The sequence below is a fragment of the Leifsonia sp. Root1293 genome, from assembly GCF_001425325.1.
Lineage (GTDB): Bacteria > Actinomycetota > Actinomycetes > Actinomycetales > Microbacteriaceae > Orlajensenia.
On record NZ_LMEH01000001.1, the window covers coordinates 979,087 to 1,206,175 of the forward strand.

Genomic DNA, 227,089 nt, shown 5'->3' on the forward strand with positions numbered 1-227,089 from the left:
GGGGATGGGGGCGACCGCGAGCTGCTGCACGAAGTCGCGCAGCGGCTCCGGCACCTCGGTCACCACGCGTCCCAGCCAGTCGGGCTGCTCGATCGTGTCGACGGTGGAGGCGATGCCGTCGCGCACCACGCCGAGGGACGCATTGGAGAATCCGCTCTGCGTCGCCCGACGGATGAGGTCGACTCCGACGAGGGACGGATGCTGCAGCATCGCCATGACGGCGTCGCGCTCGAGCCGTGTGGCCGGGTCGCCGGGCAGCTCGGTGATGGAGTATGGACGCTGCTCGACGATCGGTGCGGTCTCGCCCTCGCGCAGCGGAGCGGCGGCGGGTTCGCGAATCTCCCGACGACCGCGCGCGGCGGGCCCCGACGACGCGCTGGAGACGGCCCGCTGCACATCGGCGAGTTCCGCTCCGAGCATGCGGGCGAGCTCGCGCGTGTAGCCGGGGCGGAGGGCGGCATCGCGGATGTCGGCGACGACGGGAGCCGCCGCCTTCAGGCCGGCCGCACGGCCCTCGACCGTCTCGAGGTCGTACTGCGCGAGCTGGTTCTTGATGACGAACTCGAACATCGGACGCTTCTCGTCGACGAGCCTGCGCACGGCGTCGTCGCCGCGATGGATGCGCAGGTCGCACGGGTCGAGGCCGTCGGGTGCGACGGCGACATAGGTCTGGGCTGCGAAGCGCTGCTCCTCGGAGAAGGCGCGCATGGCCGCCTTCTGGCCGGCGGCATCGGGATCGAAGGTGAAGATGACCTCTCCCCCGACCGAGTCGTCGCCGAGTACTCTGCGCACGACCTTGATGTGGTCGACGCCGAAGGCCGTGCCACAGGTGGCGACGGCGGTCGTGACCCCGGCGAGGTGGCAGGCCATGACGTCTGTGTAGCCCTCGACGACGACGATCTGGCGGGCACGGGAGATGTCGCGCTTGGCGAGGTCGAGCCCGTAGAGCACCTGGGCCTTGTGATAGACCGGCGTCTCGGGCGTGTTGAGGTACTTGGGGCCTGGGTCGTCCTCGAGCAGCTTGCGGGCGCCGAAGCCGACGGTCTGGCCGGTGATGTCTCGGATGGGCCAGACCAGACGCCCGCGGAAGCGGTCGTAGATGCCCCGGTCGCCGCTGGAGACGAGCCCGGCTGCGGCGAGCTCATCGTCCTTGAAGCCGCGGCCTCGCAGGTGCTTGGTCAGCTCGTCCCAGCTCTTCGGAGCGAATCCGACGCCGAAGTGCGCTGCAGCGTTGGCATCGAAGCCGCGCTCGCCGAGGAAGCGTCGTCCGGGTTCTGCGCCGCCCGTGCGCAACTGGTCGACGAAGAACTCGGCCGCCGCCGAGTTCGCGGCGAGCAGGCGGGCGCGGTTGCCCTGATCGGGCGTTGCGCCGCCGTCCTCGTAGTGCAGTTCGAATCCGATGCGGGCCGCCAGGCGCTCGATGGCGTCGGCGAACGTGACGTGGTCCATGCGCTGCAGGAACGAGATGACGTCACCGGACTCGCCGCATCCGAAGCAGTGGTAGAAGCCGACCTGCGGGCGCACGTGGAAGCTGGGGCTGCGCTCGTCGTGGAAGGGGCAGAGTCCCTTCATCGAGCCGACACCGGCTGACTTCAGTGAGACGTAGTCCCCGACGATGTCGGCGATGTTGGTACGGGACTTGACCTCATCGATGTCTCCTTGACGGATGCGGCCGGCCATCCATCAATCCTACGGGCGGGCGGAGCGGCATCCGTCCCCCAGCTCGGGGATGGGGATGCGCGGAAGCGGCGTGGAACGAACCGACGCGATCGCCTCGAGAGTCAGTTCTGGACGAGCCGCTCGTACCAGGCGAGGGCCGACTGGTCGGTCAGGCTGGCCACTTGGTCGACGATCACGCGCTTGCGTGCTGCGTCGTCGGATGCCACCTGCCAATCACCGGCGAAGCCGACGTCGAGATGCTCGTCGCCGCCCTGCCACAGCACGTCGGCGAGGGACCTCAACACCTGGCGCTGCTGCTTGTAGATGGGCTGCCGGGTGTTCTTCGACATCACGAAGGCCGCGACTATGCCCTTGAGCACGGCGATCTCCGTCTTCACCGATCGCGGCACGACGACATCGGCACCGAAGCGCGCCAGAGCGGTCTGCGGCGCGGCCTGGCGAGTCGCCTCGGTCGCGGCATGGGCGAAGCGGCCGATGAGTTCACTGGTGAGGTTCTTGAGGCGGGCCTGGTCACGGCGCGTGCCGTCCCAGGTGTCGATCCACAGCGGGAGTTCCTCGAGACGATCGAAGGCGCCCATGAGTTCGTCGTGGCTGTACTCGCCGCCGATCCACTCGTACATCGAGTCGACGAGGGCGTCGTGCTCGGATCGGCTGGCGAGGGCGGGAATGTCGATGAAGCCGTTGACGACGGCGTCTTCGAAGTCGTGCACCGAATAGGCGATGTCGTCGGAGAGGTCCATGACCTGCGCCTCGATGCAGAGACGGCGATCGGGGGCGTCGGCCCGCAACCAGGTGAAGACGTCGATGTCGTCGCTGTAGAAGCCGAACTTGTGGCGACCGCTCGGGTCGGTGACGCTGGTCTCCTCCGGCCACGGGTACTTGCAGCTCGCGTCGAGACTGGCGCGGGTGAGGTTCAGGCCGTAGCTGCGGCCGTCGGCGCCGAAGACCTTGGGCTCGAGACGGCTGAGCAGGCGCAGGGTCTGCGCGTTGCCCTCGAACCCGCCGATGTCCCTGGCCCAGGAGTTGAGCGCACGCTCGCCGTTGTGGCCGAAGGGCGGGTGCCCGAGGTCGTGTGCCAGGCAGGCGGTGTCGACAACGTCGGGGTCGAGGGACAGGCTGGTGGCGAGCTCGCGACCGACCTGGGCGACCTCGAGCGAGTGGGTGAGCCTGTTGCGGGCGAAGTCGAGACCGGCGGTCGGGCTCAGCACCTGGGTCTTGGCTGCGAGGCGGCGCAAGGCGGAGGAGTGCAGCAGGCGACCACGATCGCGGGCGAAGTCGCTGCGACGCGTCGAGTGCTCCTCGGGCAGCCAGCGCTCGGCGTCTCTCACGCCGTAGTCGCCGGTGCCCGGCTCAGCCTCCACTCGTGTCCAGTTCGGCGTCGTTCAGCGTGGTGCGCTCGGCTCCCGCGAGCTCCTGCGAGTCGAGCCAGCCCTGCGGCAGCGACGGGCTCTTCGGGGTTCCCGCTCGGCCGCGTGGTCCTTCCGCGCCCTCGCCCGGGTACGGCTGATCCCAGTCCAAGGTCGCCAGGAGGTCGTCGAGCATGGCCAGTGACTCCACGGTGGCGAGACGCGCACGCAGGTCGCCGCCGACCGGGTAGCCCTTGAAGTACCAGGCGACGTGCTTGCGGATGTCGCGGCATCCGCGGTCCTCGTCGTCGAAGAAGTCGACGAGCAGCTCGGCGTGGCGGCGGAAGGTCTCGGCGACCTGGCCGAGGTTCGGCTGGAAGGACACCGACTCGCCTCGGAAGGCGGCGGCGAGGTCGCCGAACAGCCACGGCCGCCCGAGGCATCCGCGTCCGACGACGACGCCGTCGCAGCCGGTCTCACGCACCATGCGGAGCGCATCCTCGGCCGACCAGATGTCGCCGTTGCCGAGCACCGGGGTGCCGGTGATGGTGTTCTTCAGCTTCTCGATCGCCGACCAGTCGGCGTGACCGGAGTAGAACTCGGCTGCGGTGCGAGCGTGCAGGGCGATGGAGGCGACACCGGCACCCTCGGCAGCACGGGCGGCCTCGAGGTAGGTGAGGTGGTCGGAGTCGATGCCCTTGCGCATCTTGATCGTGAGCGGGATGTCACCGGCGGCCTTCACCGCGCCCTCGACGATCTGGCGGAACAGACCGAGCTTCCACGGCAGCGCCGCTCCCCCGCCCTTGCGGGTGACCTTGGGCACCGGGCATCCAAAGTTCAGGTCGATGTGGTCGGCGCGATCCTCGGCCACCAGCATCGTGACCGCCTCGGCCACGGTCTTCGGGTCGACCCCGTAGAGCTGGATAGAGCGGGTCGTCTCGCTCTCATGGTGCGTGATCAGGCGCATCGATTCCGGCGTGCGCTCGACGAGGGCACGGCTCGTGATCATCTCGCTGACGTAGAGGCCGGCGCCGAACTCCCGGCAGAGGCGGCGGAATGCGGTGTTGGTGATGCCCGCCATGGGCGCGAGCACGACGGGGACGTCGAGTTCGAGCGGCCCGATGTTCAGGGGCGCCTGCGTGAGAGTGGTTGCGGAAGACATGTGCCTCTATTCTCCCAGATGACGACTGCTTCCAGAACTAGCGGGGTACTGATGAGTGAAGACATCCGATTCGACGGCCTCGAGGGAACCGCGCGGGTGACGGCGGATGCCGCCGAACGAGGCCTCGCCGTGGAGATCATCGAGCGCCCGGCTGCCTCCAGCCTGGCGGAGGCCGCGTCGTTGATGGGCATCCGTCCGCTCGACATAGTGAAGACGCTCGTGGTCAAGCGGAGCGACGACACGTATCTGTTCGCACTCGTCCCCGGCGGGCGAAAGATCTCCTGGCCGAAGCTGCGTGCACTGCTCGGCGTGAACAAGCTGCAGATGCCGGATGCCGACCGCGCGCTTGCAGCAACGGGCTACGAGCGCGGAACGATCACCCCGCTCGGATCCCGCCACGAGTGGCCCGTCGTCGCCGACGAGTCGATCGTGGGCGCGCGCGTCGCGATGGGGGCCGGCGCGCACGGGCACAGCGCCTTCGTCGACGCCGATGCGCTCATCGCGGCGTACGGCGCGTCGGTCGCCGATATCACCGACCCCGAGTAGCCGTCATTCCGCTCGGGCCGGTGGAGCGCTCAGAACGAGCAGCTGTCGCCGTCGCAGACGGGGGCAGCGGCATCCGTCGCCAGAGTCAGCAGCAGCGGCTTCACCGGCGGTGTCGAGACCGACAGCCCGGACGTCGCCGGCGCGGTGGTCGTGTCGTCGCTCATGCGCCGACCTGCTCCCGCTCACCGGCGACCTGGGTGATGGCCTGGGTGAAGACCTCGGACGGCTGGGCTCCCGACACCCCGTACTTGCCGTCGATGACGAAGAACGGGACACCGTTGATGCCGTAGGCCCTGGCCTGGTCGATGTCGGCCTGCACGTCGGACGCGAAGGTGCCGTTCTCGAGGGCGGCGCGGGCACCGTCGGCGTCGAGGCCGACCTCGACGGCGTACGACACGAGGTCGTCGACGCGGTTCACGTAACCGCCCTCCTCGAAGTAGGCCTTGAGCAGCCGCTCCGTCAGCTCGAGCTGCTTGCCGTGCGCCTTGGCGAAGTGCAGCAGTTCGTGCGCCTTGAGGGTCTTGGTGTGCTTGACCTCGTCGAAGTGGTAGTCGAGCCCGGCCTTGGCTGCGATGCCGGTCACGTGCTCGAGCATGGCCTCGACCTGCGGTACCGGCATGCCCTTGGCCTTGGCGAGGTACTCCGTCGTCGAACCCACGAAGTCCGCGGGGGTGTCCGGCGAGAGCTCGAACGAGTGGTACTCCACCTCGACCGCCGGGCCGTCGGCTCCGAGAGCGGCGATTCCGCCTTCGAGGTTGCGCTTGCCGATGTAGCACCACGGGCAGGCGATGTCGGACCAGATGTCGATCTTGATGGGTTCACTCACCCTGACGGCAACGGCGACGCTGCAGTGCGTATTCCCGTGGGAATCGGGGCTCGCCACGATGCGCTCCCGGCAGAGCGGCGTAGCCTCGATGACGAGGCTGCCCGCAGCGACGCGGGCGACGGTCACCCGAACCGGATCGCGAGGCGATGATCATGAGCTGGCAGGACTTCTACCGCGTGGGCGGCGGGAACTTCGGAATCCTCCCGAACTCGGCGTTCTACGGTCCGCAGGGGCATCGGGGCAAGGACTACATCCACACGGCCGGGACGCCGATCCCCGCCTACGAGCACGGCGTCATCGTCGACATCCCGCAGTCGCAGTTCCTCGGATTCTGCGTCGTCATCAGGCTCGACGATGGCAACTTCGCCGGCTGGGCGCACGTGGTGGACGCCCCGCACGGCATCAACGCGGAGGTGATGCCGGGCGACACCATCGCGCACGTGGCCGGCGACAACGACATCCACGGCTCATCGTGGGACGGCGCCCACTCGCACACCACACTCGGCCCGTCGGCCGAATCCATCTTCCAGGGCACGGTCCTCGACCCCGTGCCACGCATCCAAGCCGCACTCGACGCCGCGAGCGTCGCCCAGATAGTCACCATGGAGGACGACATGTACACGCAAGAGGACCGCAACCGGGACGACAACATCCACGCCGGCTTGTACCGGAAGTCGTCGGTGCTCATCGACGGCGTCGTGAAGAAGTTCAACTACGGCGTGCTTCCGATCGTCGCCCACAACCAGGAGCTCATCGCCCAGCAGTCCGCGAGGATCGCCGCGCTCGAGTCGCTGGTCGAGCAACTCATCGTGGGCACTGCGATCCAGGTCGACAGGGACGCGGCGGAGGGCGCTGCATTCAACAGCCGCCTCGAGACGGCGAACGAACTCCCGATCAGCGAGGACGTGGACATCATCGACGGACTCGACGTGCAGAATCTGCCCGGCTAGCACCTCGGCGCTACGCGTTCACAGGATGACGACGCCTATGACGGCCGTGAGAGCCTCATCGGCGTCGTCATCCTGTGATCGGTTGTCGTGAGTGCCTCAGGATGCCGGCGTGGTGACCGTCGGCGTGTCGACGGCTCCGCCGAAGCGGCGGTTGCGGGAGGCGTAGAGCTCGATGGCCTGCCACAGCTCCGTGCGGCCGAAGTCCGGCCAGAGCGTGTCGAGGAAGACCATCTCGGCGTAGGCGGACTGCCAGAGCAGGAAGTTGGAGGTGCGCTGTTCCCCCGAGCTGCGCACGAACAGGTCGACGTCGGGCATCTCGGGCGTGTACAGGCGCTTCGCGATCAACTTCTCCGACACCGCGGACGGGCGGATGCGACCGGCGGCCACATCGTCGGCGATCGAGCGCACGGCATCCGTGATCTCGTTGCGTCCGCCGTAGTTGACGCACATGGTCAGCGTGAGCGCGCTGTTGCCGGCCGTCATCTGCTCGGCGAACTGCAGTTCCTCGATGACGCTCTTCCAGAGTCGCGGCTTGCGACCGGCCCACCGGATGCGCACGCCCCACTCGTTGAGCTGGTCGCGCCGCCGATGCAGCACGTCGCGGTTGTAGCCCATGAGGAAGCGCACCTCGTCGGGCGATCGCTTCCAGTTCTCGGTGGAGAAGGCGTAGACGCTGAGGTGCTTGACCCCGATCTGCAGGGCGCCGGCGACGACGTCGAGCAGGGCCACCTCGCCGGCCTTGTGGCCCTCGATGCGGGTGAGCCCGCGCTGGTTGGCCCAGCGCCCGTTGCCGTCCATGACGATGGCGACGTGCTCTGGCACGGCCTTCCTCGGCAGTTCGGGCGGATACAGCCCGGTCCAGTCGACGGGCACGTAGGGAACGGCATCCTTGTGCGTGTAGGGCTTGGGGCTCACGAGCTCTCCCGGGAGACGTGCGGCAGCGAGCGCAGACCGCGCTCGAGGTGCCACTGGGCGTAGGCGGCCACGATGCCGCTGGTCTTGGACCTGGTCGACTCGGATGCCGCTTCCGCGGTCGGCCAGTCACCCTCGACGAGGGCGCCGAGCAGGCTGATCGTGACGGCGTCCACCTTGGGGGCGCCGGGAGGAGCGCAGGTGTCGCAGACCACTCCGCCCAGCTGAACCACGATGGAGTGATGGGGACCCACCCTCGCGCAGCGCGCGCAGTCGGTGAAGGTGGGAGCCCAGCCGGCGACCGAGAGGGCTCGGAGCAGGTAGGAGTCCAGAGTGAGGGTCGGAGCGTGCTCGCGGCGCGACAGCGACCGCAACGCTCCCACCAGCAGCAGGTACTGCTGCAGAGAGCCCTCGGACTCGGTGACCCGATCGGCGGTCTCCACCATGACCGACGCAGCCGTGTAGCTGCCGTAGTCGTCGGTGATCAGGGTGCCGTAGGACCCGAGCGACTCGGCCTGGGTGATCACATCGAGGGTGCGACCCTCCCAGAGCTGCACGTCGGCGACCATGAACGGCTCGAGCCTCGCTCCGAACTTCGAGGCCGTGCGTCGCACGCCCTTGGCGACGGCGCGCACCTTGCCGTGCTGCCTGGTGAGCATGGTGACGATCCGGTCGGCTTCACCCAGCTTGTGGGTGCGCAGCACGACGGCTTCATCACGGTAGACAGGCACCCTTCGATCATCCCACTGCCGCGACACGACATCGCGCGGGGCGGGCCGACTCAGTTGATATACATGACGGGTGCACACGGCCCTCTTCACCATCCCCCTCTGGCTCGACCTGACTGCCGTCGCCATCGGTGCCATCCAGGGCGCGATGTTCTCCGGCCGCCTGAAGGAGCACCGCATCGACCTGCTCGGGGTCACCATCATCGGCGTCGTCGTCGGCCTCGGGGGTGGTCTGCTGCGCGACCTGCTGCTGAACGTTCCCCTCGCCCTCATCCAGAACAACTGGTACCTCATCGTGGCCACCGTCGCCGCGATCATCGGCATGCTGCTGCAGCGCGCGTTCGCCCGCCTCAATCCGCTGATCATCGCGCTCGACGCTGTCACGATCGGCCTGTTCGGCGCGATCGGCACGACCAAGGCGCTCTCGTTCGGCGTGCCCGTCGTGCCCGCTGTCTTCGTCGGCGTCGTCGCGGCCGTCGGCGGCTCGATCCTGCGCGACATGATGCTGAACCTGCCGATCGCGCTCATGCACGTCGGGTCGCTCTATGCGGTGGCGGCCGCGGCGGGCACGATCCTGTTGGTCGCGCTCGCCGCAGCCGGGGTCGAGATCACCGTCGCGGGGATCGCCTGCGTGGCGGTGACGACTCTCATCCGACTGTTGGCGGTGAGATTCGGTTGGAGCCTGCCCGAGCAGCGCGCCATCGGCAGCTGGATGCGGTGGCGGCGAGCCTAGACAGCCGCCCGCCGGGCGCTACTCGATCAGCGGAGCCGAGTGCGGGCGGTCGTCAGCGAGCAATGAGCTCAGACGGAGGCCGACCCGACGAGATCGGCCTGACGCACCCGGATGGCTCGGTTCACGGCCGAGATGACGGCCTTGAGGCTCGCGGTCGAGATGTCGCCGTCGATGCCGACGCCCCAGAGCGTGACACCCTCGACGACGCACTCCACGTACGCCGCCGCGTGCGCGTTGCCGCCCGAGCTGAGTGCGTGCTCCGAGTAGTCGAGAACGCGCACGTCGGCGCCGTTGCGGCGCAGCACGTCGAGGAACGCGTCGACGGGTCCGTTGCCGTTCCCCTCGATGGTGACGCGTTCCTCGCCGTCACGCAGACCGACGGTCAGTGCCACGGAGCCGTCCAGCTCGCTCGCCGAGCGCACCGACAGCAACTCGAACCGGCCCCACTTCTCCTCGGGGTGATCGGCCGGTGCCGGCAGGTACTCGTCGCGGAAGGCGCGCCAGATGTCGTCGCTCGACACCTCGCCGCCCTCGGTGTCGGTCTTCGTCTGGACGACACCGGAGAACTCGATCTGCAGGCGACGCGGCAGGTCGAGCGCGTGGTCGGTCTTCAGCAGGTAGGCGACCCCGCCCTTGCCGGACTGCGAGTTCACCCGGATGACGGCCTCGTAGGTGCGCCCCAGGTCCTTCGGGTCGACGGGCAGGTACGGAACGGCCCACTTCAGTTGATCGACGGTGACGCCGCGCTCGGCGGCATCCTTCTCCATCGCCTCGAAGCCCTTCTTGATGGCATCCTGGTGCGAACCGCTGAACGCCGTGTAGACGAGGTCACCGGCCCACGGGCTACGCTCGTGGACGGGCAACTGGTTGCAGTACTCCGCCGTACGCTTCACCTCGTCCAGGTCGGAGAAATCGATCTGCGGATCGATGCCCTGCGTGAACAGATTGATGCCCAGTGCGACCAGGTCGACGTTGCCGGTGCGCTCTCCGTTGCCGAAGAGGCAGCCCTCGATGCGGTCGGCGCCGGCCAGGTAGCCGAGCTCTGCAGCGGCGATGGCCGTTCCGCGGTCGTTGTGGGGGTGCAGCGAGAGCAGCACGTTCTCGCGGTGGTTGAGCCGACGGCTCATCCACTCGATGGAGTCGGCGTAGATGTTGGGGCTGGCCATCTCGACGGTCGACGGCAGGTTGATGATGACCTTGCGCTCCGGCGTCGGCTCGAAGACGTCGAGCACCTGGTTGCAGATGTCGAGGGCGAACTCCAGCTCGGTGCCCGTGTAGCTCTCGGGCGAGTACTCGTAGTAGACGGTCGTGCCCGGAACCATCGACTCCATCTGCTTGCAGAGCCGCGCCCCGTTCAGCGCGATGTCGATGATGCCCTGCTTGTCGGTGCGGAACACGACATCCCGCTGCAGGATGCTCGTCGAGTTGTAGAGGTGCACGATGGCTTGCTTGGCACCGGCGATGGACTCGTAGGTACGACGGATGAGGTGCTCGCGCGCCTGCGTCAGCACCTGGATGGTGACGTCGTCCGGGATCGCGTTCTCCTCGATGAGGCTGCGCACGAAGTCGAAGTCGGTCTGGCTCGCGCTCGGGAACCCGACCTCGATCTCCTTGTAGCCCATGCCGACCAGCAGGTCGAACATGACGCGCTTGCGCTCGGGGCTCATCGGATCGATGAGGGCCTGGTTGCCGTCGCGGAGATCGACGGCGCACCAGCGGGGTGCCTTCTCGACGCGTTTGCTCGGCCAGGTGCGATCGGGCAGTTCCACCCGGAACTGCTCGTGATAGGCGGTGTAGCGGTGGACCGGCATGCTCGACGCGGTCTGGGTGTTCTTCATGGTCTTCTCGATCTCTTCGCGATGGGTGTCAGCCGACGACGAACTCCGCGACGAGGGAGGCCTGAGTTAGGACTCGTCGCGGCAGCTAAGAAGAAGGAAGCCGTGGAACACACCCTCAGGTTAGCATCGCGTCCGCCGGGTCGTCACGCGGGATCGCTTTCGTTACAGCCATGCAATGCGTGCGCGGAGACGACGCCCTCCGCCATACTGAGCCCAGGAGGCCCCGATGACGAACCCTCATGCCCGACGTCTCGCACTGATCGCGATCGTGGCGACGGTGCTGGCTGGAACGTCCGCATGTACGGATGCCGGCTCATCCCCGGCTCCCGCTGCGTCGGTCGAAGACGAGTTCACCGTCACGACCTTGGTCATCGACCGAGTGGACACCGGCCCCGTTCTCTGCCTCGGTGCTGTATTCCAATCGAACCCTCCGGGCTGCAGCGGTGTGCCGATCGCCGGATGGGACTGGGACGCTGTCGGCATCGAAGAAAGCCGCCGTGGGACCACGTGGGGAGGCGACTATGCAGTTCAGGGAACGTGGGATGGATCGACGTTCACTCTGACCCGGCCGGCTGAGCCAGCCGAAGACGGTTCACGTCCACCCGGCGCCACGAGCACGACGCGTCCCCTGCAGACTCCGGTCCCGCGCACCGCTGAGGAACTCGACGCGATCCGCATCGCCGTGTCGGCGCATCCGGGTGTCGTGATGACCGGAATCGAGACGACTCCCGACCGCGTGCTGCTCACAGTGGCCTACGACGATGGTGATCTTCAAGCCTCTCTCGACGAGGAGTACGGGAGCGGCACTGTTCTGGTCTCGTCTGCGCTCTCCCCGGTGTCGTGACCTCGACGCTCGTGCCCGCATGAGCCTGAGCGGGCGCATCGACGATGCGATGCGCCCGCTCCCCCTTACTCGATCGCTGGCCCCCCAGACGACCGAGATTCTCATGTACGGCTCAGTCGACGGCGAGGGCGACGACGGGTGAGACCGTCGTGGCGCGCCGCGCTGGAGCCACGGATGCCGCCAGCGTGAGCACGACCCCGGCCAGCACGGTGATTCCGATGATCGCCCAGGGCAGCGACGGCGCGGCGATGCCGTGCACGATCGACCCGAGCATGGATTGCGCAGCCGCCCAGCCGTAGAAGACGCCGAGGACCAGGCCGAGCCCGATGGCGGCCACGGTCATCTGAGCGCTCTCGGCGACGATCATCGAGCGCACCTGCCGGCCGGTGAAGCCCAGCGCCCGCAGCAGGCCGAGTTCACGGGTGCGCTGCAGCACGCTCAACGACAGGTTGTTGATCATGCCGATGGCCGCGATGACGGCCGAGAACCCGACGAGGCCGGTGAAGATGGCCGTGGTCACCGTGAGCGTCTGGTCGATGGCGGCCAGGGCCATCGGTTCGTCGGCGAACTCGGTGACGATCATGTCGCGATAGCTCTGCATGGCCACGGCGAACATCGTGACGAGTGTCACACCGATCACGAGCCCGATGGTGGCGCGCGATGATCGATCGGGGAAGCGCACGGCGTTCTCGGCCGCGAGCCTGGCCGGAGGCCGGGTGCCCAGCATCCGCCCCACCAGGGTCAGGACGGGCGGCATGATGATGTGCGCGCCGACGATGATGCCAGTGAAGGAGAACACTCCCCCGAAGAACGCGATGAACAGGCCGAAGACCGAGACGAGGCCGACGACGACGCCGAGTGCCACCAGACCGAGGCCGATGACGAACAGGACGATCGCAGCCACGTTGCGGCCGGTGCGGCGCACCGCCTCTTCCCGCGTGGCCTCCACGGACGCGCCGGTGGCTGCGAGAGGGGTGACCGCGGTCACCTTGCGTGAGCCGACCCAGGCGGCCGCCCAGGTCGTGATGGCCACGACTCCGACGGGCAACAGGATCACCGGGTCGAGGAAGGAGTACTCCAACTCCGGCAGCCAGCCCTGTGCCATGCCGATCACGACGGTGGTGACGGCGATGAGGATGCCGAGGGCCAGTCCGAGCGCCGAGCCGAGCAGACCCACGATGAGGCCCTCGGTCGCGCCGCTGCGCCGCACGGTCTTCGCCTGGGCGCCGATCAGACGCAGCAGTGCGATCTCCCGAACGCGACCAGCGATGATCGTCGAGAAGGTGTTGGCTGTGACGATGGCGCCGACGTAGACGGCGATGAGGGTGAAGACCGAGGTGACGACGGTGAGGATGGCGCGCACCGTCGCCGAGCCCTCCGTCATGCCCGAGGAGTCGACGACGGTGCTGATGAGGCCTGTCGCCTCGAGGAGCACCACGCCGAAGGTCGCACTCAGCGATGCGACGACGATGCTGGAGACGTGATCGCGTGGGCGACCGGTCAGACGGGCGGCGTTCGCACTCATGCCGCAGCCTCCATTCCGAGCATGATGCCCGAGATCTCCTCGGCGGACGCGCCGGGTCGGTCATCGACGACGCGGCCGTCGGCGAGGAACAGGATCCGATCGGCGTGGCTCGCCGCGATGGGGTCGTGAGTGACCATGGCGATGCTCTGGCCGTACTCGCGGGCGGCCGTGGCCAGCAGGGCGAGCACCTCGCGTCCTGTGCGCGAGTCGAGGCTGCCCGTCGGCTCGTCGGCGAAGACCAGGTCGGGTCTCGTGGCGAGGGCTCGGGCGATCGCGACGCGCTGCTGCTGGCCGCCCGAGAGTTCATGCGGCCTGTGGGTCAGACGCGACTGCAGTCCGAGCGACTCGTAGAGACGCTCGATCCACGCCTTCTCCTCGGCCGTGGGGCGGCGTCCATCGAGTTCGAACGGCAGCATGACGTTGGCGCGCACGTCGAGGGTCGGCACGAGGTTGAACGACTGGAAGACGAAGCCGACCCGACGGCGGCGCAGCAGCGTGAGCTGGCTGTCGCCGAGCTGCGAGATCTCGGTGTCGCCGAGCCACACCTCGCCGGAGGTCGGTGAGTCCAGGCCGGCCATGAGGTGCATGAGCGTCGACTTGCCCGAACCGCTCGGCCCCATGATCGCAGTGAATTCGCCCCGACGGATGCCGATGGACACGTCGTCGAGAGCGGTGACGGTACCGGCTCCCGTGCCGAAGGACTTGCTGAGGCGGGCGACGCGGGCGACGAGCCCGAGGTCTGAGGTCTGAATCTGCATGTCTTCGACGCTACGGAACCTGCGAGAGCAGGAGATCGGGCTGAGGGAGCATCCGGTGTACATCGGAAGGATGATGTTGGTGGTCTCGATACGCGAGCTCCTGCGTCGCTCGCTGCTCGACCAGCGGGCGAGGGCGGGGCGGGGCTAGTCGACGAGGGCGTTCTCGTAGGCGTAGACGACGAGCTGCACCCTGTCGCGGAGCGCGAGCTTGGTCAGGATGCGCGACACGTGGGTCTTCACCGTGGCCTCACTGAGGAACTCGGCCGCGGCGATCTCCGCGTTGCTCAGCCCCTTGGCCGCCAGCACGAAGATCTCGCGCTCGCGAGGAGTCAGCCCGGCGAAGGCCGCGGGCTGCGCCACCGCATCCGGAGCCGCCTGGAACTCCTCGAACAGGCGTCTGGTGGCTGATGCGGCGATCACGGCGTTGCCAGCGTGCACCGTGCGGATGGAGGCGAGCAGGAACTCGGGGTCCGCGTCTTTCAGGACGAATCCGCTCGCACCGGCACGGATCGCCCGCGCGGCGCTCTCGTCGAGGTCGAAGGTCGTGAGCACGATGATGCGCGGTCCCGGGCCTGCGGCATCCGCGGCGCTCCGGATGATCTCCGCCGTCGCTTGAATGCCGTCGAGTTCGGGCATGCGGATGTCCATGAGCATGACGTCGGGCTGCACGGACGCGGCGAGCTGCACGGCCTCACGCCCGTTCGCCGCCTCGCCGACGAACTCGAGGTCGGGCTGAGACGAGATCAGCATGCGGATGCCGGCGCGGAAGAGTGCCTGATCGTCGACGAGTGCCACCCGGATGCGAGCCGTCATGACGACGTCTCCCGCTGGATCGCCGGAATGCTGGCCTCGACCACGAACCGGTCGGGCTCCGATGCACTGCGACCGGCTTCGAGCGTGCCACCGGCCAGGGCGGCGCGCTCCTGCATGCCGGGCAGCCCATGGCCGAACGAGCCGCCGGACTGCGCGGCTTCATCCGCTCGCACAGTGTTCTGCACTGCGATGCGCAGGGCATCATCGGTCCAGGCGAGGGCGAGACGCACCGGCGCGTCTGGCTCGCCGTGCCGCAGGGCGTTCGTGAGGGCCTCCTGCACGATGCGGTAAGCCGCGATCTCGTGCCCGGCGCCCAGTGAGCGCGGCTCCCCCGATCGCGTCAGCTCCACGACCATGCCCGTTGCACGCAACTGCTCGACGAGGCCGTCGATGTCGTCGAGGCGGGGCTGCGGCGAGTCCGACCCGTCATGGCGCAGTTCGGCCAGCAGCAGACGGACGTCGCCCAGGGCGGTGCGCGCCGTGCCGGCGATGGTCGCGAGGGCCGTGGACTGCACAGCGGCCGGATCCGGACCGACGGATGCCGCGTAGCGCGCACCGTCGGCTTGGGCGATGACGACGGCGAGCGAGTGCGCCACCACGTCGTGCATGTCACGGGCGATGCGGGTGCGCTCCTGTTCGACGGCGACCTCGTATCGGGAACGTTCGTCGGCGATGCGCGCCTCGACCCTGGCGGCCCGGGAGGCCCGGGTCGTGCGGACGAGGGTGCCCAGAGTCCACGAGAGACCGAGAAGCGCCAGCTGGGAGATGCCGAGGAACAGCACGAGGATCATCGCGCGCGAACCGTCGGTCGTCGGCTCCACGATCGTGGGATCCTCGGCGGCCCGCCACGCCGGTTGGAAGAAGACGAGATAGGCCGTCGCCACGGCGGAGCCGAGTACTGCGGAGGCCAGGCCGAGCCAGCGCACCAGCCTGCTGCCGTAGGCGGCCGTCGCGTAGAGCACCCCGAGGATGGCGATGTCGCCGGCGCCGGGGTCGCCGAGCGTCGCGAGTTGGACGATGGCACCGATCCAGGCGACTCCGAGGGCCAGACCCGGCGAGATCCGGCGGATCGCCAGTGCGACGCAGAGCACCGCCAGTGCCACGACCGAGGCGACGCCCTGACCGACGCTCACCGTGAGAGCCAGCAGGAAGAGCAGCGCCGCGGCGCTCAGGTCGAAGGCGAGGCTGCGACCGGGCAACCGCCGCACCAGTCCGGCGTCCGGCGCGACGCCCGCAAGCGCCGGCGCGGGGTCCGACTGGGACATCAGAAGCCGAGCTTGCCGAGCTGCTTCGGGTCGCGCTGCCACTCCTTGGCCACCTTCACCCGCAGGGAGAGGAACACCTTCGAGCCGACGAGGGGCTCGATCTGAGCGCGCGCCCGGGTGCCGACGTCGGCGAGACGAGACCCGCCCTTGCCGATGATGATGCCCTTCTGGCTGTCCCGCTCGACGAAGAGGTTCGCGTAGATCTCGACCAGGTCCTTGTCCTCGCGCTGCACGATGTCATCGATGGTGACGGCGATCGAGTGCGGCAGCTCGTCGCTGACTCCCTCGAGTGCCGCCTCGCGGATGTACTCCGCGACCCGGTCCTCGAGGCCTTCGTCGGTGACGGCCTCCTCGGGGTAGAGCGGCTGCTCCGACAGCGGCAGGAGCTTCAGGAGTTCCGCAGTGAGGATGTCGAGCTGTTCTCCGCTCACGGCCGAGAGCGGGATCACGGAGTCCCACTCGCGCAGTTCGCTCACCTTGAGCAGCTGCGCGGCCACCTTCTGCTTCGAGGCGACGTCGACCTTGGTGACGATCGCGACCTTCCTGGCGCGAGGAAAGGCGTCGAGCTGCTCGTTGATGAACTTGTCGCCGGGGCCGATGGGCTCGTCGGCCGGGAAGCACATGCCGATGACGTCGACGTCACCGAGGGTCGAGGTGACCAAGCTGTTCAGGCGCTCACCGAGGAGGGTACGCGGGCGGTGGATGCCCGGAGTATCCACGAGGATCAGCTGCCCGTTCGGACGGTGCACGATGCCCCGGATGGCGCGGCGCGTCGTCTGCGGCTTGGAACTGGTGATGGCGACCTTCTGGCCCACCAGCGCGTTCGTCAGTGTCGATTTGCCCACATTGGGGCGTCCGACGAACGAGACGAATCCCGCGCGGTAGTCATTCTCGGTCATGGCGTACTCCTTGCTCTGCGGCATCCGGAGCGAACGACGCCTGGACATCTATGAGCGCCTGATCGCGCTCAACGATCACTGTACTGATGCGCTTGCGTCGGCCCTCACTGCGGTCGGCCGTGAGGACGAGCCCGCTGACGGATGCGACCGACCCAGGAACGGGCAGACGCCCCAATGCCTTGGCCAGAAGGCCGCCGACGGAGTCGACGTCGTCGTCGTCCAGTTCGAGGCCGAAGATGTCGCCGAGCTCGTCGACGGGCAGGCGCGCCGCGACGCGGAAGCGTCCGTCGCCCAGGTCCTCGATCTCGACGACCTCGCGGTCGTACTCGTCCGAGATGTCTCCCACGAGTTCTTCGATGAGGTCCTCGAGGGTCACGAGACCGGCGATGCCGCCGTACTCGTCGACCACCATGGCGAGGTGGTTCGACTCGGTCTGCATCTGGCGGAGGGTGTCGTCGGCCTTCTTCGACTCCGGCACGAAGAGGGCGGGCCGTGCGAGCTCGCCCACGCTGATGCCCTCGGCGTCGATGGGGCGTTCGTGGCTCAGCTTCGCGACGTCGCGCAGGTACAGGATGCCCACGATGTCGTCGACGTCATCGTCGATGACCGGGATGCGTGATACGCCGGTGCTGAGGAAGAGGCCCATGGCGGTACTCAGGTCGGCGGTGCCGTCGATGGTCACCATGTCGGTTCGCGGAATCATCACCTCACGGATCACGGTGTCGCCGAACGCGAAGATCGAATGGATGAGTTCGCGGTCGTCCTCCTCGAGCACGTCGAGCTCCGTGGCCTCGTCGACCAGGCTCAGCAGTTGCTCCTCCGATGAGAAGGTCACGAGCCGCGCCCGTCCCGGGGTGACGCGGTTGCCGAGGGCGACAAGAGCGCTGGCGACGGGACCGAGCACCACGCGCACGAGGTGCACGACGGGTGCCGACAACCGGATGACCGTCTTGGCGTTGGCCCGACCGACGCTGCGCGGGCTCGAGCCGACGAGCACGAAGGAGATCGCCGTCATGATGAGGGCGGAGAGCAGCAGGGCGAGCCAGACGTTCTCGATGGTGAAGGCGAACACCAGCGTCACGAGCACTGCGGCCGTCGTCTCCGAGACGATCCGCACGAAGTTGACGGCGTTGACGTGGGCACCCGTGTCATCGGCGATGGCGCGCAGCGACCTCTCGGCCCGCGATCCGTCGGCGAGGTCCGCCACATCGGCGCGCGACAGCGACGAGAGGGCCGCGTCGACAGCGGCCATGAGTCCGCCGAACGCCACGAGGGCGAACGCGGCGATGATGAAGAACCAGATCATGCGATCAGCCGCGGCGCTCCTGCAGGTGGAAGCCGACCAGGATGTCCCGCTGCACGCCGAACATCTCCTTCTCCTCGTCCGGCTCCGCGTGATCGAAGCCGAGGAGGTGCAGGATGCCGTGGGTCGTGAGCAGCTGCAGTTCGTCGGTGAGCCCGTGGCCGGCCGTCTCGGCCTGCGACTGGGCGACCTGCGGGCAGAGCACGATGTCGCCGAGCAGGCCGGCTGGAGCCGGGTTCTCCTCGGTTCCCGGCCGCAGCTCGTCCATCGGGAAGCTGAGCACGTCGGTGGGGCCCGGCTCGTCCATCCACTGAACGTGGAGCTGCTCCATGGCACCCTCGTCGACGAGGACGATGGCGAGATCAGCGTCGGCGTGCACGTGCAGCGCGTCGAGCGCATAGACGGCGAGCCGCTGGAGTGCGACCTCGTCGACCTCGATGGCCGACTCGTTGTTGATCTCGATGCTCACGGTGTTCTACTCGTCTCTAGCGGCTCGCGCGCGGCGGCTTGTGGTCTCTGGGGGCCGATCCGCGACGCTCGGCGCGGTTGGCGAACTCGGCAGCCTGCTCGCGTTCGAATCGCTGCGCCTGCTTCTTCTCGTCGAACTCGCTGTAGGCGTCGACGATGCGGCCGACGAGCGTGTGACGCACGACGTCGTCACTCGTGAGGCGGGCGAAGTGGATCTCGTCGATGCCGTCCAGGATGCGCGTGACGATGCGCAGGCCGGACGACCCTGCAGGCAGGTCGACCTGGGTGATGTCGCCGGTGACGACCATCTTCGAGCCGAAGCCCAGACGCGTAAGGAACATCTTCATCTGCTCGGGCGTGGTGTTCTGGGCCTCGTCGAGGATGACGAAGGAGTCGTTGAGCGTTCGTCCGCGCATGTAGGCGAGTGGAGCCACCTCGACGGTTCCGGCCGCGAGCAGCTTGGGAACGAGCTCGGGGTCCATCATCTCGTTCAACGCGTCGTAGAGCGGCCGCAGGTAGGGATCGATCTTGTCGGTCAGGCTGCCGGGCAGGAACCCCAGGCGCTCGCCGGCCTCGACGGCGGGACGGGTCAGGATGATGCGATTGACCTCCTTGCGCTGCAGGGCCTGCACGGCCTTGGCCATCGCGAGGTAGGTCTTCCCGGTTCCCGCCGGGCCGATCCCGAACACGATCGTGTTCTGGTCGATCGCGTCGACGTACTGCTTCTGGCCGAGGGTCTTGGGCCGGATGCTTCTTCCGCGGGTCTGCAGGATCGCCTGGCCGAGCAGGTCGGACGGGCTCGACGACGCGTCGGCGTCGAGGATGCGAGCCGACGTGGTGACCTCGACGGGGCTCAGATTCTGACCGTTCTGCACCATCTGCTGCAGCTCCTCGATGAGTCGGCGGACAGCCTCGACGTCAGTCGCCGGTCCGCTCAGTGAGATCTCATTGCCTCGTACGTGAACGTTCACGACGGGATACTGCCGTTCGATGGTGGTCAGCAGGCGGTCCTGCGGGCCGAGGAGACGCACCATGGCGATGCCGTCCACGTGCAGATGAGCCTCGCCGAACTGCGTTCCGGCGTCGCCGGTGTCACTCGGAGCCAAGCGTGTCCTCCTCGAGGCCATCGGCCGAGCCGAGGCCGGCCAGAACGTGAGCGTGAACGTGGAACACCGACTGTCCGGCGTCGGCTCCCGTGTTGAAGACGAGCCGGAACTGCCCGTTGCCGTGCTCGTCGGCGAGCTGGTGTGCCGTCGACACCAGCTCGGCGAGGAGTTCGGGGTCGGCCGCGGCGAGCTCGACGACATCGCGGTACTGCTCGGTCTTCGGCGTGACGACGATGTGCACGGGTGCCTGCGGGGCGATGTCGTTGAAGGCGATCACCCTGTCGGTCTCGAACACGATGGTCGCCGGGATCTCGCGCGCGATGATGCGGGAGAAGATGCTCGGTTCAGCCATGGCTCCATCTTAAGGTCTGCCGCTGCAGAACCATGGGGGCTGGAAAGCGAGGAGATTCGTCCAACGAACCCGGGAAGGCGATCTCGAAGAGCCACGGGAGGGAGGATCTCCTCGCTTTCCAGCCCTCCGGACGCCGGCAGATCGTCTACCAGCGGCCCAGCCGGGCGTTCAGCACCGCGAGGGCCGCCGGACCGGCCGTCGAGGTGCGCAGCACGGATGCCCCGAGCCGCACGGCCTGCGCGCCGGCGGCGCTCAGCACGTCCAGCTCGCTCGGGGCGATGCCGCCCTCCGGGCCGACGACGATCACGATGTCGGCGTCTGCGGGGTGCCGGCCGCCGGAGTCCTGCGCCAGCACCAGCTCGGTGAGGGCGAGTTCAGCCGTCGGCTCGAGAAGCAGCATCCGCACGGATGGAGCGAGGGCGGCCAGCTGTTTCGTCGTCGCGAGCTCCCGCACCTCGGTCGCCCACGGGCGGATCGACTGCTTGGTGGCCTCTCGGGCGATCGTGGCCCACCTCTCGCGGCCCTTCGCCGCCTTCGCGGCGTCCCAGCGGGAGATCGAGCGGCTGGCGGCCCAGGGGATGACGGCGTCGACGCCGAGTTCGGTCGCCGCCTGCACGGCGAGTTCGTCGCGGTCGCCCTTCGCGAGGGCCTGTACGAGCACGAGGCGGGGCGAGGCCGCGTCCACGAGCTGCACCCGGTCGGCCGAGATCGAGAGTTCGCTCGGGGCCGCAGCGACGACTTCGCCGGTGACGATGAGCCCCCTCCCGTTGCCGATCGAGAGAGTCTCGCCCACCCGGGTGCGCCCGACTGTGACGGCGTGGCGTGCTTCGGCTCCCGTGATGCTCACGGAGTCGCCGACCGCATCCGGCTCGAGGTCGTCGCGCAGGTAGAGCGAGCTCACGATGATCCGATCAGCCGAGGAAGCGGTCGCGCAGCTTCGCGAACAGTCCCTGCTGGAAGTGGGTCAGTGCCGGCTTCGGAGCTTTGTGCGATCGCGCGAACTGCGTGATCAACTCACGTTCCTTGCCGCTGAGCTTCATCGGCGTCACGACCTGCACGCCGATCTTGAGGTCGCCTCGTCCGTTGCCCCGAAGCTTCGTGACGCCCCTGTCGCGCACAGTGATGATCTCGGCGCTCTGCACGCCGGGCTTCAGCTCCACCTCGACGTCGCCGTCGAGGGCGTGCACCGTTGCCGTCGTACCGAGGATCGCATCCGTCATCGGAACCTCGAGCGTGCAGAGGAGGTCGTCGCCGTCACGGCTGAAGACGTCGTGGTGGCGCACCTTCATCTCGAGGTAGAGGTCGCCGTTGGGTCCGCCGGCAGGGCCGGCCTCTCCGCTGCCCGGCATCTGGAGACGCACACCCGTGTCGACGCCGGCCGGGATGTCGACGGGAACGGTGCGGCGCGCGCGCACGCGACCCTGGCCCTGGCAGGTGACGCACGGCGACGCGATGACGGTGCCGTATCCGCGGCAGGTGCCGCAGGGGCTCGAGGTCATTACATTGCCGAGCAGCGAACGGACGGCTCGCTGGATGCTGCCGGTTCCGTGGCAGATGTCGCAGGTGACGGGGTGGGTTCCGGGCTGGCAGCAGGACCCCTGGCAGGTCTCGCACAGGATCGCCGTGTCGACCTCGATCTCGCGGTGGGTGCCGAAGATGATCTCGTCGAGGTCCACCTCGACGCGCAGCAGCGCGTCCTGGCCGCGCTCGCGACGCGATCGTGGTCCACGGCGACCTCCGTTGCCGCCCCCACCGAAGAAGGTCTCGAAGATGTCGCCGAAGCCACCGAAGTCGCCTCCGCCGGCTCCTCCGAAGCCGCCCTGGCCGCCGAGGTCGTACTGCTGGCGCTGCTTGGGATCGCTCAACACGTCGTAGGCGTGGGTGACGAGCTTGAACCGCTCCGAGGCGTCCGCTCCGGGGTTCACATCGGGGTGCAGTTCACGGGCGAGTCGGCGGTAGGCCTTCTTGATCTCGTCGTTGGTCGCCTCTCGCGAGACGCCGAGTACTTCGTAGTGGTCAGCCACAGGCAGCCGATTCCTTTCCGCTCACGAACGCCGGTCATCGGCCTCGTGAGATGTTCCTGGGATGCCCCTCAACCCTCGGCGAGGAGCTTCGAGAGGTAGCGGGCGACGGCACGGACCGCCGCCATGTTGTTGGAGTAGTCCATGCGCGTCGGGCCGAGCAGGCCGACGCTCGCGACATCGCCCTGCGACGCCGAGTATCCGCTCAGCATGATCGAGGTCTCACCGAGGCCGAACGACTCGTTCTCCCGGCCGATGCTCACCGAGACCGCATTCTGGTCCGCGGCCATCTCGCCGAACAGGCGCAGCAGAACCACCTGCTCCTCGATGGCCTCCATGACGGGGAAGATGCTGCCGGAGAAGTCGCTCTCGGTGCGCACCAGGTTGGCGGCTCCGGCCATCACGAGGCGATCCTGGCGGTGTGCGAGCACCTGCTCGCCCAGTGCCTGCACGATCGCTGCCGCCAGCTCCCGGGCATCGGGGGCGACATCGTCGACCAGGCCGCTCAGACGTTCGGCCGCATCCGTCATGGCGAGGCCGCCCAGGACACCGTTCAGGCGGGTGCGCAGCTCGGCCAGCTGCTGCTCGTCGATGGGGGCCGCGAATTCGATGACCCGCTGCTCGACGCGACCGTTGTCGGTGATGAGCACCGAGAGCAGCCTGGTGTCGCTGAGCCCGACGAGCTCGATGTGGCGCACCCGAGCGCGACTGAGCGAGGGGTACTGCACCAGGGCGACCTGGTGGGTGAGCTGCGAGAGCAGGCGCACCGTCCGGCCGAGCACGTCGTCGAAGTCGGCGGATGCGCCCAGGAAAGTCTCGATGGCGTGACGCTGCGCGGCCGAGAGCGGCTTCACGTCGGTGAGCCTGTCGACGAAGAGGCGGTAGCCCTTGTCGGTCGGGATGCGGCCAGACGAGGTGTGCGGAGCCGCGATCAGCTCCTCCTCCTCGAGCAACGCCATGTCGTTGCGGATCGTGGCGGCCGAGACGCCGAACGAATGCCGTTCGACGATGGCCTTGGAGCCGACCGGCTCACGAGAGGCCACGTAGTCGTGCACGATGGCCCTCAGCACGGCGAGGGAACGTTCCGACACCATCTGCTCACCACTCCCTGCCGCTGCTTCTTAGCACTCGTAAACTATGAGTGCCAATTCTACCCGACCGTCGGGCAAGAGTCGTTTGCCGGGCCGAGTTTCGAACAGTAGCGTGAAGCCGCAACCCGCACGGCCCGCGCCGTCAGGCTCGAACGGCGACAGCCATGCGCATCAGTACCAGAAGGAGTCCCCCGCAATGAGCGACAGCAATCGAACGCCCGACGAGCCGTTCTCGGCCACCGAGGACCGCCAGTGGGCGTCGTTCGCGCACTTCGGAGGAGCCATCGCCATTCTCGGGTTCTTCAGCAGCTGGGCGGCGGTGCTGGCGATCCTTCCCGCACTCATCATCTACCTCGTCCTCGGCAAGCGCGGCCACCTCACCCGCGACGAGGCACGGGAGGCCCTGAACTTCCAGATCACGATGGTCGGCGCGATCATCGTCTGGGGAATCGTGGCGACCATCCTCGGAACGCTGTTCTGGTGGCTGGGCCCGGTCTGGATCGTGCTGGGGCCGCTGTTCCAGATCATCGGCTGGTCACTCGTGATCATCGACGTGATCTTCTCGATCATCGGCGGCGTGCGCGTCAACAACGGCGGCAGCTACAGGTATCCCTTCGCGCTGCGACTGGTGCGCTGACTCCCGCACCCGGTTCGTTCCTGCCCGGGTCCCGACCGACTCGCACCGACACTTCGCGGAAGATCGTGTGACCGCAGCATCGGTGGCGCTATCGTTTCAGTGCACCCACCGGGCCTTCGACCGTCCGCGCGGGAGAATCAGCCTCATCGATGACTGACCACAAGGAGTCACCATGTCCGACGCAACACCTCCTCCTCCCCCGCCGCAGAACCCGTACCAGGCACCCGGAGGCAACCTCAGCCCCGCCGACGAGAAGCTGTGGGCGACGCTGATCCACATCGGTGGAATCCTGTTCGGCTTCCTGCCGGCGCTGATCGGCTACCTGGTCCTGAAGGACAAGGGGCCCTTCATCCGCGAGCACACCGCGACGGCCCTCAACTTCCAGATCACGCTGCTCATCGTCTACGTCGTCGGCAGCATCCTGACGCTGATCCTGATCGGGTTCCTCATCCTGGCTGCGGCCTGGGTGCTGGCGATCGTCTTCGGCATCATCGCCGCCGTGAAGGCCAACGCGGGCCAGCTGTACACCTACCCGCTGACCATCAAGTTCGTCAGCTAGGTCGACCGACTCTGATCAGTCGTCGGCGAGGAGTCGCCGCACGACACCGTCAGCCAGAAGCCGCCCTGTCAGGGTCAGTTCCACTGATCCGGACAGGGCGGCTTTCGCGTTGATCAGGCCGTCGGCGATGAGACCGGCGACGGCATGGCGTCCGGGGGCGTGGAGTGAGGACACGGGGATGCCCTCGCGGATGCGGGCCAGCAGCAGCACCCGCTCCACCTCGCGCGTCTCTGCATCCAGGGTCTCGCGCCCGGCACCGGGTGAGACGCCGGCGAGAACGCGATCCGCATAGGCGGCCGGATGCTTCACATTCCACCACCGCACTCCGCCCACGTGACTGTGGGCACCCGGCCCGACCCCCCACCAGTCGCCGCCCTGCCAGTACGCCAGGTTGTGGCGCGACCGGTGCTCCTCGCCGCGCGACCAGTTGGAGACCTCGTACCACTCGTACCCGGCCTCGGACAGCATCCGGTCGGCCATCTCGTACATGTCGGCCTGCAGGTCCTCGTCTGGCTGGGTGACCTCGCCACGCTTGATCTGCCTGGCGAGCTTCGTGCCGTCCTCGACGATGAGCGAGTAGGCGCTCAGGTGGTCCGGGCTCTGAGCGATGGCGTGCTCCAGACTGGACCGCCAGTCGGCGAGCGACTCCCCAGGTGTGCCGTAGATGAGGTCGAGGCTGACGTCGAGGCCGGCGTCCCTCGCCCAGGCGACGACGAGAGGGATGCGCGCCGGGTCGTGCGTGCGCTCGAGGGTGGCCAGCACGTGGGGCACGGCCGACTGCATGCCGAAGGAGACGCGCGTGAAGCCCGCCGCAGCCAGCGTCGAGAGGTACTCGGCGTCGACGGAATCGGGATTGGCCTCCGTCGTGATCTCGGCGTCGGGCGCGATGCCGAATGACGACCGCACGGCATCGAGCATCCGCACGAGGTCGCCAGCCGGAAGCAGAGTCGGAGTGCCGCCGCCGAAGAAGACAGTGCTCGCGGAGCGCCTCGGCAGGCCGGATTCCGAGAGGATTCCGGCTCCGGCAGCGACCTCGAGGGAGGCCTGGCTCGCGTAGTCGGACTGCTTCACCCCGCGAATCTCGTCGGAGGTGTACGTGTTGAAGTCGCAGTAGCCGCAGCGCACCCGGCAGAACGGCACGTGGAGGTAGACGCCGAAGGTGCGCGCCTCGGCTCCGGCGATGGCTGACGGCGGCAGCAAACCGTCGGCGGGCGCCGGATCGGCGAGGGGAAGTGCGCTGGGCATGGCTCGGGCCTAGGCGGCCGCGGCGACCGGATGCAGCGCCCGCAGGTAGCGCTTGGTGTAGCGCTTCTGCACCGACCGCAGCACGGGAGCCGCGAGCTTGTAGAACGCCGTGCTCGGCCGCGAGAAAGAGCGGATCGTGAGCCAGACCGAGTCGTCGTCGCGGTGCTCGACCACCCAGGCCTCCTCGCCGCTCTCGGGGTGCCCCGGCATGGTGCCGTACGCGAAGCCGACCCGGCCGGGTTCGTCGATGACGTAGATGACGCGCACCGGAGCCGTGAAGGTGAGCCGCCACATGTGCAGCTTGAGTTTCGCGGTCATCCCGGCCGTGATGAACGGCGAGCCGTCGGGACCGTAGCGCTCCTCGGCCTGGAGGGCGGGCTGCTCGGCCGCGGGCGTCCCGTCGTCGTTGAAGACCAGGCCGGTGTACTGCGTGCCTGTGCCGGAACGCACCTCGGTGACCTCGATGCCGCTGCCGCGCTGCACGCCCCACGTCATGAGGGACGACGAGGCGATCGAGAAGCGCTCGGAACCGCTGCCGAGGCGGACGGTGTGCTCTTCGGCACGGTAACCGGCGGGCGGGTACGCGAGGAGGTCGGGGGCGAGGGTGCCACCGATCGCCCCGTAGGTGACCGGCTCTCCGACGAAGGTGGAACGGCGCATCCCTCCAGCTTACGCCGACAGCGCCGATCGGCTCGTTCACGGGCAGCTGTCGCGCCGCGTCATGCCCCTGCGGGCGGGTTCACCAGCAGATCCACCCTGTCGGACAGGTAGCGCTCCAGCGGCACGGCCGCGGCATCGCCGGCGCCGGCACTCCAGCGCACGAGTGGCTGGTCGTCGCGCACGAACAGAGCCCCCGTCGACGCACGGAGCTCGGCGGCCTCCAGAACGATGGGTGCGGCGTTGAAGTTGACGGTCTCGCCTTCGGCGAACTTCCCGCGGAAGGCCGCGTCGCGATACCCGCGCCGCACCTCGGCGGACTCCGACTGGTACTGGGTGCGCCCCGGTGGGACGGCACGCGTGGTGAGGCCCTCCTCGTAGAGGGCGCCGTCGGCGTCGATCAGAAGAACACCGAGTCGCCACACTCGACCCCGCGGCACCATCACGGCACGCCGGGTGACGAGCAGCTTGCGGTGGGCGGGCACGTACTCGCCGAGCGCCTCGTCGCGGGCTCCGGCTGCGGCCAGTCGACTCACGGCATCCGTCAGCAGGGTCCGGATGCCCGCGATGACGGCGGCGTCGCTCTCCTCGGTCACAGCATCGAGCGTAGGCGTCGGAACGCTACTTCTTGTCCTTGGTCTCCACGTCGCCGGAGAGCGCTGCGATGAACGCCTCCTGCGGCACCTCGACCCGGCCCACCATCTTCATGCGCTTCTTGCCCTCCTTCTGCTTCTCGAGGAGCTTGCGCTTGCGGGTGATGTCACCGCCGTAGCACTTGGCCAGCACGTCCTTGCGCATGGCGCTGATGGACTCGCGGGCGATGATGCGGGCGCCGATGGCGGCCTGGATGGGCACCTCGAACTGCTGGCGCGGGATGAGCTTGCGGAGGCGCCCGGTCATCAGCACGCCGTAGGCGTAGGCCTTCTCCCTGTGCACGATGGCGCTGAACGCGTCGACCTGTTCACCCTGCAGCAGGATGTCGACCTTCACGAGGTCGGCCTCCTGGTCGCCGGCCGGCTCGTAGTCGAGGGAGGCGTAACCGGCGGTCTTCGACTTGAGGTGGTCGAAGAAGTCGAACACGATCTCGCCGAGGGGCATCGTGTAGCGGATCTCGACGCGGTCCTCGCCGAGGTACTCCATGCCAAGAAGGGTTCCCCGTCGGGCCTGGCAGATCTCCATGATCACGCCGACGTAGTCCTTGGGTGCCAGAACGGCGGCCTTCACGACGGGCTCGCGAACGCTCACGATCTTGCCGCCGGGGAACTCGCTCGGGTTGGTGACCGTGACGGTCTTCTTGTCCTCGGTCGTGACCTCGTAGATCACCGACGGAGCGGTCGTGATGAGGTCGAGCCCGAATTCGCGCTCGAGCCGCTCGGTGACGATCTCGAGGTGCAGCAGGCCGAGGAAGCCGCAGCGGAAGCCGAAGCCGAGCGCCACGGAGGTCTCCGGCTCGTAGACGAGGGCGGCATCCGAGAGCTTCAGCTTGTCGAGGGCCTCGCGCAGGTCGGGGTAGTCGCTGCCGTCGATCGGGTACAGGCCAGAGAACACCATGGGCAGCGGCTCGGTGTAGCCCGGCAGAGCCTGGCTCGCGGGCTTGGCGGCCGTCGTGACGGTGTCGCCGACCTTGGACTGGCGCACGTCCTTCACGCCGGTGATCAGGTAGCCGACCTCGCCGACGCCGAGGCCCTTGCTGGGGGTCGGCTCCGGCGAGCTCACGCCGATCTCGAGGATCTCGTGGGTGGCGCGGGTCGACATCATCTGGATGCGCTCGCGAGGGTTCAGGTGTCCGTCGATCATGCGCACGTAGGTGATGACGCCGCGGTAGCTGTCGTAGACGGAGTCGAAGATCATGGCGCGCGCCGGGGCGTCCTTGTCGCCCTTCGGGGCGGGGATGAGCTCGGTCACCCGATCGAGGAGATCCTCGACGCCGGCACCGGTCTTCCCCGAGACGCGCAGCACGTCGGAGGGCGAGCCGCCGATGAGGCTGGCGAGCTCGCCGGCGTACTTGTCGGGGTCGGCGGCTGGGAGGTCGATCTTGTTGAGCACCGGGATGATCGTGAGGTCGTTCTCGAGCGCCAGGTAGAGGTTCGCCAGCGTCTGGGCCTCGATGCCCTGAGCGGCGTCGACCAGCAGGATGGCACCTTCGCAGGCGGCGAGCGAACGCGACACCTCGTAGGTGAAGTCGACGTGCCCGGGGGTGTCGATCATGTTGAGGGCGTAGGTGTCGCCGTTGAGCGACCACGGCATGCGCACGGCCTGGCTCTTGATCGTGATGCCGCGCTCGCGCTCGATGTCCATGCGGTCGAGGTACTGCGCCCGCATGTCGCGGTCGCTCACCACGCCGGTCATCTGCAGCATCCTGTCGGCCAGCGTCGACTTGCCGTGGTCGATGTGGGCGATGATGCAGAAGTTGCGAAGGAGTGCCGGGTCGGTCGCGGCGGGTTGCAGAGGCGTGAGGGCACGTGGAGACATCGTGACTCGATTCTCCCATGACTAGCATGGCTGGATGCACAGCGGCCCTCCGGTGCTCTTCCTGCACGGCATTCGCACCTCGTCGAGCATGTGGCGCGCGCAGATCGACGCGCTCGCGCATCGCGGCATCCGCTCGCTCGCGATCGACCTGCCCGGCCACGGCGCTCGGATGGGCGAGGACTTCACCCTCGAGGCGGCGACGACCGCCATCGACGACGGCATCTCGACCCTCGGCGCCCCGCCGCTCATCGTGGGGCTCTCGATGGGCGGCTACGTCGGCATGCACTACGCCGCACGCCACCCCGATCAGCTGCGCGGGCTGGTGGCCGCCTCGTGCGGCGCCATCCCGAGGCCGGTCTTCATCGGCGGCTACAGGGCCGCCGCCGCGGCCATCCATCTGCTGCCCGACCGGGGCTCAGCCCTGAACGACGGCCTGGCGAGGCTGCTGGTGCGCGAACGAGGTCTCTCGGACCTCCTCGCAGGAGGCATCGCGCTCGAGGTGATGCAGTCCGGCCTGCGCGCCATCGGCACGCTCAGGCCCCTCGACGACCTCGCGGCCTACGACGGGAGGGTCTGGTTGGTGAACGGACGCTACGACCACATCCGTTTCGATGAGCGACGGATGCTCCGAGCCAGTCGGCACGGAACGCTGACGGTCATTCCCGGCGCGACCCACCTGGCGAGCCTCGTGCAGCCCGAGGCGTTCACGGAGGCCGTTCTCGAAGCCTGGCGGGAGCTCGCGGAGGTCGAGGCCTCACAGCAGGGCTGACGATGCTGGGGGCGGCGATCCCGTCGCCCTCGCACCCCGTGCAGCTTCACCGTGACGGGAGATGTCGGCGCATCGGGAAGGATCTGAGGCCGGAGCGGTTGGATCTCGGCATGAGCATTCTTCTCACCGGCGGTGCCGGCTACATCGGATCAGCAGTTCTCGAGCGGCTCCTCGCCGCCGGCCACGAGGTGTCGGCGCTGGTGCGCTCGCCCGAGAAGGCCGCCGTCGTCCAGGCGGCCGGGGCGACCGCCGTCATCGGGTCGGCCGACGATGCCGAGATCGTCCGCGCTGCGGCAGGGGCAGCCGACGGCGTCATCCACCTGGCCTCCTCCCCCGAGGTCGACTCCGTGCTCGTGCCCGCCGTGCTGGCGGCGATCGAGGGCCGGGACGCCCGGTTCGTGCACACTGGCGGCATCTGGATCTACGGATCCGGCACCGACCTGACCGAGCAGTCTCCGTTCCAGCCGCTTCCGATCAGCGGATGGCGCGCCGAGGGCCAGGCCCTCGTGAACGCCGCCCCCAACACCGCCGTCGTGGCGCCCGCCGTCGTCTACGGCGACGGAGCCGGGATCGTGCGCGGCCTCATCACCGCGCCCCGCGGAACCGGCGTCGCCCCGACGGTGCCGCTCGTGGGCGACGGATCGCAGCACTGGACCACCGTTCACGTCGACGACATCGCCGCGCTCTACGTGCTGGCCTACGAGAACCGCAGCGCTCGGGGTGTCTACATCGGGGCCAGCGGCGTGAACCCCACGGTGCGGGAACTGGGCGAGGCCATCGCTGCTGCCGAGCACGTAGCGGGCGGAGTCGCACCCGAGACCGTCGAGGCGAGCCGCGAACGGCTCGGTGCCGATTTCGCCGATGCCCTGCTGCTCGACCAGCAGGCGTCGGGAGCGCGGGCACGCACCGAACTCGGCTGGGCGCCGACCGGAGCCTCGGTTCTCGACGAGATCGGCTCGGGTTCCTACGCACCGTCGCCCGCGGCCGACCGGTCGGAGGAGCCCGCGGCCTGAGAGTCCGCCGTGCCGAGACTCGGCGGGATTATCGGCGGAAGCGCTTCATAGGGTAAAGTTGCCTGTTGGCTTGCGTGTGGGTCCCACCTCACACGATTTCGCCGCAGGCGCCCCTCTACCGTCATGCGGCAACATCCGATCCACACACAAACGAAAGAACGTACTCAACGTGGCAAACATCAAGTCGCAGATCAAGCGCATCGGCACGAACAAGAAGGCTCAGGAGCGCAACAAGGCCGTCAAGAGCGAGCTCAAGACCGCCATCCGCGCCACCCGCACCGCCATCGCCTCCGGCGACAAGGCCGTTGCGTCCAGCGCCCTGAAGACCGCTTCGAAGAAGCTCGACAAGGCCGTCAGCAAGGGTGTCATCCACCAGAACCAGGCTGCGAACCGCAAGTCGGCGATCGCCAAGCAGGTCGACGCGCTGTAAGCGTTTCTCATCGAGATGGCCCCGGATGCTTCGGCATCCGGGGCCATCTTCGTTTCCGGGAGCGAAGCGCTAGGCGCGCCCGCGGGCGGCGATGACGCCGACCATGCGCTCGAGGGCGAAGACGGGATCGCGCTCGGCGCCCTTCACTGCGGCATCGGTCTCGGCGAGCATGGTGATGCACCGGGCGAGACCCTCTTCACTCCAGCCCTGCAGGTCACGCTGTGCGCGCTCGACCTGCCACGGCGCCATGCCGAGCTTGGAGGCGAGCTGACCCGAGCCGCCCCGCGTGCCGAACACCTTGGCCATCGTGCGGATCTTCATGGCGAAAGCCGCGACGATCGGCACGGGATCCTCTCCGGAGGAGATGGCCTGGCGCAGGTTGGTGAGGGCCTCGCCGTGCCGACCGGCGATGGCCGCATCGGCCACCTTGAAGGCGTTCACCTCCATGCGCCCGCCGTAGTAACGATCGACGGTGGCCTCGGTGATCTCGGCGCTGGCGTCGCTCATCAGCTGCTGGCACGCGGCCGACAGCTCCGCGAGGTCGTCGGAGAACGCCGACACGAGTGACCTCAGGGCCGAGGGCGCGACCCGGCGTCCCTTCGCGGCGAACTCGCCGGCCGCGAACTCGTACTTCTCGGCGTCCTTCTTGAGCTCGGCGCAGACGATCTCGATGCCGCCGCCCACTCCTCCCCTGATGGCGTCGAGCAGCTTCTTGCCGCGCATGCCGCCGTTGTGCCGGAGCACCAGGAAGGTACTGTCGGCAGGCTCCTGAAGGTAGGCGAGAGTCTCGGTGATGAAGTCGTCGGTGCACTTCTCGACGTTGCTGACGCGCAGCAGTCGCGGTTCGGCGAACAGCGACGGGCTGGCCATCGTCAACAGCTCCCCTGGTGCGTACGAGTCGGCGGCGATGTCGACGATCTCGAGGCTCGGGTCCTCGGTCTTGAGGAAGTCGCGGAGGTCCCGGATGCTGCGCTCGGCGAGGAAGGTCTCGGTACCCGAGACGAGCACCACCGGCGCCGGTCGCACCTGATTCCAGCCGAGTTGCGGGATGGAGACCGTTGACCGCGCTTTGGCCGGAGCGGAAGTACGAGCAGCCACGCGGGTCCTCTCAGGATGGGATCTCCACTTTATCCCGCGCCACCGACAGCCCTGCGCCGCTCCGACCACACCCGCACGGTTCCGTCGTCGCCTGGAGCGAGCAGCACCAGACCCTGCTCGTCCGTGCGCTCGGCGACGGTGCCTGCGCTCCTCAGTATCGCCAGCAGTCTGGCCGTCGGATGCCCGTAGCTGTTCTCCGCGCCCACGGAGATGAGGCCCACCGTGGCGTGCATCCGCTCGTACAGCTCGGCGCTCTGGTCCGAAGATCCGTGATGCGCCACCTTCACGACGTCGACTGGTGTGATCGGGGTCGCCCTGGCCAGCGCCCGTTGCGGCTCCTCTCCGAGGTCGCCCAGGAACGCCGAGCTGAGCCCTGACCCCGTGAAGCGCATCGTGACGCTCCCGGCGTTGCCCATTGCCATGGTGGCGGCATCCGGCAGGGGCCAGAGCACCTCCCAGTCGAGATCGCCGAGGGAGCCCGTCAGCCCGGCGGTCCCACGTTCGACACTGGTCCCTCCCGCCTGGAGGCGAGCGAGGATCTCCCGGTCGGCCTCCGTCTCCGGCAGGCCGACGACGGCATGGTCGACCCGTCCGACCACCGCGTCGACGCCGCCGACATGGTCGATGTCGTAGTGGGTGAGAACGAGGAGGTCGAGCCGCTGGATGCCGAGGGAGTCGAGGCAACCGGCCAGGAGAGCAGGGTCCGGACCGGTGTCGACCAGCGCGTGACTGGAGCCATCGCGCACCACGACCGCGTCGCCCTGACCGATGTCGCACGCCGCGTACTGCCAGTCGGCCGGCATCGAGAGCGAGCGGAGCACGGACGAGCCGAGCAGGGCGCCGCCGTAGGCACCGGCAGTGACGAGCAGCCCGGTGACGAGCACGCCGACCACCCGGGGCGACGCTCTGTCGCGACGGCGGAGCGCCAGAGCGATCGCAGCAGCCGACACGGCTGCGAGCAGCAACGCTCCCGCCGCTCCGCCGAGCCACGGCAATCGGGTCCAGGCGAGACCGTCGACGGTACGGGCGATCTGGGCGATCCAGGCCGACGGCACCCACGCCACCTGCAGGCAAGCCGTGGCGAGGCCGGGAAGGACGGGAAGCAGCAGACAGCCGATCAGGCCGAGCACCGTCGCGATCGGTGCGGCGGGTTCGGCCAGGAGATTGGCGAGAACGCCCGCCACGGGAACGGTCGGGTCGAGCAGGATGAGGATGGGCTGGCAGGCGAGCTGGGCTGCGAGGGGAACCGCGATGGCGATCGCGATCGGCGCCGGCATCCAGCGGGCCAGTGTCGTCGCGAGAGGGCGGGCGAGCAGCAGCAGCCCTGCCGTCGCAGAGACCGACAGTGCGAAGCCGTAGCTGCGTGCCAACCAGGGATCCACCGCGAGCAGGACCACGACGGCGACGGACAGAGCCGCGAGGCCGCGCCCGGGCCGGCCGATGCCGAGCGCGAGGAGCACCACTGTGGCCATGACCGCCGCACGCAGCACACTGGGTTGGGGCGTGACGAGAACGACGAACCCGGCGAGGGCCACGAGGGCGAGCAGATAGCGCGCCCGCCGCGGAAGCCCGCAGAGCGCCCCGAGCAGCACGATCACGGCGACGACGATGGCGCAGTTCGCGCCGGACACTGCAGTGAGGTGGCTGAGCGAGGAACTCTTCATGGCCGCATCGAGCTCCGCCGTGACAGCACCCGTGTCGCCGATGGCCAGTCCGGGCAGCAGATCGCCACCATCGCCGGGGAGAACCGTCGCCGCCGCCGTCAGTCCGGAGCGCAGCGGGTCGGCCCAGCCGAGGGACCACGGCGCCGGCGAGAGCGTGGTGATCGGCGCCGAGGCGAAGAGCAAGAAGGCGACGTCGTCTCCGGCCTCCGTCGACTTCACCGTGCCGCGCGCCCTGACCGTCGCTCCGATGGGCGGATGCTCGCCGTCCACCTCGCCGAAGACCAGCACGGGTGCCGACGCGCTCACGGGTCGACTCACGCCTTCCGGTCCTCGGCTCGACACCGACAGGACCCGCGCCTCGAACCTGACCTGCTCGCTCCCGGAGAATGCGCCGACGCCGACGGCAGGCGCAGACGACACCACGGCCTGCACCGTGACAGTGCGGTGCTCATCGGCCGCCTGCACGAGCACGGGTGGGGTGCGCGACGGCGCGGCGGCCGCCACCGCGCTGCACACCACGGCTGTCGCAGCAGCGCCGAGTGCGACGAGGGCGAGGATGCGACGAGTGGACAGCGAGTGCGAGCCGCCCAGCAGCACGGCGACCGTTCCGATCGCCAGCAGGGCCGCGGATGCCGCCACCCAACCGGCTGCATCCGGAAACCCGACAGCGAGGAACCCAGCCGCCCAGGCGATGGCGGCCGGCCAGCCGAGTCGCAGTTCGGCACGCATCGGAGAGCTCACACCGTCACGAGGTCCTGCAACGACTCGAAGGTCTTCTCGCCGATGCCGCTGACCTCCCTCAGTTCGTCGATGCTCGAGAAGCCGCCGTTGGCGTCGCGCCAGTCGATGATGCGCTGCGCGAGAGCGGGGCCGATGCGGGGAAGGGTGTCGAGATCTGCCACCGTCGCGCTGTTGAGATCGATCGGTCCGGCGGATGCCGCGCCGCCCGTGCTGCCGCCGGCTCCCGGTGCCACGACGGATGGAGGCGGCACGTCGCCGACCGCCGGCACGACGAGCTGCTCGCCATCCGACAGTTCGCGCGCGAGGTTCACGCCCCCGGGGTCGGCCGTCGCGGAGAAGCCGCCGGCCGCGGCGACGGCATCCATGACCCTGGAGCCGGAGGCGACCTCGTAGAGTCCCGGACGAGCCACGGCGCCGAGGACGTGCACGAAGAGCACCGGAGCCGACGACGACACCCCTCCACCACCGCGGCTCGCTCCGTCGGACCTCGCATCCGAGCCAGCGGTGGCTGCCGAGCCGGCCGACGACCGCAGCCCTTCGGGGAGGTTGCCGGGAGCGATGGAATCTCCGCTGCCACCGGCGCCGAGCATCGCGACGACGACGGTGGCGACGAGGGCGGTGATGACGAGCACGATGACTCCGCCGACGGCGATGCGCACGCGAGGAGCCGCCCGCGCGGCCGGATCGAGCCGACCGATCGCCTCGTCGTCTGCGGTGCCCACCGGGTCAGGCTAGGTGGCGTCGGACCCGCTCACCCTGGACGCCGGCAGCTCGACGCGACTGCCGAACGCGGAACGGGCTGGGGAGGATCCCCAGCCCGTTCCGAAGAAGCGCGATCAGCTCCTGGTGGCGATGCTCACGACCTTGGGTGCACGCACGATGACGTTCACGATCTCGCGATCGCCGATGGAGCGCACGACGCCTGCCGAGGCCCGAGCGAGGGTCTCGAGTTCGTCGGCCGAGATGTTCGGCGAGACGGTGAGCTTGTCGCGCACCTTGCCGTCGACCTGCACGACAGCGACGACGGACTCTGCGATCAGGAGGTTGGGATCGGCCTTGCGCCACTGCACGAGGGCGACACCGGGCTGGTAGCCGAGCTTCTCCCACATATCCTCTGCGGTGTACGGCGCGAACAGGTTGAGGGCCATCGCCGTCACCTCTGCCGCCTCGCGCACGGCCGCATCCGCCGGACCGGCGCCCGAGTCGATCACCTTGCGGGTGGCGTTGACCAGCTCCATGAGGCGCGCGACGACCACGTTGAACTTGAACGACTCGACGAGTCCGGGAGCATCGGCGAGGAAGCGGTGGGTGACCCTCCGCAGCCCGGGGTCGCCGGTCTTCCAGAGCACATCCGGCGACGAGGAGACGTCCTTCGCGACGCGCCAGGCGCGGGCGAGGAACTTGGACGATCCGACAGGCGACACGTCGTTCCAGTCGATGTCGTCCTCGGGGGGACCGGCGAAGGCCATCGTCAGGCGTACGGCGTCGACGCCGTGCTTCTCCACCTCCTCGGTGAAGTAGACGATGTTGCCCTTGCTCTTGCTCATCTTGGAGCCGTCGAGGATGACCATGCCCTGGTTCAGCAGGGCCGAGAACGGCTCGGTGAAGCTGAGGTAGCCGAGGTCGAAGAGCACCTTCGTGATGAACCGCGCGTAGAGCAGGTGCAGGATGGCGTGCTCGACTCCGCCGACGTACTGGTCGACCGGAGCCCAGCGCTCGGCCTCCTTCGGGTCGAACGCCTTGCCGTCGTCGTTCGGGTTGAGGAAGCGCAGGAAGTACCACGAGCTGTCCACGAAGGTGTCCATCGTGTCGGCGTCGCGGCGCGCCGGAGTGCCGTCGATCGGGTTGGGCACGTTCATCCAGTCCTCGGCCGCACCGAGCGGCGACGTGCCCTTGGGCTTCAGGTCGAGGCCCTCGGCGTCGGGGAGCAGCACCGGCAGCTGGTCTTCCGGCACGGGGATCTCCGTGCCGTCTGCACCGTGGATGATCGGGATGGGGGTACCCCAGTAGCGCTGGCGCGAGATCAGCCAGTCGCGCAGTCGGTAGTTCTTGGCGGCCCGACCGCGGCCCTCAGCCGCCAGGATCTCGATGACCTTCTTGATCGCGTTCGACTTCGACAGCCCGGTGAGGGGGCCCGAGTTCATCAGTCGGCCCTCCCCTGCCAGGGCGATCCCGGTGTCTGCCGGGTCGGTGCTCTCGACGTCGGGCAGCACGGGGTCGCCGTGCTCGTCGAGGTCGATGACGGGGATGACTCCGGTCACCGGCGCGTTCACGTCGACGACGACGCGCACGGGCAGGTCGAAGGCGCGGGCGAAGTCGAGGTCGCGCTGATCGTGCGCCGGAACGGCCATGACGGCGCCGTGGCCGTAATCGGCGAGAACGTAGTCGGCAGCCCAGATCGGCAGCCTCTCCCCGTTCACCGGATTGACGGCATAACGGCCGAGGAAGACACCGGTCTTCTCGCGGTCGGTGGCCTGACGCTCCATCTCCGTCGACTTCTGCACAGCCGTGAGGTAGGTGCCGAATCGTTCCTGGATGTCTGGTGTCGATCCCTCGACCAGCTCTGCGGCCAGGTCGGAGTCGGGAGCGACGACCATGAAGGTCGCTCCCCAGAGAGTGTCAGGACGCGTCGTGAAGACGGTGACACGCTCATCACGACCCTCGATCTCGAATTCGACGTCGGCTCCGATGGAGCGGCCGATCCAGTTGCGCTGCATGTTCAGCACCTTCGAGGGCCAGGAGCCCTCGAGCTGGTTCAGGTCGTCGAGCAGTCGATCCGCGTAGTCGGTGATGCGGAAATACCACTGGGTCAGCTTCTTCTTGACCACCACTGCGCCGCTGCGCTCGGAGGTGCCGTCGGGCAGGACCTGCTCGTTGGCCAGCACGGTGAGGTCTACGGGGTCCCAGTTGACCCAGCTGTCCTTGCGGTAGGCGAGGCCCTTCTTGTAGAGCTGCAGGAACAGCCACTGGTTCCACTTGTAGTACTCGGGGTCGCTCGTGTGCAGTTCGCGCTCCCAGTCGAAGGAGGTCGCGTAGAGGCGCATGCTCGCCTTCTGCTGCGCGATGTTGTCGTAGGTCCAGCCGCGCGGGTCGATACCGCGCTTGATGGCGGCATTCTCGGCGGGAAGGCCGAAGGAGTCCCATCCGATCGGATGCATCACGTTGAAGCCCTGCTGGCGCCAGTAGCGCGCCACGACATCGCCCAGCGCGTAGACCTCGGCGTGACCCATGTGCAGGTCGCCGGACGGGTACGGGAACATGTCGAGAACGTACTTGCGGGGCCGCTTGTCGTCGGGGTCACCCGAGCGGAAGGGCTTCATCTCGTCCCAGACGGGCAGCCACTTCTTCTGGATGGAGGCGAAGTCGTAGACCTCGTCCTCTCCGGGTGCGCTGCTCGCGGACTCGTGCTCGTGTGCCACGTGACTCTCAATCGATACGGAAGTGATGATGGGAGCGCCATTGCTCGAGGGCGGGCCGTGTGCGAAACATGGCTGTAACCAAGATTCCACTTTACTGAACAGCGCCGCGGATGCCGCATTCCCGGCGTCTCGGTCGCTGAGGGCCCGACGGAGTCGGCGCCCGAGGCGCACACCGAAGGCGCTTCGACCGACTACTGCGTCCGGGCCTCACCGAACGGAATCGACGCCGAGTACCGCGAGGAGGGCTCGAGCCTTGACCCGCGTCTCCTCCACCTCCTCGGACGGCACGGAGAGTGCAGTGATCCCCCCGCCGGAACCGACGGTGGCGGCATCCGGCGTCAGCACGATCGACCGGATGACCATGGCGAGGTCGATGGACCCGTCGACTCCGACGTAGCCGAAGGCACCGGAGTAGATGCCGCGGGGGCCGCCCTCGAGCCCGGCGAGGATGCGCATGGCGCTGATCTTGGGCGCCCCGGTCATCGAGCCCGCCGGGAAGCACGCCTCGACGGCGTCGATGCCGGTGAGTCCGGCCTCGAGTTCGGCCTCGACGGTGGACACCAGCTGATGCACCTGGGCGTAGCTCTCGACGGCGAGCAGGCTGGTGACCCGCACACTGCCGAGGGCCGCGATGCGCCCCAGGTCGTTGCGCATCAGGTCGACGATCATCAGGTTCTCGGCCTGCTCCTTGTCACTGGCCTCGAGTTCGGCCCGCAGGTCGATGTCCTCCACCAGGGAATGCCCGCGCGGCCGGGTGCCCTTGATCGGCTTCGTGACGATGCCACCGCTCCCGGAGACCTGGAGGAACTGCTCGGGCGACGAGCTCAGCAGCGCGAGATCGCCGAAGCGCAGGAGCCCGCCGTGGTGCGTCGGGCTCGCGGCGCGCAGTCGGCTGTAGGTCTCGAGCGGATCGAAACGTCCCTCGACGGTGATCGTGTTCGTGAGGCACAGCTGGTAGGCGTCGCCGCGGCGGATCGCCTGCTGGCAGTGCTCGATGAGTCGCTCGTAGGCAGCGGGGCCATGGCGCCAGCTGGCGGTGCTGCGACCACCGGCGGAGTGCTGCACAGGCCGCGACCCATCGGCAGTGGTGCCCGCGACGATCCTCCGCACGTGTTCGACCCATGCGGCGAAATCGGGACGGTCGGCCGCCGACTCCAGTGCGATGACCCTCACGACCCGCGCGCCGTGATCGAACTCGATGGCCCGATCGATGAACTGGAATGCTGCGTCAGGATGCGCAGACTCCGGCAACTCCACTCCCGTCGTCTGCACACCGACTTCGTAACCGATCCAGCCGACCCAGCCGAGAGGGCGCCCATCGAGGGCTGACGGATGCGGGACCGCCGCCCGGACCTCGGAACGGACCTCGCCGGAGAGCGATGCGGCGGCGCGAAGGCCGGACCGCAGGAAGGCGAAGACGTCGTCCCCGGGAGCGAAGATGCTCACCCCGTCGGGTGTCGACGGCGCTCCCATCCAACTCCGGCCGGACTCGGCGTCCCTGCCACCGTCGAGCCAGAACGAGTGACTCTCGGAGCCGAACACCTCGGTGAACACCCGTTCCGGATCGCACCAGGCGTCGAACGCGATGATCCGGGGCATCCGCCCAGCCTAGAGCCCGGTGGCACACGAGAGGCGGACCCCCGGGGGGGAGGGATCCGCCTCTCGGCTCTCTCGGACGTCACTCAGCGCATCGAGTGGCTTCCGCGCTTCTGCATGTGCTCCGTCACCTTGTCGAGGCCGTTGGCGCCCCAGCCATGGCCGTGCTTCCAGGTCTTGACCTTCGCGAAGGCCAGCGTCGCGTGGGCAGCGGCATCCGCCATCTGCTCGAAGACCACGGGGTCGACATTGTCGGTCGTGTCGCAGGCCTGGTGGTAGCAGGGGTCGTACGGCGCGCCGGCCGTTCCGCCGAACGTCGCGGCCTCTGCATCGGTCTTGATGCCCTCGGCACCGGTGAACAGTCCGCCAGCGGGGATGCCGTTCTCGATGAACGCGAAGTAGTCGCTGCGACCGTCGAACTCGGTGGGCGCCGTGGCCAGCTTCTTCATGCCGAAGTAGTCGGTGAAGACCTTCTCGATCTCTGCCGAACCCTCCGGACCGGCAGTGCCGAAGGCGTCGCCGTCGCCGTCGTAGACGAAGCGGACGGCGTTCGGGGAGCCGACCATGTCGAAGTTCAGGTTCACCGCCGTGGCCGCGAGCTGCTTCTCGGACAACTGCGACACGTAGTAGTTCGACCCCTGCAGGCCGTCTTCCTCGCCGCTCCAGAACGCGAAGCGCACTCGGTTCTGCGGCTGGATGTGCAGGCGCTTCAGCTGGATCGCCGTCTCGAGGAGGGTCGCCGACCCGGTGCCGTTGTCATTGATGCCGGGGCCCTCGGCGACCGAATCGAGGTGGGCACCGACGACGACGGTCTCGGACGCGCGACCCGACGTGTCCGCGAGCACGTTGAACGTCTTCGTCTGCTTCAGCGTCCCGTCGACGAATACCCGGGCAGCGGCTCCGGTGGTCGCCGCGATGGACTCGCCGATGGCGAAGCTCGTTCCCACTGCGGGGATCGCTGCTGCCGTGCCGAGAGTTCCGGACAGGACGCCGGTGCGATCGTCGCCGGGAACATCGTTCCCCTGGTTGAAGATGATCGCCGCCGTCGCTCCAGCGGTCGCCGCGTTCGCGACCTTGTCGGCGAACGGGCAGGTCCCGCGCTGGAGCAGGGCGATCGCTCCCACGACGAAGCCCTCGAAGTCGGAGGCCTCGCATCCGCTCGTCGATGCACGGGCCCCGGTGAGGTTGAGGTCGACGGCGACCACGGGACCGGAGACGTCTCCCGACGCCGAGTAGCTCATCGCCGAGAACTCGTCGGCGGAGTATTCCGTGGGCGTCGGAGCCGTCAGCTCGAACGCGGATCCGTTCAGCACGAACTGCTCATAGCTGAAGTACTGTCTGCTCGTCTTGTAGCCGGCCTTTTCGAGCTGCTTCTCGACGTACGCGCCGGACGCCTTGTGACCCGCGGTACCCGCTGCCCGATTCCCGCCGTTCCTCGCGGCGATCGACTCCAGCGCGTCAAGGTGACGGGTCAGGCCGTCGACGGTGATCGCCTTGCGCAGCGCGAGCGAGTTGAGCCTCTGCCAGCCGTCACCGCCCTGCGTGCCGGCCAGCGCCGGCGAGACTCCCGTCACGGCCAATGCGCCGCCGAGAATCATGCTCACGGCGATGGCGAGTCCGCGCTTCGTGTGCGTTCTGTTCACTGGTGCTCCTTCTGGGGAGTTCGAGTGGAATCCGTTCCGCCGACACTGGTGGCGCCGACGTCTCCATCGAACTTAGCCCCGATCGGGGGACATGAGGGTGTGAATCTTCTCATCCGAGCGCTCGCCCTCAGGCCGGAATGCGTCCGTCCACGAGCGTCACCGTGCGATCGACGAGGTCGGCCGGCACAGCGCCGTGCGAGATGAGAATGACGGTACGCCCGTCGCTCGACGCCGCGGCCAGCAGGTCGCGCAGCACCTCATCGGCGCGGTCGGCGTCGACGTTGGCCGTCGGCTCGTCGAGCACGAGAACCGGGAAGTCGGCCAGCAGGGCGCGTGCGAGGGCGATGCGCTGCGCCTGTCCACCGGATACGCGCGACCCGTGCTCGCCGAGGGCCGTGGCCAGCCCGCTGCGGGAGGCCGCCCAGTCGGCGAGACCGACGCGAGAGAGCACGGCCGTGAGCTCGGCGTCTGTCGCCGTCTCCCGCGCGAAGACGAGATTGTCGCGAAGCGTCGCGTCGAAGATCCACGGCTGCTGCTCGCACAATCCGATCACGGTACGGATGCCGTCCTGCTGCAGCCGGTTCGCCTCGACCCCGCCCAGCGTGTACGAGCCCTCGTAGTCGAGCAGCCGCACGAGGGCATGCGCGAGCGTCGTCTTTCCGGCGCCACTGCCGCCGCGCACAAGCAACCGTTCGCCCGGACGCACCACGAGGTCGAGCGGCCCCACGGAACCGCCGCCGTCCGGCCAGTGCGCGGCGAGCCCGCGCAGGCTGATGGTGACGTCGGTTCCGGGGACCACCGCGCGAGCACCGGTGTCGTCGACCGGCAGCTCACGGGGCGCGATCTCCGGCACGGCCGACGCCACCCTCTCGGCACTGGAACGGACCGACCGCCACGCCCCGACGGCGGCGGGGAGCATCGAGCAGACCTCGAAGACGGCGAGGGGCACCAGCACGATGACCGCCAGCTCCGGACCCTCGAGGCTTCCGGTGCGCAGGGCGGGAACGGCGATGAGCACACCGGCCAGGGTCGCAGCCCCGGCGGCGAGCGACACCACCGCTGAGGAGAGTCCGGCCCCGACCGCCGCCCGGGTCTCCGCCCGACGGAGGGCAACATCCGCTGCCGACACCCTCTGGAGGCTCGCATCGACAGCGCCATAGGCGATGAGGGTGTCGAGTGCAGACAACAGGTCGACGAGCGCCGCGTTCACAGCTCCTCGACGGGGAGCTATGGCCGCATCGGCGCGGGACGAGACCGCGGAGTGCAGCACGGTGCCCGCGATGAAGGCCACAGCGAGGCAGCAGGCGAGAGCCACGGCGGCTGCAGAGCTGATGGTCCACAGGAATGCCACGCTGCCGAGCGCCGTCACCGCGGCCACGAGGGCCGGCTGCAGCACCCGCAGCGGCAGGTTCTGCAGCTCGTCGACATCGCGGGAGAACCTCGTGAGCAGGTCGCCGCGCCCGATCGCCTTCATGCCGTCCGGCGCGAGCGGAACCAGACGCTCCAGCAGCTCCACCCGCAATCGGGTGAGTTGCCGGAGTGCGGCATCGTGGGTGACGAGCCGCTCGAGATAGCGGAACGCTCCTCGCGCGATGGCGAAGGCTCGCACGCCGACGACGGCGAGCGAGATGTAGACGATCGACGGCTGCTCGGCAGCACGCGCGATGAGCCAGGCGGAGCACGCGAGGAGGGCGACGGCCGACCCGGCGCTCAGAGCTCCCACGAGAACGCCGGGGACGAATCGTCGCGCCGGCGGCTGCGCCGACTGCAGCACGGCGCGAGTGCGCTCAGACACGCACGACCTCCTCGAGCCTGATGACATCGTCGGCGGCCGCGATGACGGCTGGCCGGTGGGTCACGACGATGACGATGGCACCGGATGCCGCAGCAGAGCGCAGCTGCTCGATGACGCTCTGCTCGCTGGCCGCATCGAGCGCCGACGACGGCTCGTCGAGCAGCAGGATGGGGCATCCGCGACCCTCGGCACGATAGAGCGCCCGCGCGATGGCGACCCGTTGCGCCTGCCCGCCAGACAGGCCGGCTCCCCCGACGCCCAATCCTGTGGATGGATCGACGTCGTGCAGGCCGACACGAACCAGGGTCGACGCGACACGGTCGTGGTCTGGAGCGGAGTCGCCCAATGCGACGTTGGCCGCGACGGTGCCGGACACCAGACCCGGCTGCTGGCCGGACCACGCGACATCGGCGCGTTCGATCGGGCGACCGTCGAGAAGAATGCCGCCATTCCGACTGCCGGCGCGGATCGGCCCGTCGAGTCCGGCGATGGCGGTGAGCAGAGTCGACTTGCCGGCACCGCTCGGGCCGGTGACCGCGGTGACCGTGCCTCCGGCGAACTCGGCGGTGAAGCCGTCGAGAACTCTCACTCCGTCATGCTCGACGCTCAGTCCGACGATCTCGAGAGTCGGGCGTGCATCGAGGCCTGCAGGAGATGCCGCGTTGACGGCCGCTTCCGCACGCGAGGACCGGCTCGATGCCACTGGCCCGGACGAGGCCGGAACAGCGGACGCCTCGTCGGCGTCATCGAGGATGCCCAGCACGTCGTCCGCCGCCGCCAGCCCGTCTGCTGCGGCATGGAACTGCACGCCGACTCCGCGGACGGGCAGGAATGCTTCCGGAGCGAGCAGGAGGACGAAGAGCCCGACGGAGAGCGGCATGGCGCCGTCCAGCAGACGCAGCCCGATCTGCACGGCCACGATGGCGACGGAGAGGCTCGCCGCGAGCTCGAGCACGAAGCCACTGAGGAAGGAGATGCGGAGCACCGACATGGTGTCGCGTCTGTACTCGTCGGTCACTGCGGCGATGCGGGCCGCCTGCCGGTGCTGCCGACCGAAGATCTTGAGCGTGCCGAGACCACCGACCACATCGAGGAAAGCGGCCGAGAGCAGCTGCAGCCGCGACCAGGAGCGCTTCTGCGCGGCTTGCGTCGCCCAACCGATGAGGATCATGAAGACGGGGATGAGCGGGAGCGTGATGATCACGATGATCCCGCTCAGCGGGTCCTGCACGAGCATCACCAGAACAAGGACGGGCGTGGCGATCACCGTGAGGATGAGCTGCGGCACGTACTTGCCGAAGTAGGCGTCGAGGGCGTCGAGCCCCATACCGAGCACCGTCGCCAGTGCTGCCGTGCCGCGTGCGGCGGCCCAACCCGGCCCGAGGCGGACCGCGGCGTCGACGGCCTGCGCGCGCAACTCGCCCTTCACTCGCGACGAGGCCGCAGCCGCAGCGGCATCCGTCGCCCAGATGCAGGTTCCGCGGACGACGACCGCCACGGCCAGGGCGGCGAGAAGCGGCGCGAGCTCGTCGAGCGCCGCTCCGTCGATGGCCCTGGAGACGGCCTGGGCCGTGCTCCAGGCGAACACGATCACCGCGAGGGTCTGCACGAACCCGATCGCGCCCCCACCCAGAAGGAAGAGGCGGGCGCCCGCGGCTCGGCGGAGCAGTCGTGGATCGAGCGGTTTCACGCGAGCGTGCGTGTTGGTTCGGTCACGGTTATCAACGGTAGCGGGTGGCGCACCGCCGCCGGCGCGTCGGCACCGGGCATCAGTGCTGCGCCGCCTCGACGTGCGCTCTCGTCACGCGCTTGCGGAAGATCCAGTAGGTCCAGCCCTGGTAGGCCAGGATCAGCGGCAGGAACACCAGCGCCGTCCAGCTCATCACCGTGAGCGTGTAGCTCGAGCTCGACGCGTTCGCGATCGTGAGGCTGTTGGCCGGGTCGTTCGATGCCGGCATCACTTCGGGGAACAGCGCCGTGAAGAGGGCGAGTACGGCGAAGGCGATGGTGGCCGCGCCGAGGGCGAACGACCAGCCTTCCGATCCGGCGCGGTTGAGGTACCACGAGCCGATCAGCGACACGGCGGCGAGGGCTGCGAGCACCAGGTACATGAAGGCGAACTCCGCGATGAACGCCGTCCAGACCAGGAACAGCGCGGCGACGACGATCGTGACGAGCCCCGAGCGCACTGCGAGGTTCCGGGCCCGCATCCGCATCTCGTCCGTCGTCTTCAGCGAGACGAAGACGACGCCGTGGGTGAAGAACAGCAGCAGCGTCGTGAGGCCGCCGAGGAGGGCGTACGGGTTCAGCAGGTCGATCAGGGTGCCGGTGTAGTTGTGGCCAGCGTCGAGCGGAACGCCCTGGACGATGTTGGCGAACGCGACACCCCAGAGCAGGGCCGGAACCGCGGAGCCGACGATGATCATGCCGTCGAACCACGCCTTCCACTGCGACTCGGGGCGCTGGTGCCGATACTCGAAGGACACCCCGCGCACGATCAGGGCCAGCAGGATGAGGAGCAGGGCGAGGTAGAACCCGCTGAAGAGTGTCGCGTACCACTCGGGGAAGGCTGCGAACAGGCAGGCGCCGGCCACGATGAGCCAGGTCTCGTTGAGATCCCAGACCGGGCCGATCGTGTTGATGAGCACTCGGCGGTCGGCCTCGTCCCTGCCGAGGAACGGCAGCGACATGCCGACGCCGAAGTCGAAGCCGTCGAGTACGAAGTAGCCGATGAACAGACCGGCGATGATCCAGAACCAGAGGGTGGGCAGATCCATCGGAGTCTCCTAGTAGACCGTCGTGAGCGGTCTGATCTCGCCGCTCTCGGCATCGGGTTCCGGCGCGGGAGCCGGACCCTTCTGGGCGGCGCGCTTGATGAGCTTGAACTCGACCACCGCGAGGATGCCGTAGATCAGCGTGAAGGCGATGAGGGAGATGAGCACCTCGACTCCGGTGACGTTGGGCGAGACGGCGTCCTGGGTCTTCAGCAGGCTGAAGACGATCCAGGGCTGCCTGCCCATCTCGGTGAAGATCCAGCCCATGATCATCGCTGCGAGTGACAGCGGGAACGACCAGATGGCCGCGCGCCATACCCACGTGTTCTTCGGCATCCGTCCCCTGCGGGTGAGCCAGAGGCCGACGACCGCGACGAGGATGTGCAGCATGCCGAGGCCGATCATCCAGCGGAACGCCCAGTAGGTGATCCAGATGACGGGGGTGTAGTCGCCGGGACCGTAGAGCTGCGTGTACTGGGCCTGCAGGTCGTTGATGCCCTCCACGGTGCCGGTGAGGGTGTGCGTCGACAGGAACGACAGCAGGTACGGAATGCGTATCGAGAACAGCTCGCTGCTGCCGTCCGGCGTCCCCCACGTGAAGACTGAGAAGGAGGCATCGGCCCCCGTCGCCGTGTCGTAGAGAGCCTCGGCCGCTGCCATCTTCATGGGCTGCGTCTCCACCATGGCGAGGCCCAGCTGATCGCCCGACAGCGTCGTGAGGATGCCGGAGGCCACCATCATCCAGAGCCCGAACTTGAGAGCCGGACGCATGGTGACGAGGTGCTGATTGCGGGCCAGATGCCAGGCCGCCACGGTGATGATGAGGCCGGCAGCCACCATGAAGGACGCGAAGATCGTGTGCGGGAAGGCGGCCAGGGCGACCTTGTTCGTGAGCAGTGCCCAGATGTCGGTGAGCTCCGCACGGCCACGCGCCTCGTTGAGCTGGTATCCGACGGGATTCTGCATGAAGGCGTTCGCGGCGATGATGAAGTACGCCGACAGGATGCTGCCGATGCTGGTCGCCCAGATGGTGGCCAGGTGAGCACGCCGCGGCAGCTTGTCCCAGCCGAAGATCCAGAGTCCGATGAACGTCGCCTCGAGGAAGAAGGCGAGCAGCCCCTCGAGGGCGAGCGGGGCGCCGAAGACGTCGCCGACGAAGCGCGAGTAGGTCGACCAGTTCATGCCGAACTGGAACTCCTGCACGATGCCCGTCACCACGCCCATGGCGAAGTTGATGAGGAAGAGACTGCCGAAGAACCTGGTGAGCTGCAGGTAGTGCACCTTGCCCGTGCGATACCACGCGGTCTGGTAGACCGCCGCTGTCAGGCTCATTCCGATCGTGATGGGCACGAACAGGAAGTGGTAGATCGTCGTCAGACCGAACTGCCAGCGCGACAGCAGCAGCGGATCCAGCCAGTCGTTCACGGGTGCTCCCCTCGATGATTTCTACACGGCGTAGAAACCAACTTCTACAGAGCGTAGAACACTTTGCCGCGAAACGGTATCCTGAACGTATGGCAACACTGGGTGACCTCGAAAGAGCTGTGATGGATCTGCTCTGGGATGCCGCGACCCCGCTGAGCGCCAATGAGCTGCGCGACGCCCTTCAGGCTGGCGGATCGACCAGTGGCGGGCGTGACGTCGCGGCGACCACGGTGCTCACGGTGCTCTCGCGACTGGAGACCAAGGGGTTCGTCGACAGGACCCGCGCGAGCCGGCCGCACCTCTACAGCGCAGTGAGCGGTCGAGCGGAGCACACCGCCGAGCTCATGCACGAGGTGCTCGGGACTGCATCCGATCGTGATGCGGCCCTCGCCCGGTTCGTCGGACAGGTCAGTCCTCAGGAGGCCGAGATGCTGCGCACCCTGCTCGCATCACGCGAGCGGGCCTGACCGTGTATGCGGCATCCGCGGTTCTCGCCGTCATCGCCATCGCGCTCGCCTGGCCGGTGCCGATAGCCCTGGCCCGCGCCAGCTGGCCGTCGCGCACTCCGGGGCGCGCCCTTGCGCTCTGGCAGCTCATCGCCCTCGCCGGCGGAACGAGCATGATCGGCGCACTCCTGCTGTTCGGCTTCGCTCCCTTCGTCGGAGCAGGGGCTGCGGATGCCGGACTGCTGGTGTCCGGCCTGTTCAGCGGCCCGCTGCCGACCGATGTGGGCGTTGTGCACATCGTCGCGCTCGGCGCGGCCGTGCTGCTCGGCGCGCACCTGCTGCTGAACCTCGCCACGACCGCCGTTCGTGCGGAGCGCAGCCGTCGACGCCACCACACCTTGGTCGAGCTGCTCAGCTCGCCCGTTCCCGGACGCCCGGGTACTCGCATGCTCGACCACGCAGCTCCCGTCGCCTACTGCCTGCCCGGCATGCACACCGTCACGGTGCTGTCCGAGGGGCTCGTGGACCTGCTCGACCGCGAGCAGCTCGATGCGGTCCTCGCTCACGAGCGCACCCACCTGCGTCAGCACCACCACCTCGTGCTGCTCGCCTTCACGGCCTGGAACAGTGCACTCCCCTGGTTCCCGATCGCCAATCGTGCCGAGCGGGCCGTCGCCCTGCTGGTCGAGATGCTGGCCGACGACACGGCCCGCCGCGAGGTCGACGCGGCGACACTCGCCACCGCGATCGCCCTCGTCGGTTCAGCATGGGGTGACGTGGGGCACGCCGATGTGCTCGGCACGGCGCCCCACCGCCTTGCGGCACCCGGCCCGACGCCTGCGGCCCCTCACGAGGGCCCGGCCGTCGCCGGTGCACTTGGTGCGCGGATCTCCCGTCTTCTCGCAGCCTGATCCCGGGCCTCGTCGCCTAGGCTCGGGTCGATGAACGACGTGCTGCTGTGGATCCTCGAGACTGTGCAGTCCGTGGATCCCGTGCTGCGCACCCTCATCGCCGGAGTCGGCATCCTGCTGGAGACGTCGTTGCTCATCGGGCTCGTCGTCCCCGGCGATTCGATCGTGCTCGTGGCGAGCACAGCCGTCGACGGCACCGTCGAGTACTTCGCCCTCATCGCCACCGTCGTCGTCGGTGCCCTGGCCGGGGAGAGCATCGGCTTCTATCTCGGGCGCTGGTTCGGGCCCCGCATCCGTCGCAGCAGGCTCGGTGCCAGGATCGGCGAGAAGAACTGGGTGCGGGCCGAGCGCTACATCGAGAGGCGAGGCGGCATCGCCGTCTTCATCTCGCGATTCCTTCCCGTGCTGCACTCGCTGGTTCCGGTGACGGTGGGCATGAGCACGATGCGGTACCGGCGCTTCCTGGCGTGGACGGCTCCCGCCAGCATCATCTGGGCGTTCGCCTACGTCTCTGTCGGGTCGGCTGCGGCCGGCAGCTTCCGCGAGACCAGTGAGAAGCTGCACTACGCCGGCTACATCTTCGTCGGCATCATCGTGGTGTTCCTCGTTCTCGTGCTCGTGACCAAGAAGGTCCTGACGCGCCTCGAAAGGCGCCATCTGTCGGTGGACGATGCCGACACGGACTCGGGCTCCGGCACCGGAACCGGCACCAGTTCGTCCTCCAGGCCGGAGTCGATGGACGCGCCGGGCACCTCAGGGGAATGACGAACGGGCCGGATGCCGTGAGGCATCCGACCCGTCGTGAGCACCGGAGTGCTGGGGGCTAGAGCAGACCGGCCTGGTCGAGCCAGTCCTTGGCGGCGGTGCTGGCCGAGGCCTTCTCCTCGCCCTCGACCCGATCGCGCAGGTCGATGAGGTCGTCGGTCGTCAGCTTCGCCGAGACGGCGTCGAGCGCCTTCTCCAGCTTGTCGGAAGCGATCTTCGAGCTCAGCAGCGGAATGACGTTCTGCGCCGAGATCAGGTTCTCGGGGTCGTCGAGAACGACGAGGTCCTTCGACTTGATGTCGGGTGACGTCGTGTAGATGTCTGCCACTTGCACCGTGTTGTCCGTGAGGGCCTTGACGGTGTCGGGTCCGCCGAAGTCCTCGATCGGCACGAAGGTCACGTCGTTCACGCCGTAGACCGACTTGAGGCCCGGGATGCCGTAGCCGAGCTCGCCGAACTGCGGGTTGGCTCCGAGGCTGAACGGCTGCACCTTGGAGAGATCGCCGATGGCCTTCAGTCCGTTCTTGTCGGCGAAGTCCTTCGTGACGACGTAGGCGTCCTTGTCCTCGGCAGCGGCCGACTTGTAGACGACGAGGTCATCCTTCGCCACCGCGTCACCGAGAGCGCCGTCGACGTCTTCGGTCGTGCGCTCGGTGTACTCGGTGTCGTAGTACGCCAGCAGGTTGCCGTTGTACTCGGGGATGAGGTTGATCGAGCCGTCCTGCAGAGCCGGAATGGTCTGCTGGCGCGGGCCGATGTTGAACTTGGTGCTCACGTCGAAGCCCTGGGCCTCGAGCGCCTGGGCGTAGATCTCGCCGAGGATCTCGCTCTCGGGGAACGCGAAGGAGCCGACGACGATGGCGTCGCCGCTGTCTCCTCCCGAACCGGTCTCTGGAGCGGTGGGATCTCCTGATGCGCACCCTGCCAGAGCCACGACAGCTCCGACCGCGACAACGCCGATGGCGATCCGGCCTTTCGTGAAAATACTCATGATTCCCTTTCCTGGAGTGGTGTTCCCACCGTCGCGGACGGGCCTGGTGCCCGCCGACGAAGACTCTGTCGTTCAGTCTGGCGCGTGCTTCCGACACCCGGCGTGGCCGTGAGTCGTTGGATGACGGCGAAGACGCCGTCGATCATCAGGGCCAGCGCCGTGATGAGGATGGCACCGCCGAGGATGCGGTCGTAGTCATTGAGTCCGATGCCGCTGGCGATGATGCGACCGAGGCCCCCGAGGCCCGCGTAGGAGGCGATGACCACGGTCGCGATGACTTGCAGGACGCCCGCGCGCAGGCCACCGATGATGAGCGGCAGCGAAAGCGGGATCTCCACCTTGGTGAGGATCTGCATCTCGGTCATCCCACTCGCCCTCGCGGAATCGATGGTCTGACGGTCGACCGACTCGAGCCCGGAATAGGCGCCGGCGAGGATCGACGGGATGGCCAGCAGCACGAGCGCGATCATTGTGCCGACGAAGTTGGCGGTCGTGCTCACCAGGGAGTACCCGAGCACCATCGTGAGGAAGAACAGCACACCCAGCGTGGGGAGGGCGCGCATCGCGCCGGTGAAGGAGATGACGAACTGCCGACCCTTGCCCGTGTGGCCGATATAGAAGCCGAGCGGGAGCGCTATCGCCGCGGCGATGAGCACCGAGACGAAGGTGTAGAGCAGGTGCTCCGCGAGACGGTCCTGGATGGGCAGCGGCGATTGCGCGCCCGCCACCCAGTGGGTCGGGTCGAAGATCCAGAGGATGGCGCCGAAGATGAGGTTCATCAGAGCCCCTGTCCCGTGTTGCCGGACGGCACCGGCGCCATCGACACGAGGATCGCCTCGGAAGCTCGCTGCTTGCCCGACTTCTTCTCGACACGGCTCCACGGCAGCAGGATGCGCCCGAGGAGCACGAGGATCACGTCGAACACCAGCGCGATGAGGAGGCTGGCGATGATGCCGGTTCCGACCTCCTCGAGGATGCCGCGCTGCTTCCCGTTCGTGAACAGGTAGCCGAGGTTCTCACTGCCGATCAGCACGCCGACCGACACGAGGGCGATGGTGCTCACCGAGACCACTCGCATGCCGGCGAGGAGGACAGGTCCGGCGAGCGGGAACTCGACCCTCCAGAACTGCTGCCACCGCGAATATCCCATCGCGAGGGAGGCCTGCTTGACGTCGGGCGACACCGAGGCGAAGGAGTCGGACGCCGCGCGCACCATGATCGCGACTGCGTAGATGCTCAGGGCGACGATCAGGTTGATGTCGCTCAGCACCCGAGTGCCGAGGATGGCGGGAAGGATGACGAAGAGCGGCAGCGACGGGATCGTGTACAGCAGGCTCGTCGAGGTGATGATGACGCCGCGCGCCGCGCGCCCGGTGATCGCCAGGCGCCCGAGCGGCACCGCGATGACGAACCCGACGATGATCGGGATGATGCTCAGCCGGATGTGGTTGAGCGTCAACTCGAGGACAAGTTCCCAGTTCGAGAGGAACCAGTTCACGACACTCTCACGTCCACGGATGCGTCGTCGGCCGATGGGGTGTCTCCGGCGATCAGACCGGCCGGGCGACCTGTGTCGTCGACCACGAGGATCTGCCCGCTCGACGGATCGCGGGGCTCCAGGTGCAGTCGGCGCTGCCCGCGGTCGGCTCCGATGAAGGATGCGACGAAGTCGTCGGCCGGATGCGCGAGGATCTCGGCGGGCGTCCCGACCTGGGCGACGATGCCGCCGGTCTTGAACACGACCACCTGGTCGCCGAGGGTGAATGCCTCGTCGATGTCGTGGGTGACGAAGACCACGGTCTTGTCGAGGTCGCGTTGGAGGCGCTTGAGCTCGTTCTGCAGCTCGACGCGCACGATGGGGTCCACCGCGCCGAACGGCTCGTCCATGAGCAGGATGTTGGGTTGGGCGGCGAGGGCCCGGGCGACGCCCACACGCTGCTGCTGACCGCCGGACAGCTGACGCGGATACTTGTCGGCCAGCGAGCGGTCGAGTCCGACGGTGTCGAGGAGTTCCAGCGCACGCTTCCGCGCCTCGGGCTTCGACGTTCCGCGCAGGAGCGGCACGGTGGCCACGTTGTCGACGATGCGGCGGTGCGGCAGCAGCCCGCCGTTCTGCATGACGTAGCCGATGCTGCGCCGGAGTTGGACCGGGTCGCTGCCGGAGACATCCGTGTCGTCGATGAGGACCTGACCGGCCGTGGGATCGACCATGCGGTTGATCATGCGGAGCAGCGTGGTCTTGCCCGAGCCGGACGAGCCGACGAACACCGTGATGCGGCGGGACGGGATCAGCAGCGAGAAGTCATCGACTGCCAGAGTGCCGTCGGGAAACCGCTTCGACACCGAGCGGAACTCGATCATGGGACGAACTCATTTCCTCGATGCAGCCGAATGGAGCAGTGTCAGTGATCTACACAAACACCATTCGACGCGCGAGGCAAAAGGGATTGCCGATTGAGGCGAATCTGTGACTAGCCCCTTGACAAATCAGTTCTCGACTGGTCCGAACAGTCCGGTCAGGTAGCCATGGAGCACACGGCGGGCCTCGGCGATGTACCGCTCGTCGCCTGACGGGTCGAACGCGAAGGCGCGGGAGAGGATGGCGTCCATCATCTCGATGGCCACCTCGAGGTGGAAGGGGAGGTCGTCTCCCCCATCGAGACCGAAGACCTCGGTCAGCACGTCGGAGTACAGCTTCGAGAACGGCATCTCGATGTCGTCGGGGCCGGCTGCTGCCGGGATCCGCTCGCGATCGACGAAGTGGATGATGCGGAAGCCGGGCTCCGCGCGGTACAGATCGACGAACGAGGTGATGCCCAGGTCGACGGCGTCCCACCAGGTCGAGGGGGCCTCTGTCTCCATGAGGGAGACGATCCGGCTGCGGAAACGGGCGATGGCCCGCTCACGGAGAGCCTGGAGAACGGCGATCCGGTCGGGGAAATACCTGTAGACCGTTCCGATCGATGCGCCGGACCGCTCGGCGATCATGGCGGTCGTGAGGCGGTCGAAGCCGATCTCGTCGACGATGGTCGCTGCCGCGTCGAGAAGCGCGTTCAGGCGGTCGGCTCCGCGCTGCTGGATGGGTTCGGTGCGCACGAGTGCGACTGGGAACTCAGCCCCGATGATGCTGCCTACCGGCACTGGTCCTCCTAGGAAATTGCAGCCTTTATTCTAAGCATCCGGATCCGCGCTTCCTGAACGCGCTCTCAGGCGCCCGGCGCGTGAGAAACTGAACCATATGGTCACTACAGCGGATGCCGAGCCCGAGCGCTCCGTCGATCACCCGACCACCCATCTCTTCGCCCGTTTCGAGGACATGGTGCACACCCGGCGCGAGGCCTGGGCCCGCCGCCACGGCAGAATTCCCCTGGTCATCCCCTTCTCCGGATACGGCTCGACGGAGTGGACGCGCGTGCTGTGCAGGGTCATGCTGCAGAAGCCCGAGCCGGTCCCATCGGATCCGCCGACCCGCTCGGACCGGAAGCGCGCCAAGCGTCGGGAACGCCTGCGCGGCTGGCGCAGCTTCGTCAGTGTCCCCCTGAATGGGGCCATGGTCTCGATCACGATCGACGGAACGACGACCGAGGTGCGCGCCGACCGCGGCGGAGTCGTCGATGCCGTCATCCCGATCTCGCTCGAGGCCGGGTGGCATGTCGCAACACTCGAGACCCCCGGCGGCGTCGCCGTCGAGGCGCCGACGCAGATCATCGACCCATCGGTGGAGTTCGGAATCGTCTCCGACGTCGACGACACCGTGATGGTCACAGCGCTGCCGCGTCCCTTCGTCGCGGCATGGAACACCTTCGTGCTCGACGAGCACGCCCGCATCCCGACTCCGGGAATGGCCGTCCTGATGGAGCGACTGGTGTCAGCGAATCCCGGCTGTCCCGTCATCTACCTCTCGACCGGCGCCTGGAACGTCGCGCCGACGCTGACGCGCTTCCTCTCGCGCAACATCTATCCGGCCGGCGCCCTGCTGCTGACCGACTGGGGTCCGACGCACGACCGCTGGTTCCGCAGCGGCCAGGAGCACAAGCGCGACAACCTGCGGCGCCTCGCCGAGGAGTTCCCGAACATCAAGTGGCTGCTGATCGGCGACGACGGACAGCACGACGAGGACATCTATCGCCGGTTCGCAGCCGAACGACCCGGGCACGTCTCCGCCGTCGCCATCAGGCAGCTCTCGACGGGTGAGGCCGTCCTGGCCGGCGGCCGGTCGAAGCCCGAGAAGGACATCGCCCCCGACGTGCCCTGGGTGTACGCCCCGGACGGTTCGGGCATCGTCGACCAGCTCGACGAGCTCGGGATCGTCTAGCCCCTCCCGTCAGCGCTGCAGGTAGGCCAGTACCGCGAGCACCCGCCGGTGGTCGGACCCCGAGCCCTCGAGCCCGAGCTTCTGGAAGATGGCCGTGACGTTCTTCTCGACCGCGCCGGTTCCGATGAACAGGCGCTCGGCGATGCCCTGATTCGTGCGTCCCTCGGCCATCAACTCGAGCACCTCGCGTTCGCGAGGGGTGAGCGAACCGAGCGGATCGACGCGTCGACCGATGAGCTCCCGCACCACCTGGGGATCGAGCACGGTGCCGCCGACGCTGACTCTGGAGACCGCATCCTTCAGTTCCTCGAGAGACGCGACCCTGTCCTTCAGCAGGTAGCCGACTCCGCCTTCACCCGACGCCAGCAGCTCCTGCGCGTATGCGCCCTCGACGTACTGGCTGAGCAGCAGGATGCCGATGCCGGGCAGAGTGCGCCTGATCTGGACAGCCGCTCTCACCCCTTCGTCGCGGAAGGTGGGCGGCATACGCACGTCGAGCACGACGAGGTCCGGCCGCACCTCTGCGACCTCTGAGAGCAGCGATTCGGCGTTACCGAAGGCGCCGACGGTGTCGAACCCGGCTTCATCGAAGAGCCGCACCAGCCCCTCGCGCAACAGCACCGAGTCTTCGGCGAGCATGATGCGGAGGGGACCGGATGCGGCAGGAGGCTGAGGCGTCGTCACCGTCTCAGGATAGGGCGGCGCCCTCGACCGGGAGCGGAATGTGTGCGCCCACTGTGGTCGGGCCACCCTCCGGGCTGTCGATGACGAGCAGTCCGCGGAGTCCCGTCAGGCGCTCCTCGAGCCCGCTCAGACCGTGACCTGCAACGGGCGCCGCTCCCCCGACGCCGTCATCCATGACCCAGATGTCGAGCCAGCCTGCGGCCGCAGGGGCCGCGGCGACTCCGGCGCCCACCGCCGCAGCGGCATCCGTCTGCGCAGCGTTCCTGGTGGAGATCACGAGACGGATGCTCGTCGCCCCGGCGTGCTTCACGGCGTTGGTGACGAGTTCAGCGGCCACGAAGTAGGCGCTCCGCTCGATCTCACCGGGTAGGCGCAACTCGGCGTCGAGCGAGGATTCGAGCGTGACCGGAATCGGGCTCCGGGTCGCGAGCGAGTCGAGCGCGCTGACGAGGCCGCGGTCCTGCAGGATCGGGGGCGCGAAGCCCCTCGACAGCGCGCGGAGTTCCTCGAGGGTGTCGTGAGCCTGCAGGCGGGCCTCGGCGAGGAGAGCCTTCGCGGCTTCGGGGTCGGTGTCGAGGCGTCGCTCGGCCGCGGCCAGGTCCATCTGCAGTCTGACCAGCCTCTGCTGCGGACCGTCGTGGATGTCTCGTTCCAGTCGACGCAGCGACCTGTCCTCCGCGGCGACGGCGGCGCCCCGGGAAGCGCTCAGATCCGCGACCTCGCGGCGCAGTTCTTCGGAGCGCCAGCCGCCGAGGAGACCTCGGGCGACGCCTTGGTGCATGAGCGTCAGCGAGCGGGTGACGAAGGGCAGGGTGATCAGGAAGAGGACCCCGACGATGAACTCGAACACCATCTCACCGGTCATGCTGTCGAACTGCCAGGTGTTGCCGGGGAACATCCAGTCGAGCACGACGTCGTGAACCCAGAACTCGCGATCACCCATCGGGATGTACCGTGCCCAGATCCAGAACGATATCCCGCCCAGGCCGATCGAGACCCAGACGACGGTGACGGTCCAGCTGACCACGCTGATGATGGGCGAGATGATCATGGTGTGCAGGAGGTAGAGCCAGTAGTGGCCGTCGGCGACGGGGCCGAAGACGAAGCTTCCCCAGAACCCGGCGCCATCGGTGCGCGGCCGCCAGAGCGGCTGTCTGATGGCCGGGCGGCCAGACCATCGCAGACGCACGAGCTCGAGAACCCCGAAGCCGCGGCTGACGTAGAGGCTCGCGATCACGATGAAGATGCCGAAGACCAGCACGAGGGAGCCGATGCCGGTCCAGAACAGCGACGCGACGATCGAGAGGCCGATGATGGCGATCGGCATGGTGAGGAGCAGGAACCCGAGCTCCTGGGGTACACGGCGCCAGAGAGACCCGTAGGCCGACCAGCGCGATGGGCTCGTCGAGCGCGCGGACGGCGTTGTGGTGGCGACTGCTGTCGCTGCGGTGTCAGTGCTCATGGTGTGCGTTCTCTCCTGGTGTCATTGTGACGTGCTGGCCGGGCTTCACGACCACGAACTGGCCCATCATCCCGAGGTCTTCGTGCCACAGCAGATGGCAGTGGTACATGTACGGATGCTCAGCCGACGCGTAGTCCTCGAATGCCATGACGAGCTGGAACGGTTGGTGAGGGGGGAGGTAGATGGTGTCCTTCCAGCCACCGAGCTCGGGTGGCGGCGGCGATCCGTCGATGGCGGCGATCTGGAACTGCACGTCGTGGATGTGGAAGTTGTGCGGCCGGTCCATGTCGTTCACGACGTTCCAGACCTCGGTGTCACCGAGGGTGACGACCTGGTCGATGCGGTCCATGGCCATCGACTCGCCGTTGATGGCGAAGCCGTCGAGCTCGAGCTCTCGGGTCGTTGCGGCATCCGCCGGGTCGAGTCTGTCGATGCTCGTGAGTTCAGGCGGAACGGATGCCACGGAGTCCAGGGCCGCCGCGGCGCGCAGTTCGAGCACGTCGAAGCTGTCCGCACCGCCGTTCTGCGCTCCGCCGTCGCCGTCGATGCCGAGGTCGGGTGTCACCGACCGCAGCACCGTCGTCTCGCCGGGGGCCACGCGCACCACGATCTCGGCGCGCTCCCCCGGTGACAGACGCAGGTGGTCCAACGGAGCCGGCCGTTCGAGCAGCCCGCCATCGGTCGCCACGAGATCGAATCGTCGGTCGTCGCTGAAGCCGAAGGAGTAGGTGCGGGCGGTGGATGCATTGAGCACCCGCAGGCGCACGAGATCCGTCGAAACATCGAGGTACGGTCCCGCGGTCCCGTTCACCAGGAGCTCGTTCCCGAGGGCCCCGACGAAGCCCTTGGTGGTGCCCTTGAGTTCTCCCGTGCTGTTGAACTGGGCGTCCTGGACGATGAGCGGCACGTCATCCACCCCGTACTCACTCGGCAGGGGCAGCGCTTCCTCCACCGCATCCTCGACGTAGAACAGCCCTGCGAGCCCGTGCCGAACGTGCTCCTCGGTCTCGCCGTGCGGATGCGGGTGATACCAGAGAGTCGCCGCCGGCTGATCGATCGTCCAGTTCGGCGCCCAGTCACCACCCGGCTCGATGACCTGGTGGGGGCCGCCGTCCATCGCCGCCGGCAGGTGCATGCCGTGCCAGTGCACGCTCGTGGGTTCGCTCAACCCGTTCTCGATGTCGACCCGCACCTTCTCGCCGCGCTCGGCGACGAGGGTCGGCCCGAGGTACGAGCCCGAGAAGCCCCAGGTCGGTGTCGTGACCCCGGGGTGGAACTCGGTGCTGCCTGTCTGGGCGGTGAGCTCGAACACGCGCGTGCCGTCGGGATCGACGGTCGACGGTGCGAGCGGCGGGATGGCGAGACGATTCGTGAAGTCGACGGTGCCGACGGTGTCGACCCGGCCGCCGTCGAGCATGCCGGGGATCAACGAGCAGCCGGCGAGCACGCCGACGGTGGCGAGGAGCACCGCTGCGGACGCGGCGATCACCGCGCGCGGCCGTCGGAGGCCGGAGCGGGATCGACCTCGCGATCGCGGCTGGGGTTGCAGGTTCGGAGTGGAGCTCTCTGACATGCCTCCAGCCTCGCGAGCGTGGCGACCCGAGCCCATCCGGCCGGCATCCGGAGTCGAGGTGGGGTTATCCCCCTCCTGCGTTCACAGGATGACGCCGTCGATGACCTCTCCCAGCGGCACATCCTCGCTCTGGTCCTGCAAACGTCGGGCACGTTCGGTCGGCGACCGGATGCCGCCGGCAGTAGAGCTCAGAGGGCGCGGTGGGTGAAGCGACCGGCGAGGATGGTGGCTGCCACCGGGAAGGCACGGAGGGCTTCGACGGATGCTGTCGTCGGATCGGCGTCGACGATCACGAGGTCTGCGGGCTGTCCGACTTCGACCCTGTTGCGGGTGGACGCTGCGACAGCCTCCTCCACGGTGATCGACTGCTCGGGGTGCCACGGCTCCCGTCCGTCGCGGGTGCGGCCCACGGCGGCGGCGATGGTCACCCAAGGGTCGAGCGGCGCGACCGGAGCGTCGGAGCCGAGCGCGAGGGTGGCACCCGAGTCGAGCAGGCTGCGGAGCATGAAGGCGCGCTCGGTGCGACCGGCCCAGTACCGCTCGGCCACGTCGCGATCGTCCATGGCGTGCTCGGGCTGCACGCTGGCCGTCACCCCGAGGGGTGCGAAGCGTGCGACATCCGATTCCGTCAGCAACTGGGCGTGCTCGATCGATCCGTGGACGCCGACGGCCTCCATGGCGTCGAGCGCGAGGGCGTTGGCGTGGTCTCCGATGGCGTGGACGGCCGGGCGCAGTCCGGCATCGCGAGCCGTCGCGAGCAGGGGAACGAGCTCGTCGGGTGACACCGTGAGCAGACCGAGGGCCTCGGCGCCGTGGAGACCCGGGTACGGATCGAAGCAGAACGCGGTACGGGTGTTGAGGGAGCCGTCGGTGATGATCTTGAACGGACCGACCTCGAGCAGGCCATCGCCACCGGGCACGAGGTCGCCCGTGCGCAGCCCTGCCGCCACGGCATCGTCGAGGTGCTGGCGGTAGACACCGAACTCCACGCGCAGGTCGGTGAGGCCGCCGGCGATGCGCCGGAGCCAGACGTCGCGGTTCCACGTCATCTCGAGGTCGACGATGCCCACGACTCCGCGCGTTGCGGCAGCGGACGCGGCTTCGCGCGCCCACGCGTCGAGGACCTCCTCCGGCACGTCGTCGAGGGCACGCACGACGGCGAAGGCGTCGTCCTCGCGGAGAAGCCCTGTCGGGTGGCCGCCGAATCCGTGCAGCGCAAGGGCGGAGGAATCGAGCCAGGCACTGTGCAGGTCACCGCTGACCAGCACCACGGGCACGGATGCCGCCACGGCATCGAGCAGCGCGGCAGTCGGCGCTTCCGGCCACAGGCCGTCGCGGAAGCCGAACCCGATGACCTCGCTCGCCCCCTCGGCGATGCGCTCCCCGACGAGCGCCACCACCTCGGCGGCAGAGGTCGCGGCCGACAGGTCGAGTCTTCGGGAGGTCAGGGCCCACTGCGTGAAGTGCACGTGGTTGTCCCACAGGCCGGGCAGGACGACGCGGCCGTCGAGGTCGACGTGCTCGACGTGCTCGACGTGCTCGACCTGCCCGACGGCATCCGGCGACCCAGCAGCATGTGCGCGTGCCGAGCCTCCGGCCACGATCGCCGCGATCGCGCCGTGGTCGATCACGATGTCGACAGCGGCGTCGGATCCCAGGATGCGGCCCCCGGCGAGCACGAGCGTCATACGGTCTCTCCACGGGCACGGCGCATCTCGCGTGCCAGCTCTCGGTTCGTGTACACCGACCCGTTCTCGAGCTCGTCGATGATGCGGTCGACCGTGGCCGGCGGGCGGTTCTGGCTCATCTTGTCCTTCGCGACGAAACTGTCGACCTTCATGCGGAATCCGACGGTGCCGACCACGATGCGCTCAGCGTAGGCGGCGTTCTCGAGCGTCCGGTTCATCCGGAACGGTTCCGGCATCCGATCCTCGAAGTGATCGACGAGCCGTTCGAGCACCTGGAGGTTCTCGGCGTCGGACAGGATCTCGGGAGTTCCGTGGAGGTGGGCCACGACGAAGTTCCAGGTCGGAACGGCCGGTCCCCCGTCGTACCAGCCCGGCGAGATGTAGCCGTGGGGGCCCTGCACGACGATGAGAACCTCGTGGCGGCCGAGTTCGTGCAGCTGTTCGTCCGGCCGCCCGACGTGGCTCTCGACGACGATACCGTCGAGGTCCTCGCGGAGAACGATCGGGTAGTGCGACGCGACCAGCTCGCCCGCATCCGTTCGAGAGACGATGGTTGCCCAGGGATTCTCGCGGATGAGGCGCTTCACGACCTCGTCGCTCGCGAGCAGGAAGCTCGGGTTCGCTCTCATGCTGTTCTTCTTCCATCGACGGTCGGGTTCGCCCGGGTGAGGGCGTGGCCGACGCTCACGACCGGCCGCCGCTCACGCCTGGCACCGCGGGCACCAGTAGAGCTTGCGGGCGCCCATCTCCTCGAGCACGATGTTCGTTCCGCAGACCCTGCACGGCAGGCCTTCGCGCTTGTAGACCCAGTGCCTGTCGGCGCGGTTGGCCATGGCGTTGCGGTACGAGACCCCGTCGAGCCCGTCCATGGTCATCATCTGACCGGTCTCGACGCCGATGCGGAGCAGGTGAACCCAGTCACGCCAGAGCCCCCGCACGGTCTCCTCCGGCACGAGCCTGCCCGGTGTGTGGGGGTTCAGCCTCGCGCGGAAGAGCATCTCAGCCCGGTAGACGTTGCCGATTCCACTCACCACGGACTGGTCCATGAGGAGGAGACCGATGGGCGTCGGCTTCTTCAGCACCGTCGTCGTGAACCGCTCCTCGGACTCGACCTCGTCGTCGTTGAGCGGATCCGGCCCGAGCCTGCCGATGACCTCGGCCACCCGGGCTGAGTCGATCACCTCGCATGCCGTCGGTCCCCGCAGGTCGGCGCAGACGCTGTCCGTCAGCAGGCGTGCCCGCACCTGGCCCACGGGCTCCGGCGGGAAGGTGCCGGTGAGTTCGCCCGGCTTCTCCGACTCCGACATGCGCACCCGGCTTCGTCGCGGGGCGCCGATCGAATGCAGCGAGTTCTCGCCGGCGGAGTCGAGGATCGTGCCGCGCTGGTTCGTCTGTCCCATGCGGCCGTTGGCGGATGCGATGGTGGCGTCGAGCTGGATCTCCCCCGAGAAGTCCCAGGCGCCGTACATTCCGAGGTGCACGCGCAGCCAGAGACCGTTGTCGAACTCGAGGAACATCTGCTTGCCCACAGCACGTGCGTCGACCAGAGTGCGACCGCTGATGAGGGCGGCATCAGCCGCGAACCGGCCCTGCGGGCTCGAGACCGTGACCGGCCTGCCGAGGTAGTTGCGGGCGAACTGCCGGGTGATGCGATGGACGGAGTGGCCCTCGGGCATTGGCGCTACGCCAGGTCGGCGGTGTCGACGTCGGCGTGGGCATCGGCCAGGGCGTCGTTCTGAGCGGCAACGTACTTGCCGGCGATCACGCCGGTCGCCTCGAACTCGGCCAACTGCGCGATGCGACGCGCGTGGCGTTCCTCGCCCGAGAACGGCTCGGCGATGAAGGCGTCGATGAAGCTCGTCGCCTCCTCGACGGTGTGCTGACGAGCACCGATCGAGATGACATTGGCGTCGTTGTGCTGACGTGCGAGCTGAGCGGTGCTGAGGTTCCAGACGAGGGCGGCACGGATGCCGGCGACCTTGTTCGCGGCGATCTGCTCGCCGTTCCCCGATCCGCCGAACACGACGCCGAGGGTCTGGACGCCGGCGCGCTGGTCACGCGCGACGGCGATGGCGGCGTTGATGCAGAACGAGGGGTAGTCGTCGAGCGCGTCGTAGCTGGTCGGTCCGTGGTCGACGACCTCGTGCCCGGCGGCGGAGAGGTGGTCGGCGAGGTGCTTGCTGAAGTCCAGACCGGCGTGATCGGTGGCGATGTGGATGCGCATGGGATCCAGTGTATTGACGACGGAAGCGCATGACGCCGCACTCCGCTCGCCGGAGGCGTCGACGCTGTCGCCGTCGATGCACTCCCCCACCTTCGACGAGCAGGGGGCGCGCGCAGCATTCTCTCGGACGCCCCGCGATAGAATCCACGGATGCCCTCCGCCCCCTCGTTCCCTGATTCCGCGCCGAAGATCGACCCGGCCGAACTCGAGACGACCCTCCGCGTGCTCGCCGCGCTGAGCGACCTCGATGAGAACGATCCCGACTTCGACACGGTGCGCCGAGCGACAGCCAAGATGTTCAAATCGGTGAAGGTGACCCGCCGGGCGGAGAAGCGCCGGGTCATCGCCGACGCCGACAGGCAGGTCATCGCGGCCACGGCGACAGGCGCCCCCACCCGCATCGATGACGAGACCCGCGGAGCCGACCTCGTGAGCGGAACCGATGCCCGCTCCGCAGGCGAGCTGCAGGTGGCGCGTCCCTGCTACATCTGCAAGGAGCGCTACACCCTGGTCGACTCGTTCTACCACCAGCTCTGCCCGAGCTGTGCTGCCATGAGCCACGCCAAGCGCGACGCCCGCACCGACCTCACCGGAAAGCGTGCGCTGCTCACCGGTGGTCGGGCGAAGATCGGCATGTACATCGCGCTGCGCCTTCTGCGTGACGGGGCGCACACCACGATCACCACCCGCTTCCCCCGAGACGCCGCACGCCGCTTCGCCGCCATGCCGGATTCAGCCGAATGGTTGCACCGCGTGCGCATCGTGGGCATCGACCTCCGTGACCCGGCGCAGGTCATCGCGCTCGCGGACGACGTGGCAGCTCAGGGCCCGCTCGACATCCTGATCAACAATGCCGCCCAGACCGTGCGTCGCTCCCCCGGGGCGTACTCCCCGCTGGTCGACGCCGAGGCATCGCCGCTTCCCGACGGACCGCTGCCCGAGATCGTGAGCTTCGGCCACACGAACGACGCGCATCCGCTCGCCCTCGCCGACTCGGTCGCGAGCCACCCGATCCTCTCCTCCGGCATCTTCTCGGGAACCATGACGGCCGACGATCTCACGGCTCTCGCCCTCGCTCCGGGCTCCAGCTCGCTGGCGAAGCTCGCCGATCGCACGGCCATCGATGCCGGCGGCCTGGTTCCCGACCTGCACCACACCAACAGCTGGGTGGCGAACGTCGAAGACGTCGACCCGCTCGAGATGCTCGAGGTGCAGCTGTGCAACACCACGGCCCCGTTCATCCTGGTGAGCCGCCTGCGGCCATCGCTGGCGGCCAGCGATGCCAGGCGCACCTACATCGTCAATGTCTCGGCGATGGAGGGCGTGTTCGGTCGCGGCTACAAGGGGCCGGGGCATCCGCACACCAACATGGCCAAGGCCGCCCTCAACATGCTCACCCGCACCAGCGCCAAGGAGATGCTCTCAGACGGCATCCTCATGACCAGCGTCGACACCGGGTGGATCACCGATGAGCGTCCGCACCCCACCAAGGTCCGGCTCGCCGAGGAGGGCTTCCACGCTCCCCTCGACCTGGTCGACGGCGCTGCCCGCGTCTACGACCCCATCGTGCGCGGCGAGGCCGGCGAGGACATCACCGGCGTCTTCCTCAAGGACTACAAGCGCTCCGACTGGTGAACCGGCGGCGGAGAGGCTGAGCGGTCACGGTATCCACTGCTGCCGGTGACCGCATCGGCGGTGCTGGTGATTAGGCTGGATACTCGGACACGATCCGATTCCCCACTCCCTTCACACGCCGCAGGAGGCACCGTTGCCCGGAGAGAACCTCACCCGTATCGAAGCCGAGGAGCGCGCCGGCATCGTCGCCGTCGAGAGCTACGACGTCACCCTCGACCTGACCACGGGCGATGAGACGTTCCGCAGCGAGACCACGGTGCGCTTCAGCGCGACGGAGGGCGCCTCGACCTTCATCGACGCCATCACCCGCACCGTGCACTCCGTCACCCTCAACGGAACCGCCCTGGACCCCGCGGTCGTCAGCGACGGTGTGCGCATCCAGCTCGACGGCCTCGCAGCCGAGAACGAGCTCACCGTCGTCGCCGACGCCGTCTACACGAACACCGGCGAGGGCCTGCACCGCTTCGTCGACCCCGTCGACGGGGAGGTGTACCTCTACAGCCAGTTCGAGGTTCCGGACTCGCGTCGCATGTTCGCAGTGTTCGAGCAGCCCGACCTCAAGGCGACCTTCCGTTTCACCGTGACCGCGCCGGCGCACTGGGAGGTCGTGTCGAACTCTCCGACGCCTGAGCCCACGGATGCCTCCGGCGACGCCTCGGTCGACGCCAGGACGTGGGCGTTCGAGCCGACTCACCGCATCTCGAGCTACATCACCGCACTCATCGCCGGCCCGTACTCCGTCGTCCGCAGCGAACTCACGAGCCGCGACGGCCGCACCATTCCGCTCGGCATCTTCAGCCGCAAGAGCCTGGCCGAGTTCCTCGACGCCGACTACATCTTCGAGAAGACCCGCCAGGGATTCGCGTACTTCGAGGAGAAGTTCGACTACGCCTACCCGTTCACGAAGTACGACCAGCTCTTCGTGCCCGAGTTCAACGCCGGCGCCATGGAGAACGCAGGCGCCGTGACCTTCACCGAGGTCTACGTGTTCAGATCGAAGGTGACGGATGCGATCAAGGAGCGTCGCGTCGTCACGATCCTCCACGAGCTCGCCCACATGTGGTTCGGCGACCTGGTGACCATGAAGTGGTGGAACGACCTGTGGCTCAACGAGTCGTTCGCCGAGTGGGCATCGACCATCGCGACGGCCGAGGCCACCGAGTGGCACGAGGCCTGGACCACCTTCAACTCGATGGAGAAGAGCTGGGCCTACCGCCAGGACCAGCTGCCGTCGACCCACCCGATCGTGGCGACCATCAACGACCTCGAGGACGTGCTGGTCAACTTCGACGGCATCACCTACGCCAAGGGCGGATCGGTGCTGAAGCAGCTCGTGGCCTGGGTGGGCATCGACGCGTTCTTCTCGGGCGTCGCCGCCTACTTCAAGAAGCACCAGTGGGGGAACACCACCCTCGCCGACCTGCTCGCCGAGCTCGAGACCGCGAGCGGCCGCGACCTGTCCGGCTGGGCGAAGCTCTGGCTGGAGACCGCCGGCGTCAACACGCTGCGCGCCGCCATCGACACGGATGACGCCGGCACCATCACGGCGTTCGCCATCGAGCAGACCGCCATAGAGGCGTACCCGACCATCCGCCCGCACAGGCTCGCCATCGGCTTCTACTCACTGCAGGACGAGAAGCTGGTGCGCACGCACCGGGTCGAACTCGACGTCGACGGCGCCAGCACCGAGGTCGCCGAGCTCGTCGGCCTCGCCCGGCCCGACCTCGTGCTGCTCAACGACGACGACCTCGCCTACGCGAAGATCCGTCTCGACGACGCCTCGCTCGCTGTCGCGCTCGAGCACCTGCACGCCTTCGAGAACCCGCTCGCACGCTCGCTGGTCTGGGCATCGGTCTGGGACGCCACCCGGGATGCCGAAGTGTCGGCGAGCGACTTCGTGCGCCTCGTGCTGGGCAACATCGCCTCGGAGACCGAGTCGACGACCCTGCGGATCGTGCTCGGGCAGGCGGTGCTGGCGGCATCCGCGTACACCGATCCGAGTCACCGTCCCGAAACGATCACTGCCCTCGCCGACACCTTCTGGTCGCTCGCGCAGCAGGCTGAGGCCGGCAGTGACGCGCAGTTCCAGTTCGTGAAGTTCTTCGCCTCGATCGCGGAGTCGTCATCGCACATCGGCGACCTCGAGTCGCTGTTCACCGGTGAGTCCACTCTCGACGGGCTCGACATCGACACCGACCTCGGCTGGGAGCTGCTCATCGCCCTCGTCGCCGCCGGTCGAGCGGGGTCGGCCGACATCGACGCCCGCCTCGCCGAGGACAACACGGCGACGGGCGCCCAGTCGGCCGCTCACGCCCGGGCCGCCATCCCGACGTCGGAGGCGAAGCAGGCGGCCTGGGACTCCCTGGTCGAGGTCGACACGGCTCCGAACACCATCGTGCGCACCACGGGCCTCGGATTCCAGCGGGCCGAGGACACGAGCCTGCTCGCTCCCTTCGTTCCGCAGTACTTCGACATGCTGGGCCGCATCTGGGACCGCCGCAGCTATGCCATCGCTGAACGACTCGTCGACGGCCTCTACCCGGCCGGGCTGGCGAACCAGGAGCTCGTCGATGCCACTCGTGCGTGGCTCGACGCCAACCCGGACATCCCGGCGCTGCGCCGACTGGTGATCGAGAACCTCGCCGGAGTGGAGCGCGCTCTGGCCGCCCAGGCCCGAGACGCCATCACCGACTGATCACGGCGCTCGGCTCAGGCCGATCCGACGCACGACCACTTCACCACCACCGACGGAAGGCACGCCCTTGCCCGCTGCGAACCTGACCCGCACTGAAGCCGAGGAGCGAGCCTCCGTCGTGCGGGTGCACGACTACGCGGTCGCACTCGACCTGACCCGTGGCCCGGAGGTGTTCGGCAGCGAGACGCACGTGCGCTTCGACGCCACCCCGGGGGCCTCGACCTTCATCGAGGCCTCCACCCGGGTGATCCACGCCATCGAGCTCAACGGTGTCTCGCTGCCCGTCGAGCTGGGCGACGGCACCCGCATCCGGCTGGACGACCTGCAGGCGGAGAACGTGCTGCGAGTGGTGTCGGATGCCGCGTACACCAACACCGGCGAGGGACTGCACAGATTCGTCGATCCCGTCGATGACGCGGTGTACCTGTACACGGAGTTCGCGGTCGCCGAGGCGAATCGGGTGTTCGCGGTCTTCGACCAGCCGGACCTCAAGGCCACCTTCCAGTTCACGATCACGGCCCCCGATGTCTGGCAGGTGCTGAGCAACGCGCCGACGCCGCTGCCCGACGCCGGGGTCGCCGACGGCACAGCCGTGTGGGAATTCCCGGCCGGTCCTGTCATCTCGAGTTACATCGCGGCGATCATCGCCGGCCCCTACGCCGTGTGGCGCGATGTCGCAGAGCTCCCCGACGGCCGCAGAATCCCGCTCGGCCTGTTCACCCGTGCTTCCCTTGCGCGATATGCGGACCCTGAGGTCATGTTCCAGACCGTGCGCGCAGGACTCGACTACTACGAGCGCAGCTACGGCGTCGATTTCCCCTACGACAAGTACGACCAGATCTTCGTGCCCGAGTACAACTGGGGTGCGATGGAGAACGTCGGCGCCGTCACCTTCAACGAGTCGTACCTGTTCCGCTCGAAGGTCTCGGAGCATCGGAGGCAGCAGCGCACCGTCGTGATCCTGCACGAGCTCTCCCACATGTGGTTCGGCAACCTCGTCACGATGAAGTGGTGGAACGACCTCTGGCTGAACGAGTCCTTCGCCACCTGGACGAGTACGATCGCGGCGGCATCCGTCACCGAGTTCACCGACGCCTGGGCGACATTCACCTCGGTCGACAAGACGCGCGCGGCCATGCAGGATCAGCTGCCGTCCACCCACCCGATCGTCGCCACGATAAACGACCTGGAGGACGTCGAGGTCAACTTCGACGGCATCACCTATGACAAGGGCGCCTCGGTCCTGAAGCAGCTGGTGGCCTGGGTGGGGCTGGATGCGTTCTATGCCGGAATCGGCATGTACCTGCGCACCCACGGCGGCGGCAATGCGACCCTGCGCGACCTGCTCGATGAACTCGAGGTCTCGAGCGGCAGGGAACTGACCAACTGGTCGCGCCTGTGGCTCGAGACAGCCGGCGTCAACACGCTTCGTGCCGAATTCGAGACGGATGCCGACGGCCGGTTCACGGCGTTCTCCGTCGTGCAGACCGCGGCGGACGACCACCCGACGCTGCGCCCGCACCGACTCGCCATCGGCATCTACGACCTGGACACCGAGGGGGTGCTCGCCCGGACCCATCGCGTCGAGATCGACATCGACGGTGCCAGCACCGACGTTCCCGAGCTCGTCGGCGTTCACCGCGGGGCGCTGGTGCTGGTGAACGACGACGATCTCACCTACGCCAAGATCCGTCTCGACGATGACTCGCTGCTCACGGCGGTCGACCACCTCTGCGACCTCCAGGATCCGGTGGCCCGCGCACTCATCTGGGGTGCCGTCTGGGACACGACGCGCGACGGCGAAACGCCGGCGGGCGACTTCGTGCGCCTCGTGCTGGGGAACATCTCGCACGAGACCCAGTCCGCGGCCCGCGGCACGGCCCTCACCAGGCTCGAGCTCGCCCTCGAGCGCTACGTCGAACCGGCGGCGGCCGAGCAGGTGGCCGCCGACTGCGGCGACGCCCTCTGGGCGCTCACCGTGCTCGCCGAGGCGGAGTCGGATGCGCAGCTGCAGTTCGTCACGAGCTTCATCCGCATCGCCTCGACGGCTCCGCACCTCGACATCCTCGCCAGCCTGCTCGACGGCTCCGTGGCACTCGAGGGACTCACGATCGACACCGACCTGCGCTGGGAGCTCGTGATCGCCCTGGCAGCGGGCGGAGCGGCCACGGATGCCGACATCGATCACGCGCTCGCCTCGGACGACACGGCCAAAGGCCGACAGTTCGCGGCGACATCCCGCGCCGCCCGCCCCGATCTCGATGGCAAGCACGCAGCCTGGACGCAGGTCGCCACAGACCCCACCCTGTCCAACGACATGGCGCGTGCCATCGCCACCGGATGGGGGCGTTCCCGGCCGGCATCGCTTCTCGAGGACAGCATCGAGCCGTACTTCGAGATGCTGCAGAGCCTGTGGGCTGAGCGCAGCTACACGATGGCCGAGCTCATCGTCGTGCGCCTCTTCCCCTCTGCGCTAATCACGCCCGAACTCGCGACCGCCGCACGCGCCTGGCTGGCCGAGAACGACGGGCCACCGGCTCTCGTTCGCCGCATCCGTGAACTGGCATCCGAGCTCGACCGTGCACTCGTCGCACAGCGGGCCGACGCCGCAGCGCGTTCAGAGGACGCCCAGATCAGCGCGTCGGACGCTCGTTAGACTGGCGCACCTATGAGTTGGTGGACAGAGTTCTGGGATACGTTCAGCGCAGCATTCTGGGCGGAATTCACGGCGAAGACGATCGCCGTCGTCGCCATCGTCATCGGGGCGCTGCTGCTGCGGTGGATCCTGCACTTCGTCATCGAGAAGGTGGTGCACCGCATCGTCACCGGTGCCAAGAAGGGGCAGGCGAGCGACGACACGCAGGCGATAGCAGCGGCATCGCCTCTCGCCGCCGTGCGCATCGTGCAGCGCACCCGCACTCTCGGCTCCGTGCTCAGCAACGTCGTCAACGTGACGATCTTCATCGTGGCCGTGCTCATGATCGTGAGCACGATCAGCCCGAGCATCCTCGGTTCGTTCGCCCTGCTCTCCGCTGCGATCGGCGCCGGTCTCGGCTTCGGTGCGCAGAACATCGTGAAGGATGCCCTCAACGGCATCTTCATGGTCATGGAGGACCAGTTGGGCGTCGGCGACGTCGTCGACACGGGGCCGGCGACGGGGATCGTCGAGGCCGTCGGCATCCGGATCACGCAGATCAGGGACGTCAACGGCACGCTCTGGTTCGTTCGGAACGGTGAGATCCTGCGCGTCGGCAACATGTCGCAGGGCTGGGCCCGCGTGATCATCGACCTCGCCGTGCCCTACGAGGCCGACGTCGAGGCGGTCGAGAAGGCGATGCTCGAGACGGCGCTGGAATTCGCCGCGACGCCGAAGTGGCGCAGCCGCGTGCTCGAGAAGCCCGAGCTGTGGGGCATGGAATCGATCTCCGCCGAAGCCGTCGTCATCAGGATCGTCGTCAAGGTGCGCACCTCGGCCAAGGACGACGTGTCCCGCGAACTGCGCATGCGCTTGAAGAAGGCCCTCGACGCCATGGGCGTCAAGCTCCCGTCGCTGAACAGCATCGTGCTGACCGGATTCGACGGTGCTGCCAGTGTGAAGGGCGCGAAGCCTCCGCGCACCAAGCCCCTCGAGACCATTCCGGCGAACAAGAACACCGCACCCCGGCTGCCCCGCAGGGTGCGCGCTCCGAAGAAGCCTCCGGAGTCCCCGCCGACCCCGCCGACCGTGAATCCCGAGGGCTGATCCGCCATGACCGACGCCACCCGACCGGGCGATCGCGCCACCCCCTCCGTTGCGCCCGCTGCCGAGCCATCGGCCGCACCAGTCGGCGTCCCCGCTTCAGTGCACCTCCGCGACGGCGAGAACGGCCCCGGAGTCGTGCCGACCTTCTACGAGCAGATCGGCGGCCGACCCACCTTTCAGAAGCTGGTGCACGAGTTCTATCTCGGCATCGCCGCCGACCCTGTTCTGAAGCCCATGTACCCGGAGGAGGACCTCGGCCCGGCCGAGGAACGCCTCACGCTCTTCCTCGAGCAGTACTGGGGAGGACCCGGCACCTACAGCGCCCAGCGCGGGCATCCGCGGCTGCGCCTCCGCCACCAGCCGTTCAAGGTGAACCCCGATGCCCGCGACCGATGGCTCCTCCACATGCGACACGCCGTGGACACTCTGGCGTTGTCGCCGCTCGACGACGCCACTCTGTGGGACTATCTCGAACGCGCGGCCTTCGCGATGGTCAACACCTTCGACGACTGAGGTCGAACGACCGACACGGCACCCCCCCCCCCACCGCACCGGCACCACCCAGCAGCACCACCCACCTGCACCACCTGTGACGAAGGAGCCACATGTCTGAATCCGCCGACGCCATCGTGGTCGGAGCCGGCCTCGCCGGTCTGACCGCAGCCGCCGAACTGGTGCTCGCAGGCAAGAAGGTGATCCTCGTGGAGCAGGAACCCGCTGCATCATTCGGAGGCCAGGCGTGGTGGTCGTTCGGCGGTCTCTTCCTCATCGACTCCCCCGAACAGCGGCGCATGGGGGTCAAGGACTCTCGCGACCTCGCTGCCCAGGACTGGTTCGGCTCGGCTGGCTTCGATCGCGACGAGGACGAGTGGGGCAGGCGGTGGGCAGAGGCCTACCTCGATTTCGCGGCCGGCGAGAAGCGAGCCTGGCTGCACAGCATGGGCGTGCGCTGGTTCCCGGTCGTCGGCTGGGCGGAGCGCGGCGGCTATGGCGCGGTGGGTCCAGGCAACTCGGTCCCCCGCTTCCACATCACCTGGGGCACCGGACCCGGCGTCGTGGCGCCGTTCGCCGATCGCGTGAAGGCGGGTGAAGCAGCTGGACTCGTCCGCATCCGGCACCGTCATCGTGTCGACGGCCTCATCGTCGACGACGGCGCGGTCGTCGGAGTGCACGGGGCGATCCTGGCTCCGGATGCCGCAGACCGGGGGGAGCCCAGCAATCGCGACGTCGTGGGCGAGTTCAGGTTCGAGGCCCCTGCCGTCATCGTCGCATCGGGCGGTATCGGCGGCAATCACGACCTGGTGCGGGCGCAGTGGCCGAAGCGCCTGGGCGAGCCGCCGGCGACGATGCTCTCGGGCGTCCCCGCGCATGTCGACGGGCGCATGCTGGGCATCACGGAGCAGGCCGGTGCACGCCTCGTGAACGGCGATCGCATGTGGCACTACACCGAGGGCATCACGAACTACGCTCCGATCTGGGACAAGCACGGCATCCGCATCCTGCCGGGACCGTCGTCGCTCTGGTTCGATGCCGAGGGCAAGCGTCTCCCGGGGCCGCTGTTCCCGGGCTTCGACACCCTCGGAACGCTGGAGCACATCGTCGCCACCGGACACGACTACAGCTGGTTCGTGCTCACCCAGAAGATCATCGAGAAGGAGTTCGCCCTGTCGGGCAGCGAGCAGAACCCCGACCTCACCGGGAAGGACCTCAGGCTTCTCGCGCAGCGCGTGAAGGCGGGGGCCCCGGGCCCGGTCGAGGCGTTCAAGGAGAAGGGCGTCGACTTCGTGGTGGCCGACACCCTGCCCGAGCTCCTGGTGGGCATGAGGAAGCTGTCGCCGGACGTCGAACTCGACGTCGCCGGCATCGAGCGCGAGATCACCGCCCGAGACCGGGAGCTCGACAACGAGTTCTCCAAGGACGCGCAGGTCAACGCCCTGCGGAGCGCCCGCAAGTACCGGGGCGACAAGCTCATCAGGGTGGCCAGTCCGCACCGCATCCTCGACCCGGCTGCCGGTCCGCTCATCGCCGTGAAGCTGCACATCCTCACGCGCAAGAGCCTGGGCGGCATCCAGACGAACCTCGACGGTCAGGCTCTCGGAGCTGACGGCTCACCGATCAGGGGCCTCTACGCCGCTGGCGAGGCCAGCGGGTTCGGCGGTGGCGGGGTGCACGGCTACCGCGCCCTCGAGGGCACGTTCCTCGGCGGATGCCTGTTCACCGGCCGGCAGGCCGGGCGGGCGGTCGCGCGGCTCTAGGCGGCCACGTTCGCTGAGGGCCCAGCGCAGCGACCGTCCGAAGCGCAGCGTGAGCGCTTCGACCGCGGCCTGCGCCCGGGCCTCAGCGACCGGCCATGATCGCTCAGCCCTTGAGCGACCAGGCCTTGCGACGGATCAGCACGTGACCCCTGGTCGACGTCAGGCGTGTCCAGGGTCCGGTCTCGAAGACGTTCACGGGGTCGTCGGCGTGCAGGAAGCCCAGGCTGAGGGCCGCGAACGCCGCCCCGGCCGGAACGTGCTCGAGGCCATCGATGGGGCGACCCCACACCTCGGCGCGGGCACGGGTCACGAGCTGTTCGCCCGTGCCCGTCGGCACGGCGTCGGCGATCTCGGCGATGCCGGCGTGGGCGGCGAGTTCGAGGTGCACGGCATCCGTCGAACCCTGAGGGTGCCACCCGCCGCGCGGGGGCGAGATACCGGCCCACGTGACGCTGCCGACCTCGTGCGGCACGCCGATCTCGGCCGGGCCGTCGCCACCTGCGCCCTCGACGCGGGCGAGCCGGTCGAGCAGCGATCGGCTCGGAACGACGGCGTCGAAGGAGCCGGAGTCGGCCAGCGCGAAGGTGCGCAGTCCGAGCACGGTCGGCGTCTCGTCGAGGAGGCCGCGGGGGTAGAGGATCGCCGTGTAGACGGCGAGCACGCCCGAGCCCGCGATCAGGCGCACGGAACCGTCCTCCACGCGAGAGGCTCGGGACAGGTAGGTGGTGAGGTCGCCGACGCTCGGGCGATCGGCGAGAAGGAATGACTGGCTCATCTGCCCTCTAAACTACCGGAGGGATGGGCCCCGCCTCGCATCGGTGCGCCCCCACTCCGCGCGACACGAACACGAGGTTGACATGACGAACCCCATCGACGGCCTGCTCGACGTGCTCGATCTGGTCGACACCGGGGCGCGCACCGAAGAGGACATCTTCACCGGCCCGAGCCAGTGGATGCCCCACGGTCGAGTCTTCGGCGGGCAGGTGCTCGCGCAGTCCGTCGTCGCCGCCGGCCGCACGGTCCCCGACGACCGCGCTGTGCACTCGATGCACGGCTACTTCCTGCGTCCCGGCGACGTGAACCTGCCGATCACCTTCTCGGTCGACCGCATCCACGACGGCCGGTCCTTCGCCACCAGGCGCACGCAGGCCTACCAGAACGGCGTGCCGATCCTGTCGATGATCGCGTCGTTCCAGGATCCCGATGCCGGGGTCGACCACCAGATCGAGATGCCGAGCGACATCCCCGATGCAGAATCGCTACCCACGACCGCCGACCTCATCGGGCACATCGACCACGACGTGGCGCGTTACTGGTCAACGGAGCGCGCGTTCGACGTCCGCCACGTCGAGTCGCCGATCTTCCTCTCCGTCGAGGGCGAGCGTGTCGCCCATCAGGCCGTGTGGATGAAGGCGGCCGGAACGCTTCCCGACGACGACAGACTGCACCGGGCCGCTCTCGCCTATGCGACCGACTACTCCATCCTCGAGTCGCCCATGCGGCGGCACGGCGTCCCCTGGGCGATGCGGGGACTCAGAGTGGCGAGCCTCGATCACGCCATGTGGTGGCACCGCCCTGGCCGCGTCGACGAGTGGATGCTGTACGTGCAGGACTCCCCCAGCGCCTCCGGCGGTCGCGGTCTCGCTCGCGGAAGCATCTTCAGCGCCGACGGCGTGCTGCTGGCCAGCGTCGCCCAGGAGGGCATGATCCGCGTTCCCGACGCCCGCTGACGTAGCGGCCGAGCACGCACCGCCGAGCACCGAGCACCGTGCACTGTGCACCACGATCGGCATCGCTCAGCGGTCGAGATCGGCCTGCAACAGCACGTCGTCGGAATCGAGGGCGCGGATGTCCACCATCGATATCCGGTCGATGGGCAGGTCCGTCGATCCGTCCGCACGGATGTCGGTGCCCGGCTTCGCCGTCCAGCTCGAGACCAGCCGGGCGTCGCCTGCATCATCGGTGACATAGAGGCCGTAGCGGTCGGATGCCGCGGACCCGCCTGTGCCGGCCGTCGAACCGGGCTTCCCGTACCGGTCGCCCGCGGTGCCGTCTCCCCCGTTCTCCGCGTCTCCGGCGACATCGGTGTACTGGCAGTGCGTCGAGAAGGCGGTCCCCCAGGACTTCCCGACCACTCGCACGTCGGCGCTCAGCGCGGTCTGGCCGGTGCTGTCGAGGTGGAGCGTCTCAGCCCGCACAGCCGGAGGACTCCCCACACCGCCGAGGGAGAGCACCAAGGCCACTGTCGCAGCCACTGCAGCGAGTGCAGCCACCATGACGAACCGACGACCACGGCGGCGACCGCGCGGCGACGGCGAGATGACGTCACGCTGAGGGGTCGGGGTCTGAGTGGGAGGCTGCGCGGGGGCGACACCGGACGGCTCTGGCGCTCCACCGACCGGCTCGGGCACGGCACGCGCCGCCTCGGCCGCTTCGGCGCCTCCGGCATCCGGAATCTCCTCCATCGACACCTTCGACAGCAGTCCGGGCATTCCGGCGACCTCGGCGACGGCGGCGCTGCAGCGGGGACAGGTCGCGAGGTGCGCCTCGTACTCGAGTCGTTCCCGCGTGCTCAACGCGCCCAGCACGTAGGCGGCGTCCCAGTCCGAGAAGGCGTCGATCGTCGCGCTCATCGGCCCGTCACCCCCCGCTCCTGAAGGGCGAGCCGCAGGGCGCGCAGCGCGTAGTGCAGCCGTGACTTGACGGTCCCGCTCGGCACGCCGAGCTCGTCGGCTGCCTCGGCCACGGAGCGCCCGCCGTAGTAGACGATCACGAGAACCGCTCGGTGATCACGGCTCAGCTCTCCGATCGCGTCTGCGATCAGCCAGCGGTCGAGGGCGGCATCAGTCGCATCCGCCTCCATGACCTCGGGAACGTCGTACACGGCGAACTCCTGCTGCACGCGCGCGCTCCTCCTGTCGTCGATCACGAGATTGCGAGTGACGGTGAACAGCCAGGCGCGTGCCGAATTCTCGGACTGGTCGAGGATCTCCGGACGCCGCCAGGCCCGCAGCATGACCTCCTGCACGATGTCGTCGGCGAGGGCCCTGTCGCCGGTCAGCCGCACGACGTAGCGCCACAACGCCGGGGCATGCTCCTCCTGGATGACGCGCAGGGCCTCGGCCCGTTCATCGCCCATGAGAGACACCTCCGTCGTTAACACGAACGTCCACCGCCATCGGTTCAGATTCCCGAGTCGACGACATCGGTTGAACCATTCACGGGGCTGCACCGTGTTCCCGGTAGACCCATCTTCCTCGCCTCCGCCTCCGGGCGGAACAGCAGTCCCAGTCCGGCCCCATCCCGTCACAACGAGAGGATCGCCCTCATCATGACCGAGCAGAAGATCATCACCCGCCGCTCAGCACTCGTCATCGGCGGTGCCGGAGCGAGCGCCATCGCCCTCGCGGCGTGCACGCCCGGAACCGAGACGGGGTCTGCGCCGTCCGATTCGGCGACGGATGCGGCCACGCCGGCACCGTCATCGTCGACCGGCAGCACACCTGACGCTGGAGCCACGTCGGGAACCGAGGTCGCGAAGCTCGCCGACATCCCCGTCGGCGGTTCGATCGACGCGAAACTCGGCGGCGACCCGATCGTGCTGGCGCAGCCGACCGCCGGAGAAGTCGTGGGATTCAGCGCGATCTGCACCCACCAACAGTGCGTCGTGGCGGCGGCTGAGACGGAGTTCGACTGCCCGTGCCACCAGTCCCGCTTCGACGCGGCAACCGGGGAGCCCTTCCCCGGGAGCAAGGCGCTGACCGGCCTCGCGAAGCTCACCATCACCGTCGACGGCGACACCGTGCTCGCAACGGCCTGAGCCGGCGGCATCCGTCAGCATGGACTACTCCTTCAGCGGACTCCCGCTTCACATCCTCCTCGTGCACGCCGTTGTCATCGTGGTTCCCGTCGCCGCGATCGTGGTGCTCCTGGCCGCCGTGTGGCCACGCGCACGGCGATGGCTCGGACTGGCGACGCCCATACTCGGTGTCCTCGCCGCGGCTCTGGTCTACGTGGCGAAGGAGGCGGGCGAATGGCTGAAGGATCGCCTGCCCGACTCCCCGCTCATCCAGGAGCACGCCGAGCTCGGCGACACCCTGTTGCCGTGGGCCATCGCCCTGGCCGTCCTCTCCATCGCCGTGTACTTCTGGTATCTCGTGATCGGGCGGCGCGCCGATGACAGCGCGCCCTCGCCTGCTGTGCGACGGATCGTCGCGATCATCCTGGCTGTCGCCGCCGTGGTCGTGGTGCCGGCGGGCATCATCACCACGGTGATCATCGGGGAGTCGGGCTCGCGCGCCGTCTGGGAGGGATCATTCAGCGACACCCCGCTCGAGAAGTGAGCCCGGGTCCCGCGCCGTGGTCCCCGTACCGGGTGCCGGGCTCAGCGCGCCGGGCTGCGCTTCGTGAAGGCGACGGGCACGTCGAGATAGGGAGTCCACGACGCCCGCTCGTGGTCGCTGATGCGGCGCGGCCGACCGGATGCGGCATCCACGAGAACGATCGTGGTCGCCGCCCGTGCATAGAGCACAGCGGGCTCGACACCGGCGGGTGAGTACACCTCGTAGCAGACCTCGAGGCTGGCACCGCCCATGCGTCCGATCCACAGCTGCACGTCGAGCGGAAGCCGCTGATACGGCACCTGCGCCAGGTACTCGACCTCCTGACGGGCGATGATGGTGAGCGTGCCCGCCCCGGGGCGGCCGTCGAGCACCGCGGTCGAGGCACCGACGGCGGTGTCGCCGTCGACGGCCTCATCCGTCTCCCAGAACGCCTGGATGCGCGCCTCCTCGAGGAGGCGCAGCATCGAGGCGTTGTTGACGTGGGCGTAGGCGTCGAGATCGCTCCAGCGCAACCGGATGGGAACGTTGAGCCTCACGAGTCGACCCGACCGATCAGTCGCGGGTGAGCTTGCGGTAGGTCGAGCTGTGCGGCTTCGCCGCGTCGGCGCCGAGACGCTCGATCTTGTTCTGCTCGTAGGACTCGAAGTTGCCCTCGAACCAGTACCAGTTGCCCGGGTCCTCCTCGGTGCCCTCGTAGGCGAGGATGTGCGTGGCGATGCGGTCGAGGAACCACCGGTCGTGGGTGATGACCACGGCGCAGCCGGGGAACTCCAGCAGTGCGTTCTCGAGGCTGGACAGGGTCTCGACGTCGAGGTCGTTGGTGGGCTCATCGAGGAGCAGCAGGTTGCCGCCCTGCTTGAGCGTGAGGGCCAGGTTCAGGCGGTTGCGCTCACCACCGGAGAGCACGCCGGCCGGCTTCTGCTGGTCTGGACCCTTGAATCCGAAGGTTCCGACGTAGGCGCGCGACGGCACCTCCATCTTGCCGACCTGGATGTAGTCGAGACCGTCGGAGACGACCTCGAACAGCGTCTTCGTGGGATCGATGCCACCGCGCGTCTGGTCGACGTAGGAGATCGAGACCGTCTCGCCGACCTTCACCTCTCCGGCATCCGCCGGCTCGAGGCCGACGATGGTCTTGAACAGCGTGGTCTTTCCCACACCGTTGGGGCCGATGATGCCGACGATGCCGTTGCGCGGAAGCGAGAAGCTGAGGCCGTCGATGAGGGTGCGGTCGCCGAAGCCCTTCTTGAGGTTCTTGACCTCGAGAACGATGGCGCCGAGACGCGGTCCCGGCGGAATCTGGATCTCCTCGAAGTCGAGCTTCTTGGTGCGCTCGGCCTCAGCGGCCATCTCCTCGTAGCGGGCGAGACGGGCTTTCGACTTGGCCTGACGGCCCTTGGCGTTCGACCGCACCCAGTCGAGCTCCTCGGAGAGACGCTTGGAGAGCTTCGCGTCCTTCTTGCCCTGGACGGCGAGACGTTCCTGCTTCTTCTCGAGGTAGGTCGAGTAGTTGCCCTCGTACGGGTACAGGCGGCCGCGGTCGACCTCGGCGATCCACTCCGCGACGTGGTCGAGGAAGTACCTGTCGTGGGTCACGGCGAGCACGGCGCCGGGGTACTTGGAGAGGTGCTGCTCGAGCCAGAGCACGCTCTCGGCGTCGAGGTGGTTCGTCGGCTCGTCGAGCAGGAGCAGGTCCGGCTTCTGGAGCAGGAGCTTGCACAGTGCGACGCGGCGCTTCTCACCACCGGAGAGGTGGCCGATCATCTCGTCGCCGGGCGGGCAGCGGAGCGCGTCCATGGCCTGCTCGAGCTGCGAGTCGAGGTCCCAGGCGTCGGCGTGGTCGATCTCCTCCTGCAGGGTGCCCATCTCTGCGAGCAGTGCGTCGAAGTCCGCGTCGGGCTCTGCCATCGCGAGGGAGATCTCGTTGAAGCGATCCACCTTCGCCTTGATCGGTCCGACGCCCTCCTGCACGTTCTCGAGCACGGTCTTGGTCTCGTCGAGAACGGGCTCCTGCATCAGGATGCCGACGGAATAGCCCGGCGTCAGTTTGGCCTCGCCGTTGGACGGCGTGTCGAGTCCGGCCATGATCTTGAGGATCGTGGACTTTCCGGCACCATTCGGACCCACGACACCGATCTTGGCGCCGGGGATGAACGCCATCGTGACGTCGTCGAGGATGAGCTTGTCGCCCACGGCCTTGCGGGCGCGGACCATCGAGTAAATGTAATCGGCCATAGCGCCTACCAGTCTATGGGGCGCGTCTCCCCCAGCAGACAGGCCCCCTGGCCGGATGGTGCGACCACCTGGCTGTGGTAGCCGCCGGATGCGGGCCCGTACTGTCCGATGAGGCACTCGCCGTTGAACAGCACAGACCACTGGATGCTGTCCGCCTGGAGGTCCACGGCGGTTCGGTCGGGAGTGACCTGCATCGCGGCCTTGTCGAACCCACCCGCGACCAGGGCGTCGATGAACTCCCGCCCGCCTGCTGCGGCGTTCGCGACGATCACGGCGTTGTTGACCTGGTCGAAGTAGTCGAGGTTCTCGCCGGCCGAGAGCCCGGGCGCCAACTGCGGCACGGCCGGAGCTGTGGCGGTCGATGATGGAGCCGGAGCCGCGGTGGTCGGCGCCCGGGTCGGCGTCGGCGTTGCGGTCGACCCCGTGGTCGTGCACGCGCTCAGGGCGATGGATGCCGCCGCTGCAAGCACTGCTCCGGCCGCGATCCGATTCCGTCGACGCACGCCCCACTCTTCTCCGCCACCCCACGGAGGCACGACCCGAGTCTACGGTCGGTGCTAGAACGGCGTGTCCTCGACTCCGGCGGTCGCCAGCGCCTGGGATTCGGTGGACGCTGTCATCGGAGTCCCCCATCCCGGCGTGCGTTCGGCCTCGACGCCCCCTGTCACCCCGTCGGGAGTCGCGTGCGCGCCCTGCTGACCCGAGGCGACCGACGATTCCGGCCGCGCCGCCTTGGAGTAGGCGCTGGTGCCCCAGGCGAGGTTATGCCCGATGGCGTCGGCCTCGAGATCGACAGCCGTGCCGCGGCCCTTCTCGGTCTCCCAGGTGCGAACGCGCAGTCTGCCCGTCACGACCACGTTCTCTCCTCGATGCACCGATTGCTCCACGTGCTCGCCGAGGGCGCGGAACGCCTCGACGGTGAACCAGCTCGGGTCGGCCTCGACCCACTCGCTCTTCTTGCGGTCGAAGTAGCGCTCGCTCGCCGCAACGCGGAAGGTCACCTTGCGAGCCCCGCCGGGAAGGATCGTCGCCGTCGGCTCGGTGCCGACGTTCCCGACGATCGTGATGCTGTTCGTATAGCTGTTCATGCTGTCCTCCGACTCCTCCCAGTCCCCGGCCCATGCCGCGGGACGCGGCCCGGATCCGGCGCTTCCGTGCCTGAGTCCGCCCGAGCGGGCCGCGTCCGACCATGCTGGCTGCATCCGGAACACTCGCTCGTCGGGATCCTCGCCCCGTCGAACCCTCGCCGTCGCCTGCACGCTGGGGAGGAGCCATGACGGCCACCGGTGTGGGTGGCGAGCCCTAGGCTGACCTCATGCCATATGTAGCCGCTCCCACCCGCTATGACGAGATGACCTACCGCCGCACCGGCCGCAGCGGCCTGAAGCTCCCCGCACTGTCGCTGGGGCTCTGGCACAACTTCGGCGACGAGCGGTCGACCGACGTTCAGCGCGCCACCCTGCGCCGCGCGTTCGACCTCGGGATCACGCACTTCGACCTCGCCAACAACTACGGCCCGCCCTACGGCTCGGCCGAGACCAACTTCGGCCGCATCTTCGCCGAGGACTTCCGTGCCTATCGCGACGAGGTGATCATCTCGAGCAAGGCCGGCTACGACATGTGGCCCGGCCCCTACGGCGACTTCGGTTCGCGCAAGTACCTGCTCTCCTCGCTCGACCAGTCGCTCGGCCGCCTGGGCCTCGATTACGTCGACATCTTCTACTCGCACCGCCCCGACCCCGAGACTCCCATCGAGGAGACCATGGGTGCACTCGCCAGCGCCGTGCACCAGGGCAAGGCGCTCTACGTCGGAATCTCGAACTACGACCCCGAGCAGACCCGGGCGGCAGCAGCCGCCCTGGCCGAGCACAAGATCCCGCTGACGATCCACCAGCCGCGCTACTCCATGTTCGATCGCCACATCGAGGACGGCCTCTTCCCCGTGCTCGATGAGCTGGGAACGGGCAGCATCGTCTTCTCCCCGTTGGCCCAGGGCCTGCTCACCGACCGCTATCTCGACGGCACCGTGCCGGCAGACTCGCGCGCGGCGACCAGCCGCTTCCTCTCGGAGGACAGCATCGACTCCGACTACCTCGAGCGACTTCGGGGGCTCAAGACCGTGGCCGATGGCCGGGGTCAGTCGATCGCCCAGCTCGCCCTCTCCTGGGTTCTCCGACACTCGACGGTCACCAGTGCCCTCGTGGGCGCGTCGAGCGTGGCGCAGCTCGAGCAGAACGTCGCCGCGCTCGAGGCGCCGGCGCTCACCGCCGAGGAGATCGCAGCGATCGAGCCCTTCGCCGTGCACGGCACCGGCCAGCGCTAGAGGGTGGGCTACCTCTACGCCTTGGTGGCCGCTCTGCTGTTCGGCATGAACGGATCCGTCACCAAGGTGATCGTGGAGGCTGGCATCACGCCGGCGCAGCTGACGTTCTGGAGGGTGGCATCCGTCACCGTCATCGCTGGAGCGATCCTGCTGGTCACCAATCGACGGGCCTTCCGCATCACGCCGCGGCAGCTCGCCGTCATGGCCGCTCTCGGCATCTTCGGCGTCGCGCTGCTGCAGTGGACGTACGCCGTGGCCGTGAGCCTGCTCCCCGTCGGCATCGCGCTCCTGCTCGAGTACCTCGCGGTGCTCGCCGTCGCGGTGATAGCCCGTGCGGTCTTCAAGGAGAGGGTGAAGCCGCGCATCTGGGCGGCGATCGCACTCGTCCTCATCGGTCTCGCCGTCGTGGCCCAGATCGGTCAGTCGACCCTCAATATCGTCGGCGTCGCCTTCGCCCTCGCCGCGGCCGCCACCCTGACCGTGTACTTCGTGGTCGGCGAACGCCAGGTGGGAGCGACATCGCCGCTCGCCGTCGGATTCTGGTCGATGGGCTTCGCCGCGGTCTTCTGGGGCGTTCTCAGCGGCTGGTGGGAGGTGGACCCGGCGCTGCTCGGTTCCACGGTGTCGCTGGGCGGCAACCTGGCCGGGCTGAGCGTGCCCCTCGCGATCCCGCTGCTCTGGAATGCTGTTCTCGGCTCGTTCGCGCCCTTCCTGCTCTCGCTCCTGGCGCTCAAGCACCTCACCGCGACGGCGGCCGGCATCACGGCGTCGTCCGAGGTCCTGTTCGCATTCGGCGTCGCCTGGCTCTGGCTGGGCGAGACACTGACCGTCGTGCAGTTGCTCGGCGTCGCCTTGGTCACCGTCGGTATCGTGCTGGCCCAGACGGCGCGAGCCGGCAAGGTGCTCGATGCCGATCTCGCGACCGGAACCCTGGCGGCTGAACGGCTGTTCTGAGGGCTGATCTTCGCGCCCGAACGGATGTCGGTGGTCGCTTCTACCCTGATGGGACAGAAGAATCCACCAGGGCCGGCGCACACGAGGAGACAGCATGACAGCAACGATCGAGATCCGCTCCCTCCGTCCCGGCACCGCTCTCGACGCACGCGTACCGGGCCTGCAGTTCACTCCGGTGCGCGCCGACCTGTGGCGGGTCGTCACCGACCGTGGAGACGTCCGCGGCCACATCGAACGCGTCGGCAGCGGAGAACTCGGGCGCTTCACAGCGCGCCTGGCGCGTGCCGGCGCCCGCTCCGTCTCACTCGGTGAGTTCTGGACGGCTCAGTCCGCTGCGGAGTGCTTCGCGTAGCGCTCACGCGTGACGCCTGTTGCGAAGGCGCCTTCGGCCACGCCGGGCAGTGATCCCCGGCATCCGTCTTCCCCGCGGGTAAAGTGCGCCACATGCAGTGGATCACGGACTTCTTCAACTGGCTCTTCTCGGATGACGCACGCCCCACGCTCTTCGCGGCCGGAGTGCTCGTCGTCGCCATGGTGCTCTCGGCGCTGCTCGCAGCGTGGGTGGCACGCACCGCCATCCGCAGTCTCATCGACCAGCGCGACCGTGAGGTGAAGGCGACGGCCATCGCCGCCCTGATCGACGCCGCCACCGAATCGTCGGTGTGGAACTCGCTCACCCCGCAGGAGCAGATCCTCGCCGATCGCGCCGTCGGCGAGGCCGACATCCGCGTGCGCATGCTCCCGATCCGCGGCGCCGCCGTCGCGGCCGACTGGGCCGCGCACCAGCTGCACGAGATGAAGCGCGCGTCGGCGACGTTCGGCTACGAGCTCGAGCCGGCGGTCGTCGAGTTCCGGGACCGTCTCGTCGACTGGCAGAAGCGTCCGGCGCGCGCCCGCAAGCTCTTCCAGACCGACCTCGAACGGTGGAAGGTCATGAACACCGCCGCCGAGAAGGCCCTGCTCGCCGAACAGGATGCCTGGGTCGCGGAGCAGCACCACCAGCAGTTCGAACCGGCGGCGCCGACGACGCCGTACACGCCCGCGATGGCACCATCGGCGCCCACGCCGGCGTCCGCACCCTCGACCGAGACCCAGCGTCTTCTCGACGACGTGTCTGCGCTGCCGACCCGCCGCAGGGACGACGACCGCACCGACGTGATCACGACGCCCTAGGCATCCGAGTCCGATCAGCGACGACGAAGGGAGGGCGGGCCGAAGCGGCCCACCCTCCCTTCGTCTTCGCTCCGCCGTGTTCAGCGGGCGGGCTTCCACCAGGTGTCGAAGGGGCTGACCGGGTCGCGGCGCTTGTGCTGGGTCGCCAGGTAGCGATTCTCGATCGCGACGGCAACACTGTCGGCAACCTCCCGCCCCTCGAGGAAGTCGTCGATGTCGGTGTAGCTGAGCCCCAGGTTGGCCTCGTCGGTCTGGCCGGGGTTCTCGTCGAGGAGATCGGCCGTCGGCGCCTTCTCGGAGAGCCTGTCCGGCGCCCCGAGGTGCTGGAGGATGGCACGGCCCTGCCGCTTCGTCAGCCCAGACAACGGCAGGATGTCGGCACCACCGTCTCCGAACTTGGTGAAGAAGCCCGTCGCAGCCTCGGCGGCGTGGTCGGTCCCCACGACCAGCAGACCGCGCTGACCGGCGATGGCGTACTGCGCGATCATGCGCGCGCGGGCCTTCACGTTGCCCTTGTTGAAGTCGGACAACGGCTCGTCCAGCGCATCGGCGAACTCGGCGGCGAACGCATCCGCGCTCGCCTGGATGTTGAACTCGGCTCGGCTCTGAGGCTGGATGAAGTCCAAGGCGAGCTGGGCGTCGGCCTCATCGGCCTGCACCTTGTACGGCAGACGCACCGCGATGAAGGCCGCATCAGTGCCCTCGGCAGCGAGTCTCTCCACCGCCAGTTGGCAGAGTCGACCGGCCAGGCTCGAGTCCTGCCCGCCGCTGATGCCCAGGACGAAGCCGCGGGTGCCGGCGCGCCTGGAGTACTCCGCGAGGAAGTCGACCCGCCGCTCCACCTCCGCGGCGGGATCGATCGTCGCCTGCACGTTCAATTCCTGGATGATCTGTGCCTGAAGCTCTCGCATGCTTCGAATCTACTGCGCGCTCGTTTCGGACTCGTTACCCTTCCGGATAGTCCATCGCGATGATCGTGGCGCTCCACGGGCAATAGGTGTCGCTCGTGAGGGTCTCGTCCTCGACGAAGGAGGGCAGCCCGTCGCACACCTCTGTCGTGACATCGGCGAACTCGAGGGTGTTCGGATCGATGTGCCACGTCCAGCCCGTGTTCACCTCGGGCTCGGGTCGCACGATCTTCCCCACGGGGATGGCCGCGAGGTCCTCGCCGTCGAAGAGCCGCTGCGCGTGGTCGATGAGCTCAGGGGTGACGAGTTCGATGCGGAAGGTCTCGCCGACCACCTGGAAGGTGGCGACCGGGCGGCCGGAGCCCGCGCGCTCCTCCGCGCCGCATCCGGCCAGGCTGGCGACGCTGGCGATGGCGACGATCGCCGCTGTGATCGGGAGCACGTTCCTTCGTCGCATCACCCCAGTGTGGCGGTTCTCCCTTCGATTCAGAACCGGCAAGCCGCCCTGCCGCTATCATCCGAGGGAACGGCCACGCTGGCACGGTCTGGAGAAACGTATGGACGACCTCTCGTTGAGCTCGATGGTGCTGGTGCCGGCCATCGCCGTCGCCGCGCCCCTTCTCGCACGGCTCTTCGGACGCCTGGTCCCCGTGCCGCTCGTCGTCTTCGAGATCCTCCTCGGGCTGCTTCTCGGACCGGCGGTGCTCGGTTGGGTGCATCCGGGTGGCTTCCTGGAGATCCTGTCGCAGTTCGGGCTCGCCATGCTGTTCTTCCTCGCCGGCAACGAGATCGACTTCGCCACGATCAAGGGGCGGCCGATGAAGCGCGCCACCCTCGGCTGGCTGATCTCCCTCGTCGCCGGGGTGCTCGTCGGAATCGTCCTCGCCCCGACGTTCGGCGCCGGCATCTTCATCGGGGTCGCGCTCACCTCGACGGCGTTGGGCACCCTGCTTCCCGTGCTGCGGGATGCCGGCGAGCTGAAGACCCCGTTCGGCATCGCCGTCCTCGCGGTCGGCGCAATCGGTGAATTCGGACCGCTCCTGGCGATCTCGCTGTTCCTCGGCGGCCGGTCGCCCGGTGTCGCGGCCGTCGTCCTCATCGCCTTCGCGGCCATCGCCGGACTCGCGATCTGGCTGGCGGCACGCGGATACGGTCGCAGGCTGCACCGCATCATCACCTCGACGATCCACACGAGCGGCCAGTTCGCCGTGCGTCTGGTGATGCTGACGCTGTTCGCGCTGGCCGCCCTCAGCATCCTCTTCGGGCTCGACATGCTCCTCGGGGCGTTCGCCGCCGGCATCCTGTACCGACTGCTGCTGACGGGGGCACCGGAGAAGGACGCCGAGGCGATCGAGTCGAAGCTCGAAGCCGTCGGCTACGGGTTCCTGGTTCCGGTGTTCTTCATCGACACCGGGCTCTCCTTCGACCTGGCCGCGCTGCTCGGCGATTCGCGCAACGTACTCCTCGTCCCGATCTTCCTGCTGCTCTTCCTCGTGGTGCGCGGGCTGCCGAGTGTCATAGCCGCGCCTCCCGGCGCCGCTCGCGCCGACCGGATCTCCATCGGGCTCCTGGGTGCCACCGCGCTGCCGATCATCGTGGCGGTGACCAACATCGGAGTCAGTCAAGGGGACCTGACCACGGGCACCGCAGCCGCGCTCGTCGGCGCCGGCCTGCTGAGCGTGCTCCTGTTCCCGCTCCTCGGATTGGGCGCCCGCAAGCGCTCGCCTGATTACGCCCCCGCTCCCCCGCAGAAGGACGCGTTCATCGCCGAGGAGGGCTGAGCAACTGAGGCTTCGACCACGCTGACTTCACCCCGTCATGAAGCGGTCGTGCCATGACGCACCGAGCCGGACGAGGGTGGCGATCGTATGGCAGTTGGCGCATCGCACCTCGCACTTGGCGATCTCGGCCGTGATCGACGCGAGGCTGCGTCCGACGCGGATCATCGTGCTGACTGCATTCAGCTTCTCGCCGCGAACGTGATCGAACTGGAGAACGCGGATGTCTGTGGTGCCGCAATCCACGCACCCGGACGCGAACGTCTCCGCGACGAGGGTCCGTGCCTGATCGCGCCGGGCGTCACGAGAACGTCGCACGTTGTCCATGTGACGGTCACGATTGTCGAGATAGTGCTGATGCTGGCACGCCCGGCAATACGAGTGCAGGCCATCGCCGGTCTTGGTCGACGCGTTGAACTCGGATACCGGCTTCTCCTCCGAGCATCGGAAGCATCGCTTCATGGCGGGCACGCTACCGGTGCCCGACGACATCTCTACCGGCGCTGAGAGTGCCTCCGGCAGGAATCGAACCCGCGACACAAGGGGTAGAAACCCTCTGCTCTATCCGCTGAGCTACGGAGGCAACCGCTCCAGTGTATTCGCAGCAGGCCCGTCAGAGCGCTTTCGCCGCGGCGACGAGGACCTGCGCCAGAGTGGGTACGCCGGCGGCCCGGAAGACCTCGGTGCCGTCAGCCGAGCGCACGATCATGGTGGGGGTGGACCTGATGTTCTCTGCCTCTGCGGCATCCATGTTGTTGGCCACGTCGAACTCGGCGACCTCGGCGTCGGGAACGAGCCGCGCCGCCTCGGCGACGATGGCCCTGGTCTGCATGCACGGCTCGCAGAAGGCGGATGTGTAGAGCTCGAGCAGCATGGTTCCAGTCTACGGAGCGCGACCGGCGAATCGCGTGTCGCCGGTCGCACGTAGACTCGCCTCATGAGCAGTGGTGTAGATCGACTCGTCTGGGTCGACTGTGAGATGACCGGACTCGACCTCGCCGTCGACGAACTCGTGGAGATCGCGATCGTGATCACCGATTACGACCTGAAGCCACTCGACGAGGGCATCAGCATCGTGATCAAGCCAGACGACAGCGCCCTCGAGACCATGGGCGACTTCGTGCGCAACATGCACACGGAATCCGGGCTCATCGAAGAGATCCCCCACGGGGTGAGCGTCGCGGATGCCGAGTACCAGGCCATCGAATACGTGCTGAAGCATGTGCCCGCCGACGCGAAGGCTCCTCTCGCCGGGAACAGCATCGGCACCGACCGCACGTTCCTGCATGCCTTCATGCCGCGGCTCGACGCCCAGCTGCACTACAGGGTTGTCGACGTGTCCTCCATCAAGGAGCTCGCCCGGCGCTGGTTCCCGCGCATCTACTTCAACGCACCCCCGAAGGCCGGCGGCCACAGGGCACTGGCCGACATCCTCGAGTCGATCCGCGAGCTCGAGTACTACCGTCGCGCCATGTTCGTGCCCGAGCCCGGGCCCACCTCCGAGGAGGCTCAGGCGGCCGCGGCATCCGTCGTGTCGGATTTCACCTCCCGGGTGTAATACACTTCTCTAGTTGCCTTTCGCGCAGCGCCGGTCTTCCGGAGCTCGTCGGCAGGCGCATGGTGGGTATAGCTCAGTTGGTAGAGCGCCTGGTTGTGGTCCAGGAGGTCGCGGGTTCAAGCCCCGTTACTCACCCAGTGAAGGCCCCGGAGAGATCCGGGGCCTTTCCCATACGTTGAGAACGTGGATGTGGATGGAGGCCGACGTGGCGAACCGCACCAGCACGGCGCGAGTCGTGGACATCGCCGTAACAGTGCTCCTGATGCTCGTCTCGATCGCGCTGGCCCTGGCCTTCTTCTCCGCCGGACTGCTCTGGGCGCTCGACTCCAGTCCGAACACCATCGGATTCGTTCTCGGCGTCTACGGCCCGATCCTGGCCGCCATCGCCGGTGTCATCGTCGGGATCATCATGCTCGTTCGCGACCGCAGCGGGATCGTCGCCCCCTTCGCCGCCATCGTGCTGTCGATAGCCCTGTGGTGGATCGGCAGCGCCCTCGTGGCTGCATGACACGATGAGCCCATGGAACTGAACGCGGAGGAATTCGAAGCGCTCGTCATCGACGAGCTCGACGAGCTTCCCGACGACATGGTCGACGGACTCGACAACGTGATCTTCGTCGTGGAGGACCGCCCCGAAGACGGCTCGCTCGACCTCCTCGGCCTCTACGACGGCGTGGCTCTCACCGAGCGCGGCCAGTACGGCTTCGGCGAAATGCCCGATCGCATCATCCTCTACCGCGAGCCGCTGCTCGCGATCTGCGACGACGAGGACGCGCTCCGCGACGAGATCCACATCACCCTCGTGCACGAGATCGCTCACTTCTACGGAATCGACGACGACCGCCTGCACGACCTCGGCTGGGCTTGACCTCCGCAGAGTGTGGCGGTCGGCCGAGACCGATGCGCCGGGTTAACCTGATGGCATGGACTTCCGCCCCGGCCGATTCTTCGGCATCCTCATCGGCGTGGTCGTCATCCTCGGGATCGGCGTGTACGGCCCGGTGACCTTGTTGGCACCGCTCCCGGCTGTGACCGCCGAGGTGCTCAGCCCCGCCAATCCCGCATCCGACGCGAAGCCACCCACCCTCCCGTCCGACGGAGCCAGTGCGGTGATCGCCGTCGGCGAGAGCACGCCCTTCGCAGTCGCCGGAACGCCGGATGCCGTTCCGATCGCCGGCATCGCGAAGGTGATCGCCGCGCTCGTCACCATCGAGGAGAAGCCCCTGGCGGTCGGCAAGGCCGGCGACAAGATCACCATCGCAACCGCCGACTACGCCGGCTACATCGAGTACAGCAAGGAGGGCGCACGCACCCTCCCCGTCTTCCGCGGCGAGAAGTGGACGGAGCAGCAGGTGCTGCAGGCCGTCCTGCTCGGCTCCAGCAACAACCACGCCGACACCCTCGTGCGGTGGGCGTTCGGATCTGTCGACGCCTACGTCGAGACCGCCAACGCGTGGCTCGCGAAGAACGGCATGAAGAACACCACAGTCGCCGACGCCACGGGCCTCAGCGGCGACACTGTCGGAACAGCATCCGACGCCGCCGTGCTCGGCGCGCTCCTGAGCGAGCAGCCGACCCTGCACGACATCCTGTCGAAGCCAGCCACCGCCCTGGTCAATGCCCGCGGGGTGGAGAACACGACAGACTTCTTCTCGGACCTCGGCGTGTTCGGCATCTCGCGGAGCTTCACCGACCCCGCAGGCGTCTGCTATCTGTTCACGAAGACAATCGGAGAGGGTGATTCAGCCGTCACAGTCTCGGGCGCCTTCATCCGCCAGCCCGACTACGACACCCTGGCGAGCGGAATCGCCGCATTCGCGGAGAGCGCCGAGACGAGCGCGGAACCCGTCGACGTGATCTCCGAGTCCACCGCCTACGTCCACTTCCGTGCGCCGTGGGGCGCCCAGGCCGACGGAGTCACCGGCAAGGCCGTCACGAGGTCCGCCTGGAAGTCCGGTTCGTCATCGACGACCGTCGAGGTCGACGAGTTCAGCACGAAGTCGGAGGGCGCGCTCGTCGGTCACGTGCGCGTCGGCGACGGGGCGGCATCCGTGGCCCTGAAGCTCTCGAAGCCCATCCGGGATCCCGGCCTGGGCTGGAGGCTCATGAATCCGATCCCGATGGTGCAGTCGCTCATCGAGTCGCAGACGTCTGGCTCCGAAGCCGCGGAGCAGTAGAGGCGCCCACATTCAGGCCGACTGCCGCGATCGCGCGACAGCCGACCAGCCGATCACGAGATCGGCTGATCGGCTGGTCGGCTCATCGCATCAGACTCAGAAGGTCTCGTCCTCGGACTCGACGGGGTCGGAGTCGCCGGAGTCGAAGGTGTAGCGCACGTGCAGCTGGTCGTTGACCTGACGCTCGTCTCCGGCGTCGTACCAGAACAGCGACTCCAGGCCGTCGACGGCGGCGACCATGCCGATGCGCTTCTCGGCGGATCCGCCGATGAGGACGCGGGTCTCGACCTCGCCCTCGAGGGGTCCGTCGGTGAACTCGGCGATGTACGAGACGTCTGGTGTAGTCATCCCTCCAACTTACTCGTCTCAGTCGCTGCGCACTCGCACGTCGGCACGGGTTGACGGATGCTCCAGTTCCACGTACCGCCGCCATTGGGAGTCCCATTCGTCCCAGTGCGCGTCGAAGGCCCCGCCATCCCGATCCAGCGCACGGCGTTTGCGCACCGCATCCGATGCCTCGATCCAGATCCCGATGCTGCCCAGCGCCGCACCGGTGGCCGTGAGAGTGCCGCAGCCCTCCACGATGAGCGATCGGGACGCCGGCACCTCGTGCCACTCGGCTGGAGCATCGCGTGTCCAGTCCCAGCGCCGCCACCCACCAGCACGCCCCGTTGATCGCGGAGCCAACAACTCCGTTGAGACAGCGGCAGAGGCGGCACCCAAGCCCGACCAGCCCGGATAGATGTCGTCGAGCCGCACGAGGACGGGCCTGTTCGCGGCGTCGCGCCATGCGCCTCGGAGGCTGTCGGCGAAGGTCGACTTCCCCGACCCACTCGGTCCGTCGATGAGCACCGTGACCGGATGCTGTGCCGTCGCCACCCGATCCAGCACGTGCTCGAGCGCCGCACTCGGGTCGACCCACTCAGGCAAGGACGAAGCTCCAGGTGCCAGCCCAGACCGCCGCGGCGACGGCCAGGATGGCGATGGCGGCCCCGATCATCACCAGGACCACTTCACGCCCGCCGAACGTCGATGGCCTGGCCCAACTGCGCTCGACGTCGTCGGCGCCGAATCCCCTGGCCTCCATCGCCGTCGCGAGCTTGCTGCCTCGCCGCACCGAGATCACGAGCATGGCGAACGCCTGACCCGCGAAGCGGCGAAGAGCGCCGACGGGGCCCCGCGCATCCGCGACCCCCCGCGCCCGACGTGCGAGGCCGAGAGAGCGCCAGTCCTCGATGCCGAGGCCGACGAGCCGCAGCCCGGCCAAGGCCCCGAGCACGAAACGGGAGGGCAGCCGCACCACCTGGGCGAGGCCGTCGGCGAGGTCGGTGGGGTCGGTGGTGGCGAGCAGCACGATGCCCGGCAGCCCGATCGCCAGCACACGCAGCATGATCGCGAGGCCGAGCCCGAGCGAGCCCTCTGTGACCGTGATGAATCCCCACTGCCAGAGAACGGCACCGGAGTCGACGCCGTAGAGCACCGTGGTGAGTCCGGCCAGCGGTGCAGCGATCCAGAGCGGAGACGTGCGGAGCCAGAACTGACGAGCACTCAGACCGGCGAAGCCGAGCAGCACGGCCTCGAGCGCCAGCGCGACGGCGGCGGACACCACGTCGATCGAGAGCAGAAGCGTGATGCTGATGAGCAGGGCGGCCGCAAGCTTGGCGACGGGGTTGATGCGCGCCACGAGGCTGGGCCTGATCGTCGGAGTCAGAAGGCTCACCGCGCCACCTCCGCGATCGAGCCGGACGTGAACGAGAACTCGGCGTCGGCTATGGCATCGACCACATGCTGGTCGTGGGTGACGGCGACGACGGCGGTCCCGTCGTCGAGCAGGTCGGCGAGCAGCGCGATCAGCTCTGCCCACGTGTTCGCGTCCTGTCCGAATGTGGGTTCGTCGAGCACGAGCATCCGGGGCACCGTCGCGAGCACTGTGGCCACGGAGAGCCGGCGCTTCTCCCCACCGGAGAGCGTGAAGGGGTTCGCCTCGGCGAGACGGCTCAGTCTCAGCCGTTCGAGCAACCCGTCCGCCCGTGCCGTCGCCGTGGCCGCATCGAGTCGGAGCGCCCGCGGTCCGACGAGCAGTTCAGCACGCACGGTCGGTGCGAGGAACTGATGCTCCGGGTCCTGGAACACCGTGCCGATCCGCGGCAGCAGTTCACGACTGCGCCAGCGGTGCGGCGACGCATCCAGACCCGCCGCGAGCACCGGGTTCGCGTGCACGGAGCCCGAGACCGGCGCCAGCAGTCCGGCGATCGTCAGCGCCGTGGTGGACTTGCCCGAGCCGTTCGCGCCGGTGAGTGCGAGAGCCCGCCCGGCTGCCACACCGAATCCGATGCCGGAGGCCGCGATCTCCGGCCGTCGAGAGGCGAACGGCGTTCGTCCGACGGCGAGATCGGCGACGGTGAGAACGGATGCCGCAGGCCCGGATGCGCGCCGCCGCACCGGTGCGCGGGGAGGACGACCAGGGACCCACACGCCGGCGGCGGCGAGGCGCTCACCCTGTGCGGCCATCACGGCGTCTGGCGAGCCGTCGGCGAGCAGGCCTCCGGCCGGATCGAGCACGATCATCCGGTCGACGACCGGCAGCCAGACGTCCACCCGGTGCTCCACGACGATGAGCGTCGCGCCGGAGCCGGCGATGGACCTCTCGACGGCATCCCGAACCTCGCGCACGCCGTCGGGGTCGAGATTCGCCGTCGGCTCATCGAGCAGCACGAGGCCCGGGCGCATCGCCAGCACGCCGGCCAGGGCCAGCCGTTGCTTCTGGCCACCGGAGAGCGCCGAGGTCGGGGCATCGAGGGGCAGCTCGAGTCCGACCTGGTCCAGTGCCTCGCCGACGCGTCGCCAGATCTCGTCGCGTGGAACTCCGAGGTTCTCGCATCCGAAGGCGACGTCGTCACCCACGCGCGCCAGCACCAACTGCGAGTCCGGATCCTGCAGCACGAGCCCGGCGCGGCCCCGCCGGTCACGCGGATCCGCCCCGTCGATCGCGAGTCGGCCGATCTCCTCACCCTCGTCGTCGCCGCCGAGCACCCCGGCCAGAGCCGCGAGCAGCGTGCTCTTTCCCGCACCGGACGGGCCGAGGAGGAGAACCCGCTCCCCCGGCTCGATGACCAGGTCGAGCCCCGAGACGGCGTGCGAACGGCGGCCGGCATGACGCCACCCCCATCCGTCCGCCGTCACGCGGGCTCCGGATCGGCTCGTCACAGCGCGGCGGCATCCGTTTCGATGGATCGTGTCTCCCGGCCCGCCGCGAACCTGCTGAGCGCACCGGTGCGTGCGAGACCCCGCATCGCGAACCACGAGAGCAGTCCGGCCAGGACGACGCCCGAGACCACGGCCGACACGATGTAGACGAGCTTGTACTGCAGCTCGAGGGCGGCGTAGCTCGTGAACGTCGTGTCGAGCAGGCCGACGGCCACACCCGCTCCGGCGCCGGCGAGCAGGGCGACACCCAGGCTGAAGCTGCGATACAGGAAGATGGCGAAGACGATCTCGGCTCCGAGGCCTTCGATGAGACCCCAGATGAGTGTGGAGAAGCCCCACTGCGTTCCGATGATCATCGACACGACGGCTGCCACCAGTTCGGTGTAGATCGCCGCACCCGGTTTGCGGATGACGAGCCCGCCGAGCACCCCGGCGAAGAGCCATCCGCCGGCGAGCAGGCCCTCGAGCCCCGGCGTGAAGGCGAGAACTCCCGAGAGTGGGGTCCACGCGAGGCCCCAGGCCCAGAAGATGACCCCAGACGCGACGCCGATGACACTGGCGACGACGATGTCGACGACCCTCCATCGGAAACGACCCGGTCGGGATGTGCGGGTCGACCTCGTCGAGTCGACGTCGGAGATGGTGCTGTTCGTGTTCTGCACTGTCGTGCCCTTTCGCTGAAGCGGAAAAGAGGGCACGGGAATTGAGATGATCTGCCTCCCTGCGCTGGCATGATCCAGATCAGGTTCGACGGTCGAAGGTTGAGAACCTTCCTCTCAGCCCGGCATACCGGACTCCCGTGTTCGAGACCGAGTCTAGACCCACGCGTGCTGCGGTGGCGTCAGGCTGCAGTCTCGCGACGTCTCCAGCGCGGGAAGCGGGTCAGTGCTTGAGCGCGCGGATGATCCGGCGCAGCGCCCAGCCCGCGACGGCGACGAAGGGCACGCCGACAGTGAGCAGCGCGATGGTGTTCGGCTCGAAGCGGGTGCTGCTCCCCCGGCTGATGTAGGCGCCGATCGGGATGGAGTATCCCCCTCCGCCGCCGCCGGAACCGACGCCCTTGAGGTTGGCGACCTTGGAGTGGCCCGTCGCCTCGTCGATGCTGCCACCGCCGAAGCCGTACCAGACGATGGCGACCGGGACGATGGTCGAGCCTCCGAGTTCGACAGGAGACCCGTAGGCCGCCTGCACTCCGAAGTCCTTGGCCGAATCAGCGAGCTGTGCAACGAGGTTGGTCATGGATTCACGCTACCCCGCCCTCCCCTGGGGCGGTAGGGCAGTCGGGGGAATCTGCGTCGGACCTCAGAGCGGCTTCCTGGGCCGGAGAAGTGCCGCCGGACGGATGCTGCCCTTGCCGAACCGCGCCGCGACCTCGTCGATGGTGGTCTCCGCGTCACGCCAGTCCTCGTCGGGATCCCAGAGGCTGAGTCCGGAGCCGCTCTCTCCCAGTTGCTCGACGCGCACGCCGATGAGCCGGATGCGCTTGCCCGCAGCGCCGAGCGCGTCCCATGCTGCCGTGGCCTCCTCGTAGATGCGCCGTCCGACGTCGGTGGGCTCCGCGAGAGTGCGTGACTTGGTGACGGTGCTGAAGTCGGTGTAGCGGAGCTTCAGGACCACGGTGCGGGCCACCAGCCCTGCCGCACGCAGGCGCGCGGCGGCGTCGTCGGCCTGGTGAAGCATGGCACGACGGATCTCCGCCTCGTCGGTGACGTCGTAGCTGAACGTGACCTCCCGCCCGATGCTCTTCTCCTCGCGGTGAGTCGACACCGTCCGCGGGTCGATGCCGTTCGCGAGGGAATGCAGCTTGGCTGCCAGCGCCTCGCCGAGCGTCGAGCGCAGCACGTCGTACGGGGTGTCTGCCACGTCGCCGACCGTCGCCAGACCGAGCCGGCGCAGCGATTCCTCCGTTGTCGGCCCGACGCCCCAGAGCGCACCGACGGGCAGAGGACGCAGGAACGACTGCGTCTCCGCCACGGGAACGACCAGCATGCCGTCGGGCTTGGCGCGGCTGGAGGCCACTTTCGCGACGTACTTGGATCCGGCCACGCCCACCGAGCAGGTGAGTCCGGTCTCGGCTTCGACCCGCTGACGGATCATCTGGGCGATCTCGCTCGGCGAACCGTGCACGCGGCGCGCACCGGCCACGTCGAGGAACGCCTCGTCGATCGAGAGCGGCTCCACGAGCGGGGTCGCGTCCTCGAAGATGGCCAGGACCTGCTTGGAGTACTTCGAGTACAGCTCGTAGTTGCCGGGCAGCACCGTGGCGTTCGGGCAGCGGCGGAGCGCCAGCGACATCGGCATGGCCGAGTTCACCCCGTAGCGACGAGCCTCGTAGTTGGCCGCAGAGACCACAGAACGCGGCCCGATGCCACCGACGATGACGGGAGTCCCCCGGAGCTCGGGCCGGCTGAGCAACTCCACCGAAACGAAGAAGGCGTCCATGTCGACGTGCAGGATCGTCGCGCCGGTGTCGTCGACGGGCGTCGAGTTCACCTGCCGGGAACGGCCGTCCTGCTTGCTCATCACTCACGAGGGTAGCCGCAGTGAGCGACACCGGCACCCCGCATCGACGACACCGACCACACCGACGCGACGCCGTGTCGCGGGATGCGGATCAGAAGCCGAAGTCGCCGCCGCCGAAGTCGCCGCCGCCTCCGAAGTCGCCTCCGCCGTCCCAGCCGCCACCGTCCGCGCTCACCGAGCCACCGCCATCCGTCGCACCACCGGCATCGCCTCCGGCACCGGCATCCGTCCCGCCATCGCCGGCGTCAGAACCTGCAGCGTCCATGCCGCCGACGTCGGGGAGGAAGGCACTGGCGATGGCCGATCCGATGACGAAGCCGGCAACGGTACCGAGCATGGAGCTCGCGAACGTCCCGCCGAAGCCGGCTCCGCCCGAGCGCTGGGAGAAGGTGCGCTCCACCGATCCCGGGGAGCGGAGCTCCGACCGGGTGGCCGACCGCGCCAGCGAGTCGGCGGAGTCGGACAGCGGAGCATCGCCGGGCGCGGCCGAGGTGCTCAACTCCTGGAACACCTGCGCGCGCTGGGCGGGAGTGAGCCTCGCGAACGCTTCGGCGTGAGCCTGCTCGATGGTCTCCGGCGGAGCCGTGCGCAGCAGGTAGCGGTAGCGCTCGATGGCGATCTCATCGGCGGAGCGTGCGGCGTTCGTCGACGGGCCCTGGGAGCCGGGCCGATACGACGATCCCCGGTCGGGCGTGTTCGATGCGGTGTTGCCGGTCAACCAGTCGAAGAGTCCCATGGGATGCGTCCTGTTCGTGAGGAGTGGAGCTCCAGCCTACGGATGCCGGGCTGCGAGGTGGCTGTCACTTCAGGGACCTCTCCGATCCGGCCAGGCGCTGCGCGAAGTAGATCGGGAGGATCGAGACCAGGACGAGAACCACCGCGATGACGCTCACGACGGGGGCCTGATTCGGCCGGAACATGTTGTCGAGGATGAAGATGGGCAGAGTCGTGACCCCGGATCCTGCCGTGAATGTCGTCACGATGATCTCGTCGAAACTCAACGCGAAGGCGAGGAGCCCGCCGGCGAACAGGGCCGACCGCAGTTGCGGGAAGGTGACCAGCCGGAACGTGGTCCAGATGCCGGCACCGAGATCCGACGACGCGTCCTCGAAGTTGGTGCCGAGACGGCGGAGGCGCGCGATCACGTTGTTGAACACCGTCACGACGCAGAACGTGGCGTGTGCGATGACCACGGTCCAGATCGAGAGCGGCACGCCCATCATCGTGCGGAAGAAGTTGTTCAGCGCGATACCCGTGATGATGCCGGGCAGCGCGATCGGCAGGATCACGAGCAGGCTCACGGCGTCGCGTCCGAAGAACTCGAAGCGCTGCAACGCCAGCGAGATGAGAGTACCGAGCACGAGGGCGATGACCGTGGCGACGATCGCGACCTGCACGCTCGTGAGCACGGCGTTCAAGGCCCCGGTGCTCTGGAATGCCTTGCCCCACCACTCGAGCGTGAAGCCGGGAGGTGGCCAGCTGAGGCTCGTGCTCGTCGAGAACGAGTTGACGAACACCACCAGCAGCGGCACGTACACCACGACCAGAACGATCGCGGTGACGGCGCCCAGCACGGTGCGGGCGGGGCGGGAGAGGCGCATCCGTCTCGTCTTTCTAGAGGTTGTCGAGGGCACCCGTGCGGCGCACGAGGGCGAGGTAGCCGAAGATGATGACGATCGGGATGAGGGCGATGGCTGCGGCCAGCGGGAGGTTGTTCGCGGCGCCCACGTTCGTGTAGACGAGGTTGCCCAGCATCTGGTTGGCGCCTCCCACGATGTTCACCGTGATGTAGTCGCCGAGCGACAGCGAGAAGCTGAAGATCGATCCGGCGATGATGGCCGGCCAGATGATCGGGAGCACGATGAGGCGAAGCGTCGACCAGGTCTTGCCACCGAGGTCGCCCGATGCCTCGAGCAGCGAGTCCGGCACGCGCTCGAGCCCGGCGTAGATGGGCAGGATCACGTAGGGCAGCCAGAGGTAGGACAGCGTGATGACGACGGCGGGCAATCCGTAGCCCGGGGTGCTTCCACCGAACGGGGTCACCAGCCAGTTCAGGATGCCGTCCTGCGAGAGCACGGACCGCCAGGCGTACGCCTTGACGAGATAGCTCGCCCAGAGCGGGGTGAGAACGGCGATCACGAGCACGCGCTGCATCCGGGGAGACGCGACCTTCGCCATGTAGAAGGCAACGGGAAGGGCTATGACGATGTCGATGATCGTCACGGCCAGGGCGACACCGACGGTACGCAGCGTCACCGTCTGGTAGAGCGAGCCCGTGACGACGGCGACGATGTTGTCCAGGGTCCAGGTCTGGCTGATCTCGCCGGTGAAGCTGTCGACGCTCCAGAACGCCGTGATCAGCAGAGCGACGAGCGCCACGATGTAGACCAGGCCGAGCCAGACGAGCGGCGCGCTGAGCAGCAGACCGAGCCTGAGCCGCGGATGCCGGCTGAGGACGGCGGAGCCCTTCCGGGCCGCGGTCGCACGGGGAGGTGCGACGGCGGCCCGGACGGGTGGTGTGGTGCTGGTGGTTGTCACGTGATGACTAGCCCTTGATCTCCTGCCACGCGGAGGTCCACGCCGCGTAGTCGGTGCAGGTCACGTCGGTGCGTCCGTCGAGGCACTTCTCGATGGGTGTGGACCAGTACCAGATCTTCGACGCGTACTCCTCGTCGCCGGCGTGGAACGCCTCGCACGATCCCTCGGAGCGGAACTCGCACGCCGCCTGGTTCGACGGGGCCTCCCCGAAGTACTCGGTGGCCTGGGCGTTGGCCTCAGGGCTGGCGATGTAGTCGAGCCAGGCGTAGGCGCAGTTCGGGTTCTTGGCCTTCGACGCGATCATCCAGGTGTCCGACCATCCCGTGGTTCCCTCATCGGGAAGTACGACCTCGGCCGGGGTGTCGGCGGCGAGGGAGTTCTTGATGACCTGCCACGTCGTTCCGACGACGGTGTCGCCCGTCTCGAACGCCTGGATCTCCTTGAGGTAGTCGGACCAGTACTCACCGACGTTCACGCGCTGCTCCTTGAGCAGGTCGACCGCGGCGGCGAGCTGCTTCTCGTCGAGCGCGTAGGGGTTCTCGATGCCGAGGTCGGGCTCGTGGGCCATCAGGTAGACGGCTGCATCCGCGATGTAGATGGGCGAGTCGTAGGCCGTCACCTTGCCCTTGTACGGGCTGGACTCGTCGAACACGACGTCCCAGCTGGTGGGAGCAGGGGTGACCTCCTCCGTGTTGTACATGAGCAGGTTGGCGCCGTAGCCGTGCGGGATGCCGTAGGAGACGCCGTCGACGCTGTTCCAGGACTGGTCCTTCAGGAAGTCGTAGATGCCGTCGTAGTTCTCGATGAGGTCGGTGTTCACCGGCGCGACGGTGTCGGCGGCGACGAGCCGGAGGGAGGCGTCTCCCGAGGCCGCGACGACGTCGTAGTCACCGGTCTTCATCAGGCTGAATGCCTCGTCGGAGGTGCCGTAGGTCTTGCTCGTGACCATGCAGCCGGTCTGCTCCTCGAAGGCGCTGACCCAGTCGACCTCCGGGTCGTTGCTCCCGTCCTCGACGTAGCCGGGCCAGGCCAGGATCGAGACGGCGCCCTCGGTGTCGCCGAGCTTCGTCGGCGCCTCCGCTGTCGTGCCTCCTCCGCTGCTGGTGCCACACGCTGTGAGCAGGAATGTTGCGGATACGAGGGCGACGCCGGACATGACGGCCCTGCTCGTCCGCGCTGTGGTGCGCTTCATTGCTTTCTCCTCTGGTTGGGTGCTGCTGGGTTGATCGGCGTGATTCAGGCGACGGATGCGGCCGGCGCGTTCAGAGCGACGACATCCGCGTCGTTCCAGGCGACCTGCACACGGTCGCCGCGGGCGTCGTCCGCGAGGCGCGAGCGGTCGTTCTGCTCGAGGACCGTGAGCTGCTGTCCGCTGTCGAGGTCGACGATGAGTCGGGTACTGCTGCCGGAGTAGATGACCTCGGCGACGGTGCCCGCGACGCCCGGGGTCGCGGCATCCGGAGCCAGGACGGCGAGCTTCTCCGGGCGGATGGAGTGCACGCCGGTCCGGCCGAGGAGTGCTTGCGATGCTGCATCATCGAGGAGGTTCGACGTGCCGACGAAGGATGCGACGAATCGCGAGACAGGGGCGTCGTAGATCTCGAACGGGGTGCCGAGCTGCTCGATGCGCCCCTCGTTGAAGACGGCGATGCGGTCGCTCAGCGTGAGCGCCTCGTCCTGGTCGTGCGTGACGAAGATGAAGGTGATACCGAGGTCCCGCTGGATCTCCTTGAGCTCGACCTGCATCTGCTCGCGCAGCTTGAGGTCGAGTGCGCCCAGGGGCTCGTCGAGCAGCAGCGCCTTGGGCTGCACCACGGTCGCACGTGCGAGGGCGACGCGCTGGCGCTGGCCGCCCGAGAGCTGGGAGGGCTTGCGATCGGCGAACGAGCCCAGCCGCACCTTGTCGAGGGCTTCGCGGGCGCGCTCGGTGCGCTCGCGCCGGCCGATCCCCCGCACCCGCAGCCCGTACGCGACGTTCTCGACCACGGACATGTGCGGGAAGAGCGCATAGTCCTGGAAGACCGTGTTGACGTCGCGGTCGAAGGGAGCAGCGACGGTGACGTCGCGGCCGAAGAGTTCGACCGACCCGCTCGTGGGCTGCTCGAAGCCGGCGATGAGCCGCAGCACCGTCGTCTTGCCGGAGCCCGACGGTCCGAGCATCGAGAAGAACTCACCCTCGACGATGTCGAGATCGACGCCGTCGACGGCCGTCACGCCGCCGAACTCCTTCGTCAATCCGCTCAAGCGGATGGCCGGAACTGCGTTCACCGAAGCCTCCTCGTTCGTCCTGCTTCAAATCATATGGATCCAGATGTCTTAGCGGCGTGCGACATGTTACGGTCGTGTCACAGATTCGGGGGAAGAGGATGCCGCAGTCGATCAGTGGCGGGACCGCGACGCACGCCGCCGTCTTCGCTCCTCTCGTCGGCGCCGGCCGTGCCGAGGCCGTCGAGAAGCGTCTGACCGATGCGATCACGCTGGGTGTCCTGCACGACGGCGAGAAGCTCCCGAGCGAGACGGCGCTGGCGCGTCAGTTCGGTGTCGCCGTCGTCACGGCCCGCGAGGCGCTGGAGGCGCTGCGCAATCGCGGGCTCGTGACCACACGCCGCGGGCGCGACGGCGGGAGCTTCGTGACGTCGGGCGGCATCCGCACCGCTCTCGTGCTGAGGGAGAGGCTGCAGACGGCCTCCCGAGCCGAATTGCGCGACCTCGGCGTGCACTACACGGCGATCGCCGGCACGGCAGCCGAGATCGCCGCCGACAGGTCGAGCCCCGACGACGTCGACGGCCTCGCCGGTATCGCGGCATCACTCGACGTCACCTCGGAGGCGGCGGCGCGCCGCGGGGTCGCGCGCTTCCACCTCGAGGTCGCCGCCGCGAGCCAGTCGGCGCGCCTGGTTCGGGAGGAGATTCGGCTGCAGGCTGAGTTCGGCCCGCTGCTGTGGCTCTGCCTGCGCGAGCAGGACTATCGTGATGCCCACCGTGACGCCCAGCTCGCGATCGTCGACGCCATCAGCGCCGTCCAGCCCACCGCCGCCCGCGAGCTCGTCACCGCCGGCATCCAAGGTGCAGTCGACTGGCTGATCGGCGAGAAGGCTGAACTCGAATCGAAGGAACAGACCCCGTGATCGCTCCGACCCTCCCCCACGTCGACGACATCACCGCCGTGTTCGGTGCGGTCTTCGCGCCCATCGCCGAGTGGAACGTCGCGTTGACGGCCGAGCTCGGTTCGCCGGCCGCGCGGACTCGGCGCGCCGTCGACTCCGTGGTCGCCGAGCTCGTGCGGCAGGAGCTCGCCCGCGAGGGGTCGCTGGTGGTGGGCGCCGGCTTCGTCGCAGCCCCCGGCTTCCTCGTCGATGCGCCCTGGCACCTCGCCTGGTGGCTGGGTGAAGGCAACAGCTTCGGGAGCGGGACGGCTGGTGGGCGCGCGTCAGGACGGCAGGCGGTGCGCAGGCTCGAGGCCGTCGAGGATCCCGCCTCCGACAGCTTCCGCGACCACACCACGCTGGAGTGGTGGCGCGTTCCCGAGCGCACGGGACGCCGACACATCACGGGGCCCTACGTCGACTACCTCTGCACCGACGACTACACGCTGACCCTGACGGATCCGGTGTTCGTCGATGGACGGCTTGTCGGAGTCGTCGGGGCCGATGTCTACGTGACCGAGGCCGAGCGAGTGCTGCTGACGGCCCTCCGGCGCATCGGCGGCGACGCGAGCCTCGTCAACGCCTCGGGGCGCATCGTCGTCTCGACCGATCCGAGACTGGCGACGGGTTCGCTGGTGCGCGATCCAGCGGTGACGGATGCCGTACGCGACCTCGCTCCTGGAGCCTCCATGGTGCTGGCCGACGGCCGTCGCGTGACGGCCGCCGGTGACACCACGCTCGCGGTCATCACGAGCGGCGCAGCGGACCCCGCTCGCTGAGGCCCGGGCGCGGTCCCCGCCCCGCTCGCTGAGGCCCGGGCGCAGCCCCCGCCCCGCTCGCTGAGGCCCGGGCGCAGCCCGCGGTCGAAGCGCTGCTGCGCTCCGCCCTCACCGAGCGGGAGTCCCGCTAGACCTGCTGCGCCCGCTCCAGCACGAGCTCTCGCACGCGAGCGGCATCCGCCTGCCCCTTCATGGCCTTCATGACGGCGCCGATGACGGCGCCGGCGGCCTGCACCTTGCCGTCGCGGATCTTCGCGAGCACGTCGGGCTGGCCGAGAAGCGCCTCGTCGATGGCGGCGATGAGCGCGCCGTCGTCCGACACGACGGCGAGCCCGCGGGCGTCGACGACCTCCTGCGGAGTTCCCTCACCGGCGATGACGCCTTCGAGGACCTGGCGCGCCAGGCGATGAGTGAGCGTGCCGGCGTCGACCAGCTTGGCCAGCGCGGCGACATCGGCGGGCGACACCAGGCTCGCGGCATCCGCGTCGGAGGTGTTCGCGATCCGCGCGATCTCGCCGGTCCACCACTTGCGCGCGGCGGCCGGAGTGGCGCCGGCGGCCACGGTCTCCGTGATCTCGGTGAGCAGACCCGCGTTGTTGATGTCCTGGAACTCGAGGTCGGTGAATCCCCACTCCGCCTTCAGACGTCGGCGACGCGCGGCGGGCGGCTCGGGAAGCGCCGAACGGAGCTCCTCGATCAGCTCGGCGGACGGAACGACCGGGAGCAGGTCGGGCTCGGGGAAGTAGCGGTAGTCGTCGGCGTCGCTCTTCGGGCGTCCGGCGCTGGTCTCGCCGGTGTCCTCGTGCCAGTGCCGCGTCTCCTGCGTGATGCTGCCGCCCTTCGCGAGGATGGCCGCCTGGCGCTGGATCTCGTAGCGCACTGCGCGCTCGACGGAGCGCAGGGAGTTGACGTTCTTCGTCTCGGTGCGGGTTCCGAGCGGGGCCACGGGCTCACCGGCCGCGGCGCGCGGACGCAGCGACACATTGGCGTCGCAGCGCAGGTTGCCGCGCTCCATCCTGGCGTCGGAGATGCCGAGCGACACGACGATGTCGCGAATGGTCGAGACGTACGCCTTCGCCAGCTCGGGCGAGGAGTGCTCAGCGCCGTAGATCGGCTTCGTGACGATCTCGACGAGCGGGACACCGGCACGGTTGTAGTCGACCAGCGAGTACTCGGCGCCCTGGATGCGGCCGGTCGAGCCACCGACGTGCGTCAGCTTCCCGGCGTCCTCCTCCATGTGGGCGCGCTCGATGGGAACGCTCACGATGGATCCGTCGGACAGCTCGACGTCGACGGAGCCCTCGAAGGCGATGGGCTCGTCGAACTGGGAGATCTGGTAGTTCTTCGGGGTGTCGGGGTAGAAGTAGTTCTTGCGTGCGAAGCGGCTCGACGGAGCGATCTCGCAGCCGAGTGCGAGTCCGAGGCTGATCGAGTACCGCACGGCCTGCGCGTTGACGACCGGCAGGGAGCCCGGCAGGCCGAGGCAGGTCGGCGTGATGTTCGTGTTGGGCTCGGAACCGAACACGTTCGGAGCATCCGAGAACATCTTGGTCTTGGTGTTCAGTTCGACGTGAACCTCGAAGCCCATCACGGGCTCGAACAGCTCGAGTGCCTTGTCGAAGTCCATCAGTTCTGCGCGGGCCATCAGCGGGCACCTTCCTGGGCTGCGATGAGCTGGGTGAGATCGGCAGCCTGATCGAGCAGGCGGCCGCCCCATTCGGCCTCGAGGAGCTTCTCGAGCGCTCCGCCGACGGTGTAGAGACGCTCGTCGGCTCTCGCGGGAGCGACGAACTGGATGCCGACGGGCAGGCCGTCCTCCGTTGCGAGACCCGAAGGCAGCGAGATTCCGGGAACGCCGGCGAGGTTGGCCGGGATGGTGGCGATGTCGTTGAGGTACATGGCCATCGGGTCGTCGGACTTCTCCCCGAGCTTGAACGCTGTGGTCGGAGCCGTCGGCGAGGCGACGACGTCGACCTGGGCGAACGCCGCGTTGAAGTCGCGCTGCACGAGCGTGCGCACCTTCTGCGCGCTGCCGTAGTACGCGTCGTAGTACCCGGCCGACAGGGCGTAGGTTCCCAGGATGATGCGACGCTTCACCTCGGCGCCGAAGCCGGCCTCACGGGTGGCCGCCATCACGTCCTCGACGGTGCCGCCGCCCTGGGGCGTGACCCGCAATCCGAAGCGCACGGAGTCGAACTTGGCCAGGTTGCTCGAGGCCTCGGCCGGCATGATCAGGTAGTACGCCGAGATGGCGTACTCGAAGTTCGGGGTGTTGACCTCGACGATCTCGGCGCCGGCCTTCTCGAGCAGCGCGAGCGACTCGTGGAACCGGTCGAGCACGCCCTGCTGGAAGCCCTCGCCGTCGAGCTGGCGGATGACGCCGATGCGCATGCCGGAGACATCCGCGTTGCGCACGGCCTCTGCCATGGACGGCCAGCGATCGCGGAGCGACGTGGAGTCGTGGTGGTCGTGCTTGCCGATGATGTCGTGCAGCAGCGCCGCATCGAGCACGGTGCGGCTCACGGGGCCGATCTGGTCGAGCGAGGAGGCCATGGCGATGGCGCCGTAGCGGCTGACGGCACCGTAGGTCGGCTTGACGCCGACAGTGCCGGTGACGTGAGCCGGCTGGCGGATGCTGCCACCGGTGTCGCTGCCGAGGGCGATGGGCGCCTCGAAGGCAGCAACGGCCGCGGCCGAGCCACCACCGGAGCCGCCGGGGATGCGGTCGAGCGCCCACGGGTTGTGGGTCGGGCCGTAGGCCGAGTGCTCGGTGCTGGACCCCATGGCGAACTCGTCCATGTTGGTCTTGCCGATGGGGATGAGTCCCGCCTCGCGCACGAGGCGCACCGAGGTGGCGTCGTAGGGCGGAACCCAGCCCTCCAGGATGCGCGATCCCGCTGTCGTCGGCATGTCGGTCGTCACCAGGACGTCCTTCACGGCGATGGGGACACCGGCGAGCGGGCCGAGCTTCTCGCCCGAACCGCGGCGTCGATCGATGTCGCGGGCCGCGTCGAGGGCGGCATCCGTCGCCACGTGGAGAAAGGCGTGCACGCCGCCGTCGACGGCGGCGATGCGGTCGAGTGAGGCCTGCGTCGCCTCGACGGCGCTGATCTCGTGGGCGGCGAGGCGCTCACCGAGCTCGGATGCGCTCAGGCGGATGATGTCGTCGGTCACTGCTCCTCCCCCAGGATCGCGGACACGCGGAAGCGCGAGCCGTCGTGGTCGGGGGCGCCGGCCAGGGCCTGCTCCACCGTGAGGGTCTCGCCGACGACGTCGTCGCGGAAGACGTTCTCGAGCGGGATCGGGTGGCTCGTGGCCGGCACGTCCGGCGTGGCGACCTCGGTCACCTTCGCGACGGAGTCGACGATCTGGTCGAGTTCCGCGGTGAGGGTCGCGATCTCTTCTGGGCTGAGGTCGATGCGTGCGAGATTCGCGATGTGCGCGACCTGCTCGGCACTGATTCCGGACATGGGTCTCCGTCGGATCGTGGCGTGTGGGTACCGGTCGATTCTATCGGGGCACGCCGAACAGCCCGGCGCCGTACTTCTGCAGGAGGTCGAACGCGTCGCCGTAGGTCTGCGGCTCGGCTTCTCCGGGGGCGCCGTACTTGGCGATCAGCAGGCCGACCAGGCCGCGACCGGGCGGGCTGAGCGGATGATCGCGGTCCTTCTCGGCCGGGTGCGTCGTCGACTCGGGATTGGGCGGCGTGTACTGCGGCGTCGTCGTCGGCCACGTGCGCGGATCACGCGGCGTGCGCAGGGTGACGGCGTTCAGGATGTCGGGAGCCCCGTCGTCGCGCTCGGTGAGCGGCTTCAGGCCGTGCAGCTTCGACAGCGTCGCAATGAGCGAGCCGTGGTGCATGGGGTCGTTGATCACGCTGCCGGATGCCGTCCACGCGGAGATCGCTATCGCCGGCACGCGGCATCCGAGCCTGTCGAAGGTGAAGCCCATCTCGCCGGGATCATCGACGCCGCTGCCGCCGGGAGGCGTCGCGTCGGGCGGGGGCACGTGGTCGTAGGTGCCGCCGTGCTCGTCGAAGGTGATGAGCAGCAGGGTGTTGAGAGCGTTCGAGCCCGTCGTCGCCGTGCTCGTGCGCACGGCGTCGTAGATGCGGTGCACGAGCGCCTCGCCCGCGCGCACGTCGGACACGGCGCTGTCGATCACCGGCTCGCCGTCGAGGTTGCTCTCGCGAAGACGTCCCACCGGTGGGTGGAAGTCGTTGTGGTCGTAGATGAGACGCGGCTCGACGAACGAGTATGGCGCGAGCTTGCCGTCGGCCACGTCAGTGTAGAACTGCGACATGGGAGCGAAGTGCGCCGTGCGCCAGTACTTCTCCAGAGCCGGTGCGTGCAGCACGCCCGTGAGCGAGACGAGCTGCAGGTCGTCGAAGTAGATCCGCCAGTCGATGCCGGCATCCTCCAGGCGGTTGAAGACCGTCGGGTCGGCCGGGGCATCGAGCCACTTGCTGTAGCCGGCACCGCCCTTGTTGGTGACGAAGCCATGCGAGGTCGAGGCGTGGAAGAACGATCGGTTGCAGAACGTCTGCGATGGCACGGCGCAGTGCCAGGCGTCGTACAGGGCGAAGTTGCGGGCCAGCGTCGACAGCACCGGGAGCATCTCGGGAGAGAAGCTCCCCATGATGTGAGCGGCCGCCTCAGGGCTGGGGGGAGTTCCGCCGCGGAGGTGCCTGTACTCGGCGCCGTAGTCGGCGAGGAACCCGCTCATGGTCGGCTTCGTCCCGGCCGCGGGAGCGTTGAACGGCGCTCGCATGTCCTCGACGGCGATCCCGGAGTTCGACGGCGGGTCGACGGTGCCGAAGAGCTGCGTGTTGACGTGCGGATACTCCTCACCGGGGTCGGGGTCGGGACGGCTCATGATCTCGTCGGTCGGTCCGGTGTAGACGTGCGCCGCGACGGTGTCGCCCTCGAGGGTGGTGTTCGAGTACTCCCCGAAGGCGAGACCGTCGAAGGTCTGGCCGCGCGGAAGGTCGTCGGGCGTGTAGAGGTAGCCGAGAAGGTTGTCGAAGGAGCGGTTCTCGCCCATGAGCACCACGACGTGCTGGATGCCCGGCGCGGCGCCCGGATCCGGCGTGGGTTGCGCCGCCCCGGCCTCGGCGTCGCTCACGCCCCTCTCGTGGCCGATCACTTCACCGGCGACGCCGCCGGCGATGACACCGGCTGCCGCTATGCCGCCGGCCGTGAGGAAAGCGCGCCGCGAGGTGCCGCCAGGCTTCCGGTCAGGCTCCTGCCCCGCCGTCGGTTCCTGCTCGCTCCGGGCTGCCACGAGTCAGACCGCGTCTTCGGAGGCGCCATCGTCTCCGCCTGCGCCCGGCACGGCTACAGCCGTCGGCCCACCCTCGAGCAGCAGTCGGAACTGGTCGGCATCGAGGATCGGGATGCCGAGTGCCTCGGCCTTGGCGAGCTTGGATCCCGCCCCGGGACCGGCTGCCACGAAGTCGGTGTTCTTCGAGACGCTGGACGCCGACTTGCCGCCGGCAGCGATGATCGCCTCCTGCGCCCCCTCACGGGTGAAGCCCTCGAGCGATCCCGTGGCCACGACGGTGAGTCCGACGAGCGGCCCACCCGCCGCCGCGGCTGCTCCGGGACCCGGATGCCCGGGGGTCGTGAACTGCACACCGGCCGTCGTCCAGCGATCGACGATGTCGACATGCCAGTCGACGGTGAACCAGTCGATGACGGCGTCGGCGATGATTCCTCCGACACCCTCGACTTCGGCGAGCTCCTCGCGACTGGACGCCCGGATCGCGTCGAGCGACCCGAACCAGCCCGCGAGAGCGCGCGCGGCCACCGGACCGACGTGGCGGATGTTGAGCGCGACCAGAATGCGAGCCAGGGGCTTCGTCTTCGCCTTCTCGATCTCCTCGATGAGCTTGATGGCGTTCGCCGACGGAACGGCATCCGCGTCGCCGGTGAAGTCCTCGGCTTCGGGATCGACGGGGCCGTCCTTCTTGGCCCGACGCCGCCGGAAGGGAGTGTCGATCTTGGCAGCGCCGTCGTCGAGCTCCTTCGGCAGCCCGGTCTCGGGGTCGCGCACGACGACCTCGATGGGGAACAGGTCGGCCACCGTGAGCGAGAACAGGGCCGCCTCCGTCACGAGGGGCGGCACCTCGGGCTTCTCGGGCTGGGTGAGCGCGGATGCGGCGACCTCGCCGAGCGCCTCGATGTCGAGGGCGCCGCGCGACCCGATGTGCTCGACCCGTCCGCGCACCTGCGCCGGGCAGCTGCGGGCGTTAGGACAGCGCAGGTCGATGTCGCCCTCTTTGGCCGGCGCCAGCGGAGTGCCGCATTCCGGGCAGTTCGCGGGCATGACGAAGGCGCGCTCCGAGCCGTCGCGCAGTTCGACCACCGGGCCGAGCACCTCGGGGATGACGTCACCGGCCTTGCGGAGCACCACGGTGTCGCCGATCAGCACGCCCTTGGCCTTGACGACGTCCTGGTTGTGCAGCGTGGCCTGACGCACTTCGCTGCCGGCGACGCGCACCTTCTCCATCACGGCGTACGGGGTGGCACGGCCGGTGCGGCCCACGCTCACGACGATGTCGAGCAGCTTGGTGTTCACCTGCTCCGGCGGGTACTTGTAGGCGATGGCCCAGCGCGGCGCCCGGCTCGTGGCACCGAGTTCGTCGTGGAGTTCGAGCTCGTCGACCTTGATGACGATGCCGTCGATCTCATGGCTCACGCTGTCACGGTGCTCGCCGTAGTAGCGGATGAAGTCGGACGCCTCGGCCGCCGTCGAGACCACCCGGTAGTACGGCGAGGTGGGCAGCCCCCAGCTCTTCAGCAGCTCGTAGGTCTCGGACTGGCTGGACACCGGCGGGTTCTGCCAGGCGCCGATGCCGTGCACCAGCATCCGGAGCCTGGAGAGCCTGTCGTGCATGAGCTTGAGCTGGGTCGCCGTCTTGCTCTCGGCCTTCTGCCGCAGCGAACCGCTGGCCGCGTTGCGCGGGTTGGCGAAGACCCGATCGCCCGCTGCCGCCTGGGCGGCATTGAGCTCGCGGAACAGCTCGACCGGGAAGTAGACCTCTCCGCGCACCTCGACGATGTCGGGGTGGCCGCTTCCGGCGAGCTTCTCGGGGATGACGGAGATGAAGCGCACGTTCTCGGTCACGTCTTCTCCGACGACGCCGTCGCCGCGGGTCGCCGCAGAGACCAGCACCCCGCGCTCGTAGCGCAGGTTGATCGCGAGCCCGTCGATCTTGAGCTCGCAGAGGTAGTCGACCCTGCGGCCGGCATCGCGCTCGACCTTGGCAGCCCAGAGTTCGAACTCCTCGATCGAGAACACGTTGTCGAGGCTGAGCATGCGCTCGGCGTGCTGCACCGGCGCGAACAGCGTGGCGTCGGCCCGGCCGCCGACGGTGAGGGTGGGGCTGTCCTGGCTCTGGACCGCGGGGAAGAGCCGCTCCAGCGCCTCGAGCTCGTGGATGAAGGCGTCGTACTCCTGGTCGGAGTAGATGGCCGCGTCGCGCTCGTAGTAGGCGTCGCGCGCCTCGAGGATGAGAGTGGTCAGCTCGCCGGCACGGGCCGAGGCCTGCTCGAGGCTGAGCGTCTCGAGTTGGTCGTCGGTCGGCGGCGTCGCGGATGCATCGGGGCTCACCCGTTCAGTCTAGGGACGACCACCGACGGCGGATGCGGTTCACTCACCGCTCGCAGAGAGCCGGACGACGTCCGCGCTCGATGCGCTTCGGCCGCGCGCTACGCGCGGGCCTCAGCGAGCAGGGCCGCGCGCTACGCGATGGCGTCGGCGAGCACCGGCTCCACCGGCACAGCGCTCACCGTGCGGTCGATGGTGCACTGGCCGAGCACGCGGGTGCCGACGTAGACGACGGCGGTCTGGCCGGGAGCGACGCCGTTCAGCGGCACGTGCGGGGTGACGACGAGCTCGTCGGCTCCGGCGGCATCCGTCGACACGACGGCGGTCGCGGGCACGGGATCGGCGTGGGCACGGATCTGCACCTCGCACTCGAACGGCATGTGCGAGTTGAGCGGCGGCAGCCCGGCCCAGGTGAAGCGCGACCCGGCGATCTCGGCGATGTCGAGCGCCTCCTTGGGCCCGACGACCACGGTGTTGTCCTTCGGGCGCACCTCGAGCACGAAGCGCGGTTTGCCGTCCGCGGCCGGCGTGCCGATCTGCAGTCCGCGGCGCTGGCCGACGGTGTAGGCGTGGGCGCCCTCGTGCTCGCCGAGCTTCGCTCCGGTGCGGTCGAGGATGTCGCCGGTCTCGGCACCGACGCGCTCGGCGAGCCAGCCGCGGGTGTCACCGTCGGGGATGAAGCAGATGTCGTGGCTGTCAGGCTTCGAGGCGACGCTGAATCCGCGCTCCGCAGCCTCGGCGCGCACCTCCGCCTTCGACGGCGTCGCGCCGAGCGGGAACATCGCGTAGGCGAGCTGCTCCGTCGTCAGCACACCGAGCACGTAGGACTGGTCCTTCGCCCACGCCGCAGCGCGGTGCAGCTCCCGGTTGCCGGCCGCATCCGTGGTGATCGAGGCGTAGTGCCCGGTGACGACGGCGTCGAAGCCGAGCGAGACCGCCTTCTCGAGGAGGGCGGAGAACTTGATGCGCTCGTTGCAGCGCATGCACGGGTTGGGGGTGCGCCCCGCCGAGTACTCGGCGATGAAGTCGTCGACGACGTCGGCCTTGAACCTCTCGGAGAAGTCCCACACGTAGTACGGGATGCCGATGAGGTTGGCCGCGCGCTGCGCGTCCATCGAGTCCTCGATGGTGCAGCATCCGCGCGATCCGGTTCGTAGTGTCCCGGGCATGCGGCTGAGCGCGAGGTGAACGCCGACCACGTCGTGTCCGGCGTCGACGGCGCGCGCGGCCGCGACCGCGGAATCGACGCCACCGCTCATGGCTGCCAGAACTCTCATGGTCCCAGTCTACGAAACGGATGCTGGACGGATGCCGATCCGGTCTGTACAGGGTCCGGGTCGCTCAGCGATCGAAGGAGGTCACCCGGCCGGCGAGGCCCGCCCGTGCGGCCTGCGCGTACGCGGCGGGCAGGGCGGCCACGAACGCGTCGACGTCGTCCTCGGTGGTCGTGCGCCCGAGCGTCACGCGCAGGGCGCTGCGTGCGGTCTCGTCGTCCCGCCCCATCGCCAGAAGCACGTGCGACGGCTCGGGGATTCCGGCCTGGCAGGCCGAACCGGTCGAGACCGAAACGCCTGAAGCATCGAGCAGGAACAGCAACGAGTCGCCCTGGCAGCCCGGGAAGGCGAAGTGCGCTGTTCCCGGGAGGTGTCCAGAAGCATCCTGGTCGCCGTTGACCGAGACCGTGGGCACCGCGGCGACGACTCCGGCCACCAGTCGATCGCGGAGCGCGAGCACCCGCGCCGACTCCGCCTCCATCACGGGGATCACGGTTCCGGATGCCGCCGCGAACGACACCGCCGCCGCGACGTCCTGCGTGCCCGACCTCACCTGGCGCTGCTGGCCGCCGCCGTGGATCAACGCCTCGAGCGCGGCGGTGCGACTGAGCACGAGGGCTCCGATGCCGACGGGGCCGCCGATCTTGTGGGCGGACACGCTGAGCGCGACGAGGCCGACACCCGGTGCGGCACCGGACTCGGATCGGAGCGAGGCGAAGTCGATCGGCACGTGGCCGTAGGCCGCCACGGCGTCGAGGTGGAGGGGCACGCCGTGGCGAGCGGCCAGCCCTGCGATCTCGGCGATCGGCTGGATGGTGCCGACCTCGTTGTTCGCCCAGAGCATGCTGACGAGCGCGATCGACGCCGGGTCCGTGGCCAGGGCCTTATCGAGGGCGTCGAGGCGAACGCGTCCGAGCTCGTCCAGCGGCAGCCACTCGATCATGGCGCCCTCGTGCCGCTTGAGCCACTCGACGGTGTCGATCGTGGCGTGGTGCTCGCCGCCGGGAACGAGGATGCGGGAGCCGGGGCGTGCCCAGTACAGGCCCTTGATCGCCAGGTTGATCGCCTCGGTGCCGTTGCCGGTGAACACGACCTCGATCGGATCGCAACCGACGCTCGCTGCGACCTTCTCCCTGGCCTCTTCGAGCAGGCGACGGGCGTTCTGCCCCTGGCTGTGGATGGACGACGGGTTCCCGACGAGGGCCATGGCCTCGACGTAGGCCGAGATGGCGGCATCCGACATCGGAGTCGTCGCGGCGTGGTCGAGATAGACCGCCATGTCGCCTCCGTTCCGATCGAGCTGGTTCCATTCTCGCCTGTCTCGGCACCCGAACGTCACGGACTGCGGCGACCTGACGCGACGCCCGCGCCACCCGCGACCCGCACGCCGCAGCGCTCGCGTGCCGCACGAGCGCGCCGGCTGGAGGGCCGTGTCCGGATGGACCGCGCGCGATCAGTACTGTTGATCGCATGACTCACGCCCGGCCCTCCGCCCCGCTCGGCGTACGGATGACCTCGCACGGAGGCGAGTTGCGCGTCTGGAGCGCGACCGCCGAATCGCTGGAACTCTGCCTGTTCGACACCAACGACTCCGACTGGGTCTTCAAGACCGTTCCGATGACCCGCGAGGGTGACGTGTGGTTCGCCCGGACCCGCAGCCTGTCCCCCGGCCGCCAGTACGCGCTGCGCGCCAGCGGGCCGAGCACTCCCCAGGACGCCTTCGACCCCGATCGGCTGCTCCTCGACCCCTACGGCCGCGGCATCACCCGGTCGGCCGGCGGATGGCACTCCGTGGTCGTCGACGACCAGTTCGACTGGCAGGGCATCGAGTCGCCGCGCACCTCCCTCGATCACACCGTCGTCTACGAGATGCACGTGAAGGGCTTCAGCAAGCTGAACCCCGACGTTCCGGTCGAGCTCCGGGGAACGTATGCCGGGCTCGCACACGACGCCTCCGTCGCGGCCCTGCAGGAGCTCGGCGTGACCGCCGTCGAGCTGCTTCCCGTCCACGCCTTCACCTCTGAGCAGCGCCTCATCAAACAGGGGCTCGAGAACTACTGGGGCTACAACACCCTCGGGTTCTTCGCACCCCATGCGCCATACGCCTCCGACGCGGCGCAGGCCTCGGGCGCCGACGCCGTGCTGCGCGAGTTCAAGGGCATGGTCAAGGCGCTGCACAAGGGCGGCATCGAGGTCATCCTCGACGTCGTCTACAACCACACGGCCGAGGAGGGCCCGGGCGGCCCGACCACGAGCCTGCGGGGCCTCGACAATCGCGGCTACTACCGCCAGGACGCGCACGGTGGCTACATCGACACCACGGGCTGCGGCAACACCCTCGACTTCGGCCAGCAGGCGCCGCAGGATCTCGTGCTGGACTCCCTGCGCTACTGGGCGGAAGAGGTGCAGATCGACGGATTCAGGTTCGACCTCGCAGCCACCCTCGGACGCGGAGAGGACCTGTCGTTCACCCCGGAGCATCCGCTGCTCCGGGGCATCCTGAACGACCCGGTGCTGTCGCAGCGCAAGCTCATCGCCGAGCCGTGGGACATCGGCCCCGACGGCTGGAAGACCGGGGCGTTCGGCGACGGCTGGACCGAGTGGAACGACCGCTACCGCGACCGGATGCGCGATTTCTGGCTCGGCGACATCGCCCGCGCCCGCGCGACGGGGTCCGCCGGCAGCGGCATCGGCCGCTTCGCCACCCGACTGGCCGGCTCGGCGAACACCTTCTCGCAGCCGCGCGGCCCGCTCGCCTCGCTCAACTTCATCACGGCGCACGACGGCTTCACCCTCGCCGACCTCACGGCGTACAACCAGAAGCACAACGAGGGCAACGGCGAGAACAACCGCGACGGCTCGAGCAACAACAACTCCTTCAATCACGGAGTCGAGGGTCCGACGACGGATGCCGCCATCCTCGACACCCGCCGCCGCGCCATGCGCAACCTCCTCGGCACCCTGCTGCTCTCGGCCGGGGTGCCCATGCTGACGGCCGGCGACGAGTACGGGCGCACCCAGCGCGGCAACAACAACGCCTACTGCCAGGACAGCGAGCTCACCTGGCTGAGCTGGAAGCGCGAGGCCTGGCAGACCGACCTGTTCCGTGTCACGAAACGACTGCTGCAGCTGCGCCGCGAGAACCCGGCGCTGCGTCCGGTGAACTTCGGGATGTTCGGCGAAGCCGTGCCGAGCGCATCGCAGATGGACTGGTTCAACGACGAGGGCCTCTCGATGTCCGAGGAGGACTGGAACTCGGCCGACGAGCGCACCCTGCAGTACCTCGCGGCGTCCACTCCGGAGTTCGAGGAGTTCAATCGCATCCTGCTCGTCATCCACGCGCTCGAGGAACCGACATCGGTCACCCTTCCCGAGCACAGCGGCGTCGAGGGCTACACGCTGCTCTGGGACTCCTCCGACGACTCCCTCGACGACCGCGAGACCGAGTTCGTCCCGGGCCAGGAGCTGGCGGTGTCCGCGACGTCGATGCAGCTGTACCGCGCTCACGGCTGACGGCTCACGACTGATGGCGCTGAACTGATGGGCAGGACGGATGCTCCGGGCACGCCGGCGACACTCGCACTCGGCGCGGCCGGCATCCCGTTCACGGCTCACGTCTACGAGCACGACCCGCGGGCGACGAACTTCGGCACCGAGGCCGCCGAGAAGCTCGGGCTCGATCCGGAGCAGGTGTTCAAGACCCTCGTCGCGGACGTCGCAGGCACCCTGGTGGTCGCCGTCGTTCCGGTGACCGGGATGCTCGACCTCAAGGCACTCGCGGCCGCGGCAGGCGGCGGCAAGGCAGCGATGGCCGACCCGAAGCTCGCGGAGCGCAAGTCGGGCTACATCGTCGGTGGCATCAGCCCGATCGGCCAGAAGACGCCGCTGACGACGGTGATCGACGAGACCGCCATCCTGTTCGACACCGTGTTCGTGTCGGGCGGGCGGCGCGGTTTCGACATCGAGCTGGCCCCAGACGACCTGGCGGCGATCACCGGCGCGACGTTCGCGGCGATAGCCCGCTGAACCGCTCGCTGATGCCCACCCGCTGATCGAGTAGCGAGCGACCAAGTCGCACGCGTATCGAGATCACCTCATCGCGCGGGGTCGCTTTGCATGGTCTCGATACGTGTCCTCGCTCCGCTCGGGCACGACTCGACCAGCGGTGAGGGCGCTACTCGACCAACGGGTGGTCCCTAAGCCGTCGCGATCAGTCCCAGGTCGGCGGATGCCGCCATCAATGCGTTGTGGGGAACCACTCGCACCGTGTAGCCGAACGACCCGGCGCGAGCGAGCCGCACCGTCCCCGTGAAGAGCGTCGGCTTGCCGGCATCCGGTGCCGTCCCATTCGAAGACACCGGCTCGAGGGCCAGCCGGTGCACGTCGGTGAGCTCGTCGCCCTCGCCACTGCGGCCGTAGACGGCCTCGACGAGCACGTCGTCGGGCGTGAGTCCGCCGAGGTGGATGTGGGCGCGCAGGTGCAGCTCGTCGCCCACCTGGGGCACCGAGGTCATGCCACCGGACTCCACGTGCGCGACGGACACGCCCGGCCACGCCGCATCGACCTTCGCCCGCCAGGCGGCCAGCTGGCGTCCGCCCTCGAAGTGATCGGCCGACAGTGCTTTCTCGGCAGCGGCGGCAGGCACGTACAGCGCCTGCACGTACTCGCCCACCATGCGATCTGCCGACAGAGCCGGCGACAGCGTGCGCAGGGTGTGCCGGATGGAGCGCATCCAGCCCCGCGGGATGCCGTCGTGATCGCGGTCGTAGAAGCGCGGGGCGATCTCGTGCTCGATGAGGTCGTACATCGCCTCGGCCTCGCGGCGGTCGCGCTCGGCCGGATCGGTCACCTCGGCCGACGGAATGGCCCAGCCGTTCTCACCGTCGTAGAACTCGTCCCACCAGCCGTCGAGGATGGAGAGGTTGAGCACGCCGTTGAGCGCAGCCTTCATGCCCGAGGTTCCGCAGGCCTCGAGCGGGCGCAGTGGATTGTTCAGCCACACATCGGTGCCCGGGTACAGGGTCTGGGCCATCGCGATGTCGTAGTCGGGCAGGAACACGAGGCGGCCCCGGATCTCGGGCTCAGCTGCGAAGCGCACCAGCTCCTGGATGAGCCGCTTCCCTTCGTCGTCAGCCGGATGCGACTTCCCGGCGACCACGATCTGGATCGGACGCTCCGGATGCGTGAGAAGGGCGCGCAGGCGGTCACGGTCGTGCAGCATGAGCGTGAGCCGCTTGTAGGTGGGCACGCGACGGGCGAATCCGATCGTGAGCACGTCGGGGTCGAGCACTTCGTTCGTCCAGCCGGCCACAGGACCGGTCGGGTTCTGGCTGCGCCAGGACTTGGCGGTGCGGCGGCGTGCGTCCTCGACGAGGTCGGCCCGCATGGCGTTCCGCACCGACCACAGGTCGATGTCGCTGAGCGCCTCCGACGACCAGTCGACACGGGTGGTGTCCGAGGTTCCGAAGGTCTTCTCGGCGAGCTCGAGGAGGCGCGGGTTGGTCCAGGTCGGAGCGTGCACACCGTTCGTGACGGAGCCGATCGGGACGTCGTTGGGGTCGAAGCCCGGCCAGAGTCCTGAGAACATGCCCCGACTCACCTGCCCGTGCAGCTTCGAGACGCCGTTGGCGCGTTGCGCGAGCCTCAGCCCCATGACGGCCATGTTGAAGACGTCCTTCGTGCCACCCTCGTACGACTCGGCGCCGAGCTCCAGCACGTCGTCCACCTGCACCCCGGGCAGCAGATCGGCGGAGAAGTAGCGGGCGACGAGCGCAGCGTCGAACCGATCGATTCCGGCAGGCACCGGGGTGTGCGTCGTGAACACGGTTCCGGCACGCACGACCTCGAGCGCCTCCGAGAAGGAGAGTCCCTCGCCGATCAGACCGGCGATGCGCTCGAGCCCGAGGAACCCCGCATGGCCCTCGTTCGTGTGGAACACCTCGGGCGCCTCCGAGCGGGTGAGCTCGGACCAGGCGAGCACCGCGCGCACCCCTCCGATGCCGAGCAGGATCTCCTGCAGCAGCCTGTGCTCTCCCCCGCCCCCGTAGAGACGATCGGTGATCTGGCGCAGGTCGTCGGCGTTCTCGGGGATGTCGGTGTCGAGCAGCAGCAGCCGTACGCGCCCGACGGCCGCCTGCCAGATGCGGGCGTGCAGGGCCCGGCCATCCGGAAGCGCGATGGAGATCTGCAGCGGCGACCGGTCGGGGCGACGCAGAACGGAGAGCGGCAGTCCGTCTGGATCGAGCGCCGGATAGCTCTCGAGCTGCCAGCCGTCGGCCGAGATGGCCTGGGTGAAGTAGCCGGCCTTGTAGAACAGGCCGACCGCCACGAGCGGGATGCCGAGGTCGGATGCGCTCTTCAGGTGGTCGCCGGCGAGGATGCCGAGGCCGCCCGAATACTGGGGCAGGGTGGCGGCGATGCCGAACTCCGGCGAGAAGTAGGCGATGCGGGCTGGCTTCTCCCCGTCGAGGTGCTGGTACCAGCGCGGCTCATCGAGGTAGGAGGTGAGCTCGGCGCGCAGCTGATCGGCCCAGCCGACGTAGCCGTCATCGGCGGCGAGCTCGTCCAGGCGTTCGCGGCTGACCTCGCCGAGCAGCGCGATCGGGTCGTGGTCGACCGCGCGCCACACCGTGGGGTCGATGCGCTCGAACAGGCGCCTGGTCGGCTCGTGCCACGACCAGCGCAGGTTGCCTGCAAGGGCCTCCAGGGCGCTGAGGCGCTCGGGGAGAACGGCACGGACGGTGAACTTGCGGATGGCCTTCACGCGACTCACCCTAAGGCCGAGGTGTGACCGGCGTGTAAACGTCAACCCTCAGCGCGCCGCCCCCTGATCGCGCTACGGTCGGACAGTGAGCTTCACAACAGTGTCAGCAGGCCGTATCCCCGTTCTCGACCTCTCCCCGCAGATCAACGATGATCTGTGGCCGGCGAAGGCCTTCGTCGGGGAGGTGGTTCCCTTCCGCGCGACAGCCTTCAGGGAGGGTCATGACCTCATCGGCGTCGAGCTGGTGATCACGGACCCGACTGGCGCGGCATCCGTGCACCGGATGACTCCGCTCGCGGCCGGCACCGATCGCTGGGAGGCGCAGGTGCTCCTCGACGTGCAGGGCGAGTGGACCTGGCGCGTGCGGGCGTTCGCCGACGACTTCGAGACCTGGGTGCACAACGCCGAGCTCAAGGTTCCGGCCGGTGTCGACGTCGAGCTGATGTTCACGATCGGAGCGCAGCTGCTCGCGGGTGCTGGAGCAGACAAGGCCCGCCCTCTCGCCGACCGCAGGCTCCTGAGCGCCGCCGCGAAGAAGCTGGGCGATGCCTCCAAGCCGAATGCCGCCCGACTGGCCGTCTCGGCCGACCCCCGCCTGCACGAGATCATCGGGCGCCACCCCGTCGCGAGCCTCGAGTCGCACTCGGCTCCGCGCGTCATCCGTGTCGAGCGCACCAGGGCCGGACGCGGGTCGTGGTACGAGTTCTTCCCTCGCTCCGAGGGTGCGAAGAAGCTCCCAGACGGATCATGGAAGAGCGGAACCTTCCGCACAGCGGCGAAGCGGCTGCCCGCCGTCGCGGCGATGGGCTTCGACGTGCTGTACCTGCCCCCCATCCACCCGATCGGCCGCTCGTTCCGCAAGGGCCCGAACAACACCCTCGACGCCGGACCCAACGATCCGGGGTCACCGTGGGCCATCGGCTCCGCCGAGGGCGGGCACGACGCCATCCATCCCGACCTCGGCACCCTCGCCGACTTCCGCTACTTCGTCGGCAAGGCCCGGGAGGCCGGGCTGGAGATCGCGCTCGACTTCGCCCTGCAGGCATCCCCGGACCACCCGTGGGTGAAGGAGCACCCCGAGTGGTTCACCACCCTGCCGGACGGCACCATCGCCTTCGCCGAGAACCCGCCGAAGAAGTACCAGGACATCTATCCGATCAACTTCGACAACGACCCGGAGGGAATCCGGCAGGAGTCGCTGCGGCTCATCAGGCACTGGATCGCGCAGGGTGTGCGCATCTTCCGAGTCGACAACCCGCACACCAAGCCGCTCGACTTCTGGGAGTGGCTCATCGGCACGGTCAATGCCGAGAACCCCGACATCGTGTTCCTCGCGGAGGCGTTCACGAGGCCAGCACTCCTGCAGGCACTCGCGAAGGTCGGATTCCAGCAGTCGTACACCTACTTCACCTGGCGCAACACCAAGGAGGAGCTCGAGGAATTCCTCACCTCGCTGTCGACGGAGACAGCCGACTTCCTCCGCCCGAACCTGTTCGTGAACACGCCGGACATCCTCACCGAGTACCTGCAGTTCGGCGGGCCGGCGGCCTTCACCATCCGGGCGGCCCTCGCAGCGACGATGGCACCGACCTGGGGCGTCTACTCGGGCTTCGAGCTGTTCGAGGCCGTCGCACGGCCCGGCGCCGAGGAGGCCATCGACAACGAGAAGTACGAGTACAAACCGCGTGACTTCGCCGCCGCCGAGAAGTCCGAGCGCTCGCTCGCCCTGTTCATCGGCATCCTGAACCACATCCGGTCCACGCATCCGGCCCTCGGCCAGCTGCGCAACATCCGCTTCCACGGCAGCGACGACGACTCGGTGCTGGTGTTCTCCAAGCACATCGACGGAGCCTTCACGCCGACCGGGGAATCCGACTCGATCATCGTCGTCGCCAACGTCGACCCGCACTCGGTGCGCGAGACGACGGTGCACCTCGACCCGACGGCGTTCGGCATGGCAGCCGATGCGCCATTCGAGGTGCACGACCTCGTCACAGGTTCGGTGTGGACCTGGGGCGAGCACAACTACGTGCGCCTCGACTCGTTCACGACACCGGTGCACATCCTCCACGTCCGACCCGTCTCAGCGACGGATGCAGCATCGAAGGGAATCCCCGCATGACACGCGACGACGCCGAGGTCGCCCTGGGGCTGCCCGAACTCTCCCACGAACTGCTGGCGACGCTCGCGACGGGCAGCCACTTCGACCCGCACTCCGTGCTGGGCCAGCACCTCGTCGACGCCGACGGCGTCGGCGAGCCCGTCACGGTCATCAGGGCGCTGCGCCCGCTCGCCGAGAGCGTGCACGCCGTGCTCCGCTCCGGCGCCCACATCGAACTCGCGCACATCGGCTACGGCATCTGGCAGGGCGTGAGCGTCCTCGGCGTGCAGGACTACACCCTGGAGACCCGTTACGCCGACGGCGCCCACTGGGTCGCCGACGACCCGTATCGCTACCTGCCGTCGATCGGCGAGCTCGACCTGCACCTCATCGGAGAGGGCAGGCACGAGCGACTGTGGGACGTCCTCGGGGCGCACTACCGCGAGCACCTCGGGGTCACGGCCAGCACACGGGGAACGTCCTTCACCGTCTGGGCACCTCGCGCCCGCGCCGTGCGCGTCATCGGCGACTTCAACGGGTGGGACGGGATGCAGCACTCGATGCGCAGCATGGGCGGGTCTGGTGTCTGGGAGATCTTCGTGCCGGAGTTGAGCACGGGCAGCGCCTACAAGTTCGAGCTGCTCACCCAGGGCGGCGAGTGGGTGCGGCGGGCAGACCCGATGGCCAGGTACACGGAGGTTCCTCCAGCGACGGCATCCGTCATCGGCGAATCGAGCTACACCTGGAACGACGACGCGTGGATGACGAACCGCGCCTCGCACGACGTGCACGACGACCCGATGAGTGTGTACGAGCTGCACTTCGGCTCGTGGCGGCCGGGCCTGAACTACCGCGACGCGGCCGATCAGCTGATCGAGTACGTCGGCGAGCTGGGCTTCACGCACGTCGAGTTCATGCCGCTGGCCGAGCATCCGTTCGGCGGATCGTGGGGGTACCAGGTCACCGGCTACTACGCGGTGACCAGTCGCTACGGCCACCCCGACGACCTGCGCTACCTGATCGACCGGCTGCACCAGGCCGGCATCGGCGTGCTCATGGACTGGGTGCCGGGGCACTTCCCCAAGGACGAGTGGGCGCTGGCCAACTTCGACGGTGCGCCCCTCTACGAGCACCCCGACCCGCGGCGCGGCGAGCAGAAGGACTGGGGAACCCTGGTCTTCGACTTCGGCAACCGCCAGGTGCGCAACTTCCTCGTCGCGAACGCCTTGTTCTGGCTCGAGGAGTTCCACGTCGACGGCCTGCGCGTCGACGCCGTCGCCTCGATGCTCTACCTCGACTACTCCCGCAAGGACGGCGAGTGGGAGCCGAACATCCACGGCGGCCGCGAGAACCTCGAGGCGATCTCGTTCCTGCAGGAGGCCACCGCCACCGCCTACAAGCGCAACCCCGGCGTCGTGATGATCGCCGAGGAGTCGACGAGCTGGAAGGGCGTCACCGCGCCCACGTCGGCGGGCGGGCTCGGCTTCGGCTTCAAGTGGAACATGGGCTGGATGCACGACTCGTTGCAGTACATCCAGGAGGACCCGATGTACAGGTCCTACCACCACAGCGAGATCACGTTCTCCTTCCTCTATGCGTTCAGCGAGAACTTCATGCTGCCGATCAGCCACGACGAAGTCGTGCACGGCAAGGGCTCACTGCTGGCCAAGATGCCCGGCGATCATTGGCAGAAGCTCGCCAACGTGCGCGCATACCTCGCCTTCATGTGGGCGCACCCCGGCAAGCAGTTGATCTTCATGGGCCAGGAGTTCGGTCAGCCGTCGGAGTGGAGCGAGGAGCGCGGACTGGACTGGTGGGTGCTCGACCAGCCGAGCCACCGAGGCCTCTTCGACCTCGTGGGAGCACTCAACCGCGTCTACCGGGAGAACCCGAGCCTGTGGGCCCTCGACAACGACTCGAGCGGCTTCGAGTGGATCGACGGCGGTGCAGCCGAGCAGAACGTCGTCTCGTTCCTCCGCAAGGACGGCAACGACGACGTGATCGCCTGCATCATGAACTTCGCCGGCAACCCGCACAGTGATTATCGGGTGGGCCTGCCCATCGCCGGACGCTGGGACGAGATCATCAACACGGATGCCGAAGCCTACGGCGGTTCCGGGGTGGGCAATCTCGGCGGCGTCGAGGCGACCGACACCCCATGGGCAGGGCGTCCCGCCTCGGCGGCGGTCACCCTGCCGCCTCTCGGCGGGTTGTGGCTGAAACTGCGTCGCTGAGCGGGCCACCCCTGGTCGAGTAGGCCGCCACCGCTGGTCGAGTATGCCGCCACCGCTGGTCGAGTAGGCCGTGAGCGGAGCGAACAGCCGTATCGAGACCACTGTGATCTCGATACGCGACCTCGCTCCGCTCGGGCGCTACTCGATCAGCGGGAAGCGGCTACTCGATCAGCGGGAGACGGGCGCTCCTCGATCAGCGGGAAGCGGGAGACGGCGGGAAGCAGCGAGCGTCAGTACAGCAGCGCCGTCAACCGACGACGGGCCGGAGCCACGCGGGGGTCTTCGAGGCCGACGACCTCGAAGAGCTCCAGCAGGCGCTCCCGCACCACGTTCTTGCCGGCTGCATCGAGCTTCGGGAACACCGTCAGCAGGCGATCGAAGGCATCGTCGATGTGTCCACCCGACAGGTCGAGGTCTGCGACGTCGAGCTGGGCGTCGAGGTCGTCTGGTTCTGCAGCAGCGCCGTTCCGGATCTGGTCGATGGTCTTGCCCTGCAGGCGGAAGAGCAGGCTCACCTGGGCGAGACCGGCGACGGCCTCGTGATCGGCCGGATTCTGGGCGATCGCCGTCTTGTAGTGGCCGATGGCCGCGGGGTAGTCGCCGGCCTCGATGGCCGCATAGGCCTCGGCGTGGTGCGGGGGCAACGGCTTCTCGACGGGCTCGGGGCTCTCGGTCGCGGCATCGGCATCGAGAGCGGATGCCGTTCCGGTGACGCCGTTCTGAGCGGCGAGCTGCAGCAACTGCTCGAGCACTCCACGCACCTGCTCCTCGGGAACGACGCCGGCGAACAGCGGAACCGGCTGGCCGGACACGATGGCCGCTGTGGTCGGGACCGACTCCACCCGGAACGCCTGCGCGAGCTGCGGGTTGGCCTCCGCCTGCACCGTCGCCAGCACGAGGCGGCCACCGAAACCGCGCACGAGCCTCTGCAGTACGGCGGTGAACGCCACAGACTCCTCAGCCCAGTCGGCGGCCAGGTCGACGATCACGGGCACGTGCTGCGAGAGCTCGAGCACCTCGCCGAAGTTCTCATCGGTTCCGTTCAGCACCAGGCTCGGGACCTGGACCGCCGCGCCCGACGGCGCTCCGCCGACTCCGGCACCGGATGCGCCTCCCGGAGTACCCGGGGCGCCGGGCTTGGGCCGGTTCGCCAGCGAGGAGAGATCGACCGCACCGCTCAGGCGGGACGGCAGAGGGGGCAGGTTGGTCACGGTACCTCCGAGGCAGAGACGAGTCCCTGCGAGAAGCCGAGGAGCTTGATCTTCTCGGTCGAACCCGCAGGAGGAACGTAGAACAGGATCTGGTCGCCATAGGTCTGGGTCACGCCCTTGGCGGAGTTCTCGACACCCGAGTAGGCCTTGGCCGCGTTCTGCGGCGACACGGTGCCGCCATCGATCGGCTTCACCGTCTCTGTCTCCTCGATGTTGGCGGTGACGACGGCGCCGGAGTCGTTCGTCGCGAGCGCGAAGGTGAGACCCTCCCCGGGCTCGTTCGTGAACTCGATCGCCGCCGTTGCCGGCAGATCCGCGCGGCGCTTCTCCTTCGTGGCGACGCCGACCTGGGCGAGCAGCGGATCGCTCTCGGTGTCGAAGAGCGGGTAGTACTGGCTCTTGTCGCCCTGGAGAATGATGTCGGAGTAGGCCGCGGCCACCTGATTGGGCGGCAGCAACAGGAACTCGGAGTCCGGCGCCACGATCGGGGACCCGATCACGGCCGGAGCGAGCCCCGGCACCGTGGCGTCGGCGGTGAGCGAGACCGCGTAGCGAACGAGGTAGTTGGCTCGTGGCGATTCCTGGGTCATCACGAGGGCCGTCGGCTTCGTCGTCGGGTCATCCTGGTTCTGGATGACCGTCATCACGAGGCGCGGCCAGGAGTCCGTCTGCTGGGGGGCCGTCACCACGACCGGCGATGCCGGGATCGCGTCAGGAGCCGGTTCATCCGGAAGGGTGGCCCGCACCTTGTAATTGGCCTCGCGCAGCTTCAGGGCCGGCCCCGTGAACCGGGTCTTGATCGCGTCGACGTTCAGCGCCTTGTCGGCGTCGCCGGCCAGAACCGCGATCTTGCGCACGATGCGCTCCAGCTGGGGCACCGTGACGGCCGGGGGTTTGATGTCCTCGTCGGCGATGGGCTCCGGGGTGGAATCGGAGGTGGCCGTCGCCGAGGCCGATGCCGATGTGGTCGGCTCCGGTCCGAAGGTCGGCCAGTAGTCCGCCGAGCATCCGCTCAGGGCCAGGCCGCCGATCAGGATGACGGGCAGCACGGCGACGCGGGGTGCGCGGCCGATCGCACGTCGCCCGCCACCGCTCCCGGTCACTTCTTTGATGGTCTTCGGCTTCGGCGCTCGGGGAAGCTTCGGCATCCGGGGCCCCTTCGGCATATTGCGTCGCGGTCGACGGGAACGGCGCAGGTGAAGAAGCGCCAACAGGTAGCTCACGAGGCCGACCAACAGCAGCACGAGACCGCCGACGATGAGCGGGCCGGCCCACGGCGTCGAGTTGTCGAGCGGCCACGTGATCGTGATCTTCGATGGAGCCGGCTCGCTGCCGTCGCCGGCGACGAGGAGCGAGTAGCCCTCGGGGATGCTGAGGGTCGCGCTGACGCTGCCGGTTCCGGAGTACTCCTCGAGCCAGAGGTCGCTGCCCGCCGGGTTGGCCGTCGGATCGGCCACCTTGGCTGCCGCGTCTGCGGTGGCGTCGGCTGCGGCATCTGCCGCCGCGTCCTCTGCAGTGGCGGGAGGAGCTGGGGTGGTGGCGCCGGGGCTCGGTGTCTCCGTCGGAGACGCCGTCGGCGTCGGGGACGGAGTCGGATCCTCGGCGGGCGCGGGAGCCTTCGTCGTCAGTTCATTCGTCTTCTTGTCGAAGCGGACGGTCTCGAACGGCTCCTCACCGATCCAGGCGGTGACGTCGGCGGCACGGCCGAGGGCCATCATCACGGGCCCCGACCCTGAGACCTTCACGGTCTGCGCTCCGGGGTGGGCGAGCAGCGCGCTCGCGTCGATGACGGAGTACGGATCGCCATCCTGGGTGGTGACGGCCAGCTCGATGCTCGACGGTTCGAGCAGCACGGTGCGCTGGGCGATGCCGAACGCGATCATCACTGCCGCGACGAAGAACGCCGCAATGGCTAGAACGAATCGCACGTAAGAACTCTCCTCGTGTGCCGGATGCACAGACCCCCCAGACTAACGGATCGACTCCTGAGAGTCCCCTCAGCACTCACCGCCCGCCCCGGATGGGGTCGTATGCGATAGCAGGGCGACACCCACTAAAATCATCAGCGGCGTGCATGCTCCCCCCGGCTGCCGCATCGACAAGGAGTGTTAAGTGGCCGACGAGACAGAGTTCACCCAGGTCTTCCGCGGATACGACCGGGACGAGGTCGACAAGGTCATCCAGGGACTGCGCCGCGATGTCATCACGTCGAACAACCACGCCACCGAGGCCGCCAAGGACATCAAGCGTCTCAACGCCCGCATCGACGAGCTGAGCGCCGAACTCGAGGAGGTCGGCAGCCCGACGTTCTCAGGCCTCGGCACCAAGCTGGAGAACACCCTCCGCGTCGCCGAGGAGCAGTCCACCCGTCTCATCGCCCAGGCTGACATCGACGCCGAGAAGCTGCGCAGTTCGGCATCCGGCGAGGTCGAGAAGATCCGCAGCCAGGCCAACGACCAGGCCGAGCGCGTTCTCAACGACGCCAGAGGCAAGGCAGCGCGCATCCTCGACGACGCACGCATCGAGGCCGACGATGTCGTCACCCGTGCCAAGGAGCAGCAGGAGCTTCTGACGCAGGATGCCGCACGCGACGCCTCGGCCATCCGCGGAGCCATCGCCACCGAGGCAGCAGAGCTGCGCGCCACGGCCAAGCGGGAGACCGCCGCGATCCGCGCCGAGGCCGAGCACGAGGCCGCCGAGATCCTCGTCGTGGCCAACCGCGAGGCATCCGAGGCCCGCGAGGCCGCCGCGGGCCTCGCCCAAGAGACCGAGCAGACCCGGGCGGAGGTCGCCCTCGAGCTCGATCAGGCCCGCGCGACACTCGCCCGCGAGACCGAGCAGGCCCGGATCGACCTCGCCCGCGAGACCGAGCAGGCTCGCCTCGACCTCGAGCGCGAGAGCGCGGAGGCGCGCCAGGCCATCGACGCCGAGATCGCCGAGGCCCGCACGGCGCTCGACCACGAGCTCACCCAGCAGCGCACCGACCTGCAGCGCGAGATCGACGCGACCCGCGCAGAGCTCGCCCTCGAACGCGAGCAGGCCAAGACCGATCTCGCCCGCGACTCCGAGGCGGCCAAGCAGCGGCTGGAGCACGAGCTGGCGCGTCTGCGCGCCCGTCACGACGCCGACGTCGAGCAGTCCCGTGCCGACCTCGCCCTCGAGCACGATCAGGCCAAGGCCGACTTCGAGGCGGATGCCGAGCAGGCGCGCATCGATCTCGAGAACCAGCTCTCGGCCATGCGCAAGAAGGCCGACCACGAGGTCGGCAAGCTGCGTCGGGAGACCGAGCAGGCCCGCATCGACCTCGATGTCGAGCTCAAGGCCCGCCGCGACGAGGCGGAGCAGGAGCATCTGGCTCGCCATCAGGAGGCGGTCTCCCAGACGCAGAAGTTCCTCGACGACGCGAACGCCCAGCTCGCGGAGGCCATCGCTCGCACCAAGGAGAACCGTGCTGAGGCTGACCGCCTCGACACCGAGGCCAAGGCCGAGTCGCGTGCCCTGGTCTCCCAGGCCGAGTCGGATGCCGCCGAGGCGATCAGCGAGGCCGAGGCCCGTGCCAAGGAACTCATCGCCGAAGCAGACGAGCGCACCCGTGCTCTCGTCTCCGACGCCGAGGACCGCCTCTCCCAGATCCGCATCGAGCGCGACGCCGTCGCCGGCTACTTCGAGAGCCTGCGCAGCGTGCTCAAGCAGGCCGAGCAGGTTCGGGCCGACGGCGAATAGCCGCCGCCGAGCCGGAGCGCTGAATCCGTGAAGATCCAGAATGCCTTCAGGCTCGGCCTGATCGGAACGCTCGGCGTGGGCCTCGGCCTGCTCATCATCTTCTCGGTGGTGCAGCTCTCGACGATCCTCACCTACGTCGGAGCGGCCCTCTTCCTCGCTCTCGGCCTCGACCCCGTGGTCTCGTGGCTCGAGTCGAAGCGGTGGCCGCGCTGGGCGGCGATCCTCGTGGTTCTGGTCGGCGTGCTCGGCCTCGTCGCGGGGCTCGTCCTGCTCGTCGTGCCGATCATCGTGTCGGAGACCTCGAAGTTCATCACCCAGATCCCGTCGATCGTCGACCGGGTGGCGAGTCCCGACTTCATCGGCCAGCTGCAGGACCAGTTCCCGGCCTTCGACGTTCCGCTGATCGCCGACAGCATCACCAAGTCGATCAATGACTTCGTGGCGGACCCGACCAAGGTCGGGGACCTCGCCGGCGGAGTGCTGGCGATCGGCATCGGCATCGGTGCCGGGGTGTTCGCAGTGATCATCGTGCTCATCCTGACGCTGTACTTCACGGCGTCGCTCGGATCGATCAAGCGTGCGACCTACCAGCTGGTGCCGGCATCCAAGCGCGAACGGTTCTCAGACCTGACAGAGCAGATCACGGCATCCGTGGGTCGATTCGTCGTGGGTCAGGTGAGCCTCGGCCTCATCAACGGCGTGCTCAGCTTCATCTTCCTGTCGATCATCCAGGCGCCCTTCCCGGCCGTGCTCGCGTTCATAGCGTTCTTCCTGTCGATCATCCCCCTGATCGGTACGATCTCAGGATCGGTCATCATCGTGCTGGTGTGCCTCATCCCGGGGCTCGGTTCCCCACTCACGGCCCTCGTCGCCGCGATCTACTACCTCGTCTACATGCAGGTGGAGGCATATGTGCTGAGCCCGCGCATCATGAGCCGCGCCGTCGCCGTGCCCGGTTCCGTCGTCGTCATCGCGGCCCTCGCCGGTGGCGCGCTGCTCGGCATTCTCGGGGCACTCATCGCCATCCCCGTCGCCGCGTCGATCATCCTGATCATCAAGCAGGTCGTGATCCCCAGGCAGAACGAGCTCTGAGAGCGGAGCCGGCGCCGAGACGACGGAGCGGCCGTGCGGCCGGTCCGGCGCCGGTCTAGTCGGCCGGCCAGCGCGTCGGGAGCGGCAGTGCGGCGGGGTTCACGACGCGCACGATCTCGTCGAGCACGCGGCGAGTCTGCGTCTCCCCCACCCAGAGGTGCTTCGCGTCGTCGACGCCGATCACCTCGGCCTCGGGAACCGCGGCGAACTTCTCCAGCGCCTCGGGCGGCTGCAAAAAGTCATCGTGCTCGGGAACGAGGGCGACCATCGGGTGTCCGCTGCCCGCCCAACGGGCCAGCTCGGCCGGACTGGTCCGACGCAGCGGCGGGGAGAGCAGGATGACGCCTTCGATCGGATGCTCCAGGCCGTGCTTCAGGGCGAGCTCCGTTCCGAACGACCAGCCCACCAACCACGGATGCGGCAGGCCGCGCTCGGCCACGAAGTCCATCGCCGCTGCCACGTCCTCGCTCTCGGTCACGCCGTCGCCGAAGGCGCCGTCGCTCGTGCCCCGGGGCGACGTCGTCCCCCGGGTGTTGAAGCGGAGCACGGCGAGGTCGGCCAGTGCCGGCAGTCGTCCCGCAGCCTTGCGCAGGATGTGCGAGTCCATGAAGCCGCCGTGGGTGGGCAGCGGATGCAGCGTGACGAGCGTCGCCACCGGCGGGCGGTCGAGCGGCAGCGCGAGCTCGCCGACGAGCCTCAGCCCGTCGCTCGTGCGCAGCTCGATGTCCTCACGGACGGCCGGAAGGTCGATGCCTCCACGGATCTCCTGCGTCGCGGTGTCTGTCAACGAATCCTCTTCTCGTGCTGCATCCGTCAGCGGATGCGCCAGCAGTGGTTGTGCCAGTGCCGACGATCGGCCAGCGCGGCGGCATCGCCGAGCAGGGCGTCGGCACGCCAGGCGACGACGTGGGCGATGCCAGGATCGATGGCGAGGGAGCATCCGGGGCACACATAGCTCTTGACGGCCTGAGGACTCGATACCGGCTGCACGTTCCAGCTTCCGTCGCGCTTGGTCTCCGTGCGCCGCCAGCCCGCCATGAGACGGCTCAGGTCGTCGTCGGGCTCGTCATCTCCCCGGCCGCGCCCGCGCTGCGGCGGACGGTTGGAGCGGGGCATGGGTCCAGTCTAAGCGCGGCGGCTCAGTACCAGCCGGCGTCCTCGGAGTGCGCCCACGCACCGCAGGGGCTGCCGTAGCGGTCGCCGATGTAGCCGAGTCCCCAGGCGATCTGGGTGGCGGGGTTGGTCTCCCAGTCGCCGCCGGCGCTGCCCATCTTCGAGCCCGGAAGCGCCTGCGGGATTCCGTAGGCTCCGCTCGAGCTGTTGCTGGCGTAGACGTTCCAGCCGGACTCGCGGTCCCACAGGGCCACGAGACAGCCGAATTCGCCGTCGCCCCAGCCGCGGGCGTGCACCATGTCGAGGGCGATCGCCTGAGCCGATCCGGGGTCGGGATCTCCTGCGGGAGGAGCCCAGCTCGAACCCGCCTCCTCCTCGACGGCAGCCGGCTCGATGATCACGGGCTCAGGCTCGGGCTTGGCCATGACGTCGTAGCCGTCTCGCTGGATCGTCACCTCGTACTCGCCGGCGACGTCGAGAGCCTGCACGTCGGATGGGTCGTACGCCTGCGGCACGCGGAAGTAGGGGGATGCTGTTGCGCCCGAGTACGGGTCGACCACGTTCACGAGGACGAAAGCCGCACTGGCGGCGAAGGCGAAGACGAAGAGTGCCGCGCGAGACCGGGAGCGGGGACGGACCGGGGCGGGTCGCTTCATCGGTGTCGCCACCGCGACAGCGGTCTTGACGGGGACGAGTACTCCGGAATGCCTACCCACGATTCCTCGATGCTAGCCCAGAACCTCCCGCGAGGACCACACCTCGCGTCGCGTGGCTCACCGAACCGCCAGCATGACGTCGACGACGCTGTCGAGCACGATGTCGACCTGGGCCTCGCGGTAGCCGCCGCGCTGCGGACGGAAGACGGCGGTGCGCACGTCGTCGACGGTCAGCGCGTAGCCGTCCTGGAAGTACCGCGTGAGCTTGGCCGCGAACTTGTCGACGTCGGCGACGCTGTATCCCTCGGTGAGGAGACTGGTGCGCTGGAACCGGTGTCCCTTCTCGCGGGCGAGCCGGTTGAGGATGACCTGCGCGGTCTGGCGAGCCTCGCGGTACCACTCCTCGTTCCCAGCCTCCTGCAATGCCCGGTCCCGCTCGCGTGCCGCGAAGGCATCCTCGAGCCGCTCCAGTGCCGCGTCGACGTGCTGCGTCGAGTAGCCGCCCTTCTGCATCGAGAATGCAGTGCGACGGATGTCGTCGGCCACCAGCGTCGCCGTCGTCGGGTCGGCGTCGTAGGCGACGCGCGCTTCCGCGAGGAACGCCTCGACCTGGTCGACGTTGTAGCCGGGCTTGCCTCTACCGGCGCGGGGGAAGGTGGTACTCACGGGATCATTCTGCCAAACAGATCAGGCGAAGATGAGGAACAACGCGTACGTGATCACTGCCGACGGCAGGATCGAGTCGAGCCTGTCGAGGAATCCGCCGTGGCCCGGGAGCCAGGAGCTCATGTCCTTGATTCCGAGGTCGCGCTTGAGCAGCGACTCGGCGAGGTCGCCGATGGTCGCCGAGAGCACGATCGCCACGCCGAACACCAGGCCGAACCACCACGGCATCTGCAGCATGAGGGTGGCCAGGAGCACTCCGCCGACGAGGCTCGCGGCCACAGCACCGGCGAAGCCCTCCCAGGTCTTCTTGGGACTGATGCGGGGAGCCATCGGATGCCGTCCGAACGAGAGGCCACTGGCGTAGGCGCCGGTGTCCACGGCGATCACGAGGATCAGGAAGGCGAGGATCCAGTACTCGCCTCCCTCGCGCGCGAGCAGGAGCACGGTGAAGCTCATGAACAATGCGACGTACATCAGCACGAAGATGCCGGAGCCGACGTCCCGCAGCAGCGAACTGCCGTCGACCCGGCGTCCGGGAAGCATCGTCTCGATCAGCCGCCAGAGCGTCACCAGGGCGATACCGCCGATGAGGCCCAACCACTGGCCGGCCCCCGACCAGAACCAGGTCAGGGGGATCATGGCGACGGTGGCGAACACCACGGGGATGACGGGCACCAACCGGCCCGACCTGCGCAGGCCCTGACTCAGCTCGTACGCGGTGAAGAAGACGATGAACGCACCGAAGAGGAGGAACAGCTCCTTGACGACGATGAGGCTGAAGAGCATGGCGAAGCCGAGCGCGAGACCGATGAGGATGGCGAGGATGAGATTGCGGCCCGTGCGGGCCTGGATCTTCTCGCTCGTCGCCTCGATCTTGCCGCGGGTCGCCTCGAACTGACGCTCGATGTCAGCGCGCGTCGATTCGAGCTGACGCTCGATGTCGGCACGCGTCGACTTCACCTGGGCCCGGACCTCGTCGCGTTTCGCTTCTCGCTTGCGCCTCGAACCCCGGGATTGCGGCGCGGGTTCATCAGGAGAGGACATGAGCCCTAGACCTCGAGGAGTTCGGCTTCCTTGCGCTTCAGTGCGTCGTCGATGGCGTCGACGTGCGTCTTGGTCACCTGCTCGAGTTCCTTCTCGCCGCGGGACACCTCGTCATCGCCGACCTCGCTCTTGAGGGCATCGAGCTCGTCCTTGGCCTTGCGGCGGATGTTGCGCACGGACACCTTGGCGTCCTCGCCCTTGCCGCGGACGATCTTGACGAACTCCTTGCGGCGGTCTGCCGTGAGCTCGGGCAGGGTGACCCGGATGATGTTGCCGTCGTTCGACGGGTTGGCGCCCAGGTTGGGCGTGTCGCGGATGGCCTGCTCGATGTCGCGCAGGGCGCTCTTGTCGTAGGGGGTCACGACGAGCGTGCGGGCCTCGGGGTTGGCCAGAGACGCGAGCTGCGCCAACGGCGTCGGCGTGCCGTAATAGCTCACCATGATCTTCTGGAAGAGCTGGGGGTTCGCACGCCCGGTGCGCACGGACGAGAAGTCGTCTTTGGCGACTTCGACGGCCTTGCTCATACGGGCTGCGGCATCGGACAGGACATCCGCGATCACGGTGACTCCTTCTGGAAGGGACTTGTAGGAAAGCTTAGTTGCTGACGACGGTGCCGAGGTCGGCACCGAGGATGGCGGCGGTCACGTTGCCTGCCGGCTCCATGCCGAACACCTGCATGGGCATGTCGTTGTCCATGCACAGACTGAACGCCGTGGAGTCGACCACCTTGAGGCCCTGCTGGAGCGCCTCCTGGTACGTGATCCGGTGGATCTTCTTGGCGTCGGGGTTGCTGCGCGGATCGTCGTCGTAGACCCCGTCGACGCCGTTCTTGGCGACGAGCACGACATCGGCCTCGATCTCCAGCGCACGCTGGGCGGCGACGGTGTCGGTGGAGAAGTACGGCAGGCCCGCACCGGCGCCGAAGATGACGACGCGGCCCTTCTCGAGGTGGCGCTCCGCCTTGCGGGGAATGTAGGGCTCGGCGACCTGGGTCATCGAGATCGCCGACTGCACGCGCGTCTCCAGCCCGGCCTGCTCGAGGAAGTCCTGGAGAGCCAGGGCGTTCATGACGGTGCCGAGCATGCCCATGTAGTCGGCGCGTCCACGATCCATGCCGCGCTGCGAGAGCTCTGCTCCGCGGAAGAAGTTGCCTCCTCCGACGACGATCGCGATCTCGACCTGGGTGGCGGCATCCGCGATCTCCCGGGCCAGCGCACTGACCACGTCGGGGTTCACGCCGAGCGATCCCCCGCCGAAGGCCTCGCCCGAGAGCTTGAGGAGCACGCGCCGCCTCGTGTGGGTTCCGTTCATACTGGACGCATCCTTTTCCTCGACTGTATTCAACCTACTGTGCCCCGACTGCGGGGCGTGCCACCGGCCGCGCGATGGCAGAGAAAAAGGAGCCCGGATCGGTGACGATCCGGGCTCCTCTCACTGATTCTGCTACGCGCCGACCTTGAACCGGGCGAAGCCCGAGATCGTCAGTCGGGCATCGGAGACGACCTTGGCGACGGACAGCTTGTTGTCCTTCGCGTAGTCCTGCTCGAGCAGGGCGACCTGCTTGAAGTAGGCGCCGACGCGACCCTCGATGATCTTCGGGAGGGCGGCCTCGGGCTTGCCCTCCTCGCGGGAGATCTGCTCGACGATGGCACGCTCCTTGTCGACGGCGTCAGCCGGGACGTCCTCGCGGGTGAGGTACTCGGGGTTCGCGAAGGAGATGTGCTGCGCGATCGACCGGGCGGTCTCGGCGTCGGTACCGGAGTAGCCGACGACGACGCCGACCTGCGGGGGCAGGTCCTTCGACGTCTTGTGCAGGTAGATCGCGAAGTTCTCGCCGGAGACGAGGGCGACACGACGCAGCTCGATCTTCTCACCGAGGATCGCGGCCTCGCCGTCGATGAGGTCGGCGACGGTGCCACCGTCTGCGGGGGCCGCGAGGCCCTCGTCGACGGATGCAGCTCCGGCCGCGGCGACAGCCGCGAGCACCTTCTCGGACAGCGCGACGAACTTGTCGCCCTTGGCGACGAAGTCGGTCTCGCAGGCGAGCTCGATCAGCGTGGCGGTTCCGTTGCCGTTCTCGACGGCGGCGACGAGGCCCTCGGAGGTGGAGCGGTCGGCACGCTTCGCGTTGCCCTTCGCACCCTTGAGCCGGAGGATCTCGGTCGCCTTCTCGACGTCGCCATCGGCCTCGACGAGCGCAGCCTTGGTGTCGGACATGCCGGTACCGAGCTGCTCGCGCAGTGCCTTCAGGTCGGCGATGTTGAAGTTAGCCATAGATGACTTCTCTCTCGTGAAAGTGATTACTTGGCGTCGGCGTCGGCTGCAGCAGCCTCGACCGGTGCCTCGACGGGAGCCTCGGCCTCGACGACGTCGAGAGGCGTCTGAGCCTCGGCGACCTCGGTTGCGACGTCGGCCTCAGCGGCATCGGCGACCTTCTCGGTCTCGGCCGAAGCCTGCTCCGGGGTGCTCTCGGCGCCGGCCTGGAGAAGCTCGGCCTCCCACTCGGCGAGCGGCTCAGCGGGCTCCTGGCCCTCTTCGGGCTTCTGGTGGCGCTGGATGAGACCCTCGGCAGCGGCATCCGCGATCACACGCGTGAGCAGTGCGACGGAACGGATGGCGTCGTCGTTACCCGGGATCGGGTACTGGACCTCGTCGGGGTCGCAGTTCGTGTCGAGGATGCCGATGACCGGGATGCCCAGCTTCTTGGCCTCGTCGATCGCGAGGTGCTCCTTCTTGGTGTCGACGACCCAGAGAGCCGACGGCGTGCGCGTGAGGTTGCGGATTCCGCCGAGCGACTTGTGGAGCTTGTCGAGCTCGCGCTTCTTGATCAGCATTTCCTTTTTCGTGAACCCCGACTTGGCGGTGTCCTCGAAGTCGAGCTCCTCGAGCTCCTTCATGCGGGCCAGACGCTTGTTGACGGTCTGGAAGTTGGTGAGGAGTCCACCGAGCCAACGCTGATTGACGTAGGGCTGGCCGACGCGGGTGGCCTGCTCGGCGATGGTCTCCTGAGCCTGCTTCTTCGTTCCGACGAAGAGGATGGTGCCGCCGTGGGCGACGGTCTCCTTGACGAAGTCGTAGGCCTTGTCGATGAAGGCGAGCGACTGCTGCAGGTCGATGATGTAGATGCCGGAACGCTCGGCGAAGATGAATCGCTTCATCTTCGGGTTCCAACGGCGGGTCTGGTGCCCGAAGTGAACGCCGCTGTCGAGCAGCTGGCGAATGGTGACGACGGCCATGGCCGTACTCCTTCTTCTCAGTTGTGCCTCCGATCGGATGACCGGACGCCCTGGTGCCCGGCGCACGCCCGCTGCTCCCCGGAAGAGGTGCAGACTGAATGGGTGTGTCGGCCGAAACGGCACGCGTAGTCAGCGCTCGAAGGCGCTGCTCGGATCAGTCTAGCAGTTCACGGCACGCCACTCCCCCACAGCTGCAGGCTACGCACGAGGTCAGCACAACAGCGGTCACCGACCCTGTAGAGCGCGCCGGGACACGGATGCTGAACGCATGCCTTCCTGCCGTCGCAGCGCCATCATCGTCATCGCCTTCTGCGCCGTCGTGGGCTGCCTGGGGTTCGGCGGGTCCTCCGGCGCCGGGGCCGACGAACCGGCGCCCGCCGCCGACTGGCGGTGGCCGCTCGCCCGTCCGGTGAGGGTGGTGGCCGCTTTTGAGGCGCCGGTCACCCGGTACAGCGCCGGGCACAGGGGCATCGACCTGGCCGCGGCATCCGGCACCCCCGTGCTGGCACCGACGGACGGCACCATCTCGTTCGCCGGAACCGTGGTCGACCGCCCTCTGCTGACCGTCGACCATGGCGACGGAGTGCTGGTCAGCCTGGAGCCGGTGCTGGCGAGCGTCGTCGAGGGAGACGCCGTGGCACGAGGACAGCCGATCGGAGCCGTCGCCGACGGTGGTCACTGCGGCGGCGGATGCCTGCACGTCGGGGTGAGGGTGTTCGGCGAGTACGTGTCGCCGCTCGCGTTCATCACCGGGCTGCCGCGGGCGGTGCTGCTGCCGATGGGGCGCTGAGACCTGAGGGCGGAAGCGGAGGTGGACGAGGCGTCGGTGCCGGGGCCGGGACCTCCTGCTCCGACGCGCGTCGGCTCGGTCAAGCGCGGGGGTGCGCGGTCCTGTAGCTCTCGCGGAGACGCTCGGTCGACACGTGGGTGTAGATCTGCGTCGTACCGAGGCTCGCGTGCCCGAGCATCTCCTGCACGGCTCGGAGGTCGGCGCCACCATCGAGCAGGTGCGTCGCCGCCGTGTGGCGGAGGGCGTGCGGTCCGGATGGTCCACCCCCGGGCAGGTCGACGAGGAGTCCGGCGACGAGTCTGTACACGCTGCGGGTGCCGACCCTGGCGCCGCGTGCGCCCAGGAAGAGGGCGGCGGCATCCGGTGCCGCACCCGTGGCCCGCGCCAGCAGCGCCGGTCGCCCGAGGCGCACGTAGTCGACGATGGCATTCAGCGCGGGCAGGCCGAACGGCACGACCCGCTGCTTTCCGCCCTTGCCGGTCACACGCACGGTGAGGCGGTCGAGATCGACATCGTCGACGTCGAGGCCGACGATCTCGGAGACCCGGAGTGCCGAGGCGTAAAGCACCTCGACGATGGCCAGGTCACGTCGCGCCACAGGGTCTCCCTCGGCCGAGGCGTCGACCAGCGCCCCGATGAGGGCGTCCATCTGCCCGCGGGTGATCACTCGCGGCAGGCTCCGAAGCGGCTTGGGCGACCGCAGTCGCACGCCCGGGTCGTCTGGAATCTCGCCCGTGCGCGCCAGCCAGGCCGTGAAGCCGCGAGCGGACGCGGCGTGGCGGGCGATCGTCGAGCGGGCGAGGTCCCGCTCGGTGCCCGCCCAGAGCCAGTCACGCAGGAGGGGCAGGGTGATGGCGTCGAGGGTGGTGACACCGTTCACCTCGGCGAAGTCGATGAGCTCGGCGAGATCGGTGCGGTAGGCGCGCACCGTGTGCTGTGAGAAGCCCCGTTCGATGCTGAGGTGTCGGCAGTAGTCCTCGAGTGCACTCTCGAGTTCACTCGGCACCGATTCCGGCGTGGCGGGGGTGACGCCGTGCGCGTCAGCCATCGACGGGTCGCTGCCTGGAGAAGGCATCGCGCCGACCCTCAGCGTCGAGTTCGAGCATGCGCGCGGTGAAGTCGGACCCGAAACGCGTGACCGTGCGCGCCGTCGTCAACGGCACGACCGAGTGCACGACACGGTCGTCGTAGACGTGCACGAGATTCAGCGACTGCCCGGCGTCAGTGCCGATCAGCTCGTCGACGGGGGCGGCCAGGTCCATCGTGTAGCAGGTGGCCGCGGCGACGGAGACCGGGATGCCGGCGAACAGACTCGTGGAGGTGTAGTGCAGGTGGCCGCCCAGGATGGCCCGGATGTCGCTCCCCTCGATCACAGCCGCCAGGCGCTCCTGGCGTTCGAGCTCGAGGATCTGCATCGCTCCGATCGCCGTCGGGATCGGAGGGTGGTGGAGGGCGAGGAGCGAGCCGTGCTCGGCGGGCTCTGACAGAACGTCGGCGAGCCAGGCCAGTTGGGCATCGTCGATGGCACCGTGGTGGTAGCCGGGCACGCTCGTGTCGAGGGCGATGACGCGCAGGCCTCGCACCGTCGTCACGGTGTCGACCGGGGCCCCGGGCGCCGTCTCCTCACCCGTGACACCGGCGGAGCCGGCGAGGAGCCCGCGGCGGAACGGCATCCGTTCGTCGTGGTTGCCCATGACCCAGATGACCTCGGCACCGATGCGGGCTGCGACGGGTTCGACCACGGATCGCACTCGCGCGTACGCATCGGGTTCGCCACGGTCGGTGATGTCGCCGGTGAAGACGAAGGCGTCCAGGCGGATGCCCGATGCCTCGAGCCGCTGGAGTGCCGCCGCCAATCCGGTGTCGGTGTCGACAGTGCCGTAGAGCGGCCCGCCGGCGAGGAAATGGGTGTCACTGAGATGGGCGATCACGTGTCCGGGCGCCGGGTACTGCCCGAACTGCGGGGGCAGTGCTGCGTCGACCATGAGTGCGCCTTCCGGTGATCCTTGCTCACCACGATAGGGCGCGGCACCGACGTCGCTGGGTTCGGCGCACCGGTGCGCGGCCGTCCACTCACCGTCTCAAGGTCGCCTCATGGCCTCACCTCCCCCGAACCCAGCCGGATTCCCTCTGGACGACTCGCTGCTCGAGATCGAGGGCTCCCAGGACCCCGGCGACGACGGAGACGCCGAGGCCGGAGCGACGAGCGATCTCGTCGACGCTGCGCGCACTGCGGCCGCTGAGGGCGTCGATGACCCGCAGCTCGTCGCTGGTCGGGTCGGGCGTCGAGCCGCCGGTGCCCGCAGGGGCGCCGTGCCCAGGAGCGCCGGATGCCGTCGGGTCGGCATCCGGCAGCAGTTCGAGCATCTCCTCGACGCTCGTGACGCACACGGCGTCGTAGTCGCGGATGAGGCGATGACAGCCCGCACTCGTGACGCTGGTGATCGGGCCGGGTACTGCCCCGAGAGGCCGCCCGAGTGCTGCAGCGTGTCCGGCCGTGTTGAGGGAGCCCGAGCGCCAGCCCGCCTCCAGGACGACGGTGGCCCGGCTGGCCGCGGCGATCAACCTGTTGCGCTGCAGCAACCTACGATAAGTACATGACCACTCGTGCCGCCGTCTATCTCCGAATCAGCCGCGACGATCAGGCGACCGGGCTTGCCGTCGAGCGCCAACGCGCTGACTGCCTCGCAATTATCACCGCTCGCGGCTGGGAGCTCGTGGGCGAGTACGTCGACAACGCTGTAAGCGCGTCGAAGCGGACAACGAAGCGCCCGGACTACGACCGGATGGTCGCGGCCTATGAAGCGGGGGCGTTCGAGGCACTCGTCTGCTACGACCTCGACCGACTCACGCGCCAGCCGCGCCAGCTCGAAGACTGGATCGACGCCGCGGAGGAGCGCGGGCTTGTACTCGTGACCGCGAGTGGCGAAGCCGATCTCGCCACCGACAACGGCCGCATGTTCGCTCGCATGAAGGCGACTATCGCGCGTGCTGAGATCGAGCGCAAGGGCGCGCGCCAGCGTCGAGCGAACCTCCAGCGCATCGAGAGCGGAAAGCCAGCGCCCGGCCGCCGCCGCTACGGCTACGAGCTCGACGGCGTGAATCCTAGACCCGCGGAGGCCGCGGTCGTCCGGCGGATGTTCGAGCACGTCGCCGCGGGCGGATCGCTTCGCTCGATCGCTCGCGCGCTCGAAGACGAAGCCGTCGATCCGGCCCCCGGCCGCTCGTGGTCAACGGGCCGTATCCGCTACATCCTGAAGAATCCGACCTACAGCGGCGAAGTTCACAGCTTCGGCTCGGCGCTGCCGTCTGACGTCCTCGTACCGATAATCGAGAGGACGCTTGCTGAGGAGGTGCGTGCGATCCTCGCCGACGAGTCGCGACTAACGACGCCCGGCCCGGCTCCGAGGCATCTAGGCTCAGGCCTCGCCTCGTGCGGCGTGTGCGGCGGGCTCATGTTCAACCTCGCGAAGGCGTATCGCTGCAAGGCTGACAGCGCCCATCCGACGATCACGAAAGAGCGTCTGGACACTCGCCTTCGTGGGGAAGTAGCCCTCGCCTTCCTCGCGTCGGGCGGCTCGCTGAGCGAGGAGAGGAGCGACACCACAGTCGCTCCGCTCGTCGCCGCGCTTGAGAAGAACGACCGCGCCGCGCGAGCCACCGCTGAAGACCGTGACGAGGGCCTCCTCTCCCCGAAGGCCGCACGCGCCCGGTTGATCGAGCTCCGTGTCGAGCGTGTGGCGATCGAGCAGCGCCTTTCGAGTGCCCGCGTTGAGCGATCGGCTTCGTCTGTACTCGCGGACGTTGCTCACGAGCTCCTTGCAGGGGATGACATGACTCCGGCGAAGTTCTTCGGCGACATGACGGCAGCGGTCGCGGCGCGGTTCGAGACGCTCGACCTCGACCGCCAGCGGGATACTGTCCGAGCCCTCTTGGACGTCACAGTGAACCCTGGCAGGGACCCCCGCCGCGTTGTGGTCTGGCACAAGGTCGTGACGAAGCTCAACCCGGAGTCTGCGCTCGCCGTTGACATCGTCGGCGAAGGCGAGAGCCGTGGTCCGGGCGACAGATCGAACCGTCGCCCTGCGCGCGCGACCGTCTGACCGGGATCTCGCCGACTGAGACGCCGCGGGGCGCGTGTAGGCGCACTCACGCCGGACGTGAGCGGCCCGGAGTGCTCGCTGAGCTTCTCGCGGCCCCTTCGTCGTCTCTAGGAGTGGCGAAGTGACGGAAGTGACTCCTAGTTCCCTTCCCCTCTATAGCTCTCTCTCACTTAAGGGGGGAATGCAAGAGTGACGTAACTTCGTCACTCCGCCACCGCTGGCGCATCGCGCCCGGCGGCGTCGCAAGAGAGATCGTGTAAACGTGAGCAGACCACCCGCCCCCGGCCGCCTTCTCTTGTGTACGGGGAACACATCCCTGCCTTCGGGAATTCCGGTCCGACCACGATCTAACGCTGAAGGCCGCGGATAGGCGCAGAAGCCTATTGTCGGTCACACCCCGGCCGCCTACTCCTTCGAGGCCACCTAGGGCCTTCTCTTGTGAGAAGCACTCAACGCCGAGTGTTCTCCGCCCCTCCGTGTCGCGCGGGCTTACTCCTTTCACCGCGCGACGCTCGCCGCAGCGGCGATCGCACCCTGCGGCCGCGAGCGCGCCTCCGGGCTGTCGTGGGTCCCCACGAGGCGCGCTCGCCCCTCCTATTTCCGCCGTCGACGGCGCGGGATCAACCCCGCAGCCCTTGACTGCGGCTCGCTCGCCGAGGCAGGTCCTCGCGAGCACACTCCGGCGCATCCCGCGCCACTTCAGGCACACCGACGTCGGCAGGTCCGGCGGCGCGACGCCCCGCCAGAGGCGGACTCCTCACACCCACCACACACGACCCTCAGGAGTTACACACCATGCCCAACACCATCCTCACCGCAGACGAGATCGCGACCATCGGCGCAGCGCTCGTCGGCTCGGACCTCGGACTCGCGAAGCTCTTCAGCTCCGACGTCGCCGCCGACTTCGGCGGCGGCACCGGCGAGACGATCCGCGTCCGCATCCCCGGCGCTGTCCCGTCGCGCGAGCGCGCCGCGAACGACACCACCACGGCCCTAGCCGTCGACACGATCACGGAGCAGTCCGTACCCGTGACCCTCGACACCCTGGCGTACTCCAATGTCTCGCTCTCAGTGTCGGAGACTGAACTCGGGCTGATCGACTTCGGCAAGCAGGTACTTGAGCCCCAGACTCGCGCGATCTCGCGGAGGGTTGAGCAGGAGGCCGCCGCGGCGCTCCTCGCTACTCCGACGACTGAGCTCATTTACACCGCCGCGACTCCCGCGAAGCTGTTCACTGCGATCCGGAAGACCCTCCGAGATCGCGGCGTCAGCGCCGAGTCGAAGATCGTCGCCGTAGTGGGTAGCTCCGTCTACGCGGACCTTCTCGACGGCCCGCTCGGAACCTGGGACGCGAACGGCGTCACCGTGCGAGGGATCGAGATCCACGAATCCAGCCGTCTGGGTGCGGATGACGTGGTCGCCTTCGTCAAGGAGGCCTTCTCGCTCGTCGTGCGCGCTCCTGAGCCTCCGGCCGGAGCCGGGTACGGCGCGAGCATCCGCGCCGAGGGTGACTCGCCGTTCGCACTGACCCACTTGCAGGCCTTCGACGTCGCGACCGGCTCGGACCGCTCGATCGTTGAGGCGCTCGTCGCCGTCGTCCCGATGCCTCAGGCGAAGGACAACGAAGACGGAACCGTCGCCCTCGTCCCGCACGGCAACGTCGTCCGCGTCGACACAGCCGCGTAAGCACCACACCCCTGACGGGGCAGCCCTCTCCTGTTCTGAAAATGCGAGTGGGGCTGCCCCGCCTTTCGTTTACCCGATCACTGTCGGTCACAGTCACCCCAAGGAGCACCGTTGTACACCGTCCTCTGCGAGCACTGCGGCGCACCCTTCGCCGCCCGTAGCCCCCGCGCCCTGACCTGCGGCCAGCGATGCCGTCAGGCACGTTCCCGAACCTCCCGAGCTGAGCTCCACGCTTTCGCCGTCGAACTCATTCTCGACGAAGCCGACGCCTACGAGCTCGACGACTACAAGTCGCCCGGCTACGTCGACCGGCTCCTCGGCTCCTGAGCTTCGCCGCCGAAGCCGCTCACACTCCGCCGACCTTGAAAGGCCGCTAAATGTCTCTCCGTAAGTCCGCTCTGATCCTCGACGTCATCGAGGAAGCCCTCGCCGAAGTCCCGCCCACCGATCCCGCGATGCGCGAACGTCAGACAGCGTCGATCGCCGCTCACCGTCTGAGCGATGCGACCGTTGCTGTGATCCGCGAGCCCCTGGATCTCGCATCCGCGCCTCTCCCGGCAGATCTCGCCGACGTCGACCCGGCGACCCGAGAAAGCCTCGACGCCGTCGCCCGCCGCTTCAGGATCACGGCCGCCGCCGCCCTCTCGCTCGCGCGTAGCGGTCAGCGGGCCCGCGCGACGGTCGCCCTTCACGGAACGGTCGCCAGCCGTGCCGAGTAGCACCCTCAGCCTTCAGCTCGACGACGGGCGGACTCGCATCATCGAGAGCGATGCCGATCCGGACTAGCGGCGTTTACACGACCGCAGAGCTCGTCCGCGTGTCCGGACGGCACATCCCATGACCGACACCGCGATCACCTTCCCTGACCCGCGCCGCGCCGTCCGAGACACACTCCGCGACTGCCTCGCGGGACACCGAAGCCGCCGCCAGCGTAACCGCGTCGACGAATCCGATCTCCGGCGCGACCGGCGACCGCCCGCCCTGCCTTCACACTTAGCTAGTCGTCGTCTCCATCGACGTCCAGACCAGCGTCATCGCCGCCGAGACCAATGACGGCGCTGTTCCTAATGGGTCTCCGGTCGTCGGGAGTGCCGACACCCTCCCAGATGGCGTGCGACGCGGAAACTGCCTTAGCCCACTTCATCACCGTCTTGGCCACCTCGACCGGCGCTTCATTCTCATCAATCGGTAGCAGCACCTGACGAATGTGGTCCTTCGACAACTTTCCGTAGCTCGTTCCGCCGCTCTCGGTCCAAAGCTGAAGCCTGACGGCCTCACTCCGTAGGGTCGCGAATATCCACCCAGCCGGGTACTTGGCGACTGTCTCGGGTTTCGGTCGGACTACGGCGACGCCGTCAGGAGAACCGACTATGTTGTCTTCTCCCGCCAGAAGCATCCCGATGTTGCGACGCTCCGGTCTCACGAGACCGACGATGATGTCTCCTTCCCGCAGCTTGTAAACCTTCGCCGATTTCCGCGCTGCGATCTGCCACGCCCGCTGCGGCTCCTTCGGGAACGCAAGACCTTCGACAGCTCGAATGTCTTCCCCCTCGACGAGACGGTATGCCGCCGATGGGGTATCGAGGAGGTTGATAAGTGAGGAATCGCCGTCCAGCACCTCTGCCACGTCCGACAGCCGAACGTGCTCGCCTGTGCCAACGTTTCTCAGATTGGCGAGTGCCGACACCGTTAGGCGACGTGGCTTCATATCCAGAAGGTCACTTCCTGAGATATCCGCCAAGGTGGCGCCCGCCCAGTCAGTCGGCACGCTTGTCGCATCGTCGGTCTCCGCCATGAACTCGGCGAAGGTCTTCCTAACACGGGCGAAGTCAGTGTCGAGCACTAGCTCGTTGTGATCGTCTCGGCGCTCCAGGCCGGTCTGCGGATCACGAGCCGGGTCGGGAGAGAAGCTCTTGCCGAGCTTGTATCCAACCTTCCGGACTAGGTCCGTGTGAATCGGATAAGGGGCGGAAGGACGTCCGACCTTCTCCAGCTTGCGAGCAATCAAGATGTTGGAACGCAGGTCGGCGTCAGACTTCAGGAAGATGCGCCGAGGAAGCTCTACAAGGCTCAAGATCTGGAAATGCGAGAGGATCCACTCTCTCACGTAGCCGTAGCTCGGCGTACAAAGGTACCCCTCGGGAAGGATGATCGCGAGTCTTCCGCCGTCAGCAAGCAACTTGTAGCAGCGCTCGATAAAGAGGAGCCCCAGCTGTTGCTGCTTCATCAGCTCGGAGCCCTTTTTCCACGTTCCGTCGGCTTGGCGTTCCCAGCTGTGGCCAAGGTCGTAGTGCTTGAGGACCGTAGATCGGTCTTCCAATGTACGGGCGCCAAAGGGCGGGTTACAGAGCACTACATTCATACTCTTCGCCCACCTGGTGTGGTTCTCGATCGAATCAGCCCGTTCGAGGTTCGCCTGACCGTCTTTGTTGAGGATCATGTTGATCACGGCGAGCTCGTAGGCCTGCGCATCTTTGTCCATGCCGTAAATCCGCTGGAACGCGTCATCGTCCCCTTGGGCAACGCGCGAAGTCATTGCTGCGCTCAGGAAATCTGCGGTACCCATCGCCGGATCGGCGACCTTGTCATTCGGTCCCACATCGACCATGTCGACCATGGCGTCGATGAGGGTGATCGGCGTGAAGTACTGATCGAGGGACCGCTTAAACACGGCAGGCACAAAGGACATAAATACCTGCTGCATGACGTCATTCGGCGCCGAGCTGAGATTGATGCCCTGAATCGCGCGCACACAGCCTCTGAGCGCGTCCTCCGGCAACTCCGACCCGGTGCCGCTCTTGAATAGGGTCTTGGCTCGGTCATAGCGAGTCGCGGTCTGCTTGTAGACGCCCTGGACCCGCTTGAGGAAGTTCGGATCGGCGCCGTCGAAGACCTGCAAGTCGAGAACTCGGTCCGCACGTGCCTTCGCGGCCTTCTCGTCTACGTACCGAGCGAGGAGCAACTTGACGGTCTCTTTGTATCTCAGCTGTTCATCGTTGATGCCGTGGCTCCGCATCACGTTGGCGATGGACTGAAGCGTCGCCACGAGGTTTTCCGGCGGTACCAGCGTCGACAGCGTGAGGGGCTTCGACTTGTACTTCTGCCCGTACGCGGGCAGGTTCGCCAAGACATCTTCGCCGATGCGAACGACCTGCTGATCGTTCTCTTTTACGACCATCTTGTGCAATAGCAGCTGATTGGCGTCATCCCAGTACACGCCGAGAACGGTCATCGACGGCATCACACGCATCGCTGGAACGAGCTGATTGTCGATCCCTGACTTCTTACCGCTGGACTCTCGCTTTATCTCCGCGACGAGCACAACATGGTCTAGGCGGTCCGCCATTGGGGCCTGCCTCATCTCGCTAGCGGGCGAGTCGTAGACGATCACATCGGCCCGCAGGCTGTTGCGCCCCTTCTCGCCGAGAGACTTCAGGACGACGGTCTCGACCGCGATGTTGGCAGCAGGGTAATCGCGGTTCAGGAGGTACCGCAGGAAGTCGATGCGGCGCGCTTCCTCGGTTGGTGTCAGTCCGTCTTTCGCAAGCGCGCCAGCGGTCAGCTGACCGCGAATCGGGCAGGTCAGCAGTACAGATGTTGTTGCCTCATTGACGGTTGCAGTAGAAGTCACTCTTATCCCCTCGGTGCGACGTAGGTCCGTCGCCGCCGCAAGCTTAAACTGCCCGACCGACTTCGCTCGCCGACGCACGAGCGCGAATCAAAATAAGCATCCCATCGGGTATGGCCGAGCTGAGCCGCGGGGTGGGGCAGGACTCCCCCTGCCCCGTGCCTCCCCTCCCTGTGCGGCTTAGCGTCTCCGGGTGCGCGCGGGTCTGAGGCTTTCAACAATCGCAAGGGACCCCAGGCACCCGGAGCCCGGAACACGGCCGAAAGCCTCTCAGCAATCCCCACAGCAATTCTCCTGGCCTTTCCAGGCCGGGCGCTCCTCTTAGCAGTGACGCTCGATGCACAGCGCGCTAGGCCCTCTGGACTTCGGCTTCGTCGATCCACCGCGCCAGCAGGCTCAAGGTCGCCAGACGCTCCAGCGCTATGACCTCCTCAACGTCGACGATCGGATCATGGCTCACTGGGTTCCTCAGCGCTGCGAAGCACCCCTCCCCCAGCATCCGGATTCCGCGCCGCAGACTCTTGGCCGTGGACCCTCCGTCCTCATCCGGCAATCGAAGGCGCGGACGCCCCGGTACCGGAGCCTCGTCGCTGAACGCCTGCAAAATGAGATCCTTCTCACTGACATCCCGACGACCGATCTTGTTCTGAAGCTCGGCGTTGATCTTCGTCGAGGCGGCGCGTACGGCCTCCCCGTAATGCCCGCTCTGCCATAGGGATCGCGCACCGTCCCAGACCCACGGATGCATGGCGGCCGCAGTGAGAGTAGGGGCGTTGTCACCGAGTTGCTCGGCAACCAACGCGCCGCTCTTGATCTCAGCGAGGGCACGCACTGCGGCAGCCCTGTGCTCACGCCACAAGCCAGGACGCGTGACGTCGACGGCGTTCCTCCATCCTGGAGTCACACGATCCATGATCTTCTCGACGATTTGGGCCGACGCGATGATCTCGTCCTCGGTGGCGGCCGTGCTCTCGTACGAGACCATGTCGCCCTCGATCCACGAGAGCGTCGTCATCTCGACGTGCCGTTGAAGCTGGTCAATCGCCCAATCGTTATTCACGTCACGAGCGTAGCCATAACCCCGACCGCCTGTACGAGGCGTTTCGCGTGCAGGAAGCAGCGCCACTGTTCTAACCCGCATGGGGACGTGCTTGACGCTCAAGCGACGGCGGGTAGCCTCAGTTCATGCCCGAGGATGACGATGGCTCGCCGCTGGGCCCGCTGTGTCCCGCGTGCGGAGGCGAGCTCTCTCGGGAGGCCATAGCGCCCGATGGGAAGATCCTCGTTCTGTTCGTGTGTCACGAATGTGGCCCGGCCTACGGGATCACCCCTTTCGAGGCGTAGTAGTACCGATCGAGGATGCGGAACGGCTCGGTTCGTGGAGCGTCCACGCCCGGCGCAGTAGTGTCCAGACATGGACTTGCGATCCGAAACACAGACGAACCCGGTTGCCGACGAAGTCTCCGCGATCACGGCGGTGGTCCGTCCGATCCTCGTCGGCATCTTGTGGGCACTGAAGGATACGATCGCCGACAGGGTCGGGGGGCGCGAGGTCATCGACCTTGAACTACTCTCGCGACTTCGCCGTCCGGGCGACGGGGACTGTGGCATCTGCTTCGAATACGCCGTCCACGACGCCATGACGCGCTGCGATGCTCCTGTCGTCGAACGAATTGCAGACGCCCTCAGCCTCTGCAACGTCAGTGGGGCCGAGATCGGGTCGATCCTCTTCGGTGCCGAGAAGTCCGGCGCCCAGCAACTAATCGAAACAGCACGCGACGAGCTCACCAGTGATTCGATACTCATGTCTGGATCACGCGGCCGTCCCGTCAAGCTGAAGGCTCACATCAACGCTGTCGCCCAAGCCTTCCGTTCGCGCGCCGGACGCGACGCCCTGCCGCAGAGCATCAGCGGTCTGTGGAAAGCCGACCTGTTCGTGGGGGCTACCGATCTCGACCGTTGGGTAGGCACGACGGTCAAGATCAACGAGACAGCTCTTGAGGGTGCACGCGGCCTTCGAGTCGGTGTTGTACCCACACGCCACGGGGTTAGCGACGCCGTCCGTAAGGACGAAAGCCGGAACCTAGTCATCTGTCCCCTGCCCTACGACGGGGAGTTCATGGAGATCTTCTATATGGCCTGGGAAGTCGTTCAAGCAGTACTGGCGGCAGACGCCAGGATGCCACGCGAAGTTAACCTACCCAGAGCCGCGCAGCGTGAGGTCGCGAGGCGACTCGTCGACCGCCGAAGCTTCGCAGTGCTTGACATCGTCGAAGCACTGAACGCGTTGTCACAGCCGGAGCTCCTGCAGACTGCGGAGACGAGGGCTGAGATCGAAACGACGCGATCGGGTGAAGGCGACAGCACAACGACAGCAATTATTGCCCCGCTGCCGAATCTTCGGAGCTGAGTGCACTTATTGCGGATTGCACTGCAGGAAGCGCCACTTGGTGGGCTGGGATCCGCAGGGCAGCTCCGAGATCACGGCACCGACGGAGGCGATGCGACTCAGCAGGTCGTCGTGGCCGGCCGGATAGAAGCGATCGACACCGCCGGCCAGGAAAGCGATGGTGAGGCCGCCGCTTGCGAGCGCGGACCTGTGGGCCATGCCGTCGATGCCGTAGGCGGCGCCCGAGACGATGGTCAGGCCCCGGTCAGCAAGTCCCGACGCGGTGTCCGTGGCGATCTGTTCGCCGTACAGGGAGGCTGCGCGGGCCCCGACGAGCGCTATCGAGCGGTCCAACCCGAGCAGCGCGTCGTCGACGCCGCGCACCCACAACGCGATCGGGGCGTGCACCCCGAGGTCGTCGACGCCGCCCGGCCACAGCGCATCGTCGGGCAGGAGGAGCCGCGTGCGGGTGCCGGCCGCGGCGACGAGCGCCTGCACCACGTCGCCGGAGCGCAGCCGTGGACGCCAGCGGCGGCATCCGTCGTCGAGTTCCCGCTGCAGGCGTGGCCGATCAGCCGAGCCGGCTGGATCGATCCGCCGGGCGAGGAACTCCGGACTCTCGTCGCGGAGGAGCGCGTCGAGGGCCGCATCGGGGCCGAGGGCCGTGATCAACAGTCCGGCGGCTCGATCGCCGGGCTCGGCCAGTAACGACCACGCAGCGCGCGCGAACGCCCTGTCCGCGTCGGGAGGGGCGAGCGGGGCCTCGGCGCACACGCCACCGACGAGTCGGCCGATCTCGGCCTCAGCCAATCCGAAACGGGTCATCAGCTCGATCCCTTCCTCAGGAAGATGGCCTGGCCCAGATGCTCGGCAGACGGCACGGACGCGCCGTCGAGGTCGGCGATCGACCAGGCCACCCGCAGAACGCGGCAGTAACATATGTGTCATGGCGAACCCAACGAGAGCGGCACTCTATCTTCGGCAGTCGCTCGACGTCCAAGAGGGAATCGATCGCCAGCGGACCCGGTGCCGCGCCCTCGCAAAGGCTCGAGGATGGTCGGTCGCCGGTGAATACGAGGACAATGAGGTCTCGGCTTCCAAGGTCCGCGGGGCCAACACTGCGTGGGCTCGAATGCTCGACGACGCGAGCGCAGGAAAGTTCGATGTCGTGGTGGCCGTGGATCTGGACCGCCTCGTGCGCTCGGTGCAGGATCTCGTGACTTTGACCGAGACAGGTGCCAAGGTTCTGACCGTCGATGGAGAGATCGACCTCACGTCTGCAGATGGCGAGTTCCGCGCGACCATGCTGGCCGGAATCGCCCGCTTCGAGACGCGTCGAAAGGGCGAGCGCCAGCGGCGGGCAAATGCCGATCGAGCCAGTAGAGGCAAGCGATCTGGTGGCCGACGCCCATTCGGGTACGACCAGGACGGGATCGCCGTCCGGGCACAAGAGGCAGCTGCGGTGCGCGAAGGTTACGCAGCCCTGCTCGCCGGCGTTCCCGTCGCCGAGATCGCCCGGGATTGGAACGCTCGAGGTCTCGTAAGTGGCCAGAAGCGGCAAGCGCGCTCCGGCCACGCCGGGGAACCGTCCCCGTGGGTTCCGTCCTCTGTGCGGCTGGTGCTCCTGAACCCGCGATACATGGGGAAGCGGGCGCACCTTGGAGAGATCGTCGCTGATGCCGAGTGGCCGGCGTTGGTGGACGAATCCACCTGGCGAGCCGCTGAGGCCGTGTTGACGAATCCGGAGCGCTTCACCGGTAAGTCGACCGCTCGCTACCTGTTGTCTGGGCTCGCTGTCTGCGGCGTCTGCGGTGCCACGGCCCACGCGGGCGGCAACGCACGGCGAGGAATCCGCGCTTATCGTTGTTCTGGCTCCGCTGGGCACTTCGCCCGGCGCGCCGAGCCAGTCGAAGACTTTGTCGGGACTGTGGTCGTGGCCCGTCTGAGCCAGCCTGATGCACGCGAACTACTGTCCGAACGGGATCACCCCGACCTTGGCGCGCTTCGCGATGAAGCGAACGGTGCTCGAGCACGACTCGATGCGTTAGCCGTCGACTTCGCCGACGGTGCGCTCACGTCATCGCAGTTACGAGCGGCAACCTCACGCCTGCGAGACCGCCTGGCAGCGATCGAGGCCGAGCTTGCAGACGCTGGCCGCACCGACGTGCTCGGCCCCCTCGTGGATGCCGAGGACGTCGCACAGGCATGGAACGGCCTCAGCGTGGCCAGACAACGAGCTGTCATCACCGCACTGATGAGGGTGACGCTGCATCCCCCCGGCAGGGGCACGAGGTTGTTCCGCCCTGAGAGCGTCGGAATTGATTGGCTCTCCCCCGCAGACTGAGCGCACGCGCCTCTCACACAGGGGCTAGCGCGAATAGAGGTGCCCCCGGGCTGTTGGAGCAGACCGAGGGCGTCGTCCGAATCACAACTAGAGAGGAATCCGGACATGAGAATCATGACAGACAACGAATCCGCCGATCAGGGGGTGGCCCCTGATGCCGTCGGCACCGAGGAGGCCGAGATGTGCAGTCTCGGCGTCCCCGGATGCGTTCTCCAACACGAGGACCGTTTCGAAAACGGCTTCCATCAGCTGCTCGACTCGAAGACCTTCCCGTTCGGAATGGGCAGCCCATTCGAGATCGCCGTCTATCAGGACGAGGACGGCACACGGGCGAGTGTGTGGCCGAATGTGCACAACGACGGCCTGAGCGCAGCTGACCTCCGGGCGGCCGCAGCAGAATACGAAAAGGTGCCAGCGCTGCTCCGAATGGCCGCGGACCGGCTCGACGCATCATGAGGACCTCGACAATGGCGTCCCGTCCAGTGCTGCTGCGCCAGTCCTCCTGGGTAGCTCGCACACTCCTCGATCGAGCCCGTCGCGGCTAGTGAGCTGAACCGTCAGAGACCGGGCCCGTCCCGCTCTCTGACGGTTCAGGACACGCCGCGTGAGAATCACTCCTGTCGCCGCTAGCTGCTATTTTCTTTAGTAGCTAGCTCCGCTTATCTCAAACGAAAGTAGCGTCCACCGCAAGACAGCCTCCCGAGTCGGGAACACCGAGAGACATCCAGTCTCTCCGACTCTTCGGAGGCTTTACTCTTGCCCGCATGGACTGTTGAACGCGGCCGCGTAGCCGCCTTGTCCCGATCGCGCTCCGCGAATGATCCGGACCTACTCGACGCCCGGCGCAATCTGCGCGCTGCGCGTCTCGAAGACCACGTCGCGAAAGTGGTCGCCGAAGCGCCACCTCTTTCCAACGAACAGCGCGACCGAATCGCGGCTCTACTTCGAAGCAGTGATGCCGCTTGACCGCTGGTACCAAGGCCGGGAATCAGGAGACGGCCACAGTGGAAGAGCTGATCCGCTATGCCCACACTCGCCTAAGCACCGAAGGCGAGACTCTTCCGCCTGCCCGGGTCTCAAAGCTCATCCGCAGGCTGATTCATCGCTGCGGGGAACGGCGAATCGACGCCGCCAGGGTGGCTCTCGACGACTACATCGAGTCCAGGACATGGATCAGGTTCGATCTGTTCGTCAACGGATACGTCGATCCGACGGGAGCGCACGCCGCGCGGAATTTGGACATGTCCGGCGCCGCTGAAACGATGGCGGCGCGTCGCGCTGCCGCAGTTCGCGGAGGCTGACCCCCATGGGCATCCAGCGAACAGTGATGTCATTCGAGCGGGACTTCACGCAGATTCCGAACGCCTGGCTACGCGACATCCGACTGTCTCGGCGCGCTAAGGGTCTCCTGGCTGAACTGATGACACACCGCGTGGGCTGGCACATATCCATCGCCTCCCTGCAGGCCGCCGGCACCGAGGGTCGCGACGCCATCCGGAAAGCCATTGCAGAGCTTGCATCGCTCGGCTATCTCGAGGTCAGTCAGGCCCGCGGCGGTCGGGGCCGGTTCAACGAAGTCGAGTACGAACTCTCAGAGCCCACCGGTGTCGGATTCTCAGTCACCGGCGGATTTACCGACAGCGGTGCAACCGACATCGGTGAATCCGACACTAAGAAGACAATCTCTACAGAACACGAGCGAGAAGAAGACACTCTCGTTCGAGAGTTCGCGGAGTTCTGGTACGTGTATCCCCGCAAGACCGGCAAAGCCGACGCTCGCCGAGCGTTCAAGTCGATCCGCAGGACCACCGAGCTATCGACGATCATGGCCGGCGTCCGAGGCTTCGCCCTACTTCAAGCGGGCGGAGACAAGCGATTCGTGATGGAGGCCGCCAAGTGGCTCCACGGTAGGCGTTGGGAGGACGAGGAGCAGATCCCAGCGATTGAATCTCGCAGCCCGGCGGAGACTCCCCTGCAGCTCACCCAGTACTGCAGCCGCCACCCGGACTATGTTCTCGACTTCCGGAGCGGTGAGTGCGCGAGCTGCGAGCGGCAACGATCTGAGGTGGCCTCGTGACCCTCTGCGCAGCCCACATCGGCGAGGCGCACCCACCGAGGTGCCTTCAGTGCGACATCGAGGCCGGCCTAGAAGCTCAAGCGAGCCGACCTCGGGTCGGATTCATTCCAGGCAGCGCTTGCCCCCTGCACCGCGATTATCCAATTCCCTGCGCGCGTTGCGCCCGCGACTTCGACCGGGCCGGTTGCTAGTCCTGTTCCGTATCGGGTGATGTGGGTGCAGGGTCCGTGACTGGCCCAGCGAACGAGGAGGCCTCGGCCGGTGCACCCACCACGCTCAGTACGCCACCCCAAGCGATCGGTTTCGCGAGGTCCGCCTCCAATTTGTCGGCCTCCGCATCGAACCACGCCGGCTTTCGCGACTTCAGGCGCCACGCGTTCAATTCGTTGATCGTCTCATTCACAAGGATCGAAGCCTCGAAGGACTTCGCGAGAGGCGCTCCATCCGTGTTCTGAAGGCGAGCCAAGGTCAGAACGACCATCGAAAACCATCGCCCGACGACCACGTCCCGCTTGCGTGTTATCGCCCAGTCGAAGCTCCATCCCGGCGCCATGTACTCCTGGTCAAAAGGAGCTTTCTCGTTCACCCGCTTCCCTAGATCCCGAAGCTCCTGGATCGCAACGAGCATTCGTGCGTCGCGCTCGATCCGCCGATCCGTCCGACGCTTCGCCTCGTTTGCCCAGATCACGCCGGCGAGCGCAAGCAGGGCTGCGCCAACCGGCACGGCGATGCCTTGAATGAGCTTGATCGTGTCATCGAGCGTCCAGACGTCCGTGGCCATACCCGAACACTATCCCTCACGCATTCACGTCTGGAGACCCCCGAATGACCGACTACCGCGACATCGCGAAGAAGCACGAGAAGCGCGCGAAGCGGTATCGCCGCGCCCTGTTGCGCGTCCAATCACAACTCGAATACCTCGCCGACCAAATCGACGAGATCCTCACCCCTGATAACACGAACCCACACGAAGGAGCATGACCATGGCACTCGACGCAGGAGAGATCGCAGAAGTCCGCGCACTCGCACGAGAGGAAGCCGCGAAGCTCGTCGGCATCAAGCTCGACGCGGCTGGCAAAACCGGCGCCCAGACCTACAACGACGCGATCCTCGCGAAGATCGCCGCCGGCGGTGGCGGACGGTGAGCGTCAGCGACGGTAGTCGCCTGTTCGCCACTCGACGGCGTGACCCCATCGACGTCGAACAGTCCTCCGCTGTCGACGAACCGGAAGCGCAGACGGCGCTCGGCATCCAAGCCGGTCGCAACCTCTTCAGCACCCGACAGTCCCGAAAGGAACCCAACGCATGAGCATCACGACCGATGCGCTCGCGCTCGTCCCCGGCCACACCGAGCGCGACCAGATCCTCACCACACTCGGCGTCGCCGGCGTCGACCGCAGCGGAGCCACACCCCGCTACCGGCTGCCCAGTGAGGCACCGTCCGCCGAACCCACCGAACCCCGAGTGCGCGCCGAGATCGCCGCACTCGTCGAGCAGCTCGTCCGCGACGGTCAGCCCATCCCCGACGACGTCGCCGCACCCATCCTGGAGGCCGCCCGCCAGGACACACTGAACCGCGAGCGCAAGTACTTCATCGACAGCGTGGCCGTGTCGTGGCACCACACCTCCCCGTTCAACAGCCACAGTGTGCGGCCGGCGTTCAAGTACCTGCGTGCCGTCCTCGCTCGACTCGTGGTCGAAGCGAAGGACATCGGCGAGACCCTCGGCGGACGACGCACCGCGGACACTGCCATCGCCGGCACGGACGAGCAGATCCAAGCGTGGAAGCGACTCGGAGAGCTAGCTCGGGACTACGACGAGATACGCGCCGTGCAGGTACGCCTGTACAAGGAGCTCGGAACTGACCTCACCCCAAATCAGAGCCCGATCAACACCGCCGTCGCCCACTACGCCAACGCCCTCGACCTACTCCCCCGTGAGCTGACCAATGGCACCCGACACCTGAAGCCAGGAGCAGGGATACCCGAGCTGTTCGACAACACCCTCGGCGCCGCAACCCGCCTGCTCGTCATCGCCGAGCACACCACACCGTGGGTGCCAGACGCAGAGGCGTTCATCAACGCAGCACAGGCACTCAGCCACTACCTCAGCACAGGCGACGAACAGTGGAGAGACAACCACCTCCACATCACAGGACAGAAGACACCCACACCTCAGCGCGACCCCTCAATGGCAGCACGCAAAAGACGAGAGAAGCAGAGGGTGCGCGAGCTCATCGGCACTGGTGACTACGACGCACGCAGCACCGGCACAACGATCCCGATCGGCGGCCACTGATGAACCGGGGGCACCACCCCCACCCCCACCCATCTCCCAGTACCGGAGGGGTGCTGCAGATTCCCATCTCTGCATTGCACCCTCACGGTTTTTTCGGAGGCCACGATGACCGCGGGTAGCGATCTAGTCGCGCAGATGAACGGCGCTCTGCCTGTTGGAGCGGAGTGGGACGAGCGCGAATTGGCTCTTCTCTCACTGGCGCAGCGGCAGGCGGACGACATCGAACTGCTCGAGAAGGTCCTGAAGGATCAGGGCCCCATCGTGACTGGCTCCATGGGCCAGGATCGGCTGAATCCGATCTTCACCGAGGTGCGGCAGGGCCGGCAGGCGCTGGCGAAGATCCTCGAGGCGATCAAGCTGCCTGACGAGGGTCTGAACGGCCGAGTGAAGGACCGCAAGAAAGTGGCCGCAGCTGAACGCAGCTGGCAGGGTCGCCCTTCGTATCGGGATGCCGGCTGATGGCGCGATGGAAGGCGGCACAGCCTGCCGCCGACGTCGACATACGCGCCGCACTGCGCGCGAAGTACGAGGCGGAGGCGGAGCGCTTCAGCACCCCAGCCGACGGCGAACGTTGGGAAGGCGGCGACGAGATGATCCGGTACATCCGGGTTCACACTCTCAACCACACGACCCCGATGATCCGCCGAATCGACGCCGGCGAGCCCGTGCACGTGCGCGGCTCAGCACTCCGCCGGTTCGTGGACGGACTCAACCCGCTCGGGTTCTACAGCGTCGAACCCGACAACTCGATCCGAGTGCTTTCACGAAAGGACTTCTGAGCGCTCCGTCACTGGATCTGGCAGGTAATACGTGGATCTCGCGCTTTCCCGATCCTCGGGTTCCATCTTTGAAACGTGAGTCCACCAGTTCCACCACCGGGGTCGTTTTGGGTCGATCCACCGAACTTGGACGGAGTAAACATCTTCTCCGTCCACATGTCGAGGGACAACAAACTCAGCGATCGTTCCCGCTCGGGCGGACCGGTCACTGAAGAGGAGATCACCGGCGGGCATCCACCCCAAATTGATTGTTGGCAACACCGTGACGCGTCGCGCTTCGTCAGCACTCCTGATGATCATGTGTCGGGTCGAGGCCTCGTACTGGAACTGCCAGACACCTTCGACTCGTCCCCTGTACGCCGCGTGCTTCTTCTGAGCCTGATCTCGGATTCCCTTCGCCCCTAGCCGTAGAAGCCACCCGACCCATACCGCGACGACGGTCAGCACAACGGAGATGACCACTTCCCATCCGTTTACTGGTTGATCCCAAGCCATGAGCTGACCCTATTGGCCGGCGCCACCATTCGTGCGCAGGCCTACACGAACCAGGCAAGACACGAACCACAACCGTAAGGAGTCCTGAGCCATGACAGATGTGATCGACGAAGTGCGTGCCCTTCGGGCCGTGCTCGGAGTGCTCACCACCGATCCGGTGATGATGGGCCAGCTCGAGGATGACCTACTCAACGATGCCCGCGGCTACCCCGTCGCGGTGTGGGAGGTCGTCCTGCGGATGGCGAACATTCTGGCCAGCGACTGGGTAGAGAAGTTCACCGCACCCGGCGCCGCCTTCGCGCTCCGCGAGGGTATCGACCAGATCGCCCGTACCTAACCCGTCTACACCTCCGGCCCTTCCGCGCCCTGCGGAAGGGCCGTTTTCGTTCCCTCTCCCGGTGGAGAAAAGACCGATAACAATGACCGATCGGGTCGTGAAAGTAAGCCTGCTTGCGCAGGTGTCAAACTACGTGGCCGGCTTCGCTCAGGCGAAGCAGGCCACCGACAGAGCGTCGAAGTCGGCGCAGGAAGCTGCCGCTCGGTTCGAGGCACAGAACCAGTCGATGACGAAGCTCGGCACCGGGCTCCTCGCCATGGGCACCCTGGCCGCCGTCGGCGTCGGGCTGGCGATCGCCAAGTACGCAGAGTTCGACGAGGCGATCGCGAAGGTCTCAGCCACCGGCGCGGACGCCACGAACAACATCGAGGCGCTCCGCGAAGCCGCACTCGACGCCGGCGCGCGTACCGTGTTCTCCGCCACCGAGGCTGCCAACGCCATCGAGGAACTTGCGAAGGCTGGCGTCGACGCGAAGGAGATCCTGGACGGCGGTCTCGACGGCGCCCTGGCTCTCGCTGCGGCCGGCGGTCTCGACGTCGCCGACGCTGCAAGCATCGCCGCCACGGCCCTGAACACGTTCAACCTCGAAGGCGCCGACATGGCGCACGTCGCCGACCTGCTCGCCGCCGGTGCAGGCAAGGCGATGGGTGACGTCTCCGACCTCGGTGCAGCCCTGAATCAGTCCGCGCTCCTGGCGAAGTCGACCGGCCTGTCGATCGACGAGACCACCGCGGCACTCTCCGCCTTCGCCTCGCAGGGCCTCCTCGGCTCCGACGCTGGCACCTCGTTCAAGGCCATGCTGCAGCGCCTGACGCCGCAGTCGGCCGAGGCGCAGGAGGAGATGGACCGTCTCGGGATCTCCGCTTACGACGCGGCCGGCAAGTTCATTGGACTCGAGGAGTTCTCCGGCAACCTGGCGACCTCGCTCGCGGGCCTGACGGATGAGCAGCGCAATGCGACCCTGGCTACGATCTTCGGTTCCGACGCCGTGCGCGCCGCGACTGTTCTCTACGAGGAGGGTGCCGACGGCATCGCCAAGTGGGAGAACAAGGTCAACGACTCCGGCTACGCAGCCGAGACTGCGGCAAAGCGCCTCGACAACCTGAAGGGTGACGTCGAGCAGCTCGGTGGAGCGTTCGACACGGCGCTGATCCGGTCGGGCTCGGCCGCCGACGGCGTACTGCGCCTCTCTGTGCAGACACTGACCGACCTCGTGAACATCTACAACTCCGCACCCCTCCCGGTGCAGCAGACCGCCCTCGCACTCGGCGCACTCGCCGCGGCTGGACTCCTCGTCACTGGGGCGTTCCTCGTCGCGATCCCGAAGGTCGCCGAGTTCCAGATCGCGCTCGCCACCCTGCGCACCTCGAACATCCCAGGTGTGGCAGCGGCCGCGGTCGGCGCTCAGACGGCAGTCACGAAGATGGGTGGAGCCATGAGCTCGGCCGCACGGTTCCTCGTCGGGCCGTGGGGTATCGCACTCGCGGCCGCTGCGGTCGGCGTCAGCCTCCTCACCAAGATGATTGAGGCCGGTCAGACGTCGTCGAATGAGTTCGCGAACGCCCTCAAGCGGGCCGCGACGGGCGCCGAACTTCTGGCGCTCGCAACCAAGTCGGACGGCGCGACGACGGCGCTGTTCGGCGACTATGCCGACGCGCTGAAGGATCTGCCCGGCTTGCTTGACAAGTCCACAGCCGCAGCTGACCAGTTCTTGGGCTTCATGAATCTGAGCACGAATGAACTCGGAGCGGTCGACGCTCTCGACCGACTGGGCAAGAGCCTCGGCACGCTCGCGGCGGAGGATCTGCCAGCAGCGCAAAAGGGATTCCGGGCCATCGCGACACAGTACGACCTCACGACCAAGCAGCAGGGGAAGCTGCTCCGCACCATGCCTGCCTATGAAGAGGCTCTCAAGGCGCAAGCGACCCAGCTCGGGGTCAACGTCACGTCCTCGGACAAAGCAGCGAACAAGACGGCGCTGCTCGAGCTCGCCTTCGGCGAAGCGACGCCGACCGCGCTCGAGGCCGCAGACGCGTACCTGGCCGCTGCTGACCAAGCCGCGGGTCTCAACGACGAAGTCACCGGACTCGTCGACGCGATTAACAAGGCCAACGGCATCGGCATCGATGCGGTGTCCGCGAACATCGCCTATCAGGATGCTCTGTCGAAGGTCGCTGAGCAGATCGCGAACGTCCGTGCGGGCACTGAGGGGTATGCGGCCGGTCTGGACGTCGCCACTCAGGCAGGGCGTGACAACTACAACGTCCTGCTCGACCAAGCTGAGGGTGGGCAAGCTGCCGCCGACGCACAGTTCGCGTTGGACGGGAACACGAAGAACTACGTTGCCGCCTTGCAGGCGAATCGAGACAAGGTGCTGCAGAACGCCCGGGATCTCGGCGCGACCGATGCTCAGGTGCAGTACCTGAGCGATCACATCGTCGCCATGCCCAACCAGAAGCAGATCGACATCATCGCCGACACGTGGACCGCGCAACGCCAGATCGACGCGTTCATCGCCAACACGAACGCGCGCGTCGCGACGATCACCGTCAACGCTACGAATCCGGCCATCGGGTTCGGGCTGGGTGACGGGCACGCGACGGGTGGTGCGATCTACGGACCGGGAACTGGGACTTCGGACAGCATCTTCGCCCGGCTGTCGAACGGGGAGCATGTGCTCACCGCGGCTGATGTCGCCGCGATGGGTGGCCAAGCGAGTGTGTACGCGTGGAGGCGCACCCTCCACGGGATGCCCGCCTACGCAGACGGTGGCCACGTGCAACCGCAGTACGTCACCGGCGGCGGCAGCTCTGGAAGGTCGGCCGCGGGCGCCACCTTCAACAGCACTGTGCAGATCGTGCCGCAGCCGGGCAAGTCTGTCTGGCAGCAAAGCCTCGAGGCATCGCGATGGGTGCGTTACAGCTTCGGATACGGGGGTTGAGACTCACGGCGAGTGAGCGCTCACGCGCTTGGCGAGTGTGTGAGCGCCCGTCCCGGCGGTTCTACTGCTGCTGCTGGTTCGAGTTGTTGATGTTGATGTTGAACCCGCCGCCAGGCTGGGGCTGCGGGGCCGGTGCCGGCTTCGCTGCCGGTTTGTTGCCCTTCGCCGCGTTCCACATTCCCTTCAGATCCCCCGCCTCGGCGGCCTTTCCGAAGTTCGTAGCGTTGTCTCGGTTGTCTGCAAACCCATCGGGCATGGGGTGCTCCCTTCCTCGGGTGGCCCTGACGTTACTCCGGGCACCGGGAGCAGCGCTAGTTCCTATGGACTCCCGGGGAAGGTTTCACGTCGGTCCATGTCCGTTCCCCTTGTCTACTAACTGTTCCGTTTTGCACGGATTCGCTCGAGCCTGGCCGGGCCTTGGAAGATCTCGCTAAGAACCTCGGCCATGAGCGCGAGTATCTCCTCGGAGTCAGTTGCGTCGGGAGCAACATCGATGTCGCCGTGCGCCATGTCATTGCCCGCGAAGCGGACTTCGTGCGCTTGTTCAGCAATGGCTGGTCGAATGAAGCTGGCGTCCTTCAAAGCGTTGATCTTCGTGAACAAGTTCCCGCTGAGAATGTCCTTCTCTTTCGCAGATGCTTCGATGACGGTACGCGCCATGAGGATGGCTGCCATGTGATTGCCGACACTGGCGCTTGAATAGGCCTCCTGTGCCGCCCGCTGGATGTGGACGGGGACGTCGTCGACTGTTGGCGCTACACCGACCCTCGGGTACCACTCGAGAGGTAGGTCGCTGCTCGCAACTCCTTCTTTCACTTGGCCTAAATCAATAGAGTTCCCGTACCGGTAGCCAGATACACCACGAGCCGCGGAGATCTCGCCGCAGTGATCACACTCGGCAGCGAACCTCAGCGCGTCCCCCTCCTTTAGCACGCGCCCCCACCGAATAGTGAAGTGCGAATAGCGGGCACAGAAGGGGCATGTCGTGGAAGCTGAGGCCATGTCTCTGATTATGCCCAGCGGAAAGCCTTCTACGGTACTGGGCATGACGATACGAATCGAGTTCCCGCCAGCGCTGATGACGAAAGAGCTCGCCGGGTACTACCTGTCGAAATCCGTTCGGGAGATCGACGAGCTACGCGCGAAGAAACTCCTCACCGCCGTCGGGGACTCGAAGCGAGTCATGTTCACGAAGGCCGAGCTCGACCGGTATGTCAGCTCGCTACCAGAGCGAGGGTGAGCCAAGCCAGGTCAGCTTTCGCCATCCATCCGTGCAACTCGCCAACTGCGCTTGCGTGTGCGCCACCGGTGGGGTGGATGGTTCCACATGACAGTGACGCGCACCCGCCCGACCTCTTGGCTGGAAAGCGGCCTAGTTAGAGGGCTCCCGTAGGCGTTCTCCTCGACAGTCGCCTGCATGTCGATTCGGACTGATGTGATGAGCGACTCTCCGCTGGCGAGTACGCCAGAGCGTGATCGGACCTGGACGTTTTCGACGCTGGTCCCGTCCTTGACGACCAGGCGGGCACCATACGCGGTTCCGTCGCCCACGTTCTGAGCGGTGACATAGGTCCACCATCCGGAATCCGAAGGGAACGCATTGGGGTTCCGGGTCAGCCGCCACACTGGCCGAGGTCGCTCCAATGCTCTCTGTGCGATGGCATATCCAGTGAACGCTGCAGTTGCGACGGTTGCGATCCCGACTATCACCACCCAGTCCATTGGCTCAGCGCCCGGTGGCGGCGATCGCGCGTGCACGTACGTCTTGCACTAGTGGCAGCACTTCGCGGAAGGCTATGGAGTGACCGAACACCCAGAACTTGAGGGTGCTCTTGTTGAGGAACCTGACGTATTCGTCGGGGGCGACGCCGTCCACGATCCCGCGGTCACTGTTGCTTATGGCTCTGTCCACGTGGTTCGCGCCAGGGTCGGCGTGACGTTCGTCGAGCCGTTCGGCGAAATGCTCGACGCAGTTTCGCACCTCTCGGTCGTACGGGATGCCGTCGTCGGCCAGTACAAGCACTGAGCGGAGATGCGCAGCTCGCTCGCGCGCGGTGCGAGCCTTCGCGCCCGTGCGTCCCTCCGAGGGCCAGACGACGTCGCACATTCTGCCGAGGCTGATAATCGCGTTGTCAATCGAGTCCCAGAACGAGGCGGGCGGCAGACCTTGGTGGCGCGCCTGATGTTCGATCTTCTCGAGCTCGGCGATGAATGCGTCGGCTTGCGCGACCAACCGACGGAGGTAGATGCCGTCAGTGTGCGGGTCGGTGGAGGTCACGGGCCTCACCATATCGCCCGGTCTCCCGACGATTACATCCACAGCAAGCCAGCACACAGCACGAGAGCGCCACACACGAGCAGAACGATGAGCAGCCAGGCGGGCGTCTTCATCGAGCGCATATTCGCATCATCGGTTTCTGCCTTCGGGTCAGGTGAAACGTCTGTCCCGAAGACTAGACCTGAGCGTGGCGCCAGCGGAAGACCTTCAAAGCTGTACCAACCCACACTCCGGGCATTCCCACACCACCGTGTGGCCGCGCTCGACGGCGTCCATGCGCACCAGGCACCTGCTGCAGTTGGGATCGGTCTCGACCTCTGCCGGCTTCCGGAAGCAATCGGTCACCAGCAGGCCCTCTGAGACGACGACTTCGTCCATGCCATCAGAATAGGACTGCTCGCGTTGACGTGCAGCGACTCTCCACAGGGGCCGACTTCTGCTTCCAAACATATGTGGAAATGAGGTATTGCGCACCCGCAAGATGCGGTCGTAGCCCCGCATGGTGATCACCCCTCGTTCCAGCGCGCGGTCGAGTGCTGCGAGGGACGATGCCGACGGGCGGGCTCCGTCGCTGCGCAGCCACCTCCCCGGCACCTCGGCGTTCGTGCGCCATGGCGTGCCGGCGAGACGCTCGCGGGCGGCGTCCCTGGCCTGAACGATGCGCGCCCGTGCCTGGGCTGTGGTGAGACGAGCCGTGTCGGGAGCGAGCCGCAGCTGCGCGGCGCTCACCCTGTCGACTCGGAAGTGGATGTCGATGCGGTCGAGCAGCGGGCCGGAGAGCCGAGCCAGATAGCGGCGACGCAGATTGGGCGGACAGGTGCACGATTCGCGAGCGACCCCGAACAGCCCGCATGGGCACGGGTTCGCGGCCAGCACCAGCTGGAATCGGGCGGGAAAGGCAGCAACGGCGTTGGCACGATGGATGGTGATGCGGCCCGACTCGAGAGGCTGGCGGAGCGCATCGAGCACGGCGGCCGGGAACTCGGGAGCCTCGTCGAGGAACAGCACCCCGTGGGCCGCGCGCACGGCAGCACCCGGCTTGATGATGCCGCTGCCTCCACCCACCATCGCGGCGGCCGTCGCCGTGTGGTGCGGCGCCTCGATGGGCGGGCGGCGGGAGAGGCCGGCACCGACCGGCAAGCCGCCCCCGAGCGAGCGCACGGCGCTCACCTCCAACGCCGCGTCGTCGTCGAGATCGGGAAGGATGCCGGCGAGACGGGCGGCCAGCATCGTCTTGCCGGCGCCCGGCGGCCCGAGCATCAGCAGATGATGACCTCCAGCCGCTGCCACCTGCAAGGCCATCACGGCCGCATCCTGTCCGATGACATCCGCCAGGTCGCCGACATCGTCGTCGTCGTGGCGGGGTGCGACCGGCCCGGCGATGGCGTCGACGGGCTCTGGATCGAACTTGCCGCCGTGCCAGATGGCCGCGTCGCGCAGGCTCGCCACCCCGATCACCTGCATCCCCGGAACGAGCGCGGCCTCGTCGACACAGGCCGTCGGCACCATGACTCTGGTGCGCCCGGAGGCACGGGCAGCGGCCACGGCGGGCAGCACGCCCGCGATGGGCCTGAGGCGGCCGTCCAGCGCGAGTTCACCGAGATGCACGACCCGCTCCAGAGACTCCTGCTCGATGCCACCGGCGGCCGCGAGACAGGCGAGCGCAACGGCCAGATCGAAGCCGCAGCCGTGCTTCGGCAGCGACGCCGGTGAGAGGTTCACGGTGATGTGATGGGCCGAGAGCGGCATGCCCGAGTTGCTCGCCGCGGCACGCACGCGGTGGCTCGCCTGGGACAGAGCGGTGTCCGGCAGCCCGATGATGACGAGGCCCGGCAGTTGGCTGGAGATGTTCGCCTCCACCTCGACGAGGGTCCCCGTCATGCCGAGGAGGGCGACGGAACTCGTGCGGCCGAGCTTCACGACAACCGCTGCAGGTGCTCGATGCTCGGAAGCCCGTCACGCGGCGCGATGACGGCGATGGCATCGATGCGGATGCGTCGGCGCGATCCGGTGCTGGTCGACTCGCACCACGCCGCCGCCAGCTTGCGCATCCGTGCCATCTTGCCGAGGGTGATGGCCTCGAACGGATGCCCGAAATCGGTGCTCGACCTCGTCTTCACCTCGACGAACACGGTCTCGCCGCCATGCTCGGCGATCACATCGATCTCGCCGTCGCGACAGCGCCAGTTGCGCCCGATGACGCGGTAGCCGCGCTCGGTCAGGTAGTCGGCGGCCAGCTGCTCGCCGCGTCGTCCGAGTTCGATCCTGTCGCCCATGCAGACGACTCTGGCGTGCAGGGAACAGCTGCGGATCGAGCCCGATGGTTCAGTGCGAGGGGGCGCTGAAACGTCGCTGGTGGGGAGGAGTGCCGTCGAACACATCGCCACCGGCTGCGCTGCAGCCGGAGGTCGCGCTCTGCCGGTACGGTGAAGCATCCGGCGCGGCCGGTGAACACCCAGAGGAGACCCATGCATCGGATCCGCGCCACCCGAGCCTTCACTCGAACCGTCGTGATCGCCGGGCTCGCCCTGGTCCTGACGGGGTGCACACCCTCGGGCGAGGACTCCGTCGTGGCGCCGTCGACGACAGCGGCTGCCCAGTCCACATCGACACCGGCATCGTCCCCCACAGAGTCCGCGACGGCGGCCCCGACCGTCACTCCCCTCGACAGCGCCGACGTCTCCTCCTGGGTGATATCCGCACAGGGAATCGGCCCGATCGTCCGCGGCGCAGACTTCGCCACCACCGCAGGGTCTCTTCCCGGGTTCGATCCCGGTGAGCTGTGCCGCGACATCGTGATCTACAGCCCCGGCGGAATAACACAGATCGTGATAGAGCTGTCGGACCAGGGAACGCGCATCAGCAACCTCTGGGTCTTGTCCGGCGCCGACCGCACAGTCCCGTCCCCCGAGACAGAGGCGGGAATCCGTGTCGGCTCCACCATGGAGGAACTGTCGGCGGCCTATCCCGATCTGACGACCGACGTGCAGCGCGGCCACGACACGTGGGTCTACTCTGATCGATCCGACCCCGAAGGCGTCGTCGACTTCGTGGTCAACGACGACACCGTCTTCTCGATCGGCGCCACCGACGGGTCGGGAACCCCGAAGGAGTGGTGCAGCTGAGCGGAGCCGATCTCTCGGAGCGCTCCGGGCGGTCGCTGTGCTCAGCCCTCGACGAGCGGTGGCCCGGCCGATGAACCACTCTCAGGCGAGCGGACGACTCCAGCCGCGGGGGTTCGCCGATCCGGCCTTGTAGGTGTCGAGCTCGACCGCATCGCGCCGCCACGCCGCGATCACGGGTGCGACGATGCGCCAGCACTGCTCGGCGACGTCGCCGCGCACGGACAGCGTCGGATCGCCCTCGAGCAGTTCGGCCAGGACCTCGCCGTAGGCGCTGAGCTCACTCACCTCGAACTCGGCCGAGAGGGTGTCCCACTCCAGCTTGAACGGGTCGGCTCCGCCGTTGACGGCGAGATCGATGTCGAGCACGGGCGGCTTCAACCCGATGCGGATCCGCGCGTCACGTGCCGGCCCGGTGAACCCGGTCGGCAGCTGCGGCACGGGCTTCAGGGTGATGATGATTTCCTGCCGCGGGTTGCCGATGGCCTTGCCCGATCGCAGGATGAAGGGAACTCCGGCCCAGCGCCAGTTGTCGATGGCCACGGCCATCTCTGCCAGCGTCTCGGTGCCGCGGGCTCGGTCGACTCCGGGCTCCTGCAGGTAGGAGGGGAGCTCTCGTCCCTCCACGTCGCCTGCGGTGTAGCGGGCGCGGCGGCTGGCGGTTCCATCGTGCTTCCACGGCCGGGCGGCGCGCAGCACCTGCACCATTCCGCCGCGCAGCACCTCCGAGCTGAGGTCGGACGGCACCTCCATCGCCACGAGCGCGAGAACGAGGAGCAGATGGCTCTGGATCATGTCGGTCAGGGCACCGGCGCGGTCGTAGTAGCCCGCGCGCCCCTCGAGTCCGAGGCGCTCGTCGAAGACCACCTCGACGCGCTCGATGTGCTGGGCCGACATGAGCGGCTCGAAGAGTCGATTGGCGAATCGCAGACCGAGCAGTCCCAGCACCGTCGACTTGCCGAGGAAGTGATCCACCCGGAACACCTGCTCCTCGGGAACGAGGGTCTCGAGGAGACGGTTGAGGGACCGCGCACTCGCGACGTCGGTGCCGAACGGCTTCTCGAGCGCCAGCACGATGCCGGGTGGAAGGGTGACGGATGTCAGCGCGGCGCACGCCGCCGCCGCGATCGCCGGAGGCAGTGCGAAGTACAGCACCACGCGCCCCTCAGCGGCGTCGAGCGCGCGCTGCAGATCGTCCGACGAAGTCGCGTCGCCCTGCAGGTAGCGGCTCGACTCCAAGACGGACGTGCCGATAGAGGACGGGGCGTCGGCGAAGGCCGTGCGCACCTTCTTCTGCCACGCGGCATCCGTCATCGGATCGCGATCGACACCGATCAGCGCCATGTGCGAGCCCCGAGACGACGCCAGAAGCGAGGCGAGTCCGGGCAGCAGAAGACGAGAGGTCAGGTCACCGCCCGCCCCCAGGATGATCAGGGTCTCACGAACAGCAGTAGCCATGGGTGCGAGACTACTCGTCGAGTGCGAGTTCCTTGGGGAGTTCGAACTCCTTGGCCGCGAGCTCCTCGACGTTGACGTCCTTGAAGGTGAGCACGCGCACGGACTTGACGAAACGGTCGGACCTGTAGACGTCCCACACCCAGACGTCCTTCATGTTCAGCTCGAAGTAGAAGTCGTGCTCGGTGTCACGGCGCACCAGGTCCACCTCGTTGGCGAGGTAGAAGCGGCGTTCGGTCTCGACGACGAACTTGAACTGCGTGACGATGTCGCGGTATTCGCGGTAGAGCGCCAGTTCGACCTCGCGGTCGTAGTCGTCGAATTCATCTTCGTCCATGGTGCTCCAATCCTACGCCGGGACGGCGGTGCTCTTCAGCCAGCTGAGCCGATGCAACGCCGACGGACCATGCTCATCGATGGCCGCGTAGTGCTCGGCGGATCCGTAGCCCTTGTTGCCGACCCAGCCATAGGCCGGCGTCGACTCGTGCGCCTCGATCATGAGACGGTCGCGGTGCACCTTGGCGATGACGGATGCCGCAGCCACCGATCCGCAGTCGCGGTCGGCCTTCACCCGGGTGATGACCGGCAGCGGCGTCGTGAGCGCCGGGCTCAACCAGTCGTGGCTGCCGTCGAGGAGGATCGCCGACTCGAGGATGGCGGCACCCGAGGCGTGCAGCATGCCGAGGGCGCGCTTGCCGGCGAGTCCGAGCGCTGGGATGATGCCGATGGCATCGACCTCCTCGGCCGATGCGAGCCCGACCGCCGAGTGCAGCACCCACGCTGTTGCAACCGGGGCGAGCACCTCTCGGCGCTTCTCACTCAGCAGCTTCGAGTCCCGGAGTCCTTCGGGAACGACGACATGTGTGCGCTCGAGAACGGCCATGCCCACTCCCACCGGGCCGGCGATGGCGCCGCGACCGACCTCGTCGCAGCCGATGACGTAGCGGTGGCCGGAGTCGAAGAGTTCGAGTTCGAACTCCAGGGTGGGGTCTGCGACGGGGGTCATTCGCCGTCGTCGGCTCGTGCGTCGGAGGGGTCTGGTACCCCGCCGAAGGTCTCGGGATAGTCGCCGAGCCAGGCCCAGTGCTCGACGGGCCAGCTGACCACGAACGCGCGCCCGACGACGTTGTCGATGGGGACGTAGCCCTTGCCCGGCGTCGTTCCGTTGTAGCGGGAGTCCTTGGAGTTGTAGCGGTTGTCTCCCATGACCCACAGCGATCCGGCCGGCACCGTCGTGTCGAAGTCGTCCTTCGACGCCCGGGTCTCGCCTTCGGGGATGACGATGTACGGCTCGTCGAGCGGAACGCCGTTGACGCTCACCTGACCGAGCGCATTGCAGCAGGCGACGTGGTCGCCGGGGAGTCCGATGACCCGCTTGATGAGATGGTCGTTGCTGTCGGGAGCCGACAACCCGACCAGCGAGAGCAGCCAGTCGAATGCGGCTGCAACGGGATTCTGCTCGATCGGCGGCGTCGGCATGAGCCATCCGCCCGGATCCTTGAAGACGACGACGTCTCCGCGCTCGATCGGAACGACATCGGGAACGAGCTCGTTCACGATGATGCGGTCGTGAACCTGGAGCGTCTCGCGCATCGACTCCGACGGGATGAAGAACGACCTGATGAGGAACGTCTTGACCAGGAAGGAGATGAGGATGGCGGCGAGGAAGATGATGAGGAGGTCGCGAACGAAGAGCAGCGCCCCCCGATTCCTTCGACGCGGTCGCTGTTCGACTGGCTGGTCTTCCGTGCTCACGAGCACCGTGTCTTCTTCTGTCATTTAACTGTCTGAGCTCCCCACCCGATTCTACGGGGTGGGGAGCTCAGAGAAGTTCAGGCGAGCGACGACTAGTGGTTGTCGCGCTTCTCCTTGATCTTGGCCTTCTTGCCGCGCAGGTCGCGCAGGTAGTAGAGCTTCGCGCGACGCACGTCACCGCGGGTGACGACCTCGATGTGGTCGATGACCGGGGAGTGCAGCGGGAAGATGCGCTCGACGCCGACCTGGAAGCTGACCTTGCGGACCGTGAAGGTCTCGCGGATGCCCTCGCCGGAGAGGCGGATGACGACACCCTGGAACACCTGGACACGCGAGCGGCTGCCCTCGATGATGTTGACGTGCACCTTCACGGTGTCGCCGGCGCGGAACGCGGGGATGTCGGTGCGGAGGTTGGCCGCATCGACGGCGTCGAGGATATGCATGCTGATTCGCTCTCTGTGCCCGCCACCGGTCGAACACGGACTAGTTGATTGAGGAATGAAGTGCGCCGCGATGGCTGCGAATGCAACGCTGACTCCCCGGAGGCAGAGCCTGTGCTGCGGCACAATCTCCTATTCTGCCACGGATGCCCCGACCAGGGCAAAACGCGAGGACCCTGCGCTGCACCTTGCCAGCGCTGACTCGTGCCGCTCCGAATAACCGGGCGCCGACTATCGGTCGCGTTCGGGGTCGCGTGACTCGTGGATGATGATGACGTCGTCGTCGCCGCCGAGAGGTGCCGACCTGGTGGCGGTGTAATGGCCGCCCTCGACGGGAGACGGCCGGGCCGCCTGCGCCTCGAAGGTCTCCATCGTCTCCCGCATCACGCGGGCACCGTCGGTGAACAGCTCCCACAGCGCTATCCAGAAGGCGCAGATGGCGGCAATGGCGCCGAGGACCGCGAACAGCGACGTCGTCTCGCCGAAGAAGCCGAAGCCGATGATGCTGGCCCACAGCACCGTGAGGATGCCGACGTCGCGCCACGAGAGGGCCCGGTCGCGCCGGACGGCCGGTCGTGCGGAGAGCAGTGCCGCGATGACGACCAGGGCGATGAACACGATCGGACAGGCGATCACCAGACCCAGGAAGCCCCATCCGCCATGACCGAAGATGCCCCAGCCGATGAGCATCCACGCCGGCAGCACGAAGGCAGCCGGAAACAGGGCGAAGAAGAAGGCGCGCCGCAGGATCACGCCATCAGCCTACGGTTCGCCGACCGGGAAGTGGAGGGTCGTTCGCTTCAGGCTGACCGACAGGGAAGAATGGACCCATGATCGAGCTGAGGACCCCGACCGAGATCGACGAGATGCGCCCGGCGGGCGCCTTCGTCGCGAGTGTGCTGCAGGCGACGGCTGCCGCAGCCGAGGTGGGAGTGAACCTGCTCACCCTGGACAAGCTCGCCCACGACATGATCCGCAAGGACGGCGCCGACTCGTGCTACATCGACTACCACCCCTCCTTCGGTGCGAGCCCGTTCGGCAAGGTGCTCTGCACCTCGGTGAACGACGCCGTGCTGCACGGACTCCCCCGCGACTACGTGCTGCGCGATGGCGATCTGCTGAGCCTCGACTTCGCGGCATCCGTCGACGGGTGGGTCACGGACTCGGCCATCTCGGTGGTCGTCGGCACTCCGCGCGACGAGGACCTGCGCCTGATCGACACCACGACGCGTGCGCTGGATGCCGGGATCGCGGCGGCCCAGCCCGGCGGGCGTCTCGGTGACATCTCCGCCGCCATCGCGGCCGTCGCCCACGCGGACGGCCTCTCGATCAACACCGACTTCGGCGGTCACGGCGTCGGACGCACCATGCACGGCGACCCGCACATCCCCAACAACGGGCGACCGGGACGCGGACTGCCCTTGAAGCCCGGCCTGGTGATCGCCATCGAGCCGTGGTTCCTGCACACGACCGACAAGATCTTCACCGACCCCGACGGCTGGACCCTGCGCAGCGCCGACGGCTCGCGCGGCGCGCACATGGAGCACACCGTGGCGATCACGGAGACCGGCCCGGTGGTCCTCACCGCACGCGGCTGATGCTTCCGCGTCAGCGACCTGTCGCGGCTCTGTAGCGGTCGAGCACCAGGTCGACGAGCTGGGTCGGAGCTCCGTGCTCCGGCAGCAGCAGCGGAGCCGCCACGACGTCTCCACCGGCGTTGAGCGCTGCGTCGTAGAAGCTGCCAGGGGCCAGCAGGTAGGTTCCGACCACGACCCGGGATCCCGGATGCACGTCGCGCACCATGTCGATGGCGTCGTGCAGCCGCGGCATGGCGGCGGCGATGAAGCCGACGGTGACCGGACGCCCGAGGCGGACGGCGAGTCGACGTCCCGTCTCGAAGCACTCGCGCACGGCGCGGGCATCGCTCGAACCGGCGGCGGCGAGCACGACGGAATCCGCCGCTGTGAGCCCCGAGTCCTCGATGCGCTCGGCGAGCACCTGCACCAGCCGATCGTCAGGGCCGAGCTCGTCGGCCAGCTCCGCTCCGATGCGCTCGAGCCGTTCCAGTCCCTTTGCTATGCCGGTGCGCATGTGGAAGCCGGCCGAGAGCACGAGCGGAAGGATGACGGCGTGCTCGCCGGTCACGAAGCCGGCGAGAGCTTCCGCCAGGTCCGTGTGCTGAACGTCGAGGAAGGCGATGCTGACATCGTGGCCGGGCAGCGCTGCGGCGACGGCGTCGACGAGCTGCATGATCCCGGCGCGGTTGGCCAGCGAGGGAGCGCCATGCGTGATCGCGAGCAGCACCAGCGTCTCCGCGGTGCGCACGGCGGTGTCGTCCTCCACCCGCGCCACGGACTCCCCCACGCACTCACCCCGAGACTGCCGTGTGCGCGAGAGACGCGCACTTCCTGTTCTCGAAACTAGGCAGAGCGTGTTTCGCGGACGACACCTGTGTGTTTCGCGTTGATGAATGATGCCGGATGCCGCAATCCGAGACCGTGCGAGCTCGTGGCGTTCGGCTGCCTCAGGCCGGCGGGAGCAGGTCGGGACGCACCCGTTGAGTGCGCTCGACCCGCTGCTCGTGGCGCCAGCGCTCGATGGCGCCGTGGTTCCCGCTGAGCAGGATGGGAGGCACGTCGAGCCCGCGCCAGGCCGACGGTTTCGTGTAGCTCGGGTACTCGAGCAGGGCGCCCTCGTGCGACTCCTCGACCAGGCTCTCCGGGTTGCCGACGACCCCCGGGATGAGCCTGCCGACGGCTTCGACCATGGCCATGACCGCCACTTCGCCGCCGTTGAGCACGTAGTCGCCGAGGCTGACGAGTTCGACCCTGATGCGATCCGCGTAGTGGTCCACGACGCGCTGGTCGATGCCCTCGTAGCGGCCGCACGCGAAGATGATGTGCTCCTCGTCCGCCATCGCGCGCGCCGTGGTCTGCACGAATCGGGTCCCGGCCGGCGACGGCACGATCAGCAGGGGGTCGGCGGCATCCGTCGACTCCAGGATCGAGTCGATGGCCTCGCCCCAGGGTTCCGGCTTCATCACCATGCCCGCCCCGCCGCCGTACGGGGTGTCGTCGACCGTGCGGTGCCGATCGTGGGTGAAGTCGCGAAGGTCGTGCACGCGCAGGTCGAGTAGTCCGGTGCCCCTGGCCTTGCCGAGCAGCGAGATGTCGAGCACCCCGAAGAAGTCCGGGAAGATCGTGACGATGTCGACGCGCATGGGAACGAGTCTACGAGTCGCCCCCTGAGTCTCAGGCCGCGGCCACCTCTCGCACGCGCGACGCACGGGTGGCGACGTCGTAGCGGTCGACCACGATGTCGACGAGCTCAGTCGGCGGCGCATCGCCGGCGATGAGCAGCGGCGCCGTCACGACATCCGCTCCGGCCTCGCCCACCAGGTCGGCGAAGTAGCCCGGCGCGAGCAGATAGGTGCTCACGACGACACGGGACAACGGATGCACCGCGCGCACCATCGCCACAGCGTCGGGGAGCCGTGGAGTCGCCGCCGAGAGGAACCCGACGTTGACCGGCCTGCCGAGGGCCGTGGCCAGGCGTCGCCCCATCTCGCGGCAGTCGGCCACGGCACGGGCGTCGCTCGACCCGGCCGCGGCGAGGACGACGCGGTCGTTGGGCCGGAGCCCGGCCTCGTGCAGCCGCTGGGCGAGCACGGCGACGAGCCTGTCGTCGGGCCCGAGAGCCGCAGCGAGCGCCGTGTCGCGCGACTGGTCCGAGGCGATCTCCCGCCTCAGATCGACGTGCACGTGGTAGCCCGCTGAGAGGAGCAGGGGCACGACGACCGCCGGAACGCCGTCGGCGAGGGACGACAGCGATACCGGGACATCGGGCTGCTGCACGTCGACGAAGCCGCCGGACACCGCGGTGCCTGCCAGCGATTCGGCGACCCCGGCGACCAGACGCGCCACGGCGTCCTGACCGTCGGGAGAGGAGGTGCCGTGCGACACGGCGAGCAGGGCCGGCGTGCTCATAGGGGCAGCTCCACCTCGATCATGCCGCGGACCACCCGCGTGCGGAACGTCTGGAGCACGAGCTCCGGGTTCGTGAAGCACTCGCCAGTGGCGAGGTCGTAGACCTCCTTGTGCAGGGGCGACGCGACCGTGGGACGCTCGCCCCGAGAGCCGACGATCCCGCGCGCCATGACGGGCGCGTCGGTGTGCGGATCACGATGGGCGACGGCGTAGATCTCCTCCCCGGAGACCAGGAAGAGTGCGATCTGACGGGCGCGCAGCAGCGCGGCCTCTCCCCACGACGGCTCCAGGTCATCGACGGCGCACGCCGTCTCCCAGACACTCGCCGGGGTGGCGGTCTCCGCGCCGATCGTCTCGTGCTCGGCCAGAGCCGTCGGTGCATTCATGGTTCGCATCCCCACCGGCGTCACCGCCGTCGACAAGTTGGTGCCTCCCACGCTAGGCATCCCGTGTTTCCCCAGTCTCCCTGCGGTGTTACCCCTGTGTGAAAGAGACCTCACACCGCGATCCTTCCATGGTGCGGGAAACGTTCGCTCGCGGTTACATCGCGGTCGTACCGGGGAAACGGCGCCTTCCTAGGCTCTCGGCAGAGGCTGGGGAGGTCAGCATGTCAGAGAACGAACACGTGCCACGGGAAGTCGTCATCGTCGGAGGTGGGCCGGCAGCCCACCGTCTGGCCGATGCCCTGCACTCGCGTGATGATGAGCGCACCGTGCACGTCACCGTCGTGGCGGAGGAACCGCACCTCCCGTACGACCGGGTGGCGCTGAGCAGGCGACTCGACGGGACGACCGACCTCACCCTGACGCCCACGAGCCTGTGGGACGACGACCACGTGTCACTGCTGCTCGGCGACCGCGCCGAGAGCATCGACCTCGACGCCGGCACTGTGACGACGGCATCCGGCCGCGCCATCGCCTGGGACGAGCTGGTCTTCGCGACGGGGTCGAGCGCACCGGTCCCCGAGATCCCGGGCTCCGAGCTGGCGAAGGTCTACCGCACGATCGACGACGTCGACTGGCTCGTCGCCGAGGTCGACAGGCTCGCGCTGGAGCTCGGCCGGCCTGCGCGGGTGCTCGTGGCCGGCGGCGGCCTTCTCGGGCTCGAGGCTGCCGGAGGACTGGCCCGCCGGGGCGCGGATGCCGCCGTCGTGCACTCCGGCTCCTGGCTCATGTCGGCGCAGCTCGACGAGGGCGCCGGTCGCGCCCTCGGCCGCATCATCTCCAGCCAGGGCATCGCCCTGCACCTGGGCACCCGTCCCCGCGCCATCGAGACGGACGCCACGGGCGCGGTCTCCCGGGTCGTGTTCTCCAGCGGGCAGTCGGCCGAGGTCGACATCATGATCTTCGCCATCGGCATCAGCCCCCGTGATGAGCTCGCCGCTGCGGCGGGCCTGGAACTCGGCCCCCGCGGAGGCGTCGCCATCGGGACCGACTGCCGCTCCTCGCATCCGCGAGTCTGGGCCATCGGCGAGGTGGCCTCGTTCGACGGCCGCTGCACCGGGCTCGTCGCCCCGGCCAACGCCATGGCCGAGGTCGTCGCCGACCGTCTGCTCGGCGGAGCCGCTGAGTTCACGACGGTCGACGACGCCACCAAGCTGAAGCTCTCCGGCGTCGATGTCGCGAGCTTCGGCGATGCCCTCGCCCGAACCGAACACGCGCTCGAGATCGTCTACGCGGACCCGGCCAGGGGCCTCTACCAGAAGCTCGTGATGACGGATGACGCCAAGACCCTCCTCGGCGGCATCTTCGTCGGAGACGCATCGCCGTACGCGTCGCTGCGTCCCCTGCTGGGCAGCGAGCTGACGAACGAACCCGCCGCCTACCTCTCGGCAGCGGGCATGGAGCCACCGGCCGGCGACGACCTGCCGGCCGAGGCCCTCGTCTGCGCCTGCAACAACGTGGCGGCCGGGACCGTGCGCGACTGGGTCAACGGCGTGCACGGCGACGCGTGTACCGACCTCGGCGAGCTGAAGGCGTGCTCGCGGGCCGGGACCCAGTGCGGCTCCTGCGTGCCGCTGGTCAAGAAGATCCTGGAGAGCGAGCTGTCGAAGTCCGGCATCGCCGTCTCGCGAGCGCTCTGCGAGCACTTCGCACTGTCCCGCCAGGAGCTGTTCGAGTCGGTGCGCGTCTCCGCTCTCACGTCGTTCGACGAGATCATCGGTCGCTTCGGCACTGGCCGCGGATGCGACATCTGCAAGCCCGTCGTCGGATCGATCCTCGCCAGCCAGAACGACGGTTACATCCTCGACGAGGGTCGGGGAACCCTGCAGGACACGAACGACCGCGCGATGGCCAACATGCAGAAGGACGGCACGTACTCCGTCGTCCCCCGCATCCCGGGCGGCGAGATCACGCCGGAGAAGCTCGGCGTGATCGCGGCAGTGGCCACCGAGTACGGCCTGTACACGAAGATCACCGGCGGACAGCGCATCGACATGTTCGGCGCCCGACTCGACCAGCTGCCCGAGATCTGGCGCAAGCTCGTCGACGCCGGGTTCGAATCCGGACAGGCCTACGGCAAAGCGCTCCGCAACGTCAAGAGCTGCGTCGGGTCGACCTGGTGCCGGTACGGCGTGCAGGATGCCGTCGGCATGGCCGTCGAACTCGAGTTGCGCTATCGGGGCCTGCGCGCGCCGCACAAGTTCAAGTTCGGCGTGTCGGGCTGCGCCAGGGAGTGCGCAGAGGCGAGAGGCAAGGATGTCGGCATCATCGCGACGGAGAAGGGATGGAACATGTACGTCGGCGGCAACGGCGGATTCCAGCCCGCCCACGCCCAGCTGCTCGTGAGCGACCTCGACGACGAGACCCTCATCAAGTACATCGACCGCTACATGATGTACTACATCCGCACGGCCGATCGCCTGCAGCGCACAGCACGCTGGATGGAGGAGATCGAGGGCGGGCTCGAGCACGTCTACGACGTCGTCGTGAACGACTCCCTCGGGTTGGCCGCTGAACTCGAGGCGGCCATGGCCAGGCACATCGACGGCTACGAGGACGAATGGGCCGCCACCCTCGCCGATCCCGAGAGGCTGCGACGGTTCCGCAGCTTCGTGAATGCGCCGAACACCCCGGACCCGAGCGTCTCCCGCGTCATGGAACGTGGTCAAGCGCGCCCGGCACGCGCAGACGAAGTAGCCTCGGAGCGGGTCGTGCTCAGCGGCCCCCGCATCCCGATCCGAGGAGAGTGACATGGCGGATGCCGTAGGCGTTTCCGGCCGCGTCACCCTCGTCGGCGGCGGACCCGGCAGCGAGGACCTGCTCACCGTCGGGGCGGTGGAGGCCCTCCGCTCCGCGGACGTCGTGCTCTACGACAGGCTCGCACCGCACAGCCGCCTGAGCGCGCTGGCGCCCGATGCCGTCCTCATCGATGTCGGCAAGACGCCCGGCCATCACCCGGTCTCCCAGACGGGCATCGAGGAGCTCATCGTCGAGCACGCCCTCGCCGGCGCGCACGTCGTGCGTCTGAAGGGCGGCGACGTGTACGTGTTCGGCCGCGGAAGCGAAGAGGTGCTGGCGTGTCATCGCGCCGGAATCCCGGTGACGGTCGTCTCGGGAGTCACGAGCGCCGTCGCCGTGCCCGCCGCGGCCGGCATCCCGCTCACGCACCGCGGCGTCAGCCGCATGTTCACCGTCATCTCGGGCCATGCACCGCTCTCGGAGGATGAGCTGCTGCACCTCGCCGGGCTCGGCAGCACCATCGTGGTGCTCATGGGTGTGAACACCCTCCCGCATCTCAGTGCCGGCCTCCTCCGGCAGGGAATGAGCGCCGGGATGCCCGTGGCCATCATCGAACGCGGCTTCAGCCCCGACCAGCGCACCACCATCGCCGACCTCGGTAGCATCGTCAGCGTGGCCATCCGATCCGACGTCTCCTCCCCCGCGGTCCTCGTGGTCGGCGAGGTCGTACGACTCGCCCACGCCGGCGACCTGACAGCCGCGGAGATGATGGATCGCGCCGGCCGTCTCGCGGTGCTCGGCTGATGCCCGATGCCCCGGATGCCGTTCCCGGGTTCCGCCCGGACCAGCTGACGGGGTTCCGCATCGGCGTCACCAGCGACCGCCGATCGGCCGACCTCATCGAGGCCCTCGAGCGGCGTGGAGCCGTCGTCACCCATGCGCCGACGCTCAAGATCACCAACGCGCATCTCGACGACCCCGTGATCGCCGACACCCGCGCCATCATCGCCGCGCAGCCCGATGTGCTGCTCGCGACGACGGCGTACGGCATCCGCCGCTGGTTCGAGGTCGCCGACACGGCCGGCCTCGGACACGACCTCACCGAGGCTCTCGAGTCGACGGCCATCCTGGTCCGCGGCCCGAAGGCGCGGGGCGGCATCCGCGCCGCCGGACTGAACGACTCCGGAATGAGTCCGCAGGAGACGACGGAGTCGCTCGTCGGCATGGTGCTCGACGAGTATCCGACCGGGCTCACCATCGCGGTCCAGATGCACGGCTTCCTCGATGCTGCCCAGCTCGACCGCCTGCGCGACGTTCACTCCAGCGTGCTCACCGTCGCGCCGTACCGGTGGACCCCGCCGGAACAGAACGACGATCGGGTGCGCCGACTCATCGAGGCCGTCTGCGCCGCCCAGCTCGACTGCGTCACCTTCACCAGCGCCCCGGCCGTGAACGCCCTGTTCCACGCCGCCGAGGAGATGGGAGTGCTCGACCAACTCGTCGAGGCGCTCCGCGGCCCCGTCGTCGCCGCGGCCGTCGGCCCGGTGACCGCGGCCCCCCTCATCGCCGCCAGCATCGATCCGATCCAGCCCGACCGGTTCAGGATGGGCGCTCTCATCAGGCTCGTGTGCGAGCACCTGGAGCAGAACCGCATCCAGCGCGTCGAGACGCGGCACGGTCTGCTCGAGCTCCGGGGCACGGTGGTCGACCTGCCAGCCGGTCGCATCCCGCTCGCACCGACGGCGCTCGTCCTCCTGCGCGCCCTGGTCGCAGCGAACGGATCCGTCGTCTCGCGCGAGTACCTCGCCGGCCTGCTGCCCGGCACTCCGGACGAGCATGCCGTCGAAGTGTCGATGAGCAGGCTGCGCCAACTGCTGAAGACGCCGGGTCTCATTGCGACAGTCGTCAAGCGGGGCTACAGGCTCGACGTCTGACGCTCGGCATCTCACGCTCGACGTCTGACGCTCGGCGCGGCCGGGACCCGGTTTTCTCACAACGGCATCCGGATGCGGTGAGAAGCCGGTATCGCAGGGTTTACACCCGGCACGGACTGCGGAAACACGCGCTCGTTAGCGTCGAGTCACGAGGCCGGGGAGCCTCGTCGCCTCGAGACTTCTGGAGATCACCATGACGAGCACAGTGACAGGCACCGCCACCGCCGATGGCTCCATCGCCGTGGAGACCGGCACCCCATCGGCCGAGCTCGTCCATCGCCCCGGACGGTGGATCGACAACTGGAATCCCGAGCACGACGCGCAATGGGAGGGGCCGGGGCGGCCGATCGCACGGCGCAACCTGCAGTGGTCGATCTTCGCCGAGTTCCTGGGCTTCGTCGTCTGGCAGCTCTGGAGCATCGTCGTCGTTGCGCTTCCCGCGGCCGGATTCACGCTGAGCACAGGCGAGATCTTCTGGCTCATCTCGATTCCCAGCCTCGTCGGCGCCACCCTCCGTTTCCCATACTCCTTCGTCGTCGCGAAGGTGGGCGGACGCACCTGGACCATCATCTCCGCCGGGCTCCTCCTCCTGCCGACCATCGCCCTGGCGAGCGTCGTCGGCAACCCCGACACCCCGTTCGGAGTCCTCCTTGCCGTCGCGGCCCTGGCCGGCTTCGGCGGTGGCAACTTTGCCAGCTCCATGTCGAACATCACCTACTTCTACCCGCAGCGCGAGAAGGGCTGGGCGCTCGGGCTGAACGCGGCAGGGGGCAACCTCGGAGCATCCGTCGCCCAGTTCGTCGTTCCCATCGTCATCACGATCGGCGCCGGCGCCGCCCTCAACCTGCCTCTCGCCGGCTGGGTGTGGGTTCCGCTCATCCTGCTGGCGATGTTCGGCGCGTACCGCTACATGGACAACCTCTCGTCGGCCAAGGCCGACTTCGCGGGTTCGGCTGCAGCGCTCCGCGAACCGCACCTGTGGTTGCTCGCGCTGCTCTACATCGGCACCTTCGGGTCGTTCATCGGCTTCGCCAGCGTGTTCCCCAAACTCATCGCCGACCAGTTCCCGGAGTTCTCGACATTCGCCGTCGGTGGTGCTGCGATCTCGCTGGCCTTCCTGGGTGCGCTCGTCGGCTCGCTCGCCCGACCGTACGGCGGCCGCCTGGCCGACAGGTTCGGCGGGGCCCGCATCACCATGACGGCATTCGCCGTGATGGCCGCCGGCGCGATGCTCGTCGTCTGGACTCTCCCCCTCGGGAACTTCTGGATCTTCCTCGGCTGCTTCCTCCTCCTGTTCGTCGCCACGGGAGTCGGGAACGGGGCCACCTACCGGATGATCCCGACGGTGTTCGCGGCCCGGGCGGGCGCCGCCCACGGCGGCCCGAGCATCACGACGCAACGCAAGGCCGCCGCGGCCCTCGGCCTCATCTCGGCGATCGGCGCCTACGGCGGCTTCCTCGTGCCCCAGATCCTCAATCTCTCGCAGGCGACATCGGGCGGCTACGCCAACGCCTTCTTCGGGTTCGTCGCCGCCTACATCGTGCTGCTCGCCCTCACTTACACCGTGTACGTGCGCCGCGGCTCAGCACTCGCCGCCCACCGTATCTGACGCCCGAGACGCCATGACTGCACCGACAGCCGCCACCCCGACGCACTGCCCGTACTGCGCGCTGCAGTGCGCCATGACACTGACGCCGGTCGCGGATGCCGTTCCCGACGTCGAGGGCCGCGCCTTCCCGACCAACCGCGGCGGCCTCTGCAGGAAGGGCTGGACGTCGCCGACCCTCCTCGGCTCGCCCGACCGCATCACGGGACCGCTGATCCGGAACTCCGACGGAGGGTTCAGGGCGGCCGGGTGGGACGAAGCGCTCGACCTGGTGGCCGACAGGCTGCGCGAGACGCGGCTCGAGCACGGGGCCGACGCCGTCGGGGTCTTCGGTGGCGGCGGCCTGACGAACGAGAAGGCGTACATGCTGGGCAAGTTCGCCCGACTGGCGCTCGGCACCAGCCGCATCGACTACAACGGCCGGTTCTGCATGTCATCAGCTGCCGCCGCCGGCATCCGCGCCTTCGGCATCGATCGGGGACTGCCGTTCCCCGTCGAGCACCTGGATGCCGCGGAGACCATCCTGCTGCTCGGCTCGAACGTGGCCGAGACCATGCCGCCGTTCATCGGCCACCTCACGGGTGCGCAGGCCGCCGGGGGTCTCATCGTCGTCGACCCGAGGCGCACTGCAACGGTGCGCCTCACCGATGACGGCCAGGGCATGCACGTGCAGCCGACTCCGGGCTCCGACCTCGTGCTCCTGCTCGGCCTGATCCACATCGTGATCGCGGAGAGACTCTGGGACGAGTCCTACGTCGCCGAGCGCACCACGGGCTTCGGCGAGCTGCGCAGATCGGTGAGCGTGTGGTGGCCGGAGCGCGTGGCCTCGGAGACCGGGGTCCCAGCGCCCCAGCTGCGGGAGATCGCCCGTCGCCTCGCCTCAGGCCGGGGCACCTACATCCTCACGGGCCGAGGAGTCGAGCAGCACGTCGACGGCACGGACACCGCGACGGCGGCCATCAACCTCAGCCTCCTGCTGGGGCTGCCGGGTTCGACGCACTCCGGATACGGCACCCTCACCGGGCAGGGCAACGGCCAGGGCGGCCGCGAGCATGGTCAGAAGGCCGACCAGCTGCCCGGGTACCGCAAGATCGCGGATCCGGCGGCCCGGCGCCATGTCGCCGCCGTCTGGGGGGTGGATCCGACGACCATCCCCGGTCCGGGACTGCCGGCCGTGCAGCTGCTGCAATCGCTCGGACGCCCGGGCGGCATCCGCGCGTTCCTCGTGCACGGCTCGAACGTCGTCGTGTCCGCGCCGAACGCCGCGCAGGTGACAGCCGGCCTCGCCGCACTCGACTTCCTCGTGGTGTGCGACTTCTTCCTCTCCGAGACCGCTGCCCTCGCCGATGTCGTGCTGCCGGTGACCCAGTGGGCGGAGGAGGAGGGCACCGTCACCTCCCTCGAGGGCCGGGTGCTCCGCCGTCGCCGGGCCGTCGCTCCACCGCCCGGCGTGCGCGACGAGTTGTGGGTGTTGCATGAGCTGGCCCGGCGCCTGGATGCTCCCTCGAGGTTCGACGTCGACCCGGAGGCCGTGTTCGAGGAACTGCGGCTCGCCTCCGAGGGCGGTGCGGCCGACTACTCGGGCATCGACTATGCGCTTCTCGACACCGGAGCGGCCGCCTACTGGCCGTATCCGCGCGGATCCGACGGCACGCCCCGCCTCTTCGCCGACAGTTTCGGCCACGCCGACGGCCTGGCGCGCATCGTCGCCGTGTCTCCTGCTCCTCCGGCAGAGGCACTGAACGCCGACGGAGCCTTGACGCTCATCACGGGACGACTGCTCGAGCACTACCAGTCCGGTGCGCAGACTCGCAGGATTCCGGAACTCGCCTCGGCCCAGCCGCACGCCAGGGCGCAGTTGCATCCGGCGACCGCCGCGGCCCTGGGCATCATCGACGACTCCGTGGTCGACATCGTCAACGCGCGCGGTGCCGTGCGCTGTCGGGCGAGGCTCAGCGTCGACATCCGTCAGGACACGATCTTCCTGCCCTTCCACTTCCCGGCGGACGAGTCGGCGAACCTCCTCACGCTCGATGCCGTCGACCCGATCTCGGGCATGCCCGAGTTCAAGAAGAGCGCCGTGCACGTGCGGCCTGTCACGGACGCCATCATGGGTCCCGCCGCCATCGAGGTGGTCGTATGAGAGTCGTCCTGGTCGGCTACGGACCCGTCGGCTCGCGCTTCGTCGACGAGATGCTTCCGGCGGTGCGCGACGGGTCGGTGGCTCTGACCGTCGTCGGTGCCGAGGAAACGGATGCCTACAATCGCGTTCTCGTGGCCGAGCTCGCCGTGGGGCGCACCGATCAGGAGAGCATCATCGTCGCAGATCGGGCCGCGGCTGAGGCAGCCGGCGTGCGGATCATCACGGGAACGATCGCATCGGCCATCGACCGGGCGGCCACCGAGGTGATCCTCGATTCCGGAGAACGCGTCGGCTACGACAGGCTCGTGCTGGCAACCGGCGCCCGCGCCAACATCCCGACCCTCGACGGCGTCGCCAGAGGGCGCCGCGATCTGGCGCATCTGGAGAAATACGGTCCCGCGCTCGTCGGCCGCGATGACGAGCTGCCGCTGGGCATCACCGTGCTGCGCGATGTCGCCGACGCCGAGCGCATCTCGCGAACCGTGCGTGCCGGAGGCCGCATCGTGGTGCTGGGCGCCGGGGTGCTCGGGCTCGAACTGGCGCTCGCGGCGTCGCAGGCCGGCGCGGAGGCCTGCGTCGTGCACCACGGCGACATCCCGATGCCACGCAACCTCGACAAGGGCGGCGGCCGGGTGCTGCAGGCGGCCCTGCGTCGCGCCGGTGTGAGCGTCGTCGAACACAGCAGGGCGGAGGCCGTGAGCTTCTCCGAACACGAGAACGGCGACCGCAGCTTCGATGGCCTCATCACCGCCGACGGCAAGCAGATCCGCGGCGAGCTGCTCGTGCTCTCCTGCGGCGTGGGAGCACGCACGGAACTCGCCACTCTCGCCGGGCTCCGTACGGCGGCCGGCATCGTCGTCGACACCGACCTGCGCAGCTGGAGCGACCCGGCGATCACCGCGATCGGGGACTGCGCCCACGTCGTGCCGCGCAACGCTGCAACGGCGGAGGTCTCGGTGCTTCCCGGTGCTCCGACCGGACTGATCGGTCCGGGCTGGCGTCAGGCGGACTGGCTGGCCGCGCAGCTCCGGGCGGAGGCGTCCGGTTCCCCCCTGACCATCGCAGCCCCAGCCGAGCGCGACGCCCTCGTCATGCTGAAGGCGGAGGGCATCGATGTCGTCGCCATCGGTGACGTGTCTGCTGACCCCTGGGATCCGCAGTACGCCGATGACGTGCTCGACCCTCGGGGCCCGCAGCGCGTCGCCCAATGGGCCGACCCCGAGAACGGCAGCTACGTCAAGCTGGTCACCCGCGGTGGGGTGCTCACGGCCTTCGTCTGCGTCGGCATGCCGCGCACGGCGGCCGAGCTCACGCTGCTCTACGAACGCGGATCGGAGCTTCCGGCCGATCGTTCCGTGCTCCTGCGTTTCGACGGCCCCGACTTCACGCCGGCGAGCGACAGTGACGTCTTCGCGCCGGGCGCGACAGTGTGCTGGTGCAACGGCGTCACCGTGGCCCACATCGCCGACTCTGCCGCCTGCGGCAACACCACCGTCACGTGCATCAGCAAGGACACTCGTGCCGGCACCGGATGCGGGGGCTGCACGGGCCGGATAGCCGAGCTGCTGCGCCACCTCGAGTCGACGGGCGGCGCGGCGGCAGCCGCAGTCTGAGGTCTCCGGCTGCTGGCGCCGACAGCCTCGGCATGGAGGCGTCAGCGACGTGCGGCCGACGGCCACGGCAGCGGCAGCATCCGTGTCGGCGCCGGTGAGTCCTGCGGCGCGACGACGGCGAGTCCCTCGGCGTCGGCGAGTCCGCGCAGCATCGCGGAGCCGCGCCAGGACGTGGCCACGGCCCGGCCGTCGTCGTCGCGGCGGAACGGGATGATGCGGGTGTCGTGCTCGATGGGCTCCACCTCGAGTCCGGGCAGCGGCCCCAGCCCCACGAGGGTGCCCCCGGTCATCCCCGCGGCGATCGCCGGCGCGAAGCTCAGCAGGCACACCAGCGCGGCGAGCGGGTTCCCGGGCAACGCGAGCAGGGGGCGGCCATCGGCCAGCCGGGCCAGCAGCACCGGGTGGCCGGGACGCATCCGCACCCCGTCGACGACGATCACTCCCCCGGCGTCCTCGACGGCGTGACGCACCCAGTCGCCCGAGCCGCGAGACGTTCCGCCCGTCGTGATGACGAGATCAGCCTCGTCGGCCCGCTGCAGGGCGTCGGTGACAGCGGATCGGGAGTCGATCGCGTGGTGACCGGAGTCCAGCGCGTAGCCGAGCGCGGGCAGCAGGCTGGAGAAGACCGGGGTGTAGGCATCGCGTACCTCGCCGCCTCGCGGAGGGCCTGCTGCGATCACCTCGTCGCCCGTCACCACGAGTCTGACGCGGGCGAGCGGATGCACGTCGAGGGAATCGAGCCCCGCGACGGCCGCGAAGGCGAGGTGAGCCGGAGTGAGAACCGTCCCCGCGGTCCACAGCAACTCGCCCGCCGTGATCTCCTCGCCGGCTCTCCGGATGTGGCTGCCGGCCGCAGGCGCGCCGGCAGCTCGACCTGCGGGGTTCAGCGACAGCCGCCCGGCGCCTGTGGCATCGCGCACCGTCGCACCGTGCTCGCTCCGCAGTACGGCTCGCGCGCCTGGCGGCACCACGGCACCCGTCGTCACGGGCCTGGCGACGCCCGGACGGATCCGATCTCCGGGCACGCTCGCACCCATCGGCACGGGGTCGCCGACCCGCCATGGCCCGTCCCCGGAGATGGCCCAGCCGTCCATGGCGCTGACATCGGCGACCGGAAGCGAGACGACGGCGTGGGCGTCAGTCGCCGACGTGAGTCCGGCGGCGGCGCTGATCGCGACCGATCGGGGGGGCAGCATCCGTTCGGCCCCCAGCGAGACGGCGAGATCGCGGGCGGTGTCCCAGCTCGGCGACGGCGACGTCACTCGTCAACGCCCGGACCGGCGAGCTCGGCCAACAGCGTCGCCAGTCGGCGGACCTCGGCGGCGTCGGCACCCGATCGTCCGGCCGCGTAGCCGAGCAGGAACGTCGTCACCGGGGCCGCCGGCCGAGCAACGCCATGGGCGGCATCCCGGGCCAGGTCGAGCAGCACCGGAATCTGCACGTCGAGACCGCCCAGCGACGACCCGTCGGCATTGAGACTGTCGGAGACGCGACGCACCCATTCGTCGAGGCCGTCGGGGGTGTTCGTCATGGTGTGTGCTCCTCGGTCGCCGGTGGCAGGGCGATGCCATGGTACGCGGCATCGTCGGGGGTATCGATGTCGGCCGTCATGCCGGCGGGAAGCGCGATCTCGCGCAGGCTCAGGTCGCGAATGAGCCGGCGCAGCGAAGATCCGTCGAGGGAGTCGGCGTTGGTCCGCACGACGGCTTCCAGACGCTCGGAGTCGTACGCCGCCAGCAGCGGCTGACGGAAGCCGGCGGCATCGACTCCGATCACGCCGTCGCCGCCGGTGTCAGCTGTCGCGACGGCATCGAGCAGCACCGGGACGGCGTCCTCGATGCGGGGCAGGTCGACGGCGATCACCACGACGATCGGGGCGAGCGGATGCGGCAACGCGGCGAGCCCGGCCCCGAGGGCGGCTGCCGGTCCGCCGAACAGAGGATGCTCGCGCGCCACGATCACCCGGGAATCCGGGCGCGGATCGGCCTCGCCCACCCATACGATGGCGCGGGCCGAGCCGACGGCGTCGAGGCTGCGATCGCGGAGGGTGCGCCCGTTCCACACCAGAGCGGGCTTGGACACGCCCCCGAGGCGGTGCGCCCGCCCTCCCGCGACGATCACGGCGTCGAACGCCGGGATGATCGCGGGAACGCGATTCACGCGGAGCGGGTCAGTTCTCGGAGGGAGCGGCGTCGGATGCGGCATCCGGAGCGTCATCGTCGGACGTGACGGCCTGTGCCTCATCGTCGGACGCGGCATCCGGTGCGTCATCGTCGTCGTCGGGGATCTCCTCGAAGAGCCCGATCGGCGGCGTCACCGTGACGACACCCGCAGTGAGGTCGACCGATGGCACGATCGCCGAGACGAAGGGGACCATGACCTCGCCGGTCGCCGTCTTCACGATGATCAGATCCTGGGCGGGAAGGTGGTCGATGCGGGCGACGAGACCGACCTTGACTCCGTCGCGCACGACGTCGAGGCCGACGAGCTGGTGGTCGTACCAGGCGTCCTCTTCACCGGTCAGTTCGGTCGGATCCTGGTCGACCCAGAGGATCGCCTTGGCGAGAGCCTCTGCCGCGGTGCGGTCGGGAACGTCCTTGAAGAACCCGACGGGGTGCTGGTTGTACCAGCGGAGTTCGATGAGCTCGATCGACTTGCCGTGCCACGGGGTTCCCGGAGGCACCTGCAGGCTGAACACGGCGCCCGGAACGAAGCGTCGTTCCGGGGCGTCCGTGTAGAGCTCGAGCTTGATCGCGCCCTTGAGACCGTGCGCCTTCAGGAGGCGACCGACTCTCAGTTGCGTGCGCTTCTGCGCGTCGGCGTTCACCGCGCCGAGTCGGTGTCGACGACGTCGACGCGAACCCGCCGACCGTCAGCGAGGGCGGTGACGAGGGTACGCACCGCCTTCGCGGTACGACCGGCACGACCGATCACGCGGCCGAGGTCCTCGGGGTTCACGCGAACCTCGAGGATCTCGCCACGCGGGGTGTTCTTGGTGAGCACCTGGACGTCATCAGGGTGATCGACGATCCCCTTGACCAGGTGCTCGACGGCGGGAGCGAGCAAGACTAGGCCTGCTCGTCCGTTGCAGCCTCGGCGGCCTCGTCGGCGGGAGCCTCGGCCTTGGCGGCCGGCTTCTCGGCCTTGGGCTTGAGGACCGGCTTCTTCTTCTCGTCGGCGACGAAGGCAGCCTTGGGCTCCTTCACCTTGACGGTGCTCGTGGCATTCTTGTCACCCTTGAAGGTGCCCCAGTCGCCGGTGAGCTTGAGGATGGCGGCGACCTGCTCGGTCGGCTGGGCGCCGACGCTGAGCCAGTACTGCGCACGCTCGGAGTCGACCTCGATGAACGAGGGCTCCTCGGTGGGGTGGTACTTGCCGATCTCCTCGATCACGCGACCGTCGCGCTTGGTGCGCGAGTCGGCGACGACGATGCGGTAGTAGGGTGCGCGGATCTTTCCGAGGCGCTTGAGACGAATCTTGACAGCCACAATTCTCCTGTGTGTTCTATGAGGTTGGGCGAACTGACAGCCGTGAGCGTGGGGTGCACACTCGGCAAAGGTTCAAGGGGAGTTCCAGAGGCCTGATTAGAGGGTCGGGCGGAAAAGGAACTCGATTGACCATTCTCGCAGATTCCGGCCGTAACGGGTAATCGGCGACGGATCCTCAGCCGATCGCCAGTCCGAGCTCGCGTCGCAGCCCTGAGCGACCGGCATCCGTCACCCTGATCGCGCGGCCGTCGGTGCGGCGGATCCAGTCACGCTCGAGGAACGCTGCGGCCAGGGCTGCGCCGACTCCCCCGGCCAGGTGCGAGCGGCGTTCCGTCCAGTCGAGGCAGAGCCGGACGACGGGACGGCGGGCGGAACGGATGCCGGCCACGTCGATTCCGAGGGTCTCGAGCCACGCGGCCCCCGATGCGGTGAGCGCGATCCCGTCCTCGCGGGTGACGCGGCCACGCTGGTCGAGCGCGTCGAGGATCCCGACGCCGAGTCGGCCGGCCAGGTGGTCGTAGCAGGTGCGCGCAGCGGCGAGGTCGGCATCAGCCCGAACAGAGGCGTAGGAGCTCGGCGACGCCGTCGGACGGGTGTTCGAGGACAGGACCTCGACCAGGTGAGCGGCATCAGCACCCGCCAGACGCAGGTAACGATGGCGTCCCTGCCTCTCCTCGGCGAGCAGCCCTCCGCGCACGAGTCGATCAAGGTGCTGGCTCGCCGTCGCCGGGCTCACCCCGGCCAGCCGAGCCAGCTCCCCCGCTGTCCACGCCCGCCCATCGAGGAGCGCCAGGCAGAACGCCGCCCGCGTCGGGTCGCCGAGCAGAGCGGCGAGGGCGGCGACATCAGCGGCGTTCGTCACGGCCTGACCCGCCGCGTCGGCATCCGGGACAGTGCCACCCCGGCGAGGCAGATCACACCGCCGACCACCTGCAATGGAGCGGGGACCTCGGCGAGGAACAGCCACGCGATGCCGATCGTGAGAGGCGGCACGAGGTACGTCGTCACGCCGAGCCTGCCGGCCGGCATGCGGCTGAGGGCGTAGGCCCAGGTCGTGAAGGCGAGAGCCGTGGGCACGGCGCCGAGGTAGGCGACAGCCCACACCGACGCGGCAGGCGCTGCGACGGTCTCGTCGACGAGCTGCACGAGGAACGGCAGGCAGACGAGCGCACCGATGGTGCAGGCGATCCAGGTGACCTGCAGTGCGGGAAGGCGCCGCAGCACGACCTTCTGCAGGATGACGCCGATGGCGTAGCTGGCGGCGGCGAGGAGGCAGAGCGCGATGCCCCACCCGCTGCCGCCTCCAGCACCCCGGCTGCCGACCGAGATGAGCACGACGCCCACGAGGGACACGACAGCACCGCCGATGAGCCACGGCGGGATGCCCTCGTGCAGCAGCGTTCCGGCCAGCACGGCGATGAGGATCGGGCCGACGTTGACCAGCATGGCCGTGGTGCCGGCGTCGAGTTCGAGCTCCGCGGCGTTGAGGGCGATGTTGTAGACGGCGAACCAGGCGATGCCGCAGCCGATGAGCAGCAGCCAGTCCCGAGCGGACGGGCGCACCCAGCCGCGGGTGACGAGCAGCACGGCCCCGAGCACGACGGATCCGACCAGCAGCCGGCCCAGGGTGAGGGCACCCGGCGAGAAGTGCTCTCCGACGGCCCTGATGACGACGAATGCCGAGGCCCATGCGAGCACCGTCACGACGATCGCCAGGAGCGTGAGCGGTGTGGCGCGTGTGCCGGGGATGGCGGTGTCGGTGACCATGGATCGAGCGTATGCCTCCCGCAGTTCGGCGGCGGCCGAAGTGTCATCGCCCTCGTCGCGTCGCGGAACTGCGAGGATGGCAGGCAGGCGGCTCGCCACACCGGTGGCCCGAGGAGAGAACGGCTGACGCGTGCACATCAGTTTCGCCCGATCGGAACGCTCGACCGTCGGCATCGAGTGGGAACTCGCCCTCGTCGACAAGGACAGCGGTGAGCTCACCGGGGTGGCCCCGCAGGTGCTGGAGGCCGTGCGCCCGGACGACGAGGAGCACCACCCGCACATCACGACGGAGCTGCTGCTCAACACCGTCGAGATCGTCTCGGGAGTGCACGACACCGTGGGCGGCGCCGTCGCCCAGATGGGCGAGCTCGTCGATGAGGTGCGGTCGGCTGCCGAGCCGTTCGGCGCCGACCTCATGTGCGCCGGGTCGCACCCGTTCAGCCAGTGGTACGACCAGCAGGTCACCGACAAGGAGCGCTACCACCGCCTCATCGACCGCACCCAGTACTGGGGCCGCAACATGATGATCTGGGGCGTGCACGTCCACGTCGGCATCGAGTCGCGCGACAAGGCCATCCCGATCCTCGGCGCCCTGCTCAGCTACATCCCGCACCTGCAGGCCCTCTCGGCATCGAGCCCGTTCTGGGCCGGCGTCGACACGGGCTACGCCTCGAACCGCGCCCTGATGTTCCAGCAGCTGCCCACGGCGGGTCTCCCGTGGCAGTTCGAGGACTGGGCGGCCTACGAGCAGTTCGTCGACGACATGGTCGTCACCGGCGTCATCGACGACGACAGCGAGGTGCGCACCGACATCCGCCCATCGCCGAAGTGGGGAACCCTCGAGACGCGGGCCTGCGACGGCGTGCCGACGACACTGGAGCTCGGCGCCCTCGCCGCGCTGATCCAGTGCCTCGTCGACTGGATGAGCGAGCGACTGGACAACGGCGAGACCCTCGCCTGGCTGCAGCCCTGGTACACCCGCGAGAACAAGTGGCGGGCAGCGCGATACGGCCTCGACGCCGAGATCATCCTCGATGCCTCCGGCCGCGAGAGGCTGGTGACCGACGACCTGCGCGAACTGGTCGAGGCCCTCATGCCCGTCGCGGAGCGCCTGGACTGCACCGAGGAACTCTCCCAGGTGATCGCGGTGCTCGATGCCGGCGGCAGCTATCAGCGCCAGCTCGCCGTCGCGGAGGCGTCGGGCGGAGACCTGACGAAGGTCGTGGAGCACCTGGTGCGCGAGATGCGCGCCGGGCGGCCGCTGCCGGTCGCCTGACGAGCATCGTCGGGGTCGGTTGCTCAGGCCACCTCTGGCGGCGCGATCGGCGTCTCGCCCTCGTCGTAGACGACCGACGGGCTGCCGATGACGAGGGGGTCGGGAACGCCGACGATGGCGGCGTCCTTGCCCGGGTAGTCGAACCGCGACAGCACCCAGCGCATGGCCTCGATGCGCGCACGTTTCTTGTCGTTGGACTTGACCACCGTCCACGGTGCGTGGGGAGTGTCGGTCGCGGCGAACATCGCCTCCTTCGCCGCCGAGTAGTCGTCCCACTTGTCCAGGCTCGCGAGGTCGGTCGGTGACAGCTTCCATTGCTTGACGGCGTCATCGCTGCGCGAGGCGAACCTCACGCGCTGCTCCTCCCGCCCGACCGAGAACCAGAACTTGATGACGCTCACGTCGCTCTGCACGAGCATCCGTTCGAACTCCGGCGCGGACCGGATGAACTCCGCGTACTCCTTCGGCGTGCAGTAGCCCATCACGTGCTCGACTCCGGCCCGGTTGTACCAGGACCGGTCGAAGAGCACGATCTCGCCGCCGGTCGGGAGGTGCTCGACGTAGCGCTGGAAGTACCACTGGCGCCGTTCGCGCTCGGTCGGCACGGACAGGGCGACGACGCGGGCACCGCGGGGGTTCAAGTGCTCGGTGAAGCGCTTGATCGATCCGCCCTTGCCCGCTGCGTCGCGACCCTCGAACAGGATCACGATCTTCTGATCGGTGTCCTTGACCCACGCCTGCAGCTTCAGCAGCTCGATCTGCAGGCGCCGCTTCTGCTTCTCGTAATCCCGGCGCGACATCTTCTCGCTGTAGGGGTACTGGTGCTGCCAGGCGGCATCCGCCGGAACAGGGAGGCTGATGGCCGGGTCGCTCGTCGTCATTGGATCCATGCTACCGAGGCCGGATGTCAGGACAGTCGCGTTCAGTACGCCGCAGGGGTCTCGGGGATGCTCCGCGTGCGGATGAGCTCCGAGTACCACTTCGCCGAGTCCTTGGGCAGGCGCTCGAGGGTGTCGAAGTCGACCCGCACGATTCCGAACCGCTTCGAGTAGCCGTAGCCCCACTCGAAGTTGTCCATCAGCGACCAGACCTGGTACCCGCGCAGGTCCACACCGCGCTGCATGGCACGGTGGGCGGCGGTGAAGTGGCGGCGGAGGTAGTCGGTGCGATCGATGTCGTGCACGGCCGGACCGTCGTCCTCCTGGGTGACGACGTCGTCGAACGCCGCACCGTTCTCGGTGACCATGAGCGGAAGCTCGGGGAACTCGTCGTGGAGCGAGACCAGCAGCTCCTCGAGTCCAGAGGGATCGATGTTCCAGCCCATCTCCGTGTACGGCCCGTCCTGCGGGAGGAACTCCACGTCTCGCGAGCCCGGCCAGGGCGAACCGCCCATGTCCTTGTGCCCGTCGGCGTTCACGCGCTCGCTCACGCCGTCCCACATCCGTACGGTGACGGTGGAGTAGTAGTTCACGCCCAGAACCGAGATCGGCTGCTTGATGAGCGCCGTGTCGCCCTCCTGCACGAAGGCCCAGTCCGTGACGTCCTTCGTGTCCTCGAGAACGTCGGCCGGGTACTCGCCGTGCAGCAGCGGGCCGAGGAAGACGCGGTTCGCGAGGCCGTCGATGCGTCGGGCGGCCTCGGCTCCGGATTCGCCGACGGGACGGATGACGTGGAGGTTGAGCGTGATCGAGAAGCCGGGGTCGTTCGTGACGACCTCCTGCAGCGCGCGGATCGCGAGACCGTGCGCGAGGTTCAGGTGGTGCACGGCGGCCAGCGCCGATGCGCCGTCCATGATGCCGGGCGCGTGTGCCCCCGAGCCGTAGCCGAGGTACGCGGAGCACCACGGCTCGTTGAGCGTCGTCCACACCTCGATTCGATCGCCGAGTCGCTCGCCCACGATGCGGGCGTAGTCGGCGAAGGCGTACGCCGTTGCTCGGTTGGTCCACCCGCCCTCGTCCTCGAGCGCCTGGGGAAGGTCCCAGTGGTAGAGCGTTGCGATGGGACGGATGCCGCGGCTGATCAGGCCGTCGACGAGGCGCTCGTAGAACGCCAGGCCGGCCTCGTTCGCCTCGCCTCGACCGGTCGGCTGGATGCGCGGCCACGCGATCGAGAACCTGTACGCCTCGAGGCCCAGGCTCTTCATGAGGTCGAGGTCCTCGTCGAGCCGGTGGTAGTGGTCGTCGGCGACGTCGCCGGTGTCGCCGTTCCAGACCTTTCCCGGGGTGTGGCTGAAGGTGTCCCAGATCGACGGGCCGCGGCCGTCCTCGGATGCGGCTCCCTCGATCTGGTAGGACGCTGTCGCTGAGCCGAAGAGGAAGTCGGCTGGGAAGTCGAGGCCGGAGTCGCGGTAGTCGGCGTTGCCCGTGGTCATGAAGGTCACTTTCTGTTCGCACGGCGCGCGGCGCCGCGATTGCTGTCCACTCATAGAACTTACAGCCCGGTAAGCGAACGTTGCTCGGTTTTCAGGAGATCAGTCGTCCGGGGACAGGATGCCGCCCGTGGACGTCAGGGGCGGCGGGGGCAGGTCAGGCGTTCTTGCCGTCGCGCCAGGCGAGCCAGCGGCGCACCGGCTCGATGTCGTAGTCCGGCCCGCTGATGCCGAGGGTGAAGAGCCGCGCGCCGAGCGCGTAGAGCGCCTCGACGTCGGCGTCGCTCTGTCGGCGCAGCTCGATCGAGACCTCGATCTCGCGGGGGTCGCGACCGACGGCGGCGCAGTGCTCGTCGAGCACGCCGAGCTTGTGCTCGAGTGTCGCCGGATCGGAGAAGCTGTGCCAGACGTCAGCGTGCTGGGCGACGATGCGGAGGGTCTTCCTCTCTCCCCCGCCACCGATCAGGATCGGGATGTCGCGAACGGGCGGCGGGTTGAGCTTCGTCCACCGCTCCTCGATCCTGGGCAGGGCCTCCCCGAGCGCCTTGATACGGGTGCCCGGGGTCCCGAACTCGTACCCGTACTCGTCGTAGTCGCGCTCGAACCAGCCGGCGCCGGTGCCGAAGATGAAGCGTCCGTCGCTGATGTTGTCGATGGTGCGGGCCATGTCGGCCTGCAGGTCGGCGTTGCGGTAGCTGTTGCAGTTGACGAGGGCGCCGATCTCGACGCGGCTGGTCTGCTCGGCCCAGGCCGCGAGCATGGTCCACGACTCGTAGTGCTCACCGTCGGCGGGGCCGCTCAGCGGATAGAAGTGGTCCCAGTTGAAGAGGATGTCGACGCCGAGGTCCTCGAGCTCGGAGACAGTGTCACGGATCTTCGCGTAGTGCGCATGCTGCGGCTGCACCTGGACACCGACACGGACGGAACGATCTCTGGCATCTGTGGTCATGTGTCCAGCCTATGGCGGCCCCAGCCCCGGTGCGGGCCGGGAGGCCTGTTTCGAGTGGGTACAGTGTGTTGTCCACCACCAGCAGCGAAGGCCCGACATGAGCAGCGACGACACAGGCGGGAGCCGGCGCACCGACGCGAGTGCACCTGCACCCGGGTACCGCAGGCGCGCCAGAGACCTGAACGAGAAGTTCATCGTGGAGGTCCGCTACGTCGACCCGGGCGACCGGCATGCGCTGATGCGCACGGCCCTGATCCTCGTGATTGTGGGTCTGGCGCTGTTCGTCGCCATCCTGTTGAGCGTGAAGCTGCGCGCGGGAGTCTCGGTGATCGACGAGCCCTTCTCGCAGTGGGCTCAGTCCGGCCGCTCCCCCGTTCTGACGCAGGTGATGATCGTCCTCGCCGTGGCCTTCGGCCCCATCGCCATGCCCATCGTCATCCTCGTCACGACCGTGACCTGGGGCGTTCTGGCCAAGCACGCGTGGCGGCCCCTGCTGCTCGCGGGCGGAATGCTGGTCGGGGTCGTTCTGGCCCAGATCATCGCGCCGCTCGTGCAACGGCCGCGACCGCCGGTCGAGGAGATGCTCTTCGGTCCCGACCACACGTTCTCCTTCCCCTCCGGCCATGTGCTCGGGGCGTCGAACTTCGTGCTGCTCGTGACCTATCTCGTGTTCTCGCGCCGCACCAATCGGGGCTCGACGATCGCGGCGTTCGTGGTCGCCGCAGCCACGATCTCGATCCTCGCGGTCAGTCGCGTCTACCTCGGCTACCACTGGCCGACGGATGCCCTGGGCTCGATCTCGCTGTCCCTGGCGATCCTCGGTGCCGTGATCGCGCTGGACACGCACCGCACGGTGCGCACCCGGAGCGGTGATCCGCAGGAGTCGGTCTCCGGCTAGGCGGGACGTGCCAGTTCCCGCACGCGCGCAGGCAGGCCACGCGTCTGCGCCATTTCCCGGGCGTCCGCGCCAGCCGAACTGGCGCGGGCCCCCGCGAAATGGCGTCGCGTGGCGCCGGGCGTCCCGGCTAGCGCAGGAACTTGGTGAGCGCGGCCATCTCCTCGGCCGTGGGGGCAGCAGCAGGCGTCTTGCCGCCGCCGAGACCGAAGCCCGAGCCTCCGGATGCGGCTGCATCCGTCGACGTCTTCACCCCGGACGCGAGCGCGGCGTTCTCCGCGGCCCGCTTGGCCGGGTTGCCCGACTTCGAGCCCTTCTTCTTGGGCTGCTGCTTGCCGCGGCCACCGGTGAAGCCTGCACCGGGGATGGGACCCATGCCCGGCACATTCGGAACACCGCCCTTGGCCACGGTCTTCATCATCTTCGCCGCCTGCTCGAAGCGGCTGACGAGCTGGTTGACGTCGGTCACCGTCATCCCTGAACCGCGGGCGATGCGGAGGCGCCGCGAGCCGTTCAGGAGCTTCGGGTTCACCCGCTCCTGCTTGGTCATCGACTGGATGATCGCCTCGGTGCGCACGATCTCCTTCTCGTCGAAGTTGTCGAGCTGCTGCTTCATGGCGCCGGCGCCGGGCAGCATGCCCATCATCTTCTTGATCGAGCCCATGTTGCGCAGCTGCTGCATCTGGCTGAGGAAGTCGTCGAGGGTGAAGGTGTCGGTCGCGAACTTCTCGGCGACCTTGCGGGCCTCCTCCTCGTCGAAGGCGCCCTGCGCCTGCTCGATGAGCGTGAGGATGTCACCGAGGTCGAGGATGCGGCTCGCCATGCGGTCGGGGTGGAACGGCTCGAAGTCGTCCAGGCCCTCACCCGTCGAGGCGAAGATGATCGGGCGACCGGTGACGGATGCGACCGAGAGGGCAGCGCCACCGCGCGCGTCGCCGTCGAGCTTGGAGAGCACGACGCCGGTGAAGTCGACGCCGTCCTGGAAGGCCTTCGCCGTCGCGACGGCATCCTGACCGATCATCGCGTCGATGACGAAGAGCACCTCGTCGGGATCGATGGCCTTGCGGATGTCGCCGGCCTGCTTCATGAGCTCGGCGTCGACACCGAGACGACCGGCGGTGTCGACGATGACGGTGTCGTACTGCTTCTGCACGGCGAACTTCACGCCGTCCTTCGCGACCCTCACGGGGTTGCCGACGCCGTTGCCCGGCTCGGGTGCGAACACCGGAACGCCGGCCTGCTCGCCGACGACCTGGAGCTGCGTGACGGCGTTGGGGCGCTGCAGGTCGCTCGCGACCAGGAGCGGCGTGTGGCCGTCCTTCACGAGCCACTTGGCCAGCTTGCCCGCGAGCGTGGTCTTGCCGGCACCCTGGAGGCCGGCCAGCATGATGACCGTCGGCGGCTTCTTCGCGAACTCGAGACGACGCTGCTGGCCGCCGAGGATCTGCACGAGCTCCTCGTTGACGATCTGCACGACCTGCTGGGCCGGGTTCAGCGCCTTGTTGACCTCATCGCCGAGGGCACGCTCGCGCACCTTCCCCGTGAACTCCTTGACCACGTCGAGGGCGACGTCGGCGTCGAGCAGGGCCCTCCGGATCTCGCGGACGGTGCCATCGACGTCGGCCGCCGACAGCTTGCCCTTGGTGCGGAGGTTCTTGAAGGTATCGGCGAGCCGATCAGAGAGGGTTCCGAATGTAGCCATGGTGCAGCCAGTTTACCGGTGCGCCGCGGTGGTCCGGGTCAGGCGTCGACGTCCGTCGAGACCACGTCGCCCTTCATGTCGAAGGAGGCGCTCAGGATACTGTCCGACTCGTCGGGAGCCAGCGCGTACTCGAACACGGCGAACTGCTCCTCGGACCCGGAGTGATGGGGATGGAAGCCCACCCGGAGGAGCTTGAGCGAGCGGAGCACGTCGATCTCGCGGTCACCGGAGTCGTAGTCGAGCGACTCGAGCAGGATCTCGGGGTCGAGCTCGGCGAACTGGGAGGTGAGGTAGAGCATCGCATTGGAGCCCTCCTGCCCCACCTCGGCGACGAAGGCCTCCCGAGCACGCGAATCGAGCTGTTCGAGGGAGTTCACCATGGCGGCGGCCACGTCGAGGGCCTCATCCGTCACCGACTGCTCGTTCGGAGCACGCAGGTCGACGTCGACGTACTGATCGCCCGCGTCCACGCCCTCCGACCAGTGCAGCTCACCGTCATCGCCGTCGAGGAGTCCGAAGAAGTCGTGTTCGATCGACATCAGGCGATCCTTTCGTGTGTGCGGTGCGGCGTCGGGCGGTCGAGCTGAGCCGGACGCTCAGCCGACGAGCTGCTGCGCGAAGACGTGGGGCGTGAATCCGGTGAGGTCGCCGATGCCCTCGCCCTGGCCCACGAGCTTGATGGGGATGCCGGTCTTGTCCTGCACGCTGAGAACGAAGCCTCCCTTGGCCGAGCCGTCGAGCTTGGTGAGCACGAGCCCGGTGACTCCGGCGTGCTCGACGAAGGCCTCGGCCTGGGCGAGCCCGTTCTGGCCTGTGGTGGCGTCGAGCACGAGCAGCACCTCGGCGATGGGGGCCTGCTTCTCGATCACCCGGCGGATCTTGGTGAGCTCGTCCATGAGCCCGCCCTTGGTCTGGAGCCTGCCGGCAGTGTCGATGAGCACGATCTCGAAGCCCTCGAGCTTGGCTCGCTCGATGGTCTGGAAGGCGACGGATGCCGGATCCTGGCCCTGCTGCTGCGGGCGCACGATCGAGGCACCGGCCCGCTCCGCCCAGGTCGCGAGCTGATCGACGGCAGCGGCCCGGAACGTGTCGGCCGCTCCCACGAGCACGCTGCGTCCGTAGTTGCCCAGGAACTTGGCGAACTTGCCGATCGTCGTCGTCTTACCGACGCCGTTCACGCCGACGACGAGCACGACGGCTGGCCGGTCGCTGAGCTTCAACGTCGTGTCGAAGCGCGCGAGCCTCTCCTCGATGCCCTCGCGGAGCATCCGCTGCAGGTCCTTCGGGTCGGTGGTGTTGTAGCGGGCGACCTTCGAACGGAGGTCGGCGACGATCGCCTCGGTGAGGTCGGGACCGAAGTCCGCCGTGATGAGGGCGTCCTCGAGGTCGTCCCAGGTCTCATCGTCGATCGTCTTCTTCGCGAACATGCCGCGGAGGGCGCCGGAGAGCGACCAGGAACTGCGTTCTGCCATGCGTCCAGCGTACTGGCGCGAGCGGTCTTCCTGCGTGTCGGTCGGCGGCGCTAAAGTTCGAGGCATCCTCAGATTTCACCCACCGTCGTCTGGAGTGCTCCCGTGACATCGACCATCCCGTCCGCCATCGCCGATCTGCAGCGCACCGTCACCGGCGCCGTGATCCTCCCAGACGATCCCGGCTACGACGCCGCTCGCGCTGCCTGGAACCTCTCGGTCGATCAGCGCCCAGCCGCTGTCGTGACCCCGGCCGACGTCGAGGAGGTGCGGGCAGTGCTGGCCGCGGCCGCGGCGTCTGGGCTCGGGGTCACCGTGCAGCCCAATGGGCACGGAGCCAACGGATCGCTCGACGGGGTCGTGCTGATCCGACCGACGGCCTTCGACGAGATCACCATCGATGTCGAGGCCCGCACGGCGCGCGTCGGCGCAGGGGTGAACTGGGGTCGCGTGCTCACAGCGCTCGACGGAACGGGGCTCATCGCCCTGGCCGGAAGCAACCCCGAGGTCAACGCCGTCGGCTATTCGATCGCCGGCGGCCACTCCATGTTCAGCCGCGCCTTCGGCCTCGCCTCGCGCTCGGTGACAGCAGTCGACTTGGTGGACGCGAGCGGCGAGTCGCGCCGGATCACAGCAGCGAGCGATCCCGAACTGTTCTGGGCTCTGCGGGGCGGCGGCGGCCTCTTCGGCGTGATCACGGCGATCGAGTTCACCCTCCACCCGGCCGACACGCTGTTCGGAGGAAGCATCGTCTTCCCGATCACCGTGGGCATCGACGCCGTCGTCACCGGATTCGACCTGGCCGCGACCGACCCGAGGCTGGGCCTGGACATCTCGCTGGCGCGATTCCCCGACATGCCCCAGCTCCCCGAACCCCTGCGCGGCCAGACCATAGCCTCGGTGGCGTTCGTGCATATCGGGGATGCCGCATCCGCAGCTCCGATCGTCGACAGGCTGCGCGCCGTCGGCACTCCCCTGCTCGATGCGCTGACGTCATTCACGATCGGCGGCCTGGCGGCAGTTGCCGCCGAGCCGACGGACCCGATGCCCACGATCGACTGGGGCGGAGCCGTCGACGGCTTCGATCGGGCGACGGCCACCGAATTCGTCGGCGCATTCCTGGCCGGCGTCGAGGGTGGCCTCAGCCGCGTGAGTGTGCGCCCGCTCGGTGGTGCGATCGGGGCGGATTCCGAGGTCGACGACGCTGTGGTCGGCGCCCTCGACGCGCGAGCGCTCATCAGTTCCGGTGTTCTCGCCTTCACGCCCGAGATGGCCGCTGCGGCGGATGCCGCCCTCCAGCCGCTCCGGCAGTTCGCCGACGCCCACCCCACCACCGGCATGGTTCCGACCTTCCTCGGCCGCGGAACGGGGCTTGCGGACGCCTTCGACTCCGCGACACTCGAACGACTGCGCGCGGTGAAGGAGCGCGTCGATCCGACCGGAATCATCCGCAGCAATCGGGCGCTGCCCGGCAGCAGCAGCTAGGCGCTCGCGCGCTCCTCCGCCACCCGCTGCCCCACGACGGCCGAGACGCCGTCCTGACGCATCGAGACGCCGTAGAGGGCGTCGGCGATCTCCATGGTGCGCTTCTGGTGGGTGATCACGATGAGCTGGCTCGATTCGCGCAGGTCCTGGAAGATCGTGAGCAGCCGCCCGAGGTTCGCGTCATCGAGGGCGGCCTCGACCTCGTCCATGATGTAGAACGGGCTGGGGCGCGCCTTGAAGATGGCGATGAGCAACGCAACGGCCGCCAGGGACCGCTCCCCGCCCGACAGCAGCGACAACCGTTCGATCTTCTTGCCTGCCGGCTTCACGGCCACTTCGATGCCGGTGGTCAACATGTTCTCGGGGTCCGTGAGCGTGATGCTCCCGACGCCTCCGGGGAAGAGGATCGGGAACACCTCGCCGAAGGCCGCTTGCGTGTCGTCGAAGGCCGCGGCGAAGATGACCTGCATCTTCTCGTCGATCTCCTCGATGATCGTGATCAGGTCCTTGCGGGTGTTCGTCAGGTCGGTGAGCTGTTCCGTGAGGAACTTGTGCCGCTGCTCGAGCGCTGCGAACTCCTCCAGGGCGAGCGGATTCACCCGGCCGAGCTGGGCGAAGGTGCGTTCGGCCTTCTCGAGGCGCTTCTTCTGCTCGGCTCGATCGAAGATCCCGGGCTCTCCGCCCTCGACCTCGGCCGGCACGGGCTCCTCTGGTCCGTATTCCGCGATCAGCACGTCCTCGACCAGCCCCAGTTCGGAACCGGCGCGCTCGAGCAGACTCGACAGGTGCAGCTTCTTCTCGTAGATCTGCAGTTCGAGACCGTGCACGTTCTCCGTGATGGCATTGAGCCGTTCTCGCGTCGCCGCCTCGTCGCGACGCAGGGCGACGAGCTCCTCGTTCTGGCTCGCGCGCTGGGCTTCGGCGGTCGCCAGTTCGAGTCTCGCCTGGGCCACGGATGCGTCCACCGAGCTGAGCACCGCGGGCAGCGCCTCGGTCACGGCGGTTGCCGACTCCACCTGCCGGCGCCTGATGACGGCGCGACGGGCGGCCTCCTCCGCTGCCGAGCGCTCTGATTCGCGCTGGCGCACCAGCCCGGCAGACCGGGCCTGTTCGGCGCGCACGCGCTCGCGGGCGGTCTCGAGCGCCAACCGGGCCTCGATCTCGCGTTCGCGCGCTGACTCCAGCTCGACGAGCAGGCTGTCACGGGCCGAGACGTCGAGGATCGGACGCGGCTTCGAGGTGGCGGCCTCCAGAGCCGCCCTGGCTGCGGTCGCCGTGCTCTCGGCCTCGGCGACCCGCTCGGCCGCGAGCTGCAGCGCCGCATCGAGACGTGCCTGCTCGGCGCCGGCAGCCTCGGACTGCACCCTGGCACGATTGAGCTTCTCGGCGGCCGCTGCCAGCTGGGAGTCGAACTCGCGCAGCGCGGCGAGGGACGATGCCGACTGCTCCTTCGCAACCTGCAGGATGCCGCGCTGCTCGGCCAGCGTGAAGCGGGACCGCTCGATGATCGAGGTCACGTCGTCGAGGCGCTCCGCCGCCGCGTCCCGCTCGGCGACGAGTTCGAGGCGTGACCGCTTGGCGCCGTTGCCGCCGCGCAGCACGAAGGTGGTGAGCACGTCGCCCGCGCGGGTGATGACGGTGACGGGGACGGCGGCATCCGCCAGCCCGCCGCGCCAGGCTGCACGAGCGGCGGCGAGGTCGTCGACGATGACGGTGTTCGCCAGCAGGCTGAGAACTCCGTCGGGAGCGTTCACCACTCCGGATGCGGCAACGGAGCCGTCGCCGGCCACCGCTGCCGCCACCGCACGATCGGGCCGCGCGACGACGACCTCGACGCGGCCGAGCTCCTCGGCGATCGCGTACTGGATCGCTGCGGATGCGGCCTCGAGATCCTCGGCCAGCACGGCATCGGCGAGAGTCCCGAGGGCTGCGGCGATGGCGGCCTCGTAGCCGGGGTGCACCTGCACGTGCTCGGCGACGAGTCCGAGGACCCCGTCCAGACCGGCCGCGACGAGTGCAGCAGAGCCGTCCTTCTGGTCGAGGGCCGACGACAGTGCGCTGGTCTTGGCTGCGAGGGCGTCGCGTTCGCGTTCGTGGCCGTGCAGTTCGTCACGGATTCGCTCGATCTCGGCCTCGGCTTCGAACAGCGATCCCTGGGCCAGTTCGTAGGCCTCGTCGAGATCGGTCTCTCCGACGTCGGCCGTCGCGGCCTCGGCCTCGAGCAGGGCGAACTCGGCTCGGACGGCGCTGTGACGTTCGCGCGCCGCCTCCAGGGCGTTCTCCTGGCGCAGCACCTCGCCGCGCACTGCCGCGAGGCGCGACGCCGCGGCATCCGCCTGCCCGGTGAGCTTCGTGATCTCGAGGTCATGGCGCGAGACGAGGGCGCTCTGCGATGCGATCTCCTCGTCGACTCCGTCGAGTGAGTGACGCGCCGCTGCGGTCGCGAGCTGGGCCTGCTGCAGGGCGCTCTCGGCGAGCACCACGACCTCCTGCAGGCGCACGATCTCTGCCGCCGACTCGTCGATCATCTGCTGGCTGACCGAAGGACCGGCATCCGGAGCCTCGGACTCGCCACCGAGCAGGGCGATGCGCTGATTGGCCAGCGTGTAGAGACCGCGCAGGCGTTCCTGCACCGATTCCAGCCCGAAGGCGGTTCGGCGTGCCCCGTCGACGGCATCTCCGACCTGCTCCTGCTCGATGCGCTGGATGCGCAACTGCTTCTGGTCGAGCTGCGCCTGCAGCACGATGCGCTCGCTGTGTCTCTCGTGCTCGCTGCGCGTGTAGCCGTCGAGCGCGTTGCGCAGGGTGAGCACCTCATCGGCGAGGAGTCTGGCCCGGGCGTCGCGGACGATGGCCGCGATGGACTGGGCCTCGCGGGCGATCTCGGCCTGCCTGCCCAATGGCTTCAACTGGCGTCGGATCTCGCCGGCGAGGTCGGACAGCCGGGTGAGATTGGTCTGCATCGCCTCGAGCTTGCGTACGGTCTTCTCTTTGCGACGTCGGTGCTTGAGGATGCCGGCAGCCTCCTCGATGAAGCCGCGGCGCTCCTCCGGGCTGGCGCGCAGCACGGCGTCGAGTTGGCCCTGGCCGACGATCACGTGCATCTCTCGGCCGAGGCCCGAGTCGCTCAGCAGTTCCTGCACGTCGAGGAGGCGGCAGCCCTGTCCGTTGATCGCGTACTCGCTCGATCCGTTGCGGAACAGCGTGCGACTGATGGTGACCTCGGTGTACTCGATCGGCAGCGCGCCGTCCGAGTTGTCGATGGTCAGGGTGACCTCGGCCCGTCCGAGCGGTCCGCGGGTGGAGGTGCCCGCGAAGATGACGTCCTCCATCTTGCCGCCGCGGAGAGTCTTGGCGCCCTGCTCCCCCATCACCCAGGCGAGCGCGTCGACGACGTTCGACTTGCCGGAGCCGTTGGGGCCGACCACGCAGGTGACGCCGGGTTCGAAGGCGAACGTGGTCGGCTGCGCGAAGGACTTGAACCCCTTCAGGGTCAGGCTCTTCAGGTACAACGCGTGCCTCTTTCCACCGGGCGGATGTCTGCCACAACGGTACCGGACACATGGCCTTCAGCCCGGCAGGCGGCTAGGCTGGTCGGCTGGCCGTTCCGGGTCGGCGAACCGCCGGGAAGGAAGGCACAGCATGCCCGCGAGATTCACCATCGAGCCGCTCGTGATCCCCGCTGCCGTCGGCGAGGCCAGCTGGTCGGATTTCGTGGCGGCGAACGAGGTGCGCAATGTGTGCGAAGCCGTCGCGTACGGCACCGACGACCTGGTCAGGCGCGCCGACGAGATGCTCCCGATGTGGCAGAACACCGAGTTCGAGCCGCGGCACGGCCTCATCGCGCGAATGGACGGCGCCGTCGTCGCGCGGGCCGTCATCGACACCCTGGCTGACCCGTCATCCCAGCACGCGTGGCTCGAGGTGCTCGTGCGTCCGGAGGCCAGGGGCCTCGGGATCGGCACTGCTCTCAGCGACGCCATCGAACAGCTCGCCCTCGACGACGGACGATCGATCTTCGTCGTCTACGCGGCCTCGCCTGATGCGCCGGGTGCCCGGCTCGACGCGCCGACGGGCTTCGGCTCGGTCCCGCTCGAGAATCGCGAGGTCGGGTTCCTGCTCGCGCGGGGGTACAGGCTCGAACAGCTGAACCGCGGCAGTCGGCTGGCGCTGCCGGCCGATCCGGAGGCGGTGCAGCGACTGGAGGACGACGCCGAAGCTCACGCATCCGGCTACAGCGCCGTCACGTGGATCGGTTCGACGCCCGAGCGGTACCGCAGCGACATGGCGCACCTGCACACGCGCATGAGCACCGATGCACCGACCGCCGGCCTCGAGGAACCCGAGGACGTCTGGAGTGTCGAGCGCATCGACGCCGAGGACGCCACCAGGGCATCGGTGGACCTCGTGCCCGTCACGGCTGCGGCCGTGCACGAGGCGACGGGAGCACTCGTCGCGTTCTCGACGACCTTCGTGCCGGTCGAGCAACGGCGAGCCATCACCCAGGACGACACGCTCGTGCTCCGGGAGCATCGGGGGCATCGCCTCGGAGCACTGGTGAAGCTGGCGAACCTGCGCGCCGTCGAGGCCGCGTATCCCGGGCATCCGTCGATCATCACGTTCAACGCCGAGGAGAATCGACCGATGCTGAACGTCAACGAGGCGATGGGGTTCGTCTCGATCGGGTACGAAGGCGCGTGGCGCCGGAACGCGTAGCGTCTCGGCTCAGCCTGCCACCCTGGGTCGGCGCTGACAGCGCGGGCAGAAGTGCGAACCGCGATTCATGAAGGTCTCGCGCACGATGGGGGTTCCGCAGCGAGGACACGGTTCGCCCTGCCGGCCGTAGGCGTTGAGGGAGTGCGAGAAGTAGCCCGACGCCCCGTTCACGTTCACGTACTGGGCGTCGAAGCTCGTTCCGCCCTCGGCGAGGGCCTTGTGGAGCACCGTGCGCACCTCGCTCAGCAGTGCTCGCGCCTTCGCCCGCGACAGACCAGCGGACGGTGTGTCGTAGTGCACCTTCGCCGCCCAGAGCGCCTCGTCGGCGTAGATGTTGCCGATTCCGCTCACCAGGTTCTGGTTCAGCAGCGAGCGTTTGATTCCGGTGCGGGTTCTGGCGAGTGCTGCCAGGAACGCCATGTCGGAGAATGCCGGGTCGAGCGGATCGCGTGCGATGTGCGCGACCTGGCTCGGGATCGAGAGCTCCCAGTCTCCGGATGCGGCTCCCCCGTAGCCGGCGACGGCGCCGTCCTCGGTGGAAACCATGGCATCGACGGCCATCGATCCGAAGATGCGCTGGTCGACGAAGTTGACCCAGAGTTCACCGTGCTCGGGATGATCGAGATGCAGACGGATGCGGAGGAGTCCGGCCTCCTCGAATCCGGGCGCACGCAGCAGCACCTGCCCACTCATGCCGAGGTGGGTGACGAGCGCATCGCCGGAGTCGAGAGGGAGCCACAGGAACTTGCCGCGACGAACGGCCGCCAGCATCCGTCGCCCCTCGACGAGGTCGACGAAGGCACCCCGGGTGACGACGTGTCGCTTCAGCGACCGGGGTTCGAAGACCTCGACGCCGGCGATGACGGATCCCGTCACGGCCGGTTCGAGACCGGCCCTGACGACCTCGACCTCGGGAAGTTCAGGCATCCGCTCAGCCTACGGCTAGGGCGAGACGTACTTCCATGTGGTGCAGCCATCGGTCCACCAGTACTTCTCGTCGGCCATGGCCCGCCAGCGGTACGGCCCCTTCGTGCCGTAGTCGGCGCCGCCGAAGTAGTCGGATTCTGTGCCGGTGAGTGCGGAGGCCGCGGATACCCGGCAGTGCTCACCGGGCAGAGCCTTCGCCTCGTACACGCCGAGCTTGAAGTCGACGCCGGAGACCCAGACACCGGGGCCGAGCTTGGTCTTCATGGTGGCGGTTCCATCCCACTTGTACCAGGCGCCGCAGCCCTTGGTGTAGAGGTAGGCGTCGCTCGCCAGCACCGTCACCATGCGTCGCCCGGCGCCCCTGTCCCAACCGAGGAACGAGTACTGCTGCCCCGAGCCGTCCCACGTGCGGATCCACTGGCAGTCGGCCGTGTTGCCGGTGAAGTAGGTTCCGGCCTTGATGTCGATGCCGACCCTGAGCCAGCCGGTCTTGGTGGTGACCGCCGACCGCGTGATGGCGGACGTCTTGAGCGTCTGCGACGTCGCAATCCAGGCTGACTTCGAGGCCGTGACGCGAACGGAGATCGTCGTTCCGGCGTCGATGTTCTTCAAAGCGCGGGACGCCGACGTGGCGCCGGAGATCGCCACGCCGTCTCGGTACCACTGGTACTTCACGGTGGTACCGCTCGGCTTGACGCCGGTGATGCTCACCCCGATGGAGTTGCCGACGTGCTGTGTTCCCGTGAGTTTGGCCGAGAACGCGATGACGCCGGTTGCGATCGCTCCGGTCGACGTCGAGGTCTTCGTCACGGAGGCGAAGCCGCTCTTCCGTCCGACGACCGACACCGAGATGGCGGCGCCCCGGTCGGCTGCGGTGAGCACGTAGCTCGTGCCCGTCGCCTTCGCGATCGCCACTCCGTTGCGCTTCCAGACGTACGACAGGGTGACAGGCGCCGGCTTCCAGGAGCCGGCGGCGACAGTCAGCCTGCCCCCGACGGCGCGCACACCCGAGATCGTCGGAGTGGGCGTGGTCACGAGCTTGTTCAGCACGGTGGCCGTCGACGGGGACGACTCTGTGCGCGCCGTGTACCCGGTCCGCGATGCCGTCACGGCGACGGAGAGCTTCTTTCCCACGTCTGCGGCGACCAAGGTGTAGTTCTTCGCCTTCGCCGTGCTGATCAGGACGCCGTTGCGCTTCCACTGGTAGCCGTAGGACCAGCCGACAGGAGCGGCCGCCGTGAGGGTCGAGCCGACCACCGCGGTGCCCGTGACCGTCGGCGTGAACGCGGGGATCGCTCCCGAGGGGACGACGGCGGTGGCCGCCGACGTGAGACTGGCTGGTGTGTATCCGGTCTGGGTGGCCACGACGGTGACGGAGAGGGCCGACCCCACGTCGCCGGCGCTGACGGTGTAGGTGGCTGCGACGGCACCGGACACGGCGACGCCCGCCCGGTTCCACTGGTAGCCGTAGGCAGGTCCGACGGGCGCAGTGGCGGTCAGCGTGGAGCCGACGGCGACCGTGCCCGAGATCACGGGCACGAACTCGAACACCCCCTGCTCGATGGTGCCTGCGGGAGCGGAGGCGATCGCCGACTTGAAGCCGACGCGCGAAGCGACGACCACGGCGGTGATGGGAGCGCCGGCATCATCGGCCACCGGCACGTAGCTCGATCCGTGCGCGTCGGAGATCAGCGACAGTCCGCCGCGGAGCCAGTTGTAGCTGAAGGTGAGTCCGTCGACGTTCCAGGTTCCCGTCGACACGTCGAGCCGGCCGCCGACGCGGGCGGTTCCGGTCACCACCGGCGCCGTCGTCGCGGTGAGGGCGGGTGCGCGGAGGGCGATGTCGATCCCGGTGACGGATACGCCCGCGACGACCACGACATCGGTGGAGTCGACGGCGGGAGCCGCCTCGAGGGAAGGATGCCACGTCGGGAGGAAGGGTTCGGATTCGCTGCACGGCGCAGCGGAGATCGTGTACCGGCCATCGTCGACTCCGGCGAACACGTAGTCACCGGTGTCCGTGACAGTCGCCTCGAGCCCTGAGTCCTGCCACTCGCCTTCGACGTCGAGCCAGGCCTGCGGGCATGCGCCGGCGTAGGGCTGCTTGCCCGACAACGTCACCCGCCCCGAGATCGACTTCGCCACCGGCGCGTCGTCGGCCTGGGCTGGAAGGCTCACCGCCAACGAACCCAGGAGCGACAGCACGACCGTTGCGACGACGGTCGAACGACGGATGGAGGACGAACGGGACCGCGCCATGAAGGCTCCTCGGGCTCGGGTGCAGGACTCCGATCACGGTAGCGACGCCGCAACGCTTGCGCCTCCCCGACTTCAGGGGTGGCAGCCGTCGTCCTGCGGCGAGTGCTGGCTACCTGGAGGGCTTCGCCGAACTGGAGGACTTCGCGGCGGCGCCGTCCAGCAGCGACCAGGCCTCGAGCGCAGCAGCCATCTCGGCGTGCTTCTTGCTCGTGCCCTCACCCGTCGCCGTCACATCACCGACGGTGACCGTGGCGACGAAGACCTTGGAGTGGTCCGGCCCGCTCTCGCTGATGGCGTAGGAGGGCGCCGGCTTGCCGTGGCGGGCAGCACTCTCCTGCAGACTCGTCTTGGGGTCCATCGACGCACCGAAGCGATCGGGGTCGGTGAGCAGCGGATCGATCATGCGCAGCACGAACGCCGTCGCGGCGTCACCGCCGCGATCCAGGTACACGGCACCGATGATGGCCTCGACGGTGTCGGCGAGGATCGACGCCTTGTCACGGCCGCCGGTCTGGGTCTCCCCACGACCGAGCCGCACGTAGCTGCCGATGTCGTTCTGCCGCGCGACCTCCGCGAGGGCGGCACTGCTCACCAGGCTCGCTCGTCGCTTGGCGAGTTCGCCCTCCTCGAGCAAGGGGTACTCGCGGTAGAGCATCACGGTGACGGCCTGCCCCAGGATCGAGTCGCCGAGGAATTCGAGTCGCTCGTTGGTGGGGATGCCGCCGTGCTCATAGGCGTACGAGCGGTGTGTCAGGGCGAGCTCGAAGAGCTCGGCATCGAGTTCGATGCCGAGCTGAGCGAGCAGGTCCTCCGGAGGGTTCCCCGAGGTACTCACGAGTGCGATGTCCGCAGTCCGAAACGAAAGGCGCGGGCCGACGTTGCCGTCAGCCCGCGATCCTCACGATCGATTCAGACGTCGGCGACCTTGCGGCCCTTGTACTCGAGGAACAGGGCGGTGCCTGCGGAGTCCTCGACGACCTTGGCGCGGTGCGGAAGGCTGTAGGTGACCTTGCCGTTCTCGACGGTCTTGACGAGCGTGGGGACCTCGGCCTTCCACTGCGAACGACGCGAGTGGGTGTTGCTGCGAGACTTCTTCCGCTTGGGAACAGCCATGATTCAACTCTCTTTCTGCTGTTCAGCGCGCTCCTGAGAGCTGTCGCTGATGTCTGAGGAAGCTCCCAGGCCTGCAAGCGCGGCCCATCGCGGGTCATGCTGCACTCGTTCACCGAGTTCCGGGTGTTCTTCGATCCGCAGCCCTGTCTCGGGATCGAGACCGGGGCAATCAGGCCGACACACCGGCTGGAACGGAAGTGCTAGCACCACCGCATCCCTGATGAGTGATTCAAGATCCACGTGGTCGTCTTGAACCTCATACTCGAAAGCTTCTCCAGAAGAATACGCGAAAAGCTCCTGAAACTGAACTTCGACAGGCAGGGAGATGTCCGTGAGGCATCGGCCGCACTCTCCATCGGCCGTGGCGGAGACGTCGGCAGACACCAGAACGCCCTCGTGAACGGACTCCAGACGCACGTCGACGTCGATGGATTCGCCGGAGCGCACGGCCACCAGGCCCTCGCCCATGTCCTCGGTCAGGGGGATGGACAGGTCGTGCTCGCGCATCTCGCCCGGGCGGTGCAGGAGGTCACGGACGTTGACCATGTACGGGGTCTTCTCGAACTTGCTCACGAGGATCAATTCTACGCGGCGGCGGCGCTTCTTCCGCGGCCGGGCCCGAAGGCCTCCGGGCGGAGTGACCGCGGAAGGAGCGCGGCGCGAATGCGAGCCCGCAGATCGACGCTGGATCGGAGCGCCGCCAGCACAGCGTCGAGGTCGTCGACGAGGGCCTCGTTGCGGTGCCTGGCGTCGGCACCCGGCCGCGCGTAGCGCTCGTGCTCGACGGCGTCCCGCAGACGCTCGAGAGCAGCGGCGACGTCGCGGGAGAGGCCGCCGGATGCTGACAGCCGGCTGGCAAGATGCCGCGCGGTCTCCGTGTCCAGTACGCCGAGCCCCAGATCGACGGCGGAGTCGACGAGTTCGCGCCAGAGAAGCGACGGCGACGCACGACCCGACGCGACCCTGCGGCGGCGCTGCAGGCGGCCGACCGTGCGGATGATGAAGGGCAGGAGCACGATGAGCAGCGCGCCCAACACGACGAGTGATACCTGGAGCCAGAGGAGTGACACCAAAGCCGCCGTGGCGACTCCGCCCGAGTTCGCCTCCCGGTCGCGCAGTGCCTGATCGCGGTTCGCCTGGTCGTTCGTCGACGGTGCGATCGGCGCCGCCGATGCCTGTCCGACGCCCCGTGCGTAGTCGGGGATGGATCCCCGACCCGTCGTCGGCTCGAACGGCACCCATCCGACTCCTGGGAAGTAGAGCTCCGGCCAGGTGTGCAGGTCGTGCGTGGTGACGTTCCAGCGCGGCAGGCCCTCCATGGTGTCGCGTGTGCTCTCACCGGGTAGGTAGCCCAGCGCCATGCGCGATGGGATGCCGAGCGTTCTCGCCATGACGGCCATGGCGGAGGCGAAGTGGATGCAGTAGCCCTTCTTCACGTCGAGGAAGCGGGCGATCACGTCGAGGCTGCCGCCGTCGTAGCCCTCGTCGACAGGAGCCTCGGTCGAGTAGGCGTATGCGCTGCTTCTGAAGTAGCGCTGCAGCGCCACGGCCGCGTCGTAGGGATTGGTGACGTTCGCAGTCTCCTCGGCGGCGATCTCGCCGATGATGGCCGGGGTGTTCTCCGGCAGCTCGAGGTACTGCCTGATGGCGTCAGGGTAATCGTCGCCGCTGTCGCGCAGCTGTTCCGCGGTCGGCTTCAACTCGAGGCCGGCGACCTTGTAGTTCTGCCCCTGGGTCGTCGACTTGTCGCTCGACACGGTGAGGGCGTCGTCCTCCCACTGCCAGTCCCCGTCGAGCCCGTCGATACTCGTCGCCGGGTATGGCACGGGCAGCCACGAGCTGATGACGGTGTCGATCTGCACGCTCGTGCTGATCTCGTCACGCTCGACGGCATCCGTCAGCCCCTCGGGGTCTCCGAATTCGTCGACGGTGTTGGTGATGTCGGTCGCGCCCCGCCCGGCCACCCACTCGAGGTCTTCGGAGAACGAGTCGAGGGTGAGCAGCTTGAAGTAGGGCTGGTCCTCGGCCGTCGTGCCGTAGTGCATCGCGAGGGATGCCTCGGGGCGCCGCAGGTCCTGGCCGAGGTCGATCAGTGGACTCACCCCGGAGCCGAAGAGCACGCCGGTCTGCTTGTTCGAGATGACCGAGGAGTCCGAGAGGGCTGGAGTGGCGGCCGAGAGCACGAGTGCCGAGACGATGGCGATCGCGCCGACGCCGAGCGATCCCCAGACGGGACCCGGCCCGCGCCGTTCCGGGCCGCTGCTTCGCGGCGCAGCTCGGCCGCGGTCGCGGGTGGCCGCTTCACTCCGGCGACGGATGCGCACGTCGACTCGCAGCAGCAGCAGGTAGGCGCAGGAGGTGAGCACGAGTGCGGCGAGATCGGTCCCCGTCTTGGTGATGAGCGCCGGTACCGAGACGGGGATGAGGATGAGCGCGCCGGCGATGGCGGGGAAGCGCAGTGTGATCGCGACGGTGTCGAGGGCGATCGCGAGCAGACCCGCGCCGACAGCCAGCAGGAAGATGATGCCCGGGTACACGACAGCGGGGACGGCCTGCTGCTGGATGGACAGCATGCCGGCCTCGGCGAGCGAGCCCCACTGTTCGACGGTTCCGGGGGTCGGCACGAGCCAGAGCAGGCCGGACCCGGCACCGAAGAACAGCGTGAGCGTCACGAGCAGCACACCGCCCGCGGCGAGCGGCACGATCGAGCGCCCCCATCCCAGGTGCCTGAAGGCAGCGGCCGAGACGAGGGTGATGACCGAGACCGCGGCCATGACCCACCACCAGCCGGATCCTCGGAGCACGGGGCCGAGCGCCATCGAGGCGACGAGCAGCAGAACCACCAGCGCTCCGGTGAGCGGCCAGTAGTTGCGTCCACGCTCGGCGAAGCGCGGTGTCGTCTCAGACCGGCTCATCGACGGGCCTCCGCTCTCGTCCGGTCTGCTCCCACGCCTGCGCGATTCCGCGCGCGTTCTTGAGGGGAACGCAGCGCCACCCCGCGTCCTCCAACTGCTCGACGACGACGGAAGCAACAGTGTCGACGACGAAGGCGATGGCCGGTTCGCAGTATGGGCGGAGCGCCGCGAGCTCCTGGGCCTCCCGCACGTCGACGTCGATCAGGACGGCGAACGTCGGCAGTCTGTTGCCGGGGTTCCGGATCGCGCTGCCGGGCGAATCCGCACGGGTGTCCCGGTCTCCCCCGGTCGCCGGAAGCACGAGATTCGCCAGGCCCTCGAGCAGGTCGCGATCGCCGGCAGGCAGCCTGTACGGCGTCGGGGTGTCGCCCCGCAGGCCGCCGCGCACCCGGTCTGCCGCCGGAGAGAGCTGGCTCGACCCGGTCTCGATCACGTCGAGCCTGAATCCGGCGTCGAGCAGATGGATGCCGATGGATGCCGCCATCTCGAGCGATAGCTCGAATGCGCCATCGAGCCGCGGGCGCGTGATGTTCGAGCCTCCACGCACGCCGACGGAGTGGGTGGTGTCGATGATGAGCCGCGCCTCCGGGTTGCTGCGCTGCTCCTCCTGCCGCACCATCAGCTCCCCGTGGCGCGCCGTCGCCGGCCAGTTCATGCGCCGGAGGGGGTCGCCGGGGCGGTACTCGCGGGCGATCAGCTCGTCGGAGTTCGGATTCGAGTGCCGGAGCAGTTCGTGCATGCTGCCGTCACCGTTGGTGAGCGACAGCGCGTTTCCGGGCAGCGGGCTGACGCGGGGCGTCACGACGAGGTCGTGGGGAACCCCGGCCGTCTGCTCCCCCGACGCCAGCCCGAACGGGTCGGCCCTGTCGAGGATGAGCGGACCGATGCCGAACACCCCACGCCGGCGCGGTGTGATCGTGTACTCGAGTCGGGCGGTGTCGCCCTCGTCGACGCGCCCATGGCGCCCGAGGCTCGGCATGAGGGCGCTCTCGGGCACGGAGATCCCCGCTTCGGCCTGGTCGCGCCACCGTGCGCCGTAGCTCGGACGCACCGAGAGGTTCTGCACCACCAGTGAGACCACGGCCTCCGACCCGGCCGGAACGATCACCGGGGAGAAGGAGCGTGTGACGTGCACCCGCATCCGGCGCACCAGCACATAACCCATGGCGACCAGCGGGATGGCGATGAGGAAGCAGGCGACGAAGAGCGCGTCACGTCGCTCGAGGAACAGCCCGTAGAGGAACAGGGCGATGCCTGCACCGAGGAAGGCCCAGCCGCGCACGGTCGGGCGTGGCCACCACAGCTTCTGGGAACGGACGTCGTCGGCCATCGTGCGAATCAGGACCGCTTCTGGTTGCCGAGCGGTACTGCCGTCTCGGAGACGATGCGCAGCACGATCTCCTCGATGAGAGCCGAGCTGTCCTGGTGGTGATGACCGAGGGCCCGGCTCGTGGGCACCAGCCTGTGACCGAGAACGGCGACGGCGAGCTCGTCGATGTCGTCGGGAAGAACGAAGTCGCGACCCTGCAGTGCCGCGTGCGCCTTGGCCGCGCGGATGAGCTGCAGCGTGGCCCGAGGGCTTCCCCCGAGCCGCAGATCGCGGTCGTCGCGGGTGGCGCGCACGAGGGCCACGGCGTACTCCTTCACGCCCGGGGCAGCGAAGACGCCCCTGGCCGACGACATCATGGCGCGGAGCTGCTCGAGGTCGACCACGGCGCCGATCTGCTCGAGCGGGCTGGTGACGTCGCGGGTGTTGAGCATCTCCACTTCGTTCTCGGTGTCGGGGTATCCCATGGAGATGCGGGCCATGAACCTGTCGCGCTGAGCCTCGGGAAGCGCGTACGTGCCCTCCATCTCGATCGGATTCTGCGTGGCGACGACGGTGAACGGCGTCGAGAGGAGATAGGTCGTGCCGTCGACTGTGACCTGGCGCTCCTCCATGCACTCGAGAAGTGCGGACTGCGTCTTGGGCGATGCCCGGTTGATCTCGTCGCCGATCACGATGTTCGCGAACACCGCACCCGGCTTGAACTCGAAGCGACGCTCCGCCTGGTTGTACATCGAGACGCCGGTGACATCGCTCGGCAGGAGGTCCGGAGTGAACTGGATGCGGCTGACGGTGCTGTCGACCGACTTCGCCAGCGCCTTGGCGAGCATCGTCTTCCCGACGCCGGGAACGTCCTCGATGAGCAGGTGCCCCTCGGCGAGCAGGACTGTGAGCGCCGTGCGCACGGCGGCGTGCTTGCCTGCGATGACGGACTCGACGTTCGCGATGATCGCGTTCGCGTGGCGCAGCACCTCGTCGAGCGGCATGGCGACGGTGTCGTCGGCTGTTGCGACCGAGGAGTCGGTGGGGATTCGGGTGGCTGAGCTGTTCATCGGAGTGACCCCTGGAGGAAATCGGCGACAGCACGCGGCACGTAGGGGGCGACGTCGCCCCCGAGAGCCGCGACCTGTCGGACGAGGGAACTGGACACGTGGGCGTGAGCTGGATCGGGGAGCATGAAGATGGTCTCCACGCCGGCGAGGTTGCGGTTGACGATGGCCATCGGAGTCTCGTACGCCACGTCGACCTGCGAGCGGATCCCCTTGACGAGCACGGATGCCCCGACCTCAGTGCAGTAGTCGACGAGCAGGCCGACACTCCACGACGCGACGACGACATTGTCACCGGCGCCGGATTCGGCGATGGCACGTTCCAGAAGGCTCACCCTCTGGGCGATGGGCAGCAGGGCGTTCTTGTCTGGATTGTGCACCACGAGCACGTGCAGCTCGTCGAAGAGGCCGGCAGCGCGCTCGATCACGTCGAGGTGACCCAATGTGGCTGGGTCGAACGAACCGGGAACGACGGCGATCCTGCGCATGGGTTTCACCCTAGCCTTTCGGCATGACTCCTCTGCTGGAGAGCCGGTGTGAATCCCGAACAGGGGTCATCACGCCTTGTTGAGGTATTCGCGCTCCGACTCGTCCAGCCTGCGGGCGACGGCCTCGCGCAGGTCGGGGTGATCCGCGAAGGCGGGATCGACATCGAGGATCTCCTGCACGGCTCGACGCGCGTCGGCGATGATCTCGCCGTCCTTCGCCACCCGCAGGAGGCGGAGCGACGAGCGCCCTCCCGACTGCAGCCCGCCCAGCACGTCGCCCTCGCGGCGCAGCTCGAGGTCGGCCTGGGCGAGTTCGAAACCGTCGAGGGTGGCTGCGACGGCGTCGACGCGTTGACGACCCAGCGACTCCTCGGCGGCGTTCGTCACGAGGAGGCAGAGCCCCGGAACCGATCCACGGCCGACGCGTCCGCGCAACTGGTGCAGCTGCGAGACGCCGAACCTCTCGGCGTCGAGCACCACCATGGTCGAGGCGTTCGGAACGTCGACGCCCACCTCGATGACCGTCGTCGCGACGAGCACGTCGATCGTGCCGGCTGCGAATGCCTGCATGACCGCATCCTTCTCGTCGCTCGACATGCGCCCGTGGAGCGCCTCGATGCGCCGCCCGGCCAGGTCGGGATGGCTTCGCAGGGCCTCGAGAGTCGACGTGACCGAGGCCAACGGCTCCTTGGTCGCGGCCTCGTCCGACGCGTCCAGCTCGCCGAGGTCCTCACCCTCCTCCGGTTGCTTCGCATCGATCGCCGGGCAGACGACGAAGGCCTGCCTCCCGAGCGCGAGTTCCTCGGCGGTGCGGGTCCAGACACGATTCCACCAGCCAGGCTTCTCGGCCAGCGGCACGACGAAGGACTCGATGCCGGAGCGGCCAGCCGGAAGCTCGCGGATGACGCTCACATCGAGGTCGCCGAACACCGTCATGGCGACAGTGCGCGGGATGGGCGTCGCAGTGAGCACGAGCACGTGCGGTGGCGTCGAGCCCTTCAGACGCAGCGCCTCGCGCTGATCGACGCCGAAGCGGTGCTGCTCGTCGATGACCACGAGGCCCAGGTCGTAGAACGACACGGTCTCGCCGAGGAGGGCGTGCGTACCGACGACGATGCGGGATTGGCCGGAGACGGCTCGCAGCAGCGCCTTGCGACGCTCTGCCGCGGAGAGCTGCCCGGTGATGAGGGTGGGCATGAGCTCGGCCGAGAGGTCGGGCCCGAGAGTGCGCGCGATCGAACGCAGGTGTTGCGCCGCGAGCACCTCGGTGGGTGCGAGCAACGCCGATTGTCCCCCGGACTCCGCCACGGCGAGCATGGCGCGCAGGGCGACGAGGGTCTTGCCGGAACCGACCTCGCCCTGTACGAGGCGGTTCATGGGTGCCGTCGCTGCCAGGTCGCCGGCGATCTCGTCTCCCACCTCCTCCTGGTCTGCGGTGAGGGTGAACGGCAGGATGGCGTCGAAGCGTTCGAGATAGCCCCCGGGGCGAGGCACTCTGGAGGTGGTCGCCCACGCCCGATGGATGGCGCGCTCCTGCAGCAGCGCGGCCTGGAGCACGAAGGCCTCGGCGAACCGCAGGCTGTCACGAGCCCGTCGCCAGTCGGCATCGGTCTGCGGGCGGTGGACGAGCTCGAGCGCCCGCGCATGGGCGAGCAGCCCCTGCTCCTCGCGGACGGCGGCCGGGACCGCGTCGCCCACCCCGCGCAGGCCATCGAGAGTCGTCGCTATGGCCTTGGCGATGTTCCAGCTCGACAGGCTCCCGGTCGCCGGGTAGATCGGGATCGGCATCTCCGACCAGCGCTTGCCGGCATCGGGATCGTTCGCACCGCTGAGCGCGACGGAGTCGTCGTCGAACAGTTCGTAGTCGGGGTGCGCCAACTGCAGCGCGCTCCTGTAGGCGGTCACCTTGCCCGCGAACACACCGCGGACTCCGGGACGCAGCTCTTTCTCGCGCCAGCCCTGGTTGAAGAAGGTGAGGGTGAGGATGCCGGCCCCGTCCGAGATCGACACCTCGAGGATGTGTCCTCGGCGGTTCTTCATCGAACGCCCGCGCACCTCGCGCACCTCGGCCACGATGGTCACGTTCTCATCGAGCGGCAGGCGATCGAGGGCGGTCAGCTCTCCGCGGCGGGCGTAGCGCCGTGGGTAGTGGCTGAGCAGGTCCCCCACGGTGCGGATGCCGAAGGCCTTCGCCAAAGGGGTCGCTGTGCGCGGAGCCAGCACCGTCGCCAACGGCGCGTCGAGCGGGCTGGTCGGCACGCCGACGGCACCTGACGAGGCGTCGGTCGAGGTCATTCCTCGATCGTAGAGCGATCGTCCGTCAGAGCCCGGATCTCGGCGGCCACGTACGGGTCGTCCGGACGCTTCTCGGCGAGGGAGCGCTGCTGCACGAGGGCCTCATCCGTTCGACCGAGGGTGCGCAGGCAGCGGGCGACGGCCCATCGTCCGATGAAACGCTGATCGGCCGTTCCCACCTCCCGGGCGTACTCGAGGGCGCGTTCGAAGTGCGGCAGGGCTTCGGCGGCATGGCCACCATCGTGCAGGAACCACCCCAGGTTGTTGTGCAGCGCGACGCCCCAGCGCCTGGTGCGAGGTTGTGTGGCCCGTTCGAGCACGGCGAAGCCGACCTCGGCCCACTCCTCCTCGTGTCCGGCATCCGCGATGGCGAGCATGTGGAGCGCATCGAGGGTGAGGAAGGTGACGCGGCCGGATGCCGCACGCCTGGCGGCCTTCGTGAACAGGGGAACCGCCACGAGGGGCTCGTTCTGGGCGAGCCGCAGCCTCCCGCGCTCCAGGGCTATCCGCGCCTCCACGATGGGCGAGGACGGCACGATCGAGTCGAGGACGGCCTCGGCGTCGTCGAACTGCTCCATGAGCCCGAGGGCCCTCGCCAACTGGGTCGCGATCTCCTCGCGGGCCTCCTCGCTGTAGGCGAGGTCGTCGGCCGCGGCCTGGAAGCGCTCCGCCGACGCCGCGGGATCCGAGAAATCCCACAGCGTGTCCAAGACGGACTGGTCGATGGTCTGGAGCTGAATCGTCGTGTCCCCCACCTCTCCATCATCACACCCCGTAGGCACGCACGGGTAGGCTCTGTTCGTTATGACGCGCATCGTCTCCGGCTTCGCCGGCTCACTCACCCTCGCCGTGCCCAGGAGCGGAACCCGCCCCACGAGCGACAGGGTCCGGGAGGCGATCTTCTCGGCACTCGACGCGCGCGACGAGATCCGTGGCGCCCACGTTCTCGACCTGTACGCGGGCTCGGGATCGCTCGGCCTCGAAGCCGCCAGCAGGGGTGCTGCATCCGTCGTCCTGGTCGAACGGAATGCCGCGGCCGCGGCCGTCTGCCGCAAGAACACCGAGTCGCTGCTGCGCACGGCCCCGACGAGCGGACGGCCACGCATCAGCGTCGCTGCACAGTCGGTGCAGCACTACCTCGAAAGCGTGGTGGGCGATTTCGACCTCGTGTTCCTCGATCCGCCGTACGACCTCCCGGGCGATGAGCTGGACCGCGCCGTGGCCGCGCTCGCTCATCACCTGTCCCCCGGAGCGACGGTCATGATCGAGCGCAGCACCCGGTCGGGCCCGCCGACGCTTCCGAGCGGGCTGGAGCTCGATCGCGAGAAGAAGTACGGCGAGACGACGTTGTGGTGGGCGACTGCCGTCGCGGCCACCCATCGCGCCGCGGACTGACTCAGCCGGCGGCGCCGTCCCAGCCGCGATAGGGGTCCCACCCGGTGGCCAGGTGCTGGCTGCCGTCGACGCTCACGACGCCCGCATCCTCTGTGACCTGGCCGATGATGCGGAACGGTGGCGGCACGACCGCACCTTTCGGGAAGGTCGCGAGCAGTCCGTGGTCCTCTCCTCCGCCGAGCGCGCGCTCGACATCGCCGCCCAGCGCCGACGAGTCGAAGTCGATGCCGACTCCGCTCGCCCGGGCGATCCGCGCCGCGTCGAGCGCCAGTCCGTCCGAGACGTCGAGCATGGCGGTCGCTCCTCCGATCGCGGCGATGGTGCCGGCCCCGATGGGAGGGCTCGGGGCGAGCTGGGCATCCACAGCCTCCGGATGCCGCAGGCGGAGCGCCGTTGCTCGCCCGGCGTCGGGTCGGCCCTGGTCGTCGACGCCACCGCGGAACAGCAGGCCGAGTCCCTCGGCGGCGAGTCCGAGCTCCCCAGCCAGGGCGACGACATCGCCGGGGCGGGCTCCGGAGCGCAGCACGGGCGACCGGCCCTGCAGGTCGCCGAACGCCGTGACCGCGATCGTGAAGGTGTCGGAGACCGAGAGGTCCCCTCCGACCACGCCGCATCCGGGAGCAAGGGCTGCGCACGCCGCACGCAGTCCGTCGGCGAAGCCCTCGACCGCGGAGACGGACAGCGTCGGCGGTACCGCAAGGGCGACGACCAGGGCTGTCGGCGCCGCCCCCATTGCTGCGACATCGGAGAGATTGGTGGCTGCGGCCTTCCAGCCGAGATCGAACGGCGTCGACCAGGCCAACCTGAAGTCGGGACCGTGCACCATCATGTCGGTCGTGACCACGAATCGCGCATCCGGAGCCGAGATGACGGCAGCGTCGTCGCCAGGACCCACGAGAGCGGCATCCGCGCCGGGAAGGCGAGGGAAGATCCGGGCGAGCACGGCCAGCTCGCTCAGCTCGCCGACGGTCGGGCTCGAAGCTTCATCCATTCCTCACACGGTAGCCTGAAAGCGATGTCACTCCGTTCCGCGCTGCGTTCCGCCGCGATCCCCTGCACTCTCGTCCTCGCGGCCGTCGCCCTCACCGGATGCGCATCCGCCGTCTCGCTCGAGCCGGCGGCCGACGCGAAGGACACGGCCTGCGCCGACGTCGTCGTGCGTCTGCCGACCACCGTGGCTGACCAGGCCGCACGGGAGACGGGCGCCCAGGGCACCGGCGCGTGGGGGGATCCGGCATCGGTCCTGCTGCGCTGCGGTGTTCCATCGCCGGGCCCGACCACCGACGAGTGCGTGAGCGTGAACGGCGTGGACTGGATCCAGGACGACTCCGATGCGCCGACCTATCGCTTCACGACCTTCGGACGCAGCCCGGCCGTCGAGGTCATTCTCGACTACGACACCGTGAGCGGAGCGACGACGCTGGCCGACCTGGCATCCGCCGTCTCCGTCATCGAGCCGACGGCGCAATGCACCGACGTGACCGATGTGCCGGAACCGACGAGCACGCCGAGTTCCGCCGGATGATCTCCTGAGCGGTACGCACCGGCATCCGTCGGCGAGGTGGAACCGCGTCGGACCTCAGCCGACGCGGACGCCGCGGGCGACAGCGACCCTGATGAGCTCGTCGATCAGCTCGGGATAACTGAGGCCGGAGTTCAGCCAGCACGTCGGGAACATCGAGATGGGCGTGAAGCCCGGCATCGTGTTGATCTCGTTGATGACGAAGCCCGTGTCCGTGAGGAAGAAGTCCACCCGCGACAGTCCCTCGGCGCCGATCGCCTCGAACGCCGCGATGGCGATGTCGCTCATCTCGGCGAGCTGCTCGTCGCGCAGGTCGGCCGGGCAGGTGAGCTGGACACCGGGCGCATCGAGGTACTTCGCCTCGAAGTCGTAGAACTCGCGGCCCGACATGATGACCTCGCCGGCGACGGAGGAGCGCGGGCTCTCGCCGTGCGCGCCTCCGAGGATGGCGATCTCGAGCTCACGGCCGACGACACCGGTCTCCACGAGCACCTTGTCGTCTTCGGCGAACGCCGTCGCGAAGGCGGCATCGAATTCGTCGTCGGCAGTCACCTTGCTCACGCCGACGCTGGACCCGGCTCGCGCCGGCTTGACGAAGACCGGCAGGCCGAGGGCGGCGACCGACGACCGGACGGTGGCGGGGTCGCGCTCCCACTCCTGGGCCGTGATGGTGCGCCACGGCGCGACGGCGATACCGGCGTGCTGCAGGACGAGCTTGGTGAAGTGCTTGTCCATTCCGAGCGCGCTCGCGAGCACGCCGGAACCCACGTAGGGCAGCCCGACGAGTTCGAGCATCCCCTGCAGAGTGCCATCCTCACCGAACGGCCCGTGGAGGATGGGGAAGACCAGGTCGATGTCGCCGAGGGAGCGCATGCCCTCGGCATCCGTCACCCTCAGTTCACGGGTGGCAGCGCTCTCGGGCCACGTGATGCGGCTGCCGTTGTCGACGACCTCCGGCAGGGCCTGGGGATCGAGGGCGAAGCGGTGGGCGTCATCGGACTCGAGGACGAAGGCTCCATCACGGGTGATGCCGACGGGGATGACGTCGTACTTCTCACGGTCGATCGCCGAGAGAACTCCCCCCGCCGTTGCGCAGCTGATGGAATGCTCGCTTGACCGACCGCCAAACAGCAGCACCACCCTGAGCTTGTGCGTCATCGAGATTCCTTTCGCCCTGCGGCTCGTCCGAGTCTGTGGTGAGGTGTGGTGCGATGTCGGCGGGCTTGAGGGTTCCCGCCAGCACCTGCCGCACCTGTTCGACGATGGGCATGTCGACGCCCTTCGCCTTGGCCAGTTCCAGAACCGGGCCGACGGATGCGAATCCCTCGGTGGTCTGCTTCATCTGCTTCGTAACGTCGGCCATGGAGAGCCCCTGTCCGAGGAGGCGCCCGGCCGTGTTGTTGCGTGACAGCGGGGACTGGCATGTCGCGATGAGGTCGCCGAGTCCGGCGAGGCCGGACAGCGTCTCGACGTGGGCGCCGTGGGCGACGGCGAAGTCCGTCATCTCGACGAGGCCGCGGGTGATGATCGACGCCTTGGTGTTCTCCCCGTAGCCGACTCCGTCGACGATGCCGATCGCGACGGCGATGAGGTTCTTGAGCACTCCGCCGAACTCCGTGCCGATCACGTCGGTGTTGACGAAGGTGCGGAAGTACGCGGTGCTGGCCAGCTTGGCGACAGCCTGGGCCGTCTCGAGGCTGGTCGAGGAGACGACGGCGGCCGTCGGCTGCTCCTTGGCGATCTCGAGAGCGAGGTTGGGGCCGGAGACCACGGCGACCTGCTCCGGCGGGATCGGCAGTGCCTGGCCGATGACCTCGCTCATGCGCAGGTCGGTGCCCTTCTCGACACCCTTCATGAGCGACACCACGATGGCGTTGGCACCGAGATGGGGCCGGGCCGCGGCGAGGGTCTCCCGCAGCGACTGGCTGGGCACCGCGAGGAAGACCTGCTCGGCGCCTGCCAGGGCGAGGTCGAGGCGCGAGGTCGCACGCAACGAGACGGGGAGGTTGATGCCGGGGAGGTAGTCGCTGTTGCGCTTCGCCTCCTGGATCTCGCGGGCCAGCTCCGGCCGCCGCGCCCAGATCATGACGTCGGCTCCGCCGTCGGCGAGGATCTTCGCGAAGGTGGTGCCCCAGCTGCCGGCGCCGAGCACTGCGACCCGGGTGCCGCGCAGGACGGCGGCGGCCTTCGGGGGCTTAGCCATCGAAGCGGCCGGTCTCGGTCTGCTTGTGCGTCGCCGGATCCCAGCGTTCTGCCGGTACCGGCTCGCCGCGGAGGTCCGCGAGCAGGGCCGTGACAGCATCCATGACCCGGTTCGTCGCCTCGGCGAGAACGGCGGGCTCGAGCGGACGACCGCGGAAGTCGTCGAGGTCGACCGGATCGCCGAAGGACACGTGGATGGGCTTGCGGCGGAAGAGAACGAGCTTCTTGCCGTAGCGGGGCATGAGAGCCTGGGTGCCCCAGTGCGCCACGGGGATGACGGGAATGTCCTGCTCCAGGGCGATGCGCACGGCGCCGGTCTTCCCGCGCATGGGCCACAGGTCGGGATCTCGCGTCAACGAGCCCTCGGGGTAGACGACCACGAGGCGGCCCTTCTCCACGAGTTCCTCGGCTGACCGCAGCGCCTGGTGGCCATTGCCACCCGCACGCTCCACCGGGATCTGGCCCGACCAGCGCAGTAGCGCGCCGATTCCGGGAACCGAGAACAGCGACGCCTTGGCCAGGAACCTCGGAAGGCGACCCTGCTTGAACACGGCCACGCCGATGACCAGAGGGTCGATCTCGCTGTAGTGGTTCGGCGAGAGCACCAGCGCGCCCTCGGAGGGGAGCTTCTCGGCATTGTGGAAGGTGAACTTGACCGAGAGGTTCATGGGCGGCAGCGCGATGGCTGCCAGCAGCCAGAAGATCCCGGGCTTCCGGGACTCCCGGGGCGCGCGTCTCGTCGGCGAGGTGGTGCTGGGCATCCCCCTATTATCCTTCGAGAACGAAGTCGGCTCCGAGCTGCTGCAGCTTTCCGATGAAGTTCTCGTAGCCGCGGGCGATGATGCCCACGTTGGAGACCGTCGACGGTCCCTCTGCCGAGAGAGCCGCGATGAGGTGGCTGAAGCCGCCGCGCAGGTCGGGAACCTCGATGTCGGCGCCGTGCAGCTTGCGCGGGCCCGAGATGATCGCCGAGTGCTGGAAGTTTCGCTGACCGAAGCGGCAGGCCTGCCCGCCGAGGCAGTCCTTGTGCACCTGGATCTCGGCGCCCATCTCCACGAGGGCGTCCACGAAGCCGAAACGCTGCTCGTACACGGTCTCGTGCACGATCGACACGCCGTGAGCCTGCGTGAGGGCGACGACGAGGGGTTGCTGCCAGTCCGTCATGAATCCGGGGTGCACGTCGGTCTCGATGAACACGGGGTTCAGCGGCGTTCCGGGGTGCCAGAAACGGATGCCGTCGTCGTGGATCTCGAACTGCCCGCCGACCTTGCGGAAGACGTTGAGGAAGGTGAGCATCTCGGACTGGCGGGCGCCGCCGACGAAGATGTCGCCGTCGGTGGCCAGGGCGGCGGACGCCCAGCTGGCGGCCTCGTTGCGGTCGAACAGCGCGCGGTGGGTGTAGCCGTCGAGGCGCTCGACACCCTCGATGCGGATGACCCGGTCGGTGTCGACCGTGATGATCGCACCCATCTTCTGCAGGATGTTGATGAGATCCATGATCTCGGGCTCAATCGCAGCGCCCTTGAGTTCGGTGATGCCCTCGGCACGGACGGCCGTCAGCAGGACCTGCTCCGTGGCTCCGACGCTCGGGTACGGCAGCTCGACCTTGGCCCCCTTGAGGCCGTTCGGAGCCGACATCCGGATGCCGCTCGGAAGCTTCTCCACGATGGCGCCGAACTTGCGGAGCACCTCGAGGTGGAAGTCGATGGGGCGGTCGCCGATGCGGCAACCGCCGAGGTCGGGGATGAAGGCCTCGCCGAGGCGGTGCAGGAGGGGACCGCAGAACAGGATCGGGATCCGGCTGGAACCCGCGTGGGCGTCGATGTCGGCGAAGTGCGCGCTCTCGACGTTGGAGGGGTCGAAGATCAGCTCGCCCTCTTCGAGGCCCTCGACGACGCGCACGCCGTGCACCTCGAGCAGGCCGCGCACGATGCGCACGTCGCTGATGTTCGGGACGTCCTTCAGGACGCTGGGCGTCTCTCCGAGGACAGCAGCGACCATCGCCTTGGTGACGAGGTTCTTCGCCCCCTTCAGCTCGATCCGACCACGAAGCGGCTTTCCGCCATTGATCGTGATCTGGTCGACGCTGAGCCCAACGGCAGTGCCGTGGTTGCGTGCATCTTCGCCGAGTGTGTTCAAGTAATGCTTCTCCAGCTCTATGACTGCTTGACCGGCAGTGTTCGCGGTCGCCAGCTCTCGCGGGTCTGTTCGAATCGATCGATCCGATCCGCATCTCGCAGGGTCAGTCCGATGTCATCCAGACCCTCAATGAGCCGCCACCTAGTGTAATCGTCAATCTCGAACGGGACGCTGAACGACCCGGCCGTGACCTTTCGCTCAACCAGATCCACGGTCAGCTCTATTCCCGGCTGCGCCTCGATGATCGCCCACAGCGCCTCGATGTCCGGCTCGGCCACCTCACCGGCGAGCAGGCCCTGCTTGCCGGAGTTGCCGCGGAAGATGTCGCCGAAACGCGGGCTGAGCACGACGTCGAAACCGAAGTCGCGCAGTGCCCAGACAGCGTGCTCACGGGACGAGCCCGTGCCGAAATCCGGACCGGTGATCAGGATGCGAGCGCCTTGGTACTCCGGGCGATTCAGCACGAAATCGGGGTCCTGGCGCCATCCGGCGAACAGAGCGTCCTCGAAGCCGGTCTTCGTGACCCGCTTCAGGTAGACGGCGGGGATGATCTGGTCGGTGTCGACGTTGGAGCGCCGGAACGGAACGGCGATGCCGGTGACCTTCTCGAACTTCTGCATCAGCGTGCCTCTCCATCGGTCTGCAGATCCCACGGACTCGACAGCGTGCCTCGGATGGCGGTCGCTGCGGCTACCAGCGGTGAGACCAGATGGGTGCGGCCGCCCTTGCCCTGACGCCCTTCGAAGTTGCGGTTGGACGTCGAAGCACAGCGCTCACCCGGTGCCAACTGGTCGGGATTCATGCCGAGGCACATCGAACAGCCGGCGAAGCGCCACTCGGCGCCGAAGTCGGTGATGATCTTGTCGAGCCCCTCGGCTTCGGCCTCGATGCGCACACGCGCTGAGCCCGGAACCACCATGACGCGCACGCCATCGGCCTTCTTCTTGCCCTGGATGACGGATGCGAACGCTCGCAGGTCCTCGATGCGGCTGTTCGTGCACGAGCCCATGAAGACCGCGTCGACCGCGATGTCCTTGAGCGGCGTGCCGGCGGCGAGGTCCATGTACTCCAGGGCGCGCTCTGCCGCCGCGCGCTCGTGCGGATCATCGATCTCGACGGGATTCGGAACGGTGTCGCTCAGCGAGACGCCCTGTCCGGGGTTCGTGCCCCAGGTGACGAAGGGCTCGAGGGTGTCGGCGTCGATGAAGACCTCGGCGTCGAAGACCGCTCCGTCGTCCGTGGCGAGGGTGCGCCAGTAGGCGACGGCGTCGTCCCAGTCCTGGCCCTCCGGCGCGTGCGCACGGCCCTTGACGTAGTCGAAGGTGGTGTCGTCGGGCGCCACCATGCCCGCACGGGCCCCGGCCTCGATCGACATGTTGCAGATCGTCATCCGGCCGTCCATCGACAGGGCCCGGATGGCGCTGCCGCGGTACTCGAGCACGTAGCCCTGACCGCCGCCGGTGCCGATCTTGGCGATGACCGCCAGGATGATGTCCTTCGCCGTCACGCCGGGGCGGAGGGTGCCCTCGACGGTGATCGCCATGGTCTTGAACGGCTTCAGCGGCAGCGTCTGGGTGGCGAGCACGTGCTCGACCTCGCTGGTGCCGATGCCGAAGGCCATGGCGCCGAATGCACCGTGGGTCGAGGTGTGCGAGTCGCCGCAGACGACGGTGATCCCGGGCTGGGTCAGGCCGAGCTGCGGACCGACGACGTGCACGATGCCCTGCTCGATGTCGCCCAGCGAGTGCAGCCGAACGCCGAACTCGGCGCAGTTGCGCCGGAGCGTCTCGATCTGCGTGCGACTGGTGAGATCGGCGATGGGCTTGTCGATGCCGATGGTCGGGGTGTTGTGGTCTTCGGTGGCGATGGTCAGGTCGGGGCGACGCACCGGCCGCCCGGCCATCCGCAGTCCGTCGAAGGCCTGCGGGCTGGTGACCTCGTGCACGAGGTGCAGGTCGATGTAGATGAGATCGGGCTCGCCGTTCTCGCCCTTCGAGACGAGGTGGGCGTCCCAGACCTTCTCGGCGAGGGTGCGCGGCGGCAGGGTGTCAGAGGTGTTCGCGTTCATTGCTGATGCACTTTCCATGATCGGTATTCAGCCAACGGGAAACGCCGCGACGAGGAAGGCCTGTCAGAACGAGGTCTCGTCGCGGCACCCGAGAAGAAGCTGAGGGCACTGCACCCCCTCAGAGTACACCGAGCGAACCGAGCGTTACTCCTCGGTGAAGTGCGGCACCTCGTCCATCAGCTTGTGTCCGCGCTTCTTCGCATCGATCCGCGCCTTCACCAGGCTCGCGATGGTCGCAACGGCCATCGAGGCGATGATCACGATCAGCGATGTCCAGGTGTCGATCTCGGGAACCCAGTCGATGTGCTCGCCGCCGTTGATGAACGGGAGCTCATTCGTGTGCAGGGCGTGGAAGACGAGCTTGACGCCGATGAAGAAGAGGATGAAGGCGATGCCGTACTTGAGGTACTCGAGGCGCTCGAGCAGGCCTCCCAGCAGGAAGTACAGCTGGCGGAGACCCATGAGCGCGAACACGTTCGCGGTGAACACGATGAACGGCGATTGCGTGATTCCGAAGATCGCCGGAATGGAGTCGAGGGCGAAGATGAGGTCGGTCGTGCCGATCGCAATGAACACGATGAGCACGGGGGTGAACATCTTCCGGCCGTTCACGAGCGTGCGCAGCTTGATCCCGTCGAAGTCCGGCGCGATGTCGACGCGCTTCCGCATCATCTTGATGAGGCCGCTCTCCTCGCCGTCGTCCTCGTGGTTGCCGAACGCCTGGTTGAAGGCCGTGTAGAGAAGGAAGGCGCCGAAGATGTAGAAGATCCAGCTGAAGTTCTCGATGAGGGCGGCGCCCAGCAGGATGAAGATGAGGCGCAGGACCAGGGCGATGATGATGCCCACCATCAGCACTTCCTGCTGGATCTTCCTCGGAACGGCGAATCGGGCCATGATCACGACGAAGACGAACAGGTTGTCGATCGACAGGCTGTACTCGGTGAGCCAGCCGGCAAGGAACTCGCTGCCGTGCTGGGCGTCGCCGATCACGAACATCAGTCCGGCGAAGATCAGTGCGAGCGCCACGTAGAACACGACCCACAGCGTCGCCTCCTTGAACGACGGCACGTGGGGGCGCTTGATGACGAGCAGCAGGTCGGCGACGAGGATGACCGTGATGACGACGAGCGACGTGATCTCGAACCAGACGGGAAGGGCGGACTCCATGTGGGGCCTTTCGCAGGAAGAGGGGAGGACGAACCGCTGAAAGTCTCTCCCGCATCGTATTCGATGCCATCGGATCCGGGGCGGCTTCAGTGCCGCCCGTGATGACGGACCCGACGAGGTGGGATACTCCCCTTCGCACGTTCAGCCTAACCGACCGCCGGTCCCTCCCGGTTCACGGCTGACGCGCAGGAACAGCCTCGATAGCATGGCGACCCGAGGACTTTTCAGGAGACAAGACGTGACCGCCATGCCCCCGCAGCCCCGCACCACCCGCCCGTACCCGACGTCCACCTGGACGAACGGCATCGGCTATCTCATCTTCTTCAGCCGCTGGCTGCAGGCCCCGCTCTATCTCGGCCTCATCGTGGCCCAGGCCATCTACGTCGTCGTGTTCATGATCGAGCTCTGGCACCTCGCCGAGGAGGTCCTGTTCCACACCGCCGCCATCAGCGAGGCGAAGATCATGCTGGCCGTTCTCGGCCTCATCGACGTCGTCATGATCGCGAACCTGCTCATCATGGTGATCATCGGCGGCTACGAGACCTTCGTCTCCAAGATCAAGGTCGACGATCACCCAGACCAGCCCGAGTGGCTCTCCCACGTCAACGCCAACGTGCTCAAGGTGAAGTTGGCGATGGCGATCATCGGCATCTCGTCGATCCACCTGCTCAAGACCTTCATCGAGGTCGGGGACATGACGGATTCCGGTTCCGGCAACGACCTCGGTGAGGGCGACAACTACACGCCGACGGGCGTCATGTGGCAGGTCATCATCCACGTCGTCTTCATCTTCTCGGCGCTCGCCCTGGCCTGGATCGACCGCATGTCGTACCACCACGTCGTCCCGGGAGAGATCCACGACGGTGTCGTTGTGCCGGTTCCGCCGATGCTTCCGGCGCGCGCGAGCGATTCGGCCCCCGGCATCCGCGAATCGGATGATCGCTACGACGCTCTGTTGAGCTCTCGCAACTGACGTTCCACAAGCGGGCGTCGCGGTGAGTCACCGCGGCGCCCATATGTGTCGATTCGAATACGACGGCGGCGGGCGTGCTGGCCCATCACCGATTCAGCATATGGGCGCTGAAATCACGCATTAAACACGAGAACCCCCGGCTGAGCCGGGGGTTCTTTCGTGATGGTGACCCCAACCGGATTTGAACCGGTGCTGCCGCCGTGAGAGGGCGGTGTCCTAGGCCGCTAAACGATGGGGCCGTTTTTGCAACTTGAAAAGTATGCCACACGGTCTGCGCCATTCCAAATCGAGGCCGAGACCCTCAGACCAGGATGCGCAGTGCTCCCGGCACGACGGTGATGTCGATCGGAAGGGGGCCGACTCGTTCTCCATCGGCGTAGGCGACGATGGAGGCATCCGTCTCGATGCGGATGGCGCTCGCCCGCACGATCTCCACAGCGGGGTGGGTGTTGTGCGTACCGGAGAACACCTTCGGGAACACGCGGATGAACTCCAGGCGCGACAGCCTCTTGACGATGAAGACGTCGAGCAGGCCGTCGTCGAGGAGCGCGTCGGGGGCGACTTTCATGCCGCCGCCCAGGGAGACGTTGTTGGCGACGGACACGAGCATTCCCTCGACCTCCCGAACGGTGCCATCGATGGTGAGCGTGTAGCGCACCGGCTTCAGGGTGATGAGCTCGCGCAGCAGCGCCAGGATGTACCTGCTCGATCCGCGAGGACGGGTCATGGTGTTCGCACGTTCGTTGACGACCGCGTCGAACCCGGCCGAGAGCACTCCGGCGTACCAGGTGGTGAGGTCGCCGTGCCGCACGCTGGCGGCGTCGATGAGTCTGGGCTCGCGGTCGAGCGAGTCGAGGAGCGTGCGGATGGCGGCGTCGGTGTCACCGACCGGAAGGCC

Annotated in this window: 218 protein-coding genes, 3 tRNA genes and 1 riboswitch (2 of these 222 running past the window's edge); of the genes, 73 read left to right on the forward strand and 148 right to left on the reverse strand. The window is 68.1% G+C overall.

The annotated features are described in order from the left end of the window. The 3 genes from dnaG to dusB form a co-directional block, all read right to left on the reverse strand. Positions 1–1,680 carry the 5' portion of a DNA primase gene (gene dnaG / locus ASC59_RS04515; protein WP_055818774.1) on the reverse strand. 198 nt of this gene lie to the left of the window's left edge, so only the first 1,680 of its 1,878 coding nucleotides appear in the window; its start codon is at positions 1,678–1,680; the stop codon falls past the left edge of the window. 101 nt (positions 1,681–1,781) lie between these two features. Beyond that, entirely contained in the window at positions 1,782–3,041 is a 1,260-nt protein-coding gene (locus tag ASC59_RS04520) for a deoxyguanosinetriphosphate triphosphohydrolase (protein WP_055818777.1), read from the reverse strand. After that, positions 3,031–4,188 (reverse strand): tRNA dihydrouridine synthase DusB, encoded by a 1,158-nt coding sequence (gene dusB / locus ASC59_RS04525; protein ID WP_055818780.1) that lies wholly within the window; start codon positions 4,186–4,188, stop codon positions 3,031–3,033. The genes ASC59_RS04520 and dusB overlap by 11 nt, the downstream gene beginning before the upstream one ends. 51 nt (positions 4,189–4,239) lie before the next feature. Here dusB and ASC59_RS04530 point away from each other — a divergent pair, with 51 nt between their 5' ends. Further along, positions 4,240–4,734: an aminoacyl-tRNA deacylase gene (locus ASC59_RS04530; protein ID WP_055818783.1), complete on the forward strand. Its 495-nt coding sequence runs from the start codon at positions 4,240–4,242 to the stop codon at positions 4,732–4,734. Between the two features lie 29 nt (positions 4,735–4,763). Here the strand turns inward: ASC59_RS04530 and ASC59_RS17690 are convergent, their stop codons facing one another. Further along, positions 4,764–4,898, reverse strand: coding sequence for a hypothetical protein (locus tag ASC59_RS17690; RefSeq protein WP_268765475.1), 135 nt, complete (start codon positions 4,896–4,898; stop codon positions 4,764–4,766). Further along, on the reverse strand, positions 4,895–5,560 hold the full coding sequence (locus ASC59_RS04535; protein WP_055822825.1) for a DsbA family oxidoreductase: 666 nt from the start codon (positions 5,558–5,560) through the stop codon (positions 4,895–4,897). The genes ASC59_RS17690 and ASC59_RS04535 overlap by 4 nt, the downstream gene beginning before the upstream one ends. 152 nt (positions 5,561–5,712) lie before the next feature. Here ASC59_RS04535 and ASC59_RS04540 point away from each other — a divergent pair, with 152 nt between their 5' ends. After that, positions 5,713–6,510: a hypothetical protein gene (locus ASC59_RS04540; protein WP_162243170.1), complete on the forward strand. Its 798-nt coding sequence runs from the start codon at positions 5,713–5,715 to the stop codon at positions 6,508–6,510. A gap of 96 nt (positions 6,511–6,606) precedes the next feature. Here the strand turns inward: ASC59_RS04540 and ASC59_RS04545 are convergent, their stop codons facing one another. Together ASC59_RS04545 and recO are read right to left on the reverse strand one after the other, a co-directional pair. Then, positions 6,607–7,425 carry an isoprenyl transferase gene (locus ASC59_RS04545; RefSeq protein ID WP_055818789.1) on the reverse strand — a complete coding sequence of 273 codons (819 nt, stop codon included), beginning with the start codon at positions 7,423–7,425 and terminating at the stop codon, positions 6,607–6,609. Then, positions 7,422–8,153 (reverse strand): DNA repair protein RecO, encoded by a 732-nt coding sequence (recO, locus tag ASC59_RS04550; protein ID WP_055818792.1) that lies wholly within the window; start codon positions 8,151–8,153, stop codon positions 7,422–7,424. Before recO ends, ASC59_RS04545 begins: the two co-directional genes overlap by 4 nt. Before the next feature lie 70 nt (positions 8,154–8,223). Here recO and ASC59_RS04555 point away from each other — a divergent pair, with 70 nt between their 5' ends. Next, positions 8,224–8,883, forward strand: coding sequence for a trimeric intracellular cation channel family protein (locus ASC59_RS04555; protein WP_055818795.1), 660 nt, complete (start codon positions 8,224–8,226; stop codon positions 8,881–8,883). A gap of 68 nt (positions 8,884–8,951) precedes the next feature. On the opposite strand, the gene leuA is transcribed toward ASC59_RS04555, so the two are convergent. Further along, a complete protein-coding gene (gene leuA / locus ASC59_RS04560) occupies positions 8,952–10,721 on the reverse strand; it encodes a 2-isopropylmalate synthase (RefSeq protein WP_055818799.1) in 1,770 nt (589 codons plus the stop codon). A gap of 226 nt (positions 10,722–10,947) precedes the next feature. Here leuA and ASC59_RS04565 point away from each other — a divergent pair, with 226 nt between their 5' ends. Next, positions 10,948–11,565 carry a hypothetical protein gene (locus ASC59_RS04565; protein ID WP_055818802.1) on the forward strand — a complete coding sequence of 206 codons (618 nt, stop codon included), beginning with the start codon at positions 10,948–10,950 and terminating at the stop codon, positions 11,563–11,565. Between the two features lie 112 nt (positions 11,566–11,677). Here the strand turns inward: ASC59_RS04565 and ASC59_RS04570 are convergent, their stop codons facing one another. The 12 genes from ASC59_RS04570 to hrcA all read right to left on the reverse strand — a co-directional run bounded on the left by ASC59_RS04570 (position 11,678) and on the right by hrcA (position 23,169). Then, the gene (locus tag ASC59_RS04570) at positions 11,678–13,090 is read right to left on the reverse strand and encodes an ABC transporter permease (RefSeq protein WP_055818805.1); all 1,413 of its coding nucleotides are present in this window, start codon (positions 13,088–13,090) and stop codon (positions 11,678–11,680) included. Next, a complete protein-coding gene (locus tag ASC59_RS04575) occupies positions 13,087–13,848 on the reverse strand; it encodes an ABC transporter ATP-binding protein (RefSeq protein ID WP_055818806.1) in 762 nt (253 codons plus the stop codon). The genes ASC59_RS04570 and ASC59_RS04575 overlap by 4 nt, the downstream gene beginning before the upstream one ends. Before the next feature lie 144 nt (positions 13,849–13,992). After that, positions 13,993–14,661, reverse strand: coding sequence for a response regulator (locus ASC59_RS04580; protein WP_055818809.1), 669 nt, complete (start codon positions 14,659–14,661; stop codon positions 13,993–13,995). Then, on the reverse strand, positions 14,658–15,926 hold the full coding sequence (locus ASC59_RS04585) for a sensor histidine kinase (protein WP_055818812.1): 1,269 nt from the start codon (positions 15,924–15,926) through the stop codon (positions 14,658–14,660). Before ASC59_RS04585 ends, ASC59_RS04580 begins: the two co-directional genes overlap by 4 nt. Beyond that, positions 15,926–16,825: a GTPase Era gene (gene era / locus ASC59_RS04590; RefSeq protein WP_055818815.1), complete on the reverse strand. Its 900-nt coding sequence runs from the start codon at positions 16,823–16,825 to the stop codon at positions 15,926–15,928. The genes ASC59_RS04585 and era overlap by 1 nt, the downstream gene beginning before the upstream one ends. Beyond that, complete coding sequence (locus ASC59_RS04595; RefSeq protein ID WP_055818819.1) at positions 16,812–18,131, reverse strand: hemolysin family protein; 1,320 nt, start codon at positions 18,129–18,131, stop codon at positions 16,812–16,814. The genes era and ASC59_RS04595 overlap by 14 nt, the downstream gene beginning before the upstream one ends. A gap of 4 nt (positions 18,132–18,135) precedes the next feature. Continuing rightward, complete coding sequence (gene ybeY / locus ASC59_RS04600; RefSeq protein WP_055818823.1) at positions 18,136–18,597, reverse strand: rRNA maturation RNase YbeY; 462 nt, start codon at positions 18,595–18,597, stop codon at positions 18,136–18,138. Between the two features lie 16 nt (positions 18,598–18,613). Beyond that, positions 18,614–19,630, reverse strand: a complete 1,017-nt coding sequence (locus ASC59_RS04605) for a PhoH family protein (protein WP_235492694.1) — start codon at positions 19,628–19,630, stop codon at positions 18,614–18,616. 58 nt (positions 19,631–19,688) lie between these two features. Then, entirely contained in the window at positions 19,689–20,054 is a 366-nt protein-coding gene (locus ASC59_RS04610; protein ID WP_055818829.1) for a histidine triad nucleotide-binding protein, read from the reverse strand. Positions 20,055–20,199: 145 nt separating this feature from the next. Continuing rightward, complete coding sequence (locus ASC59_RS04615) at positions 20,200–20,955, reverse strand: 16S rRNA (uracil(1498)-N(3))-methyltransferase (RefSeq protein WP_055818831.1); 756 nt, start codon at positions 20,953–20,955, stop codon at positions 20,200–20,202. 10 nt (positions 20,956–20,965) lie between these two features. Beyond that, positions 20,966–22,078: a molecular chaperone DnaJ gene (dnaJ, locus tag ASC59_RS04620; protein ID WP_055818834.1), complete on the reverse strand. Its 1,113-nt coding sequence runs from the start codon at positions 22,076–22,078 to the stop codon at positions 20,966–20,968. A 68-nt stretch (positions 22,079–22,146) separates the two neighbouring features. Next, a complete protein-coding gene (hrcA, locus tag ASC59_RS04625) occupies positions 22,147–23,169 on the reverse strand; it encodes a heat-inducible transcriptional repressor HrcA (RefSeq protein ID WP_055818837.1) in 1,023 nt (340 codons plus the stop codon). Between the two features lie 193 nt (positions 23,170–23,362). Here hrcA and ASC59_RS04630 point away from each other — a divergent pair, with 193 nt between their 5' ends. After that, complete coding sequence (locus ASC59_RS04630) at positions 23,363–23,803, forward strand: DUF4870 domain-containing protein (protein WP_055818840.1); 441 nt, start codon at positions 23,363–23,365, stop codon at positions 23,801–23,803. Between the two features lie 172 nt (positions 23,804–23,975). Next, a complete protein-coding gene (locus ASC59_RS04635; RefSeq protein WP_055818844.1) occupies positions 23,976–24,362 on the forward strand; it encodes a DUF4870 domain-containing protein in 387 nt (128 codons plus the stop codon). A gap of 15 nt (positions 24,363–24,377) precedes the next feature. Here ASC59_RS04635 and hemW read toward each other — a convergent pair whose 3' ends face one another. The 4 genes from hemW to lepA are packed head-to-tail and all read right to left on the reverse strand — an operon-like array spanning position 24,378 to position 28,736. Beyond that, positions 24,378–25,607, reverse strand: a complete 1,230-nt coding sequence (hemW, locus tag ASC59_RS04640) for a radical SAM family heme chaperone HemW (protein ID WP_055818848.1) — start codon at positions 25,605–25,607, stop codon at positions 24,378–24,380. A gap of 9 nt (positions 25,608–25,616) precedes the next feature. After that, positions 25,617–26,267, reverse strand: coding sequence for a DUF1990 family protein (locus ASC59_RS04645; protein WP_055818850.1), 651 nt, complete (start codon positions 26,265–26,267; stop codon positions 25,617–25,619). Positions 26,268–26,326: 59 nt separating this feature from the next. Continuing rightward, on the reverse strand, positions 26,327–26,860 hold the full coding sequence (locus ASC59_RS04650) for a hypothetical protein (RefSeq protein ID WP_055818853.1): 534 nt from the start codon (positions 26,858–26,860) through the stop codon (positions 26,327–26,329). Positions 26,861–26,885: 25 nt separating this feature from the next. Beyond that, positions 26,886–28,736, reverse strand: coding sequence for a translation elongation factor 4 (lepA, locus tag ASC59_RS04655; protein ID WP_055818856.1), 1,851 nt, complete (start codon positions 28,734–28,736; stop codon positions 26,886–26,888). A gap of 34 nt (positions 28,737–28,770) precedes the next feature. Here lepA and ASC59_RS04660 point away from each other — a divergent pair, with 34 nt between their 5' ends. The 3 genes from ASC59_RS04660 (at position 28,771) to rpsT (ending at position 30,948) form a co-directional block, all read left to right on the forward strand. Then, a complete protein-coding gene (locus tag ASC59_RS04660) occupies positions 28,771–29,505 on the forward strand; it encodes an alpha/beta fold hydrolase (RefSeq protein WP_055818858.1) in 735 nt (244 codons plus the stop codon). A gap of 110 nt (positions 29,506–29,615) precedes the next feature. After that, on the forward strand, positions 29,616–30,518 hold the full coding sequence (locus tag ASC59_RS04665; RefSeq protein ID WP_055822828.1) for an NAD-dependent epimerase/dehydratase family protein: 903 nt from the start codon (positions 29,616–29,618) through the stop codon (positions 30,516–30,518). Between the two features lie 169 nt (positions 30,519–30,687). Then, on the forward strand, positions 30,688–30,948 hold the full coding sequence (rpsT, locus tag ASC59_RS04670; protein WP_055818863.1) for a 30S ribosomal protein S20: 261 nt from the start codon (positions 30,688–30,690) through the stop codon (positions 30,946–30,948). Between the two features lie 69 nt (positions 30,949–31,017). Here the strand turns inward: rpsT and holA are convergent, their stop codons facing one another. The 10 genes from holA to ASC59_RS04720 form a co-directional block, all read right to left on the reverse strand. Continuing rightward, complete coding sequence (gene holA / locus ASC59_RS04675; RefSeq protein ID WP_055818866.1) at positions 31,018–32,046, reverse strand: DNA polymerase III subunit delta; 1,029 nt, start codon at positions 32,044–32,046, stop codon at positions 31,018–31,020. Between the two features lie 29 nt (positions 32,047–32,075). Beyond that, the gene (locus tag ASC59_RS04680; RefSeq protein WP_055818869.1) at positions 32,076–34,451 is read right to left on the reverse strand and encodes a ComEC/Rec2 family competence protein; all 2,376 of its coding nucleotides are present in this window, start codon (positions 34,449–34,451) and stop codon (positions 32,076–32,078) included. Next, a complete protein-coding gene (locus ASC59_RS04685) occupies positions 34,448–35,173 on the reverse strand; it encodes a ComEA family DNA-binding protein (protein ID WP_055818872.1) in 726 nt (241 codons plus the stop codon). Before ASC59_RS04685 ends, ASC59_RS04680 begins: the two co-directional genes overlap by 4 nt. 114 nt (positions 35,174–35,287) lie before the next feature. Next, on the reverse strand, positions 35,288–37,870 hold the full coding sequence (gene leuS / locus ASC59_RS04690) for a leucine--tRNA ligase (RefSeq protein ID WP_055818874.1): 2,583 nt from the start codon (positions 37,868–37,870) through the stop codon (positions 35,288–35,290). A gap of 207 nt (positions 37,871–38,077) precedes the next feature. Then, a complete protein-coding gene (locus tag ASC59_RS04695) occupies positions 38,078–39,469 on the reverse strand; it encodes an anthranilate synthase component I family protein (protein WP_055818876.1) in 1,392 nt (463 codons plus the stop codon). An 83-nt stretch (positions 39,470–39,552) separates the two neighbouring features. Continuing rightward, positions 39,553–41,109 carry a M20/M25/M40 family metallo-hydrolase gene (locus tag ASC59_RS04700; protein ID WP_235492572.1) on the reverse strand — a complete coding sequence of 519 codons (1,557 nt, stop codon included), beginning with the start codon at positions 41,107–41,109 and terminating at the stop codon, positions 39,553–39,555. A 127-nt stretch (positions 41,110–41,236) separates the two neighbouring features. Continuing rightward, on the reverse strand, positions 41,237–42,904 hold the full coding sequence (cydC, locus tag ASC59_RS04705) for a thiol reductant ABC exporter subunit CydC (protein ID WP_327063384.1): 1,668 nt from the start codon (positions 42,902–42,904) through the stop codon (positions 41,237–41,239). Further along, entirely contained in the window at positions 42,897–44,594 is a 1,698-nt protein-coding gene (cydD, locus tag ASC59_RS04710) for a thiol reductant ABC exporter subunit CydD (protein ID WP_055818883.1), read from the reverse strand. The genes cydC and cydD overlap by 8 nt, the downstream gene beginning before the upstream one ends. A gap of 79 nt (positions 44,595–44,673) precedes the next feature. After that, complete coding sequence (cydB, locus tag ASC59_RS04715) at positions 44,674–45,681, reverse strand: cytochrome d ubiquinol oxidase subunit II (protein ID WP_055818886.1); 1,008 nt, start codon at positions 45,679–45,681, stop codon at positions 44,674–44,676. A 9-nt stretch (positions 45,682–45,690) separates the two neighbouring features. Beyond that, positions 45,691–47,103: a cytochrome ubiquinol oxidase subunit I gene (locus ASC59_RS04720; RefSeq protein WP_055818889.1), complete on the reverse strand. Its 1,413-nt coding sequence runs from the start codon at positions 47,101–47,103 to the stop codon at positions 45,691–45,693. A gap of 89 nt (positions 47,104–47,192) precedes the next feature. Between ASC59_RS04720 and ASC59_RS04725 the strand changes: the two genes are divergently transcribed. Genes ASC59_RS04725 through ASC59_RS04735 form a run of 3 tightly spaced genes read left to right on the forward strand, consistent with a single transcriptional unit; the run spans position 47,193 to position 49,225 of the window. Next, positions 47,193–47,570 (forward strand): BlaI/MecI/CopY family transcriptional regulator, encoded by a 378-nt coding sequence (locus tag ASC59_RS04725; protein WP_055818892.1) that lies wholly within the window; start codon positions 47,193–47,195, stop codon positions 47,568–47,570. Between the two features lie 2 nt (positions 47,571–47,572). Next, positions 47,573–48,460, forward strand: coding sequence for a M56 family metallopeptidase (locus tag ASC59_RS04730; RefSeq protein WP_055818895.1), 888 nt, complete (start codon positions 47,573–47,575; stop codon positions 48,458–48,460). A gap of 30 nt (positions 48,461–48,490) precedes the next feature. After that, complete coding sequence (locus tag ASC59_RS04735; RefSeq protein ID WP_082513392.1) at positions 48,491–49,225, forward strand: DedA family protein; 735 nt, start codon at positions 48,491–48,493, stop codon at positions 49,223–49,225. 58 nt (positions 49,226–49,283) lie between these two features. Here the strand turns inward: ASC59_RS04735 and ASC59_RS04740 are convergent, their stop codons facing one another. The 5 genes from ASC59_RS04740 to ASC59_RS04760 form a co-directional block, all read right to left on the reverse strand. Then, positions 49,284–50,216 carry an ABC transporter substrate-binding protein gene (locus ASC59_RS04740; protein ID WP_055818898.1) on the reverse strand — a complete coding sequence of 311 codons (933 nt, stop codon included), beginning with the start codon at positions 50,214–50,216 and terminating at the stop codon, positions 49,284–49,286. Next, positions 50,213–50,995, reverse strand: coding sequence for an ABC transporter permease (locus ASC59_RS04745; protein ID WP_055818901.1), 783 nt, complete (start codon positions 50,993–50,995; stop codon positions 50,213–50,215). Before ASC59_RS04745 ends, ASC59_RS04740 begins: the two co-directional genes overlap by 4 nt. Continuing rightward, positions 50,995–51,714, reverse strand: coding sequence for an ABC transporter permease (locus ASC59_RS04750; protein ID WP_055818903.1), 720 nt, complete (start codon positions 51,712–51,714; stop codon positions 50,995–50,997). Before ASC59_RS04750 ends, ASC59_RS04745 begins: the two co-directional genes overlap by 1 nt. Continuing rightward, positions 51,711–52,577: an ABC transporter ATP-binding protein gene (locus ASC59_RS04755; protein WP_055818906.1), complete on the reverse strand. Its 867-nt coding sequence runs from the start codon at positions 52,575–52,577 to the stop codon at positions 51,711–51,713. Before ASC59_RS04755 ends, ASC59_RS04750 begins: the two co-directional genes overlap by 4 nt. A 126-nt stretch (positions 52,578–52,703) precedes the next feature. Beyond that, the gene (locus ASC59_RS04760) at positions 52,704–53,357 is read right to left on the reverse strand and encodes a TetR/AcrR family transcriptional regulator (RefSeq protein ID WP_055818909.1); all 654 of its coding nucleotides are present in this window, start codon (positions 53,355–53,357) and stop codon (positions 52,704–52,706) included. A 97-nt stretch (positions 53,358–53,454) separates the two neighbouring features. Here ASC59_RS04760 and ASC59_RS04765 point away from each other — a divergent pair, with 97 nt between their 5' ends. Next, entirely contained in the window at positions 53,455–54,531 is a 1,077-nt protein-coding gene (locus ASC59_RS04765) for a phosphatase domain-containing protein (RefSeq protein WP_082513393.1), read from the forward strand. Positions 54,532–54,540: 9 nt separating this feature from the next. Here the strand turns inward: ASC59_RS04765 and ASC59_RS04770 are convergent, their stop codons facing one another. From ASC59_RS04770 to ASC59_RS04800, 7 genes are all read right to left on the reverse strand, one after another. Next, a complete protein-coding gene (locus ASC59_RS04770; RefSeq protein ID WP_055822836.1) occupies positions 54,541–55,170 on the reverse strand; it encodes a response regulator transcription factor in 630 nt (209 codons plus the stop codon). Between the two features lie 49 nt (positions 55,171–55,219). After that, positions 55,220–56,677: a sensor histidine kinase gene (locus tag ASC59_RS04775; protein ID WP_082513394.1), complete on the reverse strand. Its 1,458-nt coding sequence runs from the start codon at positions 56,675–56,677 to the stop codon at positions 55,220–55,222. Continuing rightward, a complete protein-coding gene (locus tag ASC59_RS04780; protein WP_082513395.1) occupies positions 56,667–58,250 on the reverse strand; it encodes a multicopper oxidase family protein in 1,584 nt (527 codons plus the stop codon). Before ASC59_RS04780 ends, ASC59_RS04775 begins: the two co-directional genes overlap by 11 nt. Positions 58,251–58,438: 188 nt before the next feature. Further along, complete coding sequence (locus tag ASC59_RS04785) at positions 58,439–59,938, reverse strand: amidohydrolase (protein ID WP_055818914.1); 1,500 nt, start codon at positions 59,936–59,938, stop codon at positions 58,439–58,441. Further along, a complete protein-coding gene (locus ASC59_RS04790; RefSeq protein ID WP_055818916.1) occupies positions 59,935–60,567 on the reverse strand; it encodes an FMN-binding negative transcriptional regulator in 633 nt (210 codons plus the stop codon). Before ASC59_RS04790 ends, ASC59_RS04785 begins: the two co-directional genes overlap by 4 nt. 72 nt (positions 60,568–60,639) lie before the next feature. Continuing rightward, entirely contained in the window at positions 60,640–61,614 is a 975-nt protein-coding gene (locus ASC59_RS04795; protein ID WP_055818919.1) for an Fpg/Nei family DNA glycosylase, read from the reverse strand. Between the two features lie 5 nt (positions 61,615–61,619). After that, the gene (locus ASC59_RS04800) at positions 61,620–62,162 is read right to left on the reverse strand and encodes a ribose-5-phosphate isomerase (RefSeq protein ID WP_055818921.1); all 543 of its coding nucleotides are present in this window, start codon (positions 62,160–62,162) and stop codon (positions 61,620–61,622) included. Positions 62,163–62,312: 150 nt separating this feature from the next. Between ASC59_RS04800 and ASC59_RS04805 the strand changes: the two genes are divergently transcribed. The 6 genes from ASC59_RS04805 to ASC59_RS04830 all read left to right on the forward strand — a co-directional run bounded on the left by ASC59_RS04805 (position 62,313) and on the right by ASC59_RS04830 (position 72,489). Continuing rightward, entirely contained in the window at positions 62,313–63,797 is a 1,485-nt protein-coding gene (locus tag ASC59_RS04805; protein ID WP_055818924.1) for an SDR family oxidoreductase, read from the forward strand. A 133-nt stretch (positions 63,798–63,930) separates the two neighbouring features. Further along, entirely contained in the window at positions 63,931–66,492 is a 2,562-nt protein-coding gene (pepN, locus tag ASC59_RS04810) for an aminopeptidase N (protein ID WP_055818926.1), read from the forward strand. Positions 66,493–66,559: 67 nt separating this feature from the next. After that, positions 66,560–69,148 carry an aminopeptidase N gene (gene pepN / locus ASC59_RS04815; protein ID WP_055818929.1) on the forward strand — a complete coding sequence of 863 codons (2,589 nt, stop codon included), beginning with the start codon at positions 66,560–66,562 and terminating at the stop codon, positions 69,146–69,148. 12 nt (positions 69,149–69,160) lie between these two features. Continuing rightward, positions 69,161–70,234 (forward strand): mechanosensitive ion channel family protein, encoded by a 1,074-nt coding sequence (locus ASC59_RS04820; protein WP_082513396.1) that lies wholly within the window; start codon positions 69,161–69,163, stop codon positions 70,232–70,234. 6 nt (positions 70,235–70,240) lie between these two features. Next, entirely contained in the window at positions 70,241–70,747 is a 507-nt protein-coding gene (locus ASC59_RS04825) for a globin (RefSeq protein ID WP_082513397.1), read from the forward strand. A 92-nt stretch (positions 70,748–70,839) separates the two neighbouring features. Beyond that, complete coding sequence (locus tag ASC59_RS04830; RefSeq protein WP_055818932.1) at positions 70,840–72,489, forward strand: FAD-binding dehydrogenase; 1,650 nt, start codon at positions 70,840–70,842, stop codon at positions 72,487–72,489. Positions 72,490–72,592: 103 nt separating this feature from the next. On the opposite strand, the gene ASC59_RS04835 is transcribed toward ASC59_RS04830, so the two are convergent. After that, positions 72,593–73,264, reverse strand: coding sequence for a hypothetical protein (locus ASC59_RS04835; protein ID WP_055818935.1), 672 nt, complete (start codon positions 73,262–73,264; stop codon positions 72,593–72,595). Positions 73,265–73,346: 82 nt separating this feature from the next. On the opposite strand from ASC59_RS04835, the gene ASC59_RS04840 reads away from it, so the two are divergent. After that, complete coding sequence (locus ASC59_RS04840; RefSeq protein WP_055818938.1) at positions 73,347–74,219, forward strand: acyl-CoA thioesterase; 873 nt, start codon at positions 73,347–73,349, stop codon at positions 74,217–74,219. 66 nt (positions 74,220–74,285) lie between these two features. Here ASC59_RS04840 and ASC59_RS04845 read toward each other — a convergent pair whose 3' ends face one another. Further along, positions 74,286–75,122 (reverse strand): zf-HC2 domain-containing protein, encoded by an 837-nt coding sequence (locus tag ASC59_RS04845; protein ID WP_055818940.1) that lies wholly within the window; start codon positions 75,120–75,122, stop codon positions 74,286–74,288. After that, positions 75,119–75,628, reverse strand: a complete 510-nt coding sequence (locus ASC59_RS04850; RefSeq protein ID WP_055818943.1) for a sigma-70 family RNA polymerase sigma factor — start codon at positions 75,626–75,628, stop codon at positions 75,119–75,121. The genes ASC59_RS04845 and ASC59_RS04850 overlap by 4 nt, the downstream gene beginning before the upstream one ends. Before the next feature lie 192 nt (positions 75,629–75,820). Between ASC59_RS04850 and ASC59_RS04855 the strand changes: the two genes are divergently transcribed. Continuing rightward, positions 75,821–76,309 carry a Rieske (2Fe-2S) protein gene (locus tag ASC59_RS04855; protein ID WP_055818946.1) on the forward strand — a complete coding sequence of 163 codons (489 nt, stop codon included), beginning with the start codon at positions 75,821–75,823 and terminating at the stop codon, positions 76,307–76,309. A 19-nt stretch (positions 76,310–76,328) separates the two neighbouring features. Further along, the gene (locus ASC59_RS04860; RefSeq protein WP_055818948.1) at positions 76,329–76,832 is read left to right on the forward strand and encodes a DUF2231 domain-containing protein; all 504 of its coding nucleotides are present in this window, start codon (positions 76,329–76,331) and stop codon (positions 76,830–76,832) included. Between the two features lie 41 nt (positions 76,833–76,873). Here the strand turns inward: ASC59_RS04860 and ASC59_RS04865 are convergent, their stop codons facing one another. The 4 genes from ASC59_RS04865 to ASC59_RS04880 are packed head-to-tail and all read right to left on the reverse strand — an operon-like array spanning position 76,874 to position 80,155. Next, on the reverse strand, positions 76,874–77,368 hold the full coding sequence (locus ASC59_RS04865; protein WP_055818951.1) for an acyl-CoA thioesterase: 495 nt from the start codon (positions 77,366–77,368) through the stop codon (positions 76,874–76,876). Positions 77,369–77,384: 16 nt separating this feature from the next. Next, positions 77,385–79,067: an energy-dependent translational throttle protein EttA gene (gene ettA / locus ASC59_RS04870; protein WP_055818954.1), complete on the reverse strand. Its 1,683-nt coding sequence runs from the start codon at positions 79,065–79,067 to the stop codon at positions 77,385–77,387. A 5-nt stretch (positions 79,068–79,072) separates the two neighbouring features. After that, entirely contained in the window at positions 79,073–79,603 is a 531-nt protein-coding gene (locus ASC59_RS04875; RefSeq protein WP_235492573.1) for a DUF6993 domain-containing protein, read from the reverse strand. Positions 79,604–79,624: 21 nt separating this feature from the next. Then, positions 79,625–80,155 (reverse strand): single-stranded DNA-binding protein, encoded by a 531-nt coding sequence (locus ASC59_RS04880; RefSeq protein WP_162243171.1) that lies wholly within the window; start codon positions 80,153–80,155, stop codon positions 79,625–79,627. Positions 80,156–80,382: 227 nt separating this feature from the next. Between ASC59_RS04880 and ASC59_RS04885 the strand changes: the two genes are divergently transcribed. From ASC59_RS04885 to ASC59_RS04900, 4 genes are all read left to right on the forward strand, one after another. Further along, positions 80,383–81,390 carry an aldo/keto reductase gene (locus tag ASC59_RS04885; RefSeq protein WP_055818963.1) on the forward strand — a complete coding sequence of 336 codons (1,008 nt, stop codon included), beginning with the start codon at positions 80,383–80,385 and terminating at the stop codon, positions 81,388–81,390. Positions 81,391–81,393: 3 nt separating this feature from the next. Next, positions 81,394–82,344 carry a DMT family transporter gene (locus ASC59_RS04890; protein WP_055818966.1) on the forward strand — a complete coding sequence of 317 codons (951 nt, stop codon included), beginning with the start codon at positions 81,394–81,396 and terminating at the stop codon, positions 82,342–82,344. 94 nt (positions 82,345–82,438) lie between these two features. After that, positions 82,439–82,696 carry a hypothetical protein gene (locus ASC59_RS04895; protein WP_055818969.1) on the forward strand — a complete coding sequence of 86 codons (258 nt, stop codon included), beginning with the start codon at positions 82,439–82,441 and terminating at the stop codon, positions 82,694–82,696. 92 nt (positions 82,697–82,788) lie between these two features. Continuing rightward, positions 82,789–83,517 (forward strand): hypothetical protein, encoded by a 729-nt coding sequence (locus ASC59_RS04900; protein ID WP_055822848.1) that lies wholly within the window; start codon positions 82,789–82,791, stop codon positions 83,515–83,517. An 80-nt stretch (positions 83,518–83,597) separates the two neighbouring features. Here ASC59_RS04900 and nadE read toward each other — a convergent pair whose 3' ends face one another. Next, positions 83,598–84,428 (reverse strand): ammonia-dependent NAD(+) synthetase, encoded by an 831-nt coding sequence (gene nadE, locus ASC59_RS04905; RefSeq protein WP_055818971.1) that lies wholly within the window; start codon positions 84,426–84,428, stop codon positions 83,598–83,600. Positions 84,429–84,462: 34 nt separating this feature from the next. Continuing rightward, entirely contained in the window at positions 84,463–84,882 is a 420-nt protein-coding gene (locus ASC59_RS04910; RefSeq protein WP_055818974.1) for a BP74-related protein, read from the reverse strand. A gap of 100 nt (positions 84,883–84,982) precedes the next feature. Here ASC59_RS04910 and ASC59_RS04915 point away from each other — a divergent pair, with 100 nt between their 5' ends. Then, positions 84,983–86,206 carry a cation:proton antiporter gene (locus ASC59_RS04915; protein WP_055818977.1) on the forward strand — a complete coding sequence of 408 codons (1,224 nt, stop codon included), beginning with the start codon at positions 84,983–84,985 and terminating at the stop codon, positions 86,204–86,206. A 27-nt stretch (positions 86,207–86,233) separates the two neighbouring features. Here ASC59_RS04915 and ASC59_RS04920 read toward each other — a convergent pair whose 3' ends face one another. The 3 genes from ASC59_RS04920 to ASC59_RS04930 form a co-directional block, all read right to left on the reverse strand. Beyond that, entirely contained in the window at positions 86,234–86,695 is a 462-nt protein-coding gene (locus ASC59_RS04920) for a hypothetical protein (protein ID WP_055818979.1), read from the reverse strand. A gap of 18 nt (positions 86,696–86,713) precedes the next feature. Next, positions 86,714–86,786, reverse strand: a tRNA-Arg gene (locus tag ASC59_RS04925). A 30-nt stretch (positions 86,787–86,816) separates the two neighbouring features. Further along, entirely contained in the window at positions 86,817–87,077 is a 261-nt protein-coding gene (locus tag ASC59_RS04930; protein ID WP_055818983.1) for a thioredoxin family protein, read from the reverse strand. Positions 87,078–87,140: 63 nt separating this feature from the next. On the opposite strand from ASC59_RS04930, the gene orn reads away from it, so the two are divergent. The 5 genes from orn (at position 87,141) to ASC59_RS04955 (ending at position 89,938) form a co-directional block, all read left to right on the forward strand. Next, the gene (orn, locus tag ASC59_RS04935; RefSeq protein WP_055818987.1) at positions 87,141–87,761 is read left to right on the forward strand and encodes an oligoribonuclease; all 621 of its coding nucleotides are present in this window, start codon (positions 87,141–87,143) and stop codon (positions 87,759–87,761) included. Between the two features lie 62 nt (positions 87,762–87,823). Further along, positions 87,824–87,896, forward strand: a tRNA-His gene (locus ASC59_RS04940). Between the two features lie 70 nt (positions 87,897–87,966). Then, entirely contained in the window at positions 87,967–88,269 is a 303-nt protein-coding gene (locus ASC59_RS04945; protein ID WP_157487919.1) for a hypothetical protein, read from the forward strand. Between the two features lie 12 nt (positions 88,270–88,281). Continuing rightward, a complete protein-coding gene (locus ASC59_RS04950) occupies positions 88,282–88,629 on the forward strand; it encodes a metallopeptidase family protein (RefSeq protein ID WP_055818998.1) in 348 nt (115 codons plus the stop codon). Positions 88,630–88,684: 55 nt separating this feature from the next. Beyond that, positions 88,685–89,938 (forward strand): D-alanyl-D-alanine carboxypeptidase family protein, encoded by a 1,254-nt coding sequence (locus ASC59_RS04955; RefSeq protein WP_055819002.1) that lies wholly within the window; start codon positions 88,685–88,687, stop codon positions 89,936–89,938. A 96-nt stretch (positions 89,939–90,034) separates the two neighbouring features. Here the strand turns inward: ASC59_RS04955 and ASC59_RS04960 are convergent, their stop codons facing one another. From ASC59_RS04960 to ASC59_RS05015, 12 genes are all read right to left on the reverse strand, one after another. Beyond that, positions 90,035–90,286, reverse strand: a complete 252-nt coding sequence (locus ASC59_RS04960; protein ID WP_055819005.1) for a hypothetical protein — start codon at positions 90,284–90,286, stop codon at positions 90,035–90,037. A gap of 18 nt (positions 90,287–90,304) precedes the next feature. After that, complete coding sequence (locus ASC59_RS04965; RefSeq protein WP_235492574.1) at positions 90,305–90,868, reverse strand: ATP-binding protein; 564 nt, start codon at positions 90,866–90,868, stop codon at positions 90,305–90,307. Then, a complete protein-coding gene (locus ASC59_RS04970) occupies positions 90,861–91,658 on the reverse strand; it encodes an energy-coupling factor transporter transmembrane component T family protein (RefSeq protein ID WP_055819008.1) in 798 nt (265 codons plus the stop codon). The genes ASC59_RS04965 and ASC59_RS04970 overlap by 8 nt, the downstream gene beginning before the upstream one ends. Continuing rightward, positions 91,655–93,145: an ABC transporter ATP-binding protein gene (locus tag ASC59_RS04975; protein WP_200942330.1), complete on the reverse strand. Its 1,491-nt coding sequence runs from the start codon at positions 93,143–93,145 to the stop codon at positions 91,655–91,657. The genes ASC59_RS04970 and ASC59_RS04975 overlap by 4 nt, the downstream gene beginning before the upstream one ends. Continuing rightward, positions 93,142–93,807: an ECF transporter S component gene (locus ASC59_RS17145; protein WP_235492575.1), complete on the reverse strand. Its 666-nt coding sequence runs from the start codon at positions 93,805–93,807 to the stop codon at positions 93,142–93,144. The genes ASC59_RS04975 and ASC59_RS17145 overlap by 4 nt, the downstream gene beginning before the upstream one ends. Before the next feature lie 39 nt (positions 93,808–93,846). Continuing rightward, positions 93,847–93,956, reverse strand: a riboswitch (TPP riboswitch). A 71-nt stretch (positions 93,957–94,027) separates the two neighbouring features. Next, entirely contained in the window at positions 94,028–94,384 is a 357-nt protein-coding gene (locus ASC59_RS04985) for a hypothetical protein (RefSeq protein WP_055819011.1), read from the reverse strand. A gap of 63 nt (positions 94,385–94,447) precedes the next feature. Further along, positions 94,448–95,668, reverse strand: a complete 1,221-nt coding sequence (locus ASC59_RS04990) for a DNA polymerase IV (RefSeq protein WP_055819014.1) — start codon at positions 95,666–95,668, stop codon at positions 94,448–94,450. Positions 95,669–95,759: 91 nt separating this feature from the next. Beyond that, entirely contained in the window at positions 95,760–96,404 is a 645-nt protein-coding gene (locus tag ASC59_RS04995; RefSeq protein WP_055819017.1) for a hypothetical protein, read from the reverse strand. A 64-nt stretch (positions 96,405–96,468) separates the two neighbouring features. After that, positions 96,469–97,269 carry an ABC transporter permease gene (locus ASC59_RS05000; RefSeq protein ID WP_055819020.1) on the reverse strand — a complete coding sequence of 267 codons (801 nt, stop codon included), beginning with the start codon at positions 97,267–97,269 and terminating at the stop codon, positions 96,469–96,471. A gap of 13 nt (positions 97,270–97,282) precedes the next feature. Beyond that, positions 97,283–98,206, reverse strand: coding sequence for an ABC transporter permease (locus ASC59_RS05005; RefSeq protein WP_055819024.1), 924 nt, complete (start codon positions 98,204–98,206; stop codon positions 97,283–97,285). Positions 98,207–98,213: 7 nt separating this feature from the next. Then, the gene (locus tag ASC59_RS05010) at positions 98,214–99,398 is read right to left on the reverse strand and encodes an ABC transporter substrate-binding protein (protein WP_055819027.1); all 1,185 of its coding nucleotides are present in this window, start codon (positions 99,396–99,398) and stop codon (positions 98,214–98,216) included. Between the two features lie 44 nt (positions 99,399–99,442). Continuing rightward, positions 99,443–100,474: an ABC transporter ATP-binding protein gene (locus ASC59_RS05015; RefSeq protein WP_055819029.1), complete on the reverse strand. Its 1,032-nt coding sequence runs from the start codon at positions 100,472–100,474 to the stop codon at positions 99,443–99,445. Between the two features lie 98 nt (positions 100,475–100,572). Here ASC59_RS05015 and ASC59_RS05020 point away from each other — a divergent pair, with 98 nt between their 5' ends. Together ASC59_RS05020 and ASC59_RS05025 are read left to right on the forward strand one after the other, a co-directional pair. Further along, positions 100,573–101,334, forward strand: coding sequence for a FadR/GntR family transcriptional regulator (locus tag ASC59_RS05020; RefSeq protein WP_055819032.1), 762 nt, complete (start codon positions 100,573–100,575; stop codon positions 101,332–101,334). Continuing rightward, entirely contained in the window at positions 101,331–102,131 is an 801-nt protein-coding gene (locus tag ASC59_RS05025; RefSeq protein ID WP_055819036.1) for a PDC sensor domain-containing protein, read from the forward strand. Before ASC59_RS05020 ends, ASC59_RS05025 begins: the two co-directional genes overlap by 4 nt. A 127-nt stretch (positions 102,132–102,258) precedes the next feature. On the opposite strand, the gene gatB is transcribed toward ASC59_RS05025, so the two are convergent. From gatB to ASC59_RS05060, 7 genes are all read right to left on the reverse strand, one after another. Next, complete coding sequence (gene gatB, locus ASC59_RS05030; RefSeq protein WP_055819039.1) at positions 102,259–103,776, reverse strand: Asp-tRNA(Asn)/Glu-tRNA(Gln) amidotransferase subunit GatB; 1,518 nt, start codon at positions 103,774–103,776, stop codon at positions 102,259–102,261. After that, a complete protein-coding gene (gene gatA, locus ASC59_RS05035; RefSeq protein WP_055819042.1) occupies positions 103,776–105,305 on the reverse strand; it encodes an Asp-tRNA(Asn)/Glu-tRNA(Gln) amidotransferase subunit GatA in 1,530 nt (509 codons plus the stop codon). Before gatA ends, gatB begins: the two co-directional genes overlap by 1 nt. Beyond that, positions 105,302–105,601, reverse strand: coding sequence for an Asp-tRNA(Asn)/Glu-tRNA(Gln) amidotransferase subunit GatC (gatC, locus tag ASC59_RS05040; RefSeq protein WP_055819045.1), 300 nt, complete (start codon positions 105,599–105,601; stop codon positions 105,302–105,304). The genes gatA and gatC overlap by 4 nt, the downstream gene beginning before the upstream one ends. A gap of 40 nt (positions 105,602–105,641) precedes the next feature. Next, positions 105,642–107,414, reverse strand: coding sequence for an alkaline phosphatase family protein (locus ASC59_RS05045; RefSeq protein WP_055819048.1), 1,773 nt, complete (start codon positions 107,412–107,414; stop codon positions 105,642–105,644). Between the two features lie 3 nt (positions 107,415–107,417). Then, positions 107,418–109,745, reverse strand: coding sequence for an NAD-dependent DNA ligase LigA (gene ligA, locus ASC59_RS05050; RefSeq protein WP_055819051.1), 2,328 nt, complete (start codon positions 109,743–109,745; stop codon positions 107,418–107,420). A gap of 131 nt (positions 109,746–109,876) precedes the next feature. Continuing rightward, entirely contained in the window at positions 109,877–111,019 is a 1,143-nt protein-coding gene (mnmA, locus tag ASC59_RS05055) for a tRNA 2-thiouridine(34) synthase MnmA (protein ID WP_082513400.1), read from the reverse strand. Between the two features lie 64 nt (positions 111,020–111,083). Next, positions 111,084–112,295: a cysteine desulfurase family protein gene (locus ASC59_RS05060; protein WP_055819057.1), complete on the reverse strand. Its 1,212-nt coding sequence runs from the start codon at positions 112,293–112,295 to the stop codon at positions 111,084–111,086. A 191-nt stretch (positions 112,296–112,486) separates the two neighbouring features. On the opposite strand from ASC59_RS05060, the gene glgX reads away from it, so the two are divergent. Next, positions 112,487–114,529 (forward strand): glycogen debranching protein GlgX, encoded by a 2,043-nt coding sequence (glgX, locus tag ASC59_RS05065; RefSeq protein WP_055819060.1) that lies wholly within the window; start codon positions 112,487–112,489, stop codon positions 114,527–114,529. 27 nt (positions 114,530–114,556) lie between these two features. Then, the gene (ybaK, locus tag ASC59_RS05070) at positions 114,557–115,042 is read left to right on the forward strand and encodes a Cys-tRNA(Pro) deacylase (RefSeq protein ID WP_055819063.1); all 486 of its coding nucleotides are present in this window, start codon (positions 114,557–114,559) and stop codon (positions 115,040–115,042) included. Between the two features lie 170 nt (positions 115,043–115,212). Here the strand turns inward: ybaK and glgP are convergent, their stop codons facing one another. Next, positions 115,213–117,780 (reverse strand): alpha-glucan family phosphorylase, encoded by a 2,568-nt coding sequence (gene glgP / locus ASC59_RS05075; RefSeq protein WP_055819066.1) that lies wholly within the window; start codon positions 117,778–117,780, stop codon positions 115,213–115,215. A gap of 85 nt (positions 117,781–117,865) precedes the next feature. On the opposite strand from glgP, the gene ASC59_RS05080 reads away from it, so the two are divergent. Then, positions 117,866–119,902 carry an alpha-1,4-glucan--maltose-1-phosphate maltosyltransferase gene (locus ASC59_RS05080; protein ID WP_200942332.1) on the forward strand — a complete coding sequence of 679 codons (2,037 nt, stop codon included), beginning with the start codon at positions 117,866–117,868 and terminating at the stop codon, positions 119,900–119,902. Then, on the forward strand, positions 119,899–122,115 hold the full coding sequence (gene glgB / locus ASC59_RS05085; protein WP_055819069.1) for a 1,4-alpha-glucan branching protein GlgB: 2,217 nt from the start codon (positions 119,899–119,901) through the stop codon (positions 122,113–122,115). Before ASC59_RS05080 ends, glgB begins: the two co-directional genes overlap by 4 nt. A gap of 230 nt (positions 122,116–122,345) precedes the next feature. Here the strand turns inward: glgB and ASC59_RS05090 are convergent, their stop codons facing one another. Both ASC59_RS05090 and ASC59_RS05095 read right to left on the reverse strand, forming a co-directional pair. Continuing rightward, positions 122,346–123,326, reverse strand: a complete 981-nt coding sequence (locus ASC59_RS05090; RefSeq protein ID WP_055819072.1) for a tetratricopeptide repeat protein — start codon at positions 123,324–123,326, stop codon at positions 122,346–122,348. Continuing rightward, positions 123,323–125,254, reverse strand: a complete 1,932-nt coding sequence (locus ASC59_RS05095; protein WP_055819075.1) for a hypothetical protein — start codon at positions 125,252–125,254, stop codon at positions 123,323–123,325. Before ASC59_RS05095 ends, ASC59_RS05090 begins: the two co-directional genes overlap by 4 nt. Before the next feature lie 184 nt (positions 125,255–125,438). Between ASC59_RS05095 and ASC59_RS05100 the strand changes: the two genes are divergently transcribed. Then, the gene (locus ASC59_RS05100; RefSeq protein WP_055819078.1) at positions 125,439–127,049 is read left to right on the forward strand and encodes a DivIVA domain-containing protein; all 1,611 of its coding nucleotides are present in this window, start codon (positions 125,439–125,441) and stop codon (positions 127,047–127,049) included. 27 nt (positions 127,050–127,076) lie between these two features. After that, complete coding sequence (locus ASC59_RS05105) at positions 127,077–128,141, forward strand: AI-2E family transporter (protein WP_055819081.1); 1,065 nt, start codon at positions 127,077–127,079, stop codon at positions 128,139–128,141. A 55-nt stretch (positions 128,142–128,196) separates the two neighbouring features. Here ASC59_RS05105 and ASC59_RS05110 read toward each other — a convergent pair whose 3' ends face one another. From ASC59_RS05110 to rpsB, 9 genes are all read right to left on the reverse strand, one after another. Next, positions 128,197–128,928, reverse strand: a complete 732-nt coding sequence (locus ASC59_RS05110; protein ID WP_055819084.1) for an alpha/beta hydrolase — start codon at positions 128,926–128,928, stop codon at positions 128,197–128,199. A gap of 26 nt (positions 128,929–128,954) precedes the next feature. After that, on the reverse strand, positions 128,955–129,257 hold the full coding sequence (locus tag ASC59_RS05115) for a hypothetical protein (RefSeq protein WP_055819087.1): 303 nt from the start codon (positions 129,255–129,257) through the stop codon (positions 128,955–128,957). Between the two features lie 23 nt (positions 129,258–129,280). Beyond that, entirely contained in the window at positions 129,281–129,970 is a 690-nt protein-coding gene (locus ASC59_RS05120; RefSeq protein ID WP_235492576.1) for a lytic transglycosylase domain-containing protein, read from the reverse strand. A gap of 57 nt (positions 129,971–130,027) precedes the next feature. Beyond that, positions 130,028–130,576: a DivIVA domain-containing protein gene (locus ASC59_RS05125; protein WP_055819093.1), complete on the reverse strand. Its 549-nt coding sequence runs from the start codon at positions 130,574–130,576 to the stop codon at positions 130,028–130,030. Positions 130,577–130,597: 21 nt separating this feature from the next. Further along, positions 130,598–131,536, reverse strand: coding sequence for a phosphatidate cytidylyltransferase (locus ASC59_RS05130; RefSeq protein WP_235492577.1), 939 nt, complete (start codon positions 131,534–131,536; stop codon positions 130,598–130,600). An 89-nt stretch (positions 131,537–131,625) separates the two neighbouring features. Continuing rightward, the gene (gene frr, locus ASC59_RS05135; protein ID WP_055819096.1) at positions 131,626–132,180 is read right to left on the reverse strand and encodes a ribosome recycling factor; all 555 of its coding nucleotides are present in this window, start codon (positions 132,178–132,180) and stop codon (positions 131,626–131,628) included. 34 nt (positions 132,181–132,214) lie between these two features. Continuing rightward, the gene (gene pyrH, locus ASC59_RS05140; RefSeq protein WP_055819099.1) at positions 132,215–132,931 is read right to left on the reverse strand and encodes a UMP kinase; all 717 of its coding nucleotides are present in this window, start codon (positions 132,929–132,931) and stop codon (positions 132,215–132,217) included. Positions 132,932–133,063: 132 nt separating this feature from the next. Continuing rightward, a complete protein-coding gene (gene tsf, locus ASC59_RS05145) occupies positions 133,064–133,894 on the reverse strand; it encodes a translation elongation factor Ts (RefSeq protein WP_055819102.1) in 831 nt (276 codons plus the stop codon). 26 nt (positions 133,895–133,920) lie between these two features. After that, positions 133,921–134,856, reverse strand: a complete 936-nt coding sequence (gene rpsB, locus ASC59_RS05150; RefSeq protein ID WP_055819104.1) for a 30S ribosomal protein S2 — start codon at positions 134,854–134,856, stop codon at positions 133,921–133,923. Positions 134,857–135,124: 268 nt separating this feature from the next. Here rpsB and ASC59_RS05155 point away from each other — a divergent pair, with 268 nt between their 5' ends. After that, positions 135,125–135,646 carry a murein hydrolase activator EnvC family protein gene (locus tag ASC59_RS05155; protein WP_055819107.1) on the forward strand — a complete coding sequence of 174 codons (522 nt, stop codon included), beginning with the start codon at positions 135,125–135,127 and terminating at the stop codon, positions 135,644–135,646. Between the two features lie 79 nt (positions 135,647–135,725). On the opposite strand, the gene ASC59_RS05160 is transcribed toward ASC59_RS05155, so the two are convergent. From ASC59_RS05160 to ASC59_RS05170, 3 genes are all read right to left on the reverse strand, one after another. Continuing rightward, positions 135,726–136,694 carry a tyrosine recombinase XerC gene (locus ASC59_RS05160; protein WP_055819111.1) on the reverse strand — a complete coding sequence of 323 codons (969 nt, stop codon included), beginning with the start codon at positions 136,692–136,694 and terminating at the stop codon, positions 135,726–135,728. Further along, positions 136,687–137,631 (reverse strand): phosphodiesterase, encoded by a 945-nt coding sequence (locus ASC59_RS05165; protein WP_055819114.1) that lies wholly within the window; start codon positions 137,629–137,631, stop codon positions 136,687–136,689. Before ASC59_RS05165 ends, ASC59_RS05160 begins: the two co-directional genes overlap by 8 nt. A gap of 115 nt (positions 137,632–137,746) precedes the next feature. After that, a complete protein-coding gene (locus tag ASC59_RS05170) occupies positions 137,747–138,229 on the reverse strand; it encodes a DNA-processing protein DprA (protein WP_055819117.1) in 483 nt (160 codons plus the stop codon). A 14-nt stretch (positions 138,230–138,243) separates the two neighbouring features. On the opposite strand from ASC59_RS05170, the gene ASC59_RS05175 reads away from it, so the two are divergent. From ASC59_RS05175 to ASC59_RS05190, 4 genes are all read left to right on the forward strand, one after another. Further along, positions 138,244–139,749, forward strand: a complete 1,506-nt coding sequence (locus ASC59_RS05175; protein WP_055819120.1) for a recombinase family protein — start codon at positions 138,244–138,246, stop codon at positions 139,747–139,749. Between the two features lie 795 nt (positions 139,750–140,544). Then, complete coding sequence (locus tag ASC59_RS05180; protein WP_055819123.1) at positions 140,545–141,435, forward strand: P22 phage major capsid protein family protein; 891 nt, start codon at positions 140,545–140,547, stop codon at positions 141,433–141,435. 111 nt (positions 141,436–141,546) lie between these two features. Further along, positions 141,547–141,762 (forward strand): hypothetical protein, encoded by a 216-nt coding sequence (locus tag ASC59_RS05185; protein ID WP_055819126.1) that lies wholly within the window; start codon positions 141,547–141,549, stop codon positions 141,760–141,762. 50 nt (positions 141,763–141,812) lie between these two features. Further along, positions 141,813–142,154, forward strand: coding sequence for a hypothetical protein (locus ASC59_RS05190; RefSeq protein WP_055819129.1), 342 nt, complete (start codon positions 141,813–141,815; stop codon positions 142,152–142,154). 278 nt (positions 142,155–142,432) lie between these two features. Here the strand turns inward: ASC59_RS05190 and ASC59_RS05195 are convergent, their stop codons facing one another. Both ASC59_RS05195 and ASC59_RS05200 read right to left on the reverse strand, forming a co-directional pair. After that, positions 142,433–145,066, reverse strand: a complete 2,634-nt coding sequence (locus ASC59_RS05195; protein ID WP_055819132.1) for an N-6 DNA methylase — start codon at positions 145,064–145,066, stop codon at positions 142,433–142,435. Between the two features lie 346 nt (positions 145,067–145,412). Further along, the gene (locus ASC59_RS05200) at positions 145,413–146,225 is read right to left on the reverse strand and encodes a TIGR02391 family protein (RefSeq protein ID WP_082513403.1); all 813 of its coding nucleotides are present in this window, start codon (positions 146,223–146,225) and stop codon (positions 145,413–145,415) included. Positions 146,226–146,477: 252 nt separating this feature from the next. On the opposite strand from ASC59_RS05200, the gene ASC59_RS05205 reads away from it, so the two are divergent. Further along, positions 146,478–147,473 carry a hypothetical protein gene (locus tag ASC59_RS05205; protein WP_055819140.1) on the forward strand — a complete coding sequence of 332 codons (996 nt, stop codon included), beginning with the start codon at positions 146,478–146,480 and terminating at the stop codon, positions 147,471–147,473. A 6-nt stretch (positions 147,474–147,479) separates the two neighbouring features. On the opposite strand, the gene ASC59_RS17355 is transcribed toward ASC59_RS05205, so the two are convergent. Continuing rightward, positions 147,480–148,277 (reverse strand): DNA-processing protein DprA, encoded by a 798-nt coding sequence (locus ASC59_RS17355; protein ID WP_055819143.1) that lies wholly within the window; start codon positions 148,275–148,277, stop codon positions 147,480–147,482. Further along, positions 148,277–148,393, reverse strand: coding sequence for a hypothetical protein (locus tag ASC59_RS17150; RefSeq protein ID WP_157488070.1), 117 nt, complete (start codon positions 148,391–148,393; stop codon positions 148,277–148,279). The genes ASC59_RS17355 and ASC59_RS17150 overlap by 1 nt, the downstream gene beginning before the upstream one ends. Positions 148,394–148,398: 5 nt before the next feature. Here ASC59_RS17150 and ASC59_RS05215 point away from each other — a divergent pair, with 5 nt between their 5' ends. From ASC59_RS05215 to ASC59_RS05225, 4 genes are all read left to right on the forward strand, one after another. After that, positions 148,399–149,796, forward strand: a complete 1,398-nt coding sequence (locus tag ASC59_RS05215; protein WP_082513405.1) for a recombinase family protein — start codon at positions 148,399–148,401, stop codon at positions 149,794–149,796. Between the two features lie 105 nt (positions 149,797–149,901). Continuing rightward, entirely contained in the window at positions 149,902–150,252 is a 351-nt protein-coding gene (locus ASC59_RS05220) for a hypothetical protein (protein WP_055819148.1), read from the forward strand. Positions 150,253–150,758: 506 nt separating this feature from the next. Beyond that, positions 150,759–151,097 (forward strand): hypothetical protein, encoded by a 339-nt coding sequence (locus tag ASC59_RS17155; protein WP_157487920.1) that lies wholly within the window; start codon positions 150,759–150,761, stop codon positions 151,095–151,097. Between the two features lie 5 nt (positions 151,098–151,102). Next, positions 151,103–151,873, forward strand: coding sequence for a hypothetical protein (locus tag ASC59_RS05225; RefSeq protein WP_055819151.1), 771 nt, complete (start codon positions 151,103–151,105; stop codon positions 151,871–151,873). Between the two features lie 187 nt (positions 151,874–152,060). Here the strand turns inward: ASC59_RS05225 and ASC59_RS05230 are convergent, their stop codons facing one another. After that, positions 152,061–152,654, reverse strand: a complete 594-nt coding sequence (locus ASC59_RS05230; RefSeq protein WP_055819154.1) for a hypothetical protein — start codon at positions 152,652–152,654, stop codon at positions 152,061–152,063. Positions 152,655–152,698: 44 nt separating this feature from the next. Here ASC59_RS05230 and ASC59_RS17160 point away from each other — a divergent pair, with 44 nt between their 5' ends. From ASC59_RS17160 to ASC59_RS05255, 7 genes are all read left to right on the forward strand, one after another. Beyond that, a complete protein-coding gene (locus tag ASC59_RS17160) occupies positions 152,699–152,854 on the forward strand; it encodes a hypothetical protein (RefSeq protein WP_157487921.1) in 156 nt (51 codons plus the stop codon). 2 nt (positions 152,855–152,856) lie between these two features. After that, entirely contained in the window at positions 152,857–153,018 is a 162-nt protein-coding gene (locus ASC59_RS17165; RefSeq protein ID WP_157487922.1) for a hypothetical protein, read from the forward strand. 160 nt (positions 153,019–153,178) lie between these two features. Continuing rightward, the gene (locus ASC59_RS05235; protein WP_055819156.1) at positions 153,179–154,171 is read left to right on the forward strand and encodes a hypothetical protein; all 993 of its coding nucleotides are present in this window, start codon (positions 153,179–153,181) and stop codon (positions 154,169–154,171) included. Positions 154,172–154,276: 105 nt separating this feature from the next. Then, positions 154,277–154,630 carry a hypothetical protein gene (locus ASC59_RS05240; RefSeq protein WP_157487923.1) on the forward strand — a complete coding sequence of 118 codons (354 nt, stop codon included), beginning with the start codon at positions 154,277–154,279 and terminating at the stop codon, positions 154,628–154,630. Then, positions 154,630–154,950, forward strand: coding sequence for a hypothetical protein (locus tag ASC59_RS05245; RefSeq protein WP_055819162.1), 321 nt, complete (start codon positions 154,630–154,632; stop codon positions 154,948–154,950). The genes ASC59_RS05240 and ASC59_RS05245 overlap by 1 nt, the downstream gene beginning before the upstream one ends. A gap of 586 nt (positions 154,951–155,536) precedes the next feature. Then, complete coding sequence (locus ASC59_RS05250; RefSeq protein WP_055819164.1) at positions 155,537–155,782, forward strand: hypothetical protein; 246 nt, start codon at positions 155,537–155,539, stop codon at positions 155,780–155,782. 82 nt (positions 155,783–155,864) lie between these two features. Beyond that, the gene (locus ASC59_RS05255) at positions 155,865–158,723 is read left to right on the forward strand and encodes a phage tail tape measure protein (protein WP_082513407.1); all 2,859 of its coding nucleotides are present in this window, start codon (positions 155,865–155,867) and stop codon (positions 158,721–158,723) included. Between the two features lie 61 nt (positions 158,724–158,784). Here ASC59_RS05255 and ASC59_RS05260 read toward each other — a convergent pair whose 3' ends face one another. Together ASC59_RS05260 and ASC59_RS17695 are read right to left on the reverse strand one after the other, a co-directional pair. Beyond that, positions 158,785–158,979, reverse strand: coding sequence for a hypothetical protein (locus tag ASC59_RS05260; RefSeq protein ID WP_055819170.1), 195 nt, complete (start codon positions 158,977–158,979; stop codon positions 158,785–158,787). A 116-nt stretch (positions 158,980–159,095) separates the two neighbouring features. Continuing rightward, a complete protein-coding gene (locus ASC59_RS17695; RefSeq protein WP_082513408.1) occupies positions 159,096–159,770 on the reverse strand; it encodes a DUF4145 domain-containing protein in 675 nt (224 codons plus the stop codon). Here ASC59_RS17695 and ASC59_RS17450 point away from each other — a divergent pair. Next, positions 159,709–159,963 (forward strand): hypothetical protein, encoded by a 255-nt coding sequence (locus tag ASC59_RS17450; protein WP_200942334.1) that lies wholly within the window; start codon positions 159,709–159,711, stop codon positions 159,961–159,963. The two genes, ASC59_RS17695 and ASC59_RS17450, sit on opposite strands and share 62 nt — an antisense overlap. A 486-nt stretch (positions 159,964–160,449) precedes the next feature. Here ASC59_RS17450 and ASC59_RS05275 read toward each other — a convergent pair whose 3' ends face one another. From ASC59_RS05275 to ASC59_RS05285, 3 genes are all read right to left on the reverse strand, one after another. Beyond that, a complete protein-coding gene (locus ASC59_RS05275; RefSeq protein WP_157487924.1) occupies positions 160,450–161,001 on the reverse strand; it encodes a hypothetical protein in 552 nt (183 codons plus the stop codon). A 207-nt stretch (positions 161,002–161,208) separates the two neighbouring features. Next, positions 161,209–162,921 carry a YifB family Mg chelatase-like AAA ATPase gene (locus ASC59_RS05280; RefSeq protein ID WP_055819181.1) on the reverse strand — a complete coding sequence of 571 codons (1,713 nt, stop codon included), beginning with the start codon at positions 162,919–162,921 and terminating at the stop codon, positions 161,209–161,211. Beyond that, positions 162,918–163,277 carry a YraN family protein gene (locus ASC59_RS05285; RefSeq protein ID WP_055819184.1) on the reverse strand — a complete coding sequence of 120 codons (360 nt, stop codon included), beginning with the start codon at positions 163,275–163,277 and terminating at the stop codon, positions 162,918–162,920. Before ASC59_RS05285 ends, ASC59_RS05280 begins: the two co-directional genes overlap by 4 nt. Positions 163,278–163,469: 192 nt before the next feature. Here ASC59_RS05285 and ASC59_RS05290 point away from each other — a divergent pair, with 192 nt between their 5' ends. Beyond that, positions 163,470–164,126 (forward strand): hypothetical protein, encoded by a 657-nt coding sequence (locus tag ASC59_RS05290; protein WP_055819187.1) that lies wholly within the window; start codon positions 163,470–163,472, stop codon positions 164,124–164,126. An 81-nt stretch (positions 164,127–164,207) separates the two neighbouring features. On the opposite strand, the gene ASC59_RS05295 is transcribed toward ASC59_RS05290, so the two are convergent. From ASC59_RS05295 to ASC59_RS05320, 6 genes are all read right to left on the reverse strand, one after another. Continuing rightward, positions 164,208–165,581, reverse strand: a complete 1,374-nt coding sequence (locus tag ASC59_RS05295; protein WP_055819190.1) for a glucose-6-phosphate dehydrogenase — start codon at positions 165,579–165,581, stop codon at positions 164,208–164,210. A gap of 10 nt (positions 165,582–165,591) precedes the next feature. Beyond that, a complete protein-coding gene (locus ASC59_RS05300; protein ID WP_055819192.1) occupies positions 165,592–165,915 on the reverse strand; it encodes a DUF2469 family protein in 324 nt (107 codons plus the stop codon). A gap of 12 nt (positions 165,916–165,927) precedes the next feature. Continuing rightward, positions 165,928–166,584, reverse strand: coding sequence for a ribonuclease HII (locus ASC59_RS05305; protein ID WP_055819194.1), 657 nt, complete (start codon positions 166,582–166,584; stop codon positions 165,928–165,930). After that, entirely contained in the window at positions 166,581–167,357 is a 777-nt protein-coding gene (gene lepB, locus ASC59_RS05310; RefSeq protein ID WP_082513410.1) for a signal peptidase I, read from the reverse strand. The genes ASC59_RS05305 and lepB overlap by 4 nt, the downstream gene beginning before the upstream one ends. Positions 167,358–167,425: 68 nt before the next feature. Then, positions 167,426–167,776: a 50S ribosomal protein L19 gene (rplS, locus tag ASC59_RS05315; protein ID WP_055819197.1), complete on the reverse strand. Its 351-nt coding sequence runs from the start codon at positions 167,774–167,776 to the stop codon at positions 167,426–167,428. A gap of 228 nt (positions 167,777–168,004) precedes the next feature. Beyond that, positions 168,005–168,526, reverse strand: a complete 522-nt coding sequence (locus tag ASC59_RS05320) for a hypothetical protein (RefSeq protein WP_055819202.1) — start codon at positions 168,524–168,526, stop codon at positions 168,005–168,007. A gap of 77 nt (positions 168,527–168,603) precedes the next feature. Here ASC59_RS05320 and map point away from each other — a divergent pair, with 77 nt between their 5' ends. Next, the gene (gene map, locus ASC59_RS05325; protein ID WP_055819205.1) at positions 168,604–169,371 is read left to right on the forward strand and encodes a type I methionyl aminopeptidase; all 768 of its coding nucleotides are present in this window, start codon (positions 168,604–168,606) and stop codon (positions 169,369–169,371) included. 10 nt (positions 169,372–169,381) lie between these two features. Here map and ASC59_RS05330 read toward each other — a convergent pair whose 3' ends face one another. The 4 genes from ASC59_RS05330 to nirD all read right to left on the reverse strand — a co-directional run bounded on the left by ASC59_RS05330 (position 169,382) and on the right by nirD (position 172,145). Further along, a complete protein-coding gene (locus tag ASC59_RS05330; RefSeq protein WP_235492579.1) occupies positions 169,382–170,137 on the reverse strand; it encodes a sirohydrochlorin chelatase in 756 nt (251 codons plus the stop codon). A 160-nt stretch (positions 170,138–170,297) separates the two neighbouring features. After that, positions 170,298–170,993 carry a tRNA (guanosine(37)-N1)-methyltransferase TrmD gene (trmD, locus tag ASC59_RS05335; RefSeq protein WP_055819208.1) on the reverse strand — a complete coding sequence of 232 codons (696 nt, stop codon included), beginning with the start codon at positions 170,991–170,993 and terminating at the stop codon, positions 170,298–170,300. 31 nt (positions 170,994–171,024) lie between these two features. After that, positions 171,025–171,759, reverse strand: coding sequence for a sirohydrochlorin chelatase (locus ASC59_RS05340; RefSeq protein ID WP_055819211.1), 735 nt, complete (start codon positions 171,757–171,759; stop codon positions 171,025–171,027). Further along, positions 171,756–172,145, reverse strand: a complete 390-nt coding sequence (gene nirD, locus ASC59_RS05345; RefSeq protein WP_082513600.1) for a nitrite reductase small subunit NirD — start codon at positions 172,143–172,145, stop codon at positions 171,756–171,758. Before nirD ends, ASC59_RS05340 begins: the two co-directional genes overlap by 4 nt. A 221-nt stretch (positions 172,146–172,366) precedes the next feature. Between nirD and nirB the strand changes: the two genes are divergently transcribed. From nirB to ASC59_RS05375, 6 genes are all read left to right on the forward strand, one after another. Beyond that, entirely contained in the window at positions 172,367–174,952 is a 2,586-nt protein-coding gene (gene nirB / locus ASC59_RS05350; protein ID WP_055819214.1) for a nitrite reductase large subunit NirB, read from the forward strand. 1 nt (position 174,953) lies between these two features. Then, complete coding sequence (cobA, locus tag ASC59_RS05355; protein ID WP_082513411.1) at positions 174,954–175,745, forward strand: uroporphyrinogen-III C-methyltransferase; 792 nt, start codon at positions 174,954–174,956, stop codon at positions 175,743–175,745. Then, entirely contained in the window at positions 175,745–176,875 is a 1,131-nt protein-coding gene (locus tag ASC59_RS05360) for a uroporphyrinogen-III synthase (RefSeq protein WP_055819217.1), read from the forward strand. The genes cobA and ASC59_RS05360 overlap by 1 nt, the downstream gene beginning before the upstream one ends. 193 nt (positions 176,876–177,068) lie before the next feature. Continuing rightward, on the forward strand, positions 177,069–178,484 hold the full coding sequence (locus ASC59_RS05365; protein WP_055819220.1) for an MFS transporter: 1,416 nt from the start codon (positions 177,069–177,071) through the stop codon (positions 178,482–178,484). A 13-nt stretch (positions 178,485–178,497) separates the two neighbouring features. Further along, complete coding sequence (locus tag ASC59_RS05370; protein WP_055819223.1) at positions 178,498–180,624, forward strand: molybdopterin oxidoreductase family protein; 2,127 nt, start codon at positions 178,498–178,500, stop codon at positions 180,622–180,624. Further along, on the forward strand, positions 180,621–182,237 hold the full coding sequence (locus tag ASC59_RS05375) for an NAD(P)/FAD-dependent oxidoreductase (RefSeq protein ID WP_055819225.1): 1,617 nt from the start codon (positions 180,621–180,623) through the stop codon (positions 182,235–182,237). Before ASC59_RS05370 ends, ASC59_RS05375 begins: the two co-directional genes overlap by 4 nt. Positions 182,238–182,278: 41 nt before the next feature. Here the strand turns inward: ASC59_RS05375 and ASC59_RS05380 are convergent, their stop codons facing one another. From ASC59_RS05380 to ASC59_RS05415, 8 genes are all read right to left on the reverse strand, one after another. Then, positions 182,279–183,499, reverse strand: coding sequence for a molybdopterin molybdotransferase MoeA (locus tag ASC59_RS05380; protein ID WP_055819228.1), 1,221 nt, complete (start codon positions 183,497–183,499; stop codon positions 182,279–182,281). After that, positions 183,496–183,768: a DUF6457 domain-containing protein gene (locus tag ASC59_RS17455; RefSeq protein WP_055819231.1), complete on the reverse strand. Its 273-nt coding sequence runs from the start codon at positions 183,766–183,768 to the stop codon at positions 183,496–183,498. The genes ASC59_RS05380 and ASC59_RS17455 overlap by 4 nt, the downstream gene beginning before the upstream one ends. Further along, entirely contained in the window at positions 183,765–184,397 is a 633-nt protein-coding gene (gene mobA, locus ASC59_RS05390; RefSeq protein ID WP_162243174.1) for a molybdenum cofactor guanylyltransferase, read from the reverse strand. The genes ASC59_RS17455 and mobA overlap by 4 nt, the downstream gene beginning before the upstream one ends. A 10-nt stretch (positions 184,398–184,407) precedes the next feature. After that, positions 184,408–185,064, reverse strand: a complete 657-nt coding sequence (rimM, locus tag ASC59_RS05395; RefSeq protein ID WP_055819236.1) for a ribosome maturation factor RimM — start codon at positions 185,062–185,064, stop codon at positions 184,408–184,410. Beyond that, positions 185,061–185,303 (reverse strand): RNA-binding protein, encoded by a 243-nt coding sequence (locus ASC59_RS05400; RefSeq protein ID WP_055819239.1) that lies wholly within the window; start codon positions 185,301–185,303, stop codon positions 185,061–185,063. The genes rimM and ASC59_RS05400 overlap by 4 nt, the downstream gene beginning before the upstream one ends. Before the next feature lie 2 nt (positions 185,304–185,305). After that, positions 185,306–185,725, reverse strand: coding sequence for a 30S ribosomal protein S16 (gene rpsP / locus ASC59_RS05405; RefSeq protein ID WP_055819242.1), 420 nt, complete (start codon positions 185,723–185,725; stop codon positions 185,306–185,308). Positions 185,726–185,900: 175 nt separating this feature from the next. Continuing rightward, on the reverse strand, positions 185,901–186,587 hold the full coding sequence (locus ASC59_RS05410; protein ID WP_055819245.1) for an ArsR/SmtB family transcription factor: 687 nt from the start codon (positions 186,585–186,587) through the stop codon (positions 185,901–185,903). Further along, entirely contained in the window at positions 186,584–187,492 is a 909-nt protein-coding gene (locus tag ASC59_RS05415; RefSeq protein WP_055822874.1) for a DMT family transporter, read from the reverse strand. Before ASC59_RS05415 ends, ASC59_RS05410 begins: the two co-directional genes overlap by 4 nt. Before the next feature lie 130 nt (positions 187,493–187,622). Here ASC59_RS05415 and ASC59_RS05420 point away from each other — a divergent pair, with 130 nt between their 5' ends. After that, positions 187,623–188,768, forward strand: coding sequence for a glutamate--cysteine ligase (locus tag ASC59_RS05420; RefSeq protein ID WP_055819248.1), 1,146 nt, complete (start codon positions 187,623–187,625; stop codon positions 188,766–188,768). A gap of 23 nt (positions 188,769–188,791) precedes the next feature. On the opposite strand, the gene ppk2 is transcribed toward ASC59_RS05420, so the two are convergent. From ppk2 to ASC59_RS05435, 3 genes are all read right to left on the reverse strand, one after another. Next, positions 188,792–189,658 (reverse strand): polyphosphate kinase 2, encoded by an 867-nt coding sequence (gene ppk2 / locus ASC59_RS05425; protein WP_082513413.1) that lies wholly within the window; start codon positions 189,656–189,658, stop codon positions 188,792–188,794. A gap of 32 nt (positions 189,659–189,690) precedes the next feature. Further along, positions 189,691–191,139: a GH1 family beta-glucosidase gene (locus ASC59_RS05430; RefSeq protein ID WP_055822878.1), complete on the reverse strand. Its 1,449-nt coding sequence runs from the start codon at positions 191,137–191,139 to the stop codon at positions 189,691–189,693. A gap of 154 nt (positions 191,140–191,293) precedes the next feature. Beyond that, positions 191,294–192,085 carry an LLM class F420-dependent oxidoreductase gene (locus ASC59_RS05435; protein WP_055819251.1) on the reverse strand — a complete coding sequence of 264 codons (792 nt, stop codon included), beginning with the start codon at positions 192,083–192,085 and terminating at the stop codon, positions 191,294–191,296. Between the two features lie 97 nt (positions 192,086–192,182). On the opposite strand from ASC59_RS05435, the gene ASC59_RS05440 reads away from it, so the two are divergent. Next, a complete protein-coding gene (locus ASC59_RS05440) occupies positions 192,183–192,983 on the forward strand; it encodes a phosphatase PAP2 family protein (RefSeq protein WP_055819254.1) in 801 nt (266 codons plus the stop codon). 127 nt (positions 192,984–193,110) lie between these two features. Here the strand turns inward: ASC59_RS05440 and ffh are convergent, their stop codons facing one another. The 3 genes from ffh to ftsY are packed head-to-tail and all read right to left on the reverse strand — an operon-like array spanning position 193,111 to position 196,154. Further along, the gene (ffh, locus tag ASC59_RS05445) at positions 193,111–194,682 is read right to left on the reverse strand and encodes a signal recognition particle protein (protein ID WP_055819257.1); all 1,572 of its coding nucleotides are present in this window, start codon (positions 194,680–194,682) and stop codon (positions 193,111–193,113) included. Positions 194,683–194,720: 38 nt separating this feature from the next. Continuing rightward, a complete protein-coding gene (locus ASC59_RS05450) occupies positions 194,721–195,221 on the reverse strand; it encodes a DUF2004 domain-containing protein (RefSeq protein ID WP_055819260.1) in 501 nt (166 codons plus the stop codon). Positions 195,222–195,278: 57 nt separating this feature from the next. Further along, positions 195,279–196,154 (reverse strand): signal recognition particle-docking protein FtsY, encoded by an 876-nt coding sequence (ftsY, locus tag ASC59_RS05455; RefSeq protein ID WP_055819263.1) that lies wholly within the window; start codon positions 196,152–196,154, stop codon positions 195,279–195,281. Between the two features lie 102 nt (positions 196,155–196,256). Here ftsY and ASC59_RS05460 point away from each other — a divergent pair, with 102 nt between their 5' ends. Next, positions 196,257–197,636, forward strand: coding sequence for an FAD-binding oxidoreductase (locus tag ASC59_RS05460; protein ID WP_055819266.1), 1,380 nt, complete (start codon positions 196,257–196,259; stop codon positions 197,634–197,636). Here ASC59_RS05460 and smc read toward each other — a convergent pair. Further along, positions 197,633–201,148 carry a chromosome segregation protein SMC gene (gene smc, locus ASC59_RS05465; RefSeq protein WP_055819268.1) on the reverse strand — a complete coding sequence of 1,172 codons (3,516 nt, stop codon included), beginning with the start codon at positions 201,146–201,148 and terminating at the stop codon, positions 197,633–197,635. The two genes, ASC59_RS05460 and smc, sit on opposite strands and share 4 nt — an antisense overlap. Before the next feature lie 130 nt (positions 201,149–201,278). Between smc and ASC59_RS05470 the strand changes: the two genes are divergently transcribed. Further along, complete coding sequence (locus ASC59_RS05470; RefSeq protein WP_055819271.1) at positions 201,279–202,352, forward strand: GNAT family N-acetyltransferase; 1,074 nt, start codon at positions 201,279–201,281, stop codon at positions 202,350–202,352. Between the two features lie 9 nt (positions 202,353–202,361). Here ASC59_RS05470 and mutM read toward each other — a convergent pair whose 3' ends face one another. The 11 genes from mutM to ASC59_RS05525 all read right to left on the reverse strand — a co-directional run bounded on the left by mutM (position 202,362) and on the right by ASC59_RS05525 (position 215,480). Next, on the reverse strand, positions 202,362–203,279 hold the full coding sequence (gene mutM, locus ASC59_RS05475; protein ID WP_055819274.1) for a bifunctional DNA-formamidopyrimidine glycosylase/DNA-(apurinic or apyrimidinic site) lyase: 918 nt from the start codon (positions 203,277–203,279) through the stop codon (positions 202,362–202,364). Positions 203,280–203,294: 15 nt separating this feature from the next. Continuing rightward, positions 203,295–205,538 carry a hypothetical protein gene (locus tag ASC59_RS05480; RefSeq protein WP_055819277.1) on the reverse strand — a complete coding sequence of 748 codons (2,244 nt, stop codon included), beginning with the start codon at positions 205,536–205,538 and terminating at the stop codon, positions 203,295–203,297. Positions 205,539–205,647: 109 nt separating this feature from the next. After that, on the reverse strand, positions 205,648–206,343 hold the full coding sequence (rnc, locus tag ASC59_RS05485) for a ribonuclease III (protein WP_442915092.1): 696 nt from the start codon (positions 206,341–206,343) through the stop codon (positions 205,648–205,650). Positions 206,344–206,447: 104 nt separating this feature from the next. Continuing rightward, positions 206,448–206,651, reverse strand: coding sequence for a 50S ribosomal protein L32 (gene rpmF / locus ASC59_RS05490; protein ID WP_055819283.1), 204 nt, complete (start codon positions 206,649–206,651; stop codon positions 206,448–206,450). Between the two features lie 3 nt (positions 206,652–206,654). Beyond that, the gene (locus tag ASC59_RS05495) at positions 206,655–207,197 is read right to left on the reverse strand and encodes a YceD family protein (RefSeq protein ID WP_055822881.1); all 543 of its coding nucleotides are present in this window, start codon (positions 207,195–207,197) and stop codon (positions 206,655–206,657) included. A gap of 38 nt (positions 207,198–207,235) precedes the next feature. Further along, the gene (locus tag ASC59_RS05500) at positions 207,236–209,566 is read right to left on the reverse strand and encodes a transglutaminase TgpA family protein (RefSeq protein ID WP_055819285.1); all 2,331 of its coding nucleotides are present in this window, start codon (positions 209,564–209,566) and stop codon (positions 207,236–207,238) included. Continuing rightward, on the reverse strand, positions 209,553–210,896 hold the full coding sequence (locus ASC59_RS05505) for a DUF58 domain-containing protein (protein WP_055819288.1): 1,344 nt from the start codon (positions 210,894–210,896) through the stop codon (positions 209,553–209,555). The genes ASC59_RS05500 and ASC59_RS05505 overlap by 14 nt, the downstream gene beginning before the upstream one ends. Before the next feature lie 8 nt (positions 210,897–210,904). Then, the gene (locus tag ASC59_RS05510; protein ID WP_055819291.1) at positions 210,905–211,945 is read right to left on the reverse strand and encodes an AAA family ATPase; all 1,041 of its coding nucleotides are present in this window, start codon (positions 211,943–211,945) and stop codon (positions 210,905–210,907) included. Beyond that, positions 211,942–212,430: a pantetheine-phosphate adenylyltransferase gene (coaD, locus tag ASC59_RS05515; RefSeq protein WP_055819293.1), complete on the reverse strand. Its 489-nt coding sequence runs from the start codon at positions 212,428–212,430 to the stop codon at positions 211,942–211,944. Before coaD ends, ASC59_RS05510 begins: the two co-directional genes overlap by 4 nt. Before the next feature lie 69 nt (positions 212,431–212,499). Then, positions 212,500–214,725, reverse strand: coding sequence for an ATP-dependent DNA helicase RecG (locus ASC59_RS05520; protein WP_055819296.1), 2,226 nt, complete (start codon positions 214,723–214,725; stop codon positions 212,500–212,502). Further along, entirely contained in the window at positions 214,722–215,480 is a 759-nt protein-coding gene (locus ASC59_RS05525; protein ID WP_055819301.1) for a tetratricopeptide repeat protein, read from the reverse strand. Before ASC59_RS05525 ends, ASC59_RS05520 begins: the two co-directional genes overlap by 4 nt. A 49-nt stretch (positions 215,481–215,529) precedes the next feature. On the opposite strand from ASC59_RS05525, the gene rsmD reads away from it, so the two are divergent. Further along, positions 215,530–216,120, forward strand: a complete 591-nt coding sequence (rsmD, locus tag ASC59_RS05530; protein ID WP_055819304.1) for a 16S rRNA (guanine(966)-N(2))-methyltransferase RsmD — start codon at positions 215,530–215,532, stop codon at positions 216,118–216,120. 1 nt (position 216,121) lies between these two features. Here the strand turns inward: rsmD and thiL are convergent, their stop codons facing one another. After that, entirely contained in the window at positions 216,122–217,111 is a 990-nt protein-coding gene (gene thiL / locus ASC59_RS05535; RefSeq protein ID WP_055819307.1) for a thiamine-phosphate kinase, read from the reverse strand. Between the two features lie 24 nt (positions 217,112–217,135). On the opposite strand from thiL, the gene ASC59_RS05540 reads away from it, so the two are divergent. Next, entirely contained in the window at positions 217,136–217,645 is a 510-nt protein-coding gene (locus ASC59_RS05540) for a DUF3515 family protein (protein ID WP_055819310.1), read from the forward strand. Between the two features lie 54 nt (positions 217,646–217,699). On the opposite strand, the gene ASC59_RS05545 is transcribed toward ASC59_RS05540, so the two are convergent. From ASC59_RS05545 to ASC59_RS05575, 7 genes are all read right to left on the reverse strand, one after another. Next, on the reverse strand, positions 217,700–218,800 hold the full coding sequence (locus ASC59_RS05545) for a D-alanine--D-alanine ligase family protein (RefSeq protein WP_055819313.1): 1,101 nt from the start codon (positions 218,798–218,800) through the stop codon (positions 217,700–217,702). Next, a complete protein-coding gene (locus tag ASC59_RS05550) occupies positions 218,697–219,845 on the reverse strand; it encodes an NAD(P)H-dependent glycerol-3-phosphate dehydrogenase (RefSeq protein ID WP_055819316.1) in 1,149 nt (382 codons plus the stop codon). The genes ASC59_RS05545 and ASC59_RS05550 overlap by 104 nt, the downstream gene beginning before the upstream one ends. Further along, complete coding sequence (locus tag ASC59_RS05555) at positions 219,838–220,605, reverse strand: lysophospholipid acyltransferase family protein (RefSeq protein ID WP_055819319.1); 768 nt, start codon at positions 220,603–220,605, stop codon at positions 219,838–219,840. The genes ASC59_RS05550 and ASC59_RS05555 overlap by 8 nt, the downstream gene beginning before the upstream one ends. Positions 220,606–220,612: 7 nt before the next feature. Then, positions 220,613–221,983, reverse strand: a complete 1,371-nt coding sequence (murA, locus tag ASC59_RS05560) for a UDP-N-acetylglucosamine 1-carboxyvinyltransferase (RefSeq protein WP_055819322.1) — start codon at positions 221,981–221,983, stop codon at positions 220,613–220,615. A gap of 17 nt (positions 221,984–222,000) precedes the next feature. Further along, positions 222,001–222,603 carry a 3-isopropylmalate dehydratase small subunit gene (leuD, locus tag ASC59_RS05565; RefSeq protein ID WP_055819325.1) on the reverse strand — a complete coding sequence of 201 codons (603 nt, stop codon included), beginning with the start codon at positions 222,601–222,603 and terminating at the stop codon, positions 222,001–222,003. After that, positions 222,603–224,051 carry a 3-isopropylmalate dehydratase large subunit gene (leuC, locus tag ASC59_RS05570; protein ID WP_055819328.1) on the reverse strand — a complete coding sequence of 483 codons (1,449 nt, stop codon included), beginning with the start codon at positions 224,049–224,051 and terminating at the stop codon, positions 222,603–222,605. The genes leuD and leuC overlap by 1 nt, the downstream gene beginning before the upstream one ends. A gap of 144 nt (positions 224,052–224,195) precedes the next feature. Continuing rightward, complete coding sequence (locus ASC59_RS05575; protein WP_055819331.1) at positions 224,196–225,218, reverse strand: TerC family protein; 1,023 nt, start codon at positions 225,216–225,218, stop codon at positions 224,196–224,198. Positions 225,219–225,465: 247 nt separating this feature from the next. Between ASC59_RS05575 and ASC59_RS05580 the strand changes: the two genes are divergently transcribed. Further along, positions 225,466–226,191, forward strand: a complete 726-nt coding sequence (locus tag ASC59_RS05580; RefSeq protein ID WP_082513602.1) for a TIGR00645 family protein — start codon at positions 225,466–225,468, stop codon at positions 226,189–226,191. Positions 226,192–226,354: 163 nt separating this feature from the next. On the opposite strand, the gene ASC59_RS05585 is transcribed toward ASC59_RS05580, so the two are convergent. Next, positions 226,355–226,430: transfer RNA gene (locus ASC59_RS05585), tRNA-Glu, on the reverse strand. A 62-nt stretch (positions 226,431–226,492) separates the two neighbouring features. Beyond that, positions 226,493–227,089 carry the 3' portion of a diacylglycerol/lipid kinase family protein gene (locus tag ASC59_RS05590; protein WP_055819334.1) on the reverse strand. The gene runs 312 nt beyond the window's last position, so the window shows 597 of its 909 coding nt (coding positions 313–909); its start codon lies beyond the right edge, outside the window; the stop codon is at positions 226,493–226,495.

Bases quoted from the DNA above. Each gene is read 5' to 3' on its own strand.
- dusB (WP_055818780.1), bottom strand. From the start codon at position 4,188: ATGTCTTCCGCAACCACTCTCACGCAGGCGCCCCTGAACATCGGGCCG.
- ASC59_RS04530 (WP_055818783.1), top strand. From the start codon at position 4,240: ATGAGTGAAGACATCCGATTCGACGGCCTCGAGGGAACCGCGCGGGTG.
- ASC59_RS17690 (WP_268765475.1), bottom strand. From the start codon at position 4,898: ATGAGCGACGACACGACCACCGCGCCGGCGACGTCCGGGCTGTCGGTC.
- ASC59_RS04540 (WP_162243170.1), top strand. From the start codon at position 5,713: ATGAGCTGGCAGGACTTCTACCGCGTGGGCGGCGGGAACTTCGGAATC.
- leuA (WP_055818799.1), bottom strand. From the start codon at position 10,721: ATGAAGAACACCCAGACCGCGTCGAGCATGCCGGTCCACCGCTACACC.
- ASC59_RS04565 (WP_055818802.1), top strand. From the start codon at position 10,948: ATGACGAACCCTCATGCCCGACGTCTCGCACTGATCGCGATCGTGGCG.
- ASC59_RS04570 (WP_055818805.1), bottom strand. From the start codon at position 13,090: ATGAGTGCGAACGCCGCCCGTCTGACCGGTCGCCCACGCGATCACGTC.
- ASC59_RS04575 (WP_055818806.1), bottom strand. From the start codon at position 13,848: ATGCAGATTCAGACCTCAGACCTCGGGCTCGTCGCCCGCGTCGCCCGC.
- ASC59_RS04580 (WP_055818809.1), bottom strand. From the start codon at position 14,661: ATGACGGCTCGCATCCGGGTGGCACTCGTCGACGATCAGGCACTCTTC.
- ASC59_RS04585 (WP_055818812.1), bottom strand. From the start codon at position 15,926: ATGTCCCAGTCGGACCCCGCGCCGGCGCTTGCGGGCGTCGCGCCGGAC.
- era (WP_055818815.1), bottom strand. From the start codon at position 16,825: ATGACCGAGAATGACTACCGCGCGGGATTCGTCTCGTTCGTCGGACGC.
- ASC59_RS04595 (WP_055818819.1), bottom strand. From the start codon at position 18,131: ATGATCTGGTTCTTCATCATCGCCGCGTTCGCCCTCGTGGCGTTCGGC.
- ASC59_RS04605 (WP_235492694.1), bottom strand. From the start codon at position 19,630: ATGGTGCGTCTCCTCGGCCCGCAGGACCGCCTGCTGACCACCATCGAA.
- ASC59_RS04610 (WP_055818829.1), bottom strand. From the start codon at position 20,054: ATGGCTGAACCGAGCATCTTCTCCCGCATCATCGCGCGCGAGATCCCG.
- hrcA (WP_055818837.1), bottom strand. From the start codon at position 23,169: ATGGTGTCGGAACGTTCCCTCGCCGTGCTGAGGGCCATCGTGCACGAC.
- ASC59_RS04630 (WP_055818840.1), top strand. From the start codon at position 23,363: ATGAGCGACAGCAATCGAACGCCCGACGAGCCGTTCTCGGCCACCGAG.
- ASC59_RS04635 (WP_055818844.1), top strand. From the start codon at position 23,976: ATGTCCGACGCAACACCTCCTCCTCCCCCGCCGCAGAACCCGTACCAG.
- hemW (WP_055818848.1), bottom strand. From the start codon at position 25,607: ATGCCCAGCGCACTTCCCCTCGCCGATCCGGCGCCCGCCGACGGTTTG.
- ASC59_RS04645 (WP_055818850.1), bottom strand. From the start codon at position 26,267: ATGCGCCGTTCCACCTTCGTCGGAGAGCCGGTCACCTACGGGGCGATC.
- lepA (WP_055818856.1), bottom strand. From the start codon at position 28,736: ATGTCTCCACGTGCCCTCACGCCTCTGCAACCCGCCGCGACCGACCCG.
- ASC59_RS04660 (WP_055818858.1), top strand. From the start codon at position 28,771: ATGCACAGCGGCCCTCCGGTGCTCTTCCTGCACGGCATTCGCACCTCG.
- ASC59_RS04665 (WP_055822828.1), top strand. From the start codon at position 29,616: ATGAGCATTCTTCTCACCGGCGGTGCCGGCTACATCGGATCAGCAGTT.
- ASC59_RS04695 (WP_055818876.1), bottom strand. From the start codon at position 39,469: ATGCCCCGGATCATCGCGTTCGACGCCTGGTGCGATCCGGAACGGGTG.
- cydB (WP_055818886.1), bottom strand. From the start codon at position 45,681: ATGGATCTGCCCACCCTCTGGTTCTGGATCATCGCCGGTCTGTTCATC.
- ASC59_RS04725 (WP_055818892.1), top strand. From the start codon at position 47,193: ATGGCAACACTGGGTGACCTCGAAAGAGCTGTGATGGATCTGCTCTGG.
- ASC59_RS04735 (WP_082513392.1), top strand. From the start codon at position 48,491: ATGAACGACGTGCTGCTGTGGATCCTCGAGACTGTGCAGTCCGTGGAT.
- ASC59_RS04740 (WP_055818898.1), bottom strand. From the start codon at position 50,216: ATGAGTATTTTCACGAAAGGCCGGATCGCCATCGGCGTTGTCGCGGTC.
- ASC59_RS04745 (WP_055818901.1), bottom strand. From the start codon at position 50,995: ATGAACCTCATCTTCGGCGCCATCCTCTGGATCTTCGACCCGACCCAC.
- ASC59_RS04755 (WP_055818906.1), bottom strand. From the start codon at position 52,577: ATGATCGAGTTCCGCTCGGTGTCGAAGCGGTTTCCCGACGGCACTCTG.
- ASC59_RS04765 (WP_082513393.1), top strand. From the start codon at position 53,455: ATGGTCACTACAGCGGATGCCGAGCCCGAGCGCTCCGTCGATCACCCG.
- ASC59_RS04770 (WP_055822836.1), bottom strand. From the start codon at position 55,170: ATGCTCGCCGAAGACTCGGTGCTGTTGCGCGAGGGGCTGGTGCGGCTC.
- ASC59_RS04775 (WP_082513394.1), bottom strand. From the start codon at position 56,677: ATGAGCACTGACACCGCAGCGACAGCAGTCGCCACCACAACGCCGTCC.
- ASC59_RS04780 (WP_082513395.1), bottom strand. From the start codon at position 58,250: ATGTCAGAGAGCTCCACTCCGAACCTGCAACCCCAGCCGCGATCGCGA.
- ASC59_RS04785 (WP_055818914.1), bottom strand. From the start codon at position 59,938: ATGACGCTCGTGCTCGCCGGGGGCCGCATCCTGGGATCCGACGCCGCT.
- ASC59_RS04790 (WP_055818916.1), bottom strand. From the start codon at position 60,567: ATGAGAGCGAACCCGAGCTTCCTGCTCGCGAGCGACGAGGTCGTGAAG.
- ASC59_RS04795 (WP_055818919.1), bottom strand. From the start codon at position 61,614: ATGCCCGAGGGCCACTCCGTCCATCGCATCACCCGGCAGTTCGCCCGC.
- ASC59_RS04800 (WP_055818921.1), bottom strand. From the start codon at position 62,162: ATGCGCATCCACATCGCCACCGATCACGCCGGTCTGGACTTCAGCAAG.
- ASC59_RS04805 (WP_055818924.1), top strand. From the start codon at position 62,313: ATGCCCTCCGCCCCCTCGTTCCCTGATTCCGCGCCGAAGATCGACCCG.
- ASC59_RS04820 (WP_082513396.1), top strand. From the start codon at position 69,161: ATGAGTTGGTGGACAGAGTTCTGGGATACGTTCAGCGCAGCATTCTGG.
- ASC59_RS04825 (WP_082513397.1), top strand. From the start codon at position 70,241: ATGACCGACGCCACCCGACCGGGCGATCGCGCCACCCCCTCCGTTGCG.
- ASC59_RS04830 (WP_055818932.1), top strand. From the start codon at position 70,840: ATGTCTGAATCCGCCGACGCCATCGTGGTCGGAGCCGGCCTCGCCGGT.
- ASC59_RS04835 (WP_055818935.1), bottom strand. From the start codon at position 73,264: ATGAGCCAGTCATTCCTTCTCGCCGATCGCCCGAGCGTCGGCGACCTC.
- ASC59_RS04840 (WP_055818938.1), top strand. From the start codon at position 73,347: ATGACGAACCCCATCGACGGCCTGCTCGACGTGCTCGATCTGGTCGAC.
- ASC59_RS04845 (WP_055818940.1), bottom strand. From the start codon at position 75,122: ATGAGCGCGACGATCGACGCCTTCTCGGACTGGGACGCCGCCTACGTG.
- ASC59_RS04850 (WP_055818943.1), bottom strand. From the start codon at position 75,628: ATGGGCGATGAACGGGCCGAGGCCCTGCGCGTCATCCAGGAGGAGCAT.
- ASC59_RS04855 (WP_055818946.1), top strand. From the start codon at position 75,821: ATGACCGAGCAGAAGATCATCACCCGCCGCTCAGCACTCGTCATCGGC.
- ASC59_RS04860 (WP_055818948.1), top strand. From the start codon at position 76,329: ATGGACTACTCCTTCAGCGGACTCCCGCTTCACATCCTCCTCGTGCAC.
- ettA (WP_055818954.1), bottom strand. From the start codon at position 79,067: ATGGCCGATTACATTTACTCGATGGTCCGCGCCCGCAAGGCCGTGGGC.
- ASC59_RS04880 (WP_162243171.1), bottom strand. From the start codon at position 80,155: ATGAACAGCTATACGAACAGCATCACGATCGTCGGGAACGTCGGCACC.
- ASC59_RS04885 (WP_055818963.1), top strand. From the start codon at position 80,383: ATGCCATATGTAGCCGCTCCCACCCGCTATGACGAGATGACCTACCGC.
- ASC59_RS04895 (WP_055818969.1), top strand. From the start codon at position 82,439: ATGACAGCAACGATCGAGATCCGCTCCCTCCGTCCCGGCACCGCTCTC.
- ASC59_RS04900 (WP_055822848.1), top strand. From the start codon at position 82,789: ATGCAGTGGATCACGGACTTCTTCAACTGGCTCTTCTCGGATGACGCA.
- nadE (WP_055818971.1), bottom strand. From the start codon at position 84,428: ATGCGAGAGCTTCAGGCACAGATCATCCAGGAATTGAACGTGCAGGCG.
- ASC59_RS04910 (WP_055818974.1), bottom strand. From the start codon at position 84,882: ATGCGACGAAGGAACGTGCTCCCGATCACAGCGGCGATCGTCGCCATC.
- ASC59_RS04915 (WP_055818977.1), top strand. From the start codon at position 84,983: ATGGACGACCTCTCGTTGAGCTCGATGGTGCTGGTGCCGGCCATCGCC.
- ASC59_RS04920 (WP_055818979.1), bottom strand. From the start codon at position 86,695: ATGTCGTCGGGCACCGGTAGCGTGCCCGCCATGAAGCGATGCTTCCGA.
- ASC59_RS04930 (WP_055818983.1), bottom strand. From the start codon at position 87,077: ATGCTGCTCGAGCTCTACACATCCGCCTTCTGCGAGCCGTGCATGCAG.
- orn (WP_055818987.1), top strand. From the start codon at position 87,141: ATGAGCAGTGGTGTAGATCGACTCGTCTGGGTCGACTGTGAGATGACC.
- ASC59_RS04950 (WP_055818998.1), top strand. From the start codon at position 88,282: ATGGAACTGAACGCGGAGGAATTCGAAGCGCTCGTCATCGACGAGCTC.
- ASC59_RS04955 (WP_055819002.1), top strand. From the start codon at position 88,685: ATGGACTTCCGCCCCGGCCGATTCTTCGGCATCCTCATCGGCGTGGTC.
- ASC59_RS04960 (WP_055819005.1), bottom strand. From the start codon at position 90,286: ATGACTACACCAGACGTCTCGTACATCGCCGAGTTCACCGACGGACCC.
- ASC59_RS04985 (WP_055819011.1), bottom strand. From the start codon at position 94,384: ATGACCAACCTCGTTGCACAGCTCGCTGATTCGGCCAAGGACTTCGGA.
- ASC59_RS04990 (WP_055819014.1), bottom strand. From the start codon at position 95,668: ATGAGCAAGCAGGACGGCCGTTCCCGGCAGGTGAACTCGACGCCCGTC.
- ASC59_RS04995 (WP_055819017.1), bottom strand. From the start codon at position 96,404: ATGGGACTCTTCGACTGGTTGACCGGCAACACCGCATCGAACACGCCC.
- ASC59_RS05000 (WP_055819020.1), bottom strand. From the start codon at position 97,269: ATGCGCCTCTCCCGCCCCGCCCGCACCGTGCTGGGCGCCGTCACCGCG.
- ASC59_RS05010 (WP_055819027.1), bottom strand. From the start codon at position 99,398: ATGAAGCGCACCACAGCGCGGACGAGCAGGGCCGTCATGTCCGGCGTC.
- ASC59_RS05020 (WP_055819032.1), top strand. From the start codon at position 100,573: ATGCCGCAGTCGATCAGTGGCGGGACCGCGACGCACGCCGCCGTCTTC.
- gatB (WP_055819039.1), bottom strand. From the start codon at position 103,776: ATGGCCCGCGCAGAACTGATGGACTTCGACAAGGCACTCGAGCTGTTC.
- gatC (WP_055819045.1), bottom strand. From the start codon at position 105,601: ATGTCCGGAATCAGTGCCGAGCAGGTCGCGCACATCGCGAATCTCGCA.
- mnmA (WP_082513400.1), bottom strand. From the start codon at position 111,019: ATGAGAGTTCTGGCAGCCATGAGCGGTGGCGTCGATTCCGCGGTCGCG.
- ASC59_RS05060 (WP_055819057.1), bottom strand. From the start codon at position 112,295: ATGGCGGTCTATCTCGACCACGCCGCGACGACTCCGATGTCGGATGCC.
- glgX (WP_055819060.1), top strand. From the start codon at position 112,487: ATGACTCACGCCCGGCCCTCCGCCCCGCTCGGCGTACGGATGACCTCG.
- ybaK (WP_055819063.1), top strand. From the start codon at position 114,557: ATGGGCAGGACGGATGCTCCGGGCACGCCGGCGACACTCGCACTCGGC.
- glgB (WP_055819069.1), top strand. From the start codon at position 119,899: ATGACACGCGACGACGCCGAGGTCGCCCTGGGGCTGCCCGAACTCTCC.
- ASC59_RS05115 (WP_055819087.1), bottom strand. From the start codon at position 129,257: ATGCCCCGCTCCAACCGTCCGCCGCAGCGCGGGCGCGGCCGGGGAGAT.
- pyrH (WP_055819099.1), bottom strand. From the start codon at position 132,931: ATGAACGGAACCCACACGAGGCGGCGCGTGCTCCTCAAGCTCTCGGGC.
- tsf (WP_055819102.1), bottom strand. From the start codon at position 133,894: ATGGCTAACTTCAACATCGCCGACCTGAAGGCACTGCGCGAGCAGCTC.
- rpsB (WP_055819104.1), bottom strand. From the start codon at position 134,856: ATGGCCGTCGTCACCATTCGCCAGCTGCTCGACAGCGGCGTTCACTTC.
- ASC59_RS05155 (WP_055819107.1), top strand. From the start codon at position 135,125: ATGCCTTCCTGCCGTCGCAGCGCCATCATCGTCATCGCCTTCTGCGCC.
- ASC59_RS05160 (WP_055819111.1), bottom strand. From the start codon at position 136,694: ATGGCTGACGCGCACGGCGTCACCCCCGCCACGCCGGAATCGGTGCCG.
- ASC59_RS05165 (WP_055819114.1), bottom strand. From the start codon at position 137,631: ATGGTCGACGCAGCACTGCCCCCGCAGTTCGGGCAGTACCCGGCGCCC.
- ASC59_RS05175 (WP_055819120.1), top strand. From the start codon at position 138,244: ATGACCACTCGTGCCGCCGTCTATCTCCGAATCAGCCGCGACGATCAG.
- ASC59_RS05180 (WP_055819123.1), top strand. From the start codon at position 140,545: ATGCCCAACACCATCCTCACCGCAGACGAGATCGCGACCATCGGCGCA.
- ASC59_RS05190 (WP_055819129.1), top strand. From the start codon at position 141,813: ATGTCTCTCCGTAAGTCCGCTCTGATCCTCGACGTCATCGAGGAAGCC.
- ASC59_RS05205 (WP_055819140.1), top strand. From the start codon at position 146,478: ATGGACTTGCGATCCGAAACACAGACGAACCCGGTTGCCGACGAAGTC.
- ASC59_RS17355 (WP_055819143.1), bottom strand. From the start codon at position 148,277: ATGACCCGTTTCGGATTGGCTGAGGCCGAGATCGGCCGACTCGTCGGT.
- ASC59_RS05215 (WP_082513405.1), top strand. From the start codon at position 148,399: ATGGCGAACCCAACGAGAGCGGCACTCTATCTTCGGCAGTCGCTCGAC.
- ASC59_RS05220 (WP_055819148.1), top strand. From the start codon at position 149,902: ATGAGAATCATGACAGACAACGAATCCGCCGATCAGGGGGTGGCCCCT.
- ASC59_RS05225 (WP_055819151.1), top strand. From the start codon at position 151,103: ATGGGCATCCAGCGAACAGTGATGTCATTCGAGCGGGACTTCACGCAG.
- ASC59_RS05230 (WP_055819154.1), bottom strand. From the start codon at position 152,654: ATGGCCACGGACGTCTGGACGCTCGATGACACGATCAAGCTCATTCAA.
- ASC59_RS17160 (WP_157487921.1), top strand. From the start codon at position 152,699: ATGACCGACTACCGCGACATCGCGAAGAAGCACGAGAAGCGCGCGAAG.
- ASC59_RS17165 (WP_157487922.1), top strand. From the start codon at position 152,857: ATGGCACTCGACGCAGGAGAGATCGCAGAAGTCCGCGCACTCGCACGA.
- ASC59_RS05235 (WP_055819156.1), top strand. From the start codon at position 153,179: ATGAGCATCACGACCGATGCGCTCGCGCTCGTCCCCGGCCACACCGAG.
- ASC59_RS05240 (WP_157487923.1), top strand. From the start codon at position 154,277: ATGACCGCGGGTAGCGATCTAGTCGCGCAGATGAACGGCGCTCTGCCT.
- ASC59_RS05245 (WP_055819162.1), top strand. From the start codon at position 154,630: ATGGCGCGATGGAAGGCGGCACAGCCTGCCGCCGACGTCGACATACGC.
- ASC59_RS05250 (WP_055819164.1), top strand. From the start codon at position 155,537: ATGACAGATGTGATCGACGAAGTGCGTGCCCTTCGGGCCGTGCTCGGA.
- ASC59_RS05255 (WP_082513407.1), top strand. From the start codon at position 155,865: ATGACCGATCGGGTCGTGAAAGTAAGCCTGCTTGCGCAGGTGTCAAAC.
- ASC59_RS05260 (WP_055819170.1), bottom strand. From the start codon at position 158,979: ATGCCCGATGGGTTTGCAGACAACCGAGACAACGCTACGAACTTCGGA.
- ASC59_RS17695 (WP_082513408.1), bottom strand. From the start codon at position 159,770: ATGCCCAGTACCGTAGAAGGCTTTCCGCTGGGCATAATCAGAGACATG.
- ASC59_RS05285 (WP_055819184.1), bottom strand. From the start codon at position 163,277: ATGGGCGACAGGATCGAACTCGGACGACGCGGCGAGCAGCTGGCCGCC.
- ASC59_RS05290 (WP_055819187.1), top strand. From the start codon at position 163,470: ATGCATCGGATCCGCGCCACCCGAGCCTTCACTCGAACCGTCGTGATC.
- ASC59_RS05295 (WP_055819190.1), bottom strand. From the start codon at position 165,581: ATGGCTACTGCTGTTCGTGAGACCCTGATCATCCTGGGGGCGGGCGGT.
- ASC59_RS05300 (WP_055819192.1), bottom strand. From the start codon at position 165,915: ATGGACGAAGATGAATTCGACGACTACGACCGCGAGGTCGAACTGGCG.
- ASC59_RS05305 (WP_055819194.1), bottom strand. From the start codon at position 166,584: ATGACCCCCGTCGCAGACCCCACCCTGGAGTTCGAACTCGAACTCTTC.
- lepB (WP_082513410.1), bottom strand. From the start codon at position 167,357: ATGACAGAAGAAGACACGGTGCTCGTGAGCACGGAAGACCAGCCAGTC.
- rplS (WP_055819197.1), bottom strand. From the start codon at position 167,776: ATGCATATCCTCGACGCCGTCGATGCGGCCAACCTCCGCACCGACATC.
- map (WP_055819205.1), top strand. From the start codon at position 168,604: ATGATCGAGCTGAGGACCCCGACCGAGATCGACGAGATGCGCCCGGCG.
- trmD (WP_055819208.1), bottom strand. From the start codon at position 170,993: ATGCGCGTCGACATCGTCACGATCTTCCCGGACTTCTTCGGGGTGCTC.
- ASC59_RS05340 (WP_055819211.1), bottom strand. From the start codon at position 171,759: ATGAGCACGCCGGCCCTGCTCGCCGTGTCGCACGGCACCTCCTCTCCC.
- nirD (WP_082513600.1), bottom strand. From the start codon at position 172,145: ATGAATGCACCGACGGCTCTGGCCGAGCACGAGACGATCGGCGCGGAG.
- nirB (WP_055819214.1), top strand. From the start codon at position 172,367: ATGTCAGAGAACGAACACGTGCCACGGGAAGTCGTCATCGTCGGAGGT.
- cobA (WP_082513411.1), top strand. From the start codon at position 174,954: ATGGCGGATGCCGTAGGCGTTTCCGGCCGCGTCACCCTCGTCGGCGGC.
- ASC59_RS05360 (WP_055819217.1), top strand. From the start codon at position 175,745: ATGCCCGATGCCCCGGATGCCGTTCCCGGGTTCCGCCCGGACCAGCTG.
- ASC59_RS05365 (WP_055819220.1), top strand. From the start codon at position 177,069: ATGACGAGCACAGTGACAGGCACCGCCACCGCCGATGGCTCCATCGCC.
- ASC59_RS05370 (WP_055819223.1), top strand. From the start codon at position 178,498: ATGACTGCACCGACAGCCGCCACCCCGACGCACTGCCCGTACTGCGCG.
- ASC59_RS05375 (WP_055819225.1), top strand. From the start codon at position 180,621: ATGAGAGTCGTCCTGGTCGGCTACGGACCCGTCGGCTCGCGCTTCGTC.
- ASC59_RS17455 (WP_055819231.1), bottom strand. From the start codon at position 183,768: ATGACGAACACCCCCGACGGCCTCGACGAATGGGTGCGTCGCGTCTCC.
- ASC59_RS05415 (WP_055822874.1), bottom strand. From the start codon at position 187,492: ATGGTCACCGACACCGCCATCCCCGGCACACGCGCCACACCGCTCACG.
- ppk2 (WP_082513413.1), bottom strand. From the start codon at position 189,658: ATGGATCCAATGACGACGAGCGACCCGGCCATCAGCCTCCCTGTTCCG.
- ASC59_RS05430 (WP_055822878.1), bottom strand. From the start codon at position 191,139: ATGACCACGGGCAACGCCGACTACCGCGACTCCGGCCTCGACTTCCCA.
- ASC59_RS05435 (WP_055819251.1), bottom strand. From the start codon at position 192,085: ATGACCACAGATGCCAGAGATCGTTCCGTCCGTGTCGGTGTCCAGGTG.
- ASC59_RS05440 (WP_055819254.1), top strand. From the start codon at position 192,183: ATGAGCAGCGACGACACAGGCGGGAGCCGGCGCACCGACGCGAGTGCA.
- ffh (WP_055819257.1), bottom strand. From the start codon at position 194,682: ATGGCTACATTCGGAACCCTCTCTGATCGGCTCGCCGATACCTTCAAG.
- ASC59_RS05450 (WP_055819260.1), bottom strand. From the start codon at position 195,221: ATGTCGATCGAACACGACTTCTTCGGACTCCTCGACGGCGATGACGGT.
- ftsY (WP_055819263.1), bottom strand. From the start codon at position 196,154: ATGGCAGAACGCAGTTCCTGGTCGCTCTCCGGCGCCCTCCGCGGCATG.
- ASC59_RS05470 (WP_055819271.1), top strand. From the start codon at position 201,279: ATGCCCGCGAGATTCACCATCGAGCCGCTCGTGATCCCCGCTGCCGTC.
- mutM (WP_055819274.1), bottom strand. From the start codon at position 203,279: ATGCCTGAACTTCCCGAGGTCGAGGTCGTCAGGGCCGGTCTCGAACCG.
- ASC59_RS05480 (WP_055819277.1), bottom strand. From the start codon at position 205,538: ATGGCGCGGTCCCGTTCGTCCTCCATCCGTCGTTCGACCGTCGTCGCA.
- rpmF (WP_055819283.1), bottom strand. From the start codon at position 206,651: ATGGCTGTTCCCAAGCGGAAGAAGTCTCGCAGCAACACCCACTCGCGT.
- ASC59_RS05495 (WP_055822881.1), bottom strand. From the start codon at position 207,197: ATGGTCAACGTCCGTGACCTCCTGCACCGCCCGGGCGAGATGCGCGAG.
- ASC59_RS05500 (WP_055819285.1), bottom strand. From the start codon at position 209,566: ATGAGCCGGTCTGAGACGACACCGCGCTTCGCCGAGCGTGGACGCAAC.
- ASC59_RS05505 (WP_055819288.1), bottom strand. From the start codon at position 210,896: ATGGCCGACGACGTCCGTTCCCAGAAGCTGTGGTGGCCACGCCCGACC.
- ASC59_RS05510 (WP_055819291.1), bottom strand. From the start codon at position 211,945: ATGAACAGCTCAGCCACCCGAATCCCCACCGACTCCTCGGTCGCAACA.
- coaD (WP_055819293.1), bottom strand. From the start codon at position 212,430: ATGCGCAGGATCGCCGTCGTTCCCGGTTCGTTCGACCCAGCCACATTG.
- ASC59_RS05520 (WP_055819296.1), bottom strand. From the start codon at position 214,725: ATGACCTCGACCGACGCCTCGTCAGGTGCCGTCGGCGTGCCGACCAGC.
- rsmD (WP_055819304.1), top strand. From the start codon at position 215,530: ATGACGCGCATCGTCTCCGGCTTCGCCGGCTCACTCACCCTCGCCGTG.
- thiL (WP_055819307.1), bottom strand. From the start codon at position 217,111: ATGGATGAAGCTTCGAGCCCGACCGTCGGCGAGCTGAGCGAGCTGGCC.
- ASC59_RS05540 (WP_055819310.1), top strand. From the start codon at position 217,136: ATGTCACTCCGTTCCGCGCTGCGTTCCGCCGCGATCCCCTGCACTCTC.
- ASC59_RS05545 (WP_055819313.1), bottom strand. From the start codon at position 218,800: ATGACGCACAAGCTCAGGGTGGTGCTGCTGTTTGGCGGTCGGTCAAGC.
- ASC59_RS05550 (WP_055819316.1), bottom strand. From the start codon at position 219,845: ATGGCTAAGCCCCCGAAGGCCGCCGCCGTCCTGCGCGGCACCCGGGTC.
- ASC59_RS05555 (WP_055819319.1), bottom strand. From the start codon at position 220,605: ATGCCCAGCACCACCTCGCCGACGAGACGCGCGCCCCGGGAGTCCCGG.
- leuD (WP_055819325.1), bottom strand. From the start codon at position 222,603: ATGCAGAAGTTCGAGAAGGTCACCGGCATCGCCGTTCCGTTCCGGCGC.
- leuC (WP_055819328.1), bottom strand. From the start codon at position 224,051: ATGAACGCGAACACCTCTGACACCCTGCCGCCGCGCACCCTCGCCGAG.
- ASC59_RS05575 (WP_055819331.1), bottom strand. From the start codon at position 225,218: ATGGAGTCCGCCCTTCCCGTCTGGTTCGAGATCACGTCGCTCGTCGTC.
- ASC59_RS05580 (WP_082513602.1), top strand. From the start codon at position 225,466: ATGCCCCCGCAGCCCCGCACCACCCGCCCGTACCCGACGTCCACCTGG.